Source organism: Vibrio sp. qd031 (assembly GCF_002100145.1).
In the GTDB taxonomy this organism is placed as follows: domain Bacteria; phylum Pseudomonadota; class Gammaproteobacteria; order Enterobacterales; family Vibrionaceae; genus Vibrio.
Window position 1 is genome coordinate 2,094 of sequence record NZ_JXQD01000024.1, and the last position, 230,686, is coordinate 232,779.

Annotated in this window: 214 protein-coding genes, 9 tRNA genes, 1 other RNA gene, 6 pseudogenes, 2 riboswitches and 1 other annotated feature (1 of these 233 running past the window's edge); of the genes and pseudogenes, 102 read left to right on the forward strand and 128 right to left on the reverse strand. The window is 45.3% G+C overall.

What is annotated here, in order from left to right; genetic code table 11:
• Window positions 1–3,066: VCBS domain-containing protein (locus tag ST37_RS08710; RefSeq protein WP_197687461.1), on the reverse strand; the 3,066-nt coding region annotated here is incomplete at its 3' end.
• 322 nt (window positions 3,067–3,388) lie between these two features.
• On the opposite strand from ST37_RS08710, the gene ST37_RS08715 reads away from it, so the two are divergent.
• Together ST37_RS08715 and ST37_RS08720 are read left to right on the forward strand one after the other, a co-directional pair.
• Window positions 3,389–4,633, forward strand: a complete 1,245-nt coding sequence (locus tag ST37_RS08715) for a TolC family outer membrane protein (RefSeq protein WP_084886613.1) — start codon at window positions 3,389–3,391, stop codon at window positions 4,631–4,633.
• 4 nt (window positions 4,634–4,637) lie between these two features.
• Window positions 4,638–5,231 (forward strand): OmpA family protein, encoded by a 594-nt coding sequence (locus ST37_RS08720; RefSeq protein WP_084885529.1) that lies wholly within the window; start codon window positions 4,638–4,640, stop codon window positions 5,229–5,231.
• A gap of 58 nt (window positions 5,232–5,289) precedes the next feature.
• Here ST37_RS08720 and queC read toward each other — a convergent pair whose 3' ends face one another.
• The 8 genes from queC to ST37_RS08755 form a co-directional block, all read right to left on the reverse strand.
• The gene (gene queC, locus ST37_RS08725) at window positions 5,290–5,964 is read right to left on the reverse strand and encodes a 7-cyano-7-deazaguanine synthase QueC (protein ID WP_084885530.1); all 675 of its coding nucleotides are present in this window, start codon (window positions 5,962–5,964) and stop codon (window positions 5,290–5,292) included.
• Window positions 5,957–7,336: an NUDIX domain-containing protein gene (locus tag ST37_RS08730; protein WP_172400958.1), complete on the reverse strand. Its 1,380-nt coding sequence runs from the start codon at window positions 7,334–7,336 to the stop codon at window positions 5,957–5,959. Before ST37_RS08730 ends, queC begins: the two co-directional genes overlap by 8 nt.
• A 44-nt stretch (window positions 7,337–7,380) precedes the next feature.
• A complete protein-coding gene (locus tag ST37_RS08735; RefSeq protein WP_084886615.1) occupies window positions 7,381–7,809 on the reverse strand; it encodes a GNAT family N-acetyltransferase in 429 nt (142 codons plus the stop codon).
• Window positions 7,810–8,048: 239 nt separating this feature from the next.
• The gene (locus ST37_RS08740) at window positions 8,049–8,780 is read right to left on the reverse strand and encodes a hypothetical protein (protein WP_084885533.1); all 732 of its coding nucleotides are present in this window, start codon (window positions 8,778–8,780) and stop codon (window positions 8,049–8,051) included.
• A gap of 3 nt (window positions 8,781–8,783) precedes the next feature.
• Window positions 8,784–8,942 carry a hypothetical protein gene (locus ST37_RS19980; protein ID WP_172400959.1) on the reverse strand — a complete coding sequence of 53 codons (159 nt, stop codon included), beginning with the start codon at window positions 8,940–8,942 and terminating at the stop codon, window positions 8,784–8,786.
• A gap of 26 nt (window positions 8,943–8,968) precedes the next feature.
• Window positions 8,969–9,748 (reverse strand): ABC transporter ATP-binding protein, encoded by a 780-nt coding sequence (locus ST37_RS08745; RefSeq protein WP_084885535.1) that lies wholly within the window; start codon window positions 9,746–9,748, stop codon window positions 8,969–8,971.
• Complete coding sequence (locus ST37_RS08750; RefSeq protein WP_242426266.1) at window positions 9,745–10,809, reverse strand: iron ABC transporter permease; 1,065 nt, start codon at window positions 10,807–10,809, stop codon at window positions 9,745–9,747. Before ST37_RS08750 ends, ST37_RS08745 begins: the two co-directional genes overlap by 4 nt.
• Window positions 10,806–11,759 carry an ABC transporter substrate-binding protein gene (locus ST37_RS08755; protein ID WP_084885537.1) on the reverse strand — a complete coding sequence of 318 codons (954 nt, stop codon included), beginning with the start codon at window positions 11,757–11,759 and terminating at the stop codon, window positions 10,806–10,808. The genes ST37_RS08750 and ST37_RS08755 overlap by 4 nt, the downstream gene beginning before the upstream one ends.
• 13 nt (window positions 11,760–11,772) lie before the next feature.
• Window positions 11,773–11,906: riboswitch (cobalamin riboswitch) on the reverse strand.
• A 31-nt stretch (window positions 11,907–11,937) separates the two neighbouring features.
• Here ST37_RS08755 and ST37_RS08760 point away from each other — a divergent pair.
• The gene (locus ST37_RS08760; protein WP_084885538.1) at window positions 11,938–12,486 is read left to right on the forward strand and encodes a cobalamin adenosyltransferase; all 549 of its coding nucleotides are present in this window, start codon (window positions 11,938–11,940) and stop codon (window positions 12,484–12,486) included.
• Here ST37_RS08760 and ST37_RS08765 read toward each other — a convergent pair.
• A complete protein-coding gene (locus ST37_RS08765) occupies window positions 12,464–13,102 on the reverse strand; it encodes a LysE family translocator (protein WP_084885540.1) in 639 nt (212 codons plus the stop codon). The genes ST37_RS08760 and ST37_RS08765 overlap by 23 nt on opposite strands.
• A 461-nt stretch (window positions 13,103–13,563) precedes the next feature.
• Between ST37_RS08765 and ST37_RS08770 the strand changes: the two genes are divergently transcribed.
• Window positions 13,564–14,313 carry a PEP-CTERM sorting domain-containing protein gene (locus ST37_RS08770; protein WP_172400960.1) on the forward strand — a complete coding sequence of 250 codons (750 nt, stop codon included), beginning with the start codon at window positions 13,564–13,566 and terminating at the stop codon, window positions 14,311–14,313.
• A gap of 118 nt (window positions 14,314–14,431) precedes the next feature.
• Window positions 14,432–15,916 (forward strand): carboxypeptidase M32, encoded by a 1,485-nt coding sequence (locus ST37_RS08775; protein ID WP_084885542.1) that lies wholly within the window; start codon window positions 14,432–14,434, stop codon window positions 15,914–15,916.
• Between the two features lie 114 nt (window positions 15,917–16,030).
• Here ST37_RS08775 and serC read toward each other — a convergent pair whose 3' ends face one another.
• Window positions 16,031–17,113: a 3-phosphoserine/phosphohydroxythreonine transaminase gene (gene serC / locus ST37_RS08780; RefSeq protein ID WP_084885544.1), complete on the reverse strand. Its 1,083-nt coding sequence runs from the start codon at window positions 17,111–17,113 to the stop codon at window positions 16,031–16,033.
• Window positions 17,114–17,242: 129 nt separating this feature from the next.
• A complete protein-coding gene (locus ST37_RS08785; RefSeq protein WP_084885546.1) occupies window positions 17,243–18,496 on the reverse strand; it encodes a DUF945 family protein in 1,254 nt (417 codons plus the stop codon).
• Window positions 18,497–18,760: 264 nt separating this feature from the next.
• Between ST37_RS08785 and ST37_RS08790 the strand changes: the two genes are divergently transcribed.
• Entirely contained in the window at window positions 18,761–19,303 is a 543-nt protein-coding gene (locus tag ST37_RS08790; RefSeq protein WP_084885548.1) for a hypothetical protein, read from the forward strand.
• A gap of 33 nt (window positions 19,304–19,336) precedes the next feature.
• Here ST37_RS08790 and ST37_RS08795 read toward each other — a convergent pair whose 3' ends face one another.
• Window positions 19,337–19,945 carry a TfoX/Sxy family DNA transformation protein gene (locus ST37_RS08795; protein WP_172400961.1) on the reverse strand — a complete coding sequence of 203 codons (609 nt, stop codon included), beginning with the start codon at window positions 19,943–19,945 and terminating at the stop codon, window positions 19,337–19,339.
• A 263-nt stretch (window positions 19,946–20,208) separates the two neighbouring features.
• Between ST37_RS08795 and ST37_RS08800 the strand changes: the two genes are divergently transcribed.
• The 5 genes from ST37_RS08800 to ST37_RS19985 all read left to right on the forward strand — a co-directional run bounded on the left by ST37_RS08800 (window position 20,209) and on the right by ST37_RS19985 (window position 24,813).
• A complete protein-coding gene (locus tag ST37_RS08800) occupies window positions 20,209–21,111 on the forward strand; it encodes a lysine exporter LysO family protein (RefSeq protein ID WP_084885551.1) in 903 nt (300 codons plus the stop codon).
• Window positions 21,112–21,168: 57 nt separating this feature from the next.
• Window positions 21,169–21,687, forward strand: coding sequence for a hypothetical protein (locus ST37_RS08805; RefSeq protein ID WP_084885553.1), 519 nt, complete (start codon window positions 21,169–21,171; stop codon window positions 21,685–21,687).
• An 80-nt stretch (window positions 21,688–21,767) separates the two neighbouring features.
• Window positions 21,768–23,408 carry a pyridoxal-dependent aspartate 1-decarboxylase PanP gene (panP, locus tag ST37_RS08810; protein ID WP_084885554.1) on the forward strand — a complete coding sequence of 547 codons (1,641 nt, stop codon included), beginning with the start codon at window positions 21,768–21,770 and terminating at the stop codon, window positions 23,406–23,408.
• Window positions 23,409–23,701: 293 nt separating this feature from the next.
• On the forward strand, window positions 23,702–24,556 hold the full coding sequence (locus ST37_RS08815; protein WP_084885556.1) for a MurR/RpiR family transcriptional regulator: 855 nt from the start codon (window positions 23,702–23,704) through the stop codon (window positions 24,554–24,556).
• Window positions 24,557–24,654: 98 nt separating this feature from the next.
• A complete protein-coding gene (locus tag ST37_RS19985) occupies window positions 24,655–24,813 on the forward strand; it encodes a hypothetical protein (RefSeq protein ID WP_172400962.1) in 159 nt (52 codons plus the stop codon).
• A gap of 79 nt (window positions 24,814–24,892) precedes the next feature.
• On the opposite strand, the gene ST37_RS08820 is transcribed toward ST37_RS19985, so the two are convergent.
• Entirely contained in the window at window positions 24,893–26,092 is a 1,200-nt protein-coding gene (locus ST37_RS08820) for an iron-containing alcohol dehydrogenase (protein ID WP_084885558.1), read from the reverse strand.
• Between the two features lie 346 nt (window positions 26,093–26,438).
• Between ST37_RS08820 and ST37_RS08825 the strand changes: the two genes are divergently transcribed.
• Window positions 26,439–26,702, forward strand: a complete 264-nt coding sequence (locus ST37_RS08825) for a GrxA family glutaredoxin (RefSeq protein ID WP_084885559.1) — start codon at window positions 26,439–26,441, stop codon at window positions 26,700–26,702.
• A gap of 70 nt (window positions 26,703–26,772) precedes the next feature.
• Here ST37_RS08825 and fabV read toward each other — a convergent pair whose 3' ends face one another.
• Window positions 26,773–27,975: an enoyl-ACP reductase FabV gene (fabV, locus tag ST37_RS08830; protein ID WP_084885560.1), complete on the reverse strand. Its 1,203-nt coding sequence runs from the start codon at window positions 27,973–27,975 to the stop codon at window positions 26,773–26,775.
• A gap of 263 nt (window positions 27,976–28,238) precedes the next feature.
• Between fabV and ST37_RS08835 the strand changes: the two genes are divergently transcribed.
• Complete coding sequence (locus ST37_RS08835) at window positions 28,239–28,751, forward strand: ACT domain-containing protein (RefSeq protein ID WP_084885562.1); 513 nt, start codon at window positions 28,239–28,241, stop codon at window positions 28,749–28,751.
• A gap of 86 nt (window positions 28,752–28,837) precedes the next feature.
• On the opposite strand, the gene nspC is transcribed toward ST37_RS08835, so the two are convergent.
• The 12 genes from nspC to uvrY form a co-directional block, all read right to left on the reverse strand.
• Complete coding sequence (gene nspC / locus ST37_RS08840; protein ID WP_084885563.1) at window positions 28,838–29,971, reverse strand: carboxynorspermidine decarboxylase; 1,134 nt, start codon at window positions 29,969–29,971, stop codon at window positions 28,838–28,840.
• A 75-nt stretch (window positions 29,972–30,046) separates the two neighbouring features.
• Entirely contained in the window at window positions 30,047–31,291 is a 1,245-nt protein-coding gene (locus ST37_RS08845) for a carboxynorspermidine synthase (RefSeq protein ID WP_084885565.1), read from the reverse strand.
• A gap of 26 nt (window positions 31,292–31,317) precedes the next feature.
• Window positions 31,318–34,209 (reverse strand): pyridoxal phosphate-dependent class III aminotransferase, encoded by a 2,892-nt coding sequence (locus ST37_RS08850; protein WP_084885567.1) that lies wholly within the window; start codon window positions 34,207–34,209, stop codon window positions 31,318–31,320.
• A gap of 624 nt (window positions 34,210–34,833) precedes the next feature.
• Window positions 34,834–34,909 (reverse strand) — tRNA-Gly (locus tag ST37_RS08855).
• Between the two features lie 19 nt (window positions 34,910–34,928).
• Window positions 34,929–35,002 (reverse strand) — tRNA-Cys (locus ST37_RS08860).
• Between the two features lie 172 nt (window positions 35,003–35,174).
• Window positions 35,175–35,250, reverse strand: a tRNA-Gly gene (locus ST37_RS08865).
• A 7-nt stretch (window positions 35,251–35,257) separates the two neighbouring features.
• Window positions 35,258–35,344 (reverse strand) — tRNA-Leu (locus ST37_RS08870).
• A 108-nt stretch (window positions 35,345–35,452) separates the two neighbouring features.
• Window positions 35,453–35,528 (reverse strand) — tRNA-Gly (locus tag ST37_RS08875).
• Window positions 35,529–35,546: 18 nt separating this feature from the next.
• Window positions 35,547–35,620 (reverse strand) — tRNA-Cys (locus tag ST37_RS08880).
• Between the two features lie 244 nt (window positions 35,621–35,864).
• Window positions 35,865–36,416 (reverse strand): CDP-diacylglycerol--glycerol-3-phosphate 3-phosphatidyltransferase, encoded by a 552-nt coding sequence (gene pgsA, locus ST37_RS08885; RefSeq protein WP_084885568.1) that lies wholly within the window; start codon window positions 36,414–36,416, stop codon window positions 35,865–35,867.
• A gap of 46 nt (window positions 36,417–36,462) precedes the next feature.
• The gene (gene uvrC, locus ST37_RS08890; protein ID WP_084885570.1) at window positions 36,463–38,295 is read right to left on the reverse strand and encodes an excinuclease ABC subunit UvrC; all 1,833 of its coding nucleotides are present in this window, start codon (window positions 38,293–38,295) and stop codon (window positions 36,463–36,465) included.
• 20 nt (window positions 38,296–38,315) lie between these two features.
• The gene (gene uvrY / locus ST37_RS08895) at window positions 38,316–38,960 is read right to left on the reverse strand and encodes a UvrY/SirA/GacA family response regulator transcription factor (protein WP_084885571.1); all 645 of its coding nucleotides are present in this window, start codon (window positions 38,958–38,960) and stop codon (window positions 38,316–38,318) included.
• 274 nt (window positions 38,961–39,234) lie between these two features.
• On the opposite strand from uvrY, the gene ST37_RS08900 reads away from it, so the two are divergent.
• Window positions 39,235–41,586, forward strand: coding sequence for a DNA polymerase II (locus tag ST37_RS08900; RefSeq protein ID WP_084885572.1), 2,352 nt, complete (start codon window positions 39,235–39,237; stop codon window positions 41,584–41,586).
• Here the strand turns inward: ST37_RS08900 and ST37_RS08905 are convergent.
• A complete protein-coding gene (locus ST37_RS08905) occupies window positions 41,583–42,347 on the reverse strand; it encodes a nucleotidyltransferase domain-containing protein (protein ID WP_084885574.1) in 765 nt (254 codons plus the stop codon). The two genes, ST37_RS08900 and ST37_RS08905, sit on opposite strands and share 4 nt — an antisense overlap.
• 136 nt (window positions 42,348–42,483) lie before the next feature.
• Here ST37_RS08905 and ST37_RS08910 point away from each other — a divergent pair, with 136 nt between their 5' ends.
• The gene (locus ST37_RS08910) at window positions 42,484–42,801 is read left to right on the forward strand and encodes an HI1450 family dsDNA-mimic protein (protein ID WP_084885576.1); all 318 of its coding nucleotides are present in this window, start codon (window positions 42,484–42,486) and stop codon (window positions 42,799–42,801) included.
• Window positions 42,802–42,894: 93 nt separating this feature from the next.
• Here the strand turns inward: ST37_RS08910 and rluB are convergent, their stop codons facing one another.
• The 3 genes from rluB to ST37_RS08925 all read right to left on the reverse strand — a co-directional run bounded on the left by rluB (window position 42,895) and on the right by ST37_RS08925 (window position 45,520).
• Entirely contained in the window at window positions 42,895–43,803 is a 909-nt protein-coding gene (rluB, locus tag ST37_RS08915; protein ID WP_084885577.1) for a 23S rRNA pseudouridine(2605) synthase RluB, read from the reverse strand.
• A gap of 125 nt (window positions 43,804–43,928) precedes the next feature.
• On the reverse strand, window positions 43,929–44,549 hold the full coding sequence (locus tag ST37_RS08920; RefSeq protein WP_084885579.1) for an L-threonylcarbamoyladenylate synthase: 621 nt from the start codon (window positions 44,547–44,549) through the stop codon (window positions 43,929–43,931).
• A 107-nt stretch (window positions 44,550–44,656) separates the two neighbouring features.
• Window positions 44,657–45,520 carry a PHP domain-containing protein gene (locus ST37_RS08925; RefSeq protein ID WP_084885580.1) on the reverse strand — a complete coding sequence of 288 codons (864 nt, stop codon included), beginning with the start codon at window positions 45,518–45,520 and terminating at the stop codon, window positions 44,657–44,659.
• 328 nt (window positions 45,521–45,848) lie between these two features.
• Between ST37_RS08925 and ST37_RS08930 the strand changes: the two genes are divergently transcribed.
• The 6 genes from ST37_RS08930 to trpA are packed head-to-tail and all read left to right on the forward strand — an operon-like array spanning window position 45,849 to window position 52,420.
• On the forward strand, window positions 45,849–47,387 hold the full coding sequence (locus ST37_RS08930; RefSeq protein ID WP_084885582.1) for an anthranilate synthase component 1: 1,539 nt from the start codon (window positions 45,849–45,851) through the stop codon (window positions 47,385–47,387).
• 10 nt (window positions 47,388–47,397) lie between these two features.
• Entirely contained in the window at window positions 47,398–48,012 is a 615-nt protein-coding gene (locus tag ST37_RS08935) for an aminodeoxychorismate/anthranilate synthase component II (protein ID WP_084885584.1), read from the forward strand.
• Between the two features lie 9 nt (window positions 48,013–48,021).
• On the forward strand, window positions 48,022–49,020 hold the full coding sequence (gene trpD, locus ST37_RS08940; protein ID WP_084885585.1) for an anthranilate phosphoribosyltransferase: 999 nt from the start codon (window positions 48,022–48,024) through the stop codon (window positions 49,018–49,020).
• Window position 49,021: 1 nt separating this feature from the next.
• Window positions 49,022–50,413, forward strand: a complete 1,392-nt coding sequence (trpCF, locus tag ST37_RS08945) for a bifunctional indole-3-glycerol-phosphate synthase TrpC/phosphoribosylanthranilate isomerase TrpF (protein ID WP_197687462.1) — start codon at window positions 49,022–49,024, stop codon at window positions 50,411–50,413.
• Window positions 50,414–50,423: 10 nt separating this feature from the next.
• Window positions 50,424–51,614 (forward strand): tryptophan synthase subunit beta, encoded by a 1,191-nt coding sequence (gene trpB, locus ST37_RS08950; RefSeq protein WP_084885587.1) that lies wholly within the window; start codon window positions 50,424–50,426, stop codon window positions 51,612–51,614.
• Window positions 51,614–52,420, forward strand: a complete 807-nt coding sequence (gene trpA, locus ST37_RS08955) for a tryptophan synthase subunit alpha (protein ID WP_084885589.1) — start codon at window positions 51,614–51,616, stop codon at window positions 52,418–52,420. Before trpB ends, trpA begins: the two co-directional genes overlap by 1 nt.
• A gap of 116 nt (window positions 52,421–52,536) precedes the next feature.
• Here the strand turns inward: trpA and ST37_RS08960 are convergent, their stop codons facing one another.
• Window positions 52,537–54,168 (reverse strand): methyl-accepting chemotaxis protein, encoded by a 1,632-nt coding sequence (locus ST37_RS08960; protein WP_084885590.1) that lies wholly within the window; start codon window positions 54,166–54,168, stop codon window positions 52,537–52,539.
• 356 nt (window positions 54,169–54,524) lie between these two features.
• On the opposite strand from ST37_RS08960, the gene ST37_RS08965 reads away from it, so the two are divergent.
• From ST37_RS08965 to ST37_RS09000, 8 genes are all read left to right on the forward strand, one after another.
• Window positions 54,525–55,064, forward strand: a complete 540-nt coding sequence (locus ST37_RS08965; RefSeq protein WP_084886621.1) for a septation protein A — start codon at window positions 54,525–54,527, stop codon at window positions 55,062–55,064.
• Complete coding sequence (gene yciA / locus ST37_RS08970) at window positions 55,064–55,465, forward strand: acyl-CoA thioester hydrolase YciA (protein ID WP_084885591.1); 402 nt, start codon at window positions 55,064–55,066, stop codon at window positions 55,463–55,465. Before ST37_RS08965 ends, yciA begins: the two co-directional genes overlap by 1 nt.
• Before the next feature lie 27 nt (window positions 55,466–55,492).
• Complete coding sequence (locus ST37_RS08975) at window positions 55,493–55,789, forward strand: YciI family protein (RefSeq protein WP_084885593.1); 297 nt, start codon at window positions 55,493–55,495, stop codon at window positions 55,787–55,789.
• Complete coding sequence (gene gspS2, locus ST37_RS08980; RefSeq protein ID WP_242426269.1) at window positions 55,789–56,202, forward strand: type II secretion system pilot lipoprotein GspS-beta; 414 nt, start codon at window positions 55,789–55,791, stop codon at window positions 56,200–56,202. The genes ST37_RS08975 and gspS2 overlap by 1 nt, the downstream gene beginning before the upstream one ends.
• Before the next feature lie 149 nt (window positions 56,203–56,351).
• A complete protein-coding gene (locus tag ST37_RS08985; protein WP_084885594.1) occupies window positions 56,352–57,509 on the forward strand; it encodes an ABC transporter substrate-binding protein in 1,158 nt (385 codons plus the stop codon).
• A gap of 12 nt (window positions 57,510–57,521) precedes the next feature.
• Window positions 57,522–59,249 (forward strand): thiamine ABC transporter permease, encoded by a 1,728-nt coding sequence (locus ST37_RS08990; protein WP_143698172.1) that lies wholly within the window; start codon window positions 57,522–57,524, stop codon window positions 59,247–59,249.
• Window positions 59,212–59,856 carry an ATP-binding cassette domain-containing protein gene (locus ST37_RS08995; protein WP_084885597.1) on the forward strand — a complete coding sequence of 215 codons (645 nt, stop codon included), beginning with the start codon at window positions 59,212–59,214 and terminating at the stop codon, window positions 59,854–59,856. The genes ST37_RS08990 and ST37_RS08995 overlap by 38 nt, the downstream gene beginning before the upstream one ends.
• Window positions 59,846–60,466, forward strand: a complete 621-nt coding sequence (locus ST37_RS09000; RefSeq protein ID WP_084885599.1) for a CDP-alcohol phosphatidyltransferase family protein — start codon at window positions 59,846–59,848, stop codon at window positions 60,464–60,466. Before ST37_RS08995 ends, ST37_RS09000 begins: the two co-directional genes overlap by 11 nt.
• Here ST37_RS09000 and ST37_RS09005 read toward each other — a convergent pair.
• From ST37_RS09005 to ST37_RS09020, 4 genes are all read right to left on the reverse strand, one after another.
• Window positions 60,463–60,942: an NYN domain-containing protein gene (locus tag ST37_RS09005; RefSeq protein WP_084885600.1), complete on the reverse strand. Its 480-nt coding sequence runs from the start codon at window positions 60,940–60,942 to the stop codon at window positions 60,463–60,465. The two genes, ST37_RS09000 and ST37_RS09005, sit on opposite strands and share 4 nt — an antisense overlap.
• A 22-nt stretch (window positions 60,943–60,964) precedes the next feature.
• Window positions 60,965–61,906 (reverse strand): class I SAM-dependent methyltransferase, encoded by a 942-nt coding sequence (locus tag ST37_RS09010; RefSeq protein ID WP_084885602.1) that lies wholly within the window; start codon window positions 61,904–61,906, stop codon window positions 60,965–60,967.
• Window positions 61,907–61,935: 29 nt separating this feature from the next.
• Window positions 61,936–62,646 (reverse strand): TIGR01621 family pseudouridine synthase, encoded by a 711-nt coding sequence (locus ST37_RS09015; protein WP_084885603.1) that lies wholly within the window; start codon window positions 62,644–62,646, stop codon window positions 61,936–61,938.
• 104 nt (window positions 62,647–62,750) lie between these two features.
• On the reverse strand, window positions 62,751–64,178 hold the full coding sequence (locus tag ST37_RS09020; RefSeq protein WP_084885605.1) for a sodium-dependent transporter: 1,428 nt from the start codon (window positions 64,176–64,178) through the stop codon (window positions 62,751–62,753).
• Between the two features lie 363 nt (window positions 64,179–64,541).
• Between ST37_RS09020 and cls the strand changes: the two genes are divergently transcribed.
• The 5 genes from cls (at window position 64,542) to ST37_RS09045 (ending at window position 69,813) form a co-directional block, all read left to right on the forward strand.
• Window positions 64,542–65,996, forward strand: coding sequence for a cardiolipin synthase (cls, locus tag ST37_RS09025; protein ID WP_084885607.1), 1,455 nt, complete (start codon window positions 64,542–64,544; stop codon window positions 65,994–65,996).
• A gap of 84 nt (window positions 65,997–66,080) precedes the next feature.
• Window positions 66,081–67,289, forward strand: a complete 1,209-nt coding sequence (locus ST37_RS09030; RefSeq protein ID WP_084885608.1) for a cystathionine beta-lyase — start codon at window positions 66,081–66,083, stop codon at window positions 67,287–67,289.
• A gap of 532 nt (window positions 67,290–67,821) precedes the next feature.
• Complete coding sequence (locus tag ST37_RS09035) at window positions 67,822–68,505, forward strand: GntR family transcriptional regulator (RefSeq protein WP_084885610.1); 684 nt, start codon at window positions 67,822–67,824, stop codon at window positions 68,503–68,505.
• 161 nt (window positions 68,506–68,666) lie between these two features.
• On the forward strand, window positions 68,667–68,906 hold the full coding sequence (locus ST37_RS09040) for a hypothetical protein (RefSeq protein ID WP_084885611.1): 240 nt from the start codon (window positions 68,667–68,669) through the stop codon (window positions 68,904–68,906).
• A gap of 46 nt (window positions 68,907–68,952) precedes the next feature.
• Window positions 68,953–69,813 carry an endonuclease/exonuclease/phosphatase family protein gene (locus ST37_RS09045; RefSeq protein WP_084885613.1) on the forward strand — a complete coding sequence of 287 codons (861 nt, stop codon included), beginning with the start codon at window positions 68,953–68,955 and terminating at the stop codon, window positions 69,811–69,813.
• 448 nt (window positions 69,814–70,261) lie between these two features.
• Here the strand turns inward: ST37_RS09045 and ST37_RS09050 are convergent, their stop codons facing one another.
• Window positions 70,262–70,771, reverse strand: coding sequence for a peptidylprolyl isomerase (locus ST37_RS09050; RefSeq protein WP_084885614.1), 510 nt, complete (start codon window positions 70,769–70,771; stop codon window positions 70,262–70,264).
• Between the two features lie 611 nt (window positions 70,772–71,382).
• Between ST37_RS09050 and ST37_RS09055 the strand changes: the two genes are divergently transcribed.
• Both ST37_RS09055 and ST37_RS09060 read left to right on the forward strand, forming a co-directional pair.
• A complete protein-coding gene (locus ST37_RS09055; RefSeq protein ID WP_084885616.1) occupies window positions 71,383–72,072 on the forward strand; it encodes a zinc metallopeptidase in 690 nt (229 codons plus the stop codon).
• A 519-nt stretch (window positions 72,073–72,591) separates the two neighbouring features.
• Window positions 72,592–73,527, forward strand: coding sequence for a universal stress protein (locus ST37_RS09060; protein WP_084885617.1), 936 nt, complete (start codon window positions 72,592–72,594; stop codon window positions 73,525–73,527).
• A 225-nt stretch (window positions 73,528–73,752) separates the two neighbouring features.
• Here the strand turns inward: ST37_RS09060 and ST37_RS09065 are convergent, their stop codons facing one another.
• The 7 genes from ST37_RS09065 to pspA all read right to left on the reverse strand — a co-directional run bounded on the left by ST37_RS09065 (window position 73,753) and on the right by pspA (window position 81,046).
• Window positions 73,753–74,352 (reverse strand): DNA-3-methyladenine glycosylase I, encoded by a 600-nt coding sequence (locus ST37_RS09065; protein ID WP_084886626.1) that lies wholly within the window; start codon window positions 74,350–74,352, stop codon window positions 73,753–73,755.
• Window positions 74,353–74,372: 20 nt separating this feature from the next.
• On the reverse strand, window positions 74,373–77,480 hold the full coding sequence (locus ST37_RS09070) for an efflux RND transporter permease subunit (protein WP_084885619.1): 3,108 nt from the start codon (window positions 77,478–77,480) through the stop codon (window positions 74,373–74,375).
• A complete protein-coding gene (locus ST37_RS09075; protein ID WP_084885621.1) occupies window positions 77,473–78,585 on the reverse strand; it encodes an efflux RND transporter periplasmic adaptor subunit in 1,113 nt (370 codons plus the stop codon). Before ST37_RS09075 ends, ST37_RS09070 begins: the two co-directional genes overlap by 8 nt.
• Complete coding sequence (locus ST37_RS09080) at window positions 78,585–79,622, reverse strand: efflux RND transporter periplasmic adaptor subunit (RefSeq protein ID WP_084885622.1); 1,038 nt, start codon at window positions 79,620–79,622, stop codon at window positions 78,585–78,587. The genes ST37_RS09075 and ST37_RS09080 overlap by 1 nt, the downstream gene beginning before the upstream one ends.
• A gap of 130 nt (window positions 79,623–79,752) precedes the next feature.
• Window positions 79,753–80,139, reverse strand: coding sequence for an envelope stress response membrane protein PspC (gene pspC / locus ST37_RS09085; protein WP_084885624.1), 387 nt, complete (start codon window positions 80,137–80,139; stop codon window positions 79,753–79,755).
• Window positions 80,136–80,366, reverse strand: coding sequence for an envelope stress response membrane protein PspB (pspB, locus tag ST37_RS09090; protein ID WP_084885625.1), 231 nt, complete (start codon window positions 80,364–80,366; stop codon window positions 80,136–80,138). Before pspB ends, pspC begins: the two co-directional genes overlap by 4 nt.
• A gap of 14 nt (window positions 80,367–80,380) precedes the next feature.
• Window positions 80,381–81,046, reverse strand: a complete 666-nt coding sequence (gene pspA / locus ST37_RS09095) for a phage shock protein PspA (RefSeq protein WP_084885627.1) — start codon at window positions 81,044–81,046, stop codon at window positions 80,381–80,383.
• 191 nt (window positions 81,047–81,237) lie between these two features.
• Between pspA and pspF the strand changes: the two genes are divergently transcribed.
• The 6 genes from pspF to ST37_RS09125 all read left to right on the forward strand — a co-directional run bounded on the left by pspF (window position 81,238) and on the right by ST37_RS09125 (window position 87,616).
• Window positions 81,238–82,248, forward strand: a complete 1,011-nt coding sequence (gene pspF, locus ST37_RS09100; protein WP_084885628.1) for a phage shock protein operon transcriptional activator — start codon at window positions 81,238–81,240, stop codon at window positions 82,246–82,248.
• Window positions 82,249–82,377: 129 nt separating this feature from the next.
• The gene (locus tag ST37_RS09105; RefSeq protein WP_084885630.1) at window positions 82,378–84,006 is read left to right on the forward strand and encodes an ABC transporter substrate-binding protein; all 1,629 of its coding nucleotides are present in this window, start codon (window positions 82,378–82,380) and stop codon (window positions 84,004–84,006) included.
• Complete coding sequence (locus ST37_RS09110; RefSeq protein WP_084886628.1) at window positions 84,006–84,968, forward strand: ABC transporter permease subunit; 963 nt, start codon at window positions 84,006–84,008, stop codon at window positions 84,966–84,968. The genes ST37_RS09105 and ST37_RS09110 overlap by 1 nt, the downstream gene beginning before the upstream one ends.
• Window positions 84,955–85,842, forward strand: a complete 888-nt coding sequence (locus tag ST37_RS09115; protein ID WP_084885631.1) for an ABC transporter permease subunit — start codon at window positions 84,955–84,957, stop codon at window positions 85,840–85,842. The genes ST37_RS09110 and ST37_RS09115 overlap by 14 nt, the downstream gene beginning before the upstream one ends.
• Window positions 85,842–86,837, forward strand: coding sequence for an oligopeptide/dipeptide ABC transporter ATP-binding protein (locus tag ST37_RS09120; protein WP_084885633.1), 996 nt, complete (start codon window positions 85,842–85,844; stop codon window positions 86,835–86,837). Before ST37_RS09115 ends, ST37_RS09120 begins: the two co-directional genes overlap by 1 nt.
• Window positions 86,834–87,616, forward strand: a complete 783-nt coding sequence (locus ST37_RS09125) for an ATP-binding cassette domain-containing protein (protein ID WP_084885634.1) — start codon at window positions 86,834–86,836, stop codon at window positions 87,614–87,616. The genes ST37_RS09120 and ST37_RS09125 overlap by 4 nt, the downstream gene beginning before the upstream one ends.
• Window positions 87,617–87,901: 285 nt before the next feature.
• Here the strand turns inward: ST37_RS09125 and ST37_RS09130 are convergent, their stop codons facing one another.
• Window positions 87,902–88,807, reverse strand: coding sequence for a manganese-dependent inorganic pyrophosphatase (locus ST37_RS09130; protein WP_084885635.1), 906 nt, complete (start codon window positions 88,805–88,807; stop codon window positions 87,902–87,904).
• Between the two features lie 207 nt (window positions 88,808–89,014).
• Here ST37_RS09130 and cmoB point away from each other — a divergent pair, with 207 nt between their 5' ends.
• The 4 genes from cmoB (at window position 89,015) to ST37_RS09150 (ending at window position 93,401) form a co-directional block, all read left to right on the forward strand.
• Complete coding sequence (gene cmoB, locus ST37_RS09135) at window positions 89,015–89,989, forward strand: tRNA 5-methoxyuridine(34)/uridine 5-oxyacetic acid(34) synthase CmoB (protein ID WP_084885637.1); 975 nt, start codon at window positions 89,015–89,017, stop codon at window positions 89,987–89,989.
• A gap of 145 nt (window positions 89,990–90,134) precedes the next feature.
• Window positions 90,135–90,887: an ATP-dependent zinc protease gene (locus ST37_RS09140; protein ID WP_172400964.1), complete on the forward strand. Its 753-nt coding sequence runs from the start codon at window positions 90,135–90,137 to the stop codon at window positions 90,885–90,887.
• 36 nt (window positions 90,888–90,923) lie between these two features.
• Window positions 90,924–92,432, forward strand: coding sequence for an inactive transglutaminase family protein (locus ST37_RS09145; RefSeq protein WP_084885640.1), 1,509 nt, complete (start codon window positions 90,924–90,926; stop codon window positions 92,430–92,432).
• A gap of 3 nt (window positions 92,433–92,435) precedes the next feature.
• On the forward strand, window positions 92,436–93,401 hold the full coding sequence (locus ST37_RS09150) for an alpha-L-glutamate ligase-like protein (protein ID WP_084885641.1): 966 nt from the start codon (window positions 92,436–92,438) through the stop codon (window positions 93,399–93,401).
• 74 nt (window positions 93,402–93,475) lie between these two features.
• On the opposite strand, the gene ST37_RS09155 is transcribed toward ST37_RS09150, so the two are convergent.
• Together ST37_RS09155 and cysS are read right to left on the reverse strand one after the other, a co-directional pair.
• Complete coding sequence (locus tag ST37_RS09155) at window positions 93,476–94,054, reverse strand: thymidine kinase (RefSeq protein WP_084885643.1); 579 nt, start codon at window positions 94,052–94,054, stop codon at window positions 93,476–93,478.
• A 64-nt stretch (window positions 94,055–94,118) separates the two neighbouring features.
• Window positions 94,119–95,498 carry a cysteine--tRNA ligase gene (gene cysS / locus ST37_RS09160; RefSeq protein ID WP_084885645.1) on the reverse strand — a complete coding sequence of 460 codons (1,380 nt, stop codon included), beginning with the start codon at window positions 95,496–95,498 and terminating at the stop codon, window positions 94,119–94,121.
• A 229-nt stretch (window positions 95,499–95,727) separates the two neighbouring features.
• Here cysS and ST37_RS09165 point away from each other — a divergent pair, with 229 nt between their 5' ends.
• The 4 genes from ST37_RS09165 to ST37_RS09180 all read left to right on the forward strand — a co-directional run bounded on the left by ST37_RS09165 (window position 95,728) and on the right by ST37_RS09180 (window position 98,868).
• A complete protein-coding gene (locus tag ST37_RS09165) occupies window positions 95,728–96,225 on the forward strand; it encodes a peptidylprolyl isomerase (RefSeq protein WP_084885646.1) in 498 nt (165 codons plus the stop codon).
• Window positions 96,226–96,297: 72 nt separating this feature from the next.
• Complete coding sequence (gene lpxH / locus ST37_RS09170) at window positions 96,298–97,035, forward strand: UDP-2,3-diacylglucosamine diphosphatase (RefSeq protein ID WP_084885648.1); 738 nt, start codon at window positions 96,298–96,300, stop codon at window positions 97,033–97,035.
• Window positions 97,036–97,120: 85 nt separating this feature from the next.
• The gene (locus ST37_RS09175) at window positions 97,121–98,344 is read left to right on the forward strand and encodes an HDOD domain-containing protein (RefSeq protein ID WP_084885649.1); all 1,224 of its coding nucleotides are present in this window, start codon (window positions 97,121–97,123) and stop codon (window positions 98,342–98,344) included.
• A gap of 41 nt (window positions 98,345–98,385) precedes the next feature.
• A complete protein-coding gene (locus ST37_RS09180) occupies window positions 98,386–98,868 on the forward strand; it encodes a YchJ family metal-binding protein (RefSeq protein WP_084885651.1) in 483 nt (160 codons plus the stop codon).
• 9 nt (window positions 98,869–98,877) lie between these two features.
• Here the strand turns inward: ST37_RS09180 and ST37_RS09185 are convergent, their stop codons facing one another.
• The 11 genes from ST37_RS09185 to ST37_RS09235 all read right to left on the reverse strand — a co-directional run bounded on the left by ST37_RS09185 (window position 98,878) and on the right by ST37_RS09235 (window position 109,111).
• Window positions 98,878–99,465, reverse strand: a complete 588-nt coding sequence (locus ST37_RS09185; RefSeq protein ID WP_084885652.1) for a TMEM165/GDT1 family protein — start codon at window positions 99,463–99,465, stop codon at window positions 98,878–98,880.
• Window positions 99,466–99,570: 105 nt separating this feature from the next.
• The gene (locus ST37_RS09190) at window positions 99,571–99,921 is read right to left on the reverse strand and encodes a hypothetical protein (RefSeq protein WP_084885654.1); all 351 of its coding nucleotides are present in this window, start codon (window positions 99,919–99,921) and stop codon (window positions 99,571–99,573) included.
• Between the two features lie 171 nt (window positions 99,922–100,092).
• Window positions 100,093–100,707 carry a bifunctional phosphoribosyl-AMP cyclohydrolase/phosphoribosyl-ATP diphosphatase HisIE gene (hisIE, locus tag ST37_RS09195; RefSeq protein ID WP_084885655.1) on the reverse strand — a complete coding sequence of 205 codons (615 nt, stop codon included), beginning with the start codon at window positions 100,705–100,707 and terminating at the stop codon, window positions 100,093–100,095.
• Window positions 100,704–101,477: an imidazole glycerol phosphate synthase subunit HisF gene (gene hisF / locus ST37_RS09200; RefSeq protein ID WP_084885656.1), complete on the reverse strand. Its 774-nt coding sequence runs from the start codon at window positions 101,475–101,477 to the stop codon at window positions 100,704–100,706. The genes hisIE and hisF overlap by 4 nt, the downstream gene beginning before the upstream one ends.
• A complete protein-coding gene (hisA, locus tag ST37_RS09205; RefSeq protein ID WP_084885658.1) occupies window positions 101,459–102,196 on the reverse strand; it encodes a 1-(5-phosphoribosyl)-5-[(5-phosphoribosylamino)methylideneamino]imidazole-4-carboxamide isomerase in 738 nt (245 codons plus the stop codon). The genes hisF and hisA overlap by 19 nt, the downstream gene beginning before the upstream one ends.
• Before the next feature lie 9 nt (window positions 102,197–102,205).
• On the reverse strand, window positions 102,206–102,820 hold the full coding sequence (gene hisH, locus ST37_RS09210; RefSeq protein ID WP_084885659.1) for an imidazole glycerol phosphate synthase subunit HisH: 615 nt from the start codon (window positions 102,818–102,820) through the stop codon (window positions 102,206–102,208).
• A 9-nt stretch (window positions 102,821–102,829) separates the two neighbouring features.
• Window positions 102,830–103,903, reverse strand: coding sequence for a bifunctional histidinol-phosphatase/imidazoleglycerol-phosphate dehydratase HisB (hisB, locus tag ST37_RS09215; RefSeq protein WP_084885661.1), 1,074 nt, complete (start codon window positions 103,901–103,903; stop codon window positions 102,830–102,832).
• 43 nt (window positions 103,904–103,946) lie between these two features.
• On the reverse strand, window positions 103,947–104,984 hold the full coding sequence (gene hisC / locus ST37_RS09220; protein WP_084885663.1) for a histidinol-phosphate transaminase: 1,038 nt from the start codon (window positions 104,982–104,984) through the stop codon (window positions 103,947–103,949).
• Window positions 104,984–106,288: a histidinol dehydrogenase gene (gene hisD, locus ST37_RS09225; protein WP_084885664.1), complete on the reverse strand. Its 1,305-nt coding sequence runs from the start codon at window positions 106,286–106,288 to the stop codon at window positions 104,984–104,986. Before hisD ends, hisC begins: the two co-directional genes overlap by 1 nt.
• 5 nt (window positions 106,289–106,293) lie before the next feature.
• Window positions 106,294–107,190: an ATP phosphoribosyltransferase gene (gene hisG, locus ST37_RS09230; RefSeq protein ID WP_084885666.1), complete on the reverse strand. Its 897-nt coding sequence runs from the start codon at window positions 107,188–107,190 to the stop codon at window positions 106,294–106,296.
• 46 nt (window positions 107,191–107,236) lie between these two features.
• Window positions 107,237–107,365 (reverse strand) — a sequence feature (His leader region).
• Between the two features lie 159 nt (window positions 107,366–107,524).
• On the reverse strand, window positions 107,525–109,111 hold the full coding sequence (locus ST37_RS09235) for a Na+/H+ antiporter NhaC family protein (protein WP_084885667.1): 1,587 nt from the start codon (window positions 109,109–109,111) through the stop codon (window positions 107,525–107,527).
• 75 nt (window positions 109,112–109,186) lie between these two features.
• Window positions 109,187–109,398: riboswitch (Lysine riboswitch) on the reverse strand.
• Window positions 109,399–109,678: 280 nt separating this feature from the next.
• Between ST37_RS09235 and ST37_RS09240 the strand changes: the two genes are divergently transcribed.
• Window positions 109,679–110,086, forward strand: coding sequence for an H-NS family nucleoid-associated regulatory protein (locus ST37_RS09240; RefSeq protein ID WP_084885669.1), 408 nt, complete (start codon window positions 109,679–109,681; stop codon window positions 110,084–110,086).
• A gap of 57 nt (window positions 110,087–110,143) precedes the next feature.
• Here the strand turns inward: ST37_RS09240 and ST37_RS09245 are convergent, their stop codons facing one another.
• The gene (locus tag ST37_RS09245; protein ID WP_084885670.1) at window positions 110,144–111,448 is read right to left on the reverse strand and encodes an inosine/guanosine kinase; all 1,305 of its coding nucleotides are present in this window, start codon (window positions 111,446–111,448) and stop codon (window positions 110,144–110,146) included.
• A 151-nt stretch (window positions 111,449–111,599) separates the two neighbouring features.
• The gene (gene topA / locus ST37_RS09250) at window positions 111,600–114,236 is read right to left on the reverse strand and encodes a type I DNA topoisomerase (RefSeq protein ID WP_084885672.1); all 2,637 of its coding nucleotides are present in this window, start codon (window positions 114,234–114,236) and stop codon (window positions 111,600–111,602) included.
• 350 nt (window positions 114,237–114,586) lie between these two features.
• Here topA and ST37_RS09255 point away from each other — a divergent pair, with 350 nt between their 5' ends.
• Window positions 114,587–114,829 (forward strand): YciN family protein, encoded by a 243-nt coding sequence (locus tag ST37_RS09255; protein ID WP_084885673.1) that lies wholly within the window; start codon window positions 114,587–114,589, stop codon window positions 114,827–114,829.
• A 47-nt stretch (window positions 114,830–114,876) separates the two neighbouring features.
• On the opposite strand, the gene aroA is transcribed toward ST37_RS09255, so the two are convergent.
• Window positions 114,877–116,157 (reverse strand): 3-phosphoshikimate 1-carboxyvinyltransferase, encoded by a 1,281-nt coding sequence (aroA, locus tag ST37_RS09260; RefSeq protein ID WP_084885675.1) that lies wholly within the window; start codon window positions 116,155–116,157, stop codon window positions 114,877–114,879.
• A 167-nt stretch (window positions 116,158–116,324) separates the two neighbouring features.
• On the opposite strand from aroA, the gene aat reads away from it, so the two are divergent.
• The 3 genes from aat (at window position 116,325) to infA (ending at window position 118,023) form a co-directional block, all read left to right on the forward strand.
• On the forward strand, window positions 116,325–117,041 hold the full coding sequence (aat, locus tag ST37_RS09265) for a leucyl/phenylalanyl-tRNA--protein transferase (RefSeq protein WP_084885676.1): 717 nt from the start codon (window positions 116,325–116,327) through the stop codon (window positions 117,039–117,041).
• The gene (locus tag ST37_RS09270; RefSeq protein ID WP_084885677.1) at window positions 117,038–117,736 is read left to right on the forward strand and encodes an arginyltransferase; all 699 of its coding nucleotides are present in this window, start codon (window positions 117,038–117,040) and stop codon (window positions 117,734–117,736) included. Before aat ends, ST37_RS09270 begins: the two co-directional genes overlap by 4 nt.
• A gap of 68 nt (window positions 117,737–117,804) precedes the next feature.
• Window positions 117,805–118,023: a translation initiation factor IF-1 gene (gene infA / locus ST37_RS09275; RefSeq protein WP_001040192.1), complete on the forward strand. Its 219-nt coding sequence runs from the start codon at window positions 117,805–117,807 to the stop codon at window positions 118,021–118,023.
• Window positions 118,024–118,159: 136 nt separating this feature from the next.
• On the opposite strand, the gene clpA is transcribed toward infA, so the two are convergent.
• Both clpA and clpS read right to left on the reverse strand, forming a co-directional pair.
• On the reverse strand, window positions 118,160–120,436 hold the full coding sequence (gene clpA, locus ST37_RS09280) for an ATP-dependent Clp protease ATP-binding subunit ClpA (protein WP_084885679.1): 2,277 nt from the start codon (window positions 120,434–120,436) through the stop codon (window positions 118,160–118,162).
• Window positions 120,437–120,501: 65 nt separating this feature from the next.
• Entirely contained in the window at window positions 120,502–120,822 is a 321-nt protein-coding gene (gene clpS / locus ST37_RS09285; protein ID WP_084885681.1) for an ATP-dependent Clp protease adapter ClpS, read from the reverse strand.
• A gap of 651 nt (window positions 120,823–121,473) precedes the next feature.
• Here clpS and cspD point away from each other — a divergent pair.
• Window positions 121,474–121,701, forward strand: coding sequence for a cold shock domain-containing protein CspD (cspD, locus tag ST37_RS09290; RefSeq protein ID WP_084885682.1), 228 nt, complete (start codon window positions 121,474–121,476; stop codon window positions 121,699–121,701).
• Between the two features lie 91 nt (window positions 121,702–121,792).
• Here the strand turns inward: cspD and ST37_RS09295 are convergent, their stop codons facing one another.
• Window positions 121,793–124,021, reverse strand: coding sequence for an NADP-dependent isocitrate dehydrogenase (locus tag ST37_RS09295; protein WP_084885684.1), 2,229 nt, complete (start codon window positions 124,019–124,021; stop codon window positions 121,793–121,795).
• A 305-nt stretch (window positions 124,022–124,326) separates the two neighbouring features.
• On the opposite strand from ST37_RS09295, the gene ST37_RS09300 reads away from it, so the two are divergent.
• The 4 genes from ST37_RS09300 (at window position 124,327) to purB (ending at window position 128,328) form a co-directional block, all read left to right on the forward strand.
• Window positions 124,327–125,019, forward strand: a complete 693-nt coding sequence (locus tag ST37_RS09300; RefSeq protein ID WP_084885685.1) for a pseudouridine synthase — start codon at window positions 124,327–124,329, stop codon at window positions 125,017–125,019.
• A 110-nt stretch (window positions 125,020–125,129) separates the two neighbouring features.
• A complete protein-coding gene (mnmA, locus tag ST37_RS09305; RefSeq protein ID WP_084885686.1) occupies window positions 125,130–126,239 on the forward strand; it encodes a tRNA 2-thiouridine(34) synthase MnmA in 1,110 nt (369 codons plus the stop codon).
• A gap of 29 nt (window positions 126,240–126,268) precedes the next feature.
• Entirely contained in the window at window positions 126,269–126,886 is a 618-nt protein-coding gene (gene hflD, locus ST37_RS09310; RefSeq protein ID WP_084885688.1) for a high frequency lysogenization protein HflD, read from the forward strand.
• 71 nt (window positions 126,887–126,957) lie between these two features.
• The gene (gene purB / locus ST37_RS09315) at window positions 126,958–128,328 is read left to right on the forward strand and encodes an adenylosuccinate lyase (protein ID WP_084885689.1); all 1,371 of its coding nucleotides are present in this window, start codon (window positions 126,958–126,960) and stop codon (window positions 128,326–128,328) included.
• Window positions 128,329–128,393: 65 nt separating this feature from the next.
• On the opposite strand, the gene ST37_RS09320 is transcribed toward purB, so the two are convergent.
• Window positions 128,394–130,496 carry a methyl-accepting chemotaxis protein gene (locus ST37_RS09320; protein WP_084885691.1) on the reverse strand — a complete coding sequence of 701 codons (2,103 nt, stop codon included), beginning with the start codon at window positions 130,494–130,496 and terminating at the stop codon, window positions 128,394–128,396.
• A gap of 259 nt (window positions 130,497–130,755) precedes the next feature.
• Between ST37_RS09320 and xthA the strand changes: the two genes are divergently transcribed.
• Entirely contained in the window at window positions 130,756–131,562 is an 807-nt protein-coding gene (gene xthA / locus ST37_RS09325) for an exodeoxyribonuclease III (RefSeq protein ID WP_084885693.1), read from the forward strand.
• Between the two features lie 69 nt (window positions 131,563–131,631).
• Here the strand turns inward: xthA and ST37_RS09330 are convergent, their stop codons facing one another.
• The 5 genes from ST37_RS09330 to ST37_RS09350 form a co-directional block, all read right to left on the reverse strand.
• Window positions 131,632–132,309, reverse strand: a complete 678-nt coding sequence (locus ST37_RS09330) for an ABC transporter permease (RefSeq protein ID WP_084885694.1) — start codon at window positions 132,307–132,309, stop codon at window positions 131,632–131,634.
• A 2-nt stretch (window positions 132,310–132,311) separates the two neighbouring features.
• Window positions 132,312–133,052 (reverse strand): ABC transporter permease, encoded by a 741-nt coding sequence (locus tag ST37_RS09335; protein WP_084885696.1) that lies wholly within the window; start codon window positions 133,050–133,052, stop codon window positions 132,312–132,314.
• A 70-nt stretch (window positions 133,053–133,122) separates the two neighbouring features.
• Window positions 133,123–133,899, reverse strand: a complete 777-nt coding sequence (locus ST37_RS09340) for an ABC transporter substrate-binding protein (protein ID WP_347336210.1) — start codon at window positions 133,897–133,899, stop codon at window positions 133,123–133,125.
• Between the two features lie 70 nt (window positions 133,900–133,969).
• Complete coding sequence (locus ST37_RS09345) at window positions 133,970–134,740, reverse strand: ABC transporter ATP-binding protein (RefSeq protein ID WP_084885698.1); 771 nt, start codon at window positions 134,738–134,740, stop codon at window positions 133,970–133,972.
• Window positions 134,741–135,052: 312 nt separating this feature from the next.
• Window positions 135,053–136,543 carry a hypothetical protein gene (locus tag ST37_RS09350; protein ID WP_084885700.1) on the reverse strand — a complete coding sequence of 497 codons (1,491 nt, stop codon included), beginning with the start codon at window positions 136,541–136,543 and terminating at the stop codon, window positions 135,053–135,055.
• Between the two features lie 441 nt (window positions 136,544–136,984).
• On the opposite strand from ST37_RS09350, the gene ST37_RS09360 reads away from it, so the two are divergent.
• The 10 genes from ST37_RS09360 (at window position 136,985) to ST37_RS09405 (ending at window position 152,551) form a co-directional block, all read left to right on the forward strand.
• Window positions 136,985–138,523 (forward strand): DUF3360 family protein, encoded by a 1,539-nt coding sequence (locus tag ST37_RS09360; RefSeq protein WP_084885702.1) that lies wholly within the window; start codon window positions 136,985–136,987, stop codon window positions 138,521–138,523.
• 292 nt (window positions 138,524–138,815) lie between these two features.
• Complete coding sequence (gene pflB, locus ST37_RS09365) at window positions 138,816–141,092, forward strand: formate C-acetyltransferase (RefSeq protein ID WP_084885703.1); 2,277 nt, start codon at window positions 138,816–138,818, stop codon at window positions 141,090–141,092.
• A 238-nt stretch (window positions 141,093–141,330) separates the two neighbouring features.
• The gene (locus ST37_RS09370) at window positions 141,331–142,317 is read left to right on the forward strand and encodes a lipid A deacylase LpxR family protein (protein ID WP_084885705.1); all 987 of its coding nucleotides are present in this window, start codon (window positions 141,331–141,333) and stop codon (window positions 142,315–142,317) included.
• A gap of 129 nt (window positions 142,318–142,446) precedes the next feature.
• Window positions 142,447–143,187: a pyruvate formate lyase 1-activating protein gene (pflA, locus tag ST37_RS09375; protein ID WP_084885706.1), complete on the forward strand. Its 741-nt coding sequence runs from the start codon at window positions 142,447–142,449 to the stop codon at window positions 143,185–143,187.
• A 10-nt stretch (window positions 143,188–143,197) separates the two neighbouring features.
• Entirely contained in the window at window positions 143,198–143,848 is a 651-nt protein-coding gene (locus ST37_RS09380) for an energy-coupling factor ABC transporter permease (protein WP_143698173.1), read from the forward strand.
• Between the two features lie 126 nt (window positions 143,849–143,974).
• Window positions 143,975–144,475: a YfbU family protein gene (locus ST37_RS09385; RefSeq protein WP_084885709.1), complete on the forward strand. Its 501-nt coding sequence runs from the start codon at window positions 143,975–143,977 to the stop codon at window positions 144,473–144,475.
• Window positions 144,476–144,671: 196 nt separating this feature from the next.
• Entirely contained in the window at window positions 144,672–146,606 is a 1,935-nt protein-coding gene (locus ST37_RS09390) for a PrkA family serine protein kinase (protein ID WP_084885711.1), read from the forward strand.
• Between the two features lie 93 nt (window positions 146,607–146,699).
• Complete coding sequence (locus ST37_RS09395; RefSeq protein ID WP_084885713.1) at window positions 146,700–147,971, forward strand: YeaH/YhbH family protein; 1,272 nt, start codon at window positions 146,700–146,702, stop codon at window positions 147,969–147,971.
• Between the two features lie 8 nt (window positions 147,972–147,979).
• Complete coding sequence (locus ST37_RS09400; RefSeq protein WP_084885714.1) at window positions 147,980–149,500, forward strand: SpoVR family protein; 1,521 nt, start codon at window positions 147,980–147,982, stop codon at window positions 149,498–149,500.
• A gap of 753 nt (window positions 149,501–150,253) precedes the next feature.
• Window positions 150,254–152,551, forward strand: a complete 2,298-nt coding sequence (locus tag ST37_RS09405; RefSeq protein WP_084885716.1) for a GGDEF and EAL domain-containing protein — start codon at window positions 150,254–150,256, stop codon at window positions 152,549–152,551.
• Between the two features lie 72 nt (window positions 152,552–152,623).
• Here the strand turns inward: ST37_RS09405 and ST37_RS09410 are convergent, their stop codons facing one another.
• The 7 genes from ST37_RS09410 to ST37_RS09440 all read right to left on the reverse strand — a co-directional run bounded on the left by ST37_RS09410 (window position 152,624) and on the right by ST37_RS09440 (window position 163,264).
• Window positions 152,624–155,683, reverse strand: coding sequence for an efflux RND transporter permease subunit (locus tag ST37_RS09410; RefSeq protein WP_084885718.1), 3,060 nt, complete (start codon window positions 155,681–155,683; stop codon window positions 152,624–152,626).
• Between the two features lie 6 nt (window positions 155,684–155,689).
• Complete coding sequence (locus tag ST37_RS09415; protein ID WP_172400965.1) at window positions 155,690–157,009, reverse strand: biotin/lipoyl-binding protein; 1,320 nt, start codon at window positions 157,007–157,009, stop codon at window positions 155,690–155,692.
• A 354-nt stretch (window positions 157,010–157,363) separates the two neighbouring features.
• Window positions 157,364–158,116 (reverse strand): 3-deoxy-manno-octulosonate cytidylyltransferase, encoded by a 753-nt coding sequence (gene kdsB / locus ST37_RS09420; RefSeq protein WP_084885721.1) that lies wholly within the window; start codon window positions 158,114–158,116, stop codon window positions 157,364–157,366.
• A complete protein-coding gene (locus tag ST37_RS09425) occupies window positions 158,116–158,295 on the reverse strand; it encodes a Trm112 family protein (protein WP_084885722.1) in 180 nt (59 codons plus the stop codon). Before ST37_RS09425 ends, kdsB begins: the two co-directional genes overlap by 1 nt.
• Window positions 158,285–159,283: a tetraacyldisaccharide 4'-kinase gene (lpxK, locus tag ST37_RS09430; RefSeq protein WP_084886629.1), complete on the reverse strand. Its 999-nt coding sequence runs from the start codon at window positions 159,281–159,283 to the stop codon at window positions 158,285–158,287. The genes ST37_RS09425 and lpxK overlap by 11 nt, the downstream gene beginning before the upstream one ends.
• 2 nt (window positions 159,284–159,285) lie before the next feature.
• On the reverse strand, window positions 159,286–161,037 hold the full coding sequence (gene msbA / locus ST37_RS09435) for a lipid A ABC transporter ATP-binding protein/permease MsbA (protein WP_084885724.1): 1,752 nt from the start codon (window positions 161,035–161,037) through the stop codon (window positions 159,286–159,288).
• Between the two features lie 43 nt (window positions 161,038–161,080).
• On the reverse strand, window positions 161,081–163,264 hold the full coding sequence (locus ST37_RS09440; RefSeq protein ID WP_172400966.1) for a DNA internalization-related competence protein ComEC/Rec2: 2,184 nt from the start codon (window positions 163,262–163,264) through the stop codon (window positions 161,081–161,083).
• A gap of 143 nt (window positions 163,265–163,407) precedes the next feature.
• Between ST37_RS09440 and ST37_RS09445 the strand changes: the two genes are divergently transcribed.
• Window positions 163,408–163,947, forward strand: a complete 540-nt coding sequence (locus ST37_RS09445; protein WP_084885727.1) for a DUF2062 domain-containing protein — start codon at window positions 163,408–163,410, stop codon at window positions 163,945–163,947.
• 60 nt (window positions 163,948–164,007) lie between these two features.
• Here the strand turns inward: ST37_RS09445 and lolE are convergent, their stop codons facing one another.
• The 3 genes from lolE to lolC are packed head-to-tail and all read right to left on the reverse strand — an operon-like array spanning window position 164,008 to window position 167,163.
• Window positions 164,008–165,255 (reverse strand): lipoprotein-releasing ABC transporter permease subunit LolE, encoded by a 1,248-nt coding sequence (gene lolE / locus ST37_RS09450; RefSeq protein ID WP_143698174.1) that lies wholly within the window; start codon window positions 165,253–165,255, stop codon window positions 164,008–164,010.
• A complete protein-coding gene (gene lolD / locus ST37_RS09455; protein WP_084885729.1) occupies window positions 165,252–165,962 on the reverse strand; it encodes a lipoprotein-releasing ABC transporter ATP-binding protein LolD in 711 nt (236 codons plus the stop codon). The genes lolE and lolD overlap by 4 nt, the downstream gene beginning before the upstream one ends.
• Window positions 165,955–167,163 (reverse strand): lipoprotein-releasing ABC transporter permease subunit LolC, encoded by a 1,209-nt coding sequence (lolC, locus tag ST37_RS09460; RefSeq protein WP_084885731.1) that lies wholly within the window; start codon window positions 167,161–167,163, stop codon window positions 165,955–165,957. Before lolC ends, lolD begins: the two co-directional genes overlap by 8 nt.
• 186 nt (window positions 167,164–167,349) lie before the next feature.
• On the opposite strand from lolC, the gene ST37_RS09465 reads away from it, so the two are divergent.
• The 3 genes from ST37_RS09465 to ST37_RS09475 all read left to right on the forward strand — a co-directional run bounded on the left by ST37_RS09465 (window position 167,350) and on the right by ST37_RS09475 (window position 172,282).
• Entirely contained in the window at window positions 167,350–167,919 is a 570-nt protein-coding gene (locus ST37_RS09465) for a hypothetical protein (protein WP_084885733.1), read from the forward strand.
• Between the two features lie 5 nt (window positions 167,920–167,924).
• Window positions 167,925–171,365: a transcription-repair coupling factor gene (gene mfd, locus ST37_RS09470; RefSeq protein ID WP_084885734.1), complete on the forward strand. Its 3,441-nt coding sequence runs from the start codon at window positions 167,925–167,927 to the stop codon at window positions 171,363–171,365.
• 86 nt (window positions 171,366–171,451) lie between these two features.
• Window positions 171,452–172,282 (forward strand): peptidoglycan binding protein CsiV, encoded by an 831-nt coding sequence (locus ST37_RS09475; protein ID WP_084885736.1) that lies wholly within the window; start codon window positions 171,452–171,454, stop codon window positions 172,280–172,282.
• A 135-nt stretch (window positions 172,283–172,417) separates the two neighbouring features.
• On the opposite strand, the gene ST37_RS09480 is transcribed toward ST37_RS09475, so the two are convergent.
• The 7 genes from ST37_RS09480 to hinT form a co-directional block, all read right to left on the reverse strand.
• Window positions 172,418–173,707 carry an NAD(P)/FAD-dependent oxidoreductase gene (locus tag ST37_RS09480; RefSeq protein WP_084885737.1) on the reverse strand — a complete coding sequence of 430 codons (1,290 nt, stop codon included), beginning with the start codon at window positions 173,705–173,707 and terminating at the stop codon, window positions 172,418–172,420.
• Between the two features lie 450 nt (window positions 173,708–174,157).
• Window positions 174,158–174,700: an alpha/beta hydrolase YcfP gene (ycfP, locus tag ST37_RS09485; protein WP_084885739.1), complete on the reverse strand. Its 543-nt coding sequence runs from the start codon at window positions 174,698–174,700 to the stop codon at window positions 174,158–174,160.
• An 85-nt stretch (window positions 174,701–174,785) separates the two neighbouring features.
• Window positions 174,786–175,637: a phosphotransferase gene (locus tag ST37_RS09490; protein WP_172400967.1), complete on the reverse strand. Its 852-nt coding sequence runs from the start codon at window positions 175,635–175,637 to the stop codon at window positions 174,786–174,788.
• A 40-nt stretch (window positions 175,638–175,677) separates the two neighbouring features.
• Entirely contained in the window at window positions 175,678–176,268 is a 591-nt protein-coding gene (gene lpoB, locus ST37_RS09495; protein WP_084885742.1) for a penicillin-binding protein activator LpoB, read from the reverse strand.
• Window positions 176,269–176,285: 17 nt separating this feature from the next.
• Window positions 176,286–176,687, reverse strand: coding sequence for a YcfL family protein (locus ST37_RS09500; RefSeq protein WP_242426274.1), 402 nt, complete (start codon window positions 176,685–176,687; stop codon window positions 176,286–176,288).
• Window positions 176,684–178,108: a hypothetical protein gene (locus tag ST37_RS09505; protein ID WP_084885745.1), complete on the reverse strand. Its 1,425-nt coding sequence runs from the start codon at window positions 178,106–178,108 to the stop codon at window positions 176,684–176,686. Before ST37_RS09505 ends, ST37_RS09500 begins: the two co-directional genes overlap by 4 nt.
• Window positions 178,109–178,134: 26 nt before the next feature.
• Window positions 178,135–178,485, reverse strand: a complete 351-nt coding sequence (hinT, locus tag ST37_RS09510; RefSeq protein ID WP_084885747.1) for a purine nucleoside phosphoramidase — start codon at window positions 178,483–178,485, stop codon at window positions 178,135–178,137.
• 205 nt (window positions 178,486–178,690) lie between these two features.
• Between hinT and ST37_RS09515 the strand changes: the two genes are divergently transcribed.
• Together ST37_RS09515 and ST37_RS09520 are read left to right on the forward strand one after the other, a co-directional pair.
• Window positions 178,691–180,682: a methyl-accepting chemotaxis protein gene (locus ST37_RS09515; protein ID WP_084885748.1), complete on the forward strand. Its 1,992-nt coding sequence runs from the start codon at window positions 178,691–178,693 to the stop codon at window positions 180,680–180,682.
• 107 nt (window positions 180,683–180,789) lie between these two features.
• Window positions 180,790–181,947, forward strand: coding sequence for a DUF1887 family CARF protein (locus ST37_RS09520; RefSeq protein ID WP_084885750.1), 1,158 nt, complete (start codon window positions 180,790–180,792; stop codon window positions 181,945–181,947).
• A gap of 35 nt (window positions 181,948–181,982) precedes the next feature.
• Here the strand turns inward: ST37_RS09520 and ST37_RS09525 are convergent, their stop codons facing one another.
• The 7 genes from ST37_RS09525 to ST37_RS09555 form a co-directional block, all read right to left on the reverse strand.
• A complete protein-coding gene (locus tag ST37_RS09525; RefSeq protein WP_084885751.1) occupies window positions 181,983–182,915 on the reverse strand; it encodes an alpha/beta hydrolase in 933 nt (310 codons plus the stop codon).
• Between the two features lie 164 nt (window positions 182,916–183,079).
• Window positions 183,080–183,841, reverse strand: coding sequence for a uridine phosphorylase (gene udp, locus ST37_RS09530; protein ID WP_084885753.1), 762 nt, complete (start codon window positions 183,839–183,841; stop codon window positions 183,080–183,082).
• Window positions 183,842–184,025: 184 nt separating this feature from the next.
• Window positions 184,026–184,499, reverse strand: coding sequence for a response regulator (locus ST37_RS09535; RefSeq protein WP_084885754.1), 474 nt, complete (start codon window positions 184,497–184,499; stop codon window positions 184,026–184,028).
• 1 nt (window position 184,500) lies between these two features.
• Window positions 184,501–185,823, reverse strand: a complete 1,323-nt coding sequence (locus ST37_RS09540) for an ATP-binding protein (RefSeq protein ID WP_084885756.1) — start codon at window positions 185,821–185,823, stop codon at window positions 184,501–184,503.
• Window positions 185,824–185,875: 52 nt separating this feature from the next.
• Entirely contained in the window at window positions 185,876–187,291 is a 1,416-nt protein-coding gene (locus tag ST37_RS09545) for an SLC13 family permease (protein ID WP_084885757.1), read from the reverse strand.
• A gap of 225 nt (window positions 187,292–187,516) precedes the next feature.
• A complete protein-coding gene (locus ST37_RS09550; protein ID WP_084885759.1) occupies window positions 187,517–187,933 on the reverse strand; it encodes a CBS domain-containing protein in 417 nt (138 codons plus the stop codon).
• A gap of 80 nt (window positions 187,934–188,013) precedes the next feature.
• Window positions 188,014–189,030 (reverse strand): glycosyl transferase family protein, encoded by a 1,017-nt coding sequence (locus ST37_RS09555; protein ID WP_084886631.1) that lies wholly within the window; start codon window positions 189,028–189,030, stop codon window positions 188,014–188,016.
• Between the two features lie 466 nt (window positions 189,031–189,496).
• On the opposite strand from ST37_RS09555, the gene ST37_RS09560 reads away from it, so the two are divergent.
• A complete protein-coding gene (locus ST37_RS09560) occupies window positions 189,497–190,633 on the forward strand; it encodes an HlyD family secretion protein (protein WP_084885760.1) in 1,137 nt (378 codons plus the stop codon).
• A gap of 9 nt (window positions 190,634–190,642) precedes the next feature.
• Complete coding sequence (locus tag ST37_RS09565) at window positions 190,643–191,683, forward strand: DUF2955 domain-containing protein (RefSeq protein WP_084885762.1); 1,041 nt, start codon at window positions 190,643–190,645, stop codon at window positions 191,681–191,683.
• A gap of 152 nt (window positions 191,684–191,835) precedes the next feature.
• Here ST37_RS09565 and ribB read toward each other — a convergent pair whose 3' ends face one another.
• Window positions 191,836–192,945, reverse strand: a complete 1,110-nt coding sequence (ribB, locus tag ST37_RS09570; RefSeq protein WP_084885763.1) for a 3,4-dihydroxy-2-butanone-4-phosphate synthase — start codon at window positions 192,943–192,945, stop codon at window positions 191,836–191,838.
• Between the two features lie 430 nt (window positions 192,946–193,375).
• On the opposite strand from ribB, the gene ST37_RS09575 reads away from it, so the two are divergent.
• Window positions 193,376–193,726 carry a transcriptional regulator gene (locus ST37_RS09575; RefSeq protein WP_084885764.1) on the forward strand — a complete coding sequence of 117 codons (351 nt, stop codon included), beginning with the start codon at window positions 193,376–193,378 and terminating at the stop codon, window positions 193,724–193,726.
• Window positions 193,727–193,755: 29 nt separating this feature from the next.
• Here ST37_RS09575 and ST37_RS09580 read toward each other — a convergent pair whose 3' ends face one another.
• The gene (locus tag ST37_RS09580; protein WP_172400968.1) at window positions 193,756–194,235 is read right to left on the reverse strand and encodes a GNAT family N-acetyltransferase; all 480 of its coding nucleotides are present in this window, start codon (window positions 194,233–194,235) and stop codon (window positions 193,756–193,758) included.
• A 500-nt stretch (window positions 194,236–194,735) separates the two neighbouring features.
• Here ST37_RS09580 and ST37_RS09585 point away from each other — a divergent pair, with 500 nt between their 5' ends.
• The gene (locus ST37_RS09585; RefSeq protein ID WP_084885767.1) at window positions 194,736–195,482 is read left to right on the forward strand and encodes a TIGR02594 family protein; all 747 of its coding nucleotides are present in this window, start codon (window positions 194,736–194,738) and stop codon (window positions 195,480–195,482) included.
• Window positions 195,483–195,489: 7 nt separating this feature from the next.
• On the opposite strand, the gene ST37_RS09590 is transcribed toward ST37_RS09585, so the two are convergent.
• On the reverse strand, window positions 195,490–196,287 hold the full coding sequence (locus ST37_RS09590; protein ID WP_084885769.1) for a hypothetical protein: 798 nt from the start codon (window positions 196,285–196,287) through the stop codon (window positions 195,490–195,492).
• A gap of 293 nt (window positions 196,288–196,580) precedes the next feature.
• Between ST37_RS09590 and ST37_RS09600 the strand changes: the two genes are divergently transcribed.
• Window positions 196,581–197,204 (forward strand): sugar O-acetyltransferase, encoded by a 624-nt coding sequence (locus ST37_RS09600; protein WP_084885772.1) that lies wholly within the window; start codon window positions 196,581–196,583, stop codon window positions 197,202–197,204.
• On the opposite strand, the gene ubiG is transcribed toward ST37_RS09600, so the two are convergent.
• From ubiG to ST37_RS09615, 3 genes are all read right to left on the reverse strand, one after another.
• The gene (ubiG, locus tag ST37_RS09605) at window positions 197,201–197,947 is read right to left on the reverse strand and encodes a bifunctional 2-polyprenyl-6-hydroxyphenol methylase/3-demethylubiquinol 3-O-methyltransferase UbiG (protein ID WP_084885773.1); all 747 of its coding nucleotides are present in this window, start codon (window positions 197,945–197,947) and stop codon (window positions 197,201–197,203) included. The two genes, ST37_RS09600 and ubiG, sit on opposite strands and share 4 nt — an antisense overlap.
• Window positions 197,948–198,123: 176 nt before the next feature.
• Window positions 198,124–198,381 (reverse strand): hypothetical protein, encoded by a 258-nt coding sequence (locus ST37_RS09610; RefSeq protein WP_197687463.1) that lies wholly within the window; start codon window positions 198,379–198,381, stop codon window positions 198,124–198,126.
• Window positions 198,382–198,561: 180 nt separating this feature from the next.
• A complete protein-coding gene (locus ST37_RS09615) occupies window positions 198,562–199,116 on the reverse strand; it encodes a carboxymuconolactone decarboxylase family protein (RefSeq protein WP_084885775.1) in 555 nt (184 codons plus the stop codon).
• 320 nt (window positions 199,117–199,436) lie between these two features.
• Here ST37_RS09615 and ST37_RS09620 point away from each other — a divergent pair, with 320 nt between their 5' ends.
• Window positions 199,437–200,024: a TetR/AcrR family transcriptional regulator gene (locus ST37_RS09620; protein WP_084885777.1), complete on the forward strand. Its 588-nt coding sequence runs from the start codon at window positions 199,437–199,439 to the stop codon at window positions 200,022–200,024.
• Between the two features lie 230 nt (window positions 200,025–200,254).
• On the opposite strand, the gene ST37_RS09625 is transcribed toward ST37_RS09620, so the two are convergent.
• The 4 genes from ST37_RS09625 to ST37_RS09645 all read right to left on the reverse strand — a co-directional run bounded on the left by ST37_RS09625 (window position 200,255) and on the right by ST37_RS09645 (window position 202,934).
• Window positions 200,255–200,950 carry a hypothetical protein gene (locus tag ST37_RS09625; RefSeq protein WP_084885778.1) on the reverse strand — a complete coding sequence of 232 codons (696 nt, stop codon included), beginning with the start codon at window positions 200,948–200,950 and terminating at the stop codon, window positions 200,255–200,257.
• Window positions 200,951–201,241: 291 nt separating this feature from the next.
• Window positions 201,242–201,562, reverse strand: a complete 321-nt coding sequence (locus tag ST37_RS09630) for a DUF4144 family protein (RefSeq protein WP_084885780.1) — start codon at window positions 201,560–201,562, stop codon at window positions 201,242–201,244.
• Window positions 201,563–201,856: 294 nt separating this feature from the next.
• Complete coding sequence (locus tag ST37_RS09640; RefSeq protein ID WP_172400969.1) at window positions 201,857–202,270, reverse strand: hypothetical protein; 414 nt, start codon at window positions 202,268–202,270, stop codon at window positions 201,857–201,859.
• Window positions 202,271–202,637: 367 nt separating this feature from the next.
• Entirely contained in the window at window positions 202,638–202,934 is a 297-nt protein-coding gene (locus ST37_RS09645; protein ID WP_084885784.1) for a Dabb family protein, read from the reverse strand.
• 409 nt (window positions 202,935–203,343) lie between these two features.
• On the opposite strand from ST37_RS09645, the gene ST37_RS19990 reads away from it, so the two are divergent.
• The 5 genes and pseudogenes from ST37_RS19990 (at window position 203,344) to ST37_RS20115 (ending at window position 206,054) form a co-directional block, all read left to right on the forward strand.
• Window positions 203,344–203,511 (forward strand): hypothetical protein, encoded by a 168-nt coding sequence (locus tag ST37_RS19990; protein WP_172400970.1) that lies wholly within the window; start codon window positions 203,344–203,346, stop codon window positions 203,509–203,511.
• 127 nt (window positions 203,512–203,638) lie between these two features.
• Window positions 203,639–203,743, forward strand: a pseudogene (locus tag ST37_RS20260) (IS91 family transposase); the annotation flags it as partial.
• 456 nt (window positions 203,744–204,199) lie between these two features.
• Window positions 204,200–204,472 carry a DUF1778 domain-containing protein gene (locus ST37_RS09655; protein ID WP_017191059.1) on the forward strand — a complete coding sequence of 91 codons (273 nt, stop codon included), beginning with the start codon at window positions 204,200–204,202 and terminating at the stop codon, window positions 204,470–204,472.
• Window positions 204,469–204,966 (forward strand): GNAT family N-acetyltransferase, encoded by a 498-nt coding sequence (locus ST37_RS09660; RefSeq protein WP_084885786.1) that lies wholly within the window; start codon window positions 204,469–204,471, stop codon window positions 204,964–204,966. Before ST37_RS09655 ends, ST37_RS09660 begins: the two co-directional genes overlap by 4 nt.
• Window positions 204,967–205,169: 203 nt before the next feature.
• Window positions 205,170–206,054: a transposase gene (locus ST37_RS20115; protein WP_197687464.1), complete on the forward strand. Its 885-nt coding sequence runs from the start codon at window positions 205,170–205,172 to the stop codon at window positions 206,052–206,054.
• A 255-nt stretch (window positions 206,055–206,309) separates the two neighbouring features.
• Here ST37_RS20115 and ST37_RS09670 read toward each other — a convergent pair whose 3' ends face one another.
• Window positions 206,310–206,696 (reverse strand): tautomerase family protein, encoded by a 387-nt coding sequence (locus ST37_RS09670; protein WP_084885788.1) that lies wholly within the window; start codon window positions 206,694–206,696, stop codon window positions 206,310–206,312.
• A gap of 27 nt (window positions 206,697–206,723) precedes the next feature.
• Here ST37_RS09670 and ST37_RS19815 point away from each other — a divergent pair.
• Window positions 206,724–206,910 (forward strand): annotated as a pseudogene (locus ST37_RS19815) (hypothetical protein); the annotation flags it as partial.
• Between the two features lies 1 nt (window position 206,911).
• On the opposite strand, the gene ST37_RS09675 reads toward ST37_RS19815, so the two are convergent.
• Together ST37_RS09675 and ST37_RS09680 are read right to left on the reverse strand one after the other, a co-directional pair.
• Window positions 206,912–207,181 (reverse strand): Txe/YoeB family addiction module toxin, encoded by a 270-nt coding sequence (locus tag ST37_RS09675; RefSeq protein ID WP_084885789.1) that lies wholly within the window; start codon window positions 207,179–207,181, stop codon window positions 206,912–206,914.
• Window positions 207,174–207,428, reverse strand: a complete 255-nt coding sequence (locus tag ST37_RS09680; RefSeq protein WP_084885790.1) for a type II toxin-antitoxin system prevent-host-death family antitoxin — start codon at window positions 207,426–207,428, stop codon at window positions 207,174–207,176. The genes ST37_RS09675 and ST37_RS09680 overlap by 8 nt, the downstream gene beginning before the upstream one ends.
• A gap of 165 nt (window positions 207,429–207,593) precedes the next feature.
• On the opposite strand from ST37_RS09680, the pseudogene ST37_RS09685 reads away from it, so the two are divergent.
• The 4 genes and pseudogenes from ST37_RS09685 to ST37_RS09700 all read left to right on the forward strand — a co-directional run.
• A pseudogene (locus ST37_RS09685) lies at window positions 207,594–208,055 on the forward strand (transposase); the annotation flags it as partial.
• 19 nt (window positions 208,056–208,074) lie between these two features.
• Window positions 208,075–208,380, forward strand: a pseudogene (locus ST37_RS09690) (transposase); the annotation flags it as partial.
• 314 nt (window positions 208,381–208,694) lie between these two features.
• Window positions 208,695–208,979, forward strand: a complete 285-nt coding sequence (locus ST37_RS09695) for a type II toxin-antitoxin system RelB/DinJ family antitoxin (protein ID WP_084885793.1) — start codon at window positions 208,695–208,697, stop codon at window positions 208,977–208,979.
• On the forward strand, window positions 208,976–209,254 hold the full coding sequence (locus tag ST37_RS09700) for a type II toxin-antitoxin system RelE/ParE family toxin (RefSeq protein WP_084885795.1): 279 nt from the start codon (window positions 208,976–208,978) through the stop codon (window positions 209,252–209,254). The genes ST37_RS09695 and ST37_RS09700 overlap by 4 nt, the downstream gene beginning before the upstream one ends.
• Window positions 209,255–209,441: 187 nt before the next feature.
• Here ST37_RS09700 and ST37_RS09705 read toward each other — a convergent pair whose 3' ends face one another.
• From ST37_RS09705 to ST37_RS09720, 4 genes are all read right to left on the reverse strand, one after another.
• A complete protein-coding gene (locus ST37_RS09705; RefSeq protein ID WP_084885796.1) occupies window positions 209,442–209,684 on the reverse strand; it encodes a CopG family transcriptional regulator in 243 nt (80 codons plus the stop codon).
• A complete protein-coding gene (locus ST37_RS09710; protein WP_084885798.1) occupies window positions 209,671–209,937 on the reverse strand; it encodes a BrnT family toxin in 267 nt (88 codons plus the stop codon). The genes ST37_RS09705 and ST37_RS09710 overlap by 14 nt, the downstream gene beginning before the upstream one ends.
• A gap of 124 nt (window positions 209,938–210,061) precedes the next feature.
• Window positions 210,062–210,376: a DNA-binding transcriptional regulator gene (locus ST37_RS09715; RefSeq protein WP_084885799.1), complete on the reverse strand. Its 315-nt coding sequence runs from the start codon at window positions 210,374–210,376 to the stop codon at window positions 210,062–210,064.
• Window positions 210,363–210,695, reverse strand: a complete 333-nt coding sequence (locus ST37_RS09720) for a type II toxin-antitoxin system RelE/ParE family toxin (protein ID WP_084885801.1) — start codon at window positions 210,693–210,695, stop codon at window positions 210,363–210,365. Before ST37_RS09720 ends, ST37_RS09715 begins: the two co-directional genes overlap by 14 nt.
• A 163-nt stretch (window positions 210,696–210,858) precedes the next feature.
• Here ST37_RS09720 and ST37_RS09725 point away from each other — a divergent pair.
• Window positions 210,859–211,074 (forward strand): annotated as a pseudogene (locus ST37_RS09725) (IS110 family transposase); the annotation flags it as partial.
• A 90-nt stretch (window positions 211,075–211,164) separates the two neighbouring features.
• Window positions 211,165–211,413 (forward strand): annotated as a pseudogene (locus ST37_RS20265) (hypothetical protein); the annotation flags it as partial.
• Window positions 211,414–211,416: 3 nt separating this feature from the next.
• Here ST37_RS20265 and ST37_RS09730 read toward each other — a convergent pair.
• The 6 genes from ST37_RS09730 to ST37_RS09755 form a co-directional block, all read right to left on the reverse strand.
• Window positions 211,417–212,501, reverse strand: a protein-coding gene (locus ST37_RS09730) for an IS3 family transposase (RefSeq protein WP_143698176.1) whose coding sequence is annotated in 2 segments (ribosomal slippage) — window positions 211,417–212,249 and window positions 212,249–212,501 — 1,086 coding nt in all. Because the reading frame shifts where the segments join, the coding sequence is not laid out codon by codon here.
• 143 nt (window positions 212,502–212,644) lie between these two features.
• Entirely contained in the window at window positions 212,645–213,715 is a 1,071-nt protein-coding gene (locus ST37_RS09735; RefSeq protein ID WP_084885803.1) for a hypothetical protein, read from the reverse strand.
• A 128-nt stretch (window positions 213,716–213,843) separates the two neighbouring features.
• Entirely contained in the window at window positions 213,844–214,287 is a 444-nt protein-coding gene (locus tag ST37_RS09740) for a GNAT family N-acetyltransferase (RefSeq protein ID WP_084885804.1), read from the reverse strand.
• Window positions 214,288–214,406: 119 nt separating this feature from the next.
• Window positions 214,407–214,925 (reverse strand): GNAT family N-acetyltransferase, encoded by a 519-nt coding sequence (locus tag ST37_RS09745; RefSeq protein WP_084885806.1) that lies wholly within the window; start codon window positions 214,923–214,925, stop codon window positions 214,407–214,409.
• Between the two features lie 479 nt (window positions 214,926–215,404).
• Window positions 215,405–215,501, reverse strand: an RNA gene (gene ffs / locus ST37_RS09750) — signal recognition particle sRNA small type.
• 128 nt (window positions 215,502–215,629) lie between these two features.
• Window positions 215,630–216,388 (reverse strand): hypothetical protein, encoded by a 759-nt coding sequence (locus ST37_RS09755; protein WP_084885807.1) that lies wholly within the window; start codon window positions 216,386–216,388, stop codon window positions 215,630–215,632.
• Between the two features lie 71 nt (window positions 216,389–216,459).
• Between ST37_RS09755 and ST37_RS09760 the strand changes: the two genes are divergently transcribed.
• Window positions 216,460–216,762: an MGMT family protein gene (locus ST37_RS09760; RefSeq protein ID WP_084886633.1), complete on the forward strand. Its 303-nt coding sequence runs from the start codon at window positions 216,460–216,462 to the stop codon at window positions 216,760–216,762.
• Window positions 216,763–216,787: 25 nt separating this feature from the next.
• Here ST37_RS09760 and ST37_RS09765 read toward each other — a convergent pair whose 3' ends face one another.
• Entirely contained in the window at window positions 216,788–217,222 is a 435-nt protein-coding gene (locus tag ST37_RS09765) for a YbaY family lipoprotein (protein ID WP_242426282.1), read from the reverse strand.
• A gap of 112 nt (window positions 217,223–217,334) precedes the next feature.
• Between ST37_RS09765 and tesB the strand changes: the two genes are divergently transcribed.
• On the forward strand, window positions 217,335–218,201 hold the full coding sequence (gene tesB, locus ST37_RS09770) for an acyl-CoA thioesterase II (protein WP_084885811.1): 867 nt from the start codon (window positions 217,335–217,337) through the stop codon (window positions 218,199–218,201).
• Between the two features lie 170 nt (window positions 218,202–218,371).
• A complete protein-coding gene (putP, locus tag ST37_RS09775) occupies window positions 218,372–219,808 on the forward strand; it encodes a sodium/proline symporter PutP (RefSeq protein WP_084885812.1) in 1,437 nt (478 codons plus the stop codon).
• A 56-nt stretch (window positions 219,809–219,864) separates the two neighbouring features.
• On the opposite strand, the gene ST37_RS09780 is transcribed toward putP, so the two are convergent.
• Window positions 219,865–220,332, reverse strand: a complete 468-nt coding sequence (locus tag ST37_RS09780) for an Lrp/AsnC family transcriptional regulator (protein WP_084885814.1) — start codon at window positions 220,330–220,332, stop codon at window positions 219,865–219,867.
• Between the two features lie 116 nt (window positions 220,333–220,448).
• On the opposite strand from ST37_RS09780, the gene ST37_RS09785 reads away from it, so the two are divergent.
• Complete coding sequence (locus ST37_RS09785) at window positions 220,449–221,507, forward strand: PLP-dependent cysteine synthase family protein (RefSeq protein WP_084885816.1); 1,059 nt, start codon at window positions 220,449–220,451, stop codon at window positions 221,505–221,507.
• Between the two features lie 148 nt (window positions 221,508–221,655).
• Here ST37_RS09785 and ST37_RS09790 read toward each other — a convergent pair whose 3' ends face one another.
• Window positions 221,656–221,976, reverse strand: coding sequence for a DUF1244 domain-containing protein (locus ST37_RS09790; protein ID WP_084885817.1), 321 nt, complete (start codon window positions 221,974–221,976; stop codon window positions 221,656–221,658).
• Window positions 221,977–222,252: 276 nt separating this feature from the next.
• Here ST37_RS09790 and ST37_RS09795 point away from each other — a divergent pair.
• The 3 genes from ST37_RS09795 to ST37_RS09805 all read left to right on the forward strand — a co-directional run bounded on the left by ST37_RS09795 (window position 222,253) and on the right by ST37_RS09805 (window position 222,667).
• Window positions 222,253–222,337, forward strand: a tRNA-Tyr gene (locus ST37_RS09795).
• A gap of 89 nt (window positions 222,338–222,426) precedes the next feature.
• Window positions 222,427–222,511, forward strand: a tRNA-Tyr gene (locus tag ST37_RS09800).
• A gap of 71 nt (window positions 222,512–222,582) precedes the next feature.
• A tRNA-Tyr gene (locus ST37_RS09805) sits at window positions 222,583–222,667 on the forward strand.
• 83 nt (window positions 222,668–222,750) lie between these two features.
• Here ST37_RS09805 and ST37_RS09810 read toward each other — a convergent pair.
• The 8 genes from ST37_RS09810 to moaD all read right to left on the reverse strand — a co-directional run.
• Window positions 222,751–223,695, reverse strand: coding sequence for a glutathione S-transferase family protein (locus tag ST37_RS09810; protein ID WP_084885819.1), 945 nt, complete (start codon window positions 223,693–223,695; stop codon window positions 222,751–222,753).
• 430 nt (window positions 223,696–224,125) lie between these two features.
• Window positions 224,126–225,133: a murein tripeptide/oligopeptide ABC transporter ATP binding protein OppF gene (oppF, locus tag ST37_RS09815; RefSeq protein ID WP_084885820.1), complete on the reverse strand. Its 1,008-nt coding sequence runs from the start codon at window positions 225,131–225,133 to the stop codon at window positions 224,126–224,128.
• Between the two features lie 3 nt (window positions 225,134–225,136).
• The gene (locus tag ST37_RS09820; protein ID WP_084885822.1) at window positions 225,137–226,105 is read right to left on the reverse strand and encodes an ABC transporter ATP-binding protein; all 969 of its coding nucleotides are present in this window, start codon (window positions 226,103–226,105) and stop codon (window positions 225,137–225,139) included.
• A gap of 24 nt (window positions 226,106–226,129) precedes the next feature.
• Complete coding sequence (oppC, locus tag ST37_RS09825) at window positions 226,130–227,032, reverse strand: oligopeptide ABC transporter permease OppC (protein ID WP_084885823.1); 903 nt, start codon at window positions 227,030–227,032, stop codon at window positions 226,130–226,132.
• Window positions 227,033–227,046: 14 nt separating this feature from the next.
• The gene (oppB, locus tag ST37_RS09830; protein ID WP_084885825.1) at window positions 227,047–227,967 is read right to left on the reverse strand and encodes an oligopeptide ABC transporter permease OppB; all 921 of its coding nucleotides are present in this window, start codon (window positions 227,965–227,967) and stop codon (window positions 227,047–227,049) included.
• Between the two features lie 102 nt (window positions 227,968–228,069).
• Window positions 228,070–229,677: an ABC transporter substrate-binding protein gene (locus ST37_RS09835; RefSeq protein WP_084885826.1), complete on the reverse strand. Its 1,608-nt coding sequence runs from the start codon at window positions 229,675–229,677 to the stop codon at window positions 228,070–228,072.
• A 356-nt stretch (window positions 229,678–230,033) separates the two neighbouring features.
• Entirely contained in the window at window positions 230,034–230,480 is a 447-nt protein-coding gene (moaE, locus tag ST37_RS09840; RefSeq protein WP_197687467.1) for a molybdopterin synthase catalytic subunit MoaE, read from the reverse strand.
• A 4-nt stretch (window positions 230,481–230,484) separates the two neighbouring features.
• A protein-coding gene (moaD, locus tag ST37_RS09845; RefSeq protein ID WP_084885830.1) for a molybdopterin converting factor subunit 1 crosses the window boundary here: on the reverse strand, window positions 230,485–230,686 show its 3' portion. 53 nt of this gene lie beyond the right edge of the window; the window shows 202 of its 255 coding nt (coding positions 54–255); its start codon lies beyond the right edge, outside the window; the stop codon is at window positions 230,485–230,487.

Sequence of the window (230,686 nt, forward strand, 5' to 3'; positions counted from 1 at the left end):
AATGGTAATGGTGACGGTGGTGTCACTGCCATCGGACAGCGTCACGGTAAACTCGCGCACTTCTTTCTGACCGGCTGTCAGCGCGTCCACTGTGGCGTTATCCGCCAGTGTGAACGTCCAATTGCCCTCCGCATCAACGGTGAACTCACCGTACGCATCGCTAATGGTGTTTGAGTTAAACGCCAAATCTGGATTGTCTGCATCCGTGGCCGTCAACGTACCGCTGACAGGCGTCACATCGCCTTCGGTTACCGCGTCGGTATCCGCAGAAATCACTGGCGCGTCATCGGTACCGGTGATGGTAATGGTGACGGTGGTGTTACTGCCATCGGACAGCGTCACGGTAAACTCGCGCACTTCTTTCTGACCGGCTGTCAGCGCGTCCACTGTGGCGTTATCGGCCAGTGTGAACGTCCAATTGCCCTCCGCGTCAACAGTAAACTCACCGTACGCATCGGTAATAGTATTTGGTGCAAATTCTAGGTCTGGATTGTCTGCATCCGTCGCCGTCAACGTACCGCTGACTGGAGTCAGATCGCCCTCGATTACCGCGTCGGTATCCGCCGAAATCACCGGATCATCATCAGTACCAGTAATAGAAATAGTGACTGTAGTAGTACTTCCATCAGAAAGATCTACAGTAAATACTCTGTCGACGACTTGACCTTCTGCTAGCGCATTGACCGTCTCATTGTCTGCCAGAGTAAATGTCCAGTTACCATCTACGTCAACGGTAAAATCTCCGTAAAGATCGGTTACAGAGTCTGCCTCGAACGCCAAATCTGTATTGTCGGCGTCAGTAGCGGTGAGAGTTCCTACAACTGGCGTTGAGTCTCCTTCAGTCGTAGCTCCTGTACCTATTGAAACAACAGGAAGATCATCTGTACCAGTGATGGTGATGGTTACAGTAGTCGAGCTTCCGTCGGATAAAGTTACAACAAAATCTCTTACGGTGGATTCACCTTCTGCCAATGCTGCAACAGTCGCGCTATTTGCCAACGTAAACGTCCAGTTTCCGTCAGCATCCACAGTGAAATCGCCGTAACTATCTGCAACGGTACTTTCAACAAAAGATAGTTCTGGGTTGTCTGCATCGGTACCTATTAATGTTCCAACTACAGGAATCGAATCCCCTTCGGTAACAGCACCCTCTCCTGTAGAAATCACTGGAGCATCATCTGTACCTGTAATGGTAATAGTGACTGTAGTAACAGAGCCATCAGTTAGAGTTACTTCAAACTCGCGCTCTACAACCTCTCCGTCGGCAAGCGCATTGACGGTTGAATTGTCAGATAATACAAATGACCACTGCCCATTTGAGTCAATGGTAAAATCGCCGTATGCGTCATTGACGGCATTTGCTACGAACAGTAAGTCTGGATTATCAACGTCTGTTGCAGTGAGCTCGCCAGTGACCGGGGTGACGTCACCTTCAGTCGTAGAGCCTAAATCATCAGAAATTATCGGTGCATCGTCTACAGGCGCAACCTCAACCACAACTTGCGCTGTATCTGTTCCACCTTGTCCATCTGAAATTGTGTAGCTAATTGATGCATCACCGTTAAAGTCGGGCGCTGGTGTAAAAATAAGTTGATTATTGACGATCTCGATCGTGCCTTGAGATGCTGGTACAGTGGCATCAATAATTGTAATGTCATCGTTATCAATGTCAGAATCGTTTGCTAATACATCGATAGTTACGGCTGTGTCTTCATCCGTAGTAACAACATCGTCTTCAGCCACGGGCCCAGTATTTACTAACTCGGCGCTATCTTGGCCAGGTTCAGATACGTTGCCAACTTTGTCTTTTATAACGGCTTCAACTGTGACAGTTTCGCCTCTTTGAGGAACCGCAATCTCAAGTTCTATAGTGCCGAGATCTAGCACATCTTGAGTGACCTCATAATCAGTTCCATTTATTGTTACAGTGTCACCAATAGTGGCGCCTGTACCACTGATATCAACGATGACATTAATCTGGCCATCAATCTCATCAGCTGGGATTTGCCCGTCATTATTCAGGTCTTCAACAATAGTAACGACTGGTGCGCTTGGCGCAGTGGTGTCTATTGTTAAGTCGGATTCGTCTTCTGCACTGTTACCCTGATTGTCTTTACCAACAACCACGATGTCATAATCACCGTCTTCCAACGCGTCTTCTGGTGGTAACGTTAGCTCCCAATCACCATTGTCATCGGGAATCACTTCGTATTCTTTATCATTAACAATGACGGTGAGCGGGCCATCTGTGTTATCTGAGCCGCCAGTAAAGGTTGGCGTAGTATCTGAGGTATCAGAAGGAGGATCGATACTAACAACCGGTTTAGCCATATCTAGGATAAAGGATGTATCCGCGGTCGCCTCTTTTCCGGATGGTGACTCTGCTGTTGCTTCTGCAACATACTCACCGTCGGCAAGATCCAGCGGTGGTAACAGTAGCTCCCAACTGCCGTCTGGATTTGGTGTTACAAGGTGTTCTTCGCCACCAATGACAACCGTAATCGTCTCTGCATTTTCAGACTGACCAAATACTCTAACTTCGGCTGGATCGTTAAGATCTATAGAAATTGTAACCTGAGGCAATGGGTCTACCGTAGATTCGTTGGTTACAATATACTCAAATACACTAAGGACTTCTTTTTGCTGAGCAGGCGTTAATCCATCTGTATTAAACACTGTTGCAGCAATAACTTCGGCATTATCACGAGCAATCGTTCCTGACGTAGACAATGATGAGCCCGCTGTCGACTCGCCTGCGGCGGTCTCAAACTCTTCACCTAAAAGTGTCGGATCTTGGCCTTCCTCTAAAGCTTCAAAAATGGCTGCAATATCATCATCAAGCTTAACCTCTCGAGCTACCTCATCATTTTCTACCTTGAAGAAGCTAACACTTAGGTTTTCTAAGGTGAGATCGTCAACAGATATTGGTGAATCACCAACTTGAACTACCACCTCTCCCGGTTGCAGTTCATACTCTATTGGTACTACTTTAGAGTTACCATTTGCGTCGATAATTATCTTGTTCCCAGATCGAAAAATGTCAAGATTAATCGCTTGTTCTTCCATGATTTACATCCACTTACAGTGTTTAGTCTCAATATTGTTACAAGTGTAATCAAATTGAGAGGATTAAGTTTTCGCTCAGGGTAAACCTAACACTAAAATGTTGCCAACTCCACATTTTTGGCGTACGTCATACTAATAGTATTAGTTGTGAGACATAATGATGTTTTAGTACTATTTAATGAAAAACGATCTAGTGTATTTACTTAAATGATGACACCATACCGTAAAATTTCGTCTGATAGCGGTAGTATCTGAGGTACCTGTTTTGAAAAGGATTTCCATTTGCACAATTGCGCTGAGTGTATTGGTGAGCCAGCCAGTAATGGCTGAATCGCTGGAACAAGCGATCTCTGCAACATTGGCAACAAACCCACTAGTTCGTAGCTCGTATAACGAATATATGTCATTCGTTAAAAGCTACGATTCAAGCCGAGGTGCCTATTTACCCTCGGTTGACCTTGAAGCGGGTATTGGTTACGAGCGAATTCGCGCCGACCAAAGTGGTGATTCGGACTTAACCCGTAAAGACGCCGCAATTAGACTGACTCAATTGTTATGGGATGGTTCGGCGACAATTAATGATATAGATAGAACAGCAGCTGAAGCTAATTCAATGCGCTATCAATTGTTCGCTGATGCCGAGAACATCGCACTAGAAGTGAGTAAACTGTATTTGGACGCGTTAAGCGCCGAAGAAGTGTTGCTATTGTCAGAAAGCAACCTAAAGGTCCATCGTAAAATCTACTCCGACATTTTAAAACGAACTCAATCTGGTATTGGCTCTACAGCGGATCTTTCTCAGGTAGAAGCTCGTCTTGCGAAAGCGCACAGTAACTTACTGGCTGCTCAAAACAACTTGTACGATAGTCATGTTTCTTACCGGCGAATCGTCGGCTCCATGCCAATTGGTCTGGTTAAGCCCCATGTCGATGAAAATAAAATACCGCTGTCAGTAGAGCTCGCCTTTGAAGACGCGAAAAAAAATCACCCCGTTCTAAAAATAGCTCAGGCCGATGTGGACGCTGCGCAATATCAATATAAACAATCTCAAAGCGTTAACTTGCCAACGTTCACTATTGAAGCGGCCCACTCTTGGGAGCAAGATGCCGGCGGCGTTGAAGGTGATGTCAATGAAACCTCAGCAATGCTTCGCATGAGATACAACCTTTATAATGGTGGCAAAGATAGTGACAATATTGAACGCACCGCTTACCAGTTGAGCAAATCGAAAGACTTTCGCGATCGAGCTTTTCGTCAAGTAGAAGAAGGTTTACGCCTCTCGTGGAACGCGCTTGATCTCACGCTTCAGCAGCGAGAGTTTTTAATTGATCATGTGGATGCCGCGTCAAATACCGTTATTGCGTATGAAAAACAATACAAGATAGGTAAGCGAACGCTGCTTGATCTTCTCAATACAGAAAACGAATTATTCGAAGCTCGCAAAGAGTATGTAACGGCTCAATACGCCGAGCTTTACGCAAAATTTAGAGTACTAAATGCATCGGGTGTTTTATTACCCTCATTATTAGTCGATACACCAGAAGCGTGGAACAACGAGGTAAATTAGTCCAATGAAATCCTATTTAGTCGTCTGCTTAATCCCACTACTATTAGTCGGGTGCATTTCTTCAGGCGTTGAAACTGAATACCCTATTGCAGAACAAAGTGCAGATCTTCGCGACGAAGATAACGACGGCGTTATTAATGAACGAGATACCTGCACTACAACACCGGGTGGCGCAACTATTAGCAACGATGGTTGTGAATCATTTTATCAAATTGATGAAAAGAAGCTGCTTAAAGTATTGTTTGAAAATGACTCAACTGACGTACCCGCAATATTCGTTTCACAAATTAATGAGATGGTGACTTTCTTAGCTGAGTACCCAGAAACGGAAATAGAACTGCAAGGCTTTGCAAGTAAACCCGGCAACCACGAACATAACATGTGGCTATCGCAAGAAAGAGCAAAAGCGGTTCAAAAGATGATGGTTGCGAAAGGTGTCGATGCCAAGCGGCTAACCATTATGGGGTTTGGCGATTCTCAAGCCGAGCATGATGGTAAAGTTGACCAAGCGCTCGACAGAAAAGTTGTGGCTACTGTTGTAGGCTTTAAGGGCGACGTAGTTAAAGAGTGGCATATTTTTACTACTCGCGAGAAATAAAACTCTTTACTACAACCCTATTGATTCATCAAAGCACGCTATATAGCGTGCTTTGATTTTAGTTTGCTTGACCGTCTAAGTATTGCTGCAAGCCATTTTGCCTCAAATGGCAGGCGGGGCATTCTCCACACCCAGATCCAATCACACCATTATAGCAAGTCAGCGTTTTGTCCCTTATTAATTCTAACGCGCCAAGTTCATCAGCTAATGCCCAGGTCTGTGCTTTGTCTAACCACATAAGTGGTGTTTCAAGCGTAAGTGGCCTATCCATACCTTTTTCTAGAGCAATTTGCATAGCTTGGACAAAATCATTTCGACAGTCTGGATACCCTGAAAAGTCCGTCTCGCAGACACCCGTTATCACTGTCGAGGCCCCAACCTGATAAGCGTAAATGCCGGCTAGCGTTAGGAAAAGAATGTTACGTCCTGGCACAAAGGTATTGGGTAATCCACTACTGTCTACCTCGTTTGACACTTCAATGTCATCACGAGTTAGTGCGCTCACCGCAAGTTCGTTAAGAAGCGTAACATCCATGACTTTGTGTGCAGTAACACCCAGCTGTTGGGCAAGCTGTTGCGCAATGTCTATTTCAAGTCTGTGTCGTTGCCCATAATCGAAAGTTAAAGCATGCACGCTTTCATAGCGTTTTAAAGCTTGAATAAGACAAGTTGTTGAATCTTGTCCACCACTAAATACGACCACCGCGGTGGATTTGCTAGTTTGTTTACTCATAATTATTCTTTTGTTCAGAAAGTCGGCGTCGTTTTGGAAGCATCACTACCAGCACAACAAATAGACTGGGATAAAACAGCGAGTCATAGATTAACGAAAATAGGCTTTCACTGGCAATGGTCGCTTTTAATATGTGTAAGCACACAAATACCATGGCAAGTGCCGTCGAGATTTTTATGACTTCACTTAATGACAAACCACTTACATCATCGGCAACCAGTCTAATGCGAACCAACAACGCCATTGTCGTCACCATGACAAAGCTATCGACTAATACCGGTACTTGCCAGAGCCATAATCCACCAGCACATATTAACAACATCGCCAGCCATGACTGCCATGATGATATATAGCGCTGCAAATTGAGACCTTTACGCTCTTCTAGCGAAACAAACACTGACCCGAACCCGTAACCAATCATTGCACCCACTAAGATATCGACCAAAAATGATTTGCCTAGTAGTAACTCAGACCCGGACAGCACTGTAAGCAAAATAAACAAAGCTGTTTTTCGTTGCCATTGCATTCTGTGTTTAAACAATACAGCAACGGCGATCAGGCTAGCGACTTGGGCGTTTGGAAAACTAAATCCATAAAAGTGCGAACTTCCCCAACTAGGTACGTAAGCTAGCGGTAATGGCTGCGCCACTAAATATTGTATTATTGTGCAGAATATGGATGTGGCGGATACCACAAACATAACTTCGAGTGCGAATGGTCTTCCATAACGCCAGTATATCCAAGGCAATAGCAGTAAAAAGGTTAACGGTGAAACAAAGACCTCTATTAATTTGGCTATAGGCAAAACGAAACGATAGATAGTCGTGTCACTGATGATCGTAGAATATAGTTTTAAGCTCCAGTGTTGCCAGAAACGACTTTCTTCTATGACTTCATCAACATAGAGAGCTGGGGCATTCACGAGCGAAGGAAAGGCTGTGTTGATACTTTTTACACGTCTCGGATAACGGTATTCTCTCTCAATCAACTTGTCTATTGGTAACAACATCGCTGATTTCGTTTCTACACCATAATGATTGGCAGCATGGATTGGAACAATATTCCCGCCAAACCGGTTTAAGGTATTAAATGCCACGACGGGCTCTAGAGGAAGACATTCGTAAATAAATGAATATTTATCACTAAACAACAGTAAACGTGTCACTGTTGCTTTGATCCCGGCTTCTTCATACAGCTCTCTCAGTGCCGCTTGCTCTGGAGATTCATCTGAATCTAGTCGCCCTCCAGGGAGTGAGAGCTTTCCGGTGATTATTTCTGAGGTGACCAACAGTTTGTCGTCGATTTTAATAACGCAGACCGCACCATTTGGTCGGACCCCTTCTAGAGTCGACGAATACGTGTTGAACGACATCAATAAGACTACTAAGGAAACGAATAACATGGCCAGGCGAGCCATCATAACGCCTTTCGCAGCCAGTGAATGTGATGAGAAAAACCACATTCTTGATACATTTTGACCGCATCTTTATTGGAGTGCCACACTTCAACAAAAACCTGAGATGCACCATATTGTTTTAAAACATGATTAAGGTGATCCATTAGCGCCCTGCCCAACCCTTTATGTCGCCATTCAGGTTTAACATACAGTTCGTCGACGCTGCCCATCATTATTGGCTTTGATACTGTAGAGATAAGCTCGCAAAAGTGGCCACTAATAAATGCAACACAAGACCGTTTAGACTGTTGTTTGTCGATGACCACATAGACCAAACAATTAGGATCATCCAAATACGCTGCTATATCTTTACTTTTTTCGACATCATCAGGCTCTTTAAACAAATCAGGGTCACGCAGATGATGTTCTTCGTGTAACGCTCTCATCATGCCGCGTAACTGCAATAAGTGTTTGCGAGTTGCAGGTTTAATTTCCGTGGAAGAAAGCAATAATTGAGTGTCCAAACCCTATCCTTGTTTGCTTTTTAGCGTATCCAAAAGTCAAGTCACTTGCTGCATTCTACGATACGACACTTTGAACACTTGTGCCACTATCTACACAATAGAAACCGTTACGTCGCAGAAACTAAGATTATTTCGACTTTGCGACGATTATCAAAACAATAGAGCTATAAGCCAAGCTCTTCGGTAAGAGCTTCAATCTCTTTAAGATCCAATTGATGAATAGCGATCATCTGCTCGTTCCGTCCCATTTGTGCATTGATGTCATCATGTCGTTCACACACGTCTGAACGCGTTTCCCAACTCTTGCCTTCCAAATATAAGTTACACTCTTTATTGAGCTTTTCTGCTTGCGGTGAAAGCTGCATCTGTTGGGCTAAAAGATCCTCTAATAACTGCTTAAGTTGCTCTTCTTTTTTAAACAACTCGCGAGCACGATCAAATAGAGTTGTTTGTAAATCGAGCTTGCGCTGTATTTCTTCAAACTGTTGTTGTTTAGTGACGAACTGTTGCTTAAGAGTCGCCAAGTCATTTTGCAGTCCTTCATTCACTTGTTCTAGTTGCAGTGATTGTTTAGACAATTCACTGACGTGTTCAGCAGACTCTCTTTCCGCCTGTTCGGCAACTTGTACTTTGTACGCGTCTAGCGAGCGTTGAGCTTCTTGTTTCTCAGTTTTTACCGATTCGATAAGCAACTGGTACTCATTATTAAGGTGGGCAGATTGTTCCTGATAGTGATGAATGACGGCTTGCCACTTGTTCTGAGCATAGATCGTTCCTAACAATGCACCTAACAAAAGCCCAGCGAGAGCGGCAACACCAATGAATAGTCTTGCTCGAGCATCTTTTTGCTCAATAACCTCAACCACTTCTTCTGGGCTGTCATCGTATTTATTCATTTACTACCTTAAAAGCTCCATAATAAAAACAGAAATTACGTAAAAAACGCCTACCCCAACCACAGAAAGCACAACACCTTTTTGTACTTTTTCATTGGTGCGGTAGCGGATCAAGAGAACCACGAGTGAAACTAACACAGCAATAGTAATGAGTCTGGTCATACTTCATCCTCCAATAAATAACGGAATTAACGGATCTGGGCCTCAATACGTAACTGGCCTAACGAATCAATATGCACGTCTACCCGATTGCCGTATATGCGTCGTAAATTTTCGACTGTAAATACCGAACTAGGTGAACCAAACCCACAAAGTTTACCTCTTGAAATCAGTGCTATCTTATCACACAACCTCGCTGCTGTGTTTAGATCATGGATCGCCAAAAGCGTAGAGTAATCGTGCTTTTTTAGTTGCTTAAGCAAGGTAAACAGGCGACTCTCATGGCTTAGGTCCAGACTGGAAGTCGGTTCATCTAGTAACATTATTGTACAATTTTGCGCGATGGTACGTGCCAAATGAACCAGTTGCTGCTCACCACCAGATAACTCGTTTATGTTTCGATTCAACAATCCATCGATCTCAAGCGTCTCCAATGCATGATTCACTTTTTGTTGCTGTTGATATTTAGATAAAGAATGGTCGCCATAAAACGCCAACTTCAACACATCTTTCACTTTATATGGAAATGGGACATTACAGTGCTGCGGTAAGTAACTGACACGTTTTGCTCGTTCTAAGGCACTTAAACTGCCAATTTTTTTGCCACAAATCTGAATTCGACCCGAGCGAATCGCTTGAATCCCTGCAATCGAGTTCAATAACGTCGTTTTACCTGCACCATTGGGACCAACCACACCGACAATTTCACCTTTTTGAACATTGAATGAGATATTTGAAAGTACGTTAGCTTGAGTCGATCTCGACCGACCTGCGCTCACTGTCAGCTCCTCAATAGACAAAACACTCATAAGCTGACACCTTTGCGCTGTATTCTTACGATTAAGTACAATAAATAGCTACTACCTAGCACAGAAGCGATGATTCCTGCTTTGATTTCGTAAGGTGCAATCGCCCATCGCCCAACTAAGTCCGCAAACAGTAAAAACAGCGCACCGATAACAAAGGAGTAGATGATAAGTCGGCGATGAGAAGGACCAATAATTAGGCGCAAAATATGGGGTATCATCAGCCCAATAAACGCTATTGGGCCTGCTATTGAGATGGATAATGCCGTCAGCAAAGTAACCAACAACAATATACGTGCTTTGGAATGCTGGACATTTAACCCTACACCATGGGCCGCCAAATCCCCTAAGCCTAAGACATCAAGCACCTTAGCTTGCCTTATTGAGACGGCAACCAACAACAGAAGTGGTAACGCAGGCCACAGAACTTGCTCCCATACGCGCCCGTCAAGCCCCCCCATTGTCCAAAATACAAACTGACTCAGCTGATACTCTTTTGCAAATAACAGCAGCCCCATTGTGAGTCCACCCAGCAAACTGCTTAGTGCCAACCCACACAATATCAAATACAAAGAGCCATTTTGTCCTACAGAGCGTGCGATGGTGTAAATTAGCACGCTGACGGACAATGCCCCTCCCATAGAAAAAATGGGCGTCATTAACGGATGCACTAACGACAGACCGGTTAAGATACTCACAACCGCGGCAAAGCTACTTCCAGCAGAAACACCCAAAATATCTGGACTGGCTAACTCATTTCTAAATAATCCCTGCGACATTGCCCCTGCAACGGCTAATGCTCCACCAGCCAAAATGGCCGCAAGTACTCTTGGCAATCGGATGTGCAATACAATACTGTGAACCAGTGGATAGAGATCTCTGCTTGCGTCACCTCCATGTGTAATAGAAGTCCAAAGTGCACCTAATAACTGTGATGGTGCAATCCAAATAGTCCCTAGACACAAGCATACAGTGATAAAGGCAATAGCCGAAACTGCAAGGCATATAGGAACTGTGTGACCTTTAAGAACGGTTGCCGTCATAGGGGTGCTATCGGTACTCATTTATCATTATGATCCGATCCGTAAGCGGCACGATTAATATACAGAATCGTATCAACAATATAGTGACTGTACGTGCCACGAAGGCGCTCTGGCACTGAAACGACTTTATTGGTTTTTACCGCATCTACATAAGAAAACGCAGGATCATTGCGAACTTGGTTCTCAAACTTTTCTGCCGCTTCAGCATCGCCATAGATCCAACCAGGAATAAACATCATTTGAGGATTTAATTTTACCACCAGTTCCTTAGACATTTTAGCTTGCCCATATTGGTCACCCTCAAACTCAGCCACTAAATTGGTTACCTTCGCCTCAGTTAATACGCTATGCCAGGTCGAGTTCTTAGTACTCGATGCGCCCCAAGAGTTGTAGTCAATCGCTGTCACCCGCTTTTCTGGCTCAATTAAGTTATCACGCAATTGTTCATTCATTCTGTCGACCAATGCCATCGCTTTATTTGAGGCACCCACAATCTGACCAACAGTGAGTATTTTTTGCTGGATCTCTTCCAGGGTGAATGGCGTTTGAATTAGATAAACTGCAATGCCAGCATCACGGAGTTGCTTGACTTTTCCTGCATCGGTCCAATTTGCAGCAAAGACCAAATCAGGCTGATGAGCAATCACTTGCTCAACATTCATATCCAATAAATTTACGCCGCTAGGCAATGTGTCTGCGATATTTGAAAACGTTGGATCGCTGGACAACTGGGTCAAGCTAGACAATCGTTCAGTCTCAACGAGTTCGATGAGAAGCTCATCCGTAAACAACATTTTAGAGCTAATTTTTGTTGGCGGCGCAGCGATTACCAGTGTATTGCCAAGATCATCGGTTACCGTCAATGGGTATAAGTCTTCATCAGCAAAAGTGCTAGAAGAAAATACTAACGCTAACAAAATCAATAAAATATTACGTGTTGTGGTCGTTAAATATGAGAAAATAGAGTGCATACTGGTCCTTGTAAGTCGCGTACAATTTTAGGGCTTCGTGTCTGGCTCAGGAAGTATCCTTTACAGTGGCGCGTCCGCTGCAGAGTTTCACTGCATTCCGAAGTTTGGGCATTGTCCATCAGTAAAACTCAAGCTGTCAATTAAGTTTTTCTTTTCACACAAATTTTAGGAGTTTCAAATGACACTAACTTTCACCAAAGACATTGATGAAATGTGTTATCCCTACATTTTTGAAGACTCGCCGTTGTGTGATTTTGAGATTCTAACGGATGAACTTTGCACCTATATTGGTTTGGCCCTATCGCAAATTGAACAGCAGCAGGTTAACGAAGCGCTTAGTTGGCTACAACCGAAAATTTTTGATCTAAATGGCTCGATTAGAGGGCGGTGCGCTATAGATGGGCAAGATATTGCGCAGCTAAAGCATTACTATCATTTCTTTAAATCGAAAGTAACTGACGACAAGAAACGATTCGTTTTACCTCGAGGAGTTGGGCCATCAGCGCTTCTACATCAATGCCGAAGTTTAAGTAAAAAAGTCACTCGCCAACTGGTGCTCATCGACAAAGCCAATATTGAGGTACCACAAACACTGCCAAGATTTACTAACATGCTGGTAAACTTTCTATTTGCCGTGACACGATACTTAAATCAATTGCAGGGAGTTGACGAGCCCGAATACGTTTCCAATTGTTATTCCACCCCTAAACGCTACCAAAAGGCATAAAAATTGACACACCAATAAAGACTAAACAAATACCGCACCCGAACTCTATCCAGCGCCCGACAGAGCTAAAGGGGGACGCAGAAACACTTTTGACACTTATCCAAGCGATAAAACCTTGCCAAATAAATGCAATAACAAAGTGCAGCGCAGCAATAGACATTGCTTGATTCAATACTGGGCCTTGTACATCAATAAATTGAGGTAAGAAAGCCAGATAAAACGCCAACGTTTTTGGGTTAAGCACGTTTGACAAAAAGCCCTCAGCAATCGCTCGACTCGGTTTGTAAGATTGGGCCGTAATATCGTCAGACACATTCTCTGAGTTGTCGGAATACTTTACAGCGGTGTAAATGCTTTTAGTGCCCAGATACACTAAATAGCTCGCACCAGCTATTTTTAAAGCCAAAAATGCAATATCGGATTTCATGATAACTGCACTAACACCTATGCCAACAAGCAATGCATGTATAAACAAGCCACTACAAATCCCTAGGCTCACGTACAACGCAGCCCCAATACCGTGACGAAACGCCTGCTTCAATACCAACGCTGTATCTGCACCCGGTGCGAGTGTAAGCAGCACCAAAGCAATAAACAGCCCAAGATCCAGTTCCATAAATACCGCATTTATCCCAATTCTAGTTTCACGTCCTACTATACCGATAGACACCGACAAAAATAACCGTTTGATACAATTTTCCACAACCGACGAACGATCGAGGGTTCAACCTAAACAGCGCTTAACCAATTTACCCACTTGATGACTTTAGATAAATATGAACTACATCGTCTGGACTGCAATCTTTTCCTATTTGCACAAATAGTTTTAGAGCTAAATAGATAATTAACTCTATCGTTCTTCATCTTAAACCACCCACCTTAGTGAGTGTCGAAAAACTTTACAGATCGAAAGTTGTAGTTTCAGAAAAACCTTTAAAAACAATGAGTTATATAGTGGCACGCAAAGTGCTACACATGATTTAGCAATTTCGGATGAGTCCACTTCAAAAGCGGTCAGTCCCAAATTACTACAAACATAGAATGAGCATTGTAAATGGATTCTTTAGGAGGAAGAACATGACACAATCGCGATTGAGTAAAACGTTATTGGGACTGACATTGGCCTGTGCCGGGTTTAGTGCTAACGCCTACCTTATCGATTTCACCACCAGTGATTGGTCGTTGGCAAACAATGAACAATCATACACAAAAGAGTTCACAGAAGGTGACATTACCTTTTTCGTTCAACTAGAAGCTTTTAACTTAAGTTATAACGATCTATACCTGTCGACTTTTGAAGATTACGATGGTGGCACCAACACTGACTACTGTCGCTCAGGCGGGCCTTTGAAGTGTAATATCGACGGCGTCGGGGTGAAACGTCTAAATAGCACAATAGATGATGAAGTAAGCAATAATGAATTGCTTAAGGTGTCATTTTTAGATGCCAATAAAGAGCTTGCCAGCGTAAACGTCGATTCCATTTTTTTGTTGGACTTGTTCCCTGCTACAGAGTGTAACGTACAAGACGACTCTGCATACTTCTCCCTTGTTTTAAACGGTACCGAAACCCCATCTGACTGTATTTTTACAGAAGAAAGGACCAGAGGTGGTTTTTACACCATCGATGAAAATTGGGGTTTAAGCGGCGTAGCGGATTCACTGCTTTTCTGGGGCGATGACTTTGCCTTGGCCGGTATTAACATTTCTGAAGATGTCGTCACAACGTTCGGTATGCCAATTCCTGTATCAGAGCCAGAAACTATGGCGATGTTCGGGCTTGGACTAATGGGCTTAGGCTTGGCTTCACGTAAGCGCAGAAAGTAGTAGTCCTTCAAATATCTAACTCTATCAAGGCACTGAATTAGTTCAGTGCCTTTTTTTTGTTTGCTAATTAGCGATTTCTACTGTGGAATAGGCAGGTTATTAAGACAAAGGAATAGACATGTCTAGCTACTCGAAACTAAAAGCTCACTTTCAGAAGATTTATCACTTTAAACACCTCTCGGCCATTGCCGGTTGGGATCAGGCAACCATGATGCCTAGTGGTGGAAATCAAGCACGTTCACAAGCACTCGCTGAGCTCTCTGTCCATATTCATAACATGACCACCGAGCCACAATTAGAAGACTGGTTTTCCTCCGCTGAATCAGAGCCACTGTCCAGCCTCGAAACTTCGTCGCTGCGTGAAATGAAACGTGAATGGCGCCAAGCTACCGTATTGCCTGCCAAGCTGGTTCAAGCAAAAGCAATAGCTGGCTCTAAGTGTGAACATGCGTGGCGTACTCAACGTGGTGAAAACGACTGGGTGGGATTCGAAAAAAACTGGCAAAGTGTTGTTGCGCTGTCTCAAGAAGAAGCACAAATTCGAGGCCAATCTCAAGGGCTTTCCGCCTATGACGCAATGCTGGATATTTATGAGCCAGGTATAAACAGCGCACAACTGGATACGCTATTCGGCGATACCAAACAGTGGTTACCTCAACTCATCAATCAAATCATCGAACATCAACAAGCGCGACCAACGTTGAGAGTCAGTGACAAGCCATTTGCTATCGAACAGCAAAAAGCGTTGGGTGTGGACGTTATGAAGCTACTGCAGTTCGATTTTGAACGCGGCCGACTCGACGTTAGTATGCACCCTTTTTGTGGAGGAGTTGCGGAAGATTTGCGACTCACGACTCGCTACGATCAAAACGACTTCACCCAATCGCTTATGGGGATCGTACACGAGACCGGCCATGCACGTTACGAGCAGAGTTTACCTCGTGACTTGCTCGGGCTTCCAGTCGCTGAAGCTCGCTCAATGGGCATACATGAATCACAATCGTTGTTCTTTGAAATGCAACTAGGAAGAAGCGCCAACTTTATCCCACACCTAAGTACTTTGGCGAAGAAGCACTTCACACAGCACCCTAGTAACTTATTTGACGTCGATAACTTACGTAACGTCTATACACAAGTTGAAAAAGGTTACATTCGAGTTGATGCTGACGAGGCGACCTACCCCGCTCACGTCATCTTGCGCTATGAAATAGAAAAAGATCTCATCAACGGTGATATCAAACACACAGACGTTCCTGAGCTTTGGGATCTAAAAATGCAGCAGTACCTAGGTCTGTCTACCAACGGCAACTTTAAAAATGGCTGCATGCAAGACATACACTGGACAGATGGAAGTTTTGGCTACTTTCCAAGCTACACGTTAGGTGCTATGTACGCGGCTCAATTCATGGCAACAATTAAGCAGAAAATGGACGTTGATGAGATTATCCGAAGCGGTGACCTATCACCAATTTTCAACTGGCTAGATACAAATATTTGGAACAAAGGAAGTACCTTAACGACGGACGAATTGGTTAAACAAGCAACCGGAAGTACGTTAAACGCGCAGTTCTTCCAAGACCATTTGAAGAACCGATACCTATAACGTTATTTATTACGGCGATCATGCTTGTTTATCTGCAGGTTTAGCTAGACTTGGACCGCAGCATAAATCAAAAAAAGGTGCTCTATGAGCACCTTTTTCACTGTTTATTGCACGTTACGCATGTTGTTGTTCAAATTGGTGCATAAAATCAACCAGCGCTTTAACACCCTCAATAGTCATAGCATTGTAAATAGAAGCGCGCATACCACCGACGGCTCGATGCCCTTTGAGTGACACAAGACCTTTCGCAGTAGCTTGCTCAAGAAACAATCCATCGAGCTCAGGTTTTGCCAACTGGAACGGAACGTTCATTTTAGATCGGTTGTCGCTCGCAACATTGTTTACGTAAAACTCAGATGCATCAATTGCGTCGTAAAGAAGTGCCGCTTTTTCAATATTTAGCGCTTCCATCACTTCCAGCCCGCCCAATTGCTTTAGCCATTTGAACACAAGGCCAGACAAGTACCACGCAAAAGTCGGTGGCGTATTGAACATAGAGTCCTTTTCGGCAAGGGTTTTATAGCTTAAGACAGACGGTGTTTTTACGTCACCACGGTCTAACAAGTCATTGCGCACGATCACCAAAGTAAGCCCAGAAGGTCCAATATTTTTCTGTGCACCCGCGTATATAACACCGTACTTCGATACATCAATGCGTCGTGACAAAATGGTAGAAGACATATCGGCGACAATTGGAAGATCTGTGACAGGAAGGTCGTTAATTTCTATCCCATCAATCGTCTCATTTGGACAAAAATGCAAATAGGCGAACTCGTTGGTTGATTGCCATTGATCCGCAGGAGTAATCGCGACTTTTCCATCCACCAACTCTTTGGCATCCAATACTACAGGTTCACAATACTTCTTTGCCTCTGCAATGGCGCTTTGAGCCCAATACCCAGCGTCTACATAAAGTGCTTTCTTCTTATCGCCAAGAAGGTTTAGAGGAACCGCTGCAAATTGGGCCCGTGCTCCGCCTTGGCAAAATAAAACTTTATAGTTGTCAGGAACCGACAATAGCTCACGTAGGTCACGCTCAGCGTCCTCAGCGACTTTAATGAATTCAGCACTGCGGTGACTGATCTCCATTACTGATGTCCCTAATCCTTGCCAATCAATAAACTCGCTTTGCGCTTGTTGCATAACCGCTTTTGGTAGTGCTGCAGGGCCTGCACTAAAGTTATAAATCTCTTCCATGACCTCTCTACTCATTAAATTGCAAACTTATTCACCATAAATAGCATTTTTCCAAACTATAAAAAAGAAAAAAGTGAGGCGAAATCACCTCACTTTGTGAATCTGTTTGAATTTATCCACTGACGCTATTTAGGCATTACTTAAAACGGCCATCGCGAGCATAAGTAGCGGGATTTGTTGACCGTTTTCAAACATCACATTGCCATCTTTAATCACGCCTTGCAGCTGATACCCTTGTCCATCATCGGTCATTATCTCCATGATCATCAGCTCATCAATAACTTGCTCAAGCATAGGGAATGACTCGACTAACGGTTTGGTGATATATGCACTAAAGACACCATCAACCGCGATAAGCATTTCGTAGATGTCTGTGCTCGATGCTTGCTCTGGCCAATTTAACTGCCAAGTGGAGCTTACACTGCCACCACCAAGTTCAAAGCTAAACAGCTCTTGTTCCAGAGATAGTCCATTTGCGAGTAGCGAGACAAGAGTGTCGAACATTTCAGCGGTTTGTTGGTCGGTTAATGCGTTACCACTAGATAGTTCAGCAAGCCTGTTCACCGCGATTGAATCAAAACCACCAGCGTTCATGGCGACAACAATATTGTTTGCTTCAAAATCCATATTCTTCAACTGTTCGACATCGAGTTTGTATGCCGTACCATATGTATTGGTTTGGTCGTCGAAAGAGGTCGAAAAGTCGTAGTTAATCCCGCTAACCTGTGCACTGAGCCCAGACTCTGGTTCATTGAAGGTCACGCTGCCAACCGTAAACTGTTGCTTTCCAAGCCAAATTTGGTTTTCAAATACGCCGCTGGCTGTTACATCAACGTCAGCAAACTCTAACATTGCACCGAAATCGTCCTGCATACTAATTGAAGGCGTCGCAATTGCATATTGAATGGTATGATTGGGTTCAACACTCCCCGTCACCTGCCACGATGGGACAGTCAGTACTGCACTGTCTTCCAGTACCACACTAAACGCATTTGAATACGCTAAGTGAATATCGGTCGCGCCATTTAACAACGTCTTGGACTCAATGACGAGTGCATCGCTATCCCAGTTTTGAATAGTGGAATCAGAGGTAACAGAGATGAGTCCATGTACAATATCGTGAGAGAGTAAAAATTCTGTAGGTAACCCCAAATCTTGAAGTTGCTGTTTCGCCACTTCGGCTTCTACAGCCACTTTAGTGGTTGCTTCTGATGAAAAATAGCCTCTTTGATAATCAATTAGTTCAATCGAAACATTACTGTTATCTATGGAAGTCACCAAATCGTCAAAGGCCGTGTGGGCTATTTGCCCTACCGCGAGTGGCCAACAACCTAATAGTGCAATTCCACCACCAACAGCGCCATAAAACTTAAGAGATTTCATTAACTTTCGCTTACTTCACAGAAAATAATTGGCATTAGTGTAAGCAAACCCGTCCCAAATTACACCTTAAAAATCATCTCCTTCAACCTAATCGAGTCTGTAAGCCTTTAAATACTATGGACAGAAAGTCACCGTTTTACCGTCAATGTGGCGTTAAAAATGGTAGTACCAAAGGCAAGTTTCCTTTATAGTGCAGGGATAAAGCTGGCGAAGGTAAAAATGGACCATCAGCCAAGGATATAACGAAAACGGGTTATACAAATTATGCGCAAAATTCTTATCGCAACTTTAACCATTGGCACAATGTTTGGTACTTCTGCATACGCTGCTGAAATGCCTACGACCATGAGCAACTTCAATTACGACTACTTCGATACTCGTATCGGTATGGCACCACTGACATTCGGTGCTGGTATAAGTAAGTCTATCCACCCCAACGCTCATTTTTTAGCGTCTATCGACTCTAAGCTAGACGATGACTTTAACTCTAAAGTTGGTCTTGGCTTTCACGCTCCAATTAATAACTGGGCGGATCTTACTGGCTTAATGGCACTTCGTGTTGCAGCTACTGAAACTCACACCACCGATACCGGTATGGAAATCAACTTAGGTGTGCGTCAATGGCTTGGTCCACAGTTTGAGGTTGGTGGTTACGTTGGTTACTTATCTATCTTCGAAAAAGAAGATGTCATTGGTAGCGTTTACGGCCGCTTCCATGCTACTGAGTTATTCTCTATCGGTTTCCAAGGTATGATCAACGATATCTATGACAACCAATTCATGCTTACTACTCGCTTCAACTTTTAAGCATAGATAACTTATTAATGATCAGCCGCGTTATTAAACGCGGCTTTTTTCATTTCTGCGTGACAGCGAGGCGCTCAACTGCTGCTTGTATTCATCGGACAACAACTGCCAGTGGACACCTTGAAGCGCACCAGCAAATTTAAATAAAAGAGTGTCGTTGACTTGTTGACCATATTGCGCCTCAACTCTGCGGAACACTTCTACTGCACCTAACGCTCTAAAAGATTCAAGATCACTGACACCTGATTTCGTGATCATTCTTTCTAAGGTAAGTCGCATATTGGGCAAGTCACGTATGCGTTTCTCTCTGTGCTTAACACCCACTTTGTCGATTCGAGATTGATGTTTAGACAGTGACTCTAAAAGCACAAATAACGCCCTATCTTTCTTAAAAATGTCTGTTACATCGTAATAGTCGACCGTCACACACACCGTTTTTTTAACCTGCATAAAACGCTTACAAAAGTAACGCTCAAAGGTTGCGTTTAGCGCCCCACCACCTCGCAAATAGACTCTGTGTTGATCAATCAATACAAACATTGCTCGATGATAGAACAGCCCGATGCCACCAAACATTGCTTTAAACTTTATCGATCGCTGCGCCAAACAATGGCATAGATAATTGTCCAATTGACTTTGCATACCGTCTCCTACTTTCCAAAAGGTTAAACCTAACTCACCGAAAACGATTCGCTTAGTAAGAGTATGAAGTTGAGAGGTAAGTAGCCATTTTCTTAATTGAGTTGTAAAACGTTGCAAAACAAAGTCGCGCCCTCTCCCAATTTTCAAAAAGTTGTGTGAAAACCAGACTCTAACTCCTCTTGCGATCATCAATGTTCAGCGTTAATGTGTCGCTTCAAGCTGCACTCACTCTTTTGATGGACGTTTTACTACAAGGATTTCACATGTTCTGGAGCATGTTGCTCATTTTTCTGCCTCTTTTTATCGGTTTTTTTGTTCCTGTACCAAGACATTCAATACCGGTAGTATCAAAAGCCACTCAACGCATCATTTATCTTATTTTGGCGTTAATGGGATTGTCGATTGCGCAACTAGATAACCTTGCGCAAAACCTAGCGCAAATCGGCCAGTTCTCATTCATATTCTTTGCCGTTTTGTCAGTAAGTAATTTGGTTGCGTTGCATTTTTTAAATCGTCATATTGATATCGTCACGCAAGCACAGCTCAAGCAATTACCATTGGGGAAAATGGCATTAGAGTCGCTTAAGTTGATCCTCGTAGTAGGGGCTGGATTCTTGCTTGGGCTCGCCATTCAGCACCCGATAACTTGGCTAGACAGTCTTAATGAAGTCATATTGATGCTCTTGCTGTTTCTGATTGGTATCGAACTGGGTAACAGTGGAATGAGCTTGAAGCAAATATTTGTTAACCGAAACGGAATCTTAATCGCTGTTACTGTGGCATTGAGTTCTTGGATTGGCGGAATAGTCTGTAGCGTTGTTTTAGATATTCCTGCGTATCAGGCGCTCGCATTGTCATCAGGGTTTGGATGGTATTCACTGGCAGGTATTTTAATGACGGACCACTTAGGTCCGGTTTATGGGGGTGCATCTTTTATCATAGAACTTGGCCGAGAGCTGGTGGCGCTAGTACTGATTCCATTTTTTATGATCCGAAAACCAGCCACTGCAATCGGATACGCTGGTGCGACCGCGATGGACTTTACTTTACCAGTGATCCAAGCAAGCGGTGGGATCCGTTGTGTACCTGTCGCGATTGTTAGTGGATTCTTGCTCAGTCTTGCAGTGCCCTTTTTTATGCTGTTTTTTGTGAGTTTAGGCGGATAGGTTTAGTCTATGAACCAGAAATTTGATATGGTGAGCGCAAAACAAAAGGAACGTTGTATGAAAATTTCGTGGAAGCCCCTACTGCCCATATTTTTTGTATTCAGCTCGTCTTCATTCGCCGCGGATACACAATGCCTAACCGATAAATACCAAGCCTACGTAAACGCCTCGATTTCGTGGTACAAACAGCTATCAGATCTGGCGACTGCGCATGACTCTGATCTCGCTGAAGTGAGCCAATGGTATGTCGAAGAGCGTATTCATCACTTCGAATTGAACCAACTTGCCGTTGAATACTACTTGCAAAGCGGATCAAGCAAGGTCAATACCGCTTTGCCCGTTGAGTCGTGGTTACAGTTATCGCAACAAGACATTAAGGCGCTCACCGAACGCTCTGATGCGCTTGGCGACGCTGCAAAGCTAAGCTTTGAAGATCGACAACGCACCCCACACACGCAAAACTATGAGTTGCGCAGCGCATTCGCCGATATCCTCAGCGACCCGTCTGCTATTGCCGCACCATTAGATGCGTATAACAGTCAAGTCACTGCCGCAGCTGAAATTTCTTGCGACTAGGCAAAAAATGGCGAGACAAACTAGCACTTTTCCGCTAAATTGTGTCGCCTTGTTTCACTTCCAGCAAGTCTAAACGCTCTATGAATGCCACCCATCGTTCTGCTCTCGTTAACTTTGATAGTCTACTTAGGATATTCACTATACCTGAGGGGCCAGATTCGACCCTAACTCAGATCGAAGAGAAGCTCTCGGGCAACCTTAATGAGTTTCTAAAAGAGCACATCGTTGCTGAAGAAAAACCGCTCAGTGAAATAGAACATCGATTCGCCAATGCGCACATTCCAGAATTGCCAGAGTTTGTATCCGAACATACCGAGCACTTAATGGATAACCTGGTGGCGCATTCGGTTCATACCGCGGCGCCAAGCTTTATTGGCCACATGACATCGGCACTGCCTTATTACCTAATGCCACTGTCAAAAATCATGATTGCGCTCAATCAAAATCTGGTAAAGATCGAAACCAGTAAAGCTTTCACTCCCTTAGAGCGTCAAGTGTTAGGTATGATGCACAATCTTGTTTATCAGCAAGACGACCCATTCTACCAGCGTTGGATGCACAGCGCTCAACACTCCTTAGGGGCATTTTGCTCTGGCGGCACCATTGCTAATATTACGGCGCTTTGGGTCGCGAGAAACAAACTGTTTGCTCCTCGTGGAGGATTCGGTGGTGTGACTCAAGATGGTATGGTTGCAGCACTGCGACACTACGGTTTTGATGATACTGCGATATTAGTATCTAGCCGAGGTCACTACTCTTTAAGTAAATCGGCAGACGTGCTTGGCATAGGCCGAAAAAATGTTATTGCAATAGACACCGACGAGCACAACAAACTCTCTATCCCTGCACTTAAACTGCAGCTTGAGGAGTTAAAACAGAAAAACATCAGGCCACTGGCGGTTGTCGGTATCGCAGGTACCACAGAAACAGGTAATGTCGATCCTTTGGACGAAATTGCCGCAGTGTGCCAGCAGCATCAGATCCATTTCCACGTCGATGCAGCATGGGGTGGCGCAACACTGATGTCTAATCAATACCGTCACCTACTAAAAGGGATTGAGCAAGCTGACTCGGTGACAATTGATGCTCACAAACAGCTGTACATCCCAATGGGTGCAGGTCTTGTGGTGTTCAAAAATCCCAATGATATGACGAGTGTCGAACACCACGCTGCGTATATTCTTCGTAAAGGCTCCAAAGACCTAGGGGCCCACACCTTAGAGGGCTCTCGTTCCGGTATGGCTATGCTGCTTTATTCAAGCATGCACATCATTAGTCGACCAGGCTATGAGCTATTGATCAATCAAAGCATCGAAAAGGCCCACTACTTCGCGAAACTCATCAAAGATCATCCAGATTTCGAGTTGGTGACTGAGCCTGAATTGTGCTTGCTGACCTATCGTTTTGTCCCAGCATTTGTTCAACAAAAATTACGTGTAGCAAGTTTACAACAAAAGCAACGCATAAACTGTTTGCTAAACGATTTCACTATTGCGCTTCAAAAGCGCCAACGTGAGAATGGCCGCTCCTTTGTATCAAGAACAACCTTAAACCCGCATCAGTATCATCAACAATCTATTAATGTATTCAGAGTGGTACTGGCAAACCCACTTACGACAAAAGCGATTTTAGACAGCATTATTACTGAGCAACAAGAGTTGGGGCATGAGTTCGGCTATTTCATGGATAAGCTACGAAACCTCTGTAGTGAGTGCAGTTAAATGAAAAAAACTAACAGCTTTCATTCAAGACCTGAAATTAAATTTCCTTTATCGGTAAGTAACACGTCAAAACTGGGCAAGTTAAGCCACTAAATGCTGGAAAATTAATCGCTGGATTTCCAAAACTGAAAGTTTTGTTTGAACTTAGTCATATTATAGGTAAATAGCCCCTATATTGTTTAGGTTTTATTACACCTCACTGTGCTATTGGGTTTATACTCGAAAGATACACGTCAGCTTTATACGCCCTACCGTATTTGGTTGATATGCCCGAGACCAAGACCGATAGAGCTATGAATACATTAGAAAAAGTTCAAAAGAATCTCGAGAATTTCAGTAAGAGTGAACGTAAAGTTGCTGAAGTCATATTGGCTTCTCCACAAACCGCAATCCACTCTAGTATTGCCACACTTGCAAAACTTGCTGATGTTAGTGAACCTACAGTAAACCGATTTTGTCGTCGCTTAGACACCAAAGGGTTTCCAGACTTTAAATTGCATCTGGCACAAAGTCTTGCAAACGGTACCCCTTATGTGAATCGAAATGTCGAAGAAGACGATGGCCCAGATGCCTATACACATAAGATCTTTGAATCAACCATGGCGTGCTTGGATGTGGCAAAAAACAGCCTTGATCCAATGCAAGTTAATCGCGCCGTTGATCTATTGACTCAGGCGAAGCGCATCTCCTTTTTTGGTCAAGGAGCATCATCATCGGTTGCTAAAGACGCTCAGAATAAGTTTATTCGTTTTAATATCCCGATTGCGCGCTTCGACGATGTAGTCATGCAACGTATGAGCTGCATAAATTGCACCGATAATGATGTGGTTGTCTTGATTTCTCATACTGGCCGCACCAAGAGTACGGTAGAAATCGCCAATCTCGCGCGCGACAATGGCGCAACCGTTATCGCTATTACAGCGAAAGACTCACCACTCGATAAAGCCAGTTCACTATCAATCACATTGGAAATTCCAGAAGATACTGACGTGTATATGCCAATGGCAAGCCGCATCGTACAGATGACGGTCATTGACGTCCTAGCAACTGGATTTACCCTGCGACGTGGTACTGGCTTTAGAGAAAATTTGAGACGCGTAAAAGACGCCTTGAAAGACTCGCGCTACGACAAAGACTCACATTACTAAACAATGACTTAAAAAGGCGCAGCAGCGCCTTTTTTTATGTTTGCCCTTTTCCCCTTTACTGAACCATTCACAATGATTACAAGGAGCGTAAAACAGTGATGAAAATAGTATTAACTGTATTGGTGCTAGTCGCCGTGCTCGTTTTGATAGTTTTGAATAACGATAACGCGCTCGCGATGGTGTGCAGTACATTTGATGTGATACAGGAGCAGTATCCTGTAGAGTGCAGTAAAGCGAGAGTGATTTCTGCCTTCTAAGCTCGCTTGTCCAACTATACAAAAAGGAGCATTACGCTCCTTTTTGCTTAATTGCCTAGTCTAATTTAGTCTTCAACAGCTATTCGGATAGTGCATCTTCAACATCATCTTTTGCGGGTGACGTTTGATGACATTGGCACACCTGACTCAATATATATTCCAAGCGTTCTTGGGTGAGCGGGAGTGGATTTCCTTTAATTGCCACGGTTTTCATTGCGTCTTGGCTAACAGAGTTAAACGACGTATCGCACAAGCCAAATTCGGTAAGCTCTGGGATATCAAGCTTGGCTAGCATGGCTTTAACCCACTCTACCCCATCACTGTGACTGGCATCTTCACGACCGGTCAGTAATTTTGCGATAGTGCGGTAGCGTGTCAACAGATCGTTTCGTCCCGCAGACTTAGCCGCTTTAATGTTCTCTTGCATAACATAAGGAGCAAGCCTTGAAGAGATCACACTATGTGGTGCAGCGATTTTCCCCCCTAAAGCGGACGCAAGTCCATGTGCGGCCCCTAACTTGGCATTGGTTATGGCCATTCCTCCAAGCATTGCTGCAAAGGAGAGATCCGAGCGAGCTCGCGGATTGTCTTGACGACATCCCGCCACAATGGATGCAGATATCCTCCTCAAGCCCTCTTCACATATCATATCGGTCAAGGGATTGGGCTCGCCACATACATACGCTTCCATTAAGTGTGTAAACGCATCCAAAGCACCACGTGCTGAGGTGTAAGCATCGGTTCCATAGGTCAACATTGGGTCGACAATGGCTACGTCCGCTAACATGTCTGGACTTCGCAAGCTCACTTTTACTTGATCTTGATTGGATTTGAGTACCGCGTTTTTCGTGACTTCTGAACCCGTGCTAGCGGTGGTGGGAATAGCAATAAATGGCAATGGTTTGGTTTTTAGAGGTACATTTCGACCAACGACTTCAACATAGTCGTATAGACTGCCACTGTTTGGTATAAGTGCCGCGAGCGCTTTACCCATGTCGATAGCGCTACCACCACCAATAGCAACTACCATATCGGGTCTAAATTTTCGCGCGAGCGTGGCTGTCTCTTCCACCATGGTTATTTGCGGTTCAGCAGATATTGATATGTGCTGATAACGCATGTTTTGAGAATGGATATAGTTAATGAGTGGCTGGGCTCGGTTCAGGTCTTTGCCTGTAATCAACAGTACCGAGTAACCAAACTGATTGAGAGTAGAAAGAGAGTTTTGGTACGCTCCTTCCCCAAAGATGATCCGTGTGGACGTCATGAACTGAAACATAGTACTCCCTTTTGTGCGAATGACACCAATATAGAGTGACGAGCTTTAGTTGGTTAGGTATTGATCTAGTTCAATTATTACACACTATTAGTGACATGAAATAACAAACCAGTGAAGATAATACGCAGCAGCGTTAAAATGAGTTTACGCCACATGTTTTTTTTAAGTATACCGTTGTAAACCAACTCACTTGCCCACATCATAAGAATAATCTCAAATATCGTGTGTTAGTACAGGCTGATTATAGATTGGTTTTGCCTATCGCATCGATAGATTTAACAAATTTTGCTATTGAATCGAGCATCGGTACAATGCAAGTTAACACTCCACATAGGAAGGAAATTTAATGTTTGTTGTTATTTTTGGTCGCCCTGGTTGCCCATTTTGTGTTCGTGCTAAAGAGCACGCAGAAACCCTTAAAGAAAAGCGTGACGATTTTAACTTCCGCTATGTGGATATCCATGCTGAAGGTATATCTAAAGCTGATCTAGAAAAAACAGTTGGTAAACCTGTTGAAACGGTACCGCAAATCTTCATCGACCAAGACCATATTGGTGGATGCACTGAATTTGAAGCCTACGCAAAAGACAATTTAGGTCTTTTCGACTAATCTTCTGATTTATAAGCAATAAAAAGCGGGGCTTGATATTTCAAGACCCGCTTTTTTATAGCTAATGTGGTTAGATTTGAATAAAGCTGTGCGCAACTTGAGTATCGACATCTGCTTCGTAGTCTACGCCATCGACACCAAAACCAAACAGGCTTAAAAACTCTTCTTTATACTCTACGTAATCGGTTAGCTCTTTAAGGTTTTCAGTGGTCACTTGAGGCCATAGTTCACGACAGTGTTTCTGGATGTCTTCGCGAAGCTCCCAATCGTCAAGACGCAAGCGATTTTTATCGTCCACTTCTGCAGCGCTACCGTCTTCTTTGTAAAGCCGTTGACTAAACATGCGATAGATTTGCTCCATGCATCCCTCGTGAACACCTTCTTCACGCATTTTCTTAAATACCATCGCGATATATAAAGGCATGACCGGAATTGCAGAGCTTGCTTGTGTCACAACTGATTTAAGAACGGCAACGTTAGCACTTCCGCCAGTTGCTGATAGCTTCTCATTTAGAGCGGCGGCGGCGCGATCAAGATCCATTTTCGCACGGCCTAGAGCACCATCCCAGTAGATTGGCCAGGTAAGCTCAGTACCAATATAACTGTAGGCTACCGTTTTGCACGCTGGTGCTAACACATCCGCTTTCGCTAGTGCGTCTATCCACAGTTCCCAATCTTCTCCACCCATAACGGTAACAGTGTCGGCAATCTCTTGTTCCGTCGCAGGTTCGACGCTCGCTTCGATGATTGCGTCTTTGTTGGTGTCTACCGCTGTTGCGGTATACGTTTCGCCGATTGGCTTAAGAGCCGAGCGAATCAATTCACCGCTATCAGGCAATTTACGAACCGGAGAAGCCAATGAATAGACGACCATATCAATCTGTCCGAGGTCTTGCTTGATAAGATCGATGGTTTTTTGCTTAGCGTCATGCGAGAAAGCATCACCATTCAAGCTTTTAGAATACAAACCAGCTTCTGTTGCAAGTTTGTCAAACGCGGCAGCGTTGTAAAAACCTGCGGTGCCTGGCTTACGCTCGGTACCTTCTTTTTCAAAAAAGACGCCAATCGTAGACGCATCACCGCCAAAGGCTGCTGCGATTCGAGATGAAAGGCCGTAACCACTTGATGAGCCAATTACCAGCACTCGTTTCGGTGCGTTTTTGATCTTACCCTGCGCTTTTGTGTAGGCGATTTGTTGTTTTACGTTTGCTTCACACCCTACTGGATGAGTAGTGGTACAAATAAAGCCACGAATTCGAGGTTTAATAATCATTGTTCGGTTCCTTAAAATTTCTGCCTTAGGATAATGATTCCTATGCAGTTTCGCACCCTAAATCTTCTCAATATAGGCGAAATGTGAAGTGGTTGGAGCACTAGAGAGTGGAATCTTAAGCCCAAAAACCTGCATTGATGTCTCAAATGCCCGAAATTAGTCTCTAAAATTGATGCAAATCACGCGATTGCCGTTTTTAGCCTCTACACTAAAAATAGACCTAAAATTAAACCATTCACTCGGGCTGTATGGAGGAATTCACCATGGACACTACATTCATTGTCAATTTTATTGGAAAGGCGACCCCAGCTACCATAAAAGAACTCACCGCAATCACTCATGAAAATGGCGGCAAGTGGCTAATAAGTAAGGTGAACTTTATAGAAGATCAAGTCGCGGCAGTGGTGAAGATTAATCTACCAAAACAAAATGAAGAAACGGTAAAAAACGCCTTCTGTAACTACAAAGATCTCGTTGTACAGTTCGTCGATTCAAACGCTTCAATGCATGAGAAGAGTGAGATATTCAGCTTACGCATCGACGCGAATGATCGAGCGGGTATCGTCAATGAAATCACTCAGGTTCTGGACGATCAGGGAATACATATTGTCGATATGGATTGTCACCGAGTCTTCGTTGCCGGTGGCGGTGGTGTGAGTTCGAGCTTGTTTAGTGCTCAAGTCGCCATACAAATACCCGCACAGATTAGCATCGACGATATTACCAATGAGTTGGAGTCACTGAGCGAGGATACTCGTGTGATCATCACAACTTAACTCACTGCGAAACCTCACCGCTAATAGTTGTACAAATGCGCCATAACTGAAGATGTTGTCAGTTATGGCGTGTTTTATTAGAAGAGCTAACTCACGCTCCATTGAGATAGTGAGCGTTTAAAATCGTTGTAGTCAAACTCGTTCAGCTTCTCAATGTCGCCATTGCTGCGTTTGCAGTACACCGATGGCATCCGTAGACCATTAAACCAGTTGAGTTTCACCATGGTATAACCCGCACTGTCTAAAATGTGCAAACGCTGACCGATTTTTAATGGCTCACTAAAGCGAGTTTCACAAAACTGGTCACCCGCTAAACAAGAACATGAGCCAATCACATATTCGTGCTCGCCCTGTTCATCAGCTTCTAATATCGACGCAGGCTCGTCATATATAAGCGTGTCGAGTCTATGTGCTTCAGTGGCCGAATCAACAATCGCCGTTTTTTTATGGTTATCCACGATATCAACCACGGTGACAACAAGGTCGGTGGTTTTAGTAATGATCGCCTCACCCGGCTCCAGATACAATTGCACACCATGTTTGTCAGAAAACGCCTTTAGCGCCGCAGCCAATTTTGGAATGTCATAACCAGGCCAGGTAAAGAAGACACCTCCACCTAAACTGACCCAGCTCATAGTATCTAGGTACTGCCCAAACTGCTCTGAAATAGAATCAAGCAATGTGATAAACGCATCCACATCTTTATTTTCACAGTTCATGTGAAACATCACACCTTCAACGCTTGCCAATGCGTCTGCTTGAATATGGCTTGCCTGCACCCCTAGACGGGAAAATGCTCTTGCGGGATCCGCCAAATCCTGTCCAGCGTAGCTCACCCCAGGGTTAAGTCGAAGACCAATGGATGCCTTACCTTCAACCAGATGACGATAAGCCGCCAACTGGGATTGCGAATTAAAGATCATTTTGTCACAAACATCGGCAACGTCTACTACATCTTGTTCGCTGTACCCCACGCTGTACGCATGCGTCTCACCACCAAAGGTTTCGTGACCCAACTTAACTTCGTAAGGACCACTACTGGTGGTGCCGTCTAAATAGGGTTTTATGATGTCAAACACCCCCCAAGTAGAAAAACACTTAAGCGCCAATACGAGCTTCACGCCAGAGAGCTCTTTTAGTTGCTTTGCTTTTTCAAGATTGGCGACGAGCTTCTGCTCATCAATCATAAAATAAGGCGTTTTTAAGGTGGTATCGTTCATAGGATTATGTCTAGAAGTCGTTGTAAGGAAAAAGCCGATGCACTGCATCGGCTTTGGTCAGAGTCTTGGGTTTTATTATTTCAAGATTTTGATGTCTGGCTGCGCAACATCGAGCTCTTGTACGTGCCAATCCAAACCAATTTCTGGCATGGTTTCTAGGAACGGATCCGGGTCGAGTTGCTCCATGTTGAACACACCCTTGTCTGCCCACTTGCCGCGGAAAAACTGTAATGCCGCAGTAATAGCAGGAACACCAGTCGTGTATGAAATGGCTTGATGCTCTACATCTTCATAAGCAACTTCGTGATCGGCATTATTGTAGATAAATACGCTACGCGGCTTACCGTCTTTTTGCCCTTGAACCCAAGTACCGATGCAGGTTTTACCCGTATACCCTGGAGCCAAGGAAGTAGGATCTGGCAGCAGCGCTTTGAGTACGTGAAGCGGTTGAACGACAGTTCCATCATGCAAGGTAAGAGGATCTGGGCTCAATAGGCCAATGTCACGCATGCAGTTAAAGTAATTGAGGTATTGATCACCAAAGCCCATCCAAAATTCAATGCGCTTAGCAGGAATAAACTCCTGCATTGAGCGAACTTCATCGTGCGCCATAGAGTACACTTTGTGCTTTCCAACGAGCGGGAAATCAAACTCCAACATACGTGAGTGACAAGGCACCTGTTTCCACTCTTCGTTTTCCCAGTAGAAAGAGTCACCTTGGATCTCTAACATATTCGTTTCAGGGTCGAAGTTGGTAGCAAACTTTTTACCGTGGTCGCCAGCATTAACATCCATTACATCAATGGTGTCTATCTCATCAAACAAATGCTTAACAGCATACGCGGCAAAGACCGACACTACACCTGGATCAAATCCAGCACCGAGAATTCCAGTGATACCCGCTTGTTCAAACTTTTCACGGTAACCCCACTGCCAATCGTACGCTTGAGGCACTTGTTGGCCTTCCGAGCATAAATCCACCGCTACAGACGTATCCAAGTAGTTTACTTTGGCTTGATAACACGCTTCCATGATCGTCATGTTGACCCAAGGAGGCCCTGCATTGATCACAAGATCGGGCTTAACCTCTTTGATCAGCGCAACCAACGCTTCTACATCGTCTGCGTTTACTGCGCGAGATTCTAGTTTTTTAGTTGAATCTTTTAAGTTGTTCTTTTTATTAATTGATTCAATGATTTTTTCACACTTCGACACTGTACGAGACGCGATTGTAATATCACCCAGTACGTCGTTGTTTTGCGCCGCTTTATGCGCTACAACCCAACCAACGCCGCCCGCACCAATTTGAAGAATTGCCATGTTTTTTATTTCCTATACTTGTTCACTCAAGAAGCGTTCAGTTCAAGAGCTAACGCATCGATGTCGTTTAATAATTGTTCAAAGTCTGACAGAGTCAAACAGGGGTTAAGAATCGTTAATTTAAGGGCTGTTTTACCCGCTATGACGGTTTCACCCAGTACTGCTACGCCGCGCACCAATGCTTGGATGCGAACGTTTTGATTCAGTGCATCCAACGAATCCATTGATCCATGTGTCGCTCTAAAGAGCACTGTCGACAAGCTTGGTTTTGCCAACAGCTCAAAGTGTTCGTTTTGATCAACGAGCTCTGCAACTTGCAGTGTCTGATCTAACAGATGGTCATACATGCGACCCAACTCGTGTGCGCCTACATTTTGCATCGTCATAAACACTTTGAGAGCATCAAATCGCTTAGTTGTAGCAATCGACTTATCCACTAAGTTAGGCAACTCATCGTGTTCGCGATTCAGATAATCCGCATGGTGCAACAAGAACTTGAAGTTCGATTTGTCATTTACTAATAGTGCGCCACAACTGATTGTTTGATAAAACAGTTTGTGAAAATCAACACTAATCGACGTCGCTTTTTCAATGCCTTTTAAACGAGGCTTAGCTTGGCTAAATATCAACGCGCCGCCGTAAGCTCCGTCAACATGCATCCATAAATTATGCACAGAAGCGACTTGAGCGATTGTGTCGAGATCATCAATAGCACCGTGGTCGGTCGTACCAGCTGTACCTACCACAGCAAATGGAATCAAGCCTTCTGCTTTTGCGTTAGCAACAACTGACTCAAGCAGTTCTGCCTTCATCGTACCGTCTTGGTTAGCAGGAACGGTTAATACCGCCTTTTCCCCTAGCCCCATCCACGATGCAGATTTTTGCACGGTGAAGTGTGCGTTTTCAGAGCAGACAATCCGTAATTTATGTGCGTAATCAGGTAAACCCAGCTTTTGAATTGAGTGCCCATCTGTATGATCAGCAATCCAGTCACGGGCTAGCAGCAATCCCATCTGATTAGATTGTGTGCCACCACTGGTAATGATGCCGTCCGACCCCGTACTCATCTCGTACTTTTCGCACAACCAATCAACCACTTTTTGTTCAACATACGTTGCAGCTGATGCTTGATCCCATGAATCCATGGATTGATTTAGCACTGCAATGATCGACTCAGCCACGATAGAAGGCATTAACGGTGGTGTATGTAAATGCGCGATACAATTTGGGTGCTGCGTAAAGATAGAATGATTAACCACTAAATCAGCGGTTTCATTGACCACGTCTTGCAAATCGAAATTGTGAGAATCCAAGTCTACTTGATTTATGGCTGCTTCCAACGCTTTAGGGTCAATACCTGAGTATGGTTTGTCAACGGTTTCAAAAACCTGTTTCAGTTTCTGAGTCGTATGACGCATCACTTTAGCAAATTCGTCTGCGCCTCTTTCGCCAGTTTGAATAAAGTGTTTTTTCCACTCTTGGTGCGCCGCTGAAGGTGCCACTAACTCACCACCTGCCGCTAGAATCGCTTGCTCTACCACTCGTAATGCAAAGTCTATTTGTTCGAAACTTATGATAAGTGGTGGCAAAAATCGCAATACCGATCCATTGCGCCCACCTTTTTCAACCATTAGGCCACGCTCAAGTGCAGCACGTTGAATGGCAAGCGTAAGCTCGCCATCGGCAACAGGCTCACCAAATTTATTGAGCTTGCCTTGCGTGTTTTTAATCTCGACACCAAGCATCAAACCTTTACCACGTACATCAGCGATGCAGTTCACTCGGCTTTGAATACTTTCAAGACCCATGCGTAAATAATTACCCGCAATATTAGCGTGCTCAACCAAACTGTCACGCTCGATGATCTCAAGCGCTTTTGCACCAGACACCATCGCTAATTGGTTACCGCGAAACGTGCCCGTATGCTCGCCAGCATTCCAAGTATCAATCTCTTTTTTAAACACCAACAAAGACATCGGCAGTCCACCACCAATGGCTTTGGACAAACACAAGATGTCAGGTGCAATACCAGCTTCTTCAAACGCAAAGCGATAGCCAGTTTTACCCACACCACATTGGATTTCATCCAGAATAAGTAGGATTTCGTGCTCGTCACAGATACGGCGCAACTCTTTCATCCACTGCACAGGAGCTGGGATCACCCCCCCTTCCCCTTGGACTGGCTCAACAATGATTGCGGCAGGCTTCATAATCCCAGCTTCATCGTCATTGAGTAAGCGTTCGATATAGCGAATGCCTGCGTTAGCACCTTCTTCGCCGCCTAAACCAAATGGGCAACGTAGATCATACGGGAACGGCATAAAGTGTACGTCCGACATCAAACCAGTTCGACGCGCTTTGGTACCAAGATTACCCATCATGCCCATCGTACCGTTTGTCATGCCATGGTAAGCACCACGGAACGCAAACATGGTGTTACGACCCGTGGTTTGCTTCGCCAGTTTGATCGCCGCTTCAACCGCGTCGGCACCAGAAGGTCCACAAAATTGAATCGCAGAGTTGTTGGAAAACTCTTTAGGCAAAAACGCTTTGACTCGCTTGATAAACGTATCTTTCGCTTCAGTGGTGATGTCTAAGGTCTGATATGGCAGACCAGAGTCCAATTGCGCCTTAAGAGCTTGGTTAATCTCTGGGTGGTTATACCCTAACGCTAACGTTCCTGCACCGGCTAGACAGTCTAAAAAGATTTGCCCACGAGTATCTTCAACAAGCGCACCATAGGCACGCTTAATCGCGATAGGTATGCGTCGTGGGTAAGACCGCACTTCAGATTCATGCTGCTGTTGGTCCAGCAAAATTTGGTCAGGAGAAAGATCGTACAAACCATCGGTTTGCGGCACCGCAAATGGGAAGGCCTTCTCAAGTGAAGACATTTCGAATTCGAAAGCAGAGCTCATTTAATTACCTATAGGATAAACAGCAGCGCATACAACAGAAGCACTGATAAAACAGGGGGATCGACACTAACGCTAACAGTCGCGTTAGAATCAAATAGATTTGCTAGGGGATCGAACGATCAAGGTTCGGTGATAACACTGCAGTTTGGTACGACACAGCTGACAGGAGATTGATTATTTTTCATGTTGGGTGCCTTTGAGTGATGTCAGCCTCACTAAAGTGAGTGTCCATGACATTTACTATCCCATCTACTAAATAGCGACTCTATTTAGTACCTACTATACGCAAGACATCATCAGCGGGATGCGCTTGCGCGTCACTTTTGGCTACAGGCCAAGATTGCGGCCAATATTACCAAAATTTTACGTAGTGGCAAGACTATTTTTTGCTTATTTATTAAGCAACACACACTCAAGCAACACCACTAATTATCCCAAAAGCTCAATAGAACAGCATGAATTCAATCAACTTTATTCTAGTGCGTTACACTTCTAAGTTGCCGACTAAATTCTGTTCAATTCCGCACCACACTATGGGAGCCTTTATATGCCGCCTATATCCGCTAATTCTTTAGACATTCAAGATCAAAAAAACCAGCTCGAAAGCTGGTTATTTTAAGAATTTGGAGCGACACACGAGGTTCGAACTCGTGACCTCAACCTTGGCAAGGTTGCGCTCTACCAACTGAGCTAGTGTCGCAAATTCATATTTGAAATTATGGAGGCGCGTCCCGGAGTCGAACCGAGGTCCACGGATTTGCAATCCGCTGCATAGCCACTCTGCCAACGCGCCATATTTCTGTAGCTAGCGCTACTGAGTTTTCTACTTGAAAGCAGGAAACTGGAACGACGCGACCGGCTAGGGCACGAGGTTCTCTTAAATTGGAACGACGCGACCGGCTAGGGCACGAGGTTCTCTTAAATTGGAACGACGCGACCGGCTAGGGCACGAGGTTCTCTTAAATTGGAGCGACACACGAGGTTCGAACTCGTGACCTCAACCTTGGCAAGGTTGCGCTCTACCAACTGAGCTAGTGTCGCAAATAAATGGTGCCCCGGGCCGGACTTGAACCGGCACGAATCGAAATTCGAGGGATTTTAAATCCCTTGTGTCTACCAATTCCACCACCAGGGCACACAAAATCTGTTGTGTTTGGTAACACCATTTAGAGATATCGAGGTTAATCAATATCTAAACATTCTGGAACGACGCGACCGGCTAGGGCTCGACATTCTTTGAAATTGGAGCGACACACGAGGTTCGAACTCGTGACCTCAACCTTGGCAAGGTTGCGCTCTACCAACTGAGCTAGTGTCGCAATCATTCTACTTGAGAATGGAGGCGCGTCCCGGAGTCGAACCGAGGTCCACGGATTTGCAATCCGCTGCATAGCCACTCTGCCAACGCGCCTTTGTTTCCTATCGGTTAATCTCGCTGGGTACGGGGTGGCATTTTACTGAAACGAGTGAGTGAGTCAACACTAATTTCCGATTTTTGTTTCGTTTGGCTGCTTTACCGACAGAATTATCAAAATGAATAGAAAAAGCACAAAACTTGACTAAAATTCATCAACTTAAAGTCTATTTTTTAACTAGTGAAAGTATAAAAAAAGCAAGCTCTCGCTTGCTTTAGTCGTTTTATCGATAGACTGAGCCTAATCGCTGTTCAACAAGTCATCTTTTGCAGCTGCCAAATATTGAAACATCGACCAATAAGTCAAAATTGTGGCTATATAGAGCGCACCAAAGCCAACCCAAACCATCCATTCATCGTATCGCCAGATCAATACCCACAGTGCAAACATCTGACTCACCGTTTTGACTTTACCGACCCATGAGACGGCGACAGCAGATCGTTTGCCCAACTCGGCCATCCATTCACGAAGCGCAGAAATAATAATTTCACGACCGATCATGGTCATCGCAGGAATCGTTATCCAAATTGAGGAATAATGCTCGGTAATCAATAACAGCGCGGCGGCAACCATAACTTTGTCGGCTACTGGATCTAGAAAAGCACCAAATCGCGACGTCTGGTTCAGTTTACGAGCGAGATAGCCGTCTAGCCAATCTGTAGCACCAGCAAAAAGGAAAATCATAGCGGCAAGAAGATCCGCCCACGGATAAGGAAGATAAAACGCAACAACAAAAACGGGGATTAATACGAGACGTAATAGCGTTAAGATATTTGGGATGGTAAGTTTCATTCGACAGCACTCTGCTTCAGCATGCTCTAATGGTGCGGTAAAAACGTTACTGTTTCAACGTTTCATGAATAATTTGTGCTAAAGAGCGACTTATACCAGGCACCTTGGCGATTTCTTCAGCAGATGCTCGCTTAACTTCTTGAATTCCACCCATATATTTAAGCAGAGCTTGACGCCTTTTTGGCCCTACCCCTTCAATCCCCTCTAACGCACTGGTTTTACGCGTCTTGCCACGCTTAGCCCTATGGCCGGCGATCGCATGGTTGTGGCTTTCATCTCGTATATGTTGCATTAGGTGCAGCGCAGGAGAGTCGGAAGGCAAATTAAACTCATCGCCACTTGGCGTGATCATGGTTTCTAGCCCGGGCTTACGGGTTACCCCTTTTGCTATACCAATCAGGCTCGGTCTTTTTGGCCAATCGTTCCAATACTTAGATACGATCTCAACGGCTCGTCCTAGTTGCCCTTTACCGCCATCGATAAAAATCACATCAGGTATTTTATCGACATCTAACTGTTTTGAATATCGACGTTCCAACACCTGCCCCATCGCTGCGTAATCGTCGCCACCGGTAATACCAGTGATGTTGTAGCGACGATACTCCTGCTTAACCGGTCCTTCATGATTGAACACCACACAGGATGCAATGGTACTCTCACCCATCGTGTGACTGATATCGAAACATTCCATACGACGAATCGAATCCAGTGACAATGTCTCTTCTAACGCTTTAAAGCGCTGAGATATCGTCATCTTGTGATTAATTTTAGTGGTGATCGCATTGAGCGCATTGGTATTGGCCAGCCTTAAATACTGTCCTCGGCTGCCTGTTGGGTTTTCATGGAAGCGAATAGAACGTCCTGCAAGCTCCGATAGCGCTGTTTTAATTGCCTCGCTATCATCGAGCAAGCCTTCACCAAACACTAGTCGAGAAGGCAGCGTGCGCCCCTCACTGCTATTAAAGTAATACTGGCTAACAAAACTGGTAAACACTTCATTTGCTGGCGTGTTGTTCGGTGTTTTAGGGAAATAACTGCGACTGCCTAGTATTTTACCGTGACGTACCATCAGCATATGAACGCAGGTAATGCCGTTTTCTTGTGCGTAGCCCAACACGTCAATGTCATCGAGCGAATCCTCCGACACAAACTGCTGCTCTTGAACTCGACGTATCGCTTGAATCTGGTCGCGAAACTGCGCCGCTTTCTCAAACGCTAACTCTCGACTCGCGGTTTCCATGCGAGCCACCAGCGTTTCGATCACTTGACGATCTTTGCCCTTTAGAAACAGTCGAACCATTTCCACAAGGTCCGCATACTCTTGAGTCGATATCACCGATTGAACGCAAGGCGCTGCACATCGTCCAATCTGGTACATCAAGCAAGGTCGTGAACGGTTCGCGTAAACCGTATCCTCGCATTGACGCATCGGCAATATCTTTTGCAGTAAGTGCAAGGTTTGGCGAACCGAGCCAGAATCGGGGAAAGGGCCAAAGTACTCACCCTTACGCTTTTTAGCACCGCGATATATACTCAGACGAGGATGCTTGTGATTTGAAATAAAAATATAGGGATAAGATTTATCGTCACGCAGCAACACGTTGTACTTGGGTAAGTACTGCTTTATGTAGTTGTGCTCGAGGATCAGAGCTTCGGTTTCACTGTGGGTAACCGTCACATCAATATGAGCAATGTTGCTCACCAACGCTTTGGTTTTTTCACTGTCTACTTTTGCTCTAAAATAGCTCGAAAGTCGCTTTTTGAGATCTTTAGCCTTTCCTACATAAATAACGTCAGATTGCTCGTTATACATGCGGTAAACCCCAGGATGCTGGGGTACCGTTTTTAGGAATTCTTTTGAATCAAAGAGCGAGATCACTGAGAGTACTGGTCTACTGGCTACAGTGTTTCGGTATCGAGGATGCCGTGTCGGATCGCAAGGTGCGTCAACTCTACATCTCCGCTAATGTCCAGTTTGCTAAAGAGTCGATAGCGATAGCTATTAACGGTTTTTGGACTGAGATTCAATTGCTCTGAAATATCAGTGACTTTTTCACCTTTGGTGATCATCATCATGATTTGCAACTCGCGTTCAGACAGATCCTTAAACGGATTATCTGAGTTTGAGGACACTTGACTCAGTGCCATTTGCTGAGCAATTTCAGGCGAAATGTAACGCTGACCACTGTTGACCAGTCGAATAGCATTTACCATTTCATCTGGGCCGGCACCTTTGGTTAAGTAACCCGCAGCACCAGCTTGCATCACCTTCGTTGGAAATGGGTTTTCAGTATGTACTGTTAGTACAATTATTTTTACATCTGGGTTAAATCGCAATATTTTTTTGGTTGCTTCTAAACCACCAATGCCGGGCATATTCATATCCATCAACACCACGTCGGCGTGATTGGCTCGGCACCATTTTACTGCTTGTTCACCGCTGTCAGCTTCCCCTGCTACGTTCATACCACGGACGTCTTCAATTATACGTCTAATCCCTGTGCGCACCAGCTCGTGATCATCTACAAGGCATACGTTTATCAAACTTGTATCTCCACACTGTTATTGGCCGCATAGCTCTAATTGAGCATAGCAAGTTGGACGGTAATCATACCGTACTTAGGTAAAAACTTTGAGCTAGAATATGCTCTGATTTCGCAAAAATGGCAATATAATCTCTTGCTAAATATGAACTATGCGTCATATTTTTAGTTAAATGGTTGGTATTTAACCGAAAATACCAAAAGCTCAATCTGTTTTAACCTAACGATAACTGTGATAATTTGACCCACAATTAACACAAGGCGACCCACTATTTATGCAGATCACTCAACGCGGTTTCATTTTGTCTCGCCAAGTGATTACGTTAAACCACCGTCCTCACCTAAGTTTCTGGGTTTCAACGGACGAGGGACCCCAGCACATCATTACAGGGCCTCAACAATCGGTCCTATTTGTCGATGCGAGTTACCATACAACTATAGTTGATCATTTTGGCTCACGCGTCGAAACCAAACCTGTGTCGCTTAAGCAGTTTAACGATACACCGGTCATTGCCGTGTATAGCAACACCTATAATCAGTTTAACGAACTTAAGCAGTGGTTAGAAAGCCAGCAGATAGAAGCCTTCGAAGACGACATCTCACTAATTGACCGATTTTTAATGGAGCGCTTCATACAAGGTGCAATTGAGTATCAAGGGGAATGCAGTGATGGCGTTACAGTGAGAAATGCTCAGTGTAAACGCTGTGATTTTCAGCCGTCTTTAGTGATGGTGTCGCTGGACATCGAATGTTCACAACATGGTGTGCTTTACTCTATCGGGTTAGATTCGCCTAATGACAAACGAGTGATCATGGTTGGCGAAGCCGAAGAACTAAAACCTGAATCCCCTGTTATCGAATGGGTAAATGATGAGAAGCAGATATTGCTTAACCTGTTTGCGTGGTTTGAACGCTTTGACCCTGACATCATCATTGGTTGGAGTGTCGTCAACTTTGATTTGCGACTGCTTATCAAACGAGCCGACTACCATGGCCTTAAACTGGCTCTTGGCCGTCAAAAGAGTTACGTGACCTTTCGTCAATCGGCCCAAGGACAACAAGGCTTTGCCACTATTCCAGGAAGATGCATTATTGATGGTATTGACGGTTTAAAATCGGCTGCTCACCATTTCCCATCTTGGTCGTTAGAGAATGTGTCCCAACAGATGCTGGGCAAAGGAAAAATCATCCATAATCCCCATGATAGGATGGACGAAATTAATCGCATGTTCTATCACGACAAACAAGCGTTAGCGACATACAACCTGCAAGATTGCGTCTTAGTTACGCAGATTTTTGAGCATACCCAACTGCTCGAGTATCTTATTGAGCGGGCCAAGCTCACCGGTCTTTCGCTAGACAAATCCGGTGGCTCAGTGGCTGCATTTACAAACCTGTATTTGCCCCGCTTACATAGAGCGGGATACGTCGCGCCTAATTTAGATCGTGACGGCTGGGAAGCAAGTCCTGGTGGCTATGTTATGGATTCGCAACCAGGTCTGTACGATTCGGTACTGGTACTGGACTTTAAGAGCCTATACCCCTCTATCATCCGCACCTTTTTAATCGACCCGCTGGGTCTTATTGAAGGGTTGAAACAAGAGATTGGAACCCAGCAGGATGAATCTATAGAAGGATTTAAGGGGGCGCGTTTTCATCGAAGCCGTCACTTTCTTCCCGAGTTAATCGAAACCCTATGGAAAGAGCGCGACAAAGCCAAACGTAATAACAATGCTGCATTTTCTCAGGCGATTAAGATCATCATGAACTCGTTCTATGGGGTACTAGGAGCCAGAGGGTGTCGGTTTTTTGATGCTCGGCTCGCCTCCTCTATTACCATGCGCGGTCATCAAATTATGAAAGAGACACGCCTTGAAATAGAAGCCATGGGATACAAAGTCATTTACGGTGATACCGATTCAATTTTTGTCGCTTTGGGAAAAAAAACGCCTGAAGATGAGGCTGATGCCATTGGTCAAGAGATGATGCATCACATCAATCGTTGGTGGAAAGATCGCATTCGTAATGAGCACGCAGTAGACAGTTGTATTGAACTGGAGTTTGAAACCCACTTTAAAAAGTTCTTTATGCCAACCATACGCGATTCAGAGATGGGCTCAAAAAAACGTTACGCAGGACTTCTAGGCAAAAGCAATACCATAGTTTTTAAAGGGCTTGAAAGCGTGCGTACCGATTGGACAGAGTTGGCTCACGAATTTCAGCACACGCTTTACACTATGGTTTTTGATGATGTTAATCCAAGCCAATATGTGCGGGACATTACCGAGCAAGTAACGCAAGGCCTCTGGGACAGTAAGTTAGTGTATGCGAAACGACTCAGACGCAAATTGTCGGACTATCAAAAAAACATCCCACCGCAAGTGCGCGCCGCGCGCCTAGCGGATAAAAAAAACCATCTGCTTGGTCGAGCATTGCAATACCAAAACCGTGGGCAAATTCGATATGTTATGACATTGAATGGGCCAGAGCCGCTGGAATATTTGGAGTCGCCTATCGACTACCAACACTACATTGACAAGCAGCTTTTACCTATTGCAGATGCGATTTTACCGCACATAGGGTTGTCGTTTGAGCAACTTAACGACCAGCAACTTGGCCTGTTCTAGCCAATTCTAAACTCTGTTTTTTTATACGATTTGACCAACCAGTCACCGTGAGAGTCGAGCAGTCCCACCACCGAACGCTTAGGAATTAAGTGAGGACGTAACAGCAAAGTGAGGCGCTTGATTTCAACCTGTTTACTTGGGTAATAGTGCTGAGCGACGTCGGCACATTGTAGCGGATCGTCTAACCACACCCGATGTTTATGCAGGACCAAACCATAGTGAGCCCGGAGTAGTTTTTTGCCTATCTCACGCTGCTGCAAAAACTGAGCTTTTTGATCCGTCACTTGAACATAGTGTTTACGTAGCGAGGGCAACGTTTCTTCCAAATTCATGTTCCAAAATTTGGAGATTTCCCAGTTCGGTTCGAACTGACCAAAGCAGTGCGTAAGGTCATCACCATGTAGGCACACGCAACACTGTTTAAGTAAAAATCCCCACTTAAAAATATTGTCTAGAGACAACACTTCAGAAAGGGTTACCGTCCTAATATTGATGCCGGTGACTTCTGGAAAGGATTGGCTAAATCGCCACTCAATATTTCGCTTTATCGTATTAAGTTGACCGGGTTGTTCGCGATGAAGGACAACCAGTAGATCGAGGTTAGAAAGGTGTGGTTTCGCTCTGCCTGTGGCAAAGCTGCCAAACAGATACAAGCTGTGAACATTAGTAGAAAGAGACGCTCGGATCCATTTGCTTGCATCCTCAATGATCATTTCACTTCGGCCTTGCCAAGCACTGATTGAAGACATTGTCTGAGCCACGTTGCTCTCTCCCCTTTGTAACCTAACTCCATTATTTACTCCCAATAGATTGGTTGCAATAACGAAGCATGGATATTACTTCAAAAGACTCAAAAAATGGTACACTCTCACCATTATAAATCGCTTGGTATTCCCAATGACTGAATTAATCGATCTCGACACCACCATAGATACGGCTTACGACATCTTCTTAGAGATGGCTCCTGATAATCTTGAAGCCGCCGATGTCATCCTTTTTACCGCACAGTTTGAAGATCGCGGTGCTGCAGAGCTTGTTGAAACAGGAAATGATTGGACGCAACATGTAGGGTTTGAAGTAGACGATACATTTGCCGAAGTCCGCATTGGACTAGTCAATGAAGCTGATGACCAGTTGGATGATGTGTTTGCTCGACTTTTAGTGAGTCGTGATGCTGACAATAAGTTTTGTCACATTCTTTGGAAACGAGATTAACCTCATTTCCAACTAATCGGTATTGGTTACCGAACACAAAAACGAAAAAGGCGTCTTACTAGACGCCTTTTTTTCATTTCGAGTATTGCTCAGTTACGCTTTACGCTTTTTTTGCGGTGCGCGTTTTTTAGCGCTTCGGTTACCACTTCGAGTTGTTGTAACACGCTCTTCATGGCGTTTAACTGCGCGACGGATCTTTTGCTTACGAGAGCGATCGCGAGAACGTGAGCTTCCCTTCGGATCAACAAAAGTATTCTTCTCGTGACCCAGTTCAACAAGTTCACGTAAGTAGTTAACCTGCTTAAGGTCAAGCTCCATCCAACCGCCACGTGGCAAGGTTTTTTCTAAGAAAATGTCACCGTAACGAACACGCTTTAGGCGAGATACTGTCGTCTCTTGAGATTCCCATAAACGTCTTACTTCACGGTTACGACCTTCGTTAATCACAACGTAAAACGTGTGATTCATGCCTTCTCCGCCGGTGTACACCACGTCTTCAAAACGTGCCATACCATCTTCAAGCTCTACACCTTGGGTTAGGTTGCGAACTTTGTGTTCGTTCACTTCACCAAATACACGTACTAGGTATTCACGTTCAACTTGACGGCTAGGGTGCATAAGGCGGTTGGCGAGTTCACCGTCGGTGGTGAATAACAGCAATCCAGAGGTGTTGGCATCAAGACGACCAACAGAGATCCAGCGAGCACCACGAATTTTTGGCAAGCGATCAAATACTGTTCTACGACCTTCTGGGTCGTTACGCGTACAGAGTTCACCTTCAGGTTTGTAATAAGCGAGAACACGGCAAACCACTTCTTCTTCGACTTTAATAGACACATTGTGTCCATCAATACGCACTATCGCGCTGTCGTCTTCTAGTCGTTCGCCCAGTTTAGCCACTTGACCATTAACACTCACTCGACCCTGGCGGATCAAAGATTCCAGTTCACGGCGTGAGCCATGTCCAGCACGTGCCAATACTTTTTGCAGTTTTTCGCTCATTGTTTTCCTCGGTGTCGTCTTCACAGACGTCAAAATTTAGGTGTAGGTGCCGCACAGTGTCTTATGACCACAAAAATGCGGCTCGCGATTATGCCAAAAATCTTCTGCAATAGCACTCTTTTTCGCTACTCAAAAGGTGCAGGGTCACCGGCACCTATACGGGCAACTTTGACTTCATCATCACTAAAGTCGATGACCGTTGTAGGCTGCTCACCCAAATAGCCACCGTTCAGTATGAGGTCAACAGCGTGCTCAAGGCGGTCACGAATGTCTTCTGGATCGGACTCGGCAACATCACTTCCTGGCAAAATCAAACTGGTCGACATCAAAGGCTCGCCCAACGCTTCTAGCAGATCCAGAGCGATGCGATTATCAGGAACACGAATACCTATGGTTTTACGTTTGGCATTCATGAGCCTGCGCGGGACCTCTTTTGTCCCCTTAAAAATAAAGGTGAATGGCCCTGGCGTGTTGTTTTTAAGCAGACGAAACGCTGTGTTATCGACTCGCGCATACAATGACAACTCAGAAAGGTCGCGACACAGAAGTGTAAAATTGTGTTTGTCATCGAGTTTACGAATGCGGCAAATGCGCTCTAATGCAGATTTGTTTTCTAGCTGGCAACCTAATGCGTAACCAGAATCTGTTGGATAGACAACCACACCACCATTTCGAATGATCGCAACCGCTTGAGTAATTAAACGGGCTTGAGGATTATCTGGGTGTACATAAAAAAACTGACTCATGAAAATTCCTTTAAACGCGCTTTGCCGCGTATTGCGCAGCAAAGAATCTTATTGTTACCCCCGCGGCATCATAGAGGGGGGCTAAGTGTATAGCACCATGATAACGGTTATCCGTCTGTAGGCCACAGTGCAACGGCTTCCCACACAGGTGTTACACCTGAAGGCAGCCATAAATTTCGTCCTAACTCAGTCCAAGGCGACGGGTAGTGAAAGTCTGAGCCTTGAGAGGCTAATAGATTGTATTGTATAGCATAATCAGCAAGATTGCGTCGCTCTTGCTGACTTTGTTGCGGCAAAGCGATTTCCATGGCATCTCCGCCCGCCTCACTGAATGCTAACAGCAAGCGCTTTATCCACTTAGCCGTCAATTTATAACGACCTGGATGGGCCAATACTGCCACCCCACCCGCTGCGTGAATTGCATCTATTGCAGTTTTCATGTCGCACCACATTGGTGGTACATAACCAGGGTTATTGCGAGTTAGAAATTTTTTAAACACCTGCTGCATTGTTTTTGCGTATCCGTTGTCCACCAACCATTTCGCAAAGTGAGAGCGAGTCACTGGCGCTCTACCAGCAATGGCTTGTACTTCAGATAGTAACTGCTCTTCGCACACCGGTTCGGCGAACGACTTGGCTAATCGCTGCGCCATTATTTCAGCTCGGGTTGAACGGGTGTTCGCTTGTAACTGTATTAATGCACTCATTTCTGGGTGATGAGTATCTATACCTAGACCCACGATATGAATATCTTTGTTCTGCCACAGCGTAGACACTTCAATACCACTGACTAACGTCAAATCAAGGTTATTGCTCTCAATAAACGCTTGGGCTTCAATTGACCCGGCTACAGTATCGTGATCAGTGATCGCCAATACACTGATATCAAAATCCAAAGCGCGCTGAACCAACTCTGCCGGTGTGGATCGACCGTCGGATGCGGTGGTATGACTGTGGAGATCGATTTTCATAATAATGCTTGACTTTACCCGCTCGTACTAGTTAACTAGTACACATAAATTAACAGTGGAAATTGAGATGCTATTAGACAAGCTAATCCCGCAACACGCAAGCAACAATGATGCTATGAGCACCATTGCAAACGCTAGTGTTGTCTCAATTTCTTGGTGGCGCGCAACTTGACCTTGCGAGCTTCTGTAGACTAATCGTCCAATTTCATTGAAAGCTCGCAGTTTGCGAGCTTTTTTGTTTTGTTTCGCCTCAAATGTTTAGATACTGACGGCAAAGATTGAAAGGTCTAGCGTGGTAACGCTGGCTAAAGACCCAATAGGATGTGTTATGAGTTCAGCACCTTACTTCGATGTGATAAAGCAAGACCTGCCCTATTTCGAAGACCCGACGCAACTGTTTAACAGTTTGTGTCACGAGAAAAGCTGCAGTTTATTATTGGAATCGGCTGAGATCGACTCAAAGCAAAACTTAAAAAGCTTATTGCTCGTCGACGCTGCACTGCGCATTGAGTGTTTTGGGCTCCAAGTTCGCTTCGAAATCCTGAACCCTAATGGGCAAGCCGCGATCAAAGCCGTTTTGCCGCTGTTTGAGCAGTCGATCATCGAACATACAGAGCACCATTTACTGGTTGAACTGCCTCACACTCAACATCACCTAGATGAAGACAGTCGCTTAAAGCAGCAGTCGATTTTTGATGCGTTGCGTAGCTTTCAAACCGTTTATGGTGAAAAGGCAGTACAAGAATTGGATCTGTTTGTCGGCGGACTCTTCGCGTACGATGTGGTCGCCAACTTTGAGCCACTTGGCGATGCGAAACAAGTCAACCAGTGCCCAGATTATGTGTTCTACCTAGCTGAGAAACTGGTGGTGATTGATCATCAAAAGCAGCAATGCGTGATCCAAGGGAGTGTATTTGCTTCTAGCTATGCCGATACTCTCAAGCAAGACATTGTTGCACTCACCGAGGTGTGTAAGCAGCTTGAACCACTTCCTAAGCCCATCGAAGTTAAAGGCGCTCAAGTCACCACAAACATTAGCGACCAAGCGTTTTGCGACATCGTCACTGACTTAAAGCGTTATGTGGTAAGCGGTGACATATTCCAAGTCGTGCCGTCTCGTAAATTTACCCTGCCCTGCCCGTCGCCACTGGCGGCGTACAAAGAACTTAAGCGCAGCAACCCAAGCCCTTACATGTTCTATATGCAAGACAAGAAGTTCACGTTATTTGGTGCATCACCAGAAAGTGCTCTAAAGTACTGCCGCGACTCTAACCAAATCGAAATCTATCCAATTGCGGGCACACGCCGCAGAGGAAAGAATAGCGACGGAACCATCAACTTTGATTTAGATAGTCGTATCGAGTTAGAACTGCGCAGTGACAAAAAAGAGAACGCTGAGCATATGATGCTGGTCGATCTCGCGCGCAATGACGTAGCACGCATCGCTGAGCCTGGCAGCCGCTATGTTGCCGATCTTTTGCAAGTCGACCGTTACAGCCATGTCATGCACTTAGTGTCTAGGGTTGTAGGTCAACTTAGAAGTGACCTTGACGCACTGCACGCCTATCAAGCCTGCATGAACATGGGCACATTAACAGGCGCCCCTAAAATTCGTGCTATGCAGCTTATTCGTCAAGTAGAAAAAGAGCGTCGTGGCAGTTACGGCGGAGCCGTCGGCTACTTAACGGGTCGTGGTGACTTAGACACCTGTATCGTCATTCGTTCCGCCTATGTAGAAGACGGCGTCGCGCAAGTTCAAGCTGGTGCAGGTGTTGTCTTTGACTCTGACCCTCAATCGGAAGCTGAAGAAACAACAGGCAAGGCTCAAGCTGTCGTATCAGCCATTGCTGCTGCCCATAATTATTAAGGAGTCCATTGTGGCGAACATTCTATTTATCGACAATTTCGACTCTTTTACCTACAACCTCGTGGATGAGTTTCGAAATTTAGGCCATCAGGTGACTATTTATCGCAACAATGTCTTTGCAAGCGATATTGTTAAGCAGCTCGATGCATTAGACGATGCGGTATTGGTGCTTTCGCCTGGCCCTGGCGCGCCTTCAGACGCTGGCTGCATGCCCGAGCTCATTCAACAAGTCAAAGGCCGAACTCCGATCATTGGTATATGCCTAGGACATCAAGCGATTGTCGAAGCGTATGGCGGCACCGTGGCCGGTGCGGGAGATATTGTTCATGGCAAAGTCGCGATGATGACCCACAACGACCACCCAGTCTACCAAGGCCTGCCTTCTCCATTTGCCATTGCGCGTTATCACTCACTGGTCGCCACTCATGTCAGCGATGAGCTGGTGATTAACGCAGAAGTGGACGGTTTGGTGATGTCAGTGGTGCACGAAAATCACAAAGTTTGTGGATTTCAATTTCACCCTGAGTCTATTATGACAACCTATGGACAAACTCTATTGGCTAACGCTATCGAATGGGCGCTTCAACCTATTCACAATGCCGACGTTAGCACATCAAAGATTTAAGGATACTCAATGCACAAGATCATCGACAAATTATATCAACAGCAGTCCCTAAGCCAAAAAGAGAGCGAGTCTTTGTTTGATACCATTATCAAAGGGGACTTAGACCCTATTTTGATGTCGGCTGCACTCACTGCGTTAAAAATTAAAGGTGAAACGCCCGATGAAATCGCCGGAGCAGCAAAAGCGCTGCTAGCGAATGCTGCGCCCTTCCCTCGCCCAGACTATGATTTTGCCGACATTGTGGGCACAGGTGGCGACGGTGCCAACACCATAAACATTTCTACCACAGCGGCATTTGTCGCGGCGGCGTGCGGGTTAAAAGTAGCAAAACACGGCAATCGAGGCGTTTCCAGTAAATCAGGCTCATCAGATCTTCTAGACTCGTTTGGCATAAACCTAGCCATGAGCGCAGAAGATACGCGCAAAGCGGTGGATGACATCGGCGTGGCCTTCTTGTTTGCCCCTCAGTATCACGGTGGTGTGAAACACGCGATGCCTGTTCGTCAAACTATGAAAACCCGTACTATTTTCAACATTTTAGGCCCTCTCATTAACCCAGCACGTCCTAACATTGAATTGATGGGTGTGTACAGTGAAGAGCTCGTCGCCCCCATTGCTGAAACCATGCTGCAGATGGACATGAAACGCGCAGCCGTTGTTCACGGCAGTGGATTGGATGAAGTCGCCATACACGGCAGCACGACGGTGGCCGAGATCAACGACGGCAAAATCACTCATTACACGCTCACCCCAGCCGACTTTGGCCTAGAGTGCTATCCACTTGAAGCAATCAAAGGCGGCACGCCAGAAGAAAACCGCACCATCATCACCAACATGCTAACGGGCAAAGGCACGCCAGCTCAACTTGGCGCTGTTGCGGTCAATGTCGCATTGCTTATGAAATTATTTGGCCATGAAGATTTAAAAGCCAATGCCGCATTGGCAATTGAAGCGATGAACTCAGGAAAAGCGTACCAGCTTGTCCAAGCACTGGCGGAGCGAGGCTAACATGAGCGCAGTATCTCAATCGCAACGCGATATGGCGAAAGTCTTAGCGACCATCGTCGACGACAAGTACCTTTGGGTCGCAGACCGCAAAAAGCAGCAGCCTGTTGAAAGCTTTAAAGATGACCTGACGCCATCTGATCGCTCGTTCTACGACGCCCTTTCGGGTAGCAGCACTAAATTCATTCTTGAGTGTAAAAAAGCCTCACCGTCGAAAGGGCTGATCCGCGACGATTTTAATTTGGATTACATTGCATCCGTATACGCTGACCATGCAACAGCAATATCGGTGCTAACCGATGAAAAATACTTCCAAGGCAGTTTCGACTTTTTACCTCAAGTTAAGGCGAAAACGACCCAGCCCATTCTATGTAAAGACTTCATGGTCGACAGCTATCAGGTTTACTTAGCCAGACACTATCAGGCCGATGCAATATTGCTGATGCTGTCAGTAGTGACCGATCAAGAATATCGCGATATCGCTGAGGTTGCGCATAGCTTGAATATGGGCGTTCTCACCGAAGTGAGCAATGAAGAAGAGTTAGAGCGGGCCATTGCACTGGAGGCAAAAGTCATCGGTATTAATAACCGAAACTTGCGCGATCTCTCCATCGATCTTAATAGAACCAAAGCCCTTGCACCAAGTATTCCCGATGACCGAATCGTTATTTCAGAGTCCGGTATCTACAACAATCAGCAAGTGCGCAACCTGGCCAGTGTTGCCAACGGGTTCCTCATTGGTAGCGCCTTAATGGCCGAAGACGACTTAGACCGAGCGGTACGAAAAGTCACTCAAGGCGAGCACAAAGTGTGCGGCTTGACCTCACCTGAAGACGCGAGTAAAGCTCACACGAGTGGCGCAGTCTTTGGCGGGCTTATTTTCGTAGAAAAGTCCCCACGCTCCGTCTCTTTTGAGCAAGCACGCATCGTTATGAGTGGTGCACCGCTACACTTTGTGGGTGTATTCCAAAATCACGACGCGAGCAGTGTCGTTCAGTATGCGACTGAGTTAGGCCTGCATGCCGTGCAATTACATGGCAACGAAAGCCAGCAATACATCACGGAACTTAGACAAGCATTGCCTGAGCACTGTGAAATTTGGAAAGCCTATGGGGTAAGTGATGTCCTACCCGAACTTATCCCAAACGACGTCGATAGGCATTTACTCGACGCAAAAGTTGGCGAGCAATCTGGTGGCACAGGACAACAATTTGACTGGTCAATGTTAACCAATAAGAGCGTTATGCTGGCCGGTGGAATCAATCCAGATAACGCAAAACAAGCGGCATCACTCGGCTGTATTGGGCTTGATCTCAACTCTGGTGTCGAAAGCGCACCAGGTAAAAAAGATTTGCAAAAATTAACCGCTGCATTTGCAGCCATCAAAGATTTTTAAGGAAGTAAACATGGCTAAATTAGACGCCTATTTTGGGGAATACGGTGGACAGTTTGTCCCACAGATCCTCGTTCCTGCTTTGGAGCAGCTCGAGCAAGCGTTTATTGATGCACAAGCGGATCCTGAGTTTCAAAAAGAGTTTATTGAGCTCTTAGAAGAATACGCAGGTCGCCCAACGGCGCTTACCCTAACTCGCAATATCACCAAAGGCACAAAAACCAAACTTTATCTTAAGCGTGAAGATTTACTTCACGGTGGCGCGCACAAAACCAATCAGGTTTTGGGACAAGCACTGCTCGCTAAGCGCATGGGTAAACACGAGATCATCGCAGAAACTGGCGCAGGACAACACGGCGTGGCCACGGCATTAGCCTGTGCGCTATTAGGTTTAAAATGCCGAGTTTACATGGGCGCTAAAGACGTAGAACGTCAAAGTCCTAACGTATTTCGCATGCGTTTGATGGGAGCCGAAGTGATCCCTGTGCATTCTGGTGCCTCTACGTTAAAAGACGCGTGTAATGAGGCAATGCGTGATTGGTCAGGCAGCTACGAAACCGCACATTACCTATTGGGCACCGCAGCCGGCCCGCACCCATTCCCAACCATCGTACGTGAATTTCAAAAAATGATCGGGGAAGAGACCAAAGCTCAGATCCTAGAGCGAGAAGGCCGACTACCTGATGCGGTGATCGCGTGTGTTGGTGGTGGCTCCAATGCCATTGGTATGTTTGCTGACTTTATTGATGAGAAAGAAGTGAAACTAATTGGTGTTGAACCTGCTGGACTTGGCATCGATACCGATCAACATGGTGCGCCACTGAAACACGGCAAGACCGGTATTTTCTTTGGTATGAAAGCCCCGTTGATGCAAGATCCACATGGTCAAGTTGAAGAGTCGTATTCTGTATCTGCGGGCCTGGACTTCCCATCTGTAGGTCCACAGCATGCGCACCTTAATGCGACTGGACGCGCAACGTACGAATCCGCTACCGATGATGAAGCGCTAGAAGCGTTTCAGATATTAGCCCGTAACGAGGGTATCATTCCAGCGCTCGAGTCATCGCATGCACTTGCCTACGCGCTTAAAATGGCGCAAGACAACCCTGACAAAGAGCAGCTCATTGTGGTGAATCTCTCTGGTCGCGGCGACAAAGATATATTTACAGTTCAAGATATACTCGATAAAAAAGGAGCGCTGTAATGGCCAGATACTCGACTCTATTTGCAGCTCTCGAGGCGAAAAATGAGGGTGCGTTTGTTCCCTTCGTAACTATCGGTGATCCAACACCTGAGTTGTCACTTGAGATCATTAAAACCTTAGTTGACTCTGGCGCGGACGCGCTAGAGCTTGGGTTTCCGTTTTCAGATCCCCTTGCTGACGGTCCAACAATCCAAGGTGCTAACATCCGCGCGTTAAACTCTGGTACCACGCCAGACACCTGCTTTGACATCATCAGTCAGGTACGCTCGCTATATCCTGATGTTCCGGTGGGTTTGTTGGTCTATGCAAACCTTGTCTACGCCAACGGATTGGATTCCTTCTATGGAAAGTGTGCCAAGGCAGGGGTAGATTCGGTGTTAATTGCCGACGTTCCAACCAATGAAAGTGATGACTTTAACCAAGCGGCCAGCAAAGCCGGTATAGACCCTATCTTTATCGCGCCACCAACTGCTAGTGACGACACACTGCAACAGGTAGCTAAGCTCGGTTCGGGATACACCTACTTATTGTCGCGCGCTGGTGTTACCGGTGCTGAAACTAAAGCCAATATGCCAGTCAGTGATATGATCACACGCCTTGCTAAATTTGATGCGCCACCACCTCTTCTGGGATTTGGCATTTCAGAGCCTTCGCAAGTCCAGCAAGCTATTTCAGCAGGAGCAGCCGGGGCGATTTCCGGCTCTGCTGTAGTCAAAATCATTGAAAACAACCAAAATGATAAAGCTAAGGTGTTGTCGGAACTATCGAGTTTCGTCACTACAATGAAAGCCGCGACCATAAAGTAGATTTGCTCTATCGCAGTTAACAAAAAGCCAGTTCATTACGAACTGGCTTTTTGTTGTGTATCTAACAGTTCATTATTTGTAGATTACATGAAGCAACCCAAATGATGTGTCTTGCGCTAAATTTTAAATCGATTAACGATTTCATTCAGATTTTGGGCCATTTGGCTTAGATGTTCAGATGACTGCCCCATTTGATAGGTCGCCTCTTGAGAGTCTCGCGCTTCTGAGGCCACACTCTGCGTATTTGCACTGATGTGTGTTAGCTGCTCTTGCTGGCTTGAGGTCGCCTCCGCTACGTCTGTGGTGATCACTCTGAGCTCTTCAATCGCTGTATTGACCGAGCTTAACGCTTCACCACAATTTTGAGCAATTGCCATCCCCTCTTCAGTCTGAGTTCTACATTCAGACATCACGTCTACGGTTGACGCGACTTCACTTTGGAGCTGCATGATAATATCTTGAATGCTACCTGTAGATTCTTGCGTGCGCGATGCGAGAGTTCTTACCTCGTCAGCGACCACGGCAAACCCACGGCCCTGCTCGCCAGCTCGTGCTGCCTCGATAGCAGCGTTAAGGGCTAACAAGTTCGTTTGTTCGGCAATTTGTTTAATCACATCTAATATCTCGCCAATTTCGTTCGACGAGTGTGCCAGTTTTTCTGCGTGATTCGATGCAACGTCAACGCGATCGGCAATACGCTCAATCACTGTAACATTCTGCTTAACTTGCATAGAGGCTTCGTCAACAACCATGCTGGTTGCACCCGTCATGTCTAAGGCATCGTTTGTCGAACTCGATATCGACGTAGCACTAACGTTCACTTCCTCAATACTGGTTGCCGAAGCGGTCGTTTGCTCAAGTTGGTTGTTTACACCACCTTTAATCTGCACAGTGACGGTCGCAAGCTCTTCAGCCTGTGACGCTAAAGAATCCGTACTGCCGCGAATGTGAGCGACAATCTCTTTTAGCTCTTGCGTCATGGTGTTGAACGCATTACCTAATTGAGCAATTTCATCGGTGCCTTGAACAGGAACCTGAATGGTCAAATCTCTATCCGCTGCTACTTTGGCAACGCGTAGTTGCATCGCTTGCAAAGGCTCAATGATGTTACGCGCAATGAGGGCACCCATTAACACCAATAAACCGATCACTACAACGGACAATATGGTTTTCTCTATTAGCAGCTCGCTGAATGACTCTTCTATATCTGACATATACACGCCGGTACCAACCGACCAGTTCCAAGAAGCAAAGGGTTTAACAAAAGTGAGTTTTTCTTCTTGGGCGGTCGATCCAGGAATTGGCCAGTCGTAAGTTGCAAAGTCTCCCCCGCGCCTCGCCGCCGCTGTAATTTCTGTAAACGCGTACGTAATGTGCGACTGACTGCTGCGAAGCATGTTTTGACCGTTAAGATTTGGCGATGTTGGGTGTACTACCATATCTCCGTTTAATGTATTTACAAAGAAGTAACCATCGCCCGCATAACGAGTTTGATTAACAAATTCAATCGCCAGGGTTTGCGCTTCTTCTACACTGATTTGTCCCTGTTGCACGCGTTTTTCTAGTAAAGAAAATTGGGTCAGCGCGACATCGACTAACGATTCAGCTGCAAGCTTTCGCTCAACAATCGCTTCTTCCTTAAGGGAATAAACCCCCATTATTTGGGTAAACAATATGAGCATACCTGAAAAGGCAATTAAACTTCGAAGCTTCGTTGCCACACTCAGCCTGCTTAGATAATTGTGCATGTGACTATCCTTTTGACGTTGTAATTAAAATTCGAATTTGTATCTTTATGTAACGATTAATTACTCATCGGCCAATGCATCGGTGACTTGAGGTAAAAATGAAGAAATACTCTATTAAATTCCCAGTTGCTGGTTTATTAGCTAAGTTTCAGATATATATGTCATTTTCATTAGCAATTGCTAAAGTTACAGCCTCAAATAAAACATAAAAATATCGCTCTACAGAGTCTGTTGGTGTTTAGCTACTTCTTTCCCCGTTTGTACAAAATGATTCGACACAGTGTTTCGCGAGTTAGGTTGGACTGATTCTCAATCCTTGTTAGACTGAAGTTAACCCTCTATATTGCAGTTTTATGATGAAACAGCTGATTGACTTTTTACCCCTAGTGATATTTTTTGTACTGTATAAGTTTTTTGACATATACGTTGCGACCGGGGCATTGATCGCCGCAACAGCTGTGCAAGTACTGATCACTTACCTTATTTATAAAAAAGTCGAAAAGATGCAATGGGTTACCCTAGTGATGATTGCGGTGTTTGGTGGCATGACTCTGGCGTTACAAGATGCTAATTTCATCAAATGGAAAGTGACTATTGTGTATGCCCTTTTTGCCGGTGCGCTCGTTGTATCCGATTGGATGGGAAAACCATTAATCAAGGGCATGCTTGGGAAAGAAATCGAGCTACCAGAGAATGTCTGGAAACGTATTAGCTGGATGTGGGTAGGCTTTTTTATCGCTGCGGCTCTTCTCAATATCTATATAGCCTTTCAGTTACCGTTAGACGTGTGGGTCAACTTTAAAGTCTTTGGGTTACTGATTGGGACACTACTGTTTACGCTCATTACTGGGGTGTACATATTCAAACATTTACCAAAGGAAGAATCAGAAGAATAATGGAACAGGTATCGACCAAGTCACCCAACGGTGAAATGCTACTCAGAACATTAGCCATGCCCGCCGACACTAACGCCAATGGCGATATTTTTGGTGGTTGGATAATGTCTCAACTCGATTTAGCAGGTGGCATGCTCGCCAAGGAGATTTCCGGTGGACGCATTGCTACGGTATCAGTTTCAAGTATGACCTTTAAACGTCCCGTTTCTGTGGGCGCGGTCGTATGTTGTCACGGTAAATGCGCTAAAATAGGTCGAACCTCTATGTCGATTGACCTAGAAGTGTGGGTAAGGCCTGTGAGCAATGCAGGAATGGGTGAGCGTTACATGGTTTGTGACGCCACATTCAATTACGTCGCCATTGATGATGACGGCCGACCAAGACCTATTAAACCAGATTAACGACTAACTAAGAATAAGGAATGACTTATGTGGTACGTCATCTTTGCAACTGATGTAGAAAATTCATTGCCACTTCGCCAGTCAGTGCGCCCAGAGCATTTGTCTCGACTGGAAGCGCTTCGCAACCAAGGACGTTTGCTGACTGCAGGCCCAATGCCTGCATTGGATACTGAAGACCCGGGCGAAACGGGATTTACGGGGTCAACCGTGATTGCGGAGTTCGACTCGTTAGAACACGCTCAGCAATGGGCAAACTCCGATCCTTACGTAGAAGCTGGCGTCTATAGCAGTGTGATCGTCAAACCCTTTAAGAAGGTGCTCTAGTGACCAGCGTCTTCAGATTCGTAGGGCGTACGTTGCTTGTTGCCGCCGCAATAATCAGCGTCGGCTGCTCTTCTCAAATGGATCAACAACGTGAACTCGAATTACTGGCCGATCGTAGAGCCGAGATACTCTCTTCCGGTCTTCCAGTCAATTATGGTTCGCTGTCTATTGTTCGCGCCCAGGCTAAGCAAAATCGAGTTATCTTAGAAATGCTTTACGCTGGCGATTCGACGTTGTCTGCACAAGCACTATATCAACAAGCCGAAAAGTATTACTGCAGCAACAGTGAGATCCTAACAACGTTGAAGCAAGGATTAGTGTATGAAATTCGTATTCGCAACAGCCGTGGTCAAATAACCGTAAACGAGCTAATTAGCGACAGCACCTGCAACCCTAGTGCAGCAGGCTCTTAATCCTCATACGCTAAAAAGGCTCTAGTACTATTCGTCTAGAGCCTGTCTATCGTTTTCGACAGCTCAACGATTTAAAAATGACAAACGGTGAAAGAAAGTGCTAGAAAGCACGGTCTGTTAACAGACCAATCAATCTTGGAAAGGAAACCATGAAAAAAACTCTACTCATTGCTGGATTGTCGCTGGCAATCTCCACCGCAGTCTCTGCTACAAATCCGGACGTTAACAACTGGGATGCTGTCATTGAACAAGCCCAAAACCAAACAGTATACTTTCACGCATGGGGCGGCAGCCAAGAGATCAATAACTACTTAAAATGGGCCGACCAACAACTACAATCTCAATATAACGTGACACTAAAGCACGTGAAAGTTGCCGACATTGCGGAAACAGGCGCAAAACTGTTGGCAGAAAAAGCGGCGAACAATCACACTGGCGGCTCAGTAGACATGGTATGGATCAACGGCGAAAACTTTAAGTCGATGAAAAACAACCAACTGCTGTTTGGACCTTTTGCGCCTTCACTGCCGAATTGGCAACATGTAAACCTAGATCTTCCAGTAGACAGTGACTTTTCTGAACCAACACTCGGCTTAGAAGCACCCTGGGGTGTGGGGCAACTGGTGTTTATTCATGATCAACAAACACTCAATAACCCACCTCAGACCTATGCCGAACTACTGAGTTACGCAAAAGCATTCCCTGGAAAAATTAGCTACCCTAAGCCACCAGAGTTTCACGGCTCCAGCTTCCTTAAGGCCGTGCTTATTGAACTAACCAATAACGATCCACAGTTGCAACAACCGGTTGATGAGCAAACGTTTGACGCGTTTACAGCACCTTTATGGAGCTATCTAGACGAGCTTCACCCAAATAGTTGGCGTGCAGGTAAACAATTTCCATCAGGCACAGCGCAAACACTACAACTGCTTGATGATGGTGAGCTAGACCTTGCCATTTCGTTTAACCCTAATGCGGTATTTTCGGCGCAAGAAAACGGTACACTCGCAGAAAGCACCGCGTCATACGCAATGCAATCTGGTGCACTGTCTAACATTCATTTTATGGCGATCCCATGGAATGCTCAGTCTAAGGCTGGTGCTTTAGTGGCAATCAACTTCTTATTGAGCCCAGAAGCACAATCACGTAAGGGCGATCTGTCGATTTGGGGTGACCCATCGGTATTAAAGCAATCTGTTTTGACGGGGAGTGCGGCTAAAACCAAGCTGCATAAATCGGTACCAGAGCCACACCCAAGCTGGCAAACCGCTCTCGAGCAAGCGTGGTTAAAGCGCTACAATCAATAATAACGGATAAAGATGTACCGGACACTTGGATGGCTCATTGCCTCGCTATCAATTTTACCGCTGATCCCCGGAATATTTGGCGTCATAGCATCGGCATTAGGTTATATGCCGATGCTTGGTCTCAATCACGTCGGGATCGACTATTGGAACATGGTTTGGCAATGGCCCGGTGTCGAGCGTTCTCTTAGTATTACTATAGTGACGGCAACTGTCTCCACAGTACTCTCGGTCTATTTCTGTTTTTCAATACTGCATCGCAGTTGGGACAGTCATCGCATGACGTCCCTGCTGCGATGGTTAAGTCCAATGTTGGCATTTCCTCATGTGGGATTTGCTATCGGGTTTGCGCTGCTTTGGGCACCAACAGGCTTTATTGCTCGAATAATCGAGCCACTATTTAGCGATAGTCAGTTCTTTGAGTGGTTCGTTAAAGACCCTTATGGCATTGGACTCATTTTTATATTGATCTTGAAAGAAACACCCTTTCTACTGTTAATGAGTCTCTCTGTACTGTCACAAATACCCTACGCCAAGCTACTTCCTGTAGCGTCGGGATTGGGATACTCCAAGTCACAATTTTGGTGGAAAGTGATCTTACCGATCTGGCTTCCAAAAATGCGATTTGCGATTTTTTCGGTGTTGGCATATGGCATTAGTGTCGTTGACGTCGCATTGATCATTGGCCCAACACAACCCACTTCGTTTGCCGTGCTTGTCTGGCAATGGTTTAACGAGCCGCAATTAGAGTTACTTCCACGCGCCGCGTCAGGAGCAGTGTTGCTTGCCATCGTCACGTTGCTATCGTTAACAGCGTACTGGCTACTAGAAAAAGCGTTGCTAAACCGATGGAACTCGTGGCAGTTTTCTGGCAAAAAAGCACTATGGACCGTCGGCAATACACCTTACCGGTTCATACAGATCATGTATCTGTTTATCATTCCCCTATTGGTAGTATGGAGCGTGGCAAAACGTTGGCGCTTTCCTGACATCATGCCCACGAGTTGGTCATGGCAGTTTTGGCAAAACGAATGGCACAGTCTTTCGACCACACTCTGGGACTCCACACTGCTTGCGTTCATCACCGCCGCCGTGGCAACAGTGTTGACTGCGACATTACTCCAACTGCAGTCCAAAGGACGCTTCAAACTGCCACTCATCGTAATTTTGATCCCACTGGTCATTCCGCAGTTGTCGTTATTGTTTGGGTTGCAGATAACGGCGTTAGTCATCGCACCTGATAACCATCTTTTTTGGGTCATTTGGGCTCACCTGTTTTTTGCCCTACCCTATGTCTATTTATCACTTAAAGGGCCGTGGTTGGCCTATGAAGAGCGATATAGCCAGGTCAGCTTGAGCCTTGGTAAAAGTCCTCTGTACACCTTTATTGCCGTTAAGTGTCGCTTACTCGCACCGCCTCTGCTGTTTGCTTGGGCAGTTGGTGCAAGCGTAAGCCTTGCGCAGTATTTGCCGACACTGATGCTCGGTGGGGGACGCATTGCCACAATTACCACGGAAGCCGTAGCGTTAACCAGCGGTAGCGACCGACGCATTATGGCAATATACGGCCTTTGGCAGACGTTATTGCCTTTAATATTTTACTCCATCGCGATGGCCGCCAGCGTCTGGCTCAATAAAAGCGCATCAAAACGAGCCGTAAGCTCACGTAAATCAACTTTAACTTCTCACCAACAGCGAGCGTCTGATGACACTTTCAATACAGTCCCTACAAATAAATCCTAAAAACGGGGATCCACTCTTTGATCCTATAAGCTTTTCTGTTGAATCCGGAGAAGTGTTTAGTTTAATGGGGCCAAGTGGGTGTGGTAAATCAACGCTGTTGAAAGTCATATCCGGCCACTTGCATCCTGATTTCACCTATTCAGGTCATATCAGTTTAGATAACACGCAGCTGTGTGATTTAGAGCCGCATCTTCGCCACGTAGGAATGCTCTTCCAAGACGATCTGCTGTTTCCACATTTGAACATCTGGCAAAACCTCGCCTTTGCGTTACCCAATTCTGTAAAAGGGAAAGACCGTCGCCAGGCCGCGATCGCTGCGCTCTCTGAAATTGGACTGGAGCACTTAGCCGAGTCCTCTGCAGATCAGGTTTCGGGTGGGCAGCGCTCACGTCTCTCCCTGCTGCGCTGCTTAATGGCTAAGCCCCGTGCATTATTACTTGATGAACCTTTTAGTAAACTGGATAAACATTTAAGAGACGAGTTTCGCCAATGGGTGTTTGGGCAAATACGCACTCATCAACTTCCAGCGATCATGGTCACCCACGATATTGAAGATGTCCCAGACGCACAACGTCTCATTAAGTTAGGAGTGCAAGATGCTGGATAGGTACGCGATTGCTGTTATTAAAAAACCGCTTAATGTTATCGGTTATCATCTTCATCAGAAAGGAATTACAGCGAATCAAGTGACCTTAGCTGGCTTTGCGTTGGGTGCGGTTGCGTTACCATTGCTTGCAACCGAACACTATCTTTGGGCGTTAGTATTTATATTGATTAACAGGATATTTGATGGGATTGATGGTGCAGTTGCAAGGCAAACAGGCATTAGTGACTCTGGAGGTTTTTTAGACATCAGTCTAGATTTCTTGTTTTATTCAAGTATCCCACTTGGGTTTGTACTCGCAAGTCCTGAAAGCAATGCAATCGCTGGGGCCGTGTTGATCTTTTCGTTTGTGGGCACCGGTACTAGCTTTTTATCTTTTGCGATCATGGCGAGTCGCTACAAGCTCGCCAATCCGGTGTATCAAAATAAATCGCTGTATTACATGAGCGGGTTAACAGAAGGCACTGAGACCATAAGCTGCTTTATCCTAATGTGTTTATTGCCTAACCATTTCGCACTCATCGCGGCGGTTTTTGCGCTAATGTGCTTTTTCACCACGATGACGCGAATTTGGTACGGATATCACACCATAAAACACGCTGAGTCGGTTTAGAGTAGTAGCGAATCATCAATGGCTGTGTAGCGAGTACACTGCTCAATGAGGGATTGCGCCGATAGTGCACGAACGCTATACACGTCCACCGTTTTACCATAATGCTCTTGCACACGCTTAACCAGTAGATCAAAGTCACCGTCACCGGAGACCAAAATGATCTTATCAACTTGCTGAGTAATGGCGTTCTCTAATACATCAATGGTGATACCGACATCCCAGTCGCCTTTAGCACTGCCGTCCGAGCGTTGAATAAAAGGTTTAAGTTTTACATTAAAACCTATCCCTCTCAAGATATGGTGAAACTGACGCTGCTTTGGGTTTGAGCTAGCGATGGCGTAAGCATTGGCCTCAACAATATTGAACTCTTTACTTACGGTTCGCCAAAATGCGTTGTAATCGAAGTGCCGTCCGAATGCATCACGTGTCGTGTAATACACATTTTGTACATCTACAAATATTGCTACGTTTTGCATACTTACCTCTGGGTGTTCCAATTTAGGACTTGCTGCTAAATATCAGCGATTTCAAACTCGCTTCTTCATCGATATCAGCAAATTCTGTTGGGTTGTCAATGCGCGACTCAAAAACGAATTCTGCCGCGTGTTCAGCCATTCCATCAATTAAAAACTGGCTGGTCACCGCGGGCGAATTAACACATGCCAGCACTTTAGCATCTGGTGTCGTGAGTGACTCGAGACGACGCAATATTTTTTGATAATCGGTGGTTAATGCAAAGCTGCCTTTTTGAAAAGAAGGAGGATCGATGATCACTAAGTCATAAGGACCTGACTTCTTAATTTTTCCCCACGACTTAAAAATATCATGACCAAAAAACTTTACTCGCTCTAGGGGTTGTTGGTTCAAACGGTGATTATCGCGTCCTGTGGACAATGCACCTTTTGCCATATCGACATTAACAACAAGGTCGGCCCCTCCTTCAATTGCGGCAACGGAGAACCCGCATGTATAGGCAAACAAGTTAAGGACTCGCTGGCCTTTTGACTGTGCTTGAACCCATTTCCGTCCGTTTTTCATATCAAAAAACAATCCGCTATTTTGGTTCTTTCCAAGCGTCAGTTGATAACTTAAGCCGTTTTCAACAAAGACGGGGTGCAGATTGACGTCACCGGCCAAACATTCCATCTGCGGCGCTCCAGAATAACGATACTGTAAAAGTAAGGCAGTGAGGGTGTATCGTTCATTCCACAACGTTGTATAACGCTCGAGTAATGCCTGCTTCAGAAAGTCTAAATCAGACTGCTCTTCAGGCTTAAAAAGGGACACCACAAGTTGGTCGGCTATTAAGTCCACAGTAATCTGTTCTAACCCAGCATGTGTGCGGCCTCGGCCATGGAAAAGACGGCGGTGGTGCTGAGCGTCTTGCTCTAGTGCCTTATCAATAATGTCGATAAGAATAGTAAGAGAAGGAGTAGTCATAAAAATCTCTTTAAACAGTTAAAAACTCACTAATTAAAGCGAGCAGGTAGCTTCGGCCAATTGAGCGTTTCAGGAGACTGCCACTGGGCTAGTGCCACTTTCACCTCCGGCGCATGCCAAAGCTCCCCCATGTTCTCGGCTTCGCTGGGGTTGCACTCGAACTGCCAATCTTCACCTAGATACGAAAAGTGCAATTGAAAAGCATGCAAATAGCCCCGGTCGACATTGCCTGCGATATTTGGTTGATAGATAGCATCACCACAAATGGCCGAACCCAAGGAATTAAGCGCAACGCGAATTTGGTGGGTTTTCCCCGTATAGGGTTTGCAAATGAACAGCCTACGCCCTTGACCGGCGCTGGTTGAAAAAAATTGGGTTACAGCAGGATCATGTGTTGTTTTTAACAGCTTCCAAGCACTGCGTCTCGATTTTTGCATGTCACCACAAATAAGCCCCTGCTTTTTCTTCGGCTTACTGTCGCTGATCGCAACATAGTATTTGTTGATTTGCCGTGAGGAAAAAAGCTGAGCCAATACTGCACACGCCGCACTCGATGTCGCCAACAGTAGCAAACCAGAGGTCATCTTATCTAAACGGTGCACTAGAAATAGCTTTTCTATCTGTAAGGTTCGCTCAACATAGTCAATGAAGGCGTGCTCGTTGTCATCTTTATGAACACTTACACCGGGGTGTTTGTTGACCACGACAAAGTCAGGGTGTTGATGGATCAATGTAAACATAATATTTTCTGTCGCGCTGTAAATGCCAAATGGCAGCACACTATATAAAAAAAGCGGAGATGCTTACAGCATCTCCGCTTCACTATTTTACTCTCAATGAGTAATTAAAGCTTTTTCGAAACCAAAGCGATGACCGCTATGATTGCAATACCTAGCAGCATGATAGGGCCTTGACCGCTCTCAAAGCCACCACTGATACCCATGTAAGCCACAATCGCAACTGCAAATGGGATAACAAACTTAACTAGGTTGTACCATAGACCAAATAGTGGGAACGATACTTCACCGTCGTTAGTGATCTCTTTTTCTAGATCGCTACGGTTCATACGCCAGCCAGCGAAGATACAGATAAACATACCACCAACCGCTAGGAAGACCTTGTCAGTTAGCAAGTCAAATACATCAAATGCACCCGTGCCGAAGATTGTTGGACCTAAGCCGCCAAGCGATAGCGATGCAAAGATACACATTACAGCCATGATAGAACTTGCGCCGAATACCGCAGTCTTACGTGACAGGCCTTTTTCATCGATAAGATAAGACACCACAACTTCTAGAAGTGATACTGATGAAGTCAGTGCCGCAACCGTTAGACCAATGAAGAACATCATTGCGAACAGTAAACCAATTGTTCCGCCCATTTCAGCAAATAGCTGAGGTACGACAACAAATACTAGGCCAGGACCAGCAGCAGGTTCAATCGCGAATGCAAACATTGCTGGGAACATTGCCACACCAGCTAGGATAGCAACCGCTGTATCCATAGAAACAACCATCGCAGTCGTTTGAACTAGGTTCTCTTTCTTCTTTAGGTAAGAGCCGTAAGTGATCATCGCACCCATACCAAGGCTTAACGAGAAGAACGCTTGGCCAAGAGCAGCAAGTACTACAGAGCTGTCTACTTTAGAGAAGTCTGGTTTAAACAGGAATTCCAGCCCCGCGCTTGCACCCGGAAGAGACAGTCCCTTCACAGCCACAACGATTAGGATCAAGAACAAAAGTGGCATAAGAACCTTACCAGCCTTTTCGATACCACCAGAAATACCTTTAATCACCACCGCAATGTTTAGTGCAATGTAGATACCCATCCAAATAAGGGGTTGAACAGGGTTAGATATAAAGCCGCCAAAGCTATCACCGATTGCTTCAGGTGTGTTGAGCAAACCGCCGCCAACTTTAAAGATGTACGCAAGCGACCAGCCACCAACTACAGGGTAGAAGCCCATAATCAGAAAACCACTTAGCACGCCCATAAAGCCTACAAAGGTCCAGCGTTTGTCCGTTGATTTGAAAGAACCAACTGCACTGCGTTGAGTTTTACGACCAATCGCAAACTCTGTCAGCATAACGCTAAAGCCAATAAAAATAACAAACAACAGGTAAATCATGAGGAATGCACCACCACCGCTTTGACCAGCGGTGTATGGGAACTTCCAAATGTTACCCAAGCCAACAGCAGAACCGGCTGCTGCCATTACGAATCCAAGTCTGGAACCCCAATTATCACGTGGGGCAGAAGGTGTAGTAGCCACTATAACTCCAAAAATATTGTTGTGTATTGCAATGTGTCATGGGCGTCCAAAAGAGGGTGTAAATTTTGATTTACACTTCATAAAATTTGTATCGGCGCTCAATAGGTGCAAGTAAAACAGTTTCGAATTAAAATTGAAAGCGGCAATGGTATATATTGCCGCGCTAGCTCAAATTTTCGACAGATCGTGTTGAAATATTCACCTCAGCTCATTTATTGAGCCGTCAATTAACATCCTGAAACAATATTTGACATGTTTTTCACCTTGCCTCACTTCTGAGTCAAGTTTCTGATCAAAACAGTCTGCTTTTCCTCTCATTTGGCATTAGAATCTAAAAAAGCGAACAACGACAAAAGCTTATCAATGGAAGAATTTTACCGAGTACTCACATTAACTGGAATTGGCCTTTACTGGGTACTTGTTGCAGGTGTCACCTTACGTGTGGTCATAAAACGACGATCAGTCAGTGTTTCAATGGCTTGGCTGATGATCATCTACATTCTTCCAGTACTTGGCGTGATCATGTACTTCCTCATAGGTGAACTTAACCTTGGACGTAAACGAGGGGAACGTGCCGATCAGATGTTCGAAGCGTATCGCGGATGGTTTAACCAACTGCACGATTGCGCTGCGCACGTACCCGATAAAATGCCGACACAAATCGCCCATATCGATCATCTATGTACTAACCGTATGGATATTCCGGCACTTGGCTTTAACACACTCTCACTGCTGACCACACCCAAAGGCATTTTAGGTGCCATTGTTGACGATATTGATAATGCTCAAACCCATGTGCGAATGGAGTTTTATATCTGGCATCCTGGCGGCTTAGCGGACAATGTCGCGCGCGCCCTGATGAATGCAGCCCAACGAGGGGTCAAGGTTGAAGTGCTGCTCGATTCAGCAGGGAGCCTTTCGTTTTTTCGAAGTGACTGGCCAAAGCGCTTTAAACTATCAGGGGTTAATGTCGTACAAGCCTTGCAAGTGAATCCTATGCGAGCATTTTTACGACGTCTCGATCTACGACTTCATCGAAAAATCATCGCCATTGATGACGCAATTGCCTATACCGGTTCGATGAATTTAGTTGATCCTAGCTGCTTTAAACAAAACGCTGGTGTCGGGGAGTGGGTTGATATAATGATCCGTGTTAAAGGCCCTGCGGTAAATGTCCTCGCTGCCATACATGCGTGGGATTGGGAAGCAGAAACCGGGATACAGTCTTTACCTTCTCATCCTGAATGCCACATTGAGACACTCGAGGAATTGCACCCTATACAAGTGGTCCCTTCCGGGCCGGGTATGCCGCACAATCTAATCCAACAAGTTCTCGGCATTGCGATCAGTCGAGCTGACAAGAGTGTTACCATCACTACCCCCTACTTTGTTCCGAGCGAAGAGTTACTCGAAGTCCTACGTACAGTGGCACAACGTGGTGTTAAGGTGAGACTCATCATCCCTCAAAAGAATGACTCCATCATGGTTCAGTGGGCCAGTCGCGCCTATTACGCGGAATTGTTATCTGCAGGAGTCGAAATCTACGAATTTCATGGGGGACTATTGCATACTAAATCGGTTGTCATTGACGATACCTATTGTTTAGTAGGCACCGTTAACCTAGATATGCGCAGTCTTTGGTTGAATTTTGAAGTCACTTTGGTGGTTGATGATAAAGCTTTCACCGAAGAGATGGTGTGGTTACAACGTCAATACATAGAACAGTCCCATCAACTTGATAAAGAAGATTGGTCAAAGCGTAGCTTTACCCATCGTTTCTTAGAACGAGCATTCTTTTTGTTCAGTCCCCTACTCTAGTCAGCGCCCTCACACAAAAAGCACTTGCCAAACCCTGCTGCCTCATGGTTTAAATGAGGCATCAACATTTTGCAGGGAAGTCTAATGAGTAAAACCAAAGCCACCAACTATGTCACCGCAGGTAGAAGTAAGAAATGGACTAACGGTGTTGTAAACCCGTCAGTTCAACGTGCATCGACCGTAGTCTTTAATACTGTAGCAGAAAAACAGCATGCGATGATCAATCGCACCAATCAAACCCTGTTCTACGGACGTCGCGGTACGCAAACTCACTTTGCCCTTCAAGACGCGATGGTTGAGCTCGAAGGTGGTGCAGGCTGCGCACTTTATCCTTGCGGAACAGCGGCCATCTCTAACGCGATATTGTCGTTTATCGAAACCGGTGACCACATTCTTATGGTGGACACCTGCTATGAACCAACGCGCGATTTTTGCGACACCATGCTTAAAAAGCTTGGCGTTGAGACGACCTATTATGACCCAATGTTGGGTGCAGAGATTGAGTCGTTGATCCAACCAAATACTAAGATTCTCTTCACCGAATCACCTGGCTCTATCACTATGGAAATTCAGGACATACCAACGCTCTCTGCTATTGCTCATAAGCACGATATTATTGTGATGCTCGACAATACTTGGGGGGCTGGTGTGCAGTTTTCACCGTTTGACTTCGGTGTCGATATCTCCATTCAGGCGGCGACAAAATACATTGTGGGGCACTCAGACGTTATGCTAGGCACCGCTGTAGCACGCGAAGAATTGTGGCCTCAGTTGCGAGAGCAGAGCTACTTAATGGGTCAATGTATCTCACCAGACGATGCGTACTTGGCATTGCGCGGTATACGCACCTTAGGCGTTCGGCTACAACAGCACCAAGATGCAAGCTTAGAAGTTGCTCAGTGGCTGGCAGCAAGACCTGAGGTTGATCATGTACGTCACCCTGCGTTAGCCACCTGTCCAGGACATGAGTTTTTCAAACGTGACTTTGCGGGCGGAAATGGGCTGTTCTCTTTTGTCCTTAAAACCAGTAATACTAAAGCGACCACCGCACTGCTTGATGGTATGCGCCACTTCAGTATGGGCTATTCGTGGGGAGGCTTTGAAAGCCTTATTTTGGCCAACGAACCTCGCTCGTTTAACTCACTAAGAACAGTCGCAAACCCCAACTTTAAAGGCACGTTAATACGCTTGCACATAGGGCTAGAGTCCGTCTCTGACCTCATTGAGGATCTCGAAGCAGGTTTACAGCGCTACAACACGGTGCTGCAAGAACAAGAAGTCGCTCAAGCGTAACATTTTCACGTTAAATGCGATGCCAAAATAAACAAGCGGCGATAACCAAGCAGTTATCGCCGCTTTCGTTTTATCACATCAATCAAAATAGCGTTATAGTTTAACCAGCTTACTAAGCTAATTGTTCGATTATTAGGTCAACATCAATTCGTAAATACGCTTAGTCGACTTTACCGCACAGATTCTCTCTCTACCTAATCAGTTCCCTCTCTGCTTGCTCAAGTAAAAGAAAGCGTGCAGATTTATAAACGCCCTAAGCAAGTTATACTGATCTGTAAACTGCCGAGAAACGCCCTAGGTATAGTATAAAAAAGGTACAATTAAGAGAAACTTAACAGCAACTTTTCCAAAATAGTTGATCGGTAAGCCAGCTAGAACAATACGGCGTTGATGAATTGCTCTAGGTGCCTTAAAACATCTGCTTGCTCATTGGCTGGAATTACCAACACAATAGTTGGTGAGTATTAATAAAAATATTCGTTTGATTTGGATGGCCTGACTAAGTTAAAAATAGAATAAAGGCAAGAACAGTATGAATAAAATAATCTTGGAACAACAAGGTAAGACCGCAATTAATCGGGTATACCATCAATTGCGCACTTTGATCATTAAATGTGAGTTGTCCCCGGGGGAAAAGCTCAAAATAGAGTCGCTTAAAAACAGACTCGACATTGGTGCGTCTCCCATTCGCGAAGCACTCAGTCTACTTACCTCTGACGGTCTAGTGCATCGACTCGACCAACGCGGATTTATTGTTGCCCCAATCAGCCGAGCCAATTTTGACGAAATACTGATGCTTCGATGCCAGCTGGATGTGCTTGCGCTGCAACAAAGTATTCAATTTGGCGATCAGCAGTGGGAAGAAAAACTGGTTATTTTGCATCATCGTCTAAATCGGGCTGACCCAAACGATTTTGAGGCTTGGGAAAGTACCCACAAATCCTTCCATATGGGGCTGCTTAGTGAATGCAATAGTCCTATTTTATCGCGCTATTGTAATCAACTTTACGACCAGAATATCCGCTACCGATTTCTAGCAGAGGAGTCTGTCGATTATCAATACCGTAAAGTCGACAATGAACATAGCCAAATTCTTCAAGCAACGCTTGATAGAAACGCATCCCTAGCCTCAGAATCGTTGGTTAATCACTACCATCGAACGGGCAAAGGGCTTGTTACCGTACTTGAAAAGAGCCGTCTTCACAGCTGGATATAGTAGAACGCTCTCCAAGCTCATAAGCTAGACAATAAAAATGTCGACATTTAGATTATTTGTTGAATTTCATCTGTTTTATGTGGGAGGTGTCATCGACCTATCCATAGTCGCACCGAATCTCCCCCCAAGAGCTGCACCAGTTATTGCGGGCTAGCCAAAAATTGTCCGAGTTACTTAACCCGCTTGTGGCGAAAGCAGGCGATGAAGACTATATCCCTTTAGACAGCCTTGTTTATCTACCCGTTGTGCCTAACTCGCCGAAAACTATGTGCATCGGTCGAAACAATGCGGCTCATGCCGTCGAAGGCGGCGCTGAGCCACCAACTTACCCAGAGATATTATTGTGTAGTGCCGCATCAGTAATTGGCCACCCTGCGCTTTCCAGTTTTCTAAACATCTGATAGCGTTGGTCTATTCATCACAATGCTTTCATCGCATTAGGTCTTCATGTCAGAGTTTACTGTCGCATCGCTAAATTTATGTAATTTCGCCAAACCACCCTTTGCCAGTTATGAGTGGCACAATATTTTGACATCAGAGCAGTGGACACAAAAGCGCTCGTGGTTAACTGAGTCAATCATTGCCGCAGACGCCGACATCATAGCGTTTCAAGAAGTGTTTAGTATCACCGAACTTAAAGAGCTGTGCTTCGAACTCGGTTACCATTACTTTATCTGCCCAGATCGCCCTAACATTGAAGACGATTTTGTGTTTAGCCAGCCGTGCGTCGCCATTGCCAGTCGCTATAAAGCCAAATGGGTAAAGATCCCTCCTAAGATGCAGTCTCGTTTCGCCAGGTACCCTGCAATGGCACGGGTATCTTTGCCAAATGGAGCAGCTGTCACGGCAATTTCTGTGCACTTAAAATCTCAACGCGCCTCGGCTGCGCCAGACAACTATACTGAGAAACAATCGCAACTGTACGGGCAATGGGTATCGAGTTTTCAACGTGCCGATGAAGCTAATGCCTTGTTCGAGATAGCGAAAAAGCAAATAAACAAGGCACCGGTGGTGATTATGGGAGACTTCAATCAGTCTCGGGACAGTCAGTCACTACAGGGCCTTTGGAAAAATAACCTATTGCAGCCTCTAGATACGCTATTGGGCGTGGGGCCATTTAATACTTTCTATCATCGTTTTACCCCCAATGCGATTGACCATATTCTCATTTCTGATCGTGTCACTGCCGTCGATATGCTCTGTTTTGACGACCATCTACCAACAAACGGAGCCTTAAGTAGCGACCATGCGATGTTAGTAGGGAAAATTAGTGTGGAGTCTGAGGTTGGGGCTGGCGGTAGACAATAAAATGTCTACGATTTCAGTAACGTTTAATCACATACCCGAAAGATTGATCATTGTTGGTTTAATCTGCACAGGTCGACCCTGTTGGTTAAAATACTTCTAACCCAAAACGGGTTTCAAAGTCGTTTTAGGCACTTCATAACTCAAAAGTACCCCAAGTTTGTTAGGCCAAGCCAAATCAATTCGGTACTGTGGCCTAATTCTAGTTTAAAAATCTAATGTATAGTATCAATGCAATAGTGCTCTAGCTCTTCAAATCATCAAGTGGTTCATAAGGTGAGTCTATGCCTTTTATGGGTGTAAAGTAACATGCCTTTGCCCCAAACTTTGCTAGCTTTAATGAACGTATAATCTGGTGAGCTTTGCTGTAGACCAAATAGCTCTGAGCACTGCCACGGTCACTTATGTGGAACTATTGGTAGTTCTACCCCAATACTCATTGTTGACAGTGTTATCCGCCTTCTTGTTGTGCTTCTATAGTTACCCTTTCAATCATAACCGTCTCTGCTGGCACATCATCATGTCCCATCCGTGATAGCGTGTGTACCTCTGAAATCTTATATACAACATCCATTCCTAAGGTCACTTTACCAAATACAGCATAACCCCAGCCGTTGTTAGTTTTTGCTGTGTGATCCAGGAAATCATTGTCAGCAAGATTGATAAAGAACTGCGCGGTTGCGGAGTGCGGGGCATCAGTTCGAGCCATTGCGATAGTACCGACAGTGTTCTTTAGACCACGATTCGCCTCATTGGTGATAGGTTCGCGTGTTCCCTTTTCGTCCATCAATTTTGTCAGACCACCACCTTGGATCATGAACCCTTTTATCACGCGGTGAAAGATAGTGCCGTTATAGAAACCATCTTCACAATACTTTTTAAAGTTACGTGAAGACAGCGGCGCTTTGTCTTTGTTGAGTTCGATTTGTATGTCACCAAAGTTGGTGTGAAGCGTAATCATTGTGTATTGCAATCTCATTGGAGTGATGGCCGCTATTATAGGTAGTGGTCATATCAAATAACAAGTTTATGCTCTAAACCGTGTCAGCAGCACTCAACGTCTTAACCTCCGTGTGTTGATTACCATACTTGTTCTCATACCTTGAGAGTTGTTGAGGGTCCTTATCAAGGTATTGTTTAATGGCAAACTCGCCTCAAAGACGAATCATGATGGGGCGAGCGTAGATACCGCTATCTTTGGTGGCTTATTCCTGATCTCGACCACAACTGCTAATGCGCTCTGGGTGATGAGGGGAACGCGTTGATCGTATCACCAAATGAAGAGGTGGCCGTTGCGATCACTTCGCACTTCATACGCGCCCAAAACACAGAATTGCGGCGTTCATTGAGCACCTATTACCTGTGCTCGCATCTGAGTGCTAACTCTTTGGTAAGCCTAAATTCAACATCAACAGCCAAAGAGCAAGATGTCCACTCAGTTAGCTTTGCCTCTCTGAGGTGGAAAGCTTCTACCCCTATTCTATTCGGCCTATTATCGACAGGCATCTGCCGCTCATTTTTATGCGTATAATGACTAATAGTCACACAACTGCTAATAACATACTGGTTTAAATGTTCTGGATAATTATATTACTCATCATCGCGACATGTGTCTTCCTACCAGGCCTATGGGTCAAGCATGTGATGGAAAAATACAGTCAACCAGCCGATCGCTACCGTAAGCAAGGAAGCGGTGGCGAGCTTGCTCGCCACCTGTTGGACAGCGCCGGCCTAGATCATGTCGAAGTAGAAGAGACCACTGCTGGTGATCACTATGATCCAGGCGCCAAGGCTGTGCGTCTTTCGCCAGAGAACTACTCAGGATACTCATTAACCGCGGTGACTGTGGCCGCCCATGAAGTGGGTCATGCCATTCAGGATTCACGTGGAGAGGCCTTGTTCTTGGCGCGGCAAAAGCTCGTAAAGACCGCCATGGTCGGCGAGCGTATTGCCGGAATAATGCTAGTGGCTGCTCCGCTTGTCCTGATACTAACCCGCCTGCCGCAAGCAGGAGCGATAACGATAGGCATTGGCGTTGTTTCAATGGCACTAAGTACCATGGTGCATTTGTTGACTCTTCCTGTTGAGTTTGACGCCAGTTTTGGCAAGGCCCTGCCAACCCTGCAGAAAGGCAACTACCTGCACGAAGGCGATCTAGAGTATGCGGAGAAAATTCTCAAGGCGGCGGCGCTGACCTATGTCGCTGCCTCACTAACCAGCTTGTTAAATTTGGGACGATGGATAGCGGTGCTTCGGCGGTAATGGCTGCTTGATGCCAGAAACTTAGCGAGTGCTATATTAATGAGCAGGCGCAGTGCTACTCGTAATCTGAGTTAATCGTTAGATACCTCATATTTTCCGTTAACTACTAACTTACAAAAGTCTCTAGCAAGCAACACCTGAGTAGACGACACATGTTGCCAAGTGTCGTCCCTCTAGGCACCCTGCGTGCACCTTTCACTGCACTAGTCTTAAATTTTTGCGAAGGCGCCATTTGGCATCCCGCAACTGATTAAGCAGTGCGAGTCGGCTCATTCCAAGAGTTCCGAATTGCTTCATTTACTCATTTTTATCATATTGTAGAACATTTGTACTAGCCTAATGTCTTAGCCTATAACGAGTTACAATTGTACTCACAGCAGACCCTGTCTAATGTTATCGCCATAATCAGCCTGTTGCGAATATCACCTTCCATACAACGTGAACAAATCTACAAGATTTCTCTCTTCTAAGTGGCGATTTACTCAGTTGAGAGCGACAATTATGTAAAGGAAGGTGATTATGCAAAAATTTAAAAATATTCTTTATGTCGATCACGGGTTGGATCAAGACCGCGACTCACTATTGCGTGTTTTAGAAATTGCCGAGCGCAACAATGCAAGATTAAAAGGCTTGATTGTTTGCCCCGCATTACCACCAGATATGGTGGAGTATCAAGAGGCTTACCATCAATCATTGATCAACACTTTGCAATCGGGGGTGAAGAATCTTCAGTCAATGCGCCATTCCGATGCATCCACACTGCCTATTTCTATCGAAATCACAAGTGGTGGTAACCCTGCAATTAATATTATTCACGCGATAGCTGAACATGGTCATGATCTTTTAGTCAAAGATGCCGAACCTCTTGACACCGGAAATAAAGGCTTTAAAGCATTAGATATGAAGCTATTACGTAAATGCCCTTGCCCAATTTGGCTAAATAAGCATACACATCAATTAAAACATAACGGCCGTGTTGCGGTCGCGATCGATCCCATGGTGACAGAGCCAGAACAAATTGAATTAGCCATTCGACTATTACAGTTAGGCCATTCAATTGCAGACAATTACGACAGTCATCTACACATTGTTTCTTGTTGGGACTTTGAAATGGAAAATTACCTGCGTCATCATGTCTGGATAAACATTGAAGATGACTTACTTGATAAACAAATCGAAGCAACGCGGATCAAGCATCGAGCGACTCTCGACTCTTTGATACATCAGTCAGGCATTGGGGGGGAAATGGTAATTCATCATTTGCACGGTTCTGCAGATAAGAAAATCCCCGCATTGGTGAACGATGAACAGGTCGATGTACTCGTAATGGGTACCGTCGCGCGCTCTGGAATTAAAGGCTTAATCATCGGCAATACCGCAGAAAACATATTTCAAGCCATCCCTTGCTCTCTTGTTGCACTTAAACCCCAAGGCTTTATTTCACCAATAACATGAATTATTTGAGTGTCAGATACAACAAAGCCCGCTAAGGCGGGCTTAGGATTGTCCACTAACATCTATATTTGGTGTGAGTGGATCTGTGTTTGATAGTCTATTTTAGTGTTTTTATTTGGCAAAGATTATCTTCTAAATGCCCAACGTACAGAACTTAAAACAAGGCTTTGTCCCAAACCCTGCTAGAAATTGATCAAACACCAGTGCCGCATTACCGTGAGGTTTTTATCCTTTGTACGATGCAATGTATTTATCGCCTTGCTTAACTATTGCTCCGCAGCAATAACAATCACTATTGTGATCAACCACTAAGCCACACGCTTGCATAAACGCATAAATAATGGTGCTTCCGACAAACTTAAAGCCTCGATTTTTTAGATCCTTAGACAGCGCATCCGACTGCTTCGTGGTCGCCGGTGGATACTCACCGGGCTTGAGCTCATTGATGATTGGCTCATTCCCCACAAAAGCCCACACATATTGACTGAATGAGCCAAACTCTTGTTGAATGGCGATAAAAGCCTGTGCGTTGGTGACCGTTGAAGCCACCTTTAGCCGATGTCGAATAATACCCTCGTCTAACAACACTGCATCAACCTTATCTTGATCAAAGTTGGCCACTTTGTGCACATCAAAATCGGCGAACGCATTCCTATAGCCTTGTCTGCGCTTAAGTATGGTGTACCAGTTCAATCCTGCTTGCGCACCTTCTAAAGTGAGAAACTCGAAAAACACCTTATCGTCATAGACGGGTACCCCCCACTCGTTGTCGTGGTAGGCAACGTAATCCGGTTTGGATGCGTCAACCCACTTACAACGACCAATTGCTTTACTATCCACACTCATCAATGGGTACTCGGCGTCGGTATTTTGTAGAACATTTTGTACAGTACTGGCACTACAATGAGGGTAAGTACAGTAGCAAAGCCCAATCCAAACATAATGGTTACCGCCATCGGTTTAAAGAAGATATCCGGTAACAGCGGGATCATACCAAGAATGGTCGTAATTGCTGCCATACACACTGGACGAACACGGCTTAATGCAGCGTCAACGACCGCTTTGTATGGGTCTTTACCAGTACTCATCTCTAGCTGGATCTGATCAATCAGTACAATACCATTTTTGAGCAGCATACCGCTTAAGCTTAAGAAACCCAGCAACGCCATAAAGCCAAATGGAGTATTGAGCAGTAAAAGCCCGCTGGTTACACCAATTAACGCGAGTGGCACGGTCAACCAAACAATCAATGGTAGCTTCACTGAATTGAACAAGAACACGGTGATCAAAAACATGAACAGATAACCCATTGGCATCGAGCTAAATAGCGACGCTTGTGCATCACGGGACGACTCATACTCTCCCCCCCATTCTAAAGTGTATCCCGTTGGGAATTCTATGGCTTCAATGTTGCTTTGAATGCGCTTTTGCAGCTCTGCCGCCGTATCTTCACTCAATAAATCTGGGTCAGCAAAAACCGTTAGCATACGTTTTCTGTTTTTGCGCACAATGATTGGGTCTTCCCAAATAACGTTGTATCCGAGGGTAACTTGTTGCAAAGGAATATACTCATTCAGTGCTGGGCTCCAAATTTTAGCGCGCTCAATACTTTGGATATCGACACGCTCTTCTTCGGTTAACCTTGTCACAATCGGCATTAACGTTGTGCCATCGCGGTAAATACCTATGGTTTTACCAGAGAATGACATCGCGAGTAAGTCGTCAACATCGGATTTGGTGATACCATATCGGCGTGCTTGACTCTCATTGAACACAGGCTCAATGACTTTGGTTCTTTCACGCCAGTCGTGTCGTACTGCCGTCGCACCCGGATCGCTTTTGATCACGTCCATTACTTCTGCGGCTAAGGTTCTCATCACTTCAGGATCTGAGCCAACAATACGTGCTTCCACTTTAGCGCCGCCACCTGGGCCTAACTCGATCTGTTTGAGCTTAAAGTTAACTTCTGGATGATCGGCTTTTAGGTGCTCGGTTAAATCTGCCATTAAGTCATGCATAATCGCGTAATCCGTCACACGAGTAGTGATCTCACCATAAGACGCATAGCTTTTTTCTGGGGTGTAGGTAAGCATGAAACGCTCAAGACCTTTACCCGTAGAACTGGTTATATGCTCTACGCCATCTTGTTCGTTCAGCCATCCTTCAATGGTTTTCAGTTTGGCATTTGTTGCTCGAATATCGGTACCTTCTGGCATCCAAACATCGACCATAAACATTGGCGTAGTCGACGCAGGGAAGAAAGCTTGTTTAATAAAGCCAAATCCATACACGCTGGCACCCAATGCCACCACCAATACAATAATGGTCCCCCAAGCGCGATTCATACAAAATGTCAGGAATTTCGTGTACACAACAAATACAAAACCGTCGTAGGTTTCGCCACCTTCTCCTTCCTTAGGTGGCTTTTGGCCCTTAAAGAAGATGTCTGCTAAAAATGGGGTAATCGATATTGCGGTAAACCAGCTCAGCATCAGTGAAATGAGTAGTACGCTAAATAGGGTCGCACAGTATTCACCGGTGGAGTCTTCCGACAAGCCTATTGGGGCAAACGCGGTAATGGCAATAACGGTCGCACCCAGTAAAGGCCACTTGGTTTGGTTTACGATTTCTGTTGCGGCTTGCAGCCTCGATTTCCCCTTTTTGGTCCCTATTATTATCCCTTCGACCACCACTATGGCATTGTCTACCAGCATCCCCAGCGCAATAACCAGAGCACCCAATGAAATCCGCTGTAGATCGATGGCAAAGTAGGACATGAATATAAAGGTACCCAAGACCGTCAGCAATAGGATAAGTCCGATAAGTAAACCGGCGCGCACCCCCATAAAAAACAACAGCACAATAATAACGATGGCTACCGCTTGTCCTAAGCTGACAACGAAACCACGCACCGATTTATCCACTTCTTTAGGTTGTGAATAAATTTCCGAAATATCTAAGCCAACAGGCTGCTGATATTTCAGCTCTGCAAGGCGTCGTTCAACGCGCTTGCCCACTTCAACCACATTGACCCCAGGAGCAAAGGAAATGCCCATGTTAAGCGCCAGTTTGCCGTTAAAGTTCAATATGTTGGTTGGGACTTCAATGTAACCTTGCTTAACGTCTGCCACGTCACGCAGATAGATGAGACCTTGCGCACCACCATCCGTTAGGATCAAATTACCTAATTGTTCAACCTCGGTAAATTCACCGGTTGGGTGTATTCTTAGATATTCGGTACCAACGCGAATTGCACCCGCATCCGACACTAAGTTTTGCGTCGAAAGTAGATTGTAGATAGTGTCCGGAGATAAACCTAAACTGGTCATGCGCGCGACAGAGAGTTCAATAAACACCTGCTCTTGCTGTACGCCCGATACTGAAACTTTACTCACACCGGTAACCAGCTCTAGATCCCGTCGTAAATAATCAACATAATCGAGCAGCTCTTTGTATGAGTAACCGTCTCCAGTAACGGCCATCAGAACACCATATACATCACCAAAATCATCAATGACCGAAGGTTCGCCAACACCTGGAGGTAGCTGAACTTTAAGATCGTTCACTTTTCGACGCAGCTCATCCCAAATTTGTGGTAGATCATCTGGGCCATAGTTGTTTTTCATGGTCACTGTGATTTGCGAAAGCCCACGGGTAGAGATTGAGTTCACCTCATCGACATACGCCAATTGTTGGATCTCTTTCTCTATTGGATATGTCACTTCTTCTTCAACTTGAACCGGTGTCGCACCTGGGTATTGAGTGACTATCATTGCATCTTTGATGGTAAACGCAGGATCTTCCAAACGCCCCAAGTCAAAGAATGCCATTGTACCGCCCACCAAGAAGATCAGAGTGAGCATCCAACTGATGACGCGATTATTGATGAAATAAGCCGCGACGCCGCGGGTGTTACTATCGTTATGTTCGTTGTTGGTCATCTGATCACTCATCACTTACCACCTCGTCTTCAATATGCAAAGTGGTAGTAGCCTCAAACGGGTTAACTGTCATGCCATCACGCAACTGTGCGTTACCTGCAATGACTACCGTATCGCTCGCGTTAATGCCGTCGGTTATTTGTATTTCGCTCAAGTGCAAGTCACCTAAGGTAACTTGCCGTTTAGTTACGGTATTGTCTTCGTTCAATACCCAAACGTGACTGCCACCTACAGTCAACGGTTGACCATCTGGGTTAACCACTGCTTCAACGGGAAGCAATACAATGCCATCCATACTGAAGTCACTCGCCGACGCGTTATTCGTCACATCTAGCGCCATACCATCCAGAATGATGTCATCTTCGGGCATTGGCATGGTGAGTGTCACCGTATAGGTTCCAGAGGCTGGGTCTGGTTCTCGGGTATACTCTTTTAAGAAAGCGTCATATAGGTTTCCATTACTTGTACGTACTTGAACATTGACCTGGGAATCTGGATTCAAGTTGGAAATCACTAATTGATCGGGTATTTGAACCAACACCTCAACTTGATCTACTTTATGCAAGTTAAACAGAAACTCACCCGGTGCAACCGTCTGGAAATTGTCAACATCCAAACGAGATATGATTCCATCAAACGGTGCGACCAGTTTTGTAAATGAGAGCCTTAACTTAGCAAGGTCCAAATCCGCTTTTGCAATTGCTCGCTTTGCTCTGATCTCATCAAATTGTGATTGAGCAAGAAGCTCTTTTTCGACCAACGGTTTTGAACGCGTAAATTGGCTATCAATCACTTCATAAGACGCTTGGGCGTTCTCAACTTCAATCACATAATCTCTTTCATCAAGCTTGGCAAGCAAATCGCCTTTCTTAACGGTTTGGCCGTCTTTCGCGTTTAGCTCCATTATCTCGCCGTTAATTCGAAAACTCATCGCGGTCAAATCAGCGGCAAGTGCGATGGCAGGAAAATAATTAGATGTGGTGTTTTCATCCGCATTTATTTGCAAGACGGCTACGTTAGGGGTATCAACCTCGCCTTCGATACCCGGTTTGCTGCATCCGCTTAACATGACTGCAGTTGCAACCAACAGACTCAGGGTAGTTTTTTTAGTGTTCATTATATTCCCTGCTCCTTAACCCATTCGCGCACTTTCAAATCACTGGAAAGTGAATCGACGCCAGTTACTACGATTTGGTCGCCATCAGCAAGTCCCGACTCCACTTCGCCGCTTTCCGTTAATGTGACTGCGACTTGCTCAATGGAACCGCTGTCGTTTAGACGCCATACACACTGCTTACCATCGCAATCAAACAGCGCTGTAGCAGGCAAAGAGTTAGGTGTGCCTTGTGGAATTTCGACTTCAATTTGTCCAGACATGCCTGGGTAAATGCGGCTGCCTTCAGGGCGTTGCATCGCCATGGTCACTTTATAGCTACCTGTTGACAGGTCTGACTGAGTATCCAGCTCGAGAAACGTGACAGGGTAACTAGAATCCGGCAGGGAATCAAAGCGCACTTGAGCCCGTTTTGGAGGATTAGCCTGAAAACTGAACAGTAAATAATCGGGGAGTTGGAACTCAATCTTTAGCAATTCTCGCGACTGCACATTGAGTACAGGCTCATTTGCATTGACCCACTGGTGATCTTCTGCAAATACGAGTGAAATATTACCGTCAAAGGGAGCGACCATTTGCGTGTATTCGTAATTGGTTACTGACTGATCGTAGCGAGCTTGAGCCGCTTTATACATGCCAACAGAATCATCGTAACTTTGGGCAGAAATGACATTATCTTTAATAAGTGCTTTGGCACGCTCAAATTGCACCTCAGCAAGCTGAAACATGGCTAGGCTCTGCGCCTTAATCAGTGAAGCTTCATCACTCATTAGAGTTGCAATGACTTGCCCCTGCTCAACGGCTTCACCAGAGCGCACAACAATATCGTCAATGCGTCCGGACACACGAAATGACATAGAGGCTTTATCGCCCGCTTCTACCGTAGCAGGAAATTGACGAGTAAAGCTTTGCTCGCCTACGATAACCGTCATCACTTTTACAGGTCTTGAGCTTGGCTCTTCTGGCCAAGGCTCTGCTTTGTTGCAACCAACAAGCACAATGCTGGCAGCAGCCAGCAATGTCATACTTCGAATCTGCATTTTTTCTCATGTATCCAGATGTTTACACATACTTACAGAATACAACAAAAAAACGCTTTTACTAGGAAAGGAACCCATCATAACCGTTTTTTAACCCATATAGTTAGAAACGGTCACTCTGTAGAAAACCTTACAGCTGCTTAAACGCTCGATTCACTTTAAAAGACTCTGAAGTCACATGCGCTTCCATCTCTCGAATGCGCTTTTCGACTTGGTAAATATCGTCTTCAACATGATCCAAAACACTATGAGCAGACTCGCCGGCAGACCATGGCTTCGCCTTCACACTGTGTTTCGCTTTTTGCTGATAAGTGTGTACGTCTCTCACATCTTGCTTATCAAGTAAAAAGGTAAACGCTGCATAGGCAAGAATGACTAAAAATCCTCCCCCTAGCAGGGTTGCCGACACCACGAGAATACGAACTACCCAATACTCAATTTCGAAGTAGTTGGCAATACCGGCACACACGCCAGTAAGTTTGCCATTAGCAGGATCGCGATACAGTTGTTTTCTCATCGTTTTTCTCTCCAGCCCGGTGACTCGTCGTCCAATATTTTTTCGAGTGTTCTCACGCGATCGGACATGGCGCCAGCGCGCTCGGATAGCGCTTCCAATCTGTCCCTATCCTCTTGACTCAGTCCTTTATTGGTTCTCTTGATGCTTCGGTAGTGCAGCACCAGCCAAAGCGGTGCCACAAAAATCAGAAAGATAACCAGAGGTGTGGTAATTAGTGCAGCGGTCATAGCGCCTCCTTGAATTAAGATTTATCCTGCATCGACTGTTTAAGTTTGTTGAGCTCTTGCTCAATCTCTTCCTCGGCCTGCAAATCTGCAAATTGGGCATCAAGTGATGGTGATTCAGACACCGCATAACTGTCAGCATCGGCTTCTAAGCGATCAATTTTCTTCTCAAACTGGTCAAATTTAGCCATCGCCTCTGCAGTTCTACCTGCATGCAACTGCTCCTGCACTTGCTTGCGATTACCCGCAACAGTTTGACGCATCGTTAAGGTTTGCTGACGAGCACGTGTCTCTAGAATTTTCGCTTCCAGTTTTTTGACTTCTTGCCCCAGTTTATCAATTGTCTCTTCAACCAAGGTTTGCTCTGTGTGCAGCTCTGCCACTACTTTCTGCAATTTTTGTTTTTCGATCAGTGCAGCGCGGGCTAAATCTTCACGCGATTTGCTCAGCGCTAAACTCGCTTTTGCCTGCCAATCTTCAACTTGGTTTTCTATTTTTCCAACGCGACGAGCCAACTCTTTTTTATCGGCAATCGCTTTTGCAAGGTTTGTACGCACCTCAACCAAGGTGTCTTCCATCTCTTGGATAATCAAGCGGATCATTTTGCTCGGATCTTCAGCCTTATCTAAAAGTGCACTGATGTTTGAATTTACAATGTCTGCGAATCTTGAAAAAATGCCCATAACGACCTCTCATACCATTTATTAGCGTTTATGTTATCTAGGGTTTCCCCTTGTTGCTAATTACTATTCAATATTGATGCCAAAAATAATAGCAAATAAAAACAAACACTTAACAATAAGTCGCTTGCACATCAACTCAAAGCATGACAAAAATAACACATATGTGGTGAATTTAACCAAGTGAGAGTCTCATGCAAAACCGTAATATCATCGGTGAGTCAGCCCTATTTCTCGAAATGCTTGAAAAAGTCTCGAAAGTCGCTGCCATTCAACGACCGGTACTGATTATAGGTCCTCGTGGCTCAGGTAAAGAACTCATTGCTCAAAGGCTGCACTTTTTATCTTCGCGTTGGGATCAACCATTTGTTGCTCTAAACTGCGCCGCACTGAGCGAAAACCTTATTGACTCTGAACTCTTTGGACACGAGTCAGGCTCCTTTACCGGCTCCAGGGGAAAACATGAAGGCCGATTTGAACGAGCAGAAGGCGGTACCTTCTTTTTGGACGAGTTGGCTACTGCGCCCATCGTGGTACAAGAGAAACTTCTTCGTGTTATTGAGTACGGTGAGTTTGAACGCGTAGGAGGCAGCAAAACCTTAAAAGCCGATGTGCGTCTGGTCTGTGCCACCAACGAAAACTTACCTCAATTGGCAGCGCAAGGTGATTTTAGAGCCGATCTTCTCGATCGCCTCGCCTTCGATGTGATTCATGTACCCGCATTATCGCAGCGACCGGAAGATATACCGTTGCTCGCAAAACACTTTGCAATGGGCATGTGCCGAGAGTTAGGCCTGCCCCTATTTGGCGGTTTTACCGAAGATGCCTTAGCCGCATTGGTTGCTTTTCCATGGCCGGGTAATATACGTGAGCTAAAAAATGTGGTTGAGCGCGCGGTCTATCAAAACCCAGAGCCCAACACTCCCATCAGTGAGCTTATTTTTGACCCCTTCCAGCAATCTATAGATAACAGTGCGCTTATCGTTAATGAGCACGCAATAGATGACACTGAACCTTCACAGAACTCCATCATATCGGCAGATATTTCCTTACCCTTAGAATACAAGCAGTGGAGTGAAAATAACGATATCGCTTTACTGACACAAACATTAGAGCATGCCAAACACAATCAAAAAGCAGCGGCGGATTTGCTAGGCCTCAGTTACCACCAATTTCGTGGCATGATGCGAAAATACAAGCTATAGGTAAAGGACAGCCAGCCTCCACACAATTGACATCACGTCGAGTAATGTGCGGTAAACTAGGCTCTAGATCGGCTTAATGCTAAAGTGTCCGCTATCGGACGCTTTAGCACCACAACAATTGGATCTTGTATGACGTCAAACCTCCGCTGGCAACCCATCGGGTTTCTGTTAATCGCAGTGGCTTTTTTAATGGGTTGCACAGAAAACTCTCAGGTTGAGCGAGTAAAACAGGAAGGCTTCATTTACTGTGGACAAGGAAGCCCGCGTTTTTTTAATCCTCAGCTTGTCGATAACGACATAGCGACAGAAGCGCTGAGCCCGCAGCTGTTTGATGCCTTGCTTCAATTTGACAGTGAAACTATGGTGCCCTCGCCTCATTTGGCTCAAAGTTGGTCGGTGTCAGAAGACGGACGTGAATACACGTTTGAACTCAGACGCGATGTGCACTTTCACCACACTCCATGGTTTACACCAACTCGGACAATGAATGCTCAAGATGTTGTATTTAGCTTTAAGCGCATCATCGATTCTCAACATCCGTATCACTTTGTGAATAGTGCTAGCTACCCTTGGTTTGCCGCGATCAATTTTTCAAGCACGCTCGAAGATGTGATCGCATTGTCAGACGACAAAGTGCTGTTCAAACTGAGCAAAGCGGATAACACCTTTTTAAGCAATCTATCGACCGTGTACCCTGTCATACACTCAGCGGAGTATGCCAATCAGTTAGCCGCGCTCGACGAAAAGCATATCATCGATACACACCCAGTTGGCACGGGCTCGTTTAAGCTCAAAGAGTTTAAACATCATGACTATATTAGGCTGACTCGAAACGAGAATTACTGGAAGTCTCCAGCAAAAATGCAGCAAGTCGTCTTTGATGTCTCCTCTCGCGGGACTGGCAGTTTATCAAAATTGCTAAGCAATCAATGTGATGTTTTGTACTCACCGATCATGAGCCAGATTCCGGTTATTCGCGAACACACAGAGTTGGAATTAGTGAAAGTACCTGCAATGAACATCTCTTTCATTGCACTGCAAACCTCAAACCCAAAGCTCAACCATCCAGATATTCGCAAAGCATTAAGCCTTGCCATAAACCGCGAAAACATTATCGATACCGTCTATTTTGGTAATGGTGAAGCAGCGTATTCCTTGCTACCTAGTGGCTCTTGGGCCAGCAACAGAGACACTATTGCGGTGCGTTTTGACCCTAACTACGCAAGTGCATTGCTCGCAAAACATTTAGATGGACAACCACTTAATCTCACATTATGGGTGCCAGCGTCTGAACTCAGCTACCATCCAAGCCCGCGCAAAGTAGCGGAGTTAGTGCAATCGGACTTTGCAGATGTTGGAGTGACTTTATCCGTGGTGTTCGAAGATAGAGTGCAGCGCAATCATCGCCACAGTTCCCAACAGTACGATATGGTACTTAGCAGTTGGAATGCCGATACACCGGACCCAGATAACTTCTTCCGCCCACTTTTATCTTGTGATGCCAATAGTGCAGGGTTAAATGTCTCCACCTGGTGTAACCCCGATTTTGACTTCCTTTTGGACCTAGCAAAGGAGACAACCGAGGCTAGATATAGAAAAAACCTCTATTATCAAGCTCAAGTCATTGTAAATGATGAAGTTCCATTGATTCCTTTGGCACACGGAGTACAATTCCAAGCAAAACACTACTCAATCGAAGGACTGCGAGTGAGCCCGTTTAATACTGAGTCGTTCGAGAACGTGTACAGGGAGTACTAATGTTAATCTATACCCTGCGCAGAATTAACCTATTTGTGATCACTTTACTGATCATATCGGTGGTGAGTTACAGCATTCTGCGTCTGGACCCAACTTCAACCTGGTCCATTCTCGATTTTTGGGAAGGCTGGCGAACCTATTTGAGTGAGGTTACTAACCTCAACTTTGGGCTCAATGCCTCTGGTCGACCAATCAGTGATGAAATTTTTGTGGTATTTGCTGCCACTTTAGAGCTGTGCTTGTTAGCCTTTTTATTGGCGCTCATTATTGGCATTCCTTTAGGAACCTTATCCGGTGTGCGACAAGGAAAACCGCTGGACAAGTTTATTTCCTTTGTCGCCACAGCCGCTTATGCTGCGCCTCTGTATTGGATTGCGCTACTGCTGATGTTATTGCTGTCATTGCAATGGGAATTGCTGCCAGTGTCTGGCCGCTATAACCCACTGTTTGATATAGAAACCGTTACGGGCTTTGCCATTGTAGACACATTGATTTCGCCGTCACCCCATAAAGGGGACGCATTGCAAAGTGTGTTACTTCACCTGGTATTACCATGTTGCGTACTGGCCATACCTCCAGCGACGCAACTGGTGCGCTTGATGCGTTCTTCGGTTGCCCAAGTGATGAGTGAAAATTTTATCCGCGTGGCAAAAATACGCGGCTTGAGCAGTTACCAGATCATCGTTAAACACGTACTAAGAAATGCTTTTCCGCCCATTATTCCGATGTTAGGTGTGCAATTAGCGAGCATGCTGACCTTCGCCATAATCACCGAATCCATTTTTAGTTGGCCCGGTATAGGCCGTTGGCTTCTGGATGCACTTGCTATGAGAGATTATGTCTCGATTCAAGCTGGTGTACTGGTTGTCGCCAGCTTTGTTTTGTTTACTCAGATATTATCGGATCTCATCGGCACGCTGATCAATCCCCTAGCGAGAAAGGAATGGTATGTTAACCGATAGCGTATACCAAGAAGACCACATCCCCACGCAGCGTGAGCGATTTATTAAGAGCTTTCGTGCCAATGGTTTGGGTATGTTTGGGTTTTGGAGCCTGCTCATTATCGTGCTAATCACGCTGATTTCTCCTTGGCTCACTCCACACGACCCTTATCAGCAAACATCGCATCTGCTTCAGCCCCCTTCGTGGGATGTCGATGGCAGTATCGAATACTTCCTTGGTACCGATGATCTTGGCAGAGACATATTGTCTCGTCTAATGGTTGGCGGGCAGATCACCTTTGCCAGTACCTTTGCCATTACCGTCATTGCTGCCATAATTGGCTGTACAATCGGATCTCTTGCAGGGATGACCAAGGGCTTAATCTCCAGTACGCTCAATCACCTTCTCGATACCGTCATGTCAATTCCCTCATTGCTGTTGGCCATTATATTTGTGGCGTTTTGGGGAAGCGATGTTTATACCGCGCTGTTCGCTATTTCTGTGGCATTAATGCCACGTTTTATCCGGTCTACCTACAATGCGATCCACCTAGAAATAGAAAAAGACTACGTTATCGCCTCACGTCTTGATGGCGCTAATGACTATTACCTGTTTTGGAACTCGATTCTGCCAAACATATTGCCCGTTGTTATCGCCGAATTTTTTACAGCCCTGACCATTGCCATCATCGATATGACTGCATTAGGGTTTTTGGGTCTTGGTGCGCAAGGCGCAACGCCAGAATGGGGCGCCATCATCGGTCATTCTGTAGAGCTGGTGTTTATTGCTTCTTGGACGGTTATTTTGCCAGGGCTCGCCATAATGAGTACGGTTATCGCCCTGTCGATCGTCGGTGAAGCTGCGCGAGACGCGTTAAATTCGGGGGTAGAATAATGCCACTTATTGATATCAGGCACTGCTCTATCGTTATCGACACGCCGCAAGGAAAAGTTCGCGCAGTCGAACGGATGAGTCTCACCATCAATGAAGGTGAGATCCGCGGCTTGGTTGGAGAGTCAGGATCGGGAAAAAGCCTTATTGCTAAAGCGATCGTTGGCCTGACCAAAGACACCTGGACGGTCACCGCTGACCGAATGCGATATGGTGACATCGACTTGCTGCAACTGAGTAAAAAAGAGCGCCGCAAACTGATTGCCAAAGAAATCGGTATGATTTTTCAAGAGCCTTCTACCTGTCTCGATCCCAGTGAAAAAGTGGGTGAACAACTGGCGGAATCCATACCAAAGTCGGCCTATCAAGGCCCGTGGTGGAAGCGATTTGCGTGGCGCGGCAAGTTGTCACATGCGTTGCTGCACAAAGTCGGCATTAAAGAGCACAAACGTGTCATGCAGTCGTATCCGTACGAGCTTACCGATGGTGAGTGCCAAAAAGTCATGATTGCGATGGCGATTGCTGCCGGTCCCAAGTTATTGATCGCCGATGAACCCACCAACGACTTAGATTCGGTCACGCAGGCTCAAATTTTAAGACTACTCAGCCGAATGAATCAGCTACAACGCACCACTATTTTGCTGATCGGTCACGACCTCTCAACCATAGCGCAATGGTCAGATAGGCTTACAGTGATGTATTGCGGGCAATCGGTAGAATCTGGCGCGACAAAAAAAGTGCTTGATGGCCCTAAGCACCCGTATACTGCGGCGTTAATAAAAGCGATGCCAGATTTCGCAAGCTCAGATCAACATAAACAAAGGCTCTCTTCCCTACCCGGCTCGATACCGCCATTACAGCATTTACCTATCGGTTGTCGTCTTGGACCCCGTTGTCCTTATGCTCGTAAAGAGTGTGTCGAAGCGCCACTGTCTAAAAAAGTGAAGGGCCACAAATACTCTTGCCATTTCCCACTTAACACGAAGGTGCCTGCATGAGCGCATTATTAGAAGTTAAAGATCTTTCTAAAACCTTCACTACTCGCACTGGGTTGTTTGGCAAGAAAGAAAAACAAGCGGTTAAACCGATCACATTTAGCTTAGAAGCGGGTGAAACGATCGGTTTGATAGGACAAAACGGCTCTGGTAAGTCCACACTGGCCAAAATGATTGCGGGTGCCATTGAGCCAAGCAGCGGTCAAATATTGGTTAATGGTGAAGAGTTGGAGCACAAAGATTACTCAACCCGGTGTAAACTTATCCGAGTGATCTTTCAAGATCCAAATACGTCGCTCAATCCACGTATCCAAATTGGCCGAATTCTCGAAGGTCCATTAAAGCGAAACACCGCTATGCCAAAAGAAGCGCGTGAAATGCGTGTTGCACAGACCTTAAAACGAGTAGGTTTGTTGGCAGAGCATGCGCACTTTTACCCACAAATGCTCGCAACAGGTCAAAAGCAGCGTGTTTGCATTGCGCGAGCGCTTATTTTGCAGCCTTCGGTCATAATCGCAGACCAAGCGCTGATTGGCCTCGACATGGCGATGCGATCGCAAATTGTTAACTTGTTGCTCGAACTGCAAGAAGAAATGGGCGTGTCCTTCATCTATGTGTCCCAACACATTGGGATGATTAAGCACATCACCGATAAAATTCTAGTGATGGATAATGGCGGCGTTGTCGAAACAGGGAATACTCTAGACATCATAAACAATCCAAAGCACTCAGTGACTCAAAAGCTAGTCGATAGTCACTTTATGCAAAAAGGTCGTTGTTAGTTTCACTCGCTCATTTATAGTTAGCCAAATTATAGCCTCAGCTAAGATTCAGCTTAGGGCTTGAAGCGTTAACTATTGATTGCGACTTTTGGTCACTCACGACCCTTTCTCGATTTGCTGAGCCTCCAGTTTATAACAATCGAAGTAATTTACTGGTCAGAAAATTGTTTAGGTTGGTATTACTTTCTGTAAATCAACAACTCCGAAATTTGCGCGATAGAAGTCTGTCGAAATTTCGAGCAAAAAAAAACCCGCTTTAAGCGGGTTTTATGCAATAGATTGTGTTTACACCAATTCGTTTTGCAACCAAGGCCAGCCTTGCTTCTTACGACTTAGCGTATTTTCCATCATCAGTTGACCATTTTGCTCGTGCTTAACCAACTTCTCAGCCCACTCACCTTTGTAAAGCAGACGAGTTTGCGCGGAGGTAATGTCTGTTAGCATAACCGCAGCAAACGCTAGCGAATCTTCTTCACAACGACGTTCTAGATCCGCTTCAATTGCGTCAATCATGCCGTCTACTTGTTCTAGGGTTGCTAGCTCAACTTGACCGACTACTACGTTGCGCTCATTGAATGGATACGCTTTAAGATCTTTCTCAACCAATTGCGCAGCATCTAGCCCTTCAATATCGGTTTTAGCAATCAACAAGTCTTTGATAAACGCATCGAGATCTTCAACACCAGCTAATGGAGCAAGCTCAAGTACCGCGTCTTTGTCTTTTTGAGTACAGGTTGGCGATGCAAAGCCAACCGTGTCAGACAGGATTGCCGACATCATTAGCGTTGCAATAGGCTTGCTAATCTCAACATTTTCCATTTTGAACAGGTTGAACAAAATCGTACAAGTACAGCCAACAGGCCAAATCCATGCTTCTAACGGGTTAACCGTCATGACATCACCCAGACGGTGGTGGTCGACAATACCAACAATCTCAGCTTCATTTACATCGTCGGGTGCTTGTGCAAGATCTGTGTAATCCACCAGCCACACTTTTTCACCCGCAACAGACGTTCGCAATTCGGGTTGCTCTAGATTAGCAGTCGCTAAAATGTGCTGCGTCTCGCGGTTAATTTCACCTTGACGTATTGGCATAGCTTCGAGGCCACGAGCTTTTAAAAGTTCGGTTGCCGCCAATGCGCTACAAATACTATCGCTATCTGGGTTTTTATGACCAACGACTAAAATCATTGCTTGTCCTATTCTTGTTAAATGAAACACAAAGCGTCATTGCTTTTTAAGTGGCACTACTTTACCCAATTTCGAGGGAATTTCCAATGTTCGCGCCTTCACTGATGCAGAAAACACCGTTTGCCCAAGCAATGATATTGCCAACTTATAGGCATAGGTGTATCTTCCTGTGCCAATGCCTCCACAAACCAACAAATTACTAAGATTATGTTTAATTTTGCGCCTTTTTATCACTTGTTAGCCAATGATACCCGTCTGCAATCTTGGTTAAACACACTACCGTCACAACTCACTGATTGGCAAAATGCTGAGCATGGTGATTTTGAACGGTGGGTTAAGGCACTCAACAAAATCTCGGGCAGCAAGCCCGACTCCGTAGAACTTGAATACGAAGTAAAGGTGTCTAACCAATCGCCGCTCATAGACGGTGAAAAAAAGAAACTTGAGAACTTGCTGCGCACTTTCCACCCTTGGCGCAAAGGGCCTTATACCGTTCACGATATTCATATTGATACTGAATGGCGTTCAGATTGGAAATGGGACCGAGTTCTACCCCATATTAGCGACCTGAAAAACCGCCATATCCTCGATGTGGGCTGCGGTAACGGTTATCACATGTGGCGCATGCTAGGCGCAGGTGCACGATTGTGTGTTGGAATCGATCCATCACACCTATTTTTAGTGCAATTTGAAGCCATTCGAAAATTGATGGGCAACGACCAACGTGCTCATTTACTGCCACTTGGTATTGAACAACTGCCCAAACTAGAAGCGTTTGACACCGTATTTAGTATGGGGGTCTTGTACCATCGTCGTTCACCTTTGGATCACTTGATCCAACTCAAAGACCAGTTGGTCGCTGGTGGTGAGCTTGTACTTGAAACATTAGTGATAGACGGCGACGAAAATGCGGTGCTTGTACCGGCCGATCGCTATGCGCAAATGCGCAATGTGTATTTTTTCCCATCTGCAAAAGCGTTAAAAGTCTGGCTTGAAAAAGTTGGCTTTGAAAACGTACGTATAGTCGACCAAAATACAACAACTACCGGTGAACAACGCTCTACTGAATGGATGACTCACAATTCACTTCCAGAGTATTTAGATAGCGATGACCCCACCAAAACGGTAGAAGGATTACCAGCACCTAAACGTGCAATATTGGTTGCCAATAAGCCCCGGTAACTTATTGAATACAAGTCTTTTAGTGGCATTCGTCTCTTAAAAGGCTCAGCTAGCTTTTTTACTGACTTAACTTTAACAAACGTTAAGTCAATCTCTTTTACAATTGCCCTGTTCCCTGTCTATTATGTTTATTAACTCCACAACTATGAAAAAAGTCCTGTCTGTTGCTACTGTTTTGCTCTTATTAGGCTGTACTCAAACGCCTACAAAACAACAATTTGAAGTTCAAACACGTTCAATAGAACAAATGCAAAGCAACTATTTGGAACTTGTCACTATTTTACACCGAATGGAAAATGATCTGTCGGTAAAATCGTCCCAAATTTACCAAATGCACCAGCAAATCGAATCGCTGTCCGCTGAAATCCAAAAGCAACAACAAATACACCAAAAACAAATGGTGGTCAAAGAACCCGAAATTGTTTATGTCGTCGCTGAAGCACCAACCAATACTCAGACCCCACGTGATGTTGTTGTAATAGGTGCAGTCGAAACCGTATCTCTTGCAGGTATCGAACAAAACTTCGACGCCCGAGTAGATACTGGCGCCACCACATCTTCTATAGATGCTCAAAACATTAAAGAATTTGAGCGAAATGGTAAAAAATGGGTTAAATTTCATATATCTGAAAACGAAAATGAGCAAGGCGACAAATTGTGGGTAGAAGTGCCTATAATTCGGTATGCGAGCGTTAGGCAAGTTAACACACCGGACGTACAAAAACGTCCCGTTGTTTCAATCCCAGTACAACTTGGCAACCTTAGGGAGAATGTTGAGTTTACGCTGACAGATCGATCGCACATGGATCACAGTGTATTGCTTGGTAGAGAGTTCTTAAAAGACATCGCAATCGTCGACGTCAGTAAAGAACACATCTACTCACAAACAGATAGTTAGTCTCCGTTACATTACTCAAGCATCAAAAGGACAGTTATGATTTCGAGAGTCCCGTTTTATTTACTAGTGGCCGTGCTGGTCGTTGTTGGCGTTGCTTTAAGCTTTACTAGGCATGCAGATTACGGCGTGCCGTGGTTACCCGGTGAATCACGTGAAGTATGGGACGTAGAAGCTCGTATAGAATTCGATGCCCTAGGTGACAAAGTAAAAATTTCGTTGGCCGCGCCGAATACCCAACCCGGATTTACGCTGATTGATGAAAGCGCCTCTTCACCTGGATACGGTGTGTCTTATGTTGACACTGACGCTGGTCGTCGAGCTGAATGGTCAATTCGATACGCCGATGGTCCACAAACCATTTATTACAAAACACAGTTCTTGGTGGATCCAAATGTTAAACTTGAGCCTATCAAACCTGAAGACGTTGACATCATTGCCCCGACTTTCGATGGCCCTCAAGAAGCTGCCGCAAACGCTATTATTGAGCAGGCCATAAGTCGCTCTGCAGATGATGTTACATTTGCTCGCGAGTTGACGAAAAAACTGAATGACAAAGACAGTCAAAATGCCGCATTGTTGCTTAATCAATATGATAAAACTGACGCCTTAACCGCACTGTTGTCACACGCAGGAGTGGCAAACCGTGTTGTTGGCGTAGTAACACTTGAAGATGGACGTCGACGTCAAGTCGCTGCCAATATGATACAAGTTTGGGATGGCAAAAAGTGGGAGTTGTTTAACGCCGATACCGGAGCTCAGGGAAAAAAAGACAACGTGTTAATTTGGGACGAGTCTAACGTCTCGTTGCTCGATGCGATTGGTGTTGAGAACAGCCAAGTTCGCTTTTCAATGATTGCCCAAGATATCTCTCCTCGCGTTGCTACGAGTAAAAAAGTCGAGTCTGATAGCCTACTTAACTTCTCTATTCACAGCTTACCGATTGAAGAGCAATCTATGTTTAAAACCATAATGCTCATCCCTATTGGTGCCTTTATCGTCGTATTCCTACGATTGATTGTTGGTCTCAAGACCTCCGGTACCTTTATGCCAGTGCTGATTGCTGTTGCGTTTGTACAAACACAACTTCTCACTGGTATCGTCGGGTTTTTGTTGATCGTTGGAACAGGCCTGGTTATCCGTGCTTATCTCACCAAGCTTAACTTACTGTTAGTGGCGCGAATATCTGCAGTTATTATTACCGTAATACTGATCATTTCTGTCTTTACCATTGTCGCGTTCAACATTGGACTTGTCGAAGGGTTAACCATTACCTTCTTCCCAATGATCATCCTCTCTTGGACCATTGAGCGTATGTCGATTCTATGGGAAGAAGAAGGTGCCAAAGAAGTCATGCTTCAAGGTGGTGGTTCATTACTCACCGCAATTCTGGTGTACGCTGCGATGACCAACCCATATGTTCAGCATCTAACGTTTAACTTTATGGGTATCCAACTGATCATACTGGCGGCAATATTGCTGCTTGGTAACTACACCGGCTACCGCCTCACTGAATTACGTCGCTTTAAACCACTCGCGGAGGATTAAGCTATGTTAAGTCAGTTTACTTCACCGTTTAAGATCCGCAGTAAAGGGATCATGGGGATGAACCAGCGAAACCACAGTTTCATTGGGCGCTACAACGACCGTAGCAAATACCCACTTGTGGACGACAAACTTAAAACCAAAATTGTCGCCAAAAAACATGGCGCCAGTACCCCTACTCTCATTGGCGTTATCGAGAACCAGTTTTCGGTAAAAGGTATCCACAAAATGGTAGAGAATTGGCCAGGTTTTGTGATTAAGCCTGCTCAAGGAAGTGGTGGTAAAGGGATCCTAGTGATTACCTCTCACAAAGACGGCACCTACACCAAGCCGTCAGGCGCTACAGTGGGGAAAGACGAAGTCGAACGTCACATCACAAACACCTTAGCTGGTCTGTTTTCACTCGGTGGTAAGAATGACGTCGCAGTCGTCGAAAACTTAATTAAGTTCGACTCTTGCTTTGAAGGGTTTAGTTACGAAGGCGTGCCTGATGTCCGTATCATCGTTTTTCAGGGATACCCTGTTATGGCAATGATGCGACTATCTACCAGTGATTCTGACGGTAAAGCCAACCTTCACCAAGGTGCGGTGGGCGTGGGTATAGACATAGGAACCGGTCGAGCAGTGCGAGCTGTACAGTTTGACCAACCTGTCACTCACCACCCAGATACCGGAAAAGAGCTGGCGTCCTTACAAGTACCTCACTGGGAAAAACTGCTAGAGATTGCCTCAAGTGCTTGGGAGATGACTGGCCTTGGCTATATGGGCACAGATATGGTGTTAGATCGTGAAGAAGGGCCTATGGTGCTCGAACTGAACGCCCGTCCTGGGCTTGCAATCCAAATCGCTAATGGCGCCGGATTACTTCCTCGGTTAAATCATATTGAAAACCTTGAAGAGCAAGTTCAGTACCCTAACGTCAAAGAGCGCGTAGCGTACGCAATGCAGCAGTTTGGTGTGTACAACACATAGCGTCAACCTCTTAGCTAAATAAAAAACGGGCAACCTTTTTAAAGGTCGCCCGTTTTTATATTTATATTAGTAGGCTATTTGTTCAACGCTTCTTTGTAGTGGCGACGACATACCGACACATAGCGATCGTTACCACCAATAGCAACCTGATCGCCCTGGGCAATGGCTTTACCTGATTCGTCGGTACGGATCACCATATTGGCTTTGCGGCCACAGTGACAAATGGTTTTTAATTCAACCAATTTATCTGCCCACGCCAACAAGAACTGGCTGCCTTCAAATAAATTCCCAAGGAAGTCCGTACGTAGCCCGTAACACAACACAGGAATGTTAAGTTTATCGACCACTTCCGTGAGTTGATACACCTGTTGTTTGGTTAAAAATTGGCACTCGTCCACCAACAAACAATGACATTTTTCCTTTGCGTATAACGCTTTTACTGCCTCAAATAAGTCGGTATCGCCGTCAAAAAGGTGTGCGTCTGCCTGTAAGCCGATCCGCGAACTGACCTTGCCAACTTCTTCTCTATCATCGATGGCTGCGGTAAAGATTAGCGGGTTCATCCCACGCTCTTGATAGTTAAATGATGACTGAAGTAGTGTCGTCGACTTACCTGCGTTCATCGCAGAATAATAGAAATACATCTGTGCCAATGTGAAATCCTTGAATTTTGGTTGTAAAAAAGGACTGCTGAACAGTCCTATTTTGTCAGTAAACTTATTTGCGTCGCCAAGTCGTACCTTGAGCGCCGTCTTCCAGCACAATGCCCATCTCGTTCAACTTGTCACGAGCTAAGTCGGCGTTGGCCCAGTCTTTGTTTGCACGCGAGTCGTTACGTAATTTGATCAGCGCTTCGATTTCAGCCACCTCATCGTCGTCTTCGTTGCCCTGCAAGAAAGCTTCTGGATCTTGATGAAGAATACCTACAACCGCTGCAAGTTCACGCATTAGAGCACCTAACCCACTGGCCTTGTTAATATCTTCTGTTTTGAGACGATTAATTTCTCGAGCCATTTCAAACAATACCGAATAGGCTTCTGGCGTATTAAAATCATCATTCATTGCGTTGGTAAACTTAGCAACAAACGCTTCTCCGCCTGCCGGCGCTGCCTTCATATCCAGTCCACGTAGCGATGTATAGAGTCGCTCTAGAGACGCTCTAGATTGCTCTAGGTTGTCTACGCTGTAGTTTAATTGACTGCGGTAATGTGCAGACATCAAGAAGTAGCGAACCGTCTCTTGATCAAAGTGGCCCAATACATCGCGAATGGTAAAGAAATTGCCTAATGACTTAGACATTTTCTCTTTATCGACCATCACCATGCCACTGTGCATCCAAGTATTGACATACTGAGTATCGTGCGCACAGCAAGACTGAGCAATTTCGTTTTCATGGTGAGGGAAAGTAAGATCTGAACCACCACCGTGAATATCAAAATGGTTACCAAGCAGGCTAGAATTCATTGCCGAACATTCAATATGCCAGCCAGGGCGACCAGCCCCCCAAGGAGATTCCCATGTAGGCTCACCTGGCTTAGACATCTTCCAAAGCACAAAATCCAATGGACTGCGCTTCGCGGTGTCGATGTCGACACGTGCACCAGCTTGAAGCTGTTCCAAATCTTGCTTGGAAAGACGCCCATACTCATCGTATTTAGCCACTTCAAACATCACGTCACCGTTATCAGCGACATAGGCAAACTCACGTTCGATCAATCGCTCTACTAGGGCGATGATTTCATCAATGTATTGAGTTGCTCGTGGCTCGTGATCCGGACGCTTCATATTCAGCGCATCGAAGTCGGCGTGCATATCAGCGATCAGTCGCTCGGTAAGCGCTTCGCAGCTTTCGTTATTTTCTGCGGCACGTTTAATGATTTTGTCATCAATATCGGTAATATTGCGCACATAATTTAGGTCATAGCCCAAATAACGTAGGTACCGAGATACCACATCAAAAGAAACAAACGTGCGGCCATGACCAATATGACAGAGATCGTAGATGGTGACACCACACACGTACATGCCCACTTTATTGTCAGTGATGGGTTTGAATTCCTCTTTTCGCTTGGTCAATGTGTTGTATATCTTTAACATGATCTCTACTATGTTGTTGGTTTTACAAGGCTAGCCTCGCAGTATATCAACTTCATACTCAACAGGGTATAGCTGAGCGAGCTATTATTAATCGTTTGGTTGCTGTCGCTTTGCAATTAATACTGCAGCAAGCTTCTAGCGCCTTGGCCGTGACATTCTACATAAGGATCGATTAAAATCGCCCGCGTAATGCCATATTGGCCGTTAACAGATAAAAAGGATACAGACCATGATCACCCTGCACACCAACTTTGGTGACATCAAAATTGACCTATACGAAGACAAAGCGCCAGAAACAGCAGCAAACTTCCTTCAGTATTGTAAAGATGGTTTTTACGACAACACTCTTTTCCACCGTGTGATCGATGGTTTTATGGTTCAAGGTGGTGGCATGACTTCTGGACTAAAAGAAAAGTCGAGCCGTGCGCCTATTAAAAATGAAGCAAACAACGGTTTGAGCAATAAAGTCGGCACGCTAGCAATGGCTCGCACTATGGAGCCGCACTCAGCAAGCTCTCAGTTCTTCATTAACGTGAATAACAACACCTTCCTAGACTTCACCTCAGAAAGCCTTGACGGCTGGGGATACTGTGTCTTTGGTGAGGTAGCTGACGAAGAAAGCATGCAAGTTGTGAATAAAATTAAAGGTGTAAGCACTGGCACTATGGGCATGCACCAAGATGTTCCTCTTGAGGAAGTTGTGATCACTGGATCGACCGTCGAATAAGACTCCTCAGACAACACTGAATCAAGGGCAAGCCAACAAGCTTGCCCTCCTTTTACTTATAGCGGCGCGCCAATGACAACCTACTTTATTTCCGACCTCCACTTGTGTGAAACCCGCCCTGGGATCACAACCAGCTTTTTGGAGCTACTGGCTAATTTGGATACAAAAGAAACCGATGCGCTGTATATTCTCGGTGACCTGTTTGAGTTCTGGGTAGGTGATGACTACAACACACCATTTAATCTACAGATTAAAAACGCCCTTAAGGACGCTGTCGATAGAGGGATCGATATCTACTTGGTCAAAGGTAATCGCGACTTTTTAGTGGGTAAACGTTTTGCTAAACAAACCGGAGTGATTCTGCTTGGCGACGAGACTGTGATCGACTTGTACGGAGTGCCTACTCTGATACTGCATGGTGATACACTCTGTACTGACGATGTGAAATATCAAGAATTTCGTCAACAGGTTAACCAACGATGGTTGCAATGGGTGTTCAATCATTTACCTCTTTCACTTAGACTTAAAATTGTGGCTAAGGTAAAAGGACAAGCGCGAAATGATAAGCAGGGCAAGCAGCTCGATATCATGGACGTTAATCAACACGCTGTCATTGACGCCTTTAATCGTCAACAAGTGACGCAGATGATCCACGGACATACGCACCGTCCAGCCTTGCACACCGTGGCGCTCACCAACCAAACTGGCAAACGTCGAGTTCTTGGCGATTGGCATAGTCATAATTTCGTACTTCGTGTTACTGAACGTGATCACAGAGTGATAAAAGAGCCGATTGTCGAGCCCAAATAATTTGCGTTATTTGTCGTCAACCTGCTGACATCTTTACAGAACCATGTACAATAAAATAATCATTTGAACTCGATTTTACGCAGTTTTGACTTTCTCTTACGTTGCTCGACAACCGATACTGAATTCTCAACGTCAGACTTTTGGTTATGAATTACTTTATCGGGATGGGCCGAGAAACACGTTCCCAGAAATTGAGCCCGAAAAAGCAACCAGTCGACTGCTATCAGACAACTTTTTTGACTCCAATAGTACTCTACTGGAAAACAAATTGGCTTTTGTGAACTTCCCACAACAAAGCATCATCAACCTTGTTCCAGGCTTATTCCCTAAAGAACAAATTGTCATCGAAATCCTTGAAGAAAGTGAGCCAAACGACCAACTTTTCGATGCGGTAAAATATCTTTATAATCAGGGCTATAAATTCGCTTTAGATGATTTTCAACCTTCGCTGAGATGGAAGCGTTTTTTACCTTTTGTGTGGATCATTAAGTTTGATATTCGCATTATTCCGGTTGAGAAAGCACAGATTTTCATTGATAGTATGCGCGGTTATGATATTCACTTCTTAGCCGAAAAAGTAGAAACCTACGAAGAGTTTGAGCAAGCCAAGCAAGCTGGATTTGAACTCTATCAAGGTTATTTTTTTAGCCGACCTGAGTTGTTACAAAAGAAAGCGATAGAACCCACGTTCCTCACTATTGTCCATCTATTGAAAGAAGTCTCTAAGCGCAGTATTAACTACAAATATGTTGAATCGCTTATCACTCAGGATCTTAGCTTAAGTTATAAATTGCTTAAATTCGTTAACTCTAGTGCGTTAATAAGCAACGAAATCAAATCATTTCGTCAGGCATTGGCCTATTTAGGGGAAGACCGACTGCGACGTTTTATTTCCTTAGTCGCAATAGCCAGCACCAATAATAATAAACCCAGTTCGCTTTACGGCCTTTCGCTTCAACGCGCACGTTTTGCTGAGCTATTGGCTGTTGATGGTCAAAACCAAGTCGACCACAGTAAGGCGTTTTTAACCGGTATGTTTTCTGTGCTCGACTCTCTGCTAGATAGGCCGTTGCCAGAATTACTCAATGATATCCCGCTCGATCCGGACATTAAGCTTGCTCTTAATGAACGTGAAGGCCCTTTAGGTACCATGATTAACCTGATTGAGGCTTATGAACAAGCCGACTGGGAAACGGTGCAGCAGATCTCCGATTGCTGCGGTGTTGCACAACCGCATATCGGCGAGTGCTATGAGCAATCTATGCTATGGTCAAATCAGGTAAAACGATCTAATAAATCTAGTCGATAGTTGTTAAACTAACGCTAAACACAATTTCACTAATTAGCCTCATGCACAAACCACAATGCCCCTGCAACAGCGGTCTGACTTATAGCAACTGCTGTCAACCTATCCACGCCAATCACGCGGCAGCTGACACGCCCGAGAAGCTGATGAGAAGCCGATACAGTGCGCACTACTTAAAACTTGTCGACTATGTTGTTGCTACCTATCATCCAGACTGCCACGCAGAACAGCAAAAACAGCAAATAGCCGATTCTGTGTCGTTAGATTGGTGCCATCTCGTCGTCATTTCTAGCGCGATCAGTCCACAAGACAGCACGGTTGGCTTTGTGGAGTTTCGTGCCCAGTATATCGAAAATGATACGCTTTACAGCATGCAAGAGTTGTCACGTTTTATACAGCAAGACGGCTTGTGGTTTTATAAGGATGGCACTTTTGACGATCACGTTCAGCTTGAACCAATCAAAATCAAACGTAATGACCCGTGTCCCTGCCTAAGCGGTAAAAAATATAAAAAGTGCTGTGGGTAAACACGTCGGTTAAAGCCTTATTAAGGTTATCAACATCATTATTGCCAAACCAATAAAGAACGTACCACTGATTTTATGCAGTAAACCCATGTCAATCTTGGATAGCCAGCGACGACCCGCATAAATTCCAAGCGCGGATGTGCCTATTAACGCTGTGGTGGCGCCTATCCACACGCCATACATATTATTGGTGGTCGAGAGTGTGACCACGGCCAACTGCGTTTTATCGCCTAGCTCTGCAACAAATAACAATAAGAATGTATTGATGAACAGACGACGCGAAGAGACTTGAGAGATTTCTTCATCCTCATCCTCTTCGCCACCGAAGAGACTGGTTAACCCAAAATAGGCAAATGCAGCCGCCGCCACTAAAGTGATCCAAAACTCTGAAAACCAATTCCCCAATGAAACACCTAGGGCAACCGCGACCAAATTGAGTATCGAAAAGGCACATACAGCCGCAAGCAGGATCGGTTTACTTCGATGTTTGGCAGCCAGTGCCATACAAACCAATTGGCTCTTGTCGCCCATTTCAGCGAGAAATATCGCCCAAAACGTCAACATTGCAGAGCTGACCAATAGTGTAGATTCGTGCATTTTTGGATCTCAAATATGGGTTAATTGAAAGTGTTTTAGACTAGTAAGCGATACATCAAGACAAATAGAGTTTAAGTTAACTAACCAGTCACTAATTAACAGAAACTAACTGTCTCTGTTTTGCCACAGCGCCATGCAGCCAAATTCTTCTACAGCATCTTTGCGTATATACTCAATTTTGGACTTTCGCGCAGTGTTGTCTTGGTGCACTTTTTGTAGTGAGTCGGCAGATACACCAAAGAAGCGCCCTCTAGTGATCAAGTTGCTGTAAATGTTACGTTGTTCATAGTGCCAATTAGTCGTTTCGTAAGAGAGGTAATAGTTAAGGGATCGATCGCTACAGACATAGTGTCGTTCGTAACGTTTGACAGCATCTCGGCCATCTTGCGTTGCCACGAAATAGCCCACTGCAAATAGACAAATAAATGCAATGGATACGTTAACTCTCTTTTTCATTTAATTTTCCTTCCGTCCCCTTTGTCATTTCAAACTATTAGCGAAAAAATCACACAGTATTACAGTCTAAGATTAAGCCTAAACGGGGGCGTTTCTTTTTTCCCGCGTAGTAGAACCCAAAAAAGGCACAAACGCCAGCGTTTGTGCCTTTATATCTGAAAAAAGCAACCGCTATTTGTGTCGCTCTTTCAACTTATCAATTACCGTACTTAACGACATGTCTTGGTCCTGCAGCAGTACCAATAAATGGTATATGAGGTCAGCAGACTCACACACTAATTCCGCCTTGTCGCCCGACGTTGCCGCAAGCGCGACTTCAACACCTTCTTCGCCCACTTTCTGCGAAATACGTTTTGTGCCGCGCCCATAGAGGCTGGCGGTATAGGAAGACTCTGGGTCGGCATGTTTACGCTCAGCAAGCAATTGTTCAAGTTGATGAAGCCACACCATTTGTGACTCAGTTTGGGGATCGCCATCCCAACAGGTTGTGGTCCCTGTGTGGCATGTTGGTCCAATCGGGTTCACTTTTACCAATAACGTATCGTTATCGCAGTCAAGTGACATATTGACCAATTGCAACACGTTTCCAGAGGTTTCGCCTTTGGTCCAAAGGCGCTGCTTTGTGCGAGAGAAAAAAGTTACTTGCCCAGTTTCAGAGGTCTTATCCAAGGCTTCTGGATTCATATACCCCATCATTAATACCTGACTAGACTCAAAGTCTTGAACAATTGCAGGCACCAAACCATCGACTTTCTCCCAATCGACTATTGGCAACGCTGTGCTCATAATCGCACCTCAATAGATTGTTGTTTCAAATACTGTTTTAACTCACCAATGTTGATCACTTGCTTGTGGAAAACCGAAGCGGCAAGCGCACCGTCAACGTTGGTTTTTTGATAGGCTTCAGCAAAGTGCTCCATTGCACCCGCGCCTCCAGAGGCAATAAGAGGTACATGGCATACTTCTCTTACCATGTTCAACTGCTCAATATCGTATCCTTGGCGAACACCGTCTTGGTTCATCATATTCAATACAATTTCACCAGCGCCACGCTTTTGGACCTCTTGAACCCAGTCACGCGTTTCCCATGATGTCGCCTTAGTGCGCGCTTCATCACCTGTAAATTGGTAGACCTGATATTTGCCTGTCTCTTTATCAAAATAGGAGTCGATACCGACAACAATGCACTGCACGCCAAATTTGTCCGCCAGCTCAGTGATTAACTCTGGATTTGCGAGCGCTGGTGAATTGATAGACACTTTGTCTGCGCCAAACTCAAGTATGCGCGCGGCATCCTCAGCCGATTTGATACCACCAGCAACGCAAAAAGGAATATCAATGACTTCTGCGACGCGAGCGACCCAGCTTTTATCTACCACGCGACCATCACTGGAAGCCGTAATATCATAAAAAACCAACTCATCAGCGCCTTCTTCAGCGTAACGCTGCGCAAGAGGAACGATATCACCGATGATTTCATGATTTCGAAACTGAACGCCCTTAACCACCTGCCCATCACGGACATCAAGACAAGGTATTATTCGCTTTGCCAACATGCAAAAGCCTCCTCTGCGGTGAATTTGCCATCAAGCAACGCTCTTCCCACGATGACACCAGCGACACCACTGCCTTTAAGCGCCGCGATATCATCTAATGAGCCGATGCCACCGGAAGACTGGAACGCAACCTGTGGGTACTGTTTGCACAAATCAATGTAAAGCTCTACGTTTGAGCCTTGCAAGGTGCCATCACGAGAAATGTCGGTACACAAAACGTGTTTAAGACCGACCGTGAGGTAATCATCGATCAACGCTTCAATGGTAACCCCAGAGTCTTCTTGCCACCCAGAGATCGCAACATTTCGCACACCCTGGTCATCAATGTTGATGTCCAGCGCCAATACGATCTTCTCTGCGCCGTACTTTTCCATCCAAGACTTGACTAACTCTGGCTGTTTTACCGCCGTTGAGCCTACAACAACGCGCTGAGCGCCTGCCTCTAGCAGGTCAACCACGTCTTGCTCTGTGCGAACTCCGCCACCAATTTGAATGCTGGCTGGTGTACTCGCGAGTAACGTTGCAATAAGGTCAAGCTGTCTTGCCTTAGTGTCTTTTGCCCCTGTTAGGTCAACAAGGTGCAGCCAATTGGCACCGGCTTGATGGTATAAATTAAACTGTTCGGCTGGATCAACCTTGTATTCTGTGACTTGGCCATAGTCCCCTTGAAAGAGTCGAACGACCTGTCCTTCTATCAAATCTAATGCAGGAATAATCACTGTCTGTCCTTATAACTCTAAAAAGTTTCGAATGAGTTGAGCCCCAGCCTTAGATGAGCGCTCTGGGTGAAATTGAACACCGTAATAGTTACCACTTTGAATGGCAGCACTAAAGCCTTGTCCATAGTCGCACTGTGCGATGGTGTACTCACCAACGGGCATGCCAAAGCTGTGTACAAAGTAGAAGTACTCGCCTTCTTCAATGTCTCTAAACAGCGGATGACCTTGATTGGCTTTCACTGTGTTCCAACCCATATGGGGCAACGGCAGATCACCGGTTTGAAGTAAACTCACTTCCCCTTCACACAAGCCCAAACACTCGACTGTGTCACTGGCTTTGTGGCCTTTTTCTTGAGAAAGTTTGCCCAGCAGTTGCATACCTAAACAAATCCCCAACAGCGGCTTTTCAACTTGTTTCACTAACGTGATCAGGTTTCGCTCTTGCAGGTTCTTCATCGCTTCGCTGGCTGTACCCACACCCGGTAGAAACAGCTTATCCGCGCCCAAAACCACCTGAGGATCTTTGGATATAGTCACCTCGTAGCCAAGACGCTGAATAGCAAATTTGACCGACGAAACATTGGCACAACCGGTGTCGATGATCACCACTTTTTGATCCAACATGCTCATCTCCTACAGTACGCCCTTGCTCGATGGTAGTTCATTTCCTTCGACTTTAATCGCTTGGCGAAGTGTTCTACCAAAGGCTTTAAACAAGCTCTCAATGATATGGTGGTCATTGTGGCCTGCAGAGCTTAAATGTAGGGTACACGCCATGGTGTCGGTTAATGAACGGAAGAAGTGAACCACCATTTCCGTCGACAAATCACCGACCTGTTCACGATCAAAAGTGGCATCAAATTTCAGATAAGGTCTACCCGATAAATCTAACGCACACTGCGCCAGACACTCATCCATTGGCAGACTAAAGCCAAAACGGCCGATGCCACGCTTGTCACCTAGCGCTTCTTTTAGTGCTTGGCCCAACGCGAGAGCGGTATCTTCGACAGTGTGGTGGTCATCAATATGCAGATCCCCTTCCACTTCGCAGCGCATTTGGAAACCGCCGTGGGTGGCGATTTGATCCAACATATGGTCAAAGAAACCTAGTCCAGTCGTAATAGTGTTACCCCCTTGCTCATCAAGGTTAACACTGACTTTAATGTCCGTTTCTTTGGTGGTGCGAACCACCGAAGCAGTACGCGATTTCACCGTTAAGTCTTTAAGGATCTTCGCCCAACCCATGGTTTGTGGGTTGTATTGAATCCCCTGAATCGCCATGTTCTCTGCCAACTGTAAATCGGTGGCACGATCACCAATAACCACAGAATGAGCAAAGTCGACTTTGCCACCTTGCAGATACTCTTTTACCATACCCAGTTTTGGCTTACGGCATGAGCAGTTGTCTTCTTCGAAGTGAGGGCAAATCAGCACGTCATCAAACTTCACCCCTTGTGATGTGAAGATATCCATCATCATATTATGAGGCGCGTCGAAATCCTGCTGTGGGTAGCTGTCGGTACCAAGGCCATCTTGGTTGGTGACCATGACCAAGCGGTAGCCAGCATCTTGAAGCGCAAGCAAGCTTGGGATCACCAGAGGTTCAAATTTGAGTTTATCGAGACGGTCGACCTGAAAATCTACCGGTGGCTCTTCAATAAGAGTGCCATCACGGTCGATAAACAAGATTTTTTGCTGTGTTGTCACGGTTACGTCCTTTTAATTGCTGCCAGTGATAAAGCACTATGCTCTACTTGGCGTAATACTGTTGTATAAATTCTATTGTCGCCCGGCACTCTTGCTCTGAGCCAATACTGATCCTCACGCAATCCTGTATCGGTGAATTACGTAAAATAATGCCACTGTCCCAAGCGGCTTTAAATAGCGCATCACCGTCCGGAAATTGGACCAATAAGTAATTGCCCCACCCGTCAAATACCGTCAATTGAGCATTCTCAGCAAGCTCATTTGCTAGCCAAGCACGGTTTTTATTGAGTGTATCGACTTGTTGTTGCGCTTGCGAAAGGTTGGTGAGCGCTTGTGTCGCAATTTGAGCGACAGGGATCGGCACAGGGTATGGTGCAATCACTTTGAGCAATACATTGATTAATTCTGGGTTAGCCAGCGTAAAGCCGCAACGCAGCCCTGCCAGTGCAAACGCCTTTGATAGGGTGCGTAAAATCGCCAGATTTGGGTATTGGCCTAGTAAATCAACCGTGGACGCCTCTGGACAAAAATCGATATACGCTTCATCCATCACCACTATGGCGCGGTCTTTGGTCATCTCGAGCAAGCGAATGATATCGTCGCGGTTGACTAGGTTTCCCGTGGGATTGTTTGGCGAGCAGACAAAGACAAGTTTTACCCCATCCAGATTTTTTTCGATGCCATCAAGGTCAAGTTGCCAAGACTGTGTAAGCGGCACAGTTTTACGCTCTACACCAATTGTCTCTGCACTTATCGCGTACATACCGTAAGTCGGTGGACAGTAGAGAATACTGTCTGTCCCTGGCTCGCAATAGGCGCGGATCAATAGCTCAATCCCTTCGTCTGCGCCTCGAGACGTAAGCACTTTATCAGGCGTCACACCTGCATAAGCCGCATAGGCATTTATCAACTCTGCAGGTTGGCATTCACTGTAGCGATTCAGCGCATCACTATCGACGACATAGGCGTTGTTAAAGGGCGATTCGTTGGCGTTTAGCCATACATCGCCACTGCCACCAATACGTCGCGCAGATAAGTATGGGGTAAGAGCTTGAACCGTTGGGCGAGCAAGTTTTTCCATTATTGCTCCCCTTCTCTCGCTTGTAGTTTTTCTACACGGATAGTGACTGCGCGTTTGTGCGCATCCAAACCTTCCGCCTCTGCCATTGTGACGACTGTTGGAGCAAGATTCATCAGACCATCAGCAGACAGTTCTTGAACGGTCATACGTTTAGAAAAATCCGCGAGCCCTAAACTTGAGTAGGTACGCGTGTATCCGTAGGTCGGCAGTACGTGATTGGTACCAGAGGCGTAATCCCCCGCTGACTCTGGAGACCAATCACCCAAGAAAATCGAGCCTGCATTATCTAACAGCGGCAACAGCTCGCGAGGATTCTTGGTTTGCACGATAAGGTGCTCTGGACCGTAATAGTTAGAAATTGATACCGCTTGTGTCAAAGACTCGGCAACAATGATCAAACTCGACCCTAGCGCTTGCTGGGCAATCTCTTTACGCGAAAGTTCGGCCAGTTGTCGGTTCACAGCATCGATCACTCGATCTGCGACAACTGGAGACGGTGTGACCAGCACCACTTGTGAGTCAGGGCCGTGCTCTGCTTGGCTTAATAGATCCGCGGCGATAAAATCGGCGTCAGCGGTCTCATCCGCTAGGACCAACACTTCGGAAGGACCTGCAGGCATATCAATGGCTGCACCTTTAAAGTCATTACTAACTTGTCTTTTTGCTTCTGTCACATAGGCATTGCCTGGGCCAAAGATTTTGTCCACCTTTGCAATGGTTTCTGTTCCGTACGCCATGGCCGCGACCGCTTGTGCTCCGCCGACGTTATACACTTCATCGATGTTACACAGTTTTGCCACATAAAGAATTTCGTCTGCAATCGGCGGTGGTGAACATAACACTACTTTTTGACAGCCCGCAATTTGGGCAGGAACGCCTAGCATTAACACGGTCGACGGCAATGGTGCGCTGCCGCCTGGAATATAGAGACCCACTTTCTGAATCGGACGTGTTACTTGTTCGCACACAACCCCGGGCTGCGTTTCAACGCGCAGCGGTTGTGGCTTTTGTGCAGTATGAAAGGTTGCGATGTTTGAGTATGCCTGCTCAAGCGCCGCTTTCATTTCTTCTGAAAGTCGTTCACAAGCCGCGTCAATTTGCGCGTTGCTGACACGGATAGAGTCAGGAGAAGTTTTATCAAACTTCTCAGTCAGAGCAGTAACCGCTTTGTCTCCACCCGCTCTCACTTCTGCAATGACATCACTCACCGCAGCGGTAATATTTGCACCTTCTGCGATGGCAGGGCGCTCTAAAGCGCTCTCCTGCTGTGATTCACTTAACGATTGCCAAACCACACTTCTCATTGTCTTTACCCCATCATTTTTTCAATTGGCAACACCAGAATAGAGCTAGCGCCTAGCTCTTTAAGCTGTTCCATGGTTTCCCAGAACAGATTCTCGGTACTGACAAGATGGATTGCTACTTTGTCTTTATCGGTTGAAAGTGGCAGTACGGTTGGATCTTCTGCACCAGGTAGAAGCGCTTTAACTTGCTCGAGCTGAGCTACAGGTGCGTGAAGCATGATGTATTTTGATTCTTTGGCTTGTTGTACACCCTGCATGCGAGTCAGCAGTTTTTCAATCAGTGCGATTTTGTCTGCATCAAACTCACCGTCACGTTGGATCAGCGTTGCTTTAGATTGGAAGATGACTTCACACTCTTTAAGACCATTGGCTTCCAGTGTTGCGCCAGTAGACACCAAATCTGCAATCGCATCGGCGAGGCCCGCACGTGGCGCCACTTCAACTGAGCCAGTCAGCATACAGGTAGAGAATGGAACGCCAACTTCATCCATATACGCTTTCAGTAGCTGTGGGTAAGTCGTTGCAATACGTTTGCCTGCGAGGTCTTGTGGGCCGTTATATTCGGTATCTTTGTCGATAGCGATAGACAGGCGACACCCGCCAAAGTCGAGGCGGCGAAGTGGCGTGAATGAACAAGGCTCACCCTGCGCTTTACGCTCCAGTCGCACTTCTTCGAGTTCGTTCTCGCCGATAAAACCGAGATCCACAACCCCATCCATAATGAGACCTGGAATGTCGTCATCACGGACAAGAAGCAAATCAACGGGCATATTTTCTGAGTGTACGACTAAACGCTCGCCCATGACGGTAAACTTCACACCGCACTTTTTGAGTAGCTCCTGGCACTCTTTACTTAGACGGCCCTTTTTCTGAATAGCGATTCGTAAACGTTGTGTTTGCATTGCAGTTTCCCTGTGCCCAATTTTTGATACTGATTATTCGTTAAAAATTAAAAAACCCTCGGAAGAATGGTCTCCCGAGGGTTTGAATCTGTTGATCAAAATCGTCCTCCGGGAGTGTATCTCCCGGGTATGCGAACATCTCCCGAAAGATTACCTTGGGTGATGGTGATGATGGTGGTTTAGACCGACAAATCGCATACTTATGTAGTTCCTATTTGATGATGACTTCACAGTAACTAAGCCGAATCCTATTTGCAATACCCTGCGCGATATTTTTTATCACAAATAAAACAAAGGGGCCACAAAGGCCCCTTTTCGTCAGATTATTTGGTGGTTACGCAGCGCGCATTTTAGTGCGAGACAAAAAGCCTAACACCGAACATGCGATAATGAACGCGACAGTCGCCACGCCAAAAGATAACCACGTCGATTGTGTAAAGCCTAAGGTGATAAAGCCAACACATGACACCAGTGCCACTGTCATCGCATAAGGTAACTGGGTAGCAACGTGATCAATATGATTACAGCGAGCACCCGTCGATGACAAAATAGTGGTATCTGAAATCGGAGAGCAGTGATCGCCAAACACAGAGCCAGCCAACACGGCGCCTAGCATAGGTAACATCAGCGCAAGATCGGTTGCGCCAGCCAAATCACCCGCAATGGGTAACATGATGCCAAATGTGCCCCATGACGTACCAGTAGAGAACGCCATAAGACCAGCCAGAAGGAACAAAATAACCGGAAGAAGCGCAGGCGAAATATTACCTTCAACCAAGGTTGATAGATATTTACCCGTGTTAAGGTCACCAATTACCGTACCAATGGTCCACGCAAAAAACAGGATAAGGATCGCGCCAAACATTGCTTTCGCACCGATCCATAATGTTTTGCTAATGTCAGAAGCAGACAACTTTTGACGAATGACGGTGAATAGCGCAAAGCCTAAGCCGACTAAACCACCATAAACTAAGGAACGGCCAACATCTGTATTTTCAAAGGCACCAAGCAAACTAAAGCCGATACCATCAGCCGCGAGAGCCTGGCCGCCGGTCATGATCATGAAACCGACAGTGGCGACAATTAACGATACAATTGGAAGAATTAAATCGGACACTCGTCCAAACTCGCTCTCGGTAATGTCCAACTCTTCATTGATCTCATGCGAGCCTTCTACTTCCGAATCACTGCTAAAGCCAATTCCTTGACTCGCCTCGATTTCGTGCTTGCGCATTGGGCCAACATCCAGCTTAAACCAAGCGACAACAAAAACCAGTAACAAGGCAAAAACCGCATAGAAGTTCATCGGCACCAGTGCAATATAGGCACCCAGAGCAGAGTACTCTGTCATACCGTGAGCAACCAAGATGCCGCTAATGATGGTCATTATGTACGCGCCCCAGCTTGATGCTGGCATAAGCACACACATTGGCGCCGCGGTTGAATCGAGAATGTAGGCCAATTTTGCGCGAGATACGTAAAAACGGTCAGTGACAGGGCGTGAAATCGCACCTACGGCTAAACTGTTAAAGTAATCATCAACAAATATGAACACCCCAAGTGTCGCAGCCAGTAGTTTGGAGCCTCGTTTGCTCTTAACTCTAGACTGAGCCCAAATAGCAAAGGCACGTGTACCGCCAGACAACGTCAATAACGCGGTCATCATACCGAGGAGAAGTAAGAAGAAGACGATACTCATGTTCCATTCGTTTAAACCACCCTCTTCAATGACAACGCCTTTTGCACTGCTAAAGACATATCCTAAGGTACTACCGAATGAGTAATCGTTAAGTAAAAATGCACCGAGTACGATGCCTACACCGAGTGATAATAAAACTCGACGAGTAATTATTGCTAGTGCCAACGCAACCATTGGTGGCAACAGAGAAAAAGCAGACGCAGAAAAATCAACTAAATTCATGACCTTCATTAACCAAATTGGATAAGAGATCTACTGCAGTAAAGATAAGAAAAGAAACATAAGGGGGTTTTCTTAACCTACAGTAGCGCTCCATAGTGAATCAACAGCTTCAATCAGTTTAGGTGAGATTGAAACCTTTACTATGGCAGTGTTGTCACTTTCGCAAACAACCCCAGCATCACGGCTTGATACTCCATGATACTTCGGCGACACATCCTTTTTCATCAAGTTACAGCGGCATCACCCTACTTGACAATACTGATATGTATCGCGCCTCTACTTCACTTACGATAACTTTACGTGCTAGAAACAAACTAACAACATATAATATCGCTTTGTGGTTTAGATTTAGCGCATTCTAATGAATTTTTCCTTGATGGCAAGAAAATTCTCCACTTCTACGCTGTAAAACCATAGAACAGTTATTTAGTGTATTAGTTTCATATATAAGGATATTAATTAATCAGCGTCAATTAACGTAAAATATCAGTTTATTACTTTTAACTAATATAAAGTTTTGATATATTCCGGCTAATACATTACAAAACAAATAAAAAGGGTTCATAAATGTCTGACTTGACCAAAACACTTTTAAATATTCGTAGCCTGCGCGCATTTTCTCGTGAATTGACTCTAGAGCAATTAGAAGAAGCGCTAGATAAATTGACTATTGTTGTTGAAGAACGTAAATCTTCTGAAGAAGAAGAGCTAGCGGCAAAAGCTGAGCGCGAAGCAAAACTTAAATCTTACGCTGAGCAAATTGCTCAAGATGGAATTGATGTTGAGGAATTAATTGCTGCGCTTTCTGGTGAAGGCGCAACTAAACCTAAACAAAAGCGTGCACCACGCCCAGCTAAATACAAATATACAGATGAAAACGGCGAAGAAAAAACTTGGACTGGTCAAGGCCGCACACCTAAAGGTATTCAAGTTAAACTGGATGCCGGTGCTTCTCTTGATGACTTCCTAATCTAAGAAGTATCAAAAATATAAAAGGGAGCTTTGGCTCCCTTTTTTTATACCGTATTTCCGTTATCTTTCCCAATACGCTTCTTCTAAACTGTCTTCTCGCTCAGGTAACCCTTTTGACAGTCGAGGCGAATGTTGAGCTAATACTTCAAAACTAGCACGGTTCGCATACTTACACACTTGTGAAAATGACGAATAAGTTAGAAACTCACGCTGGTGCTTACTTGAGTTAGGCACGTTCTGCTTGTGGTATCGGTTTGCAGCCAGATCGTGTAGTAGTGCCGACAGCGCAGCGTCACCCGCACCATTTGTATTCTTAATTTTTTCTGGGCCCCCCATATATGGAGCAATATGAGAATATACCTTTATTGGGTCACTGCACTGCTGTTTAGTGGCAGGGCGGCTAAATTCATATAAGTTAAATTCTGGAATTGTTCCTGGTAATAGTGGCAACGAGGTTTCTCGTTTAACACTATTATCCGTATAGCCTGCCATAAATAATCCAATGGGTCCTGCAGTACATAATACCAAATCAACCCATTCTAGCGCTTTATCTGCGGCTAATAATGGATCGGATTCACCGGTCAATGCGAGGCCTTCCTCTTCATTCATTGCAACGACAGTAACATGCTCCGATAAAAACGCCTGCCAAAATTCCACGTCACCTTCTATGACATATTTAGTACCAAGAGTTAATACCACAGGAACGTCGTATTTTTTCGCATATTCGATAGCTTGCATTGTCGCCTTTGGCATCGGGTCGCCATCTTGGCAACGTACCAAATAAGAGGTAATAACAAGGGCTGCGGCTTTTTTAAATATCGATTCAGGAATACTGCTGCTATTTAGTTGGTTCATTCGTCCTTCATTAATAGCGAAGGTTCGTTCACCATTATCACTAATTAACGTAAAACAGCGTCCAATAGGGCCTTGTACACCTTGCAAGTAATTAAGATCAACACGGCTCGAGGTATTACAAAGATACCGATAGCCATAACTACCGATTTTAATATCTTCGCTCATCACACCCAAAAGAATAGATTTATCATCGGCAAGCACCGAAAAATTATGCAAAGTATTGCCTATAGTGCCCCCAGCAAATTCATTGGTTACTAGGTCATTATCTTTGAGTTCGTTATACAGCGCTTCGGCTTTTACATCGTCAATTACCAATGAATGGCCTTTACTAAGCGCGTAGCGGTCTATGAAGTCATCAGAGACGCGCGCTTCGATGTCAACCAATGTCTGGTCAATACCAACGATGTATGAGCCTTTGTTTTTGGCTGATACAACAGAGGACGTTATCAACGGGTCTCGTTTGTTAACGGGAAAATAGTGTTTTGACTTACGTTGGCCGGGAAATTTCATATCGATTTATTGGATGACATTTTGGGTGCGCTGATAGTAACCATAGCTCAATTTATTCTCAACGGCACCGAACAAAGCAAACGTTTGCCAAATAAAAAAAAATGAATACCAAAAAAAAGTGCCGCTATATCGCGGCACTTTTAAGTCTTAATTAGGCTTTTTCAGCCTTCGTCTTTTTACGTTTGTCAGTGATTTCCCACTTGCCGTCGATATACAATCCAGTCCAACCCGATGGCTTACCATCGACTTCTGAACGAATATAGTTCTCCTTCGATTTACGGCTAAATCGAACAACAGCTGGGCGTCCATCAGGATCTTGAGTAGGAGCATCAGCTAAATAATGGAACTTGGGTGAAATACGCTCTTTATATTTTGCTAACTCTTCAACCAGTGGCGCTCTTGTCTCTCTCGATTTAGGGAAGTTACTTGCCGCCATAAATAGCCCAGATGCGCCATCACGAAGAACGAAGTACGCGTCCGAGTTTTCACACGGCAATTCAGGGAAATGGACGGGGTCTTCTTTAGGCGGAGCAACTTCGCCATTGCGCAAAATTTTACGAGTGTTCTTACACTCTTCATTGCTGCAACCCATGTACTTACCAAAACGACCGTTCTTCAGCACCATATCTGAGCCGCATTTGTCGCACTCAACCACTGGGCCGTCATAGCCTTTAACTTTAAACTCGCCTTTTTCAACCACATAGCCTTCACAGTTTGGATTGTTACCACACACGTGAAGTTTGCGCTTGTCATCGATAAGGTAGCCATCCATTGCCGTTTCACACACTGGGCAACGTTTTTTAGCACGTAAAGCGGCGGTTTCAACGTCTTCTTCAAGAACGTTAACAATGCCTTCTTCATCGCCAAGGTTAATGGTAGTTTTACATCGCTCTTTTGGAGGTAGCGCATACCCTGTGCAGCCTAAGAATACACCGGTGGATGCTGTACGAATCCCCATAGGGCGTGAGCAGGTTGGACATTCGATATCCGTGATCACAATATGATTTGGCTTCATACCGCCAGCATCTTCTTCAAGCTCAGCGGTTTGCAGGTCGTGGGTGAAATCACTGAAGAAGTTATCTAGAACGTTCTTCCAATTGGCATCGCCTTCAGCGATCTGATCCAGCTTTTGTTCCATACGAGCAGTGAAATCGTAGTTCATCAGATCGTCGAAGCTATCGCCTAGTCGATCGGTAACGATTTCACCCATTTTTTCTGCGTAGAAGCGGCGCTGCTCAACTTTTACATAACCACGGTCTTGAATGGTAGAGATAATAGACGCGTAGGTCGACGGACGACCGATTCCGCGTTTCTCGAGTTCTTTAACCAATGCAGCTTCTGTGAAACGTGCCGGTGGCTTAGTAAAGTGTTGTTTAGGATCGAGATTATTAAGTGACAGCGTGTCACCCAATTGCACTGCTGGAAGAATTTGATCTTCATTTTTACCCAAAGGACGCTGAACTCGTGTCCAACCGTCGAACTTCAAAATACGACCTTTCGCTTTGAGCGTGTACTCAGCGGCTTTCACACTCACCGTGGTTGAATCGTATTTGGCCGGTGTCATTTGGCAAGCGACAAACTGGTTCCAAATGAGGCTATATAATTTGTGGGCGTCGGCTTCCATTGCTTTAAGGTCGTCGGCTTTCACTTCAACACTTGATGGACGAATGGCTTCGTGCGCCTCTTGCGCACCTTCTTTGCTACCGTAAACCGTTGGTTTTGGTGGGAGGTAAGCATCACCATACTCGGTCGAGATATACTCTCGCAGCGACTCTACAGCGTCTTTACTCAAGTTCGTTGAGTCGGTACGCATATAGGTAATGTAACCTGCTTCATACAAACGCTGCGCCAGCATCATTGTTTTCTTTACGCCGTAACCCAGTCGAGTACTCGCTGCCTGTTGCAGTGTAGACGTAATATAAGGTGCTGAAGGTTTGCTTGATGTCGGGCGGTCTTCGCGTTTGCACACTTCAAACTTGGCCGTTTTAAGGGCCGCGACGGCTTCTTCTGCCTGTTGCTGATTGGTTGGTTTAAACGACGTATCGTTCTTTTGTGCCACCAACAGTTTAAAGTTTTCTTTTGATTGAGTCAGTGTATCTGCATGGATATCCCAAAACTCTTCTGGGATAAACGCTTTAATCGCGCGCTCTCGCTCAACCAAAAGTTTAACAGCGACAGATTGAACTCGACCGGCCGATAATCCACGCGCCACTTTTTTCCATAGCAACGGCGACACCATGAATCCAACAACGCGGTCCATAAAGCGACGAGCTTGCTGCGCATTGACGCCGTCTATATTTAGCTCACCGGGCTCTTCAAAGGCCGCGGTAATAGCGTTTTTGGTAATTTCATTAAATACCACGCGACGATAACGTGATTCATCGCCACCAATAATTTCTCGCAAGTGCCAAGCAATCGCCTCTCCCTCGCGATCCAAATCGGTTGCGAGATAGACGTAATCAGCGTCTTTGGCTAACTTTTGTAGCTCTGCGACAACTTTTTCTTTGCCTGGTAAAATTTGATAGTTTGCATCCCAGCCATCATATGGGTTAATACCCATTTTTTTGATTAGCGCTTTGCGATCTTTCTCTTTTTTAAGCTTCGCTTTTTCCTCAGGACTTAATCCCTTGGTGGAGACGGCTGCCGCTTTTTTACCTGTAGATTGCCCTGCAGTTGGAAGATCACGAACGTGTCCAACACTGGATTTAACAACAAAGTCTTTACCAAGATATTTATTTATGGTTTTGGCTTTGGCAGGTGACTCTACAATTACAAGTGATTTGCCCATAACGACAAGTGGTCCTCACGATGACTAAACTATGGCAACGGGTGTTGCATCTATTTTTACTATCGAGCGAGATTTACATAAATTCAACCCATTTTTGAAAAGAAAATTAAACCGTATGACTGACGCCTAACTAATGGAGTTGAAAATTTTCACGCTATATCAATGGCTCGCATACTAATCGCAACCGAATGTCAAGGTCAACAGAATCTGGATTAGACCGATCAATTTATGAAGTTAGGCCCACTATATTCCGCCTTGTGCGCAGATTTCCAGCACACAAGCTATTGAGTATTCTCAAGTGTCAAAGTAGACTTCCGCCCCATCTGCTTAACTAATAATTGTGATTTCCCATGAGCCAACGAAAAGCCATTAGCCAATTTGAACTGCTTCTAATTGCCAATCAAATCATCCAAGATCATGACAACTATATAAAGGGCATGCGTGCCACTTCTGTAGAAGAAAAAGACGATGTTTTGGTATTTAAAGGTGAGTATTTTTTAGACGATGGACTCCCAACAAGCAACACACCTGCAGCCTTTAATATGTTTAAATATTTGGCGCATCATCTCTCTAAAGAGTTTACCTTAACATAGTCGCCCTGCGGCCTATCACCGAGAGCGAACAATGCGGTCTTCTTTTGTTACTGGCTCAAACCTTTTAGTTTGTCAAAGTAATCCGGGAAGGTTTTAGAGGTGCACCCTGGATCGTTGATGGTCACCTTGGTATCACTTAGCGCAACCAACGAAAAACACATGGCAATACGATGGTCGTCATAGGTATCGATTGCCGCGTGGGTGAATTGTTCTGGTGGGGTGATTTCAATAAAATCCTCTCCTTCCACCACAGAAGCGCCGACTTTACGTAGCTCTGTCGCCATCGCTGCCAATCTATCCGTTTCCTTTACGCGCCAGTTGTACACATTACGAATTGCCGTTGTACCTTGCGCAAATAACGCTGCGGTCGCGATCGTCATCGCTGCATCAGGAATATGGTTAAAATCGAGATCCACCGCGCGAAGCTCACCTCGGCTTGACGCAATGTAATCGTCGCCCCACTCAATCTGTGCACCCATTTTTTCTAGTGCATCGGCAAATTGAATATCGCCTTGAATACTGTTTTTGCCAATACCCGTGACTTTTATAGTGCCGCCTTTAATCGCGGCCGCTGCGAGAAAATAAGACGCTGATGAGGCGTCTCCTTCAACCAGGAATGTACCGGGTGATTGGTAGGTTTGATTGCCCTTCACTACGAATCGTTGATAGTCGTGGTTGGCCACTTCAACACCAAATTGACCCATGATATGCAGTGTAATATCGATATAAGGCTTAGAAACCAGATCCCCTTCAATAGTGATTTCTGTATCACCAGAGGCCATTGGAGCTGCCATCAAATAAGCCGTTAAAAACTGACTTGAAATAGAGCCATCAATCGATACTTTGCCACCCGATAACTGACCGGCACGAATTTTTAGCGGTGGGTAGTTAGGGTTTTCCAAGTATTCGACATCGGCGCCACTTTGCTTAAGGGCATCCACCAAATGACCAATTGGGCGCTCTTTCATGCGCGGCTCACCTGTGAGCACATACTCACCCTGCCCCATACACAATGCAGCGGCTAGTGGTCGCATCGCTGTACCAGCATTGCCTAGAAACAGCTCCAAAGGTTGTTCCGTGTTAAACACTCCGCCCAACCCTTGAACAGTGCACTCTGTCTTACAATCAGAGAGCTGGTAAGAAACGCCAAGTGACGTCAATGCATTCAACATATGTCGAATGTCGTCACTGTCGAGTAAATTGGTTAATTTGGTTTCGCCCTTTGCCATTGCTGCTAGCAAAAGTGCGCGGTTCGACACGCTTTTTGAGCCCGGTAAATTGACGACACCGTCAACCTTTGCAATCGGTGTCAACGTCAAACTTTCCATCGATTTTGGTATCCTTTAGCTAAATGGTATAGTTTCGAGACTAACGAAAAATATTCGTAATAACCAGCAATAACCGCGCATTTTGTTTGAATTATTATGCGTTGGCCTCTCGTCGAAGCCGAAAGGCTCTCGCTGCTACTTTTTAAGTTAATCGATGTAAGTGAATTATGGGACTCCAACTTCCAAGCCTGCACCCTAAGCAGCTCTATTTCCCACCCGTAGACAGCGCATTACATGATCCTGACGGTCTATTGGCCTATGGAGGCGACCTGAGCGTAGAACGATTGAGGTGTGCTTACCAACGCGGTATTTTCCCGTGGTTTTCTCCCGGTGAACCAATACTGTGGTGGTCCCCCACTAACCGTGCGGTGATCAGCAAAAGTTCTTTTCACCTCTCTAAATCCATGCGCAAGACGCTACGAAAGTCCAAATTCACGGTAAGCATCAACCGAGCGACCGCGTCGGTCATCAAATTGTGCGCTGCAACGCGCTCTGTTGAAGAAACCTGGATCACCCAAGAGATGGTTAATGCCTATATCGAACTAGCACGTCACAAGCTTTGTCACAGCGTAGAGGTGTGGCAAAACGACAAGTTGGTGGGTGGGTTGTACGGTGTTGCTATCGGCAAAGTGTTCTGTGGCGAATCAATGTTTAGCTTAGAGGATAACGCCTCTAAAACCGCGATGTCAGTCTTCCAGCACCATTTTTTTAACAACGGGGGCACATTGATTGATTGTCAGCTAGAAAACCCTCACTTGACCAGCTTGGGTGCAAAGGTGATCTCAAGAGACGCGTTTTTGACTAAACTTACCAGTAACGGAAGTCCTATGCCCACCAGTTTTTATGGTGCACAAGTACTGACCAATCCATGGAGTTTAGGATGACATCAGAATTGAAGCAGATTCAAATTGGTTACACAGAAAACCATCCTTGTAGTTATCTCGAGAACCAACTTGAGAGAATCGCCATCGCCATGGACGACTCTTTACATAACAACGCAGGCTATGAAGTATTACTCGCCAATGGATTTAGGCGATCGGGTAAAACCATCTACATGCCGCATTGCGACCAATGCCAAGCGTGCCAGGCTATCCGAATACCCGTCAAAAGTTTTGTACCATCACGTAGCCAAAAAAGATTACTCAATAAAGCAAAACATTTGCAGTTGGTGGTAGATCGTAAACTCGATGAGCAATGGTTTACACTTTACGAACGCTATATCGAAGCCAAACATCCCATGGGTAGCATGTATCCAGCCAACCAAAGTAACTTTGAACAATTCATTAAAAGCCACGGGATCTCTACGCGTTATTTGCATATATACGATGATAAAGAGCTCATTGCCGTCGCAGTAACGGACACATTGAGTAAAAGTGCCAGTGCATTTTACACATTTTATCAACCAAATTACGCCATTTCGTTAGGCACTTTATCGGTTCTTTTGCAAATAAAATACTGCAATATTAAAGACTTAGAGTGGCTTTACCTTGGGTACCAAATCGATGCATGTCAGGCGATGAACTATAAAGTTAAATTCAATCCTCATCAAAGGCTAGTAAATCGTCGTTGGCAAGGGTAAAATACCGCCCAAATTAGGGCTAAATTCAGTAAGCGTGCCCTATCTGCCAATTATTTATAGAGGATTCAATGGCTAAAGAAGACGTAATCGAGATGCAAGGCACTGTTCTTGACACTCTACCAAACACAATGTTTCGTGTTGAACTAGAAAACGGTCACGTTGTGACAGCACATATCTCTGGCAAAATGCGTAAAAACTACATCCGCATCCTGACTGGCGATAAGGTAACTGTTGAAATGACACCTTACGATCTTTCTAAAGGTCGCATCGTCTTCCGCGCTCGTTAATATCGACGCAAGCTTTAAAGAAAAAACGGAGCCAATGGCTCCGTTTTTTCTTTTCTAGAAGATACTAGTTAGCGAGTAATAGCAATCCAGGCAATTAACTGGTCAGAAAATTGCCTTTGTTGGTATACAGTGCTCCTTAATGGAACACTTCTTCTTCCGTATCGGCGTAATTGAACTTCAACTCGTCTTCAACTAACTCAACAGACACCGCGCCACCATTTACTAGACGACCAAATAGCAGCTCGTTAGCCAATGGTTTTTTGAGGTTCTCTTGAATGACGCGAGACATTGGACGTGCGCCCATAGTCTTGTCGTAGCCTTTTACTGCCAGCCAATGCCTAGCTTCTGGAGTAACCTCCATGGACACGCCACGTGAGTCTAGTTGCGCTTGAAGCTCGACAATAAACTTATCCACGACCTGATGTATCACTTCTTCATCCAAGGCATTAAACCAGATGATGTTGTCGAGTCTGTTTCTAAACTCTGGCGTAAATACGCGTTTAATTTCCGCCATTGCATCAGTGCTATTGTCTTGCTGTATCAGGCCAATAGATTTCTTCTCAGTTTCGGTTACACCAGCGTTTGTGGTCATCACTAGAATAACGTTGCGAAAATCTGCTTTGCGGCCGTTATTATCCGTCAACGTACCATTATCCATAACCTGCAACAGCAGGTTAAAGATATCCGGGTGTGCTTTCTCAATTTCGTCAAGCAGTACAACAGAGTGAGGGTGCTTAATGGCAGCATCTGTCAATAACCCACCCTGATCGTATCCTACATAACCAGGAGGCGCACCAATCAATCGGCTTACTGAATGTCGTTCACCGTATTCAGACATATCAAAACGCAATAGCTCAATACCGAGCAGCTTAGCCAATTGCACAGTAACTTCAGTTTTACCCACCCCTGTTGGGCCGGCAAATAAGAATGAACCTACTGGTTTATTGTCTGCACCTAGACCCGCTCGAGTTAGCTTAATCGCTTCGCTCAACGCATCAATGGCATTATTTTGACCAAACACCAGCATCTTCATTTTCTCATCGAGATTTTGAAGAATGTCTTTATCTGAAGAAGAGACCGATTTTTCTGGAATGCGCGCCATTTTGGCGACCATTGCTTCTATTTCAGAGACACCTACCGTTTTTTTACGACGACTTGCAGGGGTTAAACGACTTTTAGCTCCGGCTTCATCTATTACGTCAATCGCCTTATCCGGCAGGTGACGCTCATTGATGTACTTAGCAGACAGCTCCACCGCTGCTCGCAATGCCTTATTGGTGTAGCGAACTTCATGGTGAGCTTCGTATTTAGGTTTAAGACCCATCAAAATCTTAGTGGTATCGTCGACTGACGGCTCCACGACATCGATTTTCTGGAAGCGTCGAGACAGTGCACGCTCTTTTTCAAAAATCGTGCTGTACTCTTGATAGGTGGTTGATCCAATACAGCGCAGCTTGCCGCTACTCAATAGAGGCTTAATTAGGTTTGCCGCATCGACTTGACCGCCAGAAGCCGCACCCGCGCCGATGATGGTGTGGATTTCATCGATGAACAAAACAGCATCATCTTCTTTCTCTAGTTGTTTTAATATATTTTTAAAACGCTTTTCAAAGTCACCACGGTATTTGGTTCCCGCTAAAAGCGAACCAATATCGAGTGAGTAGATGACGCTATTCTTTATCACATCAGGAACTTGGCCTTCTACAATTCTCCAAGCAAGGCCTTCAGCAATCGCGGTTTTACCTACGCCTGCTTCTCCAACCAATAGCGGGTTGTTCTTGCGGCGTCTGCACAACACTTGGATGGTGCGTTCTAATTCTTGATCGCGTCCAATAAGCGGGTCTATGTGCCCATTTTTGGCCACAATGTTAAGGTTGGTCGCAAAGTTTTCGAGCTTATCTTCTCCACTCACTTCTTCGCTTGGTGCGGGTCCTTCTGATTTACCGAAAATATCTCCGCTACTCGCGTCACTCGGTGACGATTTAGTTATGCCGTGAGATATAAAATTAACGATATCGAGACGACTGACTTCATTTTTCTTCAGCAAGTAAGCAGCGTGGCTTTCTTGTTCGCTAAAGATGGCCACCAGGACGTTGGCACCCGTGACTTCGTTGCGGCCAGAAGATTGAACGTGAAATACAGCGCGCTGCAACACGCGTTGAAAACTGAGCGTTGGCTGAGTTTCTCGCGTTTCATCGTTTTCAGGGATCAAGGGGGTGGTCTGTTCAATAAACAGCTCTAGCTCTTGCTTGAGCAAACCGAGATTGGCTTGGCACGCTTGTAGCGCTTCTCTTGCGGAGTTATTGTCTATAAGCGCGAGCAATAAATGCTCGACCGTCATAAACTCATGGCGTTTATCACGCGCTCTAGCAAACGCTCCGTTTAGACTGGTTTCTAATTCTTTGTTCAACATAATACCTCCCCAAAAACAGAACCATCGAATGGTGAGAAAGATCAATGGTTATGTTTAAACAAACCTTACGCACGCTCCATTGTGCATAACAACGGGTGCTCATTTTCTTTTGCATACACCATGACCTGAGCCACTTTGGTTTCTGCTACTTCTGCACTAAACACCCCACAACTTGCTTTGCCTTCGTAGTGTACTTGCAGCATCACTTGGTTGGCTTTATCAAGCTCCATTGCGAAAAACCGTTCTAAGATCTCGACAACGAAATCCATCGGTGTGTAGTCATCGTTATTAAGCATGACATGGTACATCGATGGTGGTGACAGTTCGGTCTTTTCCAACTCCAACAAATCAGAATCGGGAGTGACCCATTCAAAGTGCTTACTCATTACTACGTTACAACCCAACAAATCAGAGCAATTTTTGATTGCTCTTACATAGAGACTAATGCAGCAATTGTATCCCTGCAAATAAAAGATTGCCATGAGTTTGGACAAGGTTCGTCGAGTCTCTCTGGCGCTCATCACCAGAATAGAAACAGACCGTTGCATTCGGCCATTTATTGCGCAAATGTTCGCCATTTCAACAATTGAACGACGTTTTTTTACCCTTTACCAATGTTAACAAAAAGTTGGGGGCAGTTTCTCATTTTGTGAAAAAAGTCGCTTTTTTGCTGTAGCACGCAGTTGACTCAGACCCAATCTTGTCTAAAGTGATGAGACGTGACTAAAAAATCACCGATTCACACTGTCCGTGCAAAGACAGAACTGCTCGTAACATAGAGATAGCATCAGCGGCTTAAAATCCCTCTATTTGTCATTGGCGATTGGTGCGTAATTTTGGTGCGAAATTTTGGTGCGTAATAGTGACATCGCAACATTACAAGGTAGACCCATCGATGTATTTTTCGTCTAACTTTCTGTTGCCGCTCAAATGCGAGACACACGAAAGAAAGGAGACGTTTACTATCTAATGGACGTCAAGGTTACCCGCCTTGGATTAGGTAAGAACAACTACAAATGCAATTAAGGACGTAAGGCATGGCTACAGGTACAGTTAAATGGTTCAATAATGCTAAAGGTTTTGGGTTTATATGCCCAGAAGGCGAAAACACCGAAGATGACGTGTTTGCGCATTATTCAACGATTCAAATGGATGGTTATAGGACCCTCAAAGCAGGGCAAGCGGTAACCTACGAAGTGGTTGCAGGACCCAAAGGTTCCCATGCCAGCAGCGTTGTACCCATAGAAACCGATTCTGCAAAATAAACCCGCACAAATGAAAAGCCCACTTCAGAATGAAGTGGGCTTTTTGGTTCAAGGATCCGTTGGGCGTTATCAGCGCCTAACGACTCTTCGCTTATAGGCCATCAATAATAGCGTTAAGCGTTGCGCTTGGACGCATTAATTCTGCCACTAATTCATCTTGCAATTTATAGTAGCCACCTAACTGACCTGCTACGCCTTGAGCGTCATTAAGCTCAGCGACAATGGTTTGTTCTTGTTCTACCATTGCACGCGCAATCGGTGAGAACTCAGCAGCAAGTTCACGGTCTTTAGATTGATTAGCCAAAGCTTCAGCCCAATAAGTTGCTAAATAGTAATGGCTTCCACGGTTATCAAGCTCACCAACGCGACGTGAAGGTGAACGATTTTCATCCAGGAACTTACCTGTTGCACTGTCTAGTGTCTCCGACAACACTTGCGCTTTAGGGTTGGACGTAACCGTACTAAGATGCTCTAAAGACGCTGCAAGAGCTAGAAACTCACCAAGTGAATCCCAACGCAAGTGGTTTTCTTTTTCAACCTGCTGAACGTGTTTAGGTGCAGAACCACCAGCGCCGGTTTCAAATAGGCCACCACCATTCATTAGTGGAACCACTGACAGCATTTTGGCAGACGTGCCCAACTCTAGGATTGGGAACAAATCCGTTAGGTAGTCGCGCAATACGTTACCTGTCACTGAAATTGTATCTTCGCCTTTGGCGATGCGCTCTAATGAGTACTTGGTCGCGTCTATGGCTGATAGAATCTTGATTTCAAGCCCATCAGTATCGTAGTTAGGTAAGTAGGCCTCAACCTTCTTGATCAACTCTGCATCGTGTGCGCGTTCACTGTCTAGCCAGAATACTGCTGGAGTGCGAGAAGCGCGAGCACGAGTAACCGCAAGCTTAACCCAGTCTTGAATCGGTGCGTCTTTTACCTGACACATACGGAAAATATCGCCTTCCTCGACGGTTTGCTCAAGTAAAACGGTTCCATCGGTTGTAACCACGCGGACTGTGCCAGCGGCTTTTTGAACAAACGTTTTATCGTGCGAGCCGTACTCTTCGGCTTTTTGCGCCATCAATCCAACGTTTGGCACGGAACCCATAGTGGTTGGATCGAACGCACCGTGCTCTTTACAGAACTCGATAACTGCTTGATACACACCCGCGTAGCTGCGATCAGGGATCATTGCTTTAGTGTCTTTTTGTTTGCCGTCAGGGCCCCACATTTGACCAGACGCACGAATCATTGCAGGCATTGACGCATCAACGATCACATCCGATGGTACATGCAAGTTAGTGATGCCGCGATCAGAGTCCACCATCGCAAGAGGTGGCTGTGTTTCGTACACTTTTAGTAGCGCAGCTTCAATCTCTGCTTTTTGCTCTGCAGGAAGGTTGGCGATTTTCGCATAAACATCACCGATACCATTGTTCACATCCACGCCTAACTCGTCAAAAAGATCGCCGTATTGAGCAAACACTTCTTTGTAATACACTTTTACCGCGTGGCCGAAAATCACTGGATCAGACACTTTCATCATGGTCGCTTTCATGTGCAGTGATAGCAAAACACCTTGTTGCTTGGCATCTTTAATCTCGGCATCAAAGAACTCAACCAGCGCCGCTTTGTTCATGACAGCCGTATCAATGATTTCGCCATCAAGCAAACCAAACGGCGCTTTAAGCTGGGTCACAACACCTTGAGAATCCACGTGTTCGATGGCCACGTCTACCGCTTGATCAATGGTGACTGACTTTTCTGAACCAAAAAAGTCTTTGTCTGCCATGCTAGAAACGTGCGATTGCGACGCGCTATCCCAAGCACCCATAGAATGTGGGTTTTTCTTAGCGTAGTTTTTAACCGACGCAGGTGCACGACGATCAGAGTTACCTTCACGCAATACCGGGTTAACCGCACTGCCTTTAATTTTATCGTACGCAGACTGAATCGCACGCTCTTCGTCTGAGCTTGGCTCTTCAGGGTAGTTTGGGAGGTCGTAGCCTTTTGCTTGAAGCTCTGCAATAGCAGCTTTAAGCTGAGGTACTGACGCTGAAATATTAGGAAGTTTAATGATGTTAGCTTCTGGAGTCTTTGCTAACTCTCCAAGTTCGGTTAGCGCGTCGCCAATGCGCTGCTCTGGCTTTAAGTACTCTGAAAAGTTCGCAATAATACGGCCAGAAAGCGAAATATCGCGGGTGTCTACTTCAATTCCAGATGAGCGTGTGAACGCTTGAATCATTGGTAATAGTGAATACGTTGCTAGTGCTGGGGCTTCATCAGTAATCGTATAAATAATCTTTGGCTTGTCTGAAGGCATGAAATTTCCCTATCTTCTTTTGTTATCTATCTATAGTGATAGCGCTTGTGTTGTTGTTTCAAGGGCACGTTTATCATCGCACCGCTGCGTTACGCTATCTATTTATGTGCCGAATAGGCTGTGAGCACGCCTAGGTTAAGCAAACTAAAAACACAGTGTGCGTCGAGCAGTTTTAAACATTTACTCAGATTTTCCTGTATTATTAGCCCACTAAAGACTGAATTCGGCGCGCGTATGATAGATCATTTCGCGGGCTGAGAAAACTTACAGGCACAGCTTGTTTACATTTTTGCAAGGTAGTTAACATGGGTGAGCGCGCCAGTCACACTTCTGAACGAAATAACACCCGTTCAACCAAACATCGAATCAAACACTCAAAAAGACCAAGTTCCCGCTATAACAGCGACAAACGATTCAGTAAAAAAGCGACTAAGCCGATAGCGTCACTTGCACCCGGTGAACGAAAGATTGTTCTTCTCAACAAGCCTTTTGACGTACTGACACAGTTTACCGATGGTGATGGTCGAAAAACGTTAGCGGATTTTGTGCCGATTAAGGACGTATACCCTGCGGGTCGATTAGACCGAGATAGCGAAGGATTAGTGCTGCTAACAAACGATGGCAAGCTTCAAGCTCAGTTGACCCAACCCAGTACTAAACAACCGAAAACCTACTGGGTTCAAGTAGAAGGTGATCCGGACGAGGCATCCCTAGAAAAGCTCAGAAAAGGGGTTGAATTGAAAGACGGCGTAACTGCGCCAGCCCTCATTGAACGGCTCGACGCCCCTTCATTGTGGGATAGAGAGCCTCCCGTGCGCTTTAGAGCCGCGATTCCCACCACCTGGTTAGCCATCACAATTACCGAAGGGCGCAACCGACAGGTTAGGCGCATGACTGCCAATATTGGATTTCCTACCTTGCGTCTGATCCGAGTCTCAATAGGCCCTTATACACTCGACGGATTAGGTTTGGGCGAATATCGTGTGCTTGAGGGTTGAGTTTTAGAAACTAAACCACATATTGAAAAGTGTGATTTTGATCGCGGTACTGTCGATCGGTAAACCTTTCTGATAGAATCTGCGACCGTTAAAAATGTTAGGTGTTAAGTATGTCAAACGGCGACAAAAAAGTGATTGTTGGTATGTCTGGCGGGGTCGACTCTTCGGTCTCGGCGTATTTGCTGCAGCAGCAAGGCTATCAGGTCGAAGGTCTTTTCATGAAAAACTGGGAAGAAGACGACGGTGAAGAATATTGTACTGCGGCTGAAGATCTCGCTGATGCTCAGGCCGTGTGTGACAAACTTGGCATCCACTTGCACAAAATTAACTTTGCAGCGGAATACTGGGATAACGTTTTTGAATACTTTTTAGACGAATACAAAGCAGGTCGCACACCTAACCCAGATATTTTATGTAACAAAGAGATCAAGTTTAAAGCGTTCTTAGAGTTTGCTGACGAAGTCCTTGATGCCGACTATATTGCGATGGGCCATTACGTGCGCCGCACCTTTCCGACCTCGCCCGAGGAGCCTGCACAGATGTTGCGCGGCCTCGATGGTAATAAAGATCAAAGCTACTTCCTGTACACACTAAGCAGCGAACAAGTGGCTCGTAGTTTGTTTCCGGTAGGCGAATTGGAAAAGCCAGAAGTACGACGCATTGCCGAAGAGCAAGGCCTCATTACCGCCAAAAAGAAAGACTCTACCGGGATCTGCTTTATTGGTGAACGTAAGTTTACCGATTTCCTATCGCGCTACTTGCCTGCTCAACCGGGTAAAATTGAAACGCCTGACGGCAAAGTCATTGGCGAGCACCAAGGATTGATGTATCACACGTTAGGTCAGCGTAAAGGTTTACACATTGGTGGCCAAAAAGGCGGTGGCGGTAACGAAGACCCATGGTATGTTGCCGAAAAAGATCTTAAACGCAATGTTCTTATTGCTGTTCAAGGTAGCGACCACCCACTACTCAAGTCCAATGGCTTAGTGGCGTCACAACTTCATTGGGTGGATCGACAAGTGATCACGGAAACTAAACGCTGCACGGTAAAAACGCGCTACCGTCAGCAAGACATTCCATGTACCATTGTGCCCGTCGACGACAGCACTATACGAGTTGTCTTTGACCAGCAACAAGTTGCCGTGACCCCTGGACAATCAGCCGTATTCTATGACGGTGAAGTGTGCCTCGGTGGCGGAATCATTGAACAGAAGTTTTAACTCATAAGCCTAACTAGGAGATAAGTGTAGTGGCCAATTCGTTGTATGACAGAACCATCGCCTTTGCTGGAATTTGCCAAGCGGTTAGCTTGGTACAACAAGTTGCAAAAGAAGGTGAATGTGATCATGTCGCATTCAATGCATCGATGACTGCAATTGCAAACACCTCTCCTAGCAGTACGCTCAATGTTTTCGGTAGTGAATCTGACCTTCGGATTGGACTTAAGTGTCTTGCGCATGGCATCGACGGCTCTCCCGATGGCAGTGACATCACTCGCTATATCATCAGCCTCATGGCATTAGAACGCAAACTGAACGCCACCCCTGATGCGATGTCTACACTCGGTAGCAGAATCTCACTTATCGAGCATCAATTGGATCACTACGATTTAGATGACAGTCAAATGATTGCCAATATCGCCAGCATCTATTTAGACGTCATAAGCCCTGTGGGACCAAGAATCCAAGTCACAGGCACACCAACTGTCTTGCAACAGACACACGTTCAGCATAAAGTACGCGCTCTATTGCTGTCGGGTATCCGCAGCGCGGTACTTTGGCGTCAAGTAGGTGGCAAACGTCGCCACCTCATATTTGGCCGCAAAAAAATGATCGAACAAGCCGAGATTTTACTCGCAAGAATGTAATTTTGGGTCGCCTAAATAGGTGGCCCTACCCCCAACTTAACCTTAAATTCAAGCACACTCAGGAGAACAACATGGAACTGTCAGCATTGACTGCTGTTTCACCAGTAGATGGTCGCTACGGCACGAAAACGATTGCGTTACGTGAAATCTTTAGTGAGTACGGTCTATTAAAGTACCGTACAGTCGTAGAAATTCGCTGGTTACAAAAACTCGCAGCAACAGCAGAGATTGCCGAAGTACCGGCATTCAGCGACGAAGCCAATCAGTTCCTAGACAATCTTGCAGCAAACTTTTCGGAAGAAGATGGACGTCGTATCAAAGAGATCGAACGTACCACTAACCACGATGTAAAAGCGGTTGAGTACTTCCTAAAAGAAAAAGTAGAAGCGCTTCCTGAACTTGCAGCAGTAAGTGAATTTATCCACTTTGCTTGTACGTCTGAAGACATCAATAACACCTCTCACGCATTGATGCTTAAAGAAGCTCGTGAAACGGTTATTTTGCCTGAGATCCGTACTCTTATCGATGCCATTGCAAAATTGGCCCAAGAGTATCGCGACATCCCATTGCTTTCACGTACACACGGACAACCTGCCTCTCCGACCACTATGGGTAAAGAGATGGCGAACGTTGCTTACCGTATGGAGCGTCAATACAAGCAAATCGAAAATGTAGAGATCCTTGCTAAAATAAACGGCGCAGTAGGTAACTATAACGCGCACCTTTCTGCCTACCCTGAGCTAGATTGGCACGCGTTTAGTGAAGAGTTCATTACTGAATCCCTTGGTGTAACCTGGAACCCTTACACGACGCAGATTGAACCACACGACTACATTGCCGAACTGTTTGACGCTGTTGCCCGTTTCAACACCATTCTTATCGACTTTGATCGTGACGTTTGGGGCTACATTGCACTGGGTCACTTTAAGCAAAAGACCATAGCTGGTGAAATTGGATCTTCAACCATGCCACATAAAGTGAACCCAATCGACTTTGAAAACTCAGAAGGTAACTTGGGTCTTGCGAATGCGGTATTTGGGCACTTAGCGCAAAAACTACCTGTATCACGCTGGCAGCGCGATCTGACCGATTCAACCGTGCTTCGTAACCTCGGTGTGGGTGTAGGTTACGCGGTAATAGCGTATACCTCTACGCTCAAAGGCATTAGCAAACTAGAAGTAAATCGCGATGCTCTACTGGCTGAGCTAGATAAGAACTGGGAAGTTCTAGCAGAGCCTGTACAGACTGTAATGCGTCGCTACGCGATAGAAAAGCCATACGAGAAGCTTAAAGAGCTCACTCGTGGTAAGCGTGTTGATGGTGACGCTATGCGTAACTTCATTGAAGCTTTAGACATCCCTGAGCACGAAAAAGTGCGTCTTAAAGAGATGACGCCAGCCAACTATATCGGTCAAGCTATCGAGCTAACTGATAAGCTGTAACAAAAACTAAAAGGTCCTGGCAGAGACTGGTTACTCTGTCAGGGCCTTTTTGATCTTATAGGCAATTATACTTTAAACTGAGATACAACCTGCTGCTGCTGAGCAGAAGAGGCCGCTATCCGCTGACCCATCTTTTCCGATATTGCTGCCTGTTCCAATATTTCAGCACTCAGTTCACGAATGTTAGCGACGCTGATATTCACTTCCGAAGCGACTTGTCGCTGCTCTTCAGCGGCTTTCACAATCTGCGCATTCATGTCAGAGATACTCGCAATGCTAGCAAACGTGTGGTCTAACTCCTCAACTGCGTTTAGCACCTGCGATGAGGCATCTTGCGCCAGCGCGTTACTTTGAGCGATAGCATCGACCACATCATTGGTTCCTTTATGCACTTTTTCGATTACACCTCGAATCTCGCCCACTTGTTCATTCGTGCGGCTTGCTAGCTGTCTCACTTCATCAGCAACGACGGCAAAACCACGCCCCTGTTCTCCCGCGCGCGCCGCTTCTATCGCAGCATTTAACGCCAGTAAATTGGTTTGTTCTGAAATGCCCTCAATAACACCCAATATTACGGTAATGTTGTCATTGTTCCTTGATAAGTCATCAACAACCGGTACGGCTTGTTCCATTTTACTAAGCAAGGCTTGCATCGATTCGGTTGATGCTTGAACAACTTGCTGACCTTGAGACGCGGATTGATTGGCTTTTTCTGCAGCATCAACAGCAACTTGAGCATTGCTATACACTAAGCCAGCCGTTTGAGTCAGCTCTTCTGCTGCAGTGGCCACCATGTCCACCTCTTTAAACTGAGACTCGCTGCTTTGACGCGACTCTGACGCGCTTTTTTGCGCCTCTATTGAGGTGGTTGCTACTTGTTCGCTGCCCTTTACTACCTGAGTAATGATTGGCTGAAGTTTATCTAAAAACTGATTAAACGCGCGGCTTAACTGCCCCACTTCATCGTTCGATTTCACTTCGATTCGTTGCGTCAAATCACCGTCACCAGAAGCAATATCGGTAAGTCGTGTCACCAAAAGGGTAATAGATTTGACCAGCCTGCTCGACATTACCGCGGTAAACGCAAGGGCAATCACAATCAGTCCGCTACCAAATAGCAAATTGGTGCGAATAGACTGTTCAAGCTGCAAAGACATGGCGTTATCCAGCGCAACAGCGTCTTGCACGATCACATCGCGAGGCATTTCCACCAAAATTGACCAGCTTTGATTGGCGATAGCAATGGGTGACAACCCTTGTAATTGTTGCTGATTGTCATTCCAAAAGTTTGTTGGCACGCCTTTCGACAGTTCATTAGTTAACGACTGCACAGACAAGTTTGCGCTCTCAAAGCCCGTTAATAGCTCAAAGCGTTGGTTAGAATCGGCTAACACTTGTTGCGCCGCCCCTAATATGGCCACACTACCCACACCATTAAACAGTTCGGTGTCGGTTTGCTCAACAAGCGATGCCAGTCCTGCTAAACTCACCTCTATCCCAAGTACGCCAACTATGTTGTCGGTGATCAAAGGTACGCTGATGGCAGTGGTCAATTCCCCTGACACGGATAACTGCGGGGTCGCGATACAAGCGCTACTTATCTGTTTAGCACATTGAAATAGATCACTCTCCAGCGGGCTAAGGAGAGTAGATTCAGGTAAAACCGTGGCGACAGCCGCGCCATCTGCAGCGCGACGCCAATATGATGCGAATCGTCCGACTTCGTTCGATCCCACATAATCGGCATTGTGGTAATTGCTGTCTTCGCCATCCAACTGGTTCTGCTCAAAGACCAAATAGGCGCCTTTCACAGTCGGAAATACCGCCAATGTTTGACCTAGCATCTCATTAAGTGATGTTCGAAGATCTTCACTCGCAACCCATGTTTCTTCAGCATTGTACTTAATAAACAGAGCATTTTGCGCCAACATTTCCGCTCGGTGTTGTGCTTCAAGTAAAAAGCTTTGTACCGAAAGCGCCCCTAGCTCTGCGCCGTTTTGCAACAATTGTTCTGACTTTTCAATCACCGATTGTCGACTAAGCGAACTGTTGGTCACTTGCGAAGAAACTGAACTTTGGATAGAAAAGCCGATCAGCGCTGCGCAACTGATCACAAGGCAGAGGCCGCTTAAAAGAGTGATTTTCCATTTAATCGAAAATGATTGCATTGCAATATCCTTATTGCTTTTGATTTTCTAAATCCGTATACCACGGAAGTGTTGATAGTAGACTGTACCGTTTAAAGTCAATTAACACAATGTGCGGTAAAGAAAGATTATTTTGTCTATTATGCAGAGATAAACTGCTGTGTTCTCTCGTGGTTATCGACCAAAGTGATAAAATTGTTAATCGGTTCTTCAACAATTTCATGTTACCGATTTTCAGCCAATGGTAAGATAGCGACAACAGTAAAAGCAAGGATAGAAAATGAAAGTTATAAGCTTTAATATCAATGGCTTGAGAGCCCGCCTTCATCAACTACAAGCAATAATTGATAAACACGACCCTGACGTTATCGGCCTACAAGAAATAAAGGTGCACGACGACATGTTTCCTCGAGAAGACGTCGAAGCCATGGGTTACAAAGTGTTTCATCACGGTCAAAAAGGTCACTATGGTGTCGCGATGCTATGCAAAAAAGATCCTATCTCGGTAGAAAAAGGCTTTCCGACTGATAGCGATGAACATCAAAAGCGCATGATCACAGTCACCGTAGAAAATGATAACGGTGAACCTATCACCATTATGAATGGCTACTTTCCGCAAGGGGATAACATCGCTCACCAAACGAAATTCCCGTACAAGCGCCAGTTCTATTCCGATCTTATGAGTTACCTCACTACCCGTAGATCCAATACCGAAAACCTCATCGTGATGGGCGATATCAATATTAGCCCAATCGATGCCGATATTGGAATTGGAGAGCCAAACAAAAAAAGATGGCTTAAAACCGGTAAGTGTTCTTTTCAACCAGAAGAGCGCCAATGGTTAAGTGATTTACTTGCCTGGGGCTTTACCGATACTTTCCGTCACCTATACCCAGATGTCGAAGGTAAATATTCATGGTTTGACTATCGCTCTCGTGGGTTTGACGATAACCGAGGATTACGCATCGACGTGATACTCGCTACCCAATCACTCACTGAGAGATGCATAGAGTCCGACATCGACTATGAGTTGCGAGGCATTGAGAAACCCTCAGACCACGCACCAATATGGTCAACATTTAAATAGTCACTCACAAAAAGAAAAGCCCCGCTCAATGGCGTCAGAGCGGGGCTTTTTTGTACCTAAGATAAATCCTTAAGAAAGCGGTCTTAAATAGGCCAAGAATCGCTTCTCAGCGGTTTTGAACACCCACAAAATGATGAATGTAAGGCCCATATAGAATAAGCCTGCCGTTAAGAAAGACTCAAACGGTGCGTAATAGCGTGAGTTCACCAATCGTGCAGCACCAGTAAGATCTAATATGGTAATAATCCCAGCAACAGCAGAGCCATGAAGCATAAAGATAACTTCATTACTGTACGCTGGCAGCGCGCGTCTCAACGCACTTGGCAAAATAATGCGGCGATAAGTTTGAAACTTAGACATGCCATAGGCAACGGCTGCTTCGACTTCACCTTTAGGCAAACCATTAATCGCACCTCGAACAATTTCGGATGTGTATGCAGCGGTATTTAGGACAAAGGCGACCAATGCGCAAAACCACGCATTTTCCCACAAGGTATCTTTAACCGGGACAAACTGATCCATGCCATAGTAAATAAGGTACAACTGCACCAGCAGTGGCGTTCCACGAAAGAAATAGATAAACGCCCAGCTTGGACCCTTAAGCAACCAATTGTCACTGTTGCGCGCAATGGCTAAAGGTATTGCGATGCTCAGGCCAATAATCAGTGCCAGCCCGACCAACCACACGGTTGTCCAAAGCCCTTCAAGATAGATATCGATACTGTCGACAATAATAGAAAAGTCCATCGCTACCTCGCTTGAATGCTAAATTTACGTTCAACCAGCTTTAGCAGCCCCGTTGAAACACTGGTAAAAAACAAGAAAATAATCGACACCGCCATATAGAACGTAAATGGCGCTTTCGTCGTACCCGCTGCTAAAGAGCTAACGCGAACCATATCTTCCAAACCAATAATTGAGACCAGCGCCGTGGTCTTGAGTAGCACCAGCCAATTGTTACCAAAACCGGGTAAGGCGTGACGAATCATTTGAGGCAACAGAATGCGGCGAAAAGTCATGACCCCACCCATGCCATAGGCTTTGGCTGCCTCTAATTCACCCGTATCGACGGCCATGATGGCACCGCGAAACGTCTCGGCCATATAAGCGCCAAAAATGAAGCCTATTGTTAGTACCCCGGCGATAAATGGGCTGACATCAATATAGTCTGGCAAGTAAGCTGTCCACTCATGATTCGGATCGCTTTGGGTAAACCACTCGTTTAACCACTCATTGATTGAGTAAAGAGAGTTGTTCAGCAGTATTTGACCGCCGAAAAAAATCAGCATCATTAATACGAGATCGGGGATCCCACGGATAATAGTGGTGTATAGCGTCGCAATAGCACGAGCCCAACGGTAAGGTGCAAGCTTAGCTAGCGCCCCTGCCATACCCAGTATGACTGCAAGTAGCAGAGACAGTAACGCCACTTGTATAGTGACTAATGCTCCGGAAAGGATTGAGGCTTCATAGCCTTGAAGATCTAACATGATGACGGTCCAGGAAAACAACCAACTGGAGAAAAGGAGGGCGAACCCTCCTTAAAGATTGACGTGTCGATTACTGACCGTATACGTCGTAGTTAAAGTATTTAGCCGCGATGTCTTGGTAAATACCTTTTTCACGTAGAGATAGGATTGCTGCGTCCAGTTTCTCAGTTAGGTCTTTGTCTTGCTTGCGTAAAGCAATGCCCATACCTTCACCAAACCACTTAGGATCGGTGAGAGATGGACCAACAAATTCGTACATGTCGCCATCTTTACCCATTAGCACGCCTTCTTCTAGAGCGGCTGCATCACCCAGTACAGCAGCGATACGGCCATTACCTAGGTCAAGATACGCTTCGTCAAACGAGCCGTAACGTACGATTTCAACAGAATCGCCGTAGTTGTCAGTTAGGTACTTGTCGTGCGTAGTTGCACGTTGAACACCAATTTTCACATCTTTAAGACCCGCAGCGGTAAACTCGATGTCGGCGCCTTTTTTAGCGATAAACTTGTTTGGGATCTGTGCATACTTGCCAGTGAAGTCAACTTTTTGCTTACGTTCTTCTGTAATAGACATCGCAGCAATAATTGCGTCGTATTTACGAGCCAAAAGTGATGGAATGATGCCATCCCAATCTTGTGGAACTATTTTACATTGAACGTCCATTTCCACACACAATGCATTCGCCATATCAACATCGAAGCCACTTAGCGAGCCATCGGCTTCTGTTTTACTAAATGGAGGGTAAGCCCCCTCAATACCAAAGCGAACAACTTTCCAGTCCTTTGCTTGTGCTACGCCTGTAACTGCAGTTGCAGCAAGTGTCGCTGCTAATAACCACTTCTTCATTTCCACACTCCTGTGATTGATGTTTAAATTGGGTATTCACCCTAAATACGAGCTAAACGCTCAAAACTAATTAATAAATGGAAGAGATAAACTGTTGCAAACGTTCTGACTCAGGATTGCTAAATAGCTTGGCAGGATCGCCCTGCTCTTCTACCAATCCTTGGTGCAAAAACATTACGTGATTCGACACGTCTCTGGCAAATGCCATCTCGTGCGTCACCACCAACATTGTTCTGCCTTCTTCTGCTAGATCGCGCATAACGCCAAGCACTTCCCCGACCAATTCTGGATCTAAGGCTGAGGTCGGTTCATCAAAAAGCATCACTTCGGGATCAACGGCGAGCGCACGCGCAATTGCGGCACGTTGCTGCTGACCACCAGACAAATGCCCTGGGTAGTAATCTTTACGTTCGTAAAGCCCTACCTTTTTAAGCAGTACTTCTGCGTTTTCGATGGCTTGTTTTTTGGCAACGCCTAAGACATGAACGGGTGCCTCAATGACGTTTTCCAAAACGGTAAGGTGTGACCATAGGTTAAAACCTTGAAATACCATAGCCAAACGCGAACGGATGCGTTGAACCTGTTTTTCATTGGCCGGCATAGCTTCGCCACGTCTACCATTTTTCATCTCAATGAGCTCACCATTTACCCAGATTTCTCCAGAGGTAGGTACTTCGAGAAGGTTAATGCAACGCAGGAAGGTACTTTTACCCGAACCTGAGGAGCCGATGATAGAAATAACGTCGCCTTTGTTTGCAGAGAGTGAGATCCCTTTTAATACTTCGTTTTGTCCGAAGGTTTTGTGTAAGTCATTGACTTGCAGCGCGGTTACAGCTGACATGCGCCATCACTCCCTAGTCCATTAGTTGTGTTTGTGTATTGGATGGGGATTTAAATTAGCATTGAGAAAGGCGGGATGCAACAAATGATTAACTGCAATCGATTACAAATCCAGCAAAAAGAACCGAAGTTTCACACCTATCTGCATTAAAAATCTATATTGTTCGAATATAATGCCTAAAAAATCGTAATTGTGGAATAATCAACAGGCTTAGGCAATGACGTTAATGCTACAAACCATTAACACTTATAGGTGTAAAAAAACCACATGGGGGATTCACCACGTGGTTTTTTTAATAAGTCATATATCTGACTAGTTAACCCTTTTTAAATAAAGGCTCTTGGTTTGCTCCAAACTTTCTTTAGCCTCTCGCATTTCAACAAAACTTTTAATAATGCCAAGTTTATCTTTTGCCGACGATGTTAAAACCGACCCGTGTCGATAGTTAGTCATAAATGCATCGAGTGGTACATCAGTGTCGTTGTTTGTAAACAAGTAAGACTGACTAAATTCAGCACTATCAGAGACTCTGAGATCATCCCTGATATCAGAAGGAATTGAAGATAAATCAAGTTCAGGTACAACTATTGAATCGCTAATGTAACTGTATAAGACGTGTGTAACAGTAAACGGAGTTGAGCTTTGATTATATGCCACTCGCATCAGTCCATCCTCGTTATTAATCGCGATGCTGTCAGTTAAAACGATTACATTTGAATTGGTTGACGGTTCTGCGTCGTTTGTGTTTTCAACGCTAAATAGTGAACGATCATTTATAGAAATCTGCCAAGCCGCAGAAACCGTTTCTATCTGGTCAACGTATTTTGCTTCCCAATTAGGGGTGTCAATAGTTCCAGCAGCTCTGTAAACCCATGTTTCACCTCTAGAAGCATCAGGATAGTAATACTCAAAAGGTCCAGGACCAGAAACATCAATATCAACCAAAGGGTAAAAATATCCGCTCTTCAACAAATCTAACTCAATATCTGTGAATTGAATGCCAGATATGATGGTAGCTACGCCAAGATTCTTTGCATACGATAATGTTGAATCACTCCAATCACTAAAGCCATATTGGTAGATATACTTCTTGTTTTCGTCTAGGTACTGAGTAACTAGTACTTTTTCACTATTAATATAGTCAATACCAGTGCTAGAAATCTGTGGATTGGAGCTCGAGACGCTATCAATCTGAGAGTTAAAGTAGTATCGAGGGTAAGGATTGCCGGAAAGATCATCAGCGTTCCAAAACTGTTTATTTTTGAGGTTATTAGTTGCGTCATTACCACCAGTTAAACAATCGCCTGTTTCGGCAAAAAGTGATAACGAGAAAGCAGTGCTCCTTAAACCCAATTGATCTCTTAATGATTCTTTAGTAAATGTTGTGGCATTTATGATTGTCCCACCATGCTCTTGAATAGTAACGAAACCATTCGAAGGGATATCTTCCAAAGCCACTGTTAGCTTTCCATTTACTGCATGTACGTTATCGCCAACTTGCTCACCGGCTGCATTTGAGTAGATAGCAAATACTGCGTTATCAATATTACCTATTATTTTTTTGTAAATCAGTGCTCGTTCACCACCTATGCCATCATAAATGTCATAGCGAGTACACGACAACTGAGTTGAGTTATCTATATCGTCACTTCGATAGAACTCAAATGTAAACTGAGTTTTATTAGGAGGTGTTGTCCCTCCCCCCTGACCACCGCCATTATTACCGCCACTACTAGCACTGCCACCACAACCAGCCAACAAACCAGACAATATCGCTACAATAGGTAAAACTCTCATTTTCATACTCTCGCACGTCCTTTCTATGTTGGCGTGTCAAAACTTTGCCGCCAAGTGCATGTTTCCCGTGATATGTTTTGTAAAAAGCAATTTGTATGCCGCAAAGCATCTATTATGGCGACTTACATCACATTAATGATCGAATTGAAGGGTGAATGAACTGTTTGCTTAAACCTCCATCGTTTTCAAAACAAAGCATTATGTCTGTAAACCAACAACATTTTGAGCGCCAACCCGCACCATTCAACAAAATTTGAAATATTACTACGTTATTTTTACGAAACTGACCCAGATCAATTGAGAAAAAAGAGTGCGTTGCTACACTCTTGCGCATCAGTAAAGATGCCTCTCTTTGTTGCAATATGTAACTAGCTGCAAGCGCAGGTTATGTGCTACAACTGTGGGTATCTTTTTAAGGGAATTAAAAATCAATCGAAAGAGGATTCTATGTCCGATGTGAAATACACGCAGGAAGAAATAGAAAACAAAAGCTATTCTGAACTGCACCGTCCAGCTTCTGAGTTCAAATCTCGCTCAGACTACTTGGATAACGAACTGCAAATAATGAAGCCACGCCGTTTCGGTCTAAACCTACCAGGTCGTGACTTCCGCTTCGAAATTGAAGATTTCGTTCCAGCCATTGCTGGTACTATCGGCATCATCGCGATGTACTCGGCGGTTATGATGTCTTGGGCTGAAGGCCTAACTCAAGCTTGGGACCACGTAAACCTAGGTAAAGAGTTTGCTATCGAAGTTGCTCGCGTAGAAATGCTCATTCCTGCGCTGCTGTTTTGTGTTTTAGCGTCTGGCTTTTTTAATCCTCGAGCGAACTTAGCCGGTAACCACGGACCAATGATCCCACTGATCGGTGCTATTGCGCTGGCTGGTGCCCACCCTCTTGCTCTTGCTATCCTTTTAGGCATCTTTGGTCTACTACTAAGTTATTTCAAAGGGGGGTCGAAGCTCGTTAACCTCACCTCTGAAGGCACCGCCGGTGGTTTGCTTATATTCTTAGGCTTTACTGGGACCATGAGCCAGATTGGTTACATACAAGAGTGGGCTATGGGACTACAAACCGCAGATATCGCGGCAGGCTCAATGGGTTACATTGGTCTAGTAGTTCTAGCAGTGGCTATCGTTATTTACGCCTTATTAGCTAAGCTTGGTCTACGTTGGCTTGCTATCCCAGTATGTGCGTTTACTGGTCTTATCATTGCCATGCTACTTGGCGCGGGTTTCGATTTGCGTTTTGAAACAGAGATGGGCATTCCAAACCTTAACCCAATGTACTGGTGGGGAAGCACAGAACAAGGTTGGCAGCTTGGCCTACCAACAATGGAGCATTTCATTGCTTCACTACCGTTTGCTATTTTAGCGGTTGCTATGTGGTCGCCAGACTTCCTTGGTCACCGTATTTTCCAAGAACTTAACTACCCGAAAAACACCGAAAAAGTACTTATGGATGTTGACGACACTATGACGATGTGTTCTGTCCGTCAAATTGTTGGTACGGCAGTCGGTGGTGGTAACATTACTTCATCTTGGGGTACGTACATGATCCCTGCCGCGATCGCTAAGCGTCCTATCCCTGCTGGTGCTATCCTGCTTGGTACTCTATGTATCATCGTAGCCATCTTAGGTTTCCCAATGGATGTTGCTGTATGGCCTCCAGTGATGCGTATTGCGTTGCTTGTTGGTGTATTCTTGCCGCTACTAGAGGCAGGTATGCAGATGGTTCGAGACACTAAAGATTCCCAGGCTGCTGGTATCTGTATTTTTGGCGCCATTGTCGTTAACCCGGTTATCGCTTGGGCACTGACGATGCTTCTAGACAACAACGGCCTCATTGGTGACAAAGAACGCGCTTCTAAGCTGTCGTTTGTAGACAAAATGGTCATCCCTGGTGGTGTACTGATTGTTTGTCTACTAGCAATGTTGGCGGTAGGCATGCTTGAAAGTGCTTACGGTCTTCCGGCGCTACTGTAAAAATTGTAAACAAAGGGTGGCAGTTGCCGCCCTTTTGTTACGTAAGAATGACGTGCGAGTAAAATATAAAGTTTTTTTGAAAGTTTAAACAAAAAATAACGATTTATTGATTTAGTTTAGTTTTCTAAAAAATTTTTTGGGCTATAATTAGCCTTAGATTTAATGCCAAGATTTATGAATTTAGTCCATACTATGTCCATCGGTATTGGTTTTAACTCTTAACGAGTGTAAAGGGTGTCTACTACTTAGCGCCTGATACACATGTGTTTTCTACTAAAAAGGTAGGTTTATCATGGCAGAGCAATTTGCTAAAGCTTGGGAAGGTTTTGCTGACGGTGAGTGGCAAAACGACGTTAACGTTCGTGATTTCATTCAAAAGAACTACACTCCATACGAAGGCGACGAGTCATTCCTAGTCTCTGAAGGTACTGAAGCAACTAACACGCTTTGGGCTAAAGTTATGGAAGGTATCAAGCAAGAAAACAGCACCCACGCTCCTGTAGATTTTGATACATCTGTTATCTCTACCATCACGTCGCACGACGCTGGTTACATCAACAAAGATCTAGAAACAATCGTTGGTCTACAAACAGAAGCACCTCTAAAGCGTGCTCTTATTCCTAACGGTGGTATCCGTATGGTTGAAGGTTCTTGTAAAGCCTACGACCGCGAGCTGGATCCAGAAGTTAAAAAAATCTACTCTGACTACCGTAAAACGCACAATGCTGGTGTGTTCGACGTGTACACTCCAGACATCCTAAAATGTCGTAAGTCTGGCGTTTTGACTGGTCTTCCAGATGCGTACGGCCGTGGTCGTATCATCGGTGACTACCGTCGTGTTGCTCTTTACGGAATCGACTTCCTAATGAAGAACAAAGCGGCTCAGTTCCACTCAACTCAAGCTGACTTTGAGAACGGTGAAGATCTACAAATGACCATGCAACTTCGCGAAGAGCTTCAAGAGCAATATCGCGCACTTGGTCAAATGAAAGAAATGGCGGCTAAATACGGCTACGATATCTCTGAGCCTGCTCAAACTGCTCAAGAAGCTATCCAGTGGACTTACTTCGGTTACCTAGCTGCAGTTAAATCACAAAACGGTGCGGCAATGTCTCTAGGCCGTACCTCTACTTTCCTTGATGTGTACATCGAGCGCGATATCGCTGCTGGCAAAATCACTGAAGTAGAAGCGCAAGAGATGATCGACCACTTCGTAATGAAGCTACGTATGGTTCGTTTCCTACGTACTCCTGAATACGATGAGTTGTTCTCTGGTGACCCAATCTGGGCAACAGAATCAATGGGTGGTATGGGTATTGACGGACGTACGCTAGTAACGCGTTCTAACTTCCGTTTCCTAAACTCACTATACACTATGGGTCCAAGCCCAGAGCCAAACATCACTGTTCTTTGGTCTGAGCAACTGCCTGACGGCTTTAAGCGTTTCTGTGCAAAAGTATCTATCGATACTTCTTCTATCCAGTACGAAAACGACGACCTAATGCGTCCTGACCTAGAGTCTGACGACTACGCAATCGCTTGTTGTGTATCTCCAATGGTTGTTGGTAAGCAAATGCAGTTCTTCGGCGCTCGTGCAAACCTTGCTAAAACACTACTTTACGTTATCAACGGTGGTGTGGATGAGAAGCTTAAGACTCAAATCGGTCCTAAGATGCCTAAAATCACTGACGACGTCCTAGACTTCGACGATGTATGGGGCAAACTTGACGGATTCATGGACTGGTTGGCGAAGCAATATGTGTCTGCTCTAAACGCAATCCATTACTCTCACGACAAATACAGCTACGAATCAGCGCTTATGGCTCTGCATGACCGTGACGTTGCTCGTACAATGGCGTGTGGTATCGCAGGTCTATCTGTTGCAGCTGACTCACTAGCGGCAATCAAATACGCTAAAGTAAGCCCAATTCGTGACGAAGATGGCGTAGCAATCGACTTTAACATCGAAGGCGACTACCCTAAATTTGGTAACAACGATGCTCGTGTAGATGACATTGCTTGTGAACTTGTTTCTGTGTTCATGAACAAGATCCGTAAGCTTAAGACTTACCGCAACGCGCGTCCTACTCAGTCTATCCTTACTATCACTTCGAACGTTGTATACGGTAAGAAGACAGGTAACACGCCTGACGGTCGTCAAGCAGGTGCTCCTTTTGCTCCTGGTGCTAACCCAATGCACGGTCGTGATGAGAAAGGCGCTGTAGCTTCTCTTACTTCTGTAGGTAAACTGCCGTTTGCTGATGCACAAGATGGTATCTCGTACACCTTCTCTATCGTACCTAACGCACTAGGTAAAGATGAGACGGGTCAACGCGCTAACCTTGCTGGCCTAATGGATGGTTACTTCCACCACGAAGCTGACATCGAAGGTGGTCAACACCTTAACGTGAACGTTCTTAACCGCGAAACTCTAGAAGACGCAGTTAAACACCCTGAGAACTACCCTCAGCTAACCATTCGCGTTTCTGGTTACGCTGTACGTTTTAACTCTCTAACTAAAGAGCAGCAACAAGACGTAATCGCACGTACGTTCACTGAATCTCTATAATCTAGAATCAGATTGAAACACCAAATACCCCGCTAACGCGGGGTATTTTTTTGCCTACTATGCACCAAGTTATCGCCTGGTAAGTCTATCCCACTGAATTCCTGTTAACTTATGAACTACCTTAGTATTAAAAATGCGACATTAGTTTAGTTATAGGTGTCAGTTTGGCATAAATAGTGCAGCGTTCTGTTAAATGAGCTCGCTCAGTCAAATTAATGCCACAGGGAACGTGAGAACTATGCTATCAACACTTCGATTAACTGCGCTTGCCGTATTGCCATTAATCGCGTCTTCTGCCATAGCAGAGTCGAACAGTGCCTTCTATTTTGGTCTAGATAACGATGGTGTATTCGGTGTCGACCAAGACTATACCAATGGTATTTTCTTCAGTTATTCATCCGACATCGATCTCGACAAAGACTCTATTTTTTACCATCTGCCTACCGAACCGTTTAAGCAAGGTTTGGATAACGAACTGAAATGGAGCATCCAAATGGGTCAAAAAATGTGGACCCCTTCAGATTTAGCGGCCAGTGAACCTCAACCGGGCGAGCGTCCATACGCCGGTCTGCTGTTTGCTGAAGCATCGCTCTACGCGCTCGACGATGATCAAGTCAGTTACTTTGGGTTAATGCTAGGGACAACTGGCGGTAATGCACTCACCGAACATAGTCAAAAGTTTGTCCATAGCTTGACTGGCTCTCCTGACCCTCAAGGCTGGGACTACCAAATCTACAACCAAATGGTATTGAATCTAAACCATAAAAATGACCAAAGGCATTTTTATCAACCTCAAGAGTCTGGCTGGGGCAGCGAATTCAGTACTAACTACCGTGCAATGCTGGGTAATTTCAGAACCGAAGTCGCCGTTGGTGGGTTGTATCGATGGGGATATCAGTTACACGATAGTTTCGGCAGCACCAATATCAGCAACGAAGCCTCGCTAAACCCAACTATGATCCGTCGCGCAAAGACCGGCGGTTACTTTTTTGGGGGTATCGAAGGCCGTTATCGCTTTAACGACATCACCATCGATGGTGATCGCCCAGATGAGGTGCCAAAAACTACGGTAGAAAACCTACAAGCTACCGCCGTTCTGGGCGCTGTTGGATATTACCATGGATGGGGAATTAGCTTTTCGATTGCTGCAAAATCCAACGACTTTGTAGAAGACAATTCTAATTTCTTAGCGAACGGTTCTTTAGCGCTGTTCTGGCTGTTCTAATTCTCGACGATTATCGCGCTACTGGTGGTTTTATCTAAAAGAAGCACCAGTAACGACGCCATTCGATTGCCCCCACCTATTCTCTTACGATAAACTACGCCCATCTTTTATTGTTCAAGAGACTTCCCTATGTCAACCACCGGACGTATACACTCTTTCGAATCTTGTGGCACAGTCGATGGCCCCGGTATTCGCTTTATCGTTTTTTTGCAAGGGTGCTTGATGCGCTGCATGTATTGCCACAATCGAGATACATGGGATCCTCAAGGCGGCAAGGAAGTGACTGTGGAAGAAATCATTAAAGAGGCAAAATCTTACCGCCACTTTATGAACGCCTCTGGTGGCGGCATCACTTGTTCTGGTGGCGAAGCCATGATGCAACCAGAATTCGTTCGTGACTTTTTTCGTGCAGCGCAAGCCGAAGGTATTCACACCTGCCTCGACACTAATGGCTTCATCCGCAAGCACACTGAGGTTATTGACGAAGTTCTTGAAGCAACTGACCTTGTAATGTTGGACCTAAAACATATGAAAGATGAAATACATCATGATTTTATTGGTGTATCCAACAAACGTACTTTGGATTTTGCACGTTACCTACAAAAGATTGGTCAAAAAACGTGGATCCGTTACGTAATTGTTCCAGGCTATACAGATGATGATGAGTCAGTGGAAATGCTCGGTGAATTCATTAAAGATATGGACAACATCGAAAAAGTAGAGCTATTACCGTATCACAAATTAGGTGCGCACAAATGGGAAGCACTCGGATACGACTACCCTCTCGAGGGTGTAGAGCCGCCTAGCAAAGAGACGATGGATAATATTGTGTCTATTTTGTCTAAATACAACGACAACGTGAAGTACTAACTTATCTTCTATGAATGGATTCGCGCTACTGAGTTATGGACTGGCTGCAGTGCTACTCGTAATCGCACTGCGCGATGCGCGAATCCACTTAGTACCTCAACTGCTCAATAATAAACCCTATCAACACTTCTTCTTCGCCACAATATTCGGCCTATTTTTGCTTTGGAGTGCCCAAGCAAGTATTAAAGACGGATTGTCACTGCACTTATTGATGGTCACCACATTCACTCATTTATTTGGCTGGACTATCGCATTAGTCATCGGTGTGGTTATCACCCTTTTGCTGCTAGTCACTCAACAGCTGAGTATCGACAGTTTACCTGCGTTTTTGCTGTTCACTGTGATCCTTTCTATCGGTCTAAGCCATTTGTTGTCAGCGGTGGTGCATAGACTGCTACCCAAACATCTCTTTGTTTATCTATTTGTTGGCGTTTTTACGACAGCAGCGGTTGTCGGTACCATCCATTTAACTTTACACGCGCTGTACCAGTTATTCATTGGACACTATGATTGGCAAACCATCGTCAATAATTACTACGTATTTGCCTTTTTACTCGCTTTTCCTGAAGCGTTACTAAATGGGTTATGCATGACATTGATGGTGGTCTTTAAGCCTGAATGGGTTCGTCATTACAGTGATCGAGATTACCTCAGCAATTAAACAGTGATCCGCCAAATTAACAATGATGATTTTCTAGTCATGCAATATAAAAATTAACCGACTTTGCCTGTATTCTAGTGTAAAACTTGTTAGTCTATCTTCAACACGAATTTGCGGAGTCCTATAATGGAAATGACCAATGCACAACGACTGATTTTATCTAATCAGTACTACCTAATGTCTAAGCTTACGCCAGAGAATCAAGCTAAATACGAGCGTTTACAAACGATTGTTGAACGTGGTTACGGCTTACAAATGCGCGAGCTAGACAAAGAGTTTGGCAAAATTAGCGAACAAGAGTGTCGCGAGGTCATCGACATTATGGAAATGTATCACGCGATGCAAGAGTCATTTAAAATGCTTAATGTGAATGACCAAGCACAGGTCGATCAACGTCGATTGCAATTCTTGGGCTTTGATATCGCGAGTGAAGCACAGCTAGTAAATTATGTGCGCTTTTTGACAGAGTCAGAAGGTCTTTACCCGCACTTTGAAAAAGCAGACCACCACTTTAACAGCCAAATAGCGATGCTGGACAAGTATCGTCGTATGCTCACAACGTGGCGCAATTGCCCTCGTCAATATCACTTATCTCCTACTGAAATTTCACAAATTTTCAGTGCGTAGTGCTATAGCATAACCAATTTACCCTCGAAATGGCTCAATATATTGGGCCATTTTTGTATTCTCTTCTAAGTAGAAACATCTCGTAAACAAATAAAATGCCAACAATTTTAGGCAAATCAGCTCAATCATGACTAGGATTAAAATAAAGCACACTGTGTGATGTTGAGTTTGATGATGTTTAATTGAGGGGGCGCACATGTCAATTTTCGACCATTATCAGGCACGCTATGAAGCTGCCAAGGAAGAAGAGCTTTCTATCCAAGAGTTCCTCGATATTTGTAAAGACGACAAAGCCGCATACGCTAATGCTGCCGAGCGACTACTTCTGGCCATTGGTGAACCAGAAGTCATTGATACCTCAAAAGATCCGCGTTTGAGTCGTATTTTCTCCAATCGAATCATTTCTCAATATAAACCTTTTGCTGAGTTTTATGGCATGGAAGAAGCGATCGAACAAATCGTTTCCTACCTTAAACACGCAGCCCAAGGCTTAGAAGAGCGCAAACAAATTCTTTATTTACTCGGGCCTGTGGGCGGCGGTAAATCATCTTTGGCCGAAAAACTAAAAGCATTAATGCAGCTTCAACCCATTTATGTGCTTAGTGCTGACGGTGTACGAAGCCCAGTCAATGATCACCCATTTTGTCTATTCGACGTCAATGAAGACGGTGAACTTTTACGCTCTGAATACGGTATAGAACGGCGTTACTTACGCTCGATTATGTCCCCTTGGGCAGCAAAAAGATTGCAAGATTTTGGTGGTGACATTACCCGCTTTAAAGTGGTTAAGATCCGTCCGTCGATTCTCCATCAGCTTGGCGTTGCCAAAACAGAGCCTGGCGATGAGAACAACCAAGATATTTCATCACTGGTGGGTAAAGTCGATATTCGTAAATTGGAACACTACGCACAAGATGATCCCGATGCGTATAGCTACTCTGGCGCACTATGCCGAGCCAACCAAGGCTTGATGGAATTTGTCGAAATGTTTAAAGCACCCATCAAAGTGCTTCATCCACTTTTGACCGCCACTCAGGAAGGCAACTATAACGGTACTGAAGGTCTATCCGCCCTCCCATTTGATGGCATGATTCTAGCGCACAGTAACGAGTCCGAATGGCAGACATTCCGAAACAACAAAAACAACGAGGCATTTTTAGACCGGGTCTACATCGTCAAAGTGCCTTACTGTTTGCGTGTGTCTGAGGAGGTGAAAATCTACGAGAAACTGCTCATTAGTAGTGAGCTGATTTCAGCACCTTGCGCACCTAGCACGTTAGAAATGCTGGCACAGTTTAGTGTTCTGTCTCGACTCAAAGATCCAGAAAACTCATCACTGTTTTCAAAGATGCGTGTGTACGATGGAGAGACCCTCAAGGACACTGATCCAAAAGCAAAAAGCTATCAGGAGTATAAAGATTTTGCTGGCGTAGACGAAGGGATGGACGGTCTGTCCACGCGATTTGCGTTTAAGATCCTCTCAAGAGTATTCAATTTTGATCATACTGAAGTCGCGGCTAACCCAGTACACCTGTTTTATGTCTTAGAGCAACAGATCGAACGTGAACAGTTCCCGCAGGAAGTACACGACCGATATCTCGAGTTTCTTAAAGGCTTCCTAGTCCCTCGTTACGTCGAGTTTATTGGTAAAGAAATCCAAACTGCCTACCTAGAGTCATACTCGGAATACGGGCAAAACATTTTCGATCGCTATGTCACTTACGCTGATTTCTGGATTCAAGATCAAGAGTACCGTGACCCTGAGACCGGACAGCTATTTGATAGAGCGTCGCTCAATGATGAACTGGAGAAAATAGAAAAAACCGCCGGCATCAGTAACCCTAAAGATTTCCGTAATGAAATCGTTAACTTCGTGCTTCGCGCGCGCGCCAATAACAATGGCAACAACCCAGTTTGGACCAGTTATGAAAAATTGCGCACGGTCATAGAGAAGAAAATGTTCTCTAACACGGAAGAGTTGCTACCTGTTATCTCATTTAATGCCAAGACCTCGAGTGATGATCAGAAAAAGCACGACGATTTTGTGGCTCGCATGATGGAAAAAGGGTACACCGAGAAACAAGTTAGACTGCTGTCGGAGTGGTATTTACGCGTTCGCAAATCTTCTTAAGTAAAAACTGCGTAAAACGACTAGGGCTAGAAGCAACAAACAGAGCTGTATTTCATACACAATCAATGTAATACGGCTCTGCAGGAGTGATGTATGGCACAATTTATAGACAGGCGTTTAAACAGTAAGAATAAAAGTACTGTGAATCGCCAGCGATTTTTGCGCCGCCACAAAGAGCGCATAAAAGACTCAGTGTCTGATGCAGTTAATCGCCGCTCAATCACCGACACGCAAAGTGGTGAGGATGTATCGATTCCTTCTCGTGATCTAACCGAACCTACCTTTCACCAAGGTAAAGGTGGCCTTAAGGAGCGCGTTCATCCCGGTAATGACCAATTCGTGACCGGAGACCAAATTGAACGTCCAAAAGGTGGTGGTGGACAAGGAGGAGCGGGACAAGGTGACGCGAGTCCTGATGGCGAAGGAGAAGACGAATTCGTATTCCAGATTTCGAAAGACGAATACTTAGACATGTTGTTTGAGGATCTGGCCCTTCCAAACTTGGAAAAAACCCAAGTAGCAAAAGTAACCGAATGGGAAACACATCGTTCGGGGTATCAGACTGCTGGGGTCCCTGCTAACATTTCAATCGTCCGTTCGCTTCAACAGTCATTAGCAAGGCGTACAGCAATGACGGCAGGCAAAAAACGCCTACTGAACGAACTCGAACAAGAACTTGACCGTATTCACCGTCAAGAACCCGCAATTCCACTAGAAGAAAAACGCATAAAAGAGGAAATAGCGGCACTTCGCAAGAAGATTGAAGCCGTGCCCTTTATTGATACCTTCGACCTGCGCTTTAAGAATTACGAAAAGCGGCCTGTCCCTTCAAGCCAAGCGGTGATGTTCTGTCTTATGGACGTGTCAGGGTCGATGGACCAAGCGACCAAAGACATCGCCAAACGATTTTATGTGCTGCTCTATCTGTTTTTAAACCGTACCTATGAAAATGTCGATGTAGTGTTTATTCGTCACCATACTCAAGCTAAAGAAGTTGATGAACACGAGTTTTTCTACTCACAAGAAACCGGGGGCACCATTGTATCCAGCGCGCTAAAAATGATGGACGAAATCATTGAAAAGCGCTATCCAACCGCACAGTGGAATATCTATGCCGCACAAGCCTCTGACGGCGATAACTGGGCCGATGACTCCCCTCGCTGTAAAGAGTTGTTGGAACAAAAGCTCCTGCCAAGGTGCCAGTACTATTCCTATATTGAGATCACCAGAAGAAGCCATCAAACGTTGTGGCACGAGTACGACAAATTGGGCAGTGAGTTTAATAACTTTGCCATGAAAAACATCCGCTCTGTAGAAGACATCTTCCCAGTATTTAGGGAACTGTTTAAAAAAGAAGTGAGCTAGGAGGCGCAATGACAGTGACAACCAAACCGCTTTGCGACGGTCCAGACTGGACGTTTGACATGTTGGAAGAATACCACCAACAAATTAAACGTGTTGCCAAGCATTATAAGTTAGACACTTATCCCAATCAGATTGAGGTGATCACCTCAGAGCAAATGATGGATGCCTACTCCAGCGTGGGAATGCCGATTAATTATCATCACTGGTCGTTTGGTAAGCGCTTTATCCAAACCGAGCAGAACTACAAACACGGCCAAATGGGGTTGGCCTACGAGATAGTGATTAACTCGAGTCCCTGTATTGCCTATTTGATGGAGGAGAATACTGTCACTATGCAAGCCTTAGTGATGGCTCACGCCTGTTATGGTCACAACTCGTTCTTTAAAGGCAATTACTTATTCCAAACTTGGACTGATGCGTCATCTATCATTGATTATCTATTGTTTGCACGTAATTACATTGTGCAGTGCGAAGAAAAGCATGGTGTCGAAGAGGTGGAAGCGCTATTAGATTCATGCCATGCACTGATGAACTACGGCGTCGATCGCTACAAACGACCAGAAAAAATTTCCATTGCAGAAGAGACACAACGCCAGCAAGAGCGAGAGCGCTACCTGCAGTCTCAAGTCAATGAACTGTGGCGAACCGTGCCTCAAAGTAGGCAAAAAGAACACGTTGAGAAAGTTCGCTTTCCTACTGAGCCACAAGAAAACATACTCTATTTTATCGAAAAAAACGCGCCTTTATTAGAATCATGGCAACGTGAAATTGTGAGAATTGTTCGTAAAGTCAGTCAGTATTTTTACCCTCAAAAACAAACTCAAGTCATGAATGAGGGCTGGGCGACATTTTGGCACTACACGATCCTCAATCACCTATACGACGAAGGGCTGGTCACCGATAAATTCATGCTCGAGTTTTTGCACAGCCACACCAGTGTGGTCGCGCAGCCGCCCTACAACAGCCGCTATTTTAGTGGAATAAACCCATATGCATTAGGGTTTGCGATGTTTCAAGATATCCGTCGCATATGCGAAAACCCCACCGATGAAGACAAAGAATGGTTCCCTGAATTAGCAGGTAGTGATTGGCTGGAAGCGGCTCATTTTGCAATGCATAACTTTAAAGATGAGAGCTTTATTGCGCAATATTTATCGCCAAAGCTGATTCGTGAGTTCAAACTATTTTCCATTTTGGACGACGATCGAAAAAATCATATTCAAGTGAGTGCCATACACGACGATATGGGTTATCAATTGATTAGAGAGAAACTCGCGGCGCAATATAATCTCAGCAATTTAGAGCCAAATATCCAAGTATGGAACGTCGATGTTCGTGGCGATCGGTCACTGACTCTACAACATGTACCGCACAACAGGATCCCGCTGGATGAAAGCTCTGAAGAAGTCCTCAAGCACTTACATCGTTTGTGGGGCTTTGATGTCATTCTCGAAGAGGTAAAGGAAACGGGTAGAAGAGAGATTATCGGTACCTGCCCAAAACGAACAGATACCATGTCTGGCATTTAATCGATCACCCTTCTCGCTGTCGCGAGAAGGGACAAGAACTAAGAAAGTACGGCGGAGACAATGCTTAAGCCCCACATGGTGGTCAACCGCTACGTTCCCTTTATGCACTAAGAACAAGGTTCTCAACGTTGCATGTGCACACTTTTTTGCCAATAGTTGTATGCCGCGCTTATGTTGTTTCTTTTGATGGATACTACTTGTATAACGTTCTTAGACATACACTACTTGAGTATAGCAATGTCGCCACACTGAGTCCGGCAGAACCATGCGAACTCACCGCCTATTCCAATTTTCCTGCAATCTGTAAATCGAGCATTAGTACCTTGGGTAAACCATTCCCTTCACCTTGTGGTAAAGCGCTTAGACTATCTGTGTCAATCGTTAATTTAGAGTCCTAGTAGCAGCTGGCGTTTACAATCATATTTAGTAATTAGTTATTCGATGCGGTATCTGATTAACTAGAAAACAACAATCATGACTGTCACTCGGTAATGAATTGTGCTCGGAGATCAGGTGTGAGGAATAGCGAGTCGAACTGTTTTGACAGGAGATATAACCACAGCAAAAATAAGTCTTTTTGCGTATAAACACGCTGTTGGCCGTGTGATAGTTATTCACATCGACTTGCAACGTCGGCCAGATCACACTTTTGTAAATTAGAGCTACCTAATAATGGGGGTTTTTCGAATCTTTGTAACAAACCATATTTTGTTTGTCGTATAGTTTTAAGAGTACGGTGTATTAAGGAATAATATGGCGTTTGTTAGGAATAACATTTGGGCCACCTTTTATTTAATCGCAGCATTTTGGCTAGTGATTGGACTATCGCTGCTCAATAATACTTACAAAAGCCTTTATGACGAGCTAATACTAGAACAAACCAGTCTATCAAAGCTCACAGCAACGACCTTGCAAGGTAAATTGCAACAGTATAAAACCATATTACAAGTCCTCTCTACAGAACTCGCAGTATTCGATGAAGTTCCTCCAAAGCTGCAAGTCGATCGCATCCTTAAAAACGCCATTGAAACTGACGACTATTTGCTCGATTTCGTTGTTCTGACACCCGATGGAAAGGTCTATGCCAGCAATACTGCCAATGACTCCCTAGACAGTATTAATTTATTAACCAATCCTTACACGCAAGACTCGTTTGAGCGAACCATCAATAGTCAAAACATGGTGATAGGACGGACCTATTACAGAGAACACCTAGACCAACTCATTCTCCCAATTAGAATGGCGGTTAGGAATAAAAAAGGCGACGTCATTTTTGTTGTTTCGTCGGTGCTCAATTTTGAAAAGTTTTTTGAGTTTGTGATCGAACAAGAAAAGGAATGGCAACTCTTCGACAGTTACATATTTCGAGACACTGACCGATATTTTCAGCTAGCTCCTATAAGCCTTAGAGATAATGGACAAATCTACAGTTTTCAAGTCCCTCAGCAAGAGATAGATAGTTCAATCGCTCAGTTTGAAACAAACCATGAGGTCAGTTACCTAAGGGTTAAAAACTCTGGAGAAGTGCTGATCAATCATTTAAATCAAGATAAAAATCAAAGCATTAGCACCAGTGTGTTTTTAAATGAATACGATTTATGGTTTTCAACAGAAATTAAGCTCGATCATATACATTTGCAAACAATTGAAAAAACATACCAACCGCTACTCATGTTGGTTATCGCACTATTCATTATTTATTGGCTATTTAGAAGCATTGAAAAAAACGAAAGTTCAAAACGATCTGCATTAAGAAAACAGGCCGAAATAGATTACCTAACTCAACTTCACAACCGATTCTATCTACAGAGAAGACTCAAATCGATGCCTAAATCGACGCATTTCGCGATGCTGCTTATTGATGTAGATAAGTTTAAAATTATCAATGACAACTATGGTCACGTGACCGGTGATAAAGTACTCAAAGAGTATTCTATTAGATTGATCTCGATATTTAATAACGACGAGATTATCGTCCGTTACAGCAGTGACGAATTTATTGTGATCAGCTTTGAAACTGACTTAGCAAAACTAAAGGCTTTGGTGAAAAGTGCACAGCAAAGGCTCAGCACTAAGCTCTCCATTCAGCACTACCAATTCAAACTATCCACTAGTATTGGTGTTGCCTTCTACCCCGGGTCTGGTACTACCTTAGATCAAGTGCGCAACTATGCAGAAATGGCGTTATTTCAATCTAAAAAACAGCGCAGCAAAATCACCTACTTTGACACAGGTATTAAGCACACCTACGTACGTGCCTCTAAAATAGAATACGAGCTAAGAAGTGCATTGGAAAAAAATGAGTTTTATTTAGTGTATCAGCCACAACTCAACGCAGACGGGACTCTATTTGGCGTTGAAGCGTTAGTGCGATGGAGCAACCCTAAGCTAGGCAATATTTCTCCTAATGTATTCATTGCTATTGCCGAAGCCACAGGAGAAATTACCGAAATTGGTCAACTGGTGTTTCACGAAGCCATTACCCGCATTGTCGATCTTAATAGACAGCTCCACCTCAAAGTGAGGTTGGCAATCAATGTCTCTGTGAAGCAGCTTCAGCAACCTGCCTTTTACAGTGAACTGTTGTCCACCATTGAGCAGTTTCCAGACTTTAGCTATGACCAATTAACCATTGAAGTTACGGAAAATGTCTTTATTGAAGACGTGTCCGAAATCACTACCATGCTCAACAAGCTCAGTTCCACTGGCATTAAGATATCACTCGATGACTTTGGTACTGGGTATTCATCGCTCTGTTTGCTGCGTAATTTGCCTATTGATGAGTTAAAAATAGATAAGAGTTTTATCGATGACATTCTGATCAGTCAACGTGCCTATATGATGCTAGAAGGTATTGTATCCATTGCGGATAAGCTTCAATTAATCACCGTTGCCGAAGGCGTCGAAAAGATCGAACAGTACCAAGCGTTGCAAAAGCTTGGTTGTAATATATTTCAAGGGTACTACTTCTCGAAACCACTCACCCACGAAGAGCTAATAGAGTTTATCCAAAATAAAAGCATAGGTGTTCGAACACCTTTGGCGGGTTAACGCTTTTAGATAGACTAAATCAAACCAATAAGGGCCTCCCCAGAGGCCCTTATAATCTAGTTTAACCAATGATTACGCGACGGCTTTGATGTCCGTTGGCTTAATTTGTTGTTCGCTTGAGTCAATTTTTGGTTTACGTCTCACCAGTGTCATAAGACTCGGCGTGATCACCAGCACGACTACCGTGCCATACGCCAAACCAAATACCAGCGAAATTGCCATGGTCTTAATTATTTGTGCTTCGACCGACGATTCGAACAGCAATGGTATTAGCCCAACCATGGTCGTGATGGTTGTCAGCAAAACGGCTCTAAATCGCTGGCAAGCAGCTTCGATTACCGCTTCACGAACGTCCGACATTTCGTCCAGCAACTGCCTAAATCTATCAATAAGTATGATGGAGTCATTGACGACAATACCGGCCAACCCAAACAAACCAAGTGCCGACATAATTGTAAGATCGTATCCCATAATATAGTGACCAAGCACGGCCCCGGTTATTGCGAAAGGTATGGCAACTACGACAGCAACTGGCCAAATCCAGCTTTGGAACACCCACGCCAACGTTAAGTAGATCAACAACAAGGCAACAGGCGTTGCAAACCACAATGCATCCGTGAACTCTTCCAGCTCTTGATTAGATTCACTGCGCTTGGTGATCAAACCATACTTTGCCGCAATAGGCTCAATAATGCTCGCTTGGACTTCCCGTTGGATTTGGTTAATGTCTAAGGTTTCATCCACCAATTGCGCCGCCAAGTTTAGACTGATAATGCCGTTTTCTAACTTGATGTTCTCTGGTGTTACTTTATAGGTTTTCTCCGCCAATTGGCCCAAACTATGGTAAACACCATCAGGTGATAACACAGGGAGCCGCTCTATGAAGTCTAGTCGGCGACTGTCATCGTCATCGACACCGATAAAAAACTCACTCATCGAATCGGCGCGAGACACTTTGACGATCGATTGGTCACTTAACCAACTGCTCACCTGCGAACGCAGGTAATTGTCATCCATGCCCATCTCTTTAGCCAATACATTGGCTTCAAGCGTCACGCGATAAATCTGGCGCGGGATGTTGTCACTTAACCCATCAAGATAGTCGAGCTTAGACATTTCGTTGCGCATGTCGCTTAAGCCGTTAACCAGATCGTCAACGTTATCACCTTGAATGCGAAAACCTACCTGCTTGGCATTAATTCCGCCCCGACCTTCACTGTCTGCATCTGCACTGGTCACCACCGTGTCGACATCGCTATTAGCAGGTAAGGCGTCTACCCAAACCTTAGCCAACTGCTGGTTAGATAGGCTGCGCATATTTCGGTCATGCAGCAATGCATAGACCTTAATTCGGTTTCCTCTTACTGAGCGCTCGGAAAGGTGGTCCATGAGCAACGGACCTTGCTCGGCATCGATCTTTTCTAGAGTCTCGATTGCCTGATTTGCAGCAATCAAAATTGACTCTTCACTGGTATCGGGATAAAAGGTCATCGTCAACTCTAGCTCGTTGCCTTCAATCTCCAGCTCAGCGTTGATTTTTACATGATTACCCATGACCAAACTGCCGGTGATCACAAGCAAACCCAGCGCTGCGCTAATGGTAATTTTACGATGCGTTACCACCCAAGTTATGAACCTGCGAAACAGCTTCTCACGAACCCAAATGAAACCGTTGTCGATTTTGGTACGGAATTTTGACGGCGTTTTGCCCGCGTTTTTCGACAACGAATGATTTAAGTGATTTGGCAAAATGAAAAAGCACTCAAACAGAGAGGCCGCTAACACACAAATCATTACTAGAGGGATTGGACGAACTATTTCACCAAACGCACCGGGTAAGAACAGTAGCGGTGCAAAGGCGGCGATGGTCGTTAATGAGGCGGCAGTAATCGGTGCGACCATTCGCGATGCAGCTTGGCTTGCTGCTTCTTCCGGCTCCATCCCCTTATCGACATTGGTCAACGTCTGCTCACTGACGACTATGGCGTCATCCACCACAATGCCCAGCGCAATCAATAGTGCGAAGATACTAAACATAGTGAGGTTGCCATCGAAATAGAAGATCAACGCAAAGGCACCAATGAGTGCAACTGGGATCCCCGCGGCAGTCCAAAAGGCAACGCGACCATTAAGCAGCACAAGCAATGACACTAAAACTAAGACTAGGCCTAAGTAGGCATTTTCTAGTAAAAGGTCTACATGGCCTTCGAATAGATCGACAGCAAACAGGTAAGGGTGAACCTGAATACTCTGTGGCATATTTTCGGTGAATTCTTGCTGCCATTGTGTGATCAATTCCCCGGCTTGGAGGGTACCTAACTCAGATGTTCGACGAATATCTAAGACAATTGCCGGCTGCTCTCCATAGAAAAAGCTGCCACGACCACTGGCCAAATCTTCAATCGGTTGTAGCTTATAAATAGGTGTATTCACAAACAACAACTGGTTAATTTGGGCGGTGCGGTCTGCACTGACCCCAATTTCTAAACTCTGCGTCGAGGTCGAACCAATACCCGTTCGAGAGGTTTTCTGTTGTAGGTCAGCGGATAACGCTTGAGGTGTGGTATAGAGTGACAGCCACGTATCCAACGTAGGCTTCCACAAAATATCGGTGTCGGGAAAACCTTGTACCGTTATGTCGGTAAGGCCTAGGTCATTAAGATCATCAACTGCATTGTCGACAATTGTGCGCAAGTTATTGATGTCTCCTGGCATGGTAAGTACCACCATACCCACGGGCTCGTTGTTTTGAGCGACGGTTAGCGTCGGTGTATCGACATCGGTTGGCCAATCATAGTTATCTAATGCATCTTGAAAGTCCTTTTTAACCCCTTGCAAGTTTGCATTAAGTGACGCTACAGCCCCCATCCACATGCCATCGTCATAGGCGGTTGCATAGACGGTTTTTATTCCTTGGATTTGCTTGAGCTCTTTACCTAGCTCCTTTGCAATGTCATTGAGAACGATTTCAGAGGTCGCGCCATCCCACTCAATCGAGAACGACATAAATGGAAACTGAACATCCGGTAGAAGCTTAGTCGGCATCCGAAAAACGGACACCATTCCCATCACTAGCAATGCCACCATAAAAATATTGGCCGCCAGTCGATGCTTAACAAAGTAATTAATCATGCTCAATTACCCTCGCCCAGGACCGTTACCACGGCTCCGTTCCATCTTCACGTTCTCAACTTCAACTTCGTCGGCCGTAGGCTTAACCGTGGTCACTTTAATGCCAGCGTAGAGTGGACGTAATCGACTAGAAAGCAGTTTCGCGTTATCGGGTAGGGTTTCTGATGTGGCAACCCAGTACTCTTCACCGTTGACCTCTGTTGTTCCATGAAGCGTCACCTGACTTTCTACTAGACGATATTGATGCAGTTCATCGCTGTCTGCGATGTCTTGTAAATAATAGACTCGATCGAAGTCATGCAATGCACGATCGGTGATCAGAAAACTGTTTTCGACGGCGGGTGACACCCAGGAAGCATACACATAGTTGCCTAACAATCGCTCCTCTTGTTGAAAGCCAAACCAAACACGTTGGCCTGCCGAGTTTGCCATACGAACTGGGTCGGTATGTAGGCGACTATAGCGCACTCCAGCGTATTGAATTTCTGCGCCATCCTCTAACGCAAGTTCACTCGCAACCAATGTTTTAAACAGCAATTCATTGCGGTCAAATAGCGTGAACAGAGACTGCCCCGCTCCCACTTGCTGCCCTACTTTTAAGTCTAAGTTGGCCACTTCACCATCAAAGTCAGCATGAAAACGGTGTTTCTCAATCATTGATTGCTGAGCTTCAATACTAATATCAAGCTGAGTCAAACTCGCCTGAGTTTGCTGACGTAACGCTTCATGGTTTCGGATGGTAAATTCTGCCTGCGCAACGCTTTGACTGCGAATATTGTATTCGTCTTCTTTCGCCTCTAGCTCGGTCTTTGCTGCTAGATTTTTACTGTCGAGCATTTGCATCCGCTCGAGAGATTTTTTCGCATTCTGAAGCTGCTTTTTACTGATTGAGAGCAGCTCTTTGTCCAGTGCTTGTTGGCGTATCATAATGCTTTGATTTGCAGCCAACTCCATACGCTGCGCCTGCAAACGACGCAATTCACGTTCGGCATCACTGCTGTCCAACGTAAGCAGCAACTGACCTTGTTTTACTTTTTCACCTGGCTTCACATGAATATGCTGCACCTTGGCAGTCACCGTTGTCTGTACATCTAAATACAGCGCTGGCTCAACCAGTCCAATTGTGGGGTGCATTGGTTGCCAGTTGCCTTTTGTTGTGGCACTGGTTATCACAAACTTAGCCGCTGGCTCGCTTTTTTGACCGCGCCCTTTTTTCTGTTCATCTCCGTTCAACAGAAAATAACTAACACCGGCGGTGACTGCGATTACGGCTAATACGCCTAACGTGGTAACGATGGCGTGACGTCGCTTGAGTCGACTTGACATGCTTATATCCTTGTCCTTGGCCATACAACGGTGAACTGAGTACCGTAAAGGCCTTGCATATGTGATTTTATACTAATGTATACGGAATGCTCTGGAAGGAGGTTGAAAAGGAATCAAAAGGATCGTCAAACTTTCCTGCCCAGTATGATTGCAACGCCTTCCTAGAGTTGATAACTACTTGTTTCCATTGCTTATACTATCGGTATGTCATGGCAAGTAAATGAAGCATTAGGCGCATTTACATAGCTTTACATTGATTGCGATCGCCGTCACTTTCCGACGTATGGTTAGCCTTAAACGGAAAAGGCTTCGTAACATTGCTGTGACGAAGCCTTAACAGATAAAACGAAGCCATTATCTACTGGCGAGCAAATGACGAACGTGTTCGAGATCGTCTGCCGTATCCACGCCAGGCGGCGGGGCAATTTCGGCCATTTCTATATGGATGCGTTCTCCATACCACAGCACTCTAAGTTGCTCTAGGCTTTCTATTTTTTCGAGTTGAGAAGGCTCCCAACTTACGTAACGCTCAATAAACCCTGCGCGATATGCGTAGATACCAATATGGCGCATGAGCGGCTGTTGCAATGGCGCAGGCCCTTTTGAAAAGGTATCCCTATCCCACGGGATCGTCGCTCGGCTAAAATAGAGTGCATACCCATTGGCGTCGGCAACGACCTTAACCGCATTAGGGTTAAAGGCCTCTTCTTCAGACTCTATTGCAACGCCCAATGTGGCCATTGGTGCTCGCGCTTGCGCGAGGTTATTGGCAACTTGTGCAATAATTTGCGGAGGAATCAGCGGTTCGTCACCCTGAACATTAACCACAATATGGTCCGCAGGAATGGCTAATTTGTTCACCACTTCAGCTAGGCGCTCGGTTCCGGACTCATGTTTGTCTGAGGTAATACACACCTCACCGCCAAAACCTTCAACAACTTCTGCAATACGCTTGTCATCTGTCGCGACAACCACTCGCTCGGCTCCAGCCTGTAGAGCCTGCTGGTGAACCCATTCCACCATAGGTTTGCCCGCAATGTCTGCCAACGGCTTACCCGGTAGCCTGCTCGACTGATAACGCGCTGGGATTATGACGGTAAAGCTCATTACTTGCCCTCTTCTAAAGACATTAACCTTGCCTCAGGCTCCAACAACACAGGAATACCCTCTTTGATTGGGTACGCTAAACGGTCAAACTTACAGATTAACTCTTGCTTATCTTTATCGTAGGTAAGCTTTCCTTTGCACATTGGGCAAGCGACAATTTCTAATAATCTATGATCCATATCTGTTCAATACCTGTTGTAAATGTTGAGTGAGCGACTGCATCGCTTTAGGGTCTAATTGGGCATCAACGGGTAAGTACCACCAGTTATCATGCGCAAAACCTGCGCATTTCACGGCGTCTTTCTCTGTCATTATAAGCGTTTGACCTTGTGCCACTAAGCTTACCAAATCCTGTTCGTTAATGGGCGAATGATCGCTAAAACCGTGTTCGGACACCAGATCGCAGTCCAATTGACGAAGGGTGTTAAAAAATCGGGGAGGATGCCCAATCCCTGCTATAGCAACGCATTGAGACAATTGGGAAACCGAGGCTCTTTCGCCAGTCACCAAGTTCACGGCTAAATTTGGCGTCAATTGCATGCTGTGCTCAGACGGTTCGCTAGATTCACCATTTGCAATAATAAAGTCGACATCCGCAAGTCGTGCAACCGATTCTCGTAGCGGCCCAAGAGGCAGTAACTGCTCATTACCAAATCGACGCTCACCATCAATGATCACCAGCTCCAGATCACGTTGAAGCGCGTAATGCTGTAAGCCGTCATCGGTGACAACAATATCTACGTTTTGTGGCAGCAACGCTTGTACTGCATTAGACCTGTTAGGATCAACTGCGACTGGCACACCCGTTCTTTGGGCAATAAGTTTTGGTTCATCCCCACATTCTATGGCATCGGTATCGCCATTCACTAACAGCGGATAGGCCTTCGCTTTACCACCATAACCACGCGACACAACGCCGGGTTTACAGCCCATCTCTTTGAGCATTTCAATCAGCAGGACAACCACTGGCGTCTTACCATTACCGCCTACGGATATATTGCCGACAACGACGATAGGGATAGGCGCTCGATAGCTGACTTTTCGGCCCAATAGATAGGCATTTTTCCTGCGTTGCGCTAACCACCCAAACAAGAGACTAGCGGGCTTAAGCAGCGGCCAGAGGACAATGCCCATCCAGTGCTGCTTAAACCAGATCTTCTCTATCAGTGTCATGAGTCACCAAATTGAATTTTGTGCAATTGCGCGTAGGCTGAACCTTTTTCAATCAGTTGCTCGTGAGTGCCGCGCTCAATAATTTCGCCCTCATCCACCACTAATATTTGATCCGCACTTTCTATCGTTGATAAGCGGTGAGCAATGACCAATACCGTTTTGTCTTTTTGCAACTCATCTAATGCCGCTTGTATCGCACGCTCAGATTCAGTATCCAGTGCAGAGGTTGCCTCATCTAGAATTAACACCGGTGCATCGCGCAGCAACGCTCGGGCTATCGCAATACGTTGACGTTGACCACCGGATAAGTTCGCGCCGTTTTCACCGATGATGGTATCAAGCCCATCTTCAAACCCTGAAATAAACTCCATGGCATGTGCGAGCTCAGCCGCATGTTCAATCTGTTCACGGCTGTACACTTCGGTTGCCGCATACGCAATATTGTTGGCGATGGTGTCATTAAATAAATGAACGTTTTGCGAAACCAACGCAAACTGCTGCCTTAGATTGGCCAGTTTGTACTGTTCGATGGCACGGTTATCAAGCAGTATTGAGCCACTGTCCACATCGTAAAAACGGGTAAATAGATTAGCGATGGTACTTTTGCCCGATCCTGAGCGTCCAACCAGTGCCACTGTTTTTCCTATCGGGATATCAAAACTCACTCCATTAAGCGCTGGCTTTTCTTTACCTTTGTAGGTAAATACCACATCTTTGACTTCAACATGCCCTTTCGCGCGATCAACGCTGTAGTCCCCGTCGTCTTTTTCTGCTTCCAGCTCCATCAACCCTAACAAGGTTTGCGTTGCCGCCATACCGCGCTGGAAATCAGAAGTCACACTGGTGAGCGCGCGTAGTGGTCTCATTAGGCCAAACATCGCTGAGAAGATCACCGTAAAGGTACCTGGAGACAGTTCCGCCCTAATTTGGTCCAAACTGGCAAGATAAAGCACGGCCACTAACGCCAATGAAGCAATAAGCTGTACAATTGGGTTTGCTGCGGCTTGGGCTGTAACCATTTTCATGGTTTGCTGACGCATTTTGTTGCTCACGCTATCGAAGCGTTCTTTCTCAACTTCCTGCCCACCATAGCTCAATACGACTTTATGACCCTTAAGCATCTGCTCAGCGGACGAGGTCACAACCCCCATCGCATCTTGCATGTTTTTACTGATCTTTCTAAAGCGAACAGAAACGATGCTAATCGCCCAAGACACAAAAGGAGCCACCAACAATAGCACCAAAGATAGCTGCCAACTGTTGTAAAACATCAGGCCAAGTAGAGCAATAATACTTACCCCTTCACGAACAATACTCACCAAAGCTTTACTGGTTGCAGAGGCAACCTGCTCAGAATCGTATGTGATCCGAGACAGCAACCCACCAGTAGACTCTTTATCAAAAAACGTAACCGGCATACTCATGAAGTGGTTGAAAATACGACGACGCATTAACATCACTACATTACCCGATACCCAACTCAAACAATACGCCGATATAAAACCACTTAGCCCTCTGATGGCCATCATGCCAAAGATGATAAACGGCAATGTTTTAAGAAAATTGGATTCTGCGTCACCAAAGCCCTCATCCAGAAGAGGCTTAAGGAGAGAGATCATGTAAGTATCTGCAAGAGCGTTTACAATTAAAGCGATACTTGCGACGACCAATCCAGCTTTATATAAACGGATAAAACTCCACAGACGCTTGAATGTATGCCAAGTGGTTTCGTTTTGATCTGTACTCATAGGAAGGCTTTATTTAATAGTTAGTTACTTAATATTCTACTCGTTATTGCGACAACTGCCTATAGCAAGAAGCAACACTTTGCACCGACTGGTTGCGCAATAAACCGCGATACCAAGCTTGATGGTCTCGCTGACTGCTTGATTCCCACAACCAATGATCGCCAACTTGAGTGCCGCGCAGTGTGATTGCACCGCAAGTACCCGTATCAAACCAGCGAGTGCCGTGATTTTGATATCGCTGTTTTATCGACGCTTTAGGCAATCCCCATCGGCCGTTGAAGTCAGTGCCCGCAACGCTCCATGTTGGGTTAACCCAGCGCAATAATTTTTCTGTTGAGGAACTTTCACTGCCGTGGTGTGGCACACTTAATATGTCCGACTCTAACTGGATTGATGTACTGCGTTGCATTAACAAATATTCCGCCAGTTTGTCGATATCACCTGTAAGCAAAATTCGGTGTTTGCCCACAGAAATTCGAACGACGCACGAATCTGGGTTATACGCTCTCACTTTTGTCATTGTTGGCCAAACAACGTCAATATCTGTGTTTCCGATGCGCTTATTTATACCTTCAACGCAAGGAGACCTGCCCACCATGACACTGGGTGACAGCACTCGGTCAGGCTTAATCTTTTCGATGATTTGTTCAGCCCCTGCAGAATGGTCAGCATCATCGTGACTCACAATGAGCCAAACAGGTTTATGGCGAGGCTGTGTATGCGCAAAAGGTATGATCACCGAATCAGCATAACTGCCTTTTTGCCAAGCATTACCTGTGTCATAAAGTACTAATATGTCGTCAGTCACAACAGCCACCGCCAAGCCATGGCCAACATCAAATACAGTTACACTCATCAACGTATTGACCTCGGCCGAGCGATTAAGTAAGCAGCATAACCAGACTATTGCCACCGAGGGTGTAGCGAGTCGGTAACTTAACCCATACACCACGGCAGAAATGGGTAAAAGTGGCGACAAAGGTACCCACCACCCCACAGGCACCCACCAAATTACGTGTTGCAGTAAGGCTAAACACCTATCGGTTAGGATCAAAAACCAATTCAAGATGGTAAGCGCAAGGTCAGCGAATAAACCCATTTCAACCAACGTCAGTGGTACTAACAATAGCGACCCGAGCAACAAAGGCATCAATACAGCACTGAGCAATGGCACCGCAAATAAGTTAGTGATAATCCCGGTTATGCTTGCACCACCAAACCCTAGCAGGCTTAACGGCATTAAACCGAGTACAAGGCAAAGCTGTAATCGGAGTAAACTATGGAAATAAGAAGGCTTAACCCAAAATGAGCGGCTAAGTATCATCAACCAAACCGCGCCAAAAGAAAGCCAAATGGTGCTTCCCAACACTTCGCTAGGGCGCCATATCACCACAACATAAAAAAGTAGCTCTAAGGCTCGTAGTAGGGGCAGTTTTAACCTAATCAAACGCCAAAGTACAATGACCAGCAATGCTAAAACAGCGCGCTGTGTGGGTAACGTAAGTCCAGAGACATAACCTAGACAAACCGCAACCACAAAGCCCACCAAATACGGTGTCCAATTTGGAACACGACACAGCGGTACAATACACCACGCAATGTAATACCCTGTGCCAAACGCTAAACCGATATGTAAACCGGATATAGCAAATAGATGGGACAAACCGTGTTTCGTTATACGATCCCAATTATCGCTAGCAATATCACCTCGAACACCGAATAAAAGCGCCTTCATCAGTGCGTGATGGGTAAAATACTCGCTGAGTTGAGTAAATGTAGCAAACAACCTGGAGCGAGGGCTTCCCCACTGCATCAATCGCATTGGCTCACTATCGTTAACCACAAATTTAGCAACGATTTGTTTCTGAAATGCAGTGCGCTCACGGTCAAAGCCTGTCGTATTAAGCACACCTACTATGGGTCTAAATTCCCCAGTTAGAGTCCACACCTCATCCATATCGAACAGGTTTTGGCCAGAAGTAAGCTCCACAGTAAACTGCTGCCACCATGAAAGAGAGTCTCCGCCTATGGCAACCACCGTGACGAGACCTGAGACGCCATGCAGATTCTGCTTAAAATAGCTGTCAATTTCTACGGTTATGGTAATATTCCTATCCGAATTTGATGCTTGATGACTGTGGCGTTTAAAATGAATTGACTGTGTTAATGCGCTGCATATTGCTAAAACAATGGCAGTAATTAATATGCGTTCCCACGGGTCCTTCATGCACAAAAACAACATTATCCAAATGGCTAATAAGGGAAATAGCCAGTAGACGTTAGGGACAGCAGGAGTGAAATAAACTCCTACAATCGATAATGCAAAAAACACTCTACTTAGGTTGCTAGATACAAGAGTCATTTTCCCAAATGCCAAGAAAAACACTGAAACGATTTATGCCAAACCACGAACTCATTAAGCGCCAAAAGGCGCTTAAAGTATTTGGGGACGTGCTATATAACCCTAACCTATGGGTACTGAATCGACGTTCAGCATCGGGGGCGTTCGCTGTCGGGTTGTTCATGTGTTTTGTACCTCTCCCTAGTCAGATGATATTTTCCGCAGCTATGGCGATCATTCTTGGCGTAAATCTACCTCTAGCGGTGGCTTTAGTGTGGATCAGCAACCCCATCACCATGCCGGTTATGTTCTATCTGGCCTATAAAGTAGGGGCTTGGGTGATGCAAACCCCTCATCAAGAGTTTCGGTTCGAACTCTCTTGGCACTTCTTGATTGAACAAACGACAACCATCGGCCCTCCGTTTTTATTGGGTTGCGCGATCTGTGGCCTGCTGTTTGGTGCCATGGGCTATTTTGGTATTCGAGGTGTGTGGCGCTACTCAGTAGTTCGAAGCTGGAAAAAACGCCCTGCATGGCAACGAAAGCACTTTAAAATAAAACGTAAATAGCCGTTGAGACAGACACAAAAAAAGGACCCAATGGGTCCTTTTTTCATACTGTTTTAACCGTTATTTGGAGCTGAGCACTCGCGCCGGATTCAGTTGTGCAGCCTTCTTGGCTGGGAACCAGGTCGCTAACAAACTAAGCCCAATTGCGGTTAATGACACACTAGCCACATCTCCCCACATTAATTGAGAAGGTAAGAAGTCGATAAAGTAGATATCGCCAGAGAGGAATTGATGGCCAATTAGCGTTTCTAATGCAGTGATCACTTGAGTCAAATACAATGACAAAAGCACACCAAACACGGTTCCAACCAACGCTCCTAGCACTCCGGTAAAAACGCCGTGCCACATGAACACACGTTTTATGAGCGAATCGCCAGCGCCCATAGTACGCAAAATGGCAATATCGGATGCTCTATCTTTTACCGACATCATTAGAGTGGAAATAATATTAAAACACGCCACACCAATCACCAGTACCATCACAAAATACATGATGGTCCGCACTAATTGAATGTCGCGATAGATGAACCCAAAATCGCGCTTCCAACTGTTGATGTAGACAAAAACGGGTAGCTGATTACCCACCCGCTTCATAATAGATTGTGCATCAAGAACGTCATTGGTTTTCAGTGCCACACCTGTGACACTGTCACTCATACCCATGAGCTTTTGCGCGTCTTGAAGATGCATATACCCAACGCTGCCATCTAATTGCCCGCCAATGGATAACACGCCAGCTAACGTGACTCGAGCACGTTTTGGCATCGCCACTTTGCCTGCGCCGTCCTGTGTAGTTGGTATCAACAAGGTAAAGCTATCGCCAACGCTGACATTCAGCTGCTCTGCGATCCGTTTGCCTAGCACCACACCCATAGAATTGGGCTGCAAATCCATGGCGTCATCGGGCGTCGTAAACTCTTGCAAAGATGACACTTTCTTATGCTGATCAGGTAGGACCCCATTAAGCTCAAGCGCTTTTAATTGGTTGCCTTTTTCGGCAAGTGCGGTCCATTTAATAAACGGCGCTGCCGCCACTACCTGTGGATCAGACTGGGCAATATCCACAACAGTTTGCCAATCAGATATTCCGCCCTCTACCGCTTGGAAATCTCCGTGAGGAATGACCGACAATAGTCGCAGTTCTAACTCTCGTTCAAACCCATTCATTGCGGATAACCCAACAATGATCACGGCAACACCGACGGCAATGCCTAAAATCGACGACACTGAAATAAACGACACCATGTTATTGCGTTGCTTCGCCCGACTAAATCGTTGACCGATAAACAGAGACAAACTGCCCATCACAGCGCTCCTTCAGCACTTGTATTGCTTTCACCCGTTTTTAGCAACACCCCGTCTTGCATGCGCATTTGACGATCCATTTTATTCGCCAATTCATTGTCATGTGTCACCACCAAAAATGCGGTGCCAGAACTGGCATTGAGCTCCCTCATCAAATCGTAGATTGCGAGCGCGGTGGTATGGTCTAGATTTCCGGTTGGCTCGTCGGCCAGCACTAGAGCAGGCTCATTCACTAGCGCGCGAGCAATCGCTACGCGTTGTCTTTCGCCACCTGAAAGCTCTGATGGTTTATGTTCAACTCGGTGTGACAGCCCAACTCTATCCAAAAGCTCAGCCGCTTTTTGTTTGGCTTTCGCAGGAGACTGACCGCCAATCAGCAATGGCATTGCGACATTCTCTAACGCCGAAAAGTCAGCCAGAAGGTGATGAAATTGATACACGAATCCTAAGTGTTGGTTTCGCAGTTTCGCTTGTTGGTTTGAGCTTAAGTTTGCAATAGGTTTGCCCATAAACTCAACGCTGCCTTCACTTGGATCATCTAGCGCGCCTAATAGATGCAGTAAGGTGCTTTTCCCCGATCCGGATGTGCCAATAATGGCAACCATTTCGTTAGGCTCAACCGCAAAGCTCACTTGATGCAGTACCGGCGTTTCTACACTGCCCTCACGATAGGTCTTAGACAATGAGTGACAACTTAATAACTTATTCATAGCGTAATGCCTCGGCCGGTTTTACTTGTGATGCGCGGTAAGATGGGAATAACGTTGCAGCAATACTAAGCGCAATCGCGCCTATAATAACAATCAACACTTGAGAGCTTGAGACAGCCACAGGCAGCGAGCCGCCATAGGCAAACAGTGGGACATCAAAAAACTGCAAAATGGTATTTAGTTGTAGGGCCAAAGCAACGCCCAAAGCCCCTCCAATTAACGCGCCTATCACCCCGCTTGAAGCGCCTTGCACCATAAAAATGCTCATCACCTTGCCGGAGGTTAACCCTTGAGTTTTTAATATGGCCACTTCTGACTCTTTTTCCATAACCACCATAATTAACGCCGAAATAATATTAAATGCAGCAACCGCCACAATCAGTCCCAGCATCAAGCCCATCATATTTTTTTCCATACGAACCGCTTGAAAGAGTTCTCCGCGATCATTACGCCAATCCTGCCACTGCCAACCCTGTGCTTGGTACTGCGTAGCAATATTCGAAACGTTAAAGGAGTCTTCAAAATAGAGTCGCCACCCCTGAGCTTGATCCGGCTTATAACGCATGAGTTTGGCGAGATCCTGTCGATGGGTCATGGCTAAAGTTCTATCCGCTTCCGATCCGGTATTAATAATCCCAGACACAACGAAATTACGCTGCGCAGGCATTCGTCCTAACGGTGTAAAACGACTGGCACTGGGTAAAATAAGTTTGATTTTATCGCCCACTCGAACTTGCAACTGACGAGCCAACAAATGCCCCAGCACTAATTGGTAACTGCCGTTTTCCCACTCAACAAAAGGAGGCGACATCATAAAAGCGTAACTAGGATCGTTTTTGAGATCATCAACCGCAACCAATTTAATGGCCGCTATTTTGCTGGAACTTTGCAGTACGGCTTCACTCTCAATAACCGCTTCAGCGCGAGAGACACCACCAAGGAGCGGCACCGCTTGCTTAGCAGACTCTGAGACAGTAATAGGATTGGCGTCTTGAGAAATTATGGCTTGCGAAGACACACTCAATATCCGGCCCTTTAATTGCGTTTCAAAGCCGTTCATTACCGACAGAACCGCCACCAGTGCCATCACGCCAATTGTAATGCCTGCGGTAGACAACGAAGAAACAAACCGGCTAAACCGATCGCCAGAGCGACCTCTTAAATACCGTAAGCCAATAAACAAGGAAAGTGGTTGAAACATAAGGCCCTAACCAGACTAAATGATGCGGTTACTCTACCTTGTAAACCCAAAAACGAATAGACCTGGAGTGTAGATTTGCCGTTATTTTCCACAAATGCTGCATTTAGCTTCAGCATTTCTTGATAACTCGACCCAGTTGGCGATAATCGACAGACTAAATAGACCGTTGCAAGGACCTAGGCCTCTATGAGTCAACCACAATTTTTTACCGTACAGCACGGTCTCAGTATCCAAATAGATTGGCTTGAGGCGGACCAAGTTCTTCCATCCATGGTCGACTTTGAAGCAGAGATCCCAGCAGAATTTAAAATTGCCTGTGAGTTTAGTCACTTAGACAACCGCAATGAACAAGCTGCCGCAGAACTTGCTAAGCATGACTTGCAAGCCGTCAACGAGCTTTTTCAAAACCAAAACAAGAAGATCAATATTCTGCTCGGGTTCTTTTTGGCGCAATATCGCCAAAACGCGCACAACCTTGTGACTACCCAGTTTGGCGCGGGTGAACTCAGTGTGGCTATCAATAAGCAGGTTGAGATAGGTGCATTGGCTCGGGTGACGCTATTTCTAGAGCAGCCTTCTGCAGCAGTATATTGTTACGCAAAATGCGTCGAAGTCGCTAGCACAGAACACGGCCAAGAAGCCAAGCTAGAATACCAACGTATTCGAGAAGATGATCGCGATCTGCTGATCAAAGCGGCGCTAAATCAACAGCAAAAATTACTAAGACAACGTTCACTAAATAGAGACGCTGAATAATCACTATGTCTGCAACAACACTATTTTCACTGCCGTATTCGTCGGCACAAGGCGACAAGAAACAACTTGGCTCACTGGTTGGTGCGGCGCTCCCTATTGCAATATCTGAGTACGCTAAGTTGCACCAAAAACCGGTGATTTTGGTGGTGTCCGATCCCCAAACTGCGCTGCGTTTGCAACAAGAACTCGATACCTTAACCGAACAAACCGTGTCGCTGTTTCCCGACTGGGAGACACTGCCCTATGACAACTTTTCGCCTCACCAAGAAATCATCTCGGATCGCATAGCCCATCTGTATGCGATGCCAACGCAAACTCAAGGCATTACTATAGTTCCGGTTTCAACATTGATGCAGCGTCAAGCGCCACGCGACTACTTATTGCAGCACACGTTGATGATCAAATCTGGTGATCTATTTTCGCTTGAAAAACTGCGCATCCAACTTGAAAAATCAGGATATAGACACGTAGACCAAGTGTTTGGCCCAGGCGAATATGCCAGTCGCGGTTCGATCATCGACCTCTTTCCAACCGGCAGCGACGCGCCCTTTAGAATCGATTTTTTTGATGACGAAATAGACTCAATTCGAACCTTTGATCCTGAAAATCAGCGTTCGTTAGACGCCATCGACGAAATTCGCTTACTCCCTGCGCACGAGTTCCCAACGACAGAAGAAGCGATTGAAGATTTTAGGATCCGTTGGCGCAAACAATTCGATACTCGTCGCGAGCCAGAATCGATTTATATGCAGGTGTCAAAAGGCACTTGGCCTGCTGGCATCGAGTATTGGCAACCGCTATTTTTTGAACAAACAGAAACCTTGTTCGACTATTTTGCTGATCACTGCCTTATCTTAAAAGTGGGCGATCTTGATAGTGCTATGGATAAGTTTTGGCACGATGTCGAATATCGCTTTGACCAACGTAAAGTGGATCCACTCCGTCCACTGCTAGAACCCAATCAGTTGTGGTTAAAAAAGGAAGACGTGTACGCGGGGCTAAAACCTTACCCACAAGTTCAGCTGCATAACGACAAGATTTCAGCCAGTGCAGCCAATAAGAATGTTGCACTCGAGGGCCTGCCTGAGCTTACTGCGCAGCATCAAAATAAAGAGCCCTTAGCTAGACTGCGTCAGTTTGTTGAGAAGTACAAAGGGAAAATCGTCTTCTCGGTAGAGTCTGAAGGGCGCCGCGAAGCTTTGATCGAGCTGCTTAAACCATTAAAAATCAGCCCTACACAGGTAGAGCGTTACCCGCAAGCCATTGAAGGTGACGCACGTTTCCCACTGTTAATCACCTCGACCGAGCATGGATTCATACACTCTAAGCCTGACTTTGCCCTCATTTGCGAAAGCGACCTGCTCGGCGACAGGGTTATCCAGAGGCGCAAAAAAGACAAACGTGCGATTAACAGCGACACCGTCATTAGACACCTCGCCGAGCTAAAACCGGGTCAGCCTGTTGTCCACCTTGACCACGGCATTGGTCGCTATACTGGCCTGCAAACACTAGAAGCCGGTGGCATTGCGACAGAGTACGTCACCTTAGAGTACTTGAACGAAGCTAAGCTTTATGTGCCAGTAGCCAGCCTTAACCTAATCAGCCGCTACTCGGGCGGCGCCGAAGACGGTGCACCACTGCACAAATTGGGCAGCGACTCCTGGTCAAAAGCCCGTCGTAAAGCCGCAGAAAAAGTGCGTGACGTTGCGGCAGAGCTATTGGATGTCTATGCCAAGCGTGAGCTTAAGCCTGGCCATAAATTTGTGCTTGATAGAGAACAATACGCGGCGTTTAAGACCGGGTTTCCGTTTGAAGAAACCGACGACCAAGCCATGGCGATTAATGCCGTCATGTCGGATATGTGCCAAGCAAAAGCGATGGATCGATTGGTTTGTGGTGACGTTGGCTTTGGTAAAACCGAAGTGGCTATGCGGGCGGCATTTTTAGCCACCGATAATTCCAAGCAAGTCGCCGTACTGGTTCCCACGACATTATTGGCGCAACAACACTTCGAAAACTTCAGAGATCGCTTCGCAAATACTGCGGTAAGAGTGGAAGTACTTTCCCGATTCCGCTCAGCAAAAGAGCAAAAGCAAGTCCTTGCCGACTTAGCCGACGGCAAAGTAGACATCGTGATTGGTACGCACAAATTGCTGCAAAGCGATATTCAGTTTAGTGATTTAGGGCTGTTGATTGTCGATGAAGAGCACCGGTTTGGGGTGCGACAAAAAGAAAAAATGAAAGCGATGCGTGCGGATGTCGACATTTTAACGCTTACAGCTACACCCATCCCAAGAACATTAAATATGGCGATGAGTGGCATGCGCGATCTGTCGATTATTGCTACGCCACCTGCGCGTCGACTCGCCATTAAAACCTTTGTAAGGGAGCACGACGACAGTGTCGTCCGCGAGGCTGTATTGCGTGAAATTATGCGTGGTGGTCAAGTGTATTTCTTACACAACAATGTCGACACCATAGACCGCGTTGCCGAAGATCTAACCAAGTTGTTACCAGAGGCGAGGATCACTACCGCTCATGGACAAATGCGCGAGCGCGAGCTAGAGCGCATCATGAATGACTTTTATCACCAAAAATTCAATTTACTGGTGTGTACAACGATTATCGAGACCGGTATCGATGTTCCTACCGCCAATACCATCATTATGGATCGAGCCGATCGTCTAGGTTTAGCGCAGTTGCATCAATTACGGGGCCGTGTGGGCCGCTCTCACCACCAGGCTTACGCTTATTTGCTAACACCTCATCCTAAAGCGCTCAGTAAAGACGCGGCAAAACGCTTAGATGCCATTGCGTCACTGGAAGACTTAGGAGCAGGGTTTACATTGGCCACTCACGACCTTGAAATTCGTGGCGCGGGTGAGCTACTGGGCGATGACCAGAGTGGTCAAATCCAAACCGTTGGCTTTACGTTATATATGGACATGCTTGAGGAAGCGGTTGAAGCGCTTAAACAAGGTCGTGAACCGTCATTGGACGATCTTCTTAGAGAGCAAACAGAGGTTGAGCTTCGCCTCCCAGCACTGTTGCCAGATGACTACATTCCAGACATCAATACTCGTTTGTCCACATACAAACGGATTGCGAGCGTTAATTCCGACAATGAATTGATGGAGCTTAAGGTCGAATTGATCGACCGCTTTGGGCAATTACCAGAGCCTGCGCAAAACCTGATTTCAGTGGGCGAGCTTAAACTGCTTGCCGCCAAACTGCATGTCAACAAAGTGGAAGCTCACGAAAAAGGGGGTTACATCGACTTTTCTGCGCAAGCCACTGTAGACCCAATGAGATTGGTTAAAATGATCCAAAGTAGCCCAGGAGAATTTGCAATGGGCGGACCAACGAAGCTTAAGTTTATGGCAGAGTTATCGGATAGAAAACAACGTATTACACACGTGAAACAGCTACTTGCTAAGTTTGCTTAAGCCGTCGCTTAACTTACGTAAATAGAAAATAGCTGTTAGACTAAGAGCCATACCGATATGTGGCCTATACCTTAGGTGGAAGATTAATGAAAAAACTGCTTGTCCTATTGATGATGGTCAGCGGCGCTGCTCAGGCAGCAACTGCAACGCAAACCGATCGACTGTTTGATGTCGAAGTGCTCATTTTCAAACGCGCGGTAGAGCCTAGCGCAGCGCGTGAAGCTTGGCCCGACGAACTGACCGACATCAATTTTTCTGGCGCACACTCGTTCGACGATGCTAACTACCGCAGCGACAAGGGTGTAAAAATGCTGGGTATTGATGAGTACCAACTTACCGAGTACAAAGACAAGCTTAATCAACACGCCGGATATGACGTGCTGTTTCATGAAGCTTGGCAACAACCTGACTTAAGTAGAGCCAATGCACCTAGCTTTTTGATCACCGCAGGCAAAGACTATTCAGGCCAGTACACACCGCAGGGTTTACATTATGATGAAGCAGATCTCAAAGGTGAGTCAGAGCGTACTTTGCCGGCGCAAGAAGTGGTCGGTAAGTTAAAGGTCTACATTAACCACTACCTGTTTCTCGAGTCACAACTGGATTTAAACATTCCTACCATTCAAGACGTAGAAATTGAAGCCATTGAGCCTAACGAAACTCAGGCACTGGTTACTGAAGAGACCGTGGCAGAAGCCGCTGAAGTGAATGAGACTCAAACTCTCAGCGTATTAGACATCCAAGAAGATGAAACCACCCAATTCGGTGGGTTTGAGAGAGTCACCACTGAAGTGATCACAACCGAAGTGCTAAAGGCCCATCGATTTGAACAGCGTCGTAAAATGCGCAGTGGCGAAATCCACTACCTTGACCACCCGCTGATGGGTATTGTCATTCAAGTTCGTCGAGCAAATTAGCAACATACGAAATGGTCAACGCACTGTGCGTTAACGCAAGCTTTAAAACAAAAGCGGCTAGGATACTCTCCTAGCCGCTTTTTTATTGTGCGGTTGCAAAACCACAAGTGGAACAAGCTCCAGCTGTTAAAACCATTAGTGCAATTTCAAATTTGGACGTAATACTCGGTTAATACGTCCGACTAACATCATTAGTCCCGTCTTAAGTACCCCGTGCAGTGCCATTTGATGCATTCTATAAAGAGAGATGTACACTACGCGAGCAATACGACCTTCGACCATCATCGATCCTTTGGTTAAGTTACCCATAAGGCTACCGACGGTCGAAAAGCGGGATAGTGAAACCAGAGAACCGTGGTCTTTATATTCGTAAGCTTTGAGTGACTTATTGCCAAGCATTGCCATTATATTACTGTATGCGTGACTGGACATCTGATGCGCGGCTTGCGCTCTAGGTGGAACAAACTTTCCATCTGCTTGCGTGCACTGCGCCAAATCACCAATAACAAAAATAGTATCGTCACGTGTGGTTTGCAACGTATCTTTAACGACCAATTGGTTAATGCGATTGCTTTCAAGGCCAGCGATTTCTTTCATAAAGTCTGGCGCTTTAATGCCCGCAGCCCACACCATAATTTGAGCAGGAATACGCTCGCCTTCTTTAGTAACCAGACCTTCAGAATCGGCTTGGGTAACCATAGTCGCGGTGCGCACTTTTACTCCAAGCTTGGTGAGTTCTTGATGCGCTGAGCCTGAAATTCGCGCAGGTAACGCAGGTAGAATTCGCTCACCGGCTTCAACCAAGCTCACATTCAGCTTAGACGAATCAATATCGCTAAAGCCGTAGTTTCTAAGTTCTTTAACCGCATTATGAAGCTCGGCAGACAGCTCTACACCGGTAGCGCCTGCTCCCACAATAGCGATATCCACACTGCCCTGGCCTTGATTGCCATGCAACTTAAGGAACTGATTGTTCATTTCCTCGCGGAAACGGTGCGCCTGCTCTGGGCTATCTAGGAATATGCAATGCTCGCGAACCCCTGGGGTATTAAAGTCGTTCGAGGTTGACCCAATAGCCAACACTAGAATGTCATAATCAATGCTTCGGCTTGGCATGATCAACTCGCCTTGCTTATCGTGCATTTCTGAAAGAGTGATCTGTTTGGTCTCGCGATCGATGTTTTGCAAACTGCCGAGTGTAAATTCAAACCCATGGTTTCGAGCATGTGCACGATAGCTCAATGCGTCAACACCCGCATCCAGTGAACCCGTTGCGACCTCGTGCAATAATGGTTTCCATAAATGGGAAGACTTACGGTCAACCAGCGTCACTTTCGCTTTACCTTTGCGACCCAGTTTTCGCCCCAGCTTGGTCGCCAGCTCAAGTCCGCCAGCGCCTCCTCCTACAACAACAATACGTGTCATCACAACACTCCTTCGTAAACATTACAATTTTGACGAGGTAGTTAGTTCTACCTCAAACTTGGTGCTAGCGGCGAAGCCGATAACAAAAATCCTTTGGTTTTACTGTTTCACGTTTATTCTCTGCACTGCACTCATTTTTGGATTCGTTATGTCAGTGAAGATGTGTAGGAACTAAAATATTTTTGATTAAAATCAATTTTTGTTGAAGTCATTATAGCTATTCATTGATGCAGAGCAAGCTTGGTAAGACCAATTAACCATAATTTTTTTACCCATATAATTATTTACTAATTGTTTAAGTGCAACATAGGACATATTAACTCTCTCTCTGCGCCGTTTACGCTAACACAAGAACGTGGCTCGATACTTACATGGATTGCATTCCTTTTACGCAAAAAAAAACCAGCCTATGTACTAGGCTGGCTCTATGTTTTTAGCAACAATAAACGGTTATTGCTGCTCTTTAAACGCTTTCATACGTTGCAGATGCTGCGAAATTTTCTTGAACTTATGACCTTGTTCGTCGTCCCAAACAATGTCGTAATAGTCTTCGAGTTCGTCAGCCACTTTGCGAGTATCGACAATGTCATCATTGGTCGACAAAATGACTAAACAGCGCTGCTTGTTTTTGATTCGATATTGATCAACGCATTTGGTCGCAATATCTTCGTACTCTTCTGGGCGATCAATTCGGCCAACCATAGTGGCTTGCGGGTGAAGATTAGGGTTAAAAATCACCTGTTTAATACCGCATAAAAAGCCGATACGCTCTGACCAAAAGCCTCCTAAGCCAACACCACAAATAATAGGATGTGGGTCATCAGACGCTTCTATGGCTTTGTGTACTTCTTTAAGCAAATGAGCCATATCATGTTTTGGGTGTAAGGTGCTGTAATTGATGAAGCGGACGTCTTCATCTATGAATTGCAATTGCAGAACCTTTTCGTGATTGCCTGGACTGGTTGAATCGAAACCATGAAGATAAATGATCATTACCGCTTCCTTTCTGTGGGTGCGTATTGCTTAAATCTACCACGTAGTGTGGGGTTTTAAAGCGTCCATTTAATGAAATTTTACATTACAAACTAAAACAGTGATCCGAATTACACAATGCACTCGCCATTTCCATGGCTTCGTTTAAGTAACTTTGGTCGTTATTGTACTGGTAACACACCATAAACCATAGCGCACTCATTATCTCAAAGTAGAACCGAATTTCATAAGCTCTGACTAAACATGAGTCAATATCCCCTCCCATTTCACGGCAATAGGTCTCTACAAATGTATCTAACCGATAACGACAAGCCATGGAAGTCAGCACCACATCAATCAACGGATCGCCGATACAGGCGTATTCCCAATCAATAATGGCCAACTGTTCGCCAGTATCAATCAAATTATAGTAGCCAAGATCGCAATGAAGTAAACAAGGAGCAGCTTGGTTAAATAACGAATCGTCAGCTCTTTGTGCATGGTGATAAAGCTGCGATAATTGATCAAAACGGTTTTCTGGCAATAAAGCTTGCCAATAGGTTTGGATTTTGTCGCGATAATTGAAGTGCGGCAACGCTTCGTCTTCACACAATGGTAATCTATGGTATTGAGCCATCACCTTGACCATGTGACTGTGAGAAGGTGACACCAGCAGCGGCTGTCCTTCAATCCATTGATTAGCAATGCCTGAAGAGCTGTAGTGTACGATGTTGGGCGCGAAGCGGTGAGGTGTAAGGAAAGTCAGCACTCGATGCTCTAGCGCCCGACTGATCCCCAAATTGACTAATAATGGGGAGTGGGGACGCCAAATGCAGTCTTGTTGCTCTCGAACGAGCTTCCAACTGCGATTGGTCAATCCCCCCAAGATGGGTTGAATCTCTTTTAAGCCACGCTGTAACGCTTGAGGCAGGTCCTCAGGTGTTAGCGTGAGTGCCATAGTCAAATCCATATGCTGACACTCCAACCCTACTTAGCGCTTAAAGACCCAAGAAGCTTTTCGAACGCTGCTTACGGATCTCGGTTTCATCAGCCCATTCGATCAAGCCTGTTTCTAGATCCATAAGACGCATGGTCATTTTGTAATACACGTCTTTATCACGGCCCGCTTCTTTTACAATGCTTGAAAGGTTGCCATACAGCATGTATTGCGCACCCACCATCTTACCGAATTGAATGGCGCTGCTTTGATCAACCAATTCATCATTGTTTTGGAAATCAAGCTGCTCACGTACAGACTCAACGCGATCCATGTCCACAAAACGGAATTTACCTGAGTTCAGCATTTTGGTACTGATGGAATCGGTGATGGACTCAGTATCGATATGCTCTGTGGTTTTGTTTTTAATGCGCTCAACAAATACGATGGGACGCTGGTCGCGGGTAATGTAAGTCACCGCACCAGAAGCCAACATGCTATCTACCATTTCTCCAGCAATAGTTTGAAGATCCGTAGAGCCAAAATCAGCTGTAGTGGTTTCGACTTCTTGAGCATCGCCGTAGCTAACTTTATTTGAACAACCGCCAAGCAAAACGGCTAACCCAAGTAATGCAATTGCACTTTTTTTCATAAACTTCTTCCTAACTATTAATTGTCCGCTGGACGTATTTGTATTCTAAATTGAGTCCCGTTTGGGTGCACAGAGACTTCCGACAAGGTTCTGGACTCAAAGCCGCGGATCACTGTCTGCTTCCACGCTGACGGTCTAGGGTTGACCTCCAAACCATTGTCATCATACCAGTAAAAGCGATACTGAATATGTTGGTCCCCTTTATACGCGCTGCTGAGTTGAACGATCCCTCGAACGCGATCGTCAATTGGGAGCGTAGCAATATTATCGATGATTAAGCGGCTTCCCATTACGTTATCACCGAAGATCACCGTTTGTGACTCACCATCAATTCGTAACCCTGCGGTTGTTGAATTATTGGAACATGCCACCAGCAGTAGTGACGCAACCACCCCTAACCACATTTTTTTCTGCATCATAACCTTCCTAAATTAGTCGACCACATCGACGCATTGTTGCCTTGCTGTGACAGCCAAACCAGTGTGGTCTGCCCCGCCCTAACGTTAAACATAAGAGTCTGCTCTCCAACCTTCACTTGATGCTCACCTTCTGTAAGCATAGCAGTCGCTGAATGAACAGTGGCTGGCAAAGATTGCCAACTGCGTGTATCGGGTTGTTCCGTTAATGTATTGAATACATTAAATAACGCATTACCAACGTCATCCCCATTAGTCGCCTCTTTACGGATACGATCTTTGGTGATAGCGCGCAGTGTTTGGCGTACCAAAATAGTCGGCATTTGTTCGGTTAAGCTCTGACGCGCCATAAGATTAACGTCTGTCAGATTATTTGTTGTCAATTCAGTGTCATCGAGAACAATCGGCAACCCTTTTACCACCGTCCCTTGATCATAATAAGGCAATGCAAGGCTGTAAAAAGCAGTATTGTTGCGACTATCATACACTGGAATGGTGATTCGCCACTCTTTCATTGGCTGAACCACACCGACTTCATTGATAACGATAACTCGCCCTTGTTGCGAGTCCGAAACCAAACGGTCAATAGCGGCGCGATTTGCCAAGCGCTCACCATATTGACGTTGTAACGCGTCTACTTCGTCTCTAGCGCCAAATTTGGCCCCTATTCGAATTGCCGCGCCAATAATTTCAGGGTTTGCATCATTGACGGCTAACGCGCGACTGATATCAATATAGGCAGCGTTAATATCGCCATCGGCTTCAAACAATAGCGCAGAAATATAGAACAAATAACTATTTTGAATTGCTTTTAGAGAGTCTCCCGCGTCAGGGTAGCGTGACATTACACTGCCTAAATTTGGGTCGACCCCTGACTGTTTTAATTCTTCTTCTGCACGTTTTAAACTGGCTTCGCGATTAGCCAGCGCTCGCTCCTGAACACGATTGGCTCGTCTCATTTCAATGAGAGCGCCTTCTAAGTCCTGCTTCTGCACATAGTTAAGCGCAGAATAGAGGTGCAGGTAGCCAATTTCGTAATCCGGCGGCAAATATTCAGTAATATTGTCGTTTAGCGCCAATGCACCAAGACTTGTGGCACTGCCACTTATAGAAATTACCGCCTGCTCTTCCAGCTCAGTAATATAGCGGTATGCCAAGTCAAATTGCTCTTGGCTCTGCTCTGTCTGCTGTGACAAAAGCTCAATACGCCCTTTTTCGAGCTCACTTAATAGCGGTTCATCCAACCCAGTCATAGACAGTGCACTGCTGTAATCACCCGTCGCTAGTGCTGCACGCGCTGGCGCGTTACCTGCGCTGTAGTGGCTAAATAATCGGCTAACGCTCAGCGAACTGCAGCCCACAACAACAGTGGTCAGTAGAACAATCCCTAAATTTCGGGGCAGCGTTTTACACTTCCAACTCATACTTCTCTCATTGTTGGCAACAGACACTATACTGCCAGCATCGGACCTAAAGGTTTGCCACCTAACAAGTGCATGTGGATATGGTATATTTCTTGACCACCATGAGAATTACAGTTAATTATCAAGCGGTAACCGGCTTCGTCAATTCCTTCTTGTTTTGCGATCTTGCTCGCAACTGTGAACATCCTACCTAAGGCTTGTTCATCTTCTGCCGTTACGTCATTAACGGTAGGAATTAACGTGTTTGGTATAATCAGAATATGCTGTGGCGCGCGTGGGTTAATATCACGAAAGGCAGTCACTAATTCATCTTGATAAAGCAGATCGGTTTGGATCTCTTTACGTATGATTTTACTAAATATCGTTTCTTCCGCCATGATGAACTCCAATGTTCTAATTCTTTTAGAAAAACAGTATGTGCGATAGCGTCAAAAATCACAATACGTTGTGATATCGGCATTATAGAATGGCATGTTGTTAATTGAATGAGATGTGGGGTTCGTCAATGTTCGCGCAAGGCAAAGAATGTACACTCTGCCCAAACAGCATGTGAGACTGAAGCACAGTCACAGGGAGAAATCTATGAAAGGCTCGGTAGTTCGCCGAATGTATACTGGCTTTACGGTGATCGTATTAATGTTCGTCGTATTAACCGCAATGATGCTAAATGGCATAAACACGATTCACAACGAGTTTGTGAATGTGTCTAACGAATCATTGCCCCTTGTGGCCAAATCTAATCAAACCAGTATCGCGCTATTAAGTGCAGATAAGATGTTTAAAGACTTTCTCACCACTCGCGACACCGAGCGTCTAGGCTCAATTCGCGAACAATTTGGCCAGCAACAACAAAACTACGCGCAAACGCTAGCGGAGCTAGAAGCGCTCAGTCAATCTTACCCATCGCTGAAAAACCAATTTACCGAGCTGTACGAACGTGAGCAAGCTTACTTTGCACAAGCCAACGAAGCGATGAATAATTATGAAGCGATGTTCTCCTTTGAAGAAGAAGTACAGAAAAGAAGTCGTGACTTCCAACGCATGCAATCGGCACTTTACTCAGGGTTAAAAGACTATGTCGATGACTCAAGCAGCATTTCAGTGAAAGTTATTGCCAAAAGCTACTTCACAAAATTAAAAGATGCCGAAGTAACCACCTCTGATGCGCTAGCCAGCTCTAATTTAGAATTAGTTAGAACGGCCATGACAGCAAACAAAAAAGCCGTCACTCACCTTAATTATGCTTACCAGGGTTTGCGCAACCAACTTCCTGCACTAGGGTCTGCGTTCGATAAAACGGTAGAGCAGTTTTCTTTGGACGTGGGTAAAAAAGGTGGCGTGCTCGATTACCACTTAGACTTTCTTGAAACGCAAAACACACTGTATGAGAACATTGCGATTCTTGCCGCTCAGTCAGACCAAATTGTCGCGCAGCTAGAAACCTTCAACGTTGCCGCAATCAACGCACTTGAAAGCTCGGTCAAAGGCGCAGGCGAAGTGTATAACAAAGGCATAATCCAAGCCCTTAGCTTGAGTGGTATTGTGGTATTACTTGCAGGCTTCATTGGCTATCGCTTAGCCAACGATGTGCGCCAGCCGCTCAAACGCATTCTCGCTAACTTAGAATCACTTACTGCCGGTGATATGACTCGTCGTATTGAAGATAACAAAAACAACGAGTTTAGTCGTGTGAGTGGCCACATTAATGACCTAGCCGACAACTTGCACAATATCTTGAAGCAACTTAACCGAGCATCAGACAATCTTGCTGAGTCGGCTTCAAGCAACCAGTCAAACTCACACAATGCCCAGCAAAAGCTTAATACACAGCGCGAACAAACCGCAAGCGTAGCAACCGCTATGACCGAAATGGAACACTCGGTGAATGAAGTGGCTCAGAGTGCACAGAGTTCTCAAGAGAAAGTGCATCAAGTAGAAACCGCGTCTGAATCTGGCCGCCGTGTTATGAGTTCAAACATCACTACCATCAATCAGCTTGAGACACGCCTTGTGAGCTCAGTTGAAGCGGTGGGCGAACTGCAGCGCATGAGCAGTGAAATCGGCTCTATTCTTGACGTTATTCGTAACATTGCCGAACAAACCAACCTTCTCGCCCTTAACGCAGCCATCGAGGCGGCGCGCGCTGGTGAACAAGGTCGCGGGTTTGCGGTCGTTGCAGATGAAGTCCGCGTTCTTGCACAACGCACGACAGAATCGACCTCTGAAATTGAAACCATGATTTCGAATCTTCAATCCAGTTCGGAGTCTGCCAGTAAAGTGATCAAGAGCTGTATGAACGATATGGAGCAATCCGTCAGTCAAGCGTCGGAAGCCAACAGCGCCATGGAAGAAATTCAGGCCTTGATTTTAGAAATCAGCCAGATGAGTACCTACATTTCACAAGCGGCGGGTGAGCAATCACAAACCACGTCTGAAATTGCGCGTAGCCTCGAAGACATTAATCACATCGCCGACGAAAACTACCAAGCAATCGCCAAGATTGCCGACGTAAACCAAGCGTTGAGCGAACTGTCCGGTGAACAGAGCTCATTGGTTCATCAATTTAAGCTCTAATTTCACCTAACCCACTAAAAAAGGGCAACATCTTCGATGTTGCCCTTGTTTTTTGTGGGTATAAGACAAATAGTGTAAATAACCATAACAACAAAGAATCAACCGATATGACAATTCACGTTGGCATTTTAGATAAAGACCCGATTCGCTTACTTACCCCACCTTTGGACGAGCGTACAGAGTGTACAAACATGGTCCTCATTGGCGATAAAAGCCAATACCCTATTTTTGAGCGTATTCAGCGAGTCCTAAAGCGTTACGACATCGATAGCGAGTTTTTTGAAATACCGGACGTCGTCAATACAACCGCGTTACACGGTGCGTTACAAAGCCTGATTACGTACTTAGAAAGTAAGAACACCACCGTTAAACTCAACGCAAGCTGCGGTATTAGGCATCGCCTTCTATCGGTGTACGAAAATTTCCGCCATAACCGCTGGCCGATCTATGTGGTTGAGCCAAATAGCGACCGAATGTGTTGGTTATATCCTCAAAACAAAGACGATATTCAAGTACAAGACAAAATCACAGTCGATGATTACCTTACCGTGTTTGGTGCCCGGGCTGAGTTTACTGAACAGGCCAGTCAAATCAGTGATTCGCTCTTTAATATCGGTAAGAAGTGGGCCAGCAATGCTCTAGAGCTTGGGCCTGGCCTTGCCACACTCAATTACCTCGCCACGACTTGTCGCAAAGGCCAAACTTTATCGGTAGAGCTCAGTGACAAGCAGCAGACTTATAAAGAACTGGCAACACTGATTCAAGATTTAGTGGACGTAGGTCTAGCGACTTATCAAAACGGTACGCTCACCTTCGCCACGGACGATTGCCGCCGTTTCTCAAACGGTGAATGGCTAGAAACTTACGTGCACAAATCGATAGAGCTGATCAAGCATTCTATGCCTACCATCCAAGATCAGGCGTTAAATGTGCAAGTGTACCGCCAAGCTGCGAACAAAGAAGTGCGCAACGAACTCGACGTCGCCACGGTAGTGAACAATAAGCTTCATATCATCGAGTGTAAGACCAAAGGTATGCGCGATGACGGTGACGATACCCTCTATAAACTGGAGTCACTGCGCGATTTGCTCGGTGGCATTCAGGCAAGAGCGATGTTGGTAAGTTTTAGACCGCTTAGGTATAACGATATCTCGCGCGCCAAAGACCTTGGGCTTGCGTTAATTGGTCCCGAAGAGTTAGCCGAGCTCGATCGCCACTTATTGCAGTGGTTTAGTAAAGCAGGCGGCCACTCCTTTTTAAACTGATTTCTGCGGTCAAAAACCCGCTAATTCTTGCCCTGTTAGCGTTGCGCACGTCTATCTCGATTTAAAAAAGCCACCAAAGTTTCATTCACTTGGTCAGCTTTTTCAAACTGTAGAGCATGCGCAGCGCCTTTCACTTCCAAAAACTCGTGCTTGTCACCAAGCGCGTCTCGTACTCGCGCAGACTCTTCAATCGGAAACATTTTGTCTTGCTCTCCCCACAGAAGTAACGAATCGATGTTGGCGTTTGCCAAAGCCCGAAAATCCGGTAAAGGATCATCTTGCATAAAGTTCGCGAACGTCGAATAGAGCGCACGACGGATCCCTTTGTAGCTCATTTGAACTTTGTAGTTGTCTATCCAGTGCTGTACATCTTTGTGAGCCACTAAGTCGTCAGCCTGTTTCTTGGCAAAGCTTGGGATCACCGCGGTATAGGCCAGCCAACGACCAATTCCCGGCCACAACAGCGGCCCTAATCTGATTGGCTTATGCAAGGGTGCCATAAAAGTGGTTGTGGTGACTCTTTCTGGATACGCACTGGCATAGGCGGCTGCCACCGCTCCCCCCATAGATAAACCCACTAAATGAAGTGGCTTATGGTCGAGACTAAGCCCTTTGATGAGATGATCTAATTGGGCGATGAATAAATGCCGGTCATAATCGGTGTCTGGCCTGTCCGAATATCCTCTGCCCCAAAAGTCGAGCTGCAATACTTGATATCCATGTTCCGCAAGGTAATCAACATTACGCTCCCATACATAATATGGAACCGAAAACCCATTAAGCAGCACCACCAACTCACCGTCGTCAGGACCTGTAACCTGGTAATGAACTTCGCCATAGTCTAAGGCGATAAACTGCCCTGGCGCTTGCGCTCTAGCGTCATCATTGAGGATCTTTTTTTCTGGGTTTCGCCACCATGGAATCATTACTATTACAGCGACCCCTACAATTATGAGCATGCTAAGCATTATTTTGTTCTCCTTGAACCGAATGCGATCAGTTTACCCATTTAGGACGTTGAAAGGTAATCCCTGTATTCAATTTTACATTCGATATTTCAATATTTTAGAACAAAAAAACCCGCTTTAAGCGAGTTTTGACAGAAAAACAGTAAACCATCAAACGTTTTTACTTAGGCAAGCATTTTACGAGCCGCCTCAACCACGACTTTAATAGATCGAGTTTCGGTCTCTTTTAGGGTGTCGTGATTTGGAATTTCTTGTTGCGTGCGGTTAATGATAACACCCGCAACACACCCCGCCCTTAACCCAGAACTAGCACACATAGTCAACAGCGTGGCAGACTCCATTTCGAAGTTCAATACACCCATGTCTTGCCACTCTTTCATTGAACCTTGGAAGCGTTTAACCACGCGCCCAGAGAAGGTGTCATAACGCTCTTGGCCAGGATAGAAAGTATCAGAAGACGCGGTGACACCCATGTGTACGTTAGCACCGTTTTCTTCCACAGCTTCTTTCATTGCTGTCGCCACAGAGAAATCAGAAACAGCAGGGAACTCCATCGGTGCAAAGTGCAAACTCGCCCCATCAAGGCGTACTGAGGCTGTAGTCACGATCATGTCACCCACATTCACATGCGGTTGGATGGCACCCGTTGTACCGACCCGTAGAAACGTATTTACGCCTAGCTGAGCCAGCTCTTCAACCGCAATTGAGGTTGATGGCCCGCCAATACCCGTCGAACATACCACAACAGATTGGCCATCAAGCTTGGCCAAGAACAGTGTGTACTCTCGGTGACTAGCAAGAAATTTTGGCTCTTGCATTAGATTAGCAATTTTTTCTACACGGGCTGGATCGCCAGGAATAATTGCCAAAGTGGCACCGTCTAGATCTTCCTTGGTCACGCCTAAGTGAAAAACAGCTGCGGTCATTGGGGGCTCCTTAAAAACAAAAGAGTCTTAGCTATGTGCAGCTAAGACTTCGAATTAGTCAGTAAACTTTAGCCCACTCTGATAGGTGGAAAGTTGAAGTGGCTCACAGCGTGGTGGATGTAAAAACTGTGAGCTGATCACTTAAACGGTTTGCATCACACTTCTGAATGCGAAGTGATGCTTTTTAGCGCAACCGGCTGAGCAGAACTTGTTGATCAAGTTCACCGTGGAACTGTTCGTAGTCGAGTCCTTTGTCAAAAATGAACTCACTCGCCAGCGCGCGAACGGTTTGTACCAACTTATCGGCGTTCCAAGGCTTTTCAAAATAGCTTTCGATGCGTGCCGAATTGATCGCCTCAATGGTGTCTGAATGTGTGGCTTGGCCCGTTAATAACACTTTTTTGGTGTACAGGAAGCGGCTATCTTCTGAAATATCGGCAAGAAGCTCGACGCCGGTTTTTTGAGGCATGACATGGTCACTCACAATCACTGCAACAAAATCGCCCTCAGCGTCAATATCATCCATGAGTTCCAACGCTTCATCGGCCGATTCACACTCTTCAATGTTTAACCAGCTGCCTAATACTTCCAGGTCTTGCACTACAGCACTTAGTACTTCTCGTTGGTCATCAACGCAAATGAGATTCAACTTTTCCATATTATTCTCCTAGCGGCAGTTTAATGCGAAAAACGGTCTGATTAGCATCACTTTTGACCACTATCGTTCCGTCATACCCACTTATAATTCGTTTCACTATCGACAATCCAAGTCCTAAGCCAAACGAAAGCCCACCTTTCTTGGTGGTAAAGTTCGGCTGAAAAATCTTGCGTCGGGTGGCTTCGTCTATTTCTGGCCCATTATTGGACATCGTGACAAGGATCTTATTGTTACTGACGCGGGTGGAAATCGTTAAGCTAGGCTCATCGACGCCTTCCATCGCATCACACGCGTTTTTCACAATATTTGCCCACACCTGAACCAATTCTGTAGACGATCCTTTAAACATTGGCAGGTCAGCAGGGCTGATATGCACAGATACGCGGCGAAGCTCACTTTGCAATAATGACAGGGCTTTATTAATGCTGTCATTGATATTGATCGACTCTTCGGTATTTATATCGACTCGACCTAACTGTTTGACAGACTTAACAATACTAACCGCATGTTTCGCGGCAAGCTTCATATCGTGGAGATCGCGGCCAATCTCCCAAAACCGGACCGCAGTCTCAGGTTGTTCAATCCACATCTGTTGGCTGGCATCGTCAGGCATTGCCTTGGCTAATTGCTTAGCTTGTTGGCTGGAAACACCCAATGCGCTCTCAAGCGTTTTAGCGCGCTTTCTAACTTCACTCGAGCTCAATGATTGCCCGAACATCAGTCCCTGATCAATGAAGGCGCTCGCTTGCGGGTTGGTTTCTTCAACCAATTGAAGCAGCACCGAATACATGCGATCGGATTTACTGTTCAACACCCCAACTGCGTTATTAAGTTCATGAGCAATACCCGCCGCCAACTGACCTAATGTGGTCATCTGCTCAGCGGAGTTAAGTTTTTGGATGGCTTCTTCTTTTTCGATCGCGCCAAGAGTGGCGCGTTGTTGACGGCGAGACAGTTCGCTGACCATCAATGGCATAAACTGCTCATACAGAGAGCCAAACTCGTCCGCATCTACCGCCAAGGTACGATTGTCTATCCATGCCAGCTCGACGTCGGTTTTTGCCACAACCGTTGAAGACGGGATTAAAGTGCGAGAGAAAAAACTGTGCACGCCAATGAATGAGCCTGCGCCTGCAACAAACACTGAAACAGGCTGGTCAAACTCTTGTTCGGTATAGAGCGCTTCTAGCTCCCCTTCCCGTACATAATAGAGCCGCTCATTATAGTTGTTTTGCTCAATCACCAATTCACCAGCGGCGAACTTAATCACTCGATTAGGACTGCTAAAATAAGCATCAACTAAGCGTCTAAGCGCATTGTCCATAGCGGCTCCTTATTGCCAAAGGTTCGCGTTTAACGAGTGATATTTCATTGGGTTAGATAAAACCTACAATGTTGAGTACCCACACCATTATGAAGCTAAGGAACACGCCAACCAGTCCTAATATAATACCCACTTTTGCCATCTGGTTGCTCTGTACATTGCCCGTAGCGTGAGCTAGCGCATTCGGCGGCGTACTGATGGGCAAAGACATACCTAAAGATGCAGCAAAGGTTACAATAAGGATTAGCGTCACTTCGCCACCTAAAGGCGTAAGGCTCGTCATCGACGTTCCTAGCGCGGCCATAATCGGCATCAACAAGTTGGCCGTCGCAGTATGCGACATAAAGTTTGCCATCAACAAACACAGCGCTGCGGCGCCGACCAATACGACGTAAGGAGAATAGGTATCAAACGGAATGCTATTGACCACAAGTTTGGCCAGCCCGGTCTTATCCAAAGCCAAGCCTAAGGCGATACCACCCGATACCAACCAAAGTACATCCCAAGATATTTTCTTAAGATCTTCTTTGTTAATGATGCCGGTAAGCGAGAAGATGGCTACAGGGATCAGTGCTACCGTATACGAGTTCATGCCGTGAGACGACCCCATAAGCCATAGCAGTATGGTCAACGCAAAGGTCACATAGACGGTTATGGCTTTGGGTGTTTTTAAGAACTTACCGCGAATATTCAACTCAATTTTTTGCTGCTCAGAGCCATACAATTTATTAATAAGCACCCAAGCAATTGCCATCATGATCACCACAAATGGCACGCCAAAAGCCATCCATTCGCCAAAGCTTATTACATTGTCACCAACCAAATATTTAAGCGCGATAGCGTTTGGCGGCGTACCAATAGGTGTACCTATACCGCCGATGTTCGCTGCAACAGGAATACTCAGTGCAAAGGCTACTCGTCCTGGATCGCGAGGGCCAAACACCGCCAACACGGGCGCAAGAATGGAGAGCATCATTGCTGTAGTGGCGGTATTGGACATGAACATAGAGAAAATGCCGGTGATCAACATAAGACCTAACATGACGTATTTAGGTTCTTGCCCAAAAGGCTTTAGCAGTACTCGCGCCAAGTTAACATCTAGACGATATTTGGTGGCAGCCATGGCTAAAAAGAATCCACCCAAAAACAGCATAATGATTGGACTAGAAAAGGTTGCCATAATATCGGTGTAGTTCAAAAGCTCGCCAAACTCAGGCGTACCTGCACCTTGCTTAGCCCAAATAATGCCTTTATCGGATATCAGTAGCAGCTCTAATACAATGATGACCACAGACGTTGCGTAGATAGGAATCGGCTCGAAGACCCAACACAGTGCCGCCAATAAAAACAGTGCGATCACTCGCTGCTGCAATATGGTCAATCCCTCAAACGGAAAGGCCGAAACGGGTAATAAAATAACGATTAATGGAATTACGATTGGGATCAGGTATTTAAGATAGCTTTTCATCGGTTGGCTAGTCCATGAGCTCGAAGACGTGTGATTATCTTTGACTTCCCGATGTAAAAATCGGACATAAATCAATTAATGGTGATTTAATCAGCAGATTGTGTAATCGAATTACAAAACTAAGAAGCGGGACAACGTTATCGGTTACACCCAGCGTAAGAAACAAAAACGCGACGAACAATTCGCCGCGTTGTGACCGATGAGGGATAGCAAGAAGGTATGAACTTATACAGGGTGTGAAAAGACCTCATCAAGCATGTTAGAGACCGCTTTCATTACGTCTGCACGAGAAATAATTCCGACAAGTTTGCCATTATCAACCACCGGGTAAACCTTTGGTTTATTCACTTTCATCATTTGAGCAAGCTCGAGTATTGGAAGCTCTGGAGAAACCGTCAACACATCTCGGTACATGCAGTCATCTACAATATGCGTATCTTGACTGTGATACAGCACCTTCACCAAACGCTCGAGCAAATCTTGCTCGGAGATAAACCCAATGACTTCGCGATGTTCGTTGATCACTGGGCCACCCATCCTACCCGACTTAATCACTTTATCGAGCGCAGCAGTTAATGACATGTTTTTTGTAAACGTCACCGCTTGTGGATCCATATATTCCTTAACCTTAATGGAATGCATCGCGTCCCTCCTAAAAAAATTAGCAACAGCATATAGTTATAGTGTTGACTAAAATTTTAATTTGACCAGAAAAAAGCGAGTTATTTTTGCGAATTGGACTCATTTTGAGTGTTACACCACTGCGTCCAAAGCGCGAATGCGGCCTCTTTGCTTGAGCTTAAATCTTGGTTTGTGGCAAATAGCGCAACAATAAGTGACGCGTAAACATGGTTGGCCATAGTATTTAATAGCTCGGGTGGCGTGCCTAAAGGGCACTGTTTTGGCACAGGCAAGGTCGTCAGTTCAAGTGCTGGCCAATAGTGTTCATGGACATCGTTTTGATCACTGAGCCATAAGGTCTGACTGACTTTTGGGTTAAACTCCGCTTCGCCGGAAACTCCCTTAAACGAGACCACGGCACCGCTTGAATGCCCTACTTGCTGCTCAATGTCGGCATGCAACTGCTGAAAGCCCGGATGAAAGCTGCCTCGCACCCCAAAATTTGCTCGGCCAGGGTTGAGTCCTCGCACTACCGTATTGATCGGCGTTCGTAGACCATAACGTTTTTTCCAGTCCAGCATTTTTACCGCTTGCGGTGAATACTGCGACAAAGGTAAATAAGCGATACCTTGCTCATCAAGTAACGCTTGCGCTGATTCTACAGATTCCGCCATACCTATTGATAGCTTTGCTACGTACTCACGGCAATGCACACGCGTTGAGCCTTCGTCAAGATGGCCATGAAGCAGTACTTTTTTACCGGTACTACTTAAGATTTTTGCGGCGATCAAATGCCAAGGCAGCGCCATCTGTTGCTGATTATCGTCTAAACGGCTTTTCTTTCCCGCGTAGCAAGGCCAATCAAAATCAGCCGATAAGGTTGGAATAATCGACTGAAAGGCTTGCGTAAAACCCGCGATCTCAAAAGGTGTTTCGTTGTTCACGCGGATCAACATCAACAACATCGCCATTTGGTCATCACCGACTTCTCCCGCGAGATACTCGGTCATAATTTGCTTCGCTTGCTGTTGGTCAAGGGGTTTACGACCACGCTCACCGCGCCCTACGGTACGGATACACTCCAAAATTGTGCTCACTTCCCTGCACTCCTGATTAATGCTTATGTTGGTATCAGACCTCAATTCGTTAATGAAATCAATCGACAACCGCCAGCCAACGCTGATCGACAGGCAAAAAAAAGCTCCTCATGGAGGAGCAAGGGAGCCATAGTCTACCCACAACAATAAAAAAGGATGATTACATTAGGGTAAATACAAATCTCATGCCAAAATTGGAGAGTTAAATTTAATAATAAAAAACAACAAGTTACAGAATATCAGTCGAGCGCAATTAACAATGAGGTGCACCCATAAATTGCAAGTTTGCACCAAAAAGGCTCCATTTCCTCCGTGGAAGACCCATGATTTTTTTTTCTTGCACAGATCGTGAGCCCCACTCAAAGATTAAATTTCCATATAGAAAAGAGTAGATTAGGTCACTAATTTGTTTGGAGTTCTTTTATATTAGCACTACTATAAAACCATCTCGTTACCATTACGTAACACATATTAAGAGAAGGGAACTATGACCGAGAAGACCCAGCCCGAATCAGATGAAGCGACCAAAAACGACGTGACTGCACAACCCACAGCAGCCCCTAAAGCCGATCCTGTTAAGCGATTAACTCAAATGACTCTAGTGATCGCTGGTGTATTTTTTATCTGGTACATGTTTGCTGACCGATTCACACCGTGGACCGATCAAGCCAAAGTCCAGGCATACGTCATCCCGATTGTCCCTCAAGTGTCGGGGCGTGTACTCGACGTCAATGTGACAAACGATCAGTTTGTTGAAGCCGGAACAGAACTGTTTGAAATTGATCCCTCCGATTACATTCTTGCGGTAGAAAATGCTCAAACCAGTTTAGAATTGGCTGGACAAGAACTTGGTGCTGGTACGGCAAGCGTAGCGACCGCGCAAGCACAACTGGTTCAAGCTGAGACGAATCTAGAACATGTGAACGCTCAAAGTGCGCGCGTCTTTGAGTTGGAAGAGCGTAACCTCTATTCCAAATCCGAAGGTGATAAAGCAAGAGCCGCAATTAAGGCTGCCAGAGCCGAAGTGGACAGCGCTCAAGCAAACTTAGAAAAAGCACGGCAATCACTGGGTGCTGAAGGAGAGAACAACCCTCGTATTCGCTCTGCAATGGCTACCCTTAAAAAAGCGCAGCTTGATTTGAGTCGTACCAAAGTGATCGCACCGGCGTTAGGGGGCGTAACCAACCTACAGATCGAAAAAGGCTATTACGCGAAAGCAGGCGCCGCAGCCATGACCTTTGTGGAAGCAGAAAGCGTGTGGGTTCAAGCCAACCTTAAAGAAAATAACCTAGCCCATTTACAGCCTGGTGCGGAAGTTGACCTACTGCTCGATATTATGCCTGGCACACTCTACAAAGGTGTAGTCCGCTCCGTAGGCTTTGCCGTTTCAACCGACAATCAAGGGACCGTAGGCAGCTTACAAACCGTAAAATCAAGCACTGGTTGGTTACGTGACCCGCAACGCTTCCCCGTCATTATTGAGTTTGCCGAGCCTGTTCCTGCGGGGTTAAAACGTGTTGGCGGGCAAGTCGATGTACAGGTCTATAATGAAGATAGCCCAATCCTAAATGCCATAGGAAAGGTGTGGATCACAATACTGAGCTGGTTGTCGTTCATCTACTAAAGGTTAACCATGCGTTCAAAATTCATCTCAGATCCGATGACAGCCAGCCAATTGCGGTTCGCTGTCGGCGTCACGAGCGCATTGGCCTTAGCCTATGGCGTAGAATGGCCTTTGGCGTTTCTGTTTCCACTGTTTACTGCCCTTCTGCTGTCCATGCCTTTACCTAAGCCAACTCTAAAGCAAGGTTTAAGAACCATGCTCAATACCTTGATTGGCTTTTCTATTGGACTTACCTTTGCGATTTTCTTTGTACGCTTTCCACTACTGTGTTTAGTCGCTCAGTTTGTCGCGTTATTCTTTATCTACTATTACATGAATCGCGGTGGTTCATTTTGGCTCACTCTAATGACGCTACTTAGCGTGTTGCTGCTGCCAATGCTGACACAAATTTGGGAACACATTGCGATTAGCCTGAGCGCAGGTCTGGTGATGTCTGCTTGGCTGGCGGTGCTTTGGGTATGGTTTGCACACTTTCTCGTACCGGATCCAACCAACGACGTCCTACCCGACACAGGCGGATTTCAGCGTGTCTATTCTCCTGTTGCCGCTAAGCTGGCACTTAAAAGCACACTGGTGGCATTTCCAATCGCTTCCTATTGCCTGATATACAGTCGCAGCGACCTTATACTGACGATGATTTTTGCCGCAATATTCACCTTAAAACCCGACTTAACTGCCGGTAAAGCCGCGGGGCGAAAGTCGCTGATTTCGACCGTTTTAGGAGGTGTAATGGCAATGGCCATTTATTGGGCCATCGTCGCCGTACCTAGGTACGAATTTTTCTTATTAATCATGTTTGCGGTGATGTTGTTTGTCGGCTCGAAAGTGTTTTCAAATGACCCACACGCGGCGTACTACGGGTCTGCAGTGAGCTGTATTTTGGTGCTTATCAATGGCGGTATGGGAGAGAATGCCGACTTCTTTATGTCATTGGTAACAAGGGTGACTCTCATTAGTCTGGCGATCATGTACATAGTTGCGAGCTTACAGGTTCTGGACCGATTTATCTTTAATCGGCCACAAAAGTTAACCCGCGCTCAGAGAACATAACAATTCTACAGACAGGACGTTGCTATATCGATTGTTAGTGTCATTGTATGTGTGATGGGAACAAACACTGACCACGCCTAGCAATTAAACGGTGAGTTTAGAGGCATAAAAAAACGCGGCACTTGGGCCGCGTTTTTATGCAGTCGCTGTTGTTAGTCAGTAACGTACTCAGTCACTTCCAACCCAAAGCCAGACAACGCGTGATAGCGTTTTGACGACGACGACAACAAGCGCATTTGGCTAATGCCTAGATCAGACAAAATCTGAGAGCCAACACCCACTTGACGTGATGCCTGCTGCTTATTGCTGGTTGGGATAGGTTTACCCTGATCTTCAAGTTCAAAGCGGCGTACTTTGTTGAGTTCACGCTCTGGATCGTGGTTGTGACCTAAAATGACCAATACGCCATCTTCGTCGGCAATTTTTGCCATCGCTTTATCGATTGACCAAGTACGGTCAACGCCACGGGTAGAATGCAACACGTCGTTAAAGGTATCTTGTAGATGCACACGAACCAGCGTTGGCTGTTGAGTAATTTCGCCCTTCTGCAACGCATAGTGGATCTGGTTATCGATGGTATCGCGGAACGTGATCATGGTGAACTCACCGTATTCCGTCGGCAGTTGACACTGCGCAACACGCTCAATGGTGGTTTCTGTGTTGTTACGATACTCGATTAAATCGGCAATGGTGCCGAGCTTAATGCCATGTTTTTCGGCAAACACTTCAAGCTCAGGGCGGCGAGCCATAGTGCCGTCTTCATTGAGGATTTCGACAATCACCGATGCGGGCTCACGACCTGCTAGGCGAGCCAAGTCAACGCCAGCTTCCGTGTGGCCTGCACGTGTTAACACTCCACCATCTTTAGCTTTTAGAGGGAACACATGTCCCGGCTGTACCAAGTCGGCTGCCACGGCATTCACTGCGACCGCAGCTTGTACCGTTGTCGCTCGGTCTGCGGCCGAAATGCCAGTAGTCACACCTTGCGCGGCTTCAATCGATGCGGTAAATGCTGTGCCCCATTGCTCAGAGTGGTTCTGCACCATCGGGAACAAGTTGAGACGGTCACAACGCTCTTTAGTTAGCGTTAAACAGATTAAACCGCGACCATGCGTCGCCATAAAGTTGATATGCTCAGGAGACACTGCATCTGCAGCGACCATTATATCCCCTTCATTTTCACGATCTTCATCGTCCATCAAGATCACCATTTTTCCGTTACGGTAATCTTCAATAATCTCTTCAATGTTACTAATTGGCATGGGTATCCACTCTCAGTTCAAAATATGCCGACGCAAACGCATCAACGAGAATGAGTGCAATAATAACGGTTATGGCAATCGTTTACGAGTCGCACTGGTAGATGATGAAGCAAAATGTGTTGTGCGAAGATAATCGGTGCTTTCGCGCCATCTTGTTGAAGACAAATTGCACAACTTTTTTGTTGCTATCAAATGAAATATTAGCGAAACGCATATCTGGTGTCAGTCAATGTAACTGTTGAAATAATAATTCATAATGCATCATCGGATTATCGAGTTTAAAACACTACGCTCCCAACCCACCTATTATCCTATATCTCTCACCCCCGTATATGCGTCACCTTTGACCAAGTTATAACACTCGATTGACATTGCCCTTTGTCAAAATCGCACACTATGCACATGCCATATCAAAACCAAAGGAACACCTATGCAGTTTACCGAACAGGATCGTCAAGCACTCTATAACATCTGGATGTCTCAAAAAGCCAAAATGCGTATTACGCAGATGGAAATGGCGAAAAAGATGCAAGTATCCCCTGTCGAGTTCACTAATGCCCTACGAGGCTCACACCCTTTGTCACTAGGGTTTATCAACAACTTATGTGGACAACTGCACGTAGACCCGGCAAGTATTCTCCCGAGTATGAAGCAACGACCTGAGCAGACAAATAACTCTCGCATCGTGACCACAAAAATTGGCATCGATGGCGAGATTCAAAGTGCCTATATTGAAGGGAACCAGGTGATTATCGAGTACCGTTTGCCGACCGAACACTAGACACAGCGCGCACTCCCGTAGTGACCATATTACCGGCCGAGGTTTTTTCGAAAATTAATAAAATGAGGCTCTGTCTTCACGGTATGAAACCCCAGTGCGCGGTAAAAACGCACTGCGGCATGATTATCGCTAAAACAAGATAACGTTATCGCATTGCAGCTAACCTGTGGTGCGTGGCATTCGAGGCGATTCATGACTTCTCGTCCAATACCCATCGCTTGGTAACGCTTTTTAATCACCAGCATGTGAACGTGCAAATTTTTATCGTAAGGGTGATAGCAGACTAAACCCACTCGTTGACCTTGGTAAGTAAGCCAATGATAGCCAGATTGTGGATGGTGCTCTTGGATCCGTTGACGTTGCGCATCATCATTCCAGCCCCAGATTGCGTCCACGAAGTCACCTATGCCTTGCTTTATTAACCTAAATTGCTCATCAAACTCTAAAGAAGAAGCCGGTTCAAAGGTTATCACGTCAAACGATACAGGCTCAAAGGTCTCTGTTTTCACTATGCGCTTACTCCTAATCCCTACTTTTCTAGTGTCTAAAGGTTACTGCCTTGCTCTCAACGGGTTAACGGCTTCTTAAGGCGAGGCTTTCTGCAACTGCCGTAAACAGCGAATGGCGCTGCAGTGTTTTGCATCAATCATCACGTCACATAAGGCATAGAGCCGTTGATCAGCACGGCTCAACCATAATGGCACCCAGATACGCTTGCTCCGCGTCATATAACCGGCCTTGATTTACGTATACGTTGCCAAGACTGACTCGACCTGCCGCTCTACCGAAGTTGTAATTCTGCGCCTCAATATACTCATTAAGTGCAGAAAATTCATTTCTTAAGCTGAAGTATTGACCAGTAATCTACTTAAATCACTGAATTTATACCTTAAATATGCTCCCACATCACTTTATATACTGACCATTAAGCCAGTGAGCCGTGTTCATCATCTTTACAAATTGCCATTCAGAGCTAGGCTAATACAAACCCTTCTATCACGAGGGCGATATGACCCCCATACAACTGCAAACAACGCTGGCGCGTCTAGGTTACGCATGCGGCCCTATCGATGGCGTGATGGGTCCATTAACAAGACAGGCTATTAAGCAGTTTCAAGCCGACCACGACCTTACGGTCGATGGAATTGTCGGCGCGCACACATTATCGCGTTTACACCACAAATCGAAGCAAGTAACTTTGCCAGACCCACTGGAGATCAGTCACGGCAAACAAGATGTGCACAATTCCATACCGTTGGCATTGCCTTGGTTGCACTGTGCACAACACTTAAAAGGCACTCAAGAAGTAGGCGGGACTGGTTCCAACCCTACAATATTGCAATGGGCCAAAGACCAGGAGATGCCCTTTTACACCGATGATGACATCCCTTGGTGTGGCTTATTTGTTGCTCATTGTATTTCGAGTCAATTGGTGAATGAGCCTTTACCTAGGGCGCCATTACAGGCTCGAGCGTGGGGTGCCTTTGGCCAAGAATGTATGCCTCAGCTAGGCGCTATTATGGTTTTTTGGCGAGAATCCGTCGAAAGCCATAAAGGACATGTAGGCTTCTATTGGAGTGAAGACGACGACACATACCATATCCTTGGTGGCAATCAGTCAAACAGTGTCACAGTTGCCCCTTTAGCCAAAAGCCGCTTGTTGTGTGCTCGATGGCCCACCACTGCGCTTACGGCATCAGGGCAGGTCGTCATTGCGCAGCGCGGAGACGACCCTATTTCCCAAAACGAAGCGTAAAAATGATCTAGAGAAGGTTCAGCAGTTGCTGTGCGACCGGCCGTATCACGTCGTTATCGGACCAATATTTGGTGTGGCTTAGAGGATTCCAAGAGGTAAACAATCCCCCAGCGTTGATCACGTGATCGTTCACAATGTTAAAAGACGGGTCAAGCTGCTTAAGGGGCCAACCAAGAACGTCATCGGCATCGTAGTAGTTATCCCACCGAAACATCGAGTTGGGCGCTTTAAAACATGATCGTTTATCCAGTCCAGATGTAAATAATGGAATATTACATCCAGTGGTGACTAGATTCCTGAGGCTCTTTAACTTAATAAAGTTAACCTCGTCAGGATCCATACCGGCAGTTTCTTCAAAGCTATGCTGGTTATGGGCAGCATCCCACAAATAATTGGAAATAACCTGACAGCCGAGAGAGTGTGCAACAATAATCACTGGCTTGGTACTGTCCTTGCCAACATCAATAAAGGCTTTAGACAGTGCCGCTTGTATTTGCTGTTGCACACGCTTGTATTTTACAGCGTCTCTTTGTGCGCTGTGCTCGAGCGAGCCCGCATCGCCAAAGCCATACAAGAAGAACTTTCTTACTCGAGTACAGTCGAGATCGTTATCTTCGTTGTTCACCATCTTTTTCCATAACGCATTTTGAGGCTTTTGAAGATCTTCGGCATAGTGAACCGCGTGAAACGCGACCTTAGACCATTTTTTGCCTAAAAGCTTTTTCACCCCGTCTTGCAAATCTTCGTAATAGTCATCATCCACTTCCCCCATTCCGTGCAGGGTGATCATTGCTGCGTCTTTCATCGCGCTCTCCTTTCTATTTAGCTGACAACAGCTTAGTCAAGCCAACGAGAGTTTTCCCTAGCACTAGTGGGTTATTTGCGTGTAACAAACGGCGAGCTTATGACGGATGCTTTGCGCAGAGCGCGCTTTTTTTGTCAAATCAAAACAGAGTCATCGCGCAGCAGCTCATACTTTCAAAGTTTAGTCATCGAAAGCAACCTAAATGGATGGCTTAATGGTGGGGTGAATCTTAACTTAGCTGGCGTAGTCACTGCGCGGTTGCTACGACCTCATTCTTACCCACAAGGTTTAACATGACATTTATCCAACAAATCACCTCAGACAAGCATTGTATTCACCAATTTAAGCGCGAAAACCTGCATCACCAACACAACGCCAAGAAGTTGTGCTTCGAGCTTAGCCGCACACATCCGGATGACCAGGAAACCAAACAAAACATCTATTGCGCCCTGTTTGGCAATGTGGGAACGTTCATTAGTATCGAGTCTGGGTTTCGATGCGACTATGGATTCAACATTCATTTTAAAGGGTTTGCGTTAATCAATTTCAACACCGTCATTTTGGATACTTCACCGGTGACCATTGGCCATGGCGTGCTGATAGGACCGGGAAGTGTTTTGTCTTGTGTTGGTCACGCTATCGATCCCGAGCAGCGTGTAGAAGGCGGATTATACGAATCGTCCCCCATCACACTAGAAGATCGCGTTTGGTTAGGGGCTAATACCACGCTTTGTAGTGGCGTTACCATTGGGGAAGGAACCATCATTGGTGCTGGCAGTGTAGTCACTAAAGACATCCCTGCTGGTGTAGTTGCTGTAGGCAATCCATGCCGAGTAGTGCGCGAGATCACCGAACAAGATAAATGGCATTACACCGAGGAGCTAGAGCTTAACACTCCCAACAATCTTTGTGATTAGCGTGTCACCGACACCAAATAGTTGACTGCTGTCGATGCTGTAGTTCGCCATTTTTTAGTCAGTGGATTGTAACTCATGCCTGTTGCCCGGCCTAAGTGGAAACCCAGTGGTTTTAAGGTGTTTTCCAGCTCTTGCGGGGTAACAAAAGCGCGCCAATCGTGAGTACCAATAGGCAAGGCTTTAAGTACGTACTCTGCGCCGATGATGCCAATCAAAAAGCTTTGCCAAGTACGATTGAGCGTTGCCAGAATCATCATCCCTTGCGAATGAACCAGTTGTGCGCATTCTTCGAGTAGCTGAGATGGATCTGGCACATGTTCCAACACTTCGGTATTGAGCACCAAATCGAAGTGTTTGTTTTCGCTTAGCAACTCTGCACTTAGACAATGTCGGTATTCAAGGTTATCGATACCTTTGCCGTGGTGGGTTGCTACCCTGACATTGACGTGGCTGGCATCAATACCAACCACCTGATGCCCAAGCTCTGCCAGAGGCTGCGTGAGCAACCCAGCTCCACAACCCACATCGAGTATCGATATAGGCTTGTCACCAAAATGGTCAATAATCTGCTGCTGGATATAACCAAGCCTGACTTGATTAAACGCCAATACTGAAGAAAAACGGCCATTAGGATCCCGCCAATCATGAGCAAGCTGATCAAACTTAGCCACTTCAGCCGCATCAACATTGGCCGAGTTAGCGCCGTTTTTGGCAGGGATAGATAGCCGATTTTTCAATAACATGCTTTTCTCGTTAAGTGAATGTTCTCTACGTTGTTACGCATTGCCATAAGGCTTAGATCACGATGCCTGAACCTGAACATTAGTTAATCGGTCAATATTCAGACATCCAATCTAGCCAGTTGCCCTGATTGAGTAAGCGGTAGAATCCTTTAAAAAGCTAATGTCACTCTACTTAATTACGAGCGGCTGTCGAGCGCGGCTTTTAACAGTTGCAGTGATGTTTGCACTTGTTCACGCGGCGCGGCAAAGTTCATGCGAAAGAAGTTCTCGTTAGGCTCACCAAACCATGTACCTGGCGTTAGGGCCATTTTCGCTTGTTTCGTTAACAAAGACTTAAGCTCGTTAGACGCTAACCCTAATCCAGAAAAATCAAACCAGATTTGGTTTGTACCCTCAGGCAAAAATGTCGTCACATCCGGCAATTCTGCACTCATAAATGAAACAATCCAATCACGTGTCTGCTGAGTGTTCGATAATAACAACCTCAGTAAACGAGAGCCGAAAAGATCATGAATCGGTTTTGCAAACATCTCCGGCATTTGGGTTTCTGTTAAATGCAAAAAGGCTACTCCCATTGGAAGTAGCCTTTATAAAACCTATTAGACTGAGATTTGTTACGCTTTTTTAGTCCAAGCAAATTGCTCAAATAGTGGACCTGTAGGGGTTTTTGCAACATGGTTGGTGTAGTTACTGATCACCTTTTGCGACAAGCCTAAAATCACTTCCAACACTTGCTGTTGTCCATAACCAGCGGCAAAAAAGGCGTCTAATTGATCATCGCTGACGTTGCCACGCTGGCGCACCATAGCAAGCGTAAAATCATGCAGCGCTTGCAGTTTAGCCGTTGGCATTGCGGTCTCATTGCGCAGTGCTTCTGTAAGTGCTGGGTCAACCTTCATTGAATGCGCAATCGCGGTGTGTGCAGGCACGCAAAACTGACACTCGTGCTCTACGTTAATGGTTTGCCACACAACCGTGAGTTCTTCTGCATCAAATGAGCCGCTGGTAAATTGCTGATGAAGCTGCTGATAGGCTTTTAGTGTTTCTGGTGACTCAGCCATAACTGCATATAGGCCTGGTACTGCCCCCATCTGCTTAACCGCACCTTCGAGCATAGGTTTGCTGTTTTCTGGCGCTGTGTCTACTGAATGAAATGTGAATTTGCTCATCGTTGTTACTCCTAAAAATAGCGTCATGCCTTAAAGCACGTAATGGATTTCTGCTATGAAATCGGCTTAGGAAGCGCGTTGCTCCCTGTCGATGAAATGAATCATATTTATAAATGAACGATCGTTCAAGTCGTATTTTGAACAATCGTTCAAAAATCTACAAAAGTGCGCTTATCTATCTGATATTGTTGAATTAAAAATTTTATTAGATCGGTCACTCTGCAAAAGGAAAAGAAAGCACACGCGAATTATTCTTTACCTTGCGCAGTGCCAGCCTTACAATTGAACGATTGTTCATTTTCAGATTAGTAGGCGTTATAGTGGCAAAAACAGCAAAATTTGATCGTCAAGAGGTCATAGAGAAAGCCACCAACCTGTATTGGAAAAAAGGCTTTCACGCGACGTCCATGCGCAATCTACAAGATGAAATTGATATGCGGCCAGGCAGTATCTATTCCGCGTTTGGCAGCAAAGAAGGTCTGTTTAAAGAGGCGCTGCGCAACTACACCGATATGGGTCTAGCACTTATTGCGCACTTAAAAACAGAGCACAGCGATCCGCTAGAGGTACTAAAGGCGTTCGTTAAAGCGCAGGTCATCGACACCCAAAGTGATGCGCCCAATGGGGTATGTATGTTGGCGAAAACAATGGGTGAGTTAACCGAAGAGAATCAAGAACTGTTGGAGGTGACCAAAAGCCACCTTGAAGAGATTTCCAATGAGTTTGTTTTGCTCATAGAGCAAGCTCAGAGCAATGGTAAAATTGAAGTCACCAAGAATGCACGAGAGCTGGCTAACCACGTGCAAATCCAAATTACCGGTTTACGCACCTTCGCCAAATTCAACAAAGATCAAGCGTTGCTCCAAACTAAAATAGACGACATTTTTTGTCACTATCCGTTTGTGTAAGCACTCTAGCTAATTTCCGGTAACACGTAGAGTGCGCAAGGTACAAATGAGTACGCCGGCGTCCTGATCAAGGCTTTATTTCCCGTTACACTGGTGGCGACCCAAAATTCAGTGTACGTCCATAAGGTAAAATCCATTCCTCTTTTCGCCAACAGGACGAGCAGAGAAGTGATGCTTGTTAAGCAATGAGCGGTCAAAGCGTTTAAACAAGCTAACTATTTTTTGCGCTTTCAAGCACTAAGCTTCTTAAATGCAGTCTTCAAAAACTGAGTTAGATGCACTGGAATGATCACAAACAGCGCAACGCCACTATTAAACTGTGGATTCAGTTTGCAGTAGTACTGGATCTCAAGCTTGTTGCTGGTTTTAAACGACTCGAGTTCGCTGTGCGAGTAATTGCTTACCCGATTTACAGGCACTAAACAGCGTAAAACGGCACTATCGCTTACCTCACCGTTTGGATTAAAAAGCTCGAAGAGCTTATTTGGCGCAGTATGATCGGGATGGGGCCAAATTATGCCCGTATTTTTGGCAACTGCACGGTACATGGCAGGACTGAGCATCGTATCGGCGTAGTAGATTTTCTTCCACGGCGCACGCAACCAACACTTAAAGCTCTCAGACAACGAAAACTGAAAAGTATTGCTCCCCTTTCGATAGTCGGGAAGAAATCCCGCTGACGCACGAATAACCGTTACTGACGACTCACGGCTAAAGGTTAGCAGGCAATACCCGACCACTTCACCACCATCGAGATACAAACGTAGCCTACGCTCAAACGCATCATTGCCGTCAAAGTACTTGGCTAAGTAGTCCTCTGTACTAACATTTAAAAAGCTAGAGGCAATGATGGTAGTAATCGAACAGCGCTCTGAACTCGTTAACCAGCGCTTTGTTTGGGTTAAGTCTTTCGTGGCCAACTTCATGCCTTGTACTCCGGCATTTGTGCAATACTCATTAATCTTGGCTTCATTTTATAGCGCGTGCCCTTCAATAAATTCAACAAAGTAGTTATGTGCCTTTTAAGTCTTGCTTTGACGTTTTGATCGACATTCTCAAGCTCAGAATCTATGGCCTTTTTCAAAACCTATGGCAATGATCTCGTCAATAACAACGAGTCACCCCCAACCTAATAATCAACAAAGCTGAATTTTCTATAGAGCTTAATCGCTGGGTTATCTTGAGACACCATGAGACTGATTGTTGAGACGTCATGTTTAGCTTTCCAAGGCCAGTGCCATAATGGCTTTTTGGATAGATGGGAATTGAATTTTCGTAATACACATTTCGGCTTTTGCAAACTCATGTTCCTGAATTAGCCGAGTGATGGACGCCAAAGATAACGAATGTCCTTCGAGCTCAAATACATAGCCCTTGCCTTTTTCCTTTACGACATAGCACTGACCACTGCTATCAATTAAGTGATCGGCACTATCCCAAATTAGAGCGTCTAACTCGTTGATAAGTTGTCGTTCGGACGCCAAAAATAGCAGCTCCGAATCACCTTCTAGCTTAAAAATACATGGCCAATGGATCATACTTATCCTCCCTACCATAACGCCCTACTCAGCTATAAATGAACGTGTACCATGCCTGAGTGCTACTAGTTGGCATACTTCTGTTACTCGGTCTTGAGTAATTAGTTAAGTGCAATTGTCTTTAATGAACTCTAATGTTTCATCTGTAGAGCAATGATGCCAACTTTGAATTCCAGCGCTTTGTGCCGCCTTAACATTTCTCAACGTATCGTCGATAAATACGCAATCTGAGTAGTCACAGCCGATCAACTCGATAGATTTAGCAAAAAACTCCAATGCAGGCTTTGCCACATGTTATTGGCAAGAATTTATTATTAAATCAAATGAATGCCGCAGTTCGGACTCATGAATATCCTGAGAGAGCTTGTCGGTTGCGTTTGTGACTAGCACCAACTTTGCACGAGGAGAAACTAACCTTATCGCCTCGATGAAATCGTAATCAATCCAAGCCGGTGCGTTTTCCCAAGCTAGCACAAGCTTGGCTCCAATATCGAGGCTAAATTTGTTAGACAGCTCAACACCTACCTTTTCAATCCACTTTAAGTGTGATTGTTGTCCAGTAATTGTGGGTAACAATAGCGACTCTGAAAACGCTACAGAAAACAGCGTACCAATGGGTAAACCTAACCCCATTTCAGTCGTTTCTATTGTTTGACTCTGCCAATGTCGTATAACGCCATCAAAGTCGATTAGTATGACCTTTTTCAACAACATTCCTTTGCATCTCATGCCAAACTTAGGCAATACCTTTCCCATCTTGACTTCGCTCATAAACGCCTTGTTGCGAGTTACGCGATGTCAGTTGCACTTACCGTAGGACAAAGCAAAGCCGTTCGGCCCTGTCCTTGTTGCCATTGTCCACTCAAAGGCCACGAAATCCCACGTAACCCTTTGATAAATAGCAGCTGGCTATCTGTCACACCTGCGCTCGCCTTGAGAAAGGAATCAAGGCGCGACCTGCTGAAACGACAATCGTACAATGTACTTATATAGAGGCAACGGGCTTGTTCAACAATCGGGATTTAATGCTCGCAGGCGCAGTGCTAAATCCTTGTTAGTTAGTAGCGTTCTCAAATTAGACCGTGTAATCAAATACGATGATATCTTCAAGCAACGGCCTAAACACTTGCTTCAACTTCTGATGTTCGACATGCGGAAGATAGTTTTGGCGCCCAGTTTCATCTACGAAATTCATTAAAACTGAATGCGTATAACCTTTATTTTTACTTTCTGGGCTATCATTAATACCCCACTCTACCGATTCGACACCCTCTACTATCTCAGGCATAGATTCAAATAAACCTTTAAGTTTGTCTATTTCTGAGGCCGACGATGCGTCTTTAAATTTTATTAGTAAAATATGTCTAATCATTCTCTTCACCCTAGCAGCTAACGCCTTACTCTAGCGAATCGCCTCATGCATTCATTTCTAAACGATGAGACGCACGCGCATCGCCCACTCTGATCTAATGACTATCGCCAAACAGTCATTCAACCCGAGCTCAGCAGCGATTCGCGATATTCAAATACTACAACAATCTGTCGGAAATCATTGTCCCAATATTCACAAAAAAAGAGTTATGTCTCTGATACTTGCTACTAAAAGCGTTCTCGATGGTGCCGATCTGTCTCTCACCACGTTAGGGCGCAACCTTGATACCAAAACCGGCGTATAGCATGCCATTAAACGCCTCGACAGATTACTCGGAAACAGCCGCCTTATTTCTTCGGCCAATCCTTGGGCTGTGGTGCTCGTTGATTAGTCGGATGTTAGAGAGCAAATGCGCTGCATGACCCTTAGTGCTTCCATTGCTGTCGATGGTCGGCCTGTCACTCTCTATGAGCAAGTCTTCGAATACAAAGACTACAACTCACCGAGACGTGTTGATAAAACAAAAGGATGCAGTATGGAAGTGAAACAAATCCTTTTATCTCGATGCCTGCATTAAACCCAAACACCTGGCCTCTTGCTTGCTTTCGAGACGCGGCTCATTGCCTTGCCAAGCTTACCTTTACAAAGCGAGTGAAAAGGGTCGCATAGCCGATTGGCCCTGACCTTTCCCCCTAAATTAGCTACTTGTCTTGCAGCACACATTCCCAAAGGGCTTACAACGTGTACGAGGCTACGGCTTCTTAAGAGGGCAAGCACGACATATCCTAAGCCGTATTCAATGGTTACTGGTTGGCGATAGCCTTCAAAAATTCTTATTCACACTGGCAAAAAAAGCAAAGCAGTACGCGCCTATCCCTGCTATCAGCATGAGATGGGGTGCGTTGAGGCCACGCGACCGAGATAGCCGAAAGGCTGAGATAATAAGGATAACTTGAGAAAGGAGAAGCAATAACAAAAAGCCAAGGAAATTAACGCTAACCTGCTGATAATATGTCATTTTAGGTCTTATACGACAGCGTTCGCCTTGAGAAAAGTATCAAGGCGTGACTACCTGAGCCGACAATCGCACTATTTACTTATATAGAGACAACGGGCTTGTTCAACACTCGGGATTTAACGCTGGCTGGCGCAGCGCATAATCCTTATATGTTAGTTTGCGTGCCAAAGTGACACAAAGATTGATTATTGCACACTTTAAGACCACAATACCCATGTGACACTTTGACACAACAGGAGATATAATTATGGCTACTACTTTGCCTCGCATCACCGCTAGAGTTGATGTCGACACACAAGACTTACTTGCTAAGGCTGCCGCGATCGCTGGCATGTCTAGCATCAACTCGTTTGTTCTAAGCGCTGCAATCGAAAAAGCCAAACAAGTCATCGAACGTGAACAGGCTTTAAAACTGAGCCAAGCTGACGCTATGTTGCTGATGGAAGCTTTAGACCGCCCTGCTACACAGAACTCAAAACTAAAAGCTGCTGCTGATCGATACGAGAGCAAAACTCAATGATGAATACGGTACTTCTAGATAAAGCTAAACACGATAGAAACCGATTCAACTGTGGTATCGAAGCTCTCAATAATTACTTAAAAGTAATGGCGAGTCAGCAAGCAAAAAAAGACAACACCAGAACGTTTGTTTTGGAAGATGATAACGACAACTCACATGTCATCGGCTTTTACACGCTAACAATGACGCCAATTGACTTAAAGGAATTGCCCGATAAGTTACAAAAAAAACACCAATCATCCACCTCTGGTGGTCTGATTGCCCGCCTTGCTGTCGATGGCCGATACAAAGGGAAAGGCTTTGGTGAGTGGCTGCTTATTGACGCACTCAGAAAGCTATTAGCTGCAAGTGATAGCGTTGCATTTCCAGTTGTTATCGTTGATGCCAAAGACGGTGCGAAACACTTCTATGAACGCTATGGTTTTCAAGCATTTGAAGACGCTGAAAACAAACTCTTCATCACCATTGCTGATGTGAGAGCAAGCTTAGGCTAGTTAATCGCTAGCCTTTAGCAATCAACGCCGCAATAAGCGGACAAAGTAGTTGGCTACACTTGTTGAGGAACGAAACAGAGTCAACTATTTTTGTTCCGTTTAATTGCCTTGTTGAACGAAGCCGCTCCGCGGCAGAGCAAAACGTAAAAGCACCATACTTCTTGTTACTCCATCACTCGATGGTAAACAAAGGAGTTACGACTTTGAACACCAACGAACTTGCTCGATACAACACGCTCTATAAACAACACCTTACCAACCTTAAACTGCAAGGTAAACGGCCTGCCACCATGGATGCCTATTCTCGTGCGGTGCGCCGCATCAGCCACTTCTTTGATTGCAGCCCCGATTCACTTACCACTTCTCAGCTCAAGCAGTACTTTGCTCGTCTGATTGAAACTCACTCCTGGAGTACCGTTAAGCTCGACCGCAACGGCTTACAGTTTTTCTATCGCTATACCCTAGACAAGCAGTGGGAGTGGCTAAACATCGTCAGGCCACCTCGCACTAAAAAATTACCCGATGTCATCCCGGCCCCTCAGGTCGCACTGCTCATCACCATGACTCGCCAGCGCCGCTATCAGGTCTTTTTCCTGACGTTATATTCTATGGGGCTTCGACTCGGTGAGGCGCTTAACCTGACCGTTCAAGATATTGATGCACACTCAATGCAAGTGCACATTCGAGACGGTAAAGGAGGCAAAGGCCAATCTGCACTGGAGTACTTGTCACGATACCTGTATCGAGGGGTACTCCCTGACCAAAACATCGTGAGCGTTGAAAATGATACCGTGACCTTCCGCTACCGAGAAAGCAAAACCAAACAGTGGACGACGCGAACACTGCCTACCCTTCAATTCTTGCTACTTGTCTTGCAGCACACATTACCAAAGGGCTTACAACGTGTACGAAACTACGGCTTTTTAAGAGGGCAAGCACGACATATCCTGAGCCGTATTCAATGGTTACTGGTTGGCGATAGCCTTCATAAACTCTTATTCACACTGCCAAAAAAGAGCAAAGCAGTACGTGTCTGTCCCTGCTGTCAGCATGAGATGGGGTGCGTTGGGATCACGCGACCGATATAGCCGAAAGGCTGAGACAATAAGGATAATGATGATAACTTAAGAAAGGAGAAGCGATACCAAAAAGCCAAGTAAATAAACGCTAACCTGCTGATAAGATGTCACTTTAGGTCTTATCACGACAGCGTTCGCCTTGAGGAAAGTATCAAGGCGTGACTACCTGAGCCGCCAATCGCACAATTTACTTATATAGAGACAACGGGCTTGTTCAACACTCGGGATTTAACGCTGGCTGGCGCAGCGCTTAATCCTTATTTGTTAAACGTTTACCTGATATTTTAGATCTGCAACTTCATCACCAGTGATCCCACGAAAACCCCAGCAGTGTTTCGGTTGCTCTTTTATTGTAATTTCAACGTCAATTGGCTTAATACCAAGATCGGACTCGATATTTGAGAATAGGCTTTTTATCAGGGCCTTTTTCGTTTCGATTTGACGCCCTTCCATCATGTTAATTTCAATGACTAAATAAGCATCGCTTCGACCACTTGGATAATAGAAATTTTCTTTATCCAATGGTATAAACCTATGAACACGCTTGTCTTCAGGCATTCCCAACACCGATTTCATTGATTTATGAATAGAGTCTGAGAGTCTCGCTTTTATCGGGTTTAGATTTTCTTTTATTCCATATATGACGATCATCGTGATTTCCTCGTAAACGTATAACGAATGACATGGATTCCCCTCCCGAGGATCTGCCACAGCTATGTAGCACTTAACTACACCGGAGGCACCACCACTGATTATTCTTATTTCTGCGGTATCGATCTAGCTAAAAAACCACTTTAGTCTTCATGCTGTTGACCAAAATAGTAAGGTCATTCTTCACAAATCAGCAACCCGCTCTAAACTACTGTTTAGTAGTGGTAACGACACGAAATTATTGTTATCGCTTGATCATCGACTGCGTAAACAAGCCTATTAGTGTCATCAATACGACGAGACCAAAAACCGGATAAGTTCTCTTTTAACGGCTCTGGTTTACCGATACCCTCAAATGGAGAGCGCTTAACATCACTGATGAGTTTATTGATGCGCTTTAGTGTTTTCTTGTCTTGAGTTTGCCAATATAGATAGTCATCCCAAGCGTCATCAGTCCACGACAGTAGACGCTGACTACTACTCATCAATTAACTCTCGTGCTGTTGTTTTACCAGCACGGTACTGTGTTATCGAACGGTTTAAGTGTTCAGCATTTTGAGGAGAGCGTAGTAAGTGCACTGTCTCCATAAGGCTATTGTAGTAGTCTAAAGACATGACCACAGCATCTTCAGAATCACGGCGTGTAATAACTGTTGTATCAGCGTCATTAACTACACCGTCCAAAACAGCTTTAAGACCGTTTCTAGCTTCAGTAAAAGATACGATTCTCATAAGAACCTCCACATGTACATTTAATCGAACAAGTATAGCCCCCACCACTCTACTTGTACACTATATTGAACATGTGATGTTAATAGGGCAACTAACGAATGACATGGATTCCCCCTCCCGAGCATCTACCACTGTTATGTAGTACCCAACTCCACCGGAGGCACCATGTCTGAATATTCTTATTTCTGCAGTATCGACTTAGCTAAAAACCACTTTAGTCTTCATGCTGTTGACCAAAATGGTGAAGTCATTCTTCATAAATCAGTTACCCGCTCTAAACTACTGACTACCTCAGCAAATATGCCACTCATGCGTATAGATGTTGAACCGTGTGTTGGTGCACATTATGGGGCAAGAACACTCAATAAACTGGGACACGATACCCGTATTATGGCCGTTAAATATGTGTTCCCATATCGAACTAAAGGAAAGAACGACCTGACTGACGCTGTCGCTATTTTCGAAGCAGTACAGCGCCCTTCCACTCACTTCGTACCCGTTAAATCTCCTAAGCAACAAGCCATATTGTCAGTGCATAGAATGAAAGAGCATTGGGTTCGCGAGCGTACCGCGCTTATGAACCGCATGCGTGCCTTGCTTTCTGAGTTTGGGCTAGTCATACCGGTCGTTCTTCATTGATGTTGAAAATGATACCGTGACCTTCCGCTACCGAGAAAGCAAAACCAAACAGTGGACGACGCGAACACTGCCCACCCTTCAATTCTTGCTACTTGTCTTGCAGCACACATTACCAAAAGGCTTACAACGTGTACGAGACTACGGCTTCTTAAGAGGGCAAGCACGACATACCCTGAGCCGTATTCAATGGTTACTGGTGGGCGATAGCCTTCAAAAAGTCTTATTCACACTGGCAAAAAAGAGCAAAGCAGTACGTGTCTGTCCATGCTGTCAGCATGAGATGGGGTGCGTTGGGATCACACGACCGAGATAGCCGAAAGGCTGAGATAATAAGGATAATGATGATAACTTGAGAAAGGAAAAACGACACCAAAAAGCCAAGTAAATAAACGCTAACCTGCTGATAAGATGTCACTTTAGGTCTTATCACGACAGCGTTCGCCTTGAGGAAAGTATCAAGGCGTGACTACCTGAGCCGACAATCGCACAATTTACTTATAGAGAGACAACGGGCTTGTTCAACACTCGGGATTTAACGCTGGCTGGCGCAGCGCTTGATCCTTATTTGTTAGTTGCACGCTCCATAGACCAGTGCTAACATTTGTACACACAACAAAGGAGCATACAATGGATACTCGAATTCAATTCCGTGTTGATGAAGAAACAAAGCGATTAGCCCAGCAAATGGCAGAAAGCCAAGGCCGTACTCTGAGCGATGCTTGCCGTGAGCTCACCGAGCAACTTGCTGAACAGCAGAGAAAAACATTATCTCACGACTCTTGGTTAACAAACCAAGTGAACTTGGCATTTGATAAATACGATTCAGGGAAGTCGGCTTTCGTTGATGATGTTTCTGCAAAATCTCAGATGGAGATTCGAAAAGCCAGAATTCGTAGCCGAGGAAAGCAATGATTCTGTGGGAAGAAGAATCTCTAAACGATCGCGAGAAGATCTTTGAATTTCTCTTTGACTTCAACCCAGAAGCTGCGGAAAAGACTGATGAACTCATTGAAGCTAAAGTGAAGAACCTTGCAGAGCAACCGCTAATGGGTGTTCAACGAGATGGTTTCAGAGGAAGGCTACTCATTATTCCTGAGATTTCAATGATAGTTTCATACTGGATAGAAGGTGACATCATCCGCATTATGAGAGTTTTACACCAGAAACAAAAATTCCCTAATGATTGATGCTTGCTCAGTGCAACTAACGCTAAGCTATAGCGAGTTCGGTACGCGTTCGCCTTGAGAAAAGTATCAAGGCGTGACCACCTGAGCCGACAATCGCACAATTTACTTATATAGAGACAACGGGCTTGTTCAACACTCGGGATTTAACGCTGGCTGACGCAGCGCTTAATCTTTATTTGTTAGCCGTTTAGTTTGAAGTGTGGTGGTGAGCTACATTTTCAAGCCTTTCAGCCAACCAAATCTTGATGATTGACTGTCTTGTAACACCTACTCGACTAGCTTCACGGTCTAATGACTCTAACATCCATGCTGGGAAGTCAACATTGGCTCGTTTCTGTTTTTGCATTGGACGCTTAACTTTAGATAAATCTAGATCACCTAAAATGTCATCGTCACTTTCAAACTTGGCATCAAACTCATGCGCTTTCATATAAGTTTACCTCCGCTTTGCGTGAGTGTCTGACTGAAATGATCCGAATATTTAACCCACGATATGTAATGACACCAGACCAGTGCTTGCCATTGAGCATACCGATGACTAAATATCTAGGCTCATCGCTCGTTCTTACAGGGTTCTCTATAAGATTAGAGTCGCTCCACAAACCTTGAACTGTATAGAAATCAACTCCATGCTTCTCAAAGTTTGACCTGCTTTTGTTTTCATCAGATTCAAATTTAACAATGAGTAAAAATTACACCCTTTTTACTCATTTAGAAAATTGTACATTAGTTGAAAATTTTGGGAATGGCTAACGCCTTTGATAATCGGCGCGTCTTTTTGCTAGGGTAACGTAATTGATTAACTTGTTATAGCTCTGCGATGTGCGACAGGGTTTCTGGGTGGCGCTGTACCAACTTTAGAAGGGTGACAGCTTGTCCATTTGGAGCACTACGCCCCTGCTCCCAATTTTCCAACGTTCGCGATGATGTATGTAGTAAACGAGCAAATACACCACGAGACATATTAAACTGCTCACGAATGCTTACAATTTCATCAGGTGAGATATCTAGCTCACTGATGTCATTAACTTGATGAGTTTTCAGAGTTACCTTACCCTCTGAATACTCCTTGGCTTCAACAAGTGCTGAACTTAGTTCTGCAAATAGATCACGATTGCTCATTGTGCCACGCCTCCATAAAAGCCTTTAACTGTTTCTTTTGATCTGAGGTTAAGTCTGACATTTCATTTTTGCCGTAAATGGTCAACAAATAAAAACGACGCTTTTCATCGAAGAAGTAATAGATAACACGTGAACCACCACGCTTGCCCTTACCTTTACTTGCAACTCGAATCTTTCGCAAACCACCTGTACCTTGAATTACGTCACCTTGCTTTGGTTTCGACATAAGTTCAGCTTGGAACAGCCGAAACTCCTCGTCACTGAGGTATTCATTTCGGTACTTTTCAAATATGGTTGATTCAACAAATACACTTTCCATAAGCAAAGTGTACGCAATTAACGTATGGATGGCAAACTGTACGTAAATAACGTAGCAATTGCATTTGGGAATGCGGCTCTGATCAGAGCTATACGAATGACATGGATTCCCCCTCCCGAGGATCTGCCACACTTATGTGGTACTTAACTACACCGGAGGTACCATGTATGATTATTCTTATTTCTGCGGTATTGACCTAGCTAAAAACCACTTTAGTCGTCATGCTGTTGACCAAAATGGTAAGGTCATTCTTCATAAATCAGTAACCCGCTCTAAACTACTGACTACCTTAGCAAATATGCCACTCATGCGTATAGATGTTGAACCGTGTCGTGGTGCACATTATTGGGCAAGAACACTCAATAAACTGGGACACGATACCCGTACCAAAAGACATCATCATGTCGCACCATAGTCGGCAAATAGTTCTGTAAAAGATGATCATCACTATTAGTGAACGCCTGCAACGCCTACCCTTCAATTCTTGCTACTTGTCTTACAGCACACATTACCAAAGGGCTTACAACGTGTTCGAGACTACGGCTTTTTAAGAGGGCAAGCACGACATATCCTGAGCCGTATTCAATGGTTACTGGTTGGCGATAGCCTTCAAAAATTATTATTCACACTGGCAAAAAAGAGCAAAGCAGTACGTGCTTGTCCCTGCTGTCAGCATGAGATGGGTAATCCCCCCATTAATAACAGCGCTTATTCGTAGAATTTAGGCTGCAACTTTTAGTGGTGGATATCCTCCATTTGCTGAGTGTGGTCGTTGATAATTGTAAAACCACAGCCACTGGGTGGCACGCTCTTGAACCTCTTCTATGCTATCGAACAAGTATTTGCTCACCAAGCCAAATCTCACTGTGCGATTGAAACGTTCGATATAGGCGTTTTGCTGTGGGTTACCAGGCTGAATATAATCAATCCTAATGTCATGATCTTTTGCCCATTTTATAAAAACGTGGCTGATGAATTCAGGCCCATTATCGCAACGAATAGCGACAGGCTTTGAGCGCTGCTCAATTAGCTGATCGAGGATACGTGTTACTCGAGCTGCGGGCAGTGAAAAATCAGGCTCGGCTGCGAGTCCCTCGCGCTTGTAGTCATCAATAACATTGAACAGTCGATATTTTCGTCCATCTGATAACTGGTCATGCATGAAATCAACAGACCAAACTTGATTGGGCTTAATAGGCTCTTTGAGTGGCTCAGGCGTGTTTCTGTTCAGGCGACGCTTAGGTTTGATGCGTAGGTTTAACGATAACTCGCAATAGATTCGATACACACGCTTGTGATTCCATTTGTAACCTTTAACGTTGCGGAAATGGTGAAAGCACAACCCAAAGCCCCAGTCCGCACAGTCTTCGTTTTGACACAGCTCCACCAACAACCGAGCAATGCGCTCATTCTCAGGCTGGAGCTTCGACACATAACGATAGCATGTCTCACTGATTTGAAACCAACGGCAGGCCTGCCTGATACTGATGTGCTGCTTCGCCACTGAATGCTGAGCCATTAAACGACGCTCACAGGGCTTCACCACTTTTTTGCCATAGCCTCAGAAATGACTTCTGCTTTTAAACGTTCCTCAGCATACATTTTCTTTAGCCGCCGATTTTCATCTTCCAGTTCTTTCATACGAGTCATGAGTGAGGCATCCATTCCACCGTATTTAGAGCGCCACTTATAGAATGTTGCGGTGCTCATTCCATGCTCTCGACAGAGCTCTTGGATGGGCGTTCCAGCCTCTGCCTGTTTTAAGATCGCTAAGATCTGACTGTCCGTGTAACGTGATTTTTTCATGTTGAATCTCCTGTATTAACTATACGAGAAAATTCTACTTTTGCCTGCGGTTACTTTTCGGGAGGATTACCATACCACCTTAAACACAAAACGCAACGCATAGTAAAAATGCCACGCGTTGCGAATCACTCTTAAACAGTTTGTTAGAAATTTGAGTGCGCATTCACTAAATCAATAAGCAGCAAATCAAGCAAGCTAGACAACCATTTCACTTCTACTTCTTCTTTGGTATTCGAAGTTAGGCGAAAACTTGAGTCGACTTTCTCAGCATGAACAGACTTATTACGCACAAAATACATATACTTAATACACAAAGTTGCCGTTAGGTGTGAATTATTAAGTGTCTTGTTTTCAATATGATGATTGAGGTGTGCTTCTACATCGTTATAAAGACCTTTATCTTTTAAGAACTTTTCTCGTACTGTCAAAGTACTCTGATTGATCTCAGCTAAACGATGATCCTCATTGGCAATGATAAAGTTCTTAAAATTTTCTGTTTGTTTTAAAGTGGCAAAGTTATTGTGAATAAACTTAACCCAACGAACTTTCTCTCTAATTCCAGTTGCCGTTAGTTTACTTACCACATCAAAAGTCAGAGGATAAAGCTCAGGGTGATTTATCAAATGATTTCGAACAAACACCTGACGCTTGAACTCATTATCTTCATTTGAAACTTGTCGATACAGGGCATTGAAAGACTTCCACTTCCTTTCAAAAGAGTCATAAGGACTCTCTGAGCAAAAGGACTTTACTAAATGAGTTAAGGCAATTAAATATGAATGCCCCTTTGGGCTTTCTTCGAAAATGACCTCTAATTCATTAGCTTCTAACTTTTTCAAAAGTGAAAGGTCATCATCACTTTCAACGATCTGATTAATATCGTTACTTTTAACAACTAACTTGTCTTTAATGACAGTATCATAAATATAATTAGTTTGAATATTTGTGATTTTGTTAGCTTTCCCTACACAACAGTAGTAGTAGACCAATGATTTAATGATTTGTGTATATAGGGCACTATTGTGGTTATCGAAGATCCCTTTGATATCAACCTTATTACTTCTATCAGCAACGATCTCGATTTTGTCATCGGTAATCGTCAGCTCGTCCTTGTAAGACTTAGAAAAAGGATAAGGAACCTTTCCAACAAATAGCGAATTCTTCTCTTCAGATGAGAACTCAATCGTAATTACATATCTATGCTTTCTAGCCATTTACACCATATTCCAAATAAAATTTCTAACGCCTACTTAAGCGGACAAAAATTGTTGGCTATAATTGTGTAGCGGAGCGAAACAGCCAACTGTTTTTGTTCCGTTTAAAGTTCTTGTTAGCTGTATTTCTATAAATCCTGCCACCTTTCCCGAACCTTAGTGTCTATACAGAGGCTGTACTCGAAACCTAGATCGCTTTCTCGAGTAACTACGAAGCCTAATTTCTTATGAAAATTATTAGACAGTTTATTATTTCGATATACGTTGCTAATTAATTTTTCAACTTTTTGAGCTGTGATGAAGTTCTTTAACTGAGAGAAGAGAGATAGAAACACAACTTTATTTCGGTAGTCTGGATGAACCACAAACATTGGAATAAACCATGCTGCATCGTTTAATTGTCGTAAGGTAAAGTATCCTTGAAGAACCCCTGATTTACGACATTCAAACAGCAAGCCCGATTCTTTAGCAACTTGCAACGACGCTTGATAATGACTCACATCGATTGGCTTTCCTGCCTCATTCGATAGATCTGAGAGTGTAAGTAGATCTAATTCAATGTACTCGTCCATGTGTCCTCGTAATACTTTTTACAGCTAACGCCTTGCTAACAAGCGACAACGCGATGCCACTTAACTTGAATATTGTGCCATAAACAAGGGGCTGAAATTGCGACTGAAGTCGCCAAGCGTTAGGAGTCTTTGTTAAGCAACTTGTTAGGCATTTGTTCAAGTTGCCAATAGCCTACAGAAATTTCACGCTCAAACTTAAAACCTATATTGCTAAACTCACCAACTTTGTTGAAGCCCAATGATTCGTGCAACGCGATACTCGATGGATTGGGTAGGGCAATGACGCCCATAACATTTCTGATTTCTTGTTTATATAAGCGATTAAGTAAGTTTGTATATAGTCTACGCCCATTGCCTTTACCTGAAGCTTGAGGGTCTAGATAAATTGTTGATTCAACAGTAAAACGATAGGCTGTTCGAGAATTCCAAGGGCTGGCATAGGCGTAGCCGATGATCTTACTATCACCCTCTAACACTATCCACGGAAACCCAGAACCTAACAGAGTTTCAATGCGTTCTTTCATTTGGTTAACTGAAACTGTGGACTCTTCAAAGGTGATCGTGGATTCAGTTATATAGTGATTGTAGATATTAGCTATTTCATTAGCGTCTGATATCTCAGCAATTCTAATTTTCATACACCATCCTTGATGCCTAACAGCTTATTAGTGGGAACGCCGACTAACTCTGATTCCCGCTTTGCAGTCACGTCGCTTCCTATTAACTCCAACACTAACATTTTAAGGGCATGAAAAATAAGAGTAAACGCAACTTACTGCAATATTTTCGAGAACTATCGCATGGAAAATCAGTCGCGACTGATTTTCCATTCGATATGCCACCAGCTGCCTATATGGCACTTAACAATACATCGTTAGGAAAACTTTGGTCAAACGTTCTGCGATGACGTTAAGGACTAGATTGCACTAAATGGAAATGAGGTTGCAACGCGCTTTCACGTCAAGGATATTGGAATATTAAAGTAGATGAAAAACCACACGCCATTGCCAAAAAACAATCTACATGTATTGGAAATAAATTACGATGGTTCGCAAGCCTAGTATTAGGTTTGGTTCAGTATAGAAAGGTGTGCTTTTAGTAAAAGCTAGATGGGTGAAGGCCCCAGCCACATCCCGGCACACAAGTCGCCCGCCTTGGCTGCTTCCTTCCGGACCTGACCAGGTAAACGAGGTATTGTTGCGGGAGGACCAGGGCCCTCATAGAGGTCTTGACTTTCTCATCAAGAGCGAGGGGATTATCTGCTATCCCCTGCTCTATTGCAACTAAATGATGAGTGAATTTGTTTCGTCGCTAACTGTTTGCGCGAAAAGTGCACGAACCGTTAATCGCTCAGGCGCAAAATGTAGTCACATATCCATGCTGCGGCGAGTGTGACCATCCAAATCAGTAGGATGAGACTGCTGCTGGCAATGTCTTGCGCGCTAATAAAGGTGGAGAATGCCACTGTCGGCAATGTCCAACTAAGCAATGTAGACCATTTGATTTTTGACTCGCCGGGTTGTTGCTTGCGAGATGGGAAGGTCGATACCGAATGGATCATCGCCACCAGCGATAAAGCCACCAACAGTGCGACGCCTTCGCCTTGGGTCAGTAAAATCCCACCAAATGCCAGCGCCCACCAGTGCCTGCTATCGCCGTATGTGGCTTTGTCTTGTTTTGCTTGTCGGGAGGATAACCATACCATGGTTACAGCGGCAATTTGCATTAAGGTAGCGTACATCGCACCCGAGATGGTCCCTGTCCATTGGCAATAAAGGACGGCACTTTCCATGATGAGCATGGTGATGATTAACCAAGAGCGAGCGACCCAGGTGCTGCGCTTGCAAAAAGCGACCAGCAACAACGGGAACAGTATCCAAGTACTGATAGAAAGTTCTACCGGCTGAACCGAGACTGTGAGACCATAAAACAGCAGTGCAGTCGCCAGTAACACATTCGATTTTGAGACCGAACTCATTAGCCAGATAATGGGTATTATAAAGGTCAATAGTGGTAGGTCGCCGCCACTCACTTGCAGTGCGCGCGCGCATATTATCGACAAACCAGCAGTGACGAAGAATTGGAGCGTTGTCAAAAGCATAACTGCCTCCTTATAGTTATTGTTTGATGTTTGTAGCTCGTTTTCCATTATTTTGTAACAACTTGTACAGTATGAATGATTTTGACATGCAAATCTTTGCGGTAATTCACCAAATACCATACGGAAAGGTCTCAACTTATGGAGACATCGCACATTTTGGAGGTTTTAAGGGATATGCGCGCCAAGTTGGTCGCTTGCTCAAAAATCTACCAGAAGGCTCGACTTTGCCTTGGCACAGAGTCATTAATGGTAAAGGTGAAATATCGCTAAAGGGTGAGGATTACCAACGGCAACGTGAAAAACTAGAAGTGGAAGGGGTAATTTTTAACCAACAGGGGAGAATTTCGCTTAAACGTTATCGGTGGCAAGGGTAGTAGGCACTCTCGCCACCATAAATAGTTATTTCGCGCTTTTAAGGATCGCCTCCACGTAATCCGTGGATTCTGGATCGTTAATGACGCCTATATGATAGTCGTTAATAAACAGCAGACGCTCGCCATCGACAATCTTTATCCTCAAACCATAGCGATGATTGTCAATAATCTGCTCGCTGTCGTAAGGTAAGGTAAAAGCCAGTGGCACTTGCTTACCGAGGGTTGGCAGTTCAACTTCCGAGAGTACTTTTGCGGGCGCATCGGCCAATGAGACGTCTTCAAGCTTGACGTTCAATACTGCGGTATCGGGTAAGGCAATGCGTTCGCGATACATGACTTTGCCAGAAATAACGGACTGTTCACGGCTTGCACCCTTATCCATCGCTTGCATCTCATTAGATTGGCAACCACTTAACCCAATGGCCATAACACCAAGACCTATACTCATCCATCGCTTAATCACTGTACCACTCTCCCACAAAATTGGTCGCTAAACGTCATTCCAGTATAGTGTTCACTTGTAAGTCTGTCTGCTTCCTAGTATTTTTTAACCGTAACTTGACGGAGGTCAGATGAGCAAACCATTAACCGAACTGCTGGATCTTTTGCAGCTAGAAAAGATTGAAGACAAATTGTTTCGCGGAAACAGCGAACATTTGGGCTTGCCACAAGTGTATGGTGGACAAGTGCTTGGACAAGCACTTTCTGCGGCGCGCTATACCGTGCCGAGCGATCGCTTTGTCCACTCCTTCCACTCGTATTTTTTATACCCAGGTGACGCGAGCAAACCGATCATCTATGACGTTGAAAACTTACGTGACGGCGGCAGCTTTAGTACGCGTAGAGTCAAAGCCATCCAGAATGGCCGCTCAATCTTCTACCTGACGGCCTCTTATCACGGCGAAAAAGAAGGATTTAGTCACCAAAACACAATGCCTGATGTACCTGGGCCAGACACACTGAAATCGGAAGGCGAGCTTGCGGCGCAAATAGCGCACTTGCTTCCAGAAAGTGTGACCCGAGTGTTTGGTGGTGAAAAGCCCATTATTGTTAAGCCGGTTACGGTGATCAACCCGCTTAAACCTCGAGAAGCCGAGCCCAAGCAATACTTGTGGATCAAAGCCAATGGTGACTTGCCACAAAATCAGCTGATCCATCAATACTTGCTGGCGTATGCCTCAGACTGGGGATTTTTGGTCACTGCATTGCATCCGCATAAAGTGACGTTGATGACCCCTAAATTCCAAGTCGCGACGATCGACCATTCGATGTGGTTCCACCGCCCATTCAAGTTTGACGACTGGTTGCTGTATTCCATTGAAAGCCCCACTGCAGGTAATGAACGTGGGTTAGTCCGTGGAGAAATATTTAATCAAAGTGGTGAATTAGTCGCTACAGCGGTCCAAGAAGGCGTGATGCGATTTGCTCCGTCGAAGTAACCTAATAACTTTACGCTTATAAGGGCCGCATGGCCCTTTTTTCATTTTGTTATTTGCAACAATGAGTTAGCAGGCTAGACTAAACCCATAAACGGGCAAAAAACACCCTAGTTGTAACCTACTTATTCTCAGTTTAATACGGCCGAATTTCACGGCACAAGGATGACTCTATGATTTATATTCAGTTTGGTCTCTATTTAGTGGCCATGCTCGCCATTGGTTATTACTCGATGAAAAAGACGCAGAATAACCAAGACTACATTATTGGGGGGCGAAGCTTAGGCCCTGCAACTACCGCCATTAGTGCGGGTGCGTCTGATATGAGCGGCTGGTTGCTGCTTGGTTTACCCGGTGCGGTGTTTGCCAGCGGCTTGGTTGAAGGGGTCTGGATTGCGACAGGTTTGACGCTTGGCGCTTATCTTAACTGGCTTATTGTGGCACCTCGCTTGCGTGCAAGCAGTGAGAAAGTAAACGCTGTTACTCTGCCCTCCATTTTGTCTAAGCGATTTGATGACAATACCAATATCATCAAGTTTGTTTCGACTGCCGTCATCCTCTTTTTCTTTACTCTTTATGTGGCGTCGGGTCTAAAAGGTGGAACCTTACTGTTTGCTCACAGCTTTGGCTCAACCGAAGAAACGGCCTTGTACATCACCGCGTTTGTGGTGGTCTCTTATACCTTCCTCGGTGGCTATTTAGCGGTATGTTGGACTGATCTGGTACAAGGTCTTTTGATGCTAGCTGCACTGGCGTTTTGTTTATTGTTTGGTTACTTTGCCATTGCCGATTCTGGCGTTGTGATCAGTGAGGTAAACCCTAATGCCTTTAAATTCTCGACCAGCTTCATTACTGCCGCGTCGTTGATGGCTTGGGGACTTGGCTACTTTGGTCAGCCACACATTTTAGCTCGTTTTATTGGTATTAAAGACGTCGCTAGTATTGGCAAAGCGCGCCGCATTGGTATTACGTGGATGGTGATTACTTTGGTGCTGTCTATCTCCATCGCATTAGTCGGTATTGGTTACGACGCAGCTTACGGTTTGCCGGATCTAAGCGGTGAAGGCGCTAATCCTGAGCGTGTATTTCTAGCACTTACCGATGCGTTATTCCACCCTGTATTCTCTGGATTCATTTTAGCGGCGGTACTGGCGGCCGTTATGTCTACTGCCGATTCGCAGTTACTGGTGTTAACGTCATCGCTCACCGAAGATTTACCGTTTTTCAAACATCATTCTGAGAAAAGTCGTGCCATGATCAGCCGCTTTGGCGTGGTTGGTTTTGCGGTGCTTGCACTTATTATTGCGGCCAACGATGACGGCTCGATTCTGTCTATGGTGGGTTATGCGTGGGGCGGCTTTGGGGCGGCCTTTGGTCCACTGATGATTTTGGCGCTGTGCTGGAAAGAAACCACCAAGTGGGGCGCATTGGCTGGAATGATTGTTGGCTCACTCACCATCTATGTGGTGAAGAACTTCATCTCTATTGAAGGAGAATACTTCTACGAACTGATGCCTGCCTTTGCGCTAGCGTTTATCGCCATAGTGTTGGTCAGTAAAGTGACGGCGAAACCATCGACGGAAACACTTAAAAAGTTCGACCTCGCTTAATCGGCGTATCGTGGCTGCTTCGGCAGCCACTTTTCAATGGGTTAAAAACCATACTTCTATCTTTGATGGATCGGCAATGCCGTCGTGTATTTGATTGATTCCATCGCAAAAGTGCTGGTCACATCCGCAATCCCGGTCACTGCGTTGACCATCTTCTTATAAAAATGATCGTACGCCTGCATATCGGCAACCACTACTTTTAGCATGTAATCGTATTCGCCTGCCATTCGATAAAACTCCATCACCTCTTCAAACTCAGCAATTTGACTGGAAAAACGCTGATACCAATCGTGAGAGTGATCCGAGGTTTTCAGCATCACAAAGGCGGTAAAATCTAACCCAAGTGGCGCCGGGTTAAGCAGTGCCACCCGCTTATCGATGATCCCTAGCTCTTCAAAACGTTTGATGCGCTTCCAACAAGGGGTTGTTGTTAGGTTTACGCTCTCGGCAAGATCCGCCAGTGACAACGTTGAATCCTTTTGAATCATCCTAAGCAGCGTTACATCGATGCTATCCAATTCCATACAAAACCCCTATTAGAGAAATACTTTCTACCATTTGACCAATTCACCAAAAAAGAAGCAAACAATTTCTCCATAAATCGGTTTAGAGTTACTGCATAACTGATGAGGAATCGAGTATGTGTAAAGACCATCAATGGATTAACCAAGCCATTCAAAAAATTGAGTCCGATTTCCAACGCTCTGCGGATACACATTTAGTAAAACTGGATTTACCCCAATTTACGGGGATTGACATCTACCTAAAAGACGAAAGTACGCACCCGACAGGCTCTTTGAAACACAGGTTGGCGCGTTCACTGTTTTTATACGCAATCTGTAACGGTTGGGTTGGCCCCCAGACCACTATTATCGAAGCGTCATCGGGCAGCACGGCGGTCTCTGAAGCCTATTTTGCCAAATTGTTAGGGCTGCCTTTTATTGCGGTCATGCCTGAAGGCACGGCAAAAAGCAAAATCGAAAAAATCGAGTTCTACGGCGGTAAAGCGCATCTTGTCGAGCGCACCGACCAAATTTACAGTGAGTCTAAAGCACTGGCCAAAGAGCTCAACGGCCACTATATGGATCAGTTTACCTACGCTGAACGTGCGACGGACTGGCGAGGCAACAACAATATCGCCAACTCTATCTTCAACCAAATGACTCAAGAGCCTCACCCTATTCCTAGCTGGATTGTTATGAGCGCAGGAACAGGAGGCACATCTGCGACATTGGGTCGTTTTATTCGTTATCAACAGCACGCAACACAGCTTCATGTGGTGGATCCTGAGCGCTCAGTATTTCACCCATATTTTATAAAAGGTGATGAGTCTATTCGCAGCCAGTCTGGCAGCCGCATTGAAGGGATTGGCCGCCCAAGAGTGGAACCTAGCTTTATCCCGTCGGTAATAGACACGATGCAAACCGTTACCGATGCGCAAAGCCTCGCCACCATGAGCTGGCTGGAGACGCAATTGGGCCGAAAAGTTGGGCCATCGACAGGGACCAACATGTATGGCGTGCTGTGCCTTGCTCACCAAATGATGCGCAAAGGAAAAACAGGCTCCATTGTCACGCTGCTTTGCGACAGTGGTGAGCGCTACCTCGATACCTACTACAACCCACAATGGGTCGAAAGCACCATTGGTTCGTTATCCGCAGCCAACCTTCACCTGTATCAACTGCTGAATATTGATTAGGTTGACTGCTAAATAATAAAAACGGTATCTCTAAAAAGAGATACCGTTTTTGTAAATGGCGTTAAACCACCATCGCTAGCGCTTTTTATCGCGCCCGAGCAAACAGCGCAATCTTGCATGTAGCACGCAATAGACCAACAACTAGAAGCTACTTTTGCTTAGCCTCAAACGCTGCCAATTGCTCTGGCGTTGCCGCGGGTTGATGGTTATCTTTCCATTCTTGGTAGGTCATCCCGTACACACGCTCGCGCGCATCGTCTATGTCTAGGTTTAAATCCCGGCTTTCGGCCTCAGCGGCGTACCATTTACTGAAACAATTGCGGCAAAACCCCGCCAAAATCATCAAATCGATGTTTTGCACATCCTTATTTGCGTCTAAGTGTTTTAATAAACGGCGAAATACCGCTGCATCCAGTTTGTCTTGCTCATCTTGCGGCAGTGCTTTGTGATTAAATTTGGCTTGAGTCATTGAGTTTCCTTACTTTTTTTACTCTGCTGTATTGGCCATTTTTTCACACTTTCTCTACAAATCCCACACAGGTTTGCATAAATTAAGCATAAAGCACGGAGCAGTAAAATGAGAGTAGAAAGGACAAATGGTGACTTTTTGATAGCTTTGAGCAAAAAGAGAGCATTCGCGCCATTTTTATAAGAAAACGCTTTACAGCAAAATCGAGTTTGCTATTATGCCGACCTCACTTGATGAGTGTGTTGGGAAAACGCGAGTTAAGTATAAAAATCCCCTGGGGGGGTTCCCGAGTGGCCAAAGGGAGCAGACTGTAAATCTGCCGGCACTGCCTTCGATGGTTCGAATCCGTCCCCCCCCACCATATTTATTTTGTAGAGACTGTGGTTTACAGCGCTGTGCAAAAAGCTTGATTACTGGGTTGGGAAATTAGTGAGCAAGGATAAAACCCCTGGGGGGGTTCCCGAGTGGCCAAAGGGAGCAGACTGTAAATCTGCCGGCACTGCCTTCGATGGTTCGAATCCGTCCCCCCCCACCATATTCTCTGTTGTAAAACAGAACGCTTGAGCATTGGGTTTGGGAAAACCAGTGAACAAGGATAAAACCCCTGGGGGGGTTCCCGAGTGGCCAAAGGGAGCAGACTGTAAATCTGCCGGCACTGCCTTCGATGGTTCGAATCCGTCCCCCCCCACCATCTTAAAAAAAACCAGCTCACATGAGCTGGTTTTTTTGTTTTTGTTCGCTCATAAGAGCGCGCAACTATTGAGTTAGGTTGCCCTATAACGCGTGTCGTCCATGGTCACTGTCTAAGTCCAAAACCGGCCCTTTAGGCACAACTTGGGTTGGGTTTATCCCTGCATGGCTAAAATAGTAGTGGCGTTTGATATGCTCAAGGCTGACCGTTTCGCTCACACCCGCAGTTTGATACAGCTCCTTCATATACCCTTGCAGGTTAGAGTAATCGGCGATGCGTTGCTTATTACACTTAAAATGGCCAACGTAGACTGCATCAAAGCGTATTAGCGTGGTAAACAACCTCCAATCGGCCTCGGTCACCTCATTACCGGTTAGGTAACGATGTGTTGCCAAATGCGCATCAACACGATCCAGCGCGTCAAACAGTGCGTCATAGGCCTCTTCGTAAGCTTGCTGGGTGGTGGCAAATCCGCAGCGGTAGACACCATTGTTAATATTGGGGTATATGTCCTCGTTCCACGCATCAATCGTTGACCTTAATGCCTCTGGATAGAAGTCGAGCGTATTGCCCGTCAACCCATTAAACGCTGAGTTAAACATGCGAATAATTTCCGACGATTCATTGCTCACGATGGTGTTGGTGTACGTGTCCCACAATACGGGCACAGTGACTCGCCCGCTATAGTCAGGCTTGGCTTTCGTGTACACCTGATGCATTCGAGTGAAACCAAATAGCGTTTCTGGCTCATCAAATTGCCACCCTTCACTCAGCATGTCCGGGGACACAACCGAAACCGAGATGTGCGATTCTAAGCCTTTTAGTTTTCTAAAGATAAGCGTGCGATGCGCCCAAGGACAGGCTAACGAGACGTAAAGGTGGTAGCGGCCAGACTCTGGGGCAAACTTCGCATCGGGCGCGTCGACAATCCAATTGCGAAAGCCCGCGTCTTCACGGACGAACTTACCTTTTGAACTCTTGGTGTCGTACCACACGTCGTGCCATTGACCGTTTACTAGTTTTCCCATGTTGCTGTCCTATAGAGTAACTATAAGTCTGACTATAAAAAACTATGGGCGGCTTCACTACTGCAGGACGCTCAACAACATGTTCAGATATTTTGAAGAAGGTTACGAGTCTAGGGTAAGAGCATCAACGACTTGGTTTCGTCCATAATGTTTAGCGTGATACAACGCGGAGCCCGCTTTGCACCCGATAGCAATACCCAATAGGCGTGTCGATACACAAACTCACTAGATAAAAGCAGCGTAGAAGATGGCTTAATGAATGACCTTTTCATGGTGTTAAAAATAGCACTAGTCAAATTGTACAATTAGATACATTCTACCGCGCACTGTATCGGTAGTATGTGACCAATCCAAATTATAAACAAAAAAAGCGCGACCCATACGGAATCGCGCTTAAGCCCGTCACAGGCTGAACTTTGGCTTGCGCCTATTACACCATTTCTACGTGTAAACAAGAGACCGCGTGCTTATCCGACCCTTTAAGAGTAGGAATTTCTTGTGCACACAACTCAGTTGCCTTAGGACAGCGTGTACGGAATACACAGCCCGAAGGAGGATTGATTGGAGAAGGCAGATCACCCTCTAGCATTTCAATCTTCTTATTGCGCTCAATTTCAGGATCCGGGATCGGAACCGCTGACATCAATGCACGGGTATAAGGGTGTTTTGGCTCGGCAAAAATCTCTTTTGCTTCACCAAGCTCTACCGCATTACCTAGGTACATAACCAACACACGATCAGAGATGTGCTTAACCACTGACAAATCGTGGGCGATGAATACCAAACTAAGTCCAAGCTCTGTTTGAAGCTCTTTAAGAAGGTTAACCACCTGCGCCTGAATGGACACATCCAACGCCGATACAGGTTCGTCACAGATGATCATCTTAGGCTCTAGGATAAGAGCACGAGCAATACCGATACGCTGACACTGGCCACCAGAGAATTCGTGTGGGTAACGGTTGATAACGTTCGGCAGCAGACCTACTTTGTCCATCATCGCCTTCACTCGCGCTTTCACTTCATCTTTAGTGAGGCGTGGGTAAAAGGTAATCAACGGCTCAGCGATGATGTCACCGATGTTCATACGCGGGTTAAGAGAGGCTAAAGGATCTTGGAAAATCATTTGCATGTCTTTACGCGTTTCACGACGCTCAAGAGCTTTCATTTTGGTTAAGTCTTGGCCAAGCCAAACCACTTCACCTTCTGTTGCTTCAACCAAGCCGATAATGGCGCGAGCAAACGTCGACTTACCACAACCAGACTCACCTACTACACCGAGGGTTTCACCTTCGTATAGACGAACGTTTACGCCGTCTACTGCTTTTAACTTTGAAGGCTTAGACCAAGGCCAAGCAGACTTCGAAGCGATGTCGAAATGGACTTTAAGATCCTTAACGTCCAACATTAATTTTTTATCTACATTCAATGGCGCATTCATAACTTACCAAGCCTCATGATCTGAAAAACAAGCACGTTGACGGTTAACACCAAACGGCGTCAAAATCGGAGACTCCGACTTACAACGATCGGTCACACGGTGACAACGATCTTGGTAAGGACAACCTGGTGGTAGACGTAACAAGTTTGGTGGGTTGCCTGGGATGGTCGGCAAGATCTCACCTTCAGTATCCAAACGCGGAATCGCTTTAAGCAGTCCTTCTGCGTATGGGTGGCTTGGACGATAGAAAATGTCATCCACACTGCCGTACTCCATGGTACGGCCTGCGTACATCACAAGCACTTTGTCACAAGAGCCTGCAACCACACCCAAATCGTGGGTGATCATGATGATAGCAGTGTTAAATTCATCTTTAAGTTCGACAAGTAGATCCATGATCTGCGCCTGAACGGTCACGTCCAATGCTGTCGTTGGTTCGTCGGCAATAAGCAGTTTTGGACGACACAATAGCGCCATTGCAATCATGACACGTTGACGCATACCGCCAGAAAATTCGTGCGGATACATTGTAATACGCTTACGAGCTTCTGGGATCTTAACCGCTTCAAGCATGCGAACAGATTCTTCAAACGCTTCCGCCTTGCTCATGCCTTTATGCAGCATAAGTACTTCCATCAACTGATCGCTTACTTTCATGTAAGGGTTCAGTGACGTCATAGGGTCTTGGAAGATCATTGCGATCTGTTCGGCACGAACTTTGTTTAACTCTTTTTCTGGTAAGTTGAGGATTTCGTTTCCTTCAAACTTCGCACTACCAGAAATAATACCGTTTTTGGCCAGTAGGCCCATGATGGCAAATACAGTTTGAGACTTACCAGAACCTGACTCACCTACGATACCCAGTGTTTCACCTGGCTTTAGCGAGAAGTTAAGGTCGTTAACTGCCGTTACCATGCCGTCTTGAGTGGTAAATTCTACTCTCAGGTCTTTTACATCTAATAAATTAGTCATTACTTGCTTCCCTTATTATTCTTATTATCTGTCTTTTGGATCCAGCGCATCGCGCAGACCATCGCCGACAAAGTTAAAGCAAAATAGGGTGATAACCATGAATGCGGTTGGGAAACCGAGCTGCCAAATAGCAATCTCCATTGTTTTCGCACCTTCACTCATCAATGCACCCCAGCTTGTCATCGGCTCTTGAACGCCAAGACCTAGGAATGATAGGAAAGATTCCGTCAAAATCATGCTTGGGATCAGCAGCGTTGAGTAAACCGCAACAATACCCAGTACGTTTGGAACGATGTGACGAGTAATGATTTTCCAGTTACTCACACCACCCACGTAGGCCGCTTCGATAAACTCTTTGTTTCTTAAGCTAAGAGTCTGCCCACGAACGATACGCGCCATATCTAGCCATGCAATGGCACCGATGGCGACAAAGATAAGCACGATGTTACGTCCAAAGAAGGTCACCAAAACGATAACTAAGAACATAAATGGAACAGCGTAAAGGATTTCGAGAATACGCATCATCACACGGTCAACACGGCCGCCAATAAAGCCAGAGGTTGCGCCGTAAAGCGTACCAATTAATACCGCTACAAATGCGCCTAGTACACCTACCATCATCGAGATGCGGCCACCTACAAGCGTACGTACATAGACGTCACGACCCAGGCTGTCGGTACCAAATAAGTGTTCCATAGACGGGGCCACGTGCAGTGCGTACCAGTCTGTGTCGTCATAAGTGTATTGTGAGAACATCGGTAAAAAAGTGACTGCTAGTGTCATTAGCACTAGAATAAATAGACTTACCATTGCCGCTTTGTTGCGCATAAAACGAATACGCGCATCAGTCCAAAGGCTACGGCCTTCGATCTCTAAATTTTCAGAGAACTTTTCTACGGCTTCTACTGTAGATTTTTTCGCTAACATTATTCAGTCCCCTATTAGTAACGAATCTTCGGATCGATCGCAGCGAGAAGTACGTCGACAATTGCATTGAAGAGAATAAACAGGAAACCAATCAAGATGGTTACACCCATTACTAGTGAGTAGTCACGGTTAAAGGCAGCGTTGACGAACAACTTACCAATACCAGGAAGACCAAATACGGTTTCTACAACAACCGAGCCGGTGATGATACCTACGAACGCTGGCCCCATGTAAGAAACAACTGGAAGCAGTGCTGGCTTCAGCGCGTGCTTAACAACGATGTATGGGTAGCTCAATCCTTTTGAGCGAGCAGTACGAATGAAGTTACTGTTTAACGTCTCAATCATTGAACCACGGGTAATACGAGCAAAGGTTGCTACGTACAGCAGTGACATCGCGATAACAGGCAAAATGATGTACTGCCAGCTTCCATCAAACCAACCACCTGCTGGTAGCCACTTGAGGTTTAGCGCGAAAATGTAAATCAGCGTTGGGGCAAGAACGAATGAGGGTAATACCACCCCGACCATCGCGGTCGACATTATGAAGTAGTCGAGCTTAGTGTTTTGCCGGAGCGCGGCAACCGTGCCGACACTGACCCCGAGAATAACGGTAAAAATGAAGGCGATAAAGCCCACTTTCAATGACACAGGGAAGTGGCTACCAATCAATTCGTTTACCGTGCGGTCAACGTATTTGAATGAAGGACCAAAGTCGCCTTGCATCACGTTTAATAAATAAGAGGTGTATTGCTCGAATACTGGCTTGTCTAAGCCGTATTTCGCTTCAATGTTAGCCAGTACTTCTGGTGGCGGCGTTTTCTCACTTGAAAACGGGCTACCAGGAGCAAAGCGCATAAGAAAGAATGATACCGTGATCAACACCAACATAGTTGGGATGGCTTCCAGTATACGTTTCATAATGAATCTAAACATAAATCCACTTCCAGTCTGTGACAGTATTTAAAGTTAAAACAAAGGCTCTGCATGTGCTAAAGCACATGCAGGCCTGTATATTATTGTTTTTTTTGCTAAGGATTACTTAGCTAGGATATAAAGATCTTTAGAGTAGATCTTTTCTTCAGCGTTGTTAGCTGGGAAGCCACCAACTTGCTGAGATAGCAGACGTGAACGTACGTATTGGTAGATAGGCGCGATTGGCATTTCTTCAGCCATTAGGCGTTCAGCTTCCAGGTAGATTGCAGTACGCTCTTCTTCAGAAGTAGAGTTTAGTGCTTTCTCGATAAGTGCATCGTACTCTGCGTTACCCCAGTGTTGGCCACCGGTCGTGTTAGCAGAAACCATTAGCGTTAGGAAAGATGACGCTTCGTTGTAGTCACCACACCAACCTGCACGAGCAATTTCGAAGTTACCTTCGTCTTTAGTCTGTAGGTACGTTTTCCACTCTTGGTTTTCAAGTACAACTTCAAGACCTAGCTTCTTCCACATAGAACCTAGAGCAACCGCGATTTTCTTGTGGTTCTCTGAAGTGTTGTAAAGAAGAGTGAATTTAAGTGGGTTACTTGGACCGTAACCGGCTTCTGCAAGAAGTTCCGCTGCTTGTGCATCACGTTCTTTCTGCGTTAGTTTGCCGTACGCAGTCATCTCTGGGTTAAAGTTCGCAGTGATTTCAGGCGTTAGGAAGTAAGCGGGTTTTTGACCTTGAGCTAGAAGAGCGTCAGTTACGATTTGACGGTCGATAGCGTAAGACACGGCTTTACGTACGCGAGCATCATCAAACGGCGCTTTCTTCGAGTTGAACTGGTAGTAGTAAGTACATAGTGAACCTTCTACAGAAACCTGCTCTGGGTACTCTTTCTTCAGACGCTTAAAGTGCTCTGTAGGAAGAGATGACGTGAAGTCGATTTCGCCAGATAGGAAACGGTTCATTTCAGATACTTGGTCTTCGATAGGAAGGAAAGTAACTTTAGTCAGTTTGGTGTTAGCCGTGTCCCAGTACATTTCGTTACGTACAAGCTCTAGACGCTCGTTCACAACCCAGTTGCCAACGTTAAATGCGCCGTTACCAACGAAGTTCTCTTGACGAGTCCATTGGTCACCGTACTTCTCAACAGTCGCTTGGTGAACTGGCTTCATTGTAGTGTGACCAGTCATCATTACGAAGTAAGGAACTGCAGTAGTCAGTTTCACTTCTAGAGTGTGATCGTCGATAGCACGAACACCTAGCTCACTCTTGTCTTTTTTACCCGCGATGATGTCTTTCGCGTTTTCCATCTTGGTGTATTCCATGTACCAAGAGTACGGAGACGCAGTTGCTGGGTCTACAGCGCGTTGGAAAGAGTATACGAAGTCGCCTGCTGTAACAGGGTCGCCGTTAGACCATTTTGCGTCTTTACGTAGGTTGAAAACGAAAGTTTTGTTGTCTTCAGTTTCCCAAGAAGTCGCAACGCCAGGAATGGTTTTGCCGTCTGCATCTTGGTTTACTAGGCCTTCAAGAAGGTCACGAATTACGTGAGACTCTGGAACACCTTGAGATTTGTGTGGGTCGATTGTAGCAACTTCAGTACCGTTACCACGTACTAGCTCTTGTTTTTCGGCTAGATTTTCTGCTGCTGCAGCGTTAAACGCTAGTGACAAGCTTGCGCCCATTAGAAGAGCACTAGTGATTTTATTCATTTTGTACATGCATTAACTCCAAGTTGTAATTTTGCATCCATGTCTTCTCTGCGATGGCTAGAACGGTAAGCCCTTTACATTTTTCAGTTATAAATAACGAAAAAAAACATAAATTGTCGCAAAGATGCGGCACAACTTAGCAAGCCTTGAAGTAATTTGCCATAAAAAAGTCGTATTGCATGTTCTAAATTTTCGTCTACATCAATTTTTTAGCCTTTATGACTATTTAATGCACACTTAACCCTATTCTGGCCTAGATTTTTACTTGAAAATTTGATGGGTATCACTTTAGTGGTAGAAGAAAGGCCTGGTGGGTGTTCCAGGCCTTAAATAAAAAATCATTTATGAGGTTTATTTACGAGTATTCATTCCCATTTATGCAGTGCATCGCGGTCACTTTGACGTTGCTCAATCCAGTGCTCGCCGCTGTCCGTGCACTCTTTTTTCCAAAAAGGGGCTTTGGATTTTAGCGCGTCCATGATGAACTCGTTAGCGTCGTAGCATTGACCCCTATGCGCACTGCTGGTGATCACTAATACGATCTGTTCGCCGGTCTGCATTAAGCCGACTCGATGAATAATCAGCACTCGCTGCAGCTCCCAACGCTCTATCGCTTGCTCGGCAATCGCATGCAGCGCTTTCTCTGTCATGCCAGGGTAATGCTCTAGATTCAAAGAAGTCACACCCTGCCCTAGGTTCATGTCGCGAACCTTGCCAACAAAACTCACGACAGCACCAACCGCTGTATCATCGGCTATGTTGGAATACTCGGCCCCCAGGTCGAAATCTTGCTGTTGGACTCTAATATCAATCATATTAGCCACCTGTAACAGGCGGAAAAAACGCGACTTCGTCACCTTGGGCGATTTTGGTGCTCATTGGTACCATAGTTTGGTTTACAGCCACTAGAAGGTTTTCTGTGCCCAATGCGCGCTCATGCGCCTTACTCTTTGTGAGTAAATGACTACGCACACTTTCTGCGGTAGCGCTGTCCAACTGCTCCAATGAGACGCTGTCT

Coding starts and splice junctions, on each gene's coding strand:
- ST37_RS08715 (WP_084886613.1), top strand. CDS start 3,389: ATGGCTGAATCGCTGGAACAAGCGATCTCTGCAACATTGGCAACAAAC.
- ST37_RS08720 (WP_084885529.1), top strand. CDS start 4,638: ATGAAATCCTATTTAGTCGTCTGCTTAATCCCACTACTATTAGTCGGG.
- queC (WP_084885530.1), bottom strand. CDS start 5,964: ATGAGTAAACAAACTAGCAAATCCACCGCGGTGGTCGTATTTAGTGGT.
- ST37_RS08730 (WP_172400958.1), bottom strand. CDS start 7,336: ATGTCGTTCAACACGTATTCGTCGACTCTAGAAGGGGTCCGACCAAAT.
- ST37_RS08735 (WP_084886615.1), bottom strand. CDS start 7,809: ATGATGAGAGCGTTACACGAAGAACATCATCTGCGTGACCCTGATTTG.
- ST37_RS08740 (WP_084885533.1), bottom strand. CDS start 8,780: ATGAATAAATACGATGACAGCCCAGAAGAAGTGGTTGAGGTTATTGAG.
- ST37_RS19980 (WP_172400959.1), bottom strand. CDS start 8,942: ATGACCAGACTCATTACTATTGCTGTGTTAGTTTCACTCGTGGTTCTC.
- ST37_RS08745 (WP_084885535.1), bottom strand. CDS start 9,748: ATGAGTGTTTTGTCTATTGAGGAGCTGACAGTGAGCGCAGGTCGGTCG.
- ST37_RS08750 (WP_242426266.1), bottom strand. CDS start 10,809: ATGAGTACCGATAGCACCCCTATGACGGCAACCGTTCTTAAAGGTCAC.
- ST37_RS08755 (WP_084885537.1), bottom strand. CDS start 11,759: ATGCACTCTATTTTCTCATATTTAACGACCACAACACGTAATATTTTA.
- ST37_RS08760 (WP_084885538.1), top strand. CDS start 11,938: ATGACACTAACTTTCACCAAAGACATTGATGAAATGTGTTATCCCTAC.
- ST37_RS08765 (WP_084885540.1), bottom strand. CDS start 13,102: ATGGAACTGGATCTTGGGCTGTTTATTGCTTTGGTGCTGCTTACACTC.
- ST37_RS08770 (WP_172400960.1), top strand. CDS start 13,564: ATGACACAATCGCGATTGAGTAAAACGTTATTGGGACTGACATTGGCC.
- ST37_RS08775 (WP_084885542.1), top strand. CDS start 14,432: ATGTCTAGCTACTCGAAACTAAAAGCTCACTTTCAGAAGATTTATCAC.
- serC (WP_084885544.1), bottom strand. CDS start 17,113: ATGGAAGAGATTTATAACTTTAGTGCAGGCCCTGCAGCACTACCAAAA.
- ST37_RS08785 (WP_084885546.1), bottom strand. CDS start 18,496: ATGAAATCTCTTAAGTTTTATGGCGCTGTTGGTGGTGGAATTGCACTA.
- ST37_RS08790 (WP_084885548.1), top strand. CDS start 18,761: ATGCGCAAAATTCTTATCGCAACTTTAACCATTGGCACAATGTTTGGT.
- ST37_RS08795 (WP_172400961.1), bottom strand. CDS start 19,945: ATGCAAAGTCAATTGGACAATTATCTATGCCATTGTTTGGCGCAGCGA.
- ST37_RS08800 (WP_084885551.1), top strand. CDS start 20,209: ATGTTCTGGAGCATGTTGCTCATTTTTCTGCCTCTTTTTATCGGTTTT.
- ST37_RS08805 (WP_084885553.1), top strand. CDS start 21,169: ATGAAAATTTCGTGGAAGCCCCTACTGCCCATATTTTTTGTATTCAGC.
- panP (WP_084885554.1), top strand. CDS start 21,768: ATGAATGCCACCCATCGTTCTGCTCTCGTTAACTTTGATAGTCTACTT.
- ST37_RS08815 (WP_084885556.1), top strand. CDS start 23,702: ATGAATACATTAGAAAAAGTTCAAAAGAATCTCGAGAATTTCAGTAAG.
- ST37_RS19985 (WP_172400962.1), top strand. CDS start 24,655: ATGAAAATAGTATTAACTGTATTGGTGCTAGTCGCCGTGCTCGTTTTG.
- ST37_RS08820 (WP_084885558.1), bottom strand. CDS start 26,092: ATGTTTCAGTTCATGACGTCCACACGGATCATCTTTGGGGAAGGAGCG.
- ST37_RS08825 (WP_084885559.1), top strand. CDS start 26,439: ATGTTTGTTGTTATTTTTGGTCGCCCTGGTTGCCCATTTTGTGTTCGT.
- fabV (WP_084885560.1), bottom strand. CDS start 27,975: ATGATTATTAAACCTCGAATTCGTGGCTTTATTTGTACCACTACTCAT.
- ST37_RS08835 (WP_084885562.1), top strand. CDS start 28,239: ATGGACACTACATTCATTGTCAATTTTATTGGAAAGGCGACCCCAGCT.
- nspC (WP_084885563.1), bottom strand. CDS start 29,971: ATGAACGATACCACCTTAAAAACGCCTTATTTTATGATTGATGAGCAG.
- ST37_RS08845 (WP_084885565.1), bottom strand. CDS start 31,291: ATGGCAATTCTTCAAATTGGTGCGGGCGGCGTTGGTTGGGTTGTAGCG.
- ST37_RS08850 (WP_084885567.1), bottom strand. CDS start 34,209: ATGAGCTCTGCTTTCGAATTCGAAATGTCTTCACTTGAGAAGGCCTTC.
- pgsA (WP_084885568.1), bottom strand. CDS start 36,416: ATGAAACTTACCATCCCAAATATCTTAACGCTATTACGTCTCGTATTA.
- ST37_RS08900 (WP_084885572.1), top strand. CDS start 39,235: ATGCAGATCACTCAACGCGGTTTCATTTTGTCTCGCCAAGTGATTACG.
- ST37_RS08910 (WP_084885576.1), top strand. CDS start 42,484: ATGACTGAATTAATCGATCTCGACACCACCATAGATACGGCTTACGAC.
- rluB (WP_084885577.1), bottom strand. CDS start 43,803: ATGAGCGAAAAACTGCAAAAAGTATTGGCACGTGCTGGACATGGCTCA.
- ST37_RS08920 (WP_084885579.1), bottom strand. CDS start 44,549: ATGAGTCAGTTTTTTTATGTACACCCAGATAATCCTCAAGCCCGTTTA.
- ST37_RS08925 (WP_084885580.1), bottom strand. CDS start 45,520: ATGAAAATCGATCTCCACAGTCATACCACCGCATCCGACGGTCGATCC.
- ST37_RS08930 (WP_084885582.1), top strand. CDS start 45,849: ATGAGTTCAGCACCTTACTTCGATGTGATAAAGCAAGACCTGCCCTAT.
- trpD (WP_084885585.1), top strand. CDS start 48,022: ATGCACAAGATCATCGACAAATTATATCAACAGCAGTCCCTAAGCCAA.
- trpCF (WP_197687462.1), top strand. CDS start 49,022: ATGAGCGCAGTATCTCAATCGCAACGCGATATGGCGAAAGTCTTAGCG.
- trpB (WP_084885587.1), top strand. CDS start 50,424: ATGGCTAAATTAGACGCCTATTTTGGGGAATACGGTGGACAGTTTGTC.
- trpA (WP_084885589.1), top strand. CDS start 51,614: ATGGCCAGATACTCGACTCTATTTGCAGCTCTCGAGGCGAAAAATGAG.
- ST37_RS08960 (WP_084885590.1), bottom strand. CDS start 54,168: ATGCACAATTATCTAAGCAGGCTGAGTGTGGCAACGAAGCTTCGAAGT.
- ST37_RS08965 (WP_084886621.1), top strand. CDS start 54,525: ATGAAACAGCTGATTGACTTTTTACCCCTAGTGATATTTTTTGTACTG.
- yciA (WP_084885591.1), top strand. CDS start 55,064: ATGGAACAGGTATCGACCAAGTCACCCAACGGTGAAATGCTACTCAGA.
- ST37_RS08975 (WP_084885593.1), top strand. CDS start 55,493: ATGTGGTACGTCATCTTTGCAACTGATGTAGAAAATTCATTGCCACTT.
- ST37_RS08985 (WP_084885594.1), top strand. CDS start 56,352: ATGAAAAAAACTCTACTCATTGCTGGATTGTCGCTGGCAATCTCCACC.
- ST37_RS08990 (WP_143698172.1), top strand. CDS start 57,522: ATGTACCGGACACTTGGATGGCTCATTGCCTCGCTATCAATTTTACCG.
- ST37_RS08995 (WP_084885597.1), top strand. CDS start 59,212: ATGACACTTTCAATACAGTCCCTACAAATAAATCCTAAAAACGGGGAT.
- ST37_RS09000 (WP_084885599.1), top strand. CDS start 59,846: ATGCTGGATAGGTACGCGATTGCTGTTATTAAAAAACCGCTTAATGTT.
- ST37_RS09005 (WP_084885600.1), bottom strand. CDS start 60,942: ATGCAAAACGTAGCAATATTTGTAGATGTACAAAATGTGTATTACACG.
- ST37_RS09010 (WP_084885602.1), bottom strand. CDS start 61,906: ATGACTACTCCTTCTCTTACTATTCTTATCGACATTATTGATAAGGCA.
- ST37_RS09015 (WP_084885603.1), bottom strand. CDS start 62,646: ATGTTTACATTGATCCATCAACACCCTGACTTTGTCGTGGTCAACAAA.
- cls (WP_084885607.1), top strand. CDS start 64,542: ATGGAAGAATTTTACCGAGTACTCACATTAACTGGAATTGGCCTTTAC.
- ST37_RS09030 (WP_084885608.1), top strand. CDS start 66,081: ATGAGTAAAACCAAAGCCACCAACTATGTCACCGCAGGTAGAAGTAAG.
- ST37_RS09035 (WP_084885610.1), top strand. CDS start 67,822: ATGAATAAAATAATCTTGGAACAACAAGGTAAGACCGCAATTAATCGG.
- ST37_RS09045 (WP_084885613.1), top strand. CDS start 68,953: ATGTCAGAGTTTACTGTCGCATCGCTAAATTTATGTAATTTCGCCAAA.
- ST37_RS09050 (WP_084885614.1), bottom strand. CDS start 70,771: ATGATTACGCTTCACACCAACTTTGGTGACATACAAATCGAACTCAAC.
- ST37_RS09055 (WP_084885616.1), top strand. CDS start 71,383: ATGTTCTGGATAATTATATTACTCATCATCGCGACATGTGTCTTCCTA.
- ST37_RS09060 (WP_084885617.1), top strand. CDS start 72,592: ATGCAAAAATTTAAAAATATTCTTTATGTCGATCACGGGTTGGATCAA.
- ST37_RS09070 (WP_084885619.1), bottom strand. CDS start 77,480: ATGAGTGATCAGATGACCAACAACGAACATAACGATAGTAACACCCGC.
- ST37_RS09075 (WP_084885621.1), bottom strand. CDS start 78,585: ATGAACACTAAAAAAACTACCCTGAGTCTGTTGGTTGCAACTGCAGTC.
- ST37_RS09080 (WP_084885622.1), bottom strand. CDS start 79,622: ATGCAGATTCGAAGTATGACATTGCTGGCTGCTGCCAGCATTGTGCTT.
- pspC (WP_084885624.1), bottom strand. CDS start 80,139: ATGAGAAAACAACTGTATCGCGATCCTGCTAATGGCAAACTTACTGGC.
- pspB (WP_084885625.1), bottom strand. CDS start 80,366: ATGACCGCTGCACTAATTACCACACCTCTGGTTATCTTTCTGATTTTT.
- pspA (WP_084885627.1), bottom strand. CDS start 81,046: ATGGGCATTTTTTCAAGATTCGCAGACATTGTAAATTCAAACATCAGT.
- pspF (WP_084885628.1), top strand. CDS start 81,238: ATGCAAAACCGTAATATCATCGGTGAGTCAGCCCTATTTCTCGAAATG.
- ST37_RS09105 (WP_084885630.1), top strand. CDS start 82,378: ATGACGTCAAACCTCCGCTGGCAACCCATCGGGTTTCTGTTAATCGCA.
- ST37_RS09110 (WP_084886628.1), top strand. CDS start 84,006: ATGTTAATCTATACCCTGCGCAGAATTAACCTATTTGTGATCACTTTA.
- ST37_RS09115 (WP_084885631.1), top strand. CDS start 84,955: ATGTTAACCGATAGCGTATACCAAGAAGACCACATCCCCACGCAGCGT.
- ST37_RS09120 (WP_084885633.1), top strand. CDS start 85,842: ATGCCACTTATTGATATCAGGCACTGCTCTATCGTTATCGACACGCCG.
- ST37_RS09125 (WP_084885634.1), top strand. CDS start 86,834: ATGAGCGCATTATTAGAAGTTAAAGATCTTTCTAAAACCTTCACTACT.
- ST37_RS09130 (WP_084885635.1), bottom strand. CDS start 88,807: ATGATTTTAGTCGTTGGTCATAAAAACCCAGATAGCGATAGTATTTGT.
- cmoB (WP_084885637.1), top strand. CDS start 89,015: ATGTTTAATTTTGCGCCTTTTTATCACTTGTTAGCCAATGATACCCGT.
- ST37_RS09140 (WP_172400964.1), top strand. CDS start 90,135: ATGAAAAAAGTCCTGTCTGTTGCTACTGTTTTGCTCTTATTAGGCTGT.
- ST37_RS09145 (WP_084885640.1), top strand. CDS start 90,924: ATGATTTCGAGAGTCCCGTTTTATTTACTAGTGGCCGTGCTGGTCGTT.
- ST37_RS09150 (WP_084885641.1), top strand. CDS start 92,436: ATGTTAAGTCAGTTTACTTCACCGTTTAAGATCCGCAGTAAAGGGATC.
- cysS (WP_084885645.1), bottom strand. CDS start 95,498: ATGTTAAAGATATACAACACATTGACCAAGCGAAAAGAGGAATTCAAA.
- ST37_RS09165 (WP_084885646.1), top strand. CDS start 95,728: ATGATCACCCTGCACACCAACTTTGGTGACATCAAAATTGACCTATAC.
- lpxH (WP_084885648.1), top strand. CDS start 96,298: ATGACAACCTACTTTATTTCCGACCTCCACTTGTGTGAAACCCGCCCT.
- ST37_RS09180 (WP_084885651.1), top strand. CDS start 98,386: ATGCACAAACCACAATGCCCCTGCAACAGCGGTCTGACTTATAGCAAC.
- ST37_RS09185 (WP_084885652.1), bottom strand. CDS start 99,465: ATGCACGAATCTACACTATTGGTCAGCTCTGCAATGTTGACGTTTTGG.
- ST37_RS09190 (WP_084885654.1), bottom strand. CDS start 99,921: ATGAAAAAGAGAGTTAACGTATCCATTGCATTTATTTGTCTATTTGCA.
- hisIE (WP_084885655.1), bottom strand. CDS start 100,707: ATGAGCACAGCGTTGCCAATAGTCGATTGGGAGAAAGTCGATGGTTTG.
- hisF (WP_084885656.1), bottom strand. CDS start 101,477: ATGTTGGCAAAGCGAATAATACCTTGTCTTGATGTCCGTGATGGGCAG.
- hisH (WP_084885659.1), bottom strand. CDS start 102,820: ATGTTGGATCAAAAAGTGGTGATCATCGACACCGGTTGTGCCAATGTT.
- hisC (WP_084885663.1), bottom strand. CDS start 104,984: ATGGAAAAACTTGCTCGCCCAACGGTTCAAGCTCTTACCCCATACTTA.
- hisD (WP_084885664.1), bottom strand. CDS start 106,288: ATGAGAAGTGTGGTTTGGCAATCGTTAAGTGAATCACAGCAGGAGAGC.
- hisG (WP_084885666.1), bottom strand. CDS start 107,190: ATGCAAACACAACGTTTACGAATCGCTATTCAGAAAAAGGGCCGTCTA.
- ST37_RS09235 (WP_084885667.1), bottom strand. CDS start 109,111: ATGAATTTAGTTGATTTTTCTGCGTCTGCTTTTTCTCTGTTGCCACCA.
- ST37_RS09240 (WP_084885669.1), top strand. CDS start 109,679: ATGTCTGACTTGACCAAAACACTTTTAAATATTCGTAGCCTGCGCGCA.
- ST37_RS09245 (WP_084885670.1), bottom strand. CDS start 111,448: ATGAAATTTCCCGGCCAACGTAAGTCAAAACACTATTTTCCCGTTAAC.
- topA (WP_084885672.1), bottom strand. CDS start 114,236: ATGGGCAAATCACTTGTAATTGTAGAGTCACCTGCCAAAGCCAAAACC.
- ST37_RS09255 (WP_084885673.1), top strand. CDS start 114,587: ATGAGCCAACGAAAAGCCATTAGCCAATTTGAACTGCTTCTAATTGCC.
- aroA (WP_084885675.1), bottom strand. CDS start 116,157: ATGGAAAGTTTGACGTTGACACCGATTGCAAAGGTTGACGGTGTCGTC.
- aat (WP_084885676.1), top strand. CDS start 116,325: ATGGGACTCCAACTTCCAAGCCTGCACCCTAAGCAGCTCTATTTCCCA.
- ST37_RS09270 (WP_084885677.1), top strand. CDS start 117,038: ATGACATCAGAATTGAAGCAGATTCAAATTGGTTACACAGAAAACCAT.
- infA (WP_001040192.1), top strand. CDS start 117,805: ATGGCTAAAGAAGACGTAATCGAGATGCAAGGCACTGTTCTTGACACT.
- clpA (WP_084885679.1), bottom strand. CDS start 120,436: ATGTTGAACAAAGAATTAGAAACCAGTCTAAACGGAGCGTTTGCTAGA.
- clpS (WP_084885681.1), bottom strand. CDS start 120,822: ATGAGTAAGCACTTTGAATGGGTCACTCCCGATTCTGATTTGTTGGAG.
- cspD (WP_084885682.1), top strand. CDS start 121,474: ATGGCTACAGGTACAGTTAAATGGTTCAATAATGCTAAAGGTTTTGGG.
- ST37_RS09295 (WP_084885684.1), bottom strand. CDS start 124,021: ATGCCTTCAGACAAGCCAAAGATTATTTATACGATTACTGATGAAGCC.
- ST37_RS09300 (WP_084885685.1), top strand. CDS start 124,327: ATGGGTGAGCGCGCCAGTCACACTTCTGAACGAAATAACACCCGTTCA.
- mnmA (WP_084885686.1), top strand. CDS start 125,130: ATGTCAAACGGCGACAAAAAAGTGATTGTTGGTATGTCTGGCGGGGTC.
- purB (WP_084885689.1), top strand. CDS start 126,958: ATGGAACTGTCAGCATTGACTGCTGTTTCACCAGTAGATGGTCGCTAC.
- ST37_RS09320 (WP_084885691.1), bottom strand. CDS start 130,496: ATGCAATCATTTTCGATTAAATGGAAAATCACTCTTTTAAGCGGCCTC.
- xthA (WP_084885693.1), top strand. CDS start 130,756: ATGAAAGTTATAAGCTTTAATATCAATGGCTTGAGAGCCCGCCTTCAT.
- ST37_RS09330 (WP_084885694.1), bottom strand. CDS start 132,309: ATGGACTTTTCTATTATTGTCGACAGTATCGATATCTATCTTGAAGGG.
- ST37_RS09335 (WP_084885696.1), bottom strand. CDS start 133,052: ATGTTAGATCTTCAAGGCTATGAAGCCTCAATCCTTTCCGGAGCATTA.
- ST37_RS09340 (WP_347336210.1), bottom strand. CDS start 133,899: ATGAAGAAGTGGTTATTAGCAGCGACACTTGCTGCAACTGCAGTTACA.
- ST37_RS09345 (WP_084885698.1), bottom strand. CDS start 134,740: ATGTCAGCTGTAACCGCGCTGCAAGTCAATGACTTACACAAAACCTTC.
- ST37_RS09350 (WP_084885700.1), bottom strand. CDS start 136,543: ATGAAAATGAGAGTTTTACCTATTGTAGCGATATTGTCTGGTTTGTTG.
- ST37_RS09360 (WP_084885702.1), top strand. CDS start 136,985: ATGTCCGATGTGAAATACACGCAGGAAGAAATAGAAAACAAAAGCTAT.
- pflB (WP_084885703.1), top strand. CDS start 138,816: ATGGCAGAGCAATTTGCTAAAGCTTGGGAAGGTTTTGCTGACGGTGAG.
- ST37_RS09370 (WP_084885705.1), top strand. CDS start 141,331: ATGCTATCAACACTTCGATTAACTGCGCTTGCCGTATTGCCATTAATC.
- pflA (WP_084885706.1), top strand. CDS start 142,447: ATGTCAACCACCGGACGTATACACTCTTTCGAATCTTGTGGCACAGTC.
- ST37_RS09380 (WP_143698173.1), top strand. CDS start 143,198: ATGAATGGATTCGCGCTACTGAGTTATGGACTGGCTGCAGTGCTACTC.
- ST37_RS09385 (WP_084885709.1), top strand. CDS start 143,975: ATGGAAATGACCAATGCACAACGACTGATTTTATCTAATCAGTACTAC.
- ST37_RS09390 (WP_084885711.1), top strand. CDS start 144,672: ATGTCAATTTTCGACCATTATCAGGCACGCTATGAAGCTGCCAAGGAA.
- ST37_RS09395 (WP_084885713.1), top strand. CDS start 146,700: ATGGCACAATTTATAGACAGGCGTTTAAACAGTAAGAATAAAAGTACT.
- ST37_RS09400 (WP_084885714.1), top strand. CDS start 147,980: ATGACAGTGACAACCAAACCGCTTTGCGACGGTCCAGACTGGACGTTT.
- ST37_RS09405 (WP_084885716.1), top strand. CDS start 150,254: ATGGCGTTTGTTAGGAATAACATTTGGGCCACCTTTTATTTAATCGCA.
- ST37_RS09410 (WP_084885718.1), bottom strand. CDS start 155,683: ATGATTAATTACTTTGTTAAGCATCGACTGGCGGCCAATATTTTTATG.
- ST37_RS09415 (WP_172400965.1), bottom strand. CDS start 157,009: ATGTCAAGTCGACTCAAGCGACGTCACGCCATCGTTACCACGTTAGGC.
- kdsB (WP_084885721.1), bottom strand. CDS start 158,116: ATGAGCTTTACCGTCATAATCCCAGCGCGTTATCAGTCGAGCAGGCTA.
- ST37_RS09425 (WP_084885722.1), bottom strand. CDS start 158,295: ATGGATCATAGATTATTAGAAATTGTCGCTTGCCCAATGTGCAAAGGA.
- msbA (WP_084885724.1), bottom strand. CDS start 161,037: ATGAGTACAGATCAAAACGAAACCACTTGGCATACATTCAAGCGTCTG.
- ST37_RS09440 (WP_172400966.1), bottom strand. CDS start 163,264: ATGAAGGACCCGTGGGAACGCATATTAATTACTGCCATTGTTTTAGCA.
- ST37_RS09445 (WP_084885727.1), top strand. CDS start 163,408: ATGCCAAGAAAAACACTGAAACGATTTATGCCAAACCACGAACTCATT.
- lolD (WP_084885729.1), bottom strand. CDS start 165,962: ATGAATAAGTTATTAAGTTGTCACTCATTGTCTAAGACCTATCGTGAG.
- lolC (WP_084885731.1), bottom strand. CDS start 167,163: ATGTTTCAACCACTTTCCTTGTTTATTGGCTTACGGTATTTAAGAGGT.
- ST37_RS09465 (WP_084885733.1), top strand. CDS start 167,350: ATGAGTCAACCACAATTTTTTACCGTACAGCACGGTCTCAGTATCCAA.
- mfd (WP_084885734.1), top strand. CDS start 167,925: ATGTCTGCAACAACACTATTTTCACTGCCGTATTCGTCGGCACAAGGC.
- ST37_RS09475 (WP_084885736.1), top strand. CDS start 171,452: ATGAAAAAACTGCTTGTCCTATTGATGATGGTCAGCGGCGCTGCTCAG.
- ST37_RS09480 (WP_084885737.1), bottom strand. CDS start 173,707: ATGACACGTATTGTTGTTGTAGGAGGAGGCGCTGGCGGACTTGAGCTG.
- ycfP (WP_084885739.1), bottom strand. CDS start 174,700: ATGATCATTTATCTTCATGGTTTCGATTCAACCAGTCCAGGCAATCAC.
- ST37_RS09490 (WP_172400967.1), bottom strand. CDS start 175,637: ATGGCACTCACGCTAACACCTGAGGACCTGCCTCAAGCGTTACAGCGT.
- lpoB (WP_084885742.1), bottom strand. CDS start 176,268: ATGAAAAAAAGTGCAATTGCATTACTTGGGTTAGCCGTTTTGCTTGGC.
- ST37_RS09500 (WP_242426274.1), bottom strand. CDS start 176,687: ATGATGCAGAAAAAAATGTGGTTAGGGGTGGTTGCGTCACTACTGCTG.
- ST37_RS09505 (WP_084885745.1), bottom strand. CDS start 178,108: ATGAGTTGGAAGTGTAAAACGCTGCCCCGAAATTTAGGGATTGTTCTA.
- hinT (WP_084885747.1), bottom strand. CDS start 178,485: ATGGCGGAAGAAACGATATTTAGTAAAATCATACGTAAAGAGATCCAA.
- ST37_RS09515 (WP_084885748.1), top strand. CDS start 178,691: ATGAAAGGCTCGGTAGTTCGCCGAATGTATACTGGCTTTACGGTGATC.
- ST37_RS09520 (WP_084885750.1), top strand. CDS start 180,790: ATGACAATTCACGTTGGCATTTTAGATAAAGACCCGATTCGCTTACTT.
- ST37_RS09525 (WP_084885751.1), bottom strand. CDS start 182,915: ATGCTTAGCATGCTCATAATTGTAGGGGTCGCTGTAATAGTAATGATT.
- udp (WP_084885753.1), bottom strand. CDS start 183,841: ATGACCGCAGCTGTTTTTCACTTAGGCGTGACCAAGGAAGATCTAGAC.
- ST37_RS09535 (WP_084885754.1), bottom strand. CDS start 184,499: ATGGAAAAGTTGAATCTCATTTGCGTTGATGACCAACGAGAAGTACTA.
- ST37_RS09540 (WP_084885756.1), bottom strand. CDS start 185,823: ATGGACAATGCGCTTAGACGCTTAGTTGATGCTTATTTTAGCAGTCCT.
- ST37_RS09545 (WP_084885757.1), bottom strand. CDS start 187,291: ATGAAAAGCTATCTTAAATACCTGATCCCAATCGTAATTCCATTAATC.
- ST37_RS09550 (WP_084885759.1), bottom strand. CDS start 187,933: ATGCATTCCATTAAGGTTAAGGAATATATGGATCCACAAGCGGTGACG.
- ST37_RS09560 (WP_084885760.1), top strand. CDS start 189,497: ATGACCGAGAAGACCCAGCCCGAATCAGATGAAGCGACCAAAAACGAC.
- ST37_RS09565 (WP_084885762.1), top strand. CDS start 190,643: ATGCGTTCAAAATTCATCTCAGATCCGATGACAGCCAGCCAATTGCGG.
- ribB (WP_084885763.1), bottom strand. CDS start 192,945: ATGCCAATTAGTAACATTGAAGAGATTATTGAAGATTACCGTAACGGA.
- ST37_RS09575 (WP_084885764.1), top strand. CDS start 193,376: ATGCAGTTTACCGAACAGGATCGTCAAGCACTCTATAACATCTGGATG.
- ST37_RS09585 (WP_084885767.1), top strand. CDS start 194,736: ATGACCCCCATACAACTGCAAACAACGCTGGCGCGTCTAGGTTACGCA.
- ST37_RS09590 (WP_084885769.1), bottom strand. CDS start 196,287: ATGAAAGACGCAGCAATGATCACCCTGCACGGAATGGGGGAAGTGGAT.
- ST37_RS09600 (WP_084885772.1), top strand. CDS start 196,581: ATGACATTTATCCAACAAATCACCTCAGACAAGCATTGTATTCACCAA.
- ubiG (WP_084885773.1), bottom strand. CDS start 197,947: ATGTTATTGAAAAATCGGCTATCTATCCCTGCCAAAAACGGCGCTAAC.
- ST37_RS09610 (WP_197687463.1), bottom strand. CDS start 198,381: ATGAGTGCAGAATTGCCGGATGTGACGACATTTTTGCCTGAGGGTACA.
- ST37_RS09615 (WP_084885775.1), bottom strand. CDS start 199,116: ATGAGCAAATTCACATTTCATTCAGTAGACACAGCGCCAGAAAACAGC.
- ST37_RS09625 (WP_084885778.1), bottom strand. CDS start 200,950: ATGAAGTTGGCCACGAAAGACTTAACCCAAACAAAGCGCTGGTTAACG.
- ST37_RS09630 (WP_084885780.1), bottom strand. CDS start 201,562: ATGATCCATTGGCCATGTATTTTTAAGCTAGAAGGTGATTCGGAGCTG.
- ST37_RS09645 (WP_084885784.1), bottom strand. CDS start 202,934: ATGATTAGACATATTTTACTAATAAAATTTAAAGACGCATCGTCGGCC.
- ST37_RS19990 (WP_172400970.1), top strand. CDS start 203,344: ATGCGCTGCATGACCCTTAGTGCTTCCATTGCTGTCGATGGTCGGCCT.
- ST37_RS09655 (WP_017191059.1), top strand. CDS start 204,200: ATGGCTACTACTTTGCCTCGCATCACCGCTAGAGTTGATGTCGACACA.
- ST37_RS09660 (WP_084885786.1), top strand. CDS start 204,469: ATGATGAATACGGTACTTCTAGATAAAGCTAAACACGATAGAAACCGA.
- ST37_RS09670 (WP_084885788.1), bottom strand. CDS start 206,696: ATGATCGTCATATATGGAATAAAAGAAAATCTAAACCCGATAAAAGCG.
- ST37_RS09675 (WP_084885789.1), bottom strand. CDS start 207,181: ATGAGTAGTAGTCAGCGTCTACTGTCGTGGACTGATGACGCTTGGGAT.
- ST37_RS09680 (WP_084885790.1), bottom strand. CDS start 207,428: ATGAGAATCGTATCTTTTACTGAAGCTAGAAACGGTCTTAAAGCTGTT.
- ST37_RS09695 (WP_084885793.1), top strand. CDS start 208,695: ATGGATACTCGAATTCAATTCCGTGTTGATGAAGAAACAAAGCGATTA.
- ST37_RS09700 (WP_084885795.1), top strand. CDS start 208,976: ATGATTCTGTGGGAAGAAGAATCTCTAAACGATCGCGAGAAGATCTTT.
- ST37_RS09705 (WP_084885796.1), bottom strand. CDS start 209,684: ATGAAAGCGCATGAGTTTGATGCCAAGTTTGAAAGTGACGATGACATT.
- ST37_RS09715 (WP_084885799.1), bottom strand. CDS start 210,376: ATGAGCAATCGTGATCTATTTGCAGAACTAAGTTCAGCACTTGTTGAA.
- ST37_RS09720 (WP_084885801.1), bottom strand. CDS start 210,695: ATGGAAAGTGTATTTGTTGAATCAACCATATTTGAAAAGTACCGAAAT.
- ST37_RS09735 (WP_084885803.1), bottom strand. CDS start 213,715: ATGGCTAGAAAGCATAGATATGTAATTACGATTGAGTTCTCATCTGAA.
- ST37_RS09740 (WP_084885804.1), bottom strand. CDS start 214,287: ATGGACGAGTACATTGAATTAGATCTACTTACACTCTCAGATCTATCG.
- ST37_RS09745 (WP_084885806.1), bottom strand. CDS start 214,925: ATGAAAATTAGAATTGCTGAGATATCAGACGCTAATGAAATAGCTAAT.
- ST37_RS09755 (WP_084885807.1), bottom strand. CDS start 216,388: ATGCTTTTGACAACGCTCCAATTCTTCGTCACTGCTGGTTTGTCGATA.
- ST37_RS09760 (WP_084886633.1), top strand. CDS start 216,460: ATGAATGATTTTGACATGCAAATCTTTGCGGTAATTCACCAAATACCA.
- tesB (WP_084885811.1), top strand. CDS start 217,335: ATGAGCAAACCATTAACCGAACTGCTGGATCTTTTGCAGCTAGAAAAG.
- putP (WP_084885812.1), top strand. CDS start 218,372: ATGATTTATATTCAGTTTGGTCTCTATTTAGTGGCCATGCTCGCCATT.
- ST37_RS09780 (WP_084885814.1), bottom strand. CDS start 220,332: ATGGAATTGGATAGCATCGATGTAACGCTGCTTAGGATGATTCAAAAG.
- ST37_RS09785 (WP_084885816.1), top strand. CDS start 220,449: ATGTGTAAAGACCATCAATGGATTAACCAAGCCATTCAAAAAATTGAG.
- ST37_RS09790 (WP_084885817.1), bottom strand. CDS start 221,976: ATGACTCAAGCCAAATTTAATCACAAAGCACTGCCGCAAGATGAGCAA.
- ST37_RS09810 (WP_084885819.1), bottom strand. CDS start 223,695: ATGGGAAAACTAGTAAACGGTCAATGGCACGACGTGTGGTACGACACC.
- oppF (WP_084885820.1), bottom strand. CDS start 225,133: ATGAATGCGCCATTGAATGTAGATAAAAAATTAATGTTGGACGTTAAG.
- ST37_RS09820 (WP_084885822.1), bottom strand. CDS start 226,105: ATGACTAATTTATTAGATGTAAAAGACCTGAGAGTAGAATTTACCACT.
- oppC (WP_084885823.1), bottom strand. CDS start 227,032: ATGTTAGCGAAAAAATCTACAGTAGAAGCCGTAGAAAAGTTCTCTGAA.
- oppB (WP_084885825.1), bottom strand. CDS start 227,967: ATGTTTAGATTCATTATGAAACGTATACTGGAAGCCATCCCAACTATG.
- ST37_RS09835 (WP_084885826.1), bottom strand. CDS start 229,677: ATGTACAAAATGAATAAAATCACTAGTGCTCTTCTAATGGGCGCAAGC.